This window comes from Nocardioides bruguierae, assembly GCF_023554635.1.
GTDB classification, from domain to species: domain Bacteria; phylum Actinomycetota; class Actinomycetes; order Propionibacteriales; family Nocardioidaceae; genus Nocardioides; species Nocardioides bruguierae.
This window is the reverse complement of sequence record NZ_JAMJPH010000020.1, coordinates 112,594-274,522: the sequence shown is the minus strand read 5'-3', so window position 1 is coordinate 274,522 and position 161,929 is coordinate 112,594. Positions and strand designations below refer to the sequence as shown.

At 72.7% G+C, this 161,929-nt stretch carries 153 protein-coding genes, 1 tRNA gene, 2 rRNA genes, 2 pseudogenes and 1 riboswitch (1 of these 159 cut by a window edge); of the genes and pseudogenes, 104 read left to right on the top strand and 54 right to left on the bottom strand.

Annotation, left to right across the window (positions count from 1 at the left end; all coding sequences use genetic code 11):
• Positions 1-93 (top strand): 23S ribosomal RNA (locus M8316_RS11785); the annotation flags it as partial.
• Positions 94-265: 172 nt separating this feature from the next.
• A 5S ribosomal RNA gene (gene rrf, locus M8316_RS11780) occupies positions 266-382 on the top strand.
• Between the two features lie 119 nt (positions 383-501).
• On the opposite strand, the gene M8316_RS11775 is transcribed toward rrf, so the two are convergent.
• The gene (locus M8316_RS11775; protein ID WP_250054769.1) at positions 502-1,710 is read right to left on the bottom strand and encodes a DUF1015 family protein; all 1,209 of its coding nucleotides are present in this window, start codon (positions 1,708-1,710) and stop codon (positions 502-504) included.
• 105 nt (positions 1,711-1,815) lie between these two features.
• Between M8316_RS11775 and M8316_RS11770 the strand changes: the two genes are divergently transcribed.
• The 8 genes from M8316_RS11770 to pyrG all read left to right on the top strand — a co-directional run bounded on the left by M8316_RS11770 (position 1,816) and on the right by pyrG (position 10,880).
• Positions 1,816-2,868, top strand: a complete 1,053-nt coding sequence (locus M8316_RS11770; RefSeq protein ID WP_250054768.1) for an HAD-IIA family hydrolase — start codon at positions 1,816-1,818, stop codon at positions 2,866-2,868.
• Positions 2,869-2,902: 34 nt separating this feature from the next.
• Positions 2,903-3,178, top strand: a complete 276-nt coding sequence (locus M8316_RS11765) for a hypothetical protein (RefSeq protein ID WP_250054767.1) — start codon at positions 2,903-2,905, stop codon at positions 3,176-3,178.
• A 2-nt stretch (positions 3,179-3,180) separates the two neighbouring features.
• Positions 3,181-4,020 carry a TlyA family RNA methyltransferase gene (locus tag M8316_RS11760; protein WP_250054766.1) on the top strand — a complete coding sequence of 280 codons (840 nt, stop codon included), beginning with the start codon at positions 3,181-3,183 and terminating at the stop codon, positions 4,018-4,020.
• The gene (locus M8316_RS11755) at positions 4,017-4,967 is read left to right on the top strand and encodes an NAD kinase (RefSeq protein WP_250054764.1); all 951 of its coding nucleotides are present in this window, start codon (positions 4,017-4,019) and stop codon (positions 4,965-4,967) included. Before M8316_RS11760 ends, M8316_RS11755 begins: the two co-directional genes overlap by 4 nt.
• A gap of 11 nt (positions 4,968-4,978) precedes the next feature.
• Positions 4,979-6,748 (top strand): DNA repair protein RecN, encoded by a 1,770-nt coding sequence (gene recN / locus M8316_RS11750; protein WP_250054762.1) that lies wholly within the window; start codon positions 4,979-4,981, stop codon positions 6,746-6,748.
• Between the two features lie 101 nt (positions 6,749-6,849).
• Positions 6,850-8,073 (top strand): putative cytokinetic ring protein SteA, encoded by a 1,224-nt coding sequence (steA, locus tag M8316_RS11745; protein WP_250054760.1) that lies wholly within the window; start codon positions 6,850-6,852, stop codon positions 8,071-8,073.
• A gap of 98 nt (positions 8,074-8,171) precedes the next feature.
• Positions 8,172-9,050 (top strand): copper transporter, encoded by an 879-nt coding sequence (locus M8316_RS11740; protein ID WP_250054758.1) that lies wholly within the window; start codon positions 8,172-8,174, stop codon positions 9,048-9,050.
• Positions 9,051-9,176: 126 nt separating this feature from the next.
• Positions 9,177-10,880 carry a CTP synthase gene (gene pyrG / locus M8316_RS11735; RefSeq protein WP_250054756.1) on the top strand — a complete coding sequence of 568 codons (1,704 nt, stop codon included), beginning with the start codon at positions 9,177-9,179 and terminating at the stop codon, positions 10,878-10,880.
• A gap of 93 nt (positions 10,881-10,973) precedes the next feature.
• On the opposite strand, the gene pepN (M8316_RS11730) is transcribed toward pyrG, so the two are convergent.
• Positions 10,974-13,469: an aminopeptidase N gene (gene pepN, locus M8316_RS11730; protein ID WP_250054754.1), complete on the bottom strand. Its 2,496-nt coding sequence runs from the start codon at positions 13,467-13,469 to the stop codon at positions 10,974-10,976.
• A gap of 57 nt (positions 13,470-13,526) precedes the next feature.
• Here pepN (M8316_RS11730) and M8316_RS11725 point away from each other — a divergent pair, with 57 nt between their 5' ends.
• From M8316_RS11725 to M8316_RS11645, 17 genes are all read left to right on the top strand, one after another.
• Positions 13,527-14,129: an NUDIX domain-containing protein gene (locus M8316_RS11725; RefSeq protein WP_250054752.1), complete on the top strand. Its 603-nt coding sequence runs from the start codon at positions 13,527-13,529 to the stop codon at positions 14,127-14,129.
• A 136-nt stretch (positions 14,130-14,265) separates the two neighbouring features.
• Positions 14,266-15,168: a site-specific tyrosine recombinase XerD gene (gene xerD / locus M8316_RS11720; RefSeq protein WP_250054789.1), complete on the top strand. Its 903-nt coding sequence runs from the start codon at positions 14,266-14,268 to the stop codon at positions 15,166-15,168.
• A gap of 139 nt (positions 15,169-15,307) precedes the next feature.
• Complete coding sequence (locus M8316_RS11715; protein WP_250054750.1) at positions 15,308-17,941, top strand: DEAD/DEAH box helicase; 2,634 nt, start codon at positions 15,308-15,310, stop codon at positions 17,939-17,941.
• A gap of 140 nt (positions 17,942-18,081) precedes the next feature.
• Entirely contained in the window at positions 18,082-18,381 is a 300-nt protein-coding gene (locus M8316_RS11710; protein WP_250054748.1) for a GNAT family N-acetyltransferase, read from the top strand.
• Positions 18,382-18,659: 278 nt separating this feature from the next.
• Complete coding sequence (locus tag M8316_RS11705) at positions 18,660-19,538, top strand: ParA family protein (RefSeq protein WP_250054746.1); 879 nt, start codon at positions 18,660-18,662, stop codon at positions 19,536-19,538.
• A complete protein-coding gene (locus M8316_RS11700; protein WP_250054744.1) occupies positions 19,523-19,927 on the top strand; it encodes a hypothetical protein in 405 nt (134 codons plus the stop codon). The genes M8316_RS11705 and M8316_RS11700 overlap by 16 nt, the downstream gene beginning before the upstream one ends.
• Positions 19,924-20,841 carry a segregation and condensation protein A gene (locus M8316_RS11695; protein WP_250054742.1) on the top strand — a complete coding sequence of 306 codons (918 nt, stop codon included), beginning with the start codon at positions 19,924-19,926 and terminating at the stop codon, positions 20,839-20,841. The genes M8316_RS11700 and M8316_RS11695 overlap by 4 nt, the downstream gene beginning before the upstream one ends.
• Positions 20,838-21,638, top strand: coding sequence for an SMC-Scp complex subunit ScpB (scpB, locus tag M8316_RS11690; RefSeq protein WP_250054740.1), 801 nt, complete (start codon positions 20,838-20,840; stop codon positions 21,636-21,638). Before M8316_RS11695 ends, scpB begins: the two co-directional genes overlap by 4 nt.
• The gene (locus M8316_RS11685; protein WP_250054739.1) at positions 21,635-22,405 is read left to right on the top strand and encodes a pseudouridine synthase; all 771 of its coding nucleotides are present in this window, start codon (positions 21,635-21,637) and stop codon (positions 22,403-22,405) included. The genes scpB and M8316_RS11685 overlap by 4 nt, the downstream gene beginning before the upstream one ends.
• Before the next feature lie 113 nt (positions 22,406-22,518).
• Positions 22,519-23,112: a TetR/AcrR family transcriptional regulator gene (locus M8316_RS11680; protein ID WP_250054737.1), complete on the top strand. Its 594-nt coding sequence runs from the start codon at positions 22,519-22,521 to the stop codon at positions 23,110-23,112.
• Between the two features lie 91 nt (positions 23,113-23,203).
• A complete protein-coding gene (locus tag M8316_RS11675; RefSeq protein ID WP_250054735.1) occupies positions 23,204-24,307 on the top strand; it encodes a prephenate dehydrogenase in 1,104 nt (367 codons plus the stop codon).
• 11 nt (positions 24,308-24,318) lie between these two features.
• Positions 24,319-25,071 (top strand): (d)CMP kinase, encoded by a 753-nt coding sequence (cmk, locus tag M8316_RS11670; RefSeq protein WP_308196008.1) that lies wholly within the window; start codon positions 24,319-24,321, stop codon positions 25,069-25,071.
• On the top strand, positions 25,068-25,901 hold the full coding sequence (locus tag M8316_RS11665; RefSeq protein WP_250054733.1) for a lysophospholipid acyltransferase family protein: 834 nt from the start codon (positions 25,068-25,070) through the stop codon (positions 25,899-25,901). Before cmk ends, M8316_RS11665 begins: the two co-directional genes overlap by 4 nt.
• On the top strand, positions 25,898-27,286 hold the full coding sequence (gene der / locus M8316_RS11660; protein ID WP_250054731.1) for a ribosome biogenesis GTPase Der: 1,389 nt from the start codon (positions 25,898-25,900) through the stop codon (positions 27,284-27,286). Before M8316_RS11665 ends, der begins: the two co-directional genes overlap by 4 nt.
• Complete coding sequence (locus tag M8316_RS11655) at positions 27,283-27,921, top strand: class I SAM-dependent methyltransferase (protein ID WP_250054729.1); 639 nt, start codon at positions 27,283-27,285, stop codon at positions 27,919-27,921. The genes der and M8316_RS11655 overlap by 4 nt, the downstream gene beginning before the upstream one ends.
• A 97-nt stretch (positions 27,922-28,018) precedes the next feature.
• A complete protein-coding gene (locus M8316_RS11650) occupies positions 28,019-28,960 on the top strand; it encodes a hypothetical protein (protein ID WP_250054728.1) in 942 nt (313 codons plus the stop codon).
• 120 nt (positions 28,961-29,080) lie between these two features.
• Positions 29,081-29,157: transfer RNA gene (locus M8316_RS11645), tRNA-Pro, on the top strand.
• A 466-nt stretch (positions 29,158-29,623) separates the two neighbouring features.
• Here M8316_RS11645 and M8316_RS11640 read toward each other — a convergent pair.
• The 9 genes from M8316_RS11640 to M8316_RS11605 form a co-directional block, all read right to left on the bottom strand.
• On the bottom strand, positions 29,624-29,884 hold the full coding sequence (locus tag M8316_RS11640) for a hypothetical protein (protein ID WP_250054726.1): 261 nt from the start codon (positions 29,882-29,884) through the stop codon (positions 29,624-29,626).
• 102 nt (positions 29,885-29,986) lie between these two features.
• Complete coding sequence (locus M8316_RS11635; RefSeq protein ID WP_250054724.1) at positions 29,987-31,126, bottom strand: tyrosine-type recombinase/integrase; 1,140 nt, start codon at positions 31,124-31,126, stop codon at positions 29,987-29,989.
• Positions 31,123-31,407: a helix-turn-helix domain-containing protein gene (locus tag M8316_RS11630; protein ID WP_250054723.1), complete on the bottom strand. Its 285-nt coding sequence runs from the start codon at positions 31,405-31,407 to the stop codon at positions 31,123-31,125. Before M8316_RS11630 ends, M8316_RS11635 begins: the two co-directional genes overlap by 4 nt.
• Positions 31,408-31,569: 162 nt before the next feature.
• Positions 31,570-33,105, bottom strand: a complete 1,536-nt coding sequence (locus M8316_RS11625) for a replication initiator (RefSeq protein ID WP_250054722.1) — start codon at positions 33,103-33,105, stop codon at positions 31,570-31,572.
• Positions 33,102-33,419 carry a WhiB family transcriptional regulator gene (locus M8316_RS21290; protein WP_372490583.1) on the bottom strand — a complete coding sequence of 106 codons (318 nt, stop codon included), beginning with the start codon at positions 33,417-33,419 and terminating at the stop codon, positions 33,102-33,104. The genes M8316_RS11625 and M8316_RS21290 overlap by 4 nt, the downstream gene beginning before the upstream one ends.
• A gap of 1 nt (position 33,420) precedes the next feature.
• Positions 33,421-34,800, bottom strand: coding sequence for an FtsK/SpoIIIE domain-containing protein (locus M8316_RS11620; RefSeq protein WP_250054721.1), 1,380 nt, complete (start codon positions 34,798-34,800; stop codon positions 33,421-33,423).
• A gap of 4 nt (positions 34,801-34,804) precedes the next feature.
• Positions 34,805-35,074 (bottom strand): hypothetical protein, encoded by a 270-nt coding sequence (locus M8316_RS11615; protein WP_250054720.1) that lies wholly within the window; start codon positions 35,072-35,074, stop codon positions 34,805-34,807.
• Positions 35,071-35,394 (bottom strand): hypothetical protein, encoded by a 324-nt coding sequence (locus M8316_RS11610; RefSeq protein ID WP_250054719.1) that lies wholly within the window; start codon positions 35,392-35,394, stop codon positions 35,071-35,073. The genes M8316_RS11615 and M8316_RS11610 overlap by 4 nt, the downstream gene beginning before the upstream one ends.
• The gene (locus M8316_RS11605) at positions 35,391-35,822 is read right to left on the bottom strand and encodes a plasmid replication, integration and excision activator (RefSeq protein ID WP_136567747.1); all 432 of its coding nucleotides are present in this window, start codon (positions 35,820-35,822) and stop codon (positions 35,391-35,393) included. The genes M8316_RS11610 and M8316_RS11605 overlap by 4 nt, the downstream gene beginning before the upstream one ends.
• A gap of 150 nt (positions 35,823-35,972) precedes the next feature.
• Here M8316_RS11605 and M8316_RS11600 point away from each other — a divergent pair, with 150 nt between their 5' ends.
• Both M8316_RS11600 and M8316_RS11595 read left to right on the top strand, forming a co-directional pair.
• On the top strand, positions 35,973-36,731 hold the full coding sequence (locus tag M8316_RS11600) for a helix-turn-helix domain-containing protein (RefSeq protein WP_250054718.1): 759 nt from the start codon (positions 35,973-35,975) through the stop codon (positions 36,729-36,731).
• 12 nt (positions 36,732-36,743) lie between these two features.
• On the top strand, positions 36,744-37,217 hold the full coding sequence (locus M8316_RS11595) for an NUDIX hydrolase (RefSeq protein WP_250054717.1): 474 nt from the start codon (positions 36,744-36,746) through the stop codon (positions 37,215-37,217).
• 303 nt (positions 37,218-37,520) lie between these two features.
• Here M8316_RS11595 and M8316_RS11590 read toward each other — a convergent pair whose 3' ends face one another.
• The 4 genes from M8316_RS11590 to M8316_RS11575 all read right to left on the bottom strand — a co-directional run bounded on the left by M8316_RS11590 (position 37,521) and on the right by M8316_RS11575 (position 42,335).
• Positions 37,521-38,459 (bottom strand): S1 family peptidase, encoded by a 939-nt coding sequence (locus M8316_RS11590; RefSeq protein WP_250054715.1) that lies wholly within the window; start codon positions 38,457-38,459, stop codon positions 37,521-37,523.
• Positions 38,460-38,870: 411 nt separating this feature from the next.
• The gene (locus tag M8316_RS11585; protein ID WP_250054713.1) at positions 38,871-40,760 is read right to left on the bottom strand and encodes an ATP-binding protein; all 1,890 of its coding nucleotides are present in this window, start codon (positions 40,758-40,760) and stop codon (positions 38,871-38,873) included.
• Positions 40,757-41,236 carry an ABC-three component system middle component 2 gene (locus M8316_RS11580; protein WP_250054710.1) on the bottom strand — a complete coding sequence of 160 codons (480 nt, stop codon included), beginning with the start codon at positions 41,234-41,236 and terminating at the stop codon, positions 40,757-40,759. The genes M8316_RS11585 and M8316_RS11580 overlap by 4 nt, the downstream gene beginning before the upstream one ends.
• Complete coding sequence (locus M8316_RS11575) at positions 41,220-42,335, bottom strand: ABC-three component system protein (RefSeq protein ID WP_250054708.1); 1,116 nt, start codon at positions 42,333-42,335, stop codon at positions 41,220-41,222. Before M8316_RS11575 ends, M8316_RS11580 begins: the two co-directional genes overlap by 17 nt.
• A 521-nt stretch (positions 42,336-42,856) precedes the next feature.
• On the opposite strand from M8316_RS11575, the gene M8316_RS11570 reads away from it, so the two are divergent.
• A complete protein-coding gene (locus M8316_RS11570) occupies positions 42,857-43,129 on the top strand; it encodes an excalibur calcium-binding domain-containing protein (protein WP_250054706.1) in 273 nt (90 codons plus the stop codon).
• Between the two features lie 474 nt (positions 43,130-43,603).
• On the opposite strand, the gene M8316_RS11565 is transcribed toward M8316_RS11570, so the two are convergent.
• The 7 genes from M8316_RS11565 to M8316_RS11535 form a co-directional block, all read right to left on the bottom strand.
• Positions 43,604-44,131 (bottom strand): HD domain-containing protein, encoded by a 528-nt coding sequence (locus tag M8316_RS11565; RefSeq protein WP_250054704.1) that lies wholly within the window; start codon positions 44,129-44,131, stop codon positions 43,604-43,606.
• 151 nt (positions 44,132-44,282) lie between these two features.
• On the bottom strand, positions 44,283-44,420 hold the full coding sequence (locus tag M8316_RS11560) for a hypothetical protein (RefSeq protein ID WP_250054702.1): 138 nt from the start codon (positions 44,418-44,420) through the stop codon (positions 44,283-44,285).
• Between the two features lie 131 nt (positions 44,421-44,551).
• Positions 44,552-46,186, bottom strand: a complete 1,635-nt coding sequence (locus tag M8316_RS11555; RefSeq protein WP_250054700.1) for a M23 family metallopeptidase — start codon at positions 46,184-46,186, stop codon at positions 44,552-44,554.
• Positions 46,187-46,192: 6 nt separating this feature from the next.
• Positions 46,193-48,094, bottom strand: coding sequence for an MFS transporter (locus M8316_RS11550; protein WP_250054698.1), 1,902 nt, complete (start codon positions 48,092-48,094; stop codon positions 46,193-46,195).
• Positions 48,091-50,589 (bottom strand): ATP-binding protein, encoded by a 2,499-nt coding sequence (locus M8316_RS21110; RefSeq protein WP_250054696.1) that lies wholly within the window; start codon positions 50,587-50,589, stop codon positions 48,091-48,093. The genes M8316_RS11550 and M8316_RS21110 overlap by 4 nt, the downstream gene beginning before the upstream one ends.
• On the bottom strand, positions 50,586-50,948 hold the full coding sequence (locus M8316_RS11540; protein WP_250054695.1) for a hypothetical protein: 363 nt from the start codon (positions 50,946-50,948) through the stop codon (positions 50,586-50,588). Before M8316_RS11540 ends, M8316_RS21110 begins: the two co-directional genes overlap by 4 nt.
• A 3-nt stretch (positions 50,949-50,951) precedes the next feature.
• Complete coding sequence (locus M8316_RS11535) at positions 50,952-51,212, bottom strand: hypothetical protein (protein ID WP_250054692.1); 261 nt, start codon at positions 51,210-51,212, stop codon at positions 50,952-50,954.
• 341 nt (positions 51,213-51,553) lie between these two features.
• On the opposite strand from M8316_RS11535, the gene M8316_RS11530 reads away from it, so the two are divergent.
• On the top strand, positions 51,554-52,414 hold the full coding sequence (locus M8316_RS11530; protein WP_250054690.1) for an alpha/beta hydrolase-fold protein: 861 nt from the start codon (positions 51,554-51,556) through the stop codon (positions 52,412-52,414).
• 1,032 nt (positions 52,415-53,446) lie between these two features.
• Here M8316_RS11530 and M8316_RS11525 read toward each other — a convergent pair.
• A complete protein-coding gene (locus M8316_RS11525) occupies positions 53,447-54,628 on the bottom strand; it encodes an amidase domain-containing protein (protein WP_250054786.1) in 1,182 nt (393 codons plus the stop codon).
• A gap of 452 nt (positions 54,629-55,080) precedes the next feature.
• Here M8316_RS11525 and M8316_RS11520 point away from each other — a divergent pair.
• From M8316_RS11520 to M8316_RS11480, 9 genes and pseudogenes are all read left to right on the top strand, one after another.
• Positions 55,081-56,235 (top strand): annotated as a pseudogene (locus tag M8316_RS11520) (IS3 family transposase).
• 233 nt (positions 56,236-56,468) lie between these two features.
• On the top strand, positions 56,469-57,179 hold the full coding sequence (locus M8316_RS11515) for a variant leucine-rich repeat-containing protein (RefSeq protein WP_250054688.1): 711 nt from the start codon (positions 56,469-56,471) through the stop codon (positions 57,177-57,179).
• Between the two features lie 140 nt (positions 57,180-57,319).
• Positions 57,320-57,694 (top strand): hypothetical protein, encoded by a 375-nt coding sequence (locus tag M8316_RS11510; protein WP_250054686.1) that lies wholly within the window; start codon positions 57,320-57,322, stop codon positions 57,692-57,694.
• A 148-nt stretch (positions 57,695-57,842) separates the two neighbouring features.
• On the top strand, positions 57,843-58,364 hold the full coding sequence (locus M8316_RS11505; RefSeq protein ID WP_250054684.1) for a GNAT family N-acetyltransferase: 522 nt from the start codon (positions 57,843-57,845) through the stop codon (positions 58,362-58,364).
• A gap of 145 nt (positions 58,365-58,509) precedes the next feature.
• Positions 58,510-58,845, top strand: coding sequence for a hypothetical protein (locus M8316_RS11500; protein ID WP_250054682.1), 336 nt, complete (start codon positions 58,510-58,512; stop codon positions 58,843-58,845).
• Between the two features lie 352 nt (positions 58,846-59,197).
• Positions 59,198-59,521 carry a hypothetical protein gene (locus M8316_RS11495; protein ID WP_250054680.1) on the top strand — a complete coding sequence of 108 codons (324 nt, stop codon included), beginning with the start codon at positions 59,198-59,200 and terminating at the stop codon, positions 59,519-59,521.
• Between the two features lie 859 nt (positions 59,522-60,380).
• Positions 60,381-60,671: an Imm32 family immunity protein gene (locus tag M8316_RS11490; RefSeq protein WP_250054678.1), complete on the top strand. Its 291-nt coding sequence runs from the start codon at positions 60,381-60,383 to the stop codon at positions 60,669-60,671.
• Positions 60,672-61,150: 479 nt separating this feature from the next.
• Positions 61,151-61,792 carry an HAD family hydrolase gene (locus tag M8316_RS11485; RefSeq protein WP_250054676.1) on the top strand — a complete coding sequence of 214 codons (642 nt, stop codon included), beginning with the start codon at positions 61,151-61,153 and terminating at the stop codon, positions 61,790-61,792.
• Between the two features lie 133 nt (positions 61,793-61,925).
• Positions 61,926-62,591, top strand: coding sequence for a class I SAM-dependent methyltransferase (locus tag M8316_RS11480; RefSeq protein ID WP_308196010.1), 666 nt, complete (start codon positions 61,926-61,928; stop codon positions 62,589-62,591).
• Here the strand turns inward: M8316_RS11480 and M8316_RS11475 are convergent.
• Positions 62,585-62,692 (bottom strand): mycothiol transferase, encoded by a 108-nt coding sequence (locus M8316_RS11475; RefSeq protein ID WP_372490285.1) that lies wholly within the window; start codon positions 62,690-62,692, stop codon positions 62,585-62,587. The two genes, M8316_RS11480 and M8316_RS11475, sit on opposite strands and share 7 nt — an antisense overlap.
• Positions 62,693-63,200: 508 nt before the next feature.
• On the opposite strand from M8316_RS11475, the gene M8316_RS11470 reads away from it, so the two are divergent.
• The 4 genes from M8316_RS11470 to M8316_RS11455 all read left to right on the top strand — a co-directional run bounded on the left by M8316_RS11470 (position 63,201) and on the right by M8316_RS11455 (position 65,726).
• Positions 63,201-64,382 (top strand): tyrosine-type recombinase/integrase, encoded by a 1,182-nt coding sequence (locus tag M8316_RS11470; protein WP_250054674.1) that lies wholly within the window; start codon positions 63,201-63,203, stop codon positions 64,380-64,382.
• A gap of 34 nt (positions 64,383-64,416) precedes the next feature.
• Entirely contained in the window at positions 64,417-64,680 is a 264-nt protein-coding gene (locus M8316_RS11465; protein WP_250054672.1) for a hypothetical protein, read from the top strand.
• A gap of 94 nt (positions 64,681-64,774) precedes the next feature.
• The gene (locus M8316_RS11460; protein ID WP_250054670.1) at positions 64,775-65,458 is read left to right on the top strand and encodes a hypothetical protein; all 684 of its coding nucleotides are present in this window, start codon (positions 64,775-64,777) and stop codon (positions 65,456-65,458) included.
• Positions 65,459-65,480: 22 nt separating this feature from the next.
• The gene (locus M8316_RS11455) at positions 65,481-65,726 is read left to right on the top strand and encodes a hypothetical protein (RefSeq protein ID WP_250054667.1); all 246 of its coding nucleotides are present in this window, start codon (positions 65,481-65,483) and stop codon (positions 65,724-65,726) included.
• 46 nt (positions 65,727-65,772) lie between these two features.
• Here the strand turns inward: M8316_RS11455 and M8316_RS21285 are convergent.
• A pseudogene (locus M8316_RS21285) lies at positions 65,773-66,393 on the bottom strand (alpha/beta fold hydrolase); the annotation flags it as partial.
• Positions 66,394-66,645: 252 nt separating this feature from the next.
• On the opposite strand from M8316_RS21285, the gene M8316_RS11450 reads away from it, so the two are divergent.
• Positions 66,646-67,206, top strand: a complete 561-nt coding sequence (locus tag M8316_RS11450) for a hypothetical protein (protein ID WP_250054665.1) — start codon at positions 66,646-66,648, stop codon at positions 67,204-67,206.
• Positions 67,207-67,454: 248 nt separating this feature from the next.
• Here the strand turns inward: M8316_RS11450 and M8316_RS11445 are convergent, their stop codons facing one another.
• Complete coding sequence (locus M8316_RS11445) at positions 67,455-67,667, bottom strand: hypothetical protein (protein WP_250054664.1); 213 nt, start codon at positions 67,665-67,667, stop codon at positions 67,455-67,457.
• A gap of 169 nt (positions 67,668-67,836) precedes the next feature.
• Here M8316_RS11445 and M8316_RS11440 point away from each other — a divergent pair, with 169 nt between their 5' ends.
• The gene (locus M8316_RS11440; protein WP_250054662.1) at positions 67,837-68,028 is read left to right on the top strand and encodes a hypothetical protein; all 192 of its coding nucleotides are present in this window, start codon (positions 67,837-67,839) and stop codon (positions 68,026-68,028) included.
• A 69-nt stretch (positions 68,029-68,097) separates the two neighbouring features.
• Here M8316_RS11440 and M8316_RS11435 read toward each other — a convergent pair whose 3' ends face one another.
• On the bottom strand, positions 68,098-68,940 hold the full coding sequence (locus M8316_RS11435) for a GIY-YIG nuclease family protein (protein WP_250054660.1): 843 nt from the start codon (positions 68,938-68,940) through the stop codon (positions 68,098-68,100).
• A gap of 122 nt (positions 68,941-69,062) precedes the next feature.
• On the opposite strand from M8316_RS11435, the gene M8316_RS11430 reads away from it, so the two are divergent.
• Both M8316_RS11430 and M8316_RS11425 read left to right on the top strand, forming a co-directional pair.
• Positions 69,063-70,046 (top strand): uracil-DNA glycosylase, encoded by a 984-nt coding sequence (locus M8316_RS11430; RefSeq protein ID WP_250054658.1) that lies wholly within the window; start codon positions 69,063-69,065, stop codon positions 70,044-70,046.
• A 106-nt stretch (positions 70,047-70,152) separates the two neighbouring features.
• The gene (locus tag M8316_RS11425; RefSeq protein WP_250054657.1) at positions 70,153-70,443 is read left to right on the top strand and encodes a hypothetical protein; all 291 of its coding nucleotides are present in this window, start codon (positions 70,153-70,155) and stop codon (positions 70,441-70,443) included.
• Here the strand turns inward: M8316_RS11425 and M8316_RS11420 are convergent.
• Together M8316_RS11420 and M8316_RS11415 are read right to left on the bottom strand one after the other, a co-directional pair.
• Positions 70,425-71,027, bottom strand: a complete 603-nt coding sequence (locus M8316_RS11420) for a hypothetical protein (protein WP_250054655.1) — start codon at positions 71,025-71,027, stop codon at positions 70,425-70,427. The genes M8316_RS11425 and M8316_RS11420 overlap by 19 nt on opposite strands.
• Before the next feature lie 5 nt (positions 71,028-71,032).
• Positions 71,033-72,583 (bottom strand): phage tail sheath family protein, encoded by a 1,551-nt coding sequence (locus M8316_RS11415; protein ID WP_250054653.1) that lies wholly within the window; start codon positions 72,581-72,583, stop codon positions 71,033-71,035.
• Positions 72,584-72,730: 147 nt separating this feature from the next.
• Between M8316_RS11415 and M8316_RS11410 the strand changes: the two genes are divergently transcribed.
• Positions 72,731-73,384 (top strand): class I SAM-dependent methyltransferase, encoded by a 654-nt coding sequence (locus tag M8316_RS11410; protein WP_250054651.1) that lies wholly within the window; start codon positions 72,731-72,733, stop codon positions 73,382-73,384.
• Between the two features lie 75 nt (positions 73,385-73,459).
• Here M8316_RS11410 and M8316_RS11405 read toward each other — a convergent pair whose 3' ends face one another.
• Complete coding sequence (locus M8316_RS11405; protein ID WP_250054647.1) at positions 73,460-74,248, bottom strand: class I SAM-dependent methyltransferase; 789 nt, start codon at positions 74,246-74,248, stop codon at positions 73,460-73,462.
• A 96-nt stretch (positions 74,249-74,344) separates the two neighbouring features.
• Here M8316_RS11405 and M8316_RS11400 point away from each other — a divergent pair, with 96 nt between their 5' ends.
• Both M8316_RS11400 and M8316_RS11395 read left to right on the top strand, forming a co-directional pair.
• Positions 74,345-75,097 (top strand): phosphatase PAP2 family protein, encoded by a 753-nt coding sequence (locus M8316_RS11400; RefSeq protein ID WP_250054645.1) that lies wholly within the window; start codon positions 74,345-74,347, stop codon positions 75,095-75,097.
• Entirely contained in the window at positions 75,094-75,912 is an 819-nt protein-coding gene (locus tag M8316_RS11395) for a phosphatase PAP2 family protein (RefSeq protein ID WP_250054643.1), read from the top strand. Before M8316_RS11400 ends, M8316_RS11395 begins: the two co-directional genes overlap by 4 nt.
• Here the strand turns inward: M8316_RS11395 and M8316_RS11390 are convergent.
• Positions 75,876-76,661: a DUF1206 domain-containing protein gene (locus tag M8316_RS11390; RefSeq protein ID WP_250054641.1), complete on the bottom strand. Its 786-nt coding sequence runs from the start codon at positions 76,659-76,661 to the stop codon at positions 75,876-75,878. The two genes, M8316_RS11395 and M8316_RS11390, sit on opposite strands and share 37 nt — an antisense overlap.
• 108 nt (positions 76,662-76,769) lie before the next feature.
• The gene (locus M8316_RS11385; protein WP_250054640.1) at positions 76,770-77,681 is read right to left on the bottom strand and encodes a homocysteine S-methyltransferase family protein; all 912 of its coding nucleotides are present in this window, start codon (positions 77,679-77,681) and stop codon (positions 76,770-76,772) included.
• A 263-nt stretch (positions 77,682-77,944) separates the two neighbouring features.
• Between M8316_RS11385 and aqpZ the strand changes: the two genes are divergently transcribed.
• The 5 genes from aqpZ (at position 77,945) to M8316_RS11360 (ending at position 80,630) form a co-directional block, all read left to right on the top strand.
• Positions 77,945-78,685, top strand: a complete 741-nt coding sequence (gene aqpZ, locus M8316_RS11380; RefSeq protein WP_250054639.1) for an aquaporin Z — start codon at positions 77,945-77,947, stop codon at positions 78,683-78,685.
• Positions 78,686-78,704: 19 nt separating this feature from the next.
• Positions 78,705-79,388 carry a type 1 glutamine amidotransferase domain-containing protein gene (locus M8316_RS11375; protein WP_250054638.1) on the top strand — a complete coding sequence of 228 codons (684 nt, stop codon included), beginning with the start codon at positions 78,705-78,707 and terminating at the stop codon, positions 79,386-79,388.
• Between the two features lie 263 nt (positions 79,389-79,651).
• Positions 79,652-79,855 (top strand): cold-shock protein, encoded by a 204-nt coding sequence (locus M8316_RS11370; RefSeq protein WP_250054637.1) that lies wholly within the window; start codon positions 79,652-79,654, stop codon positions 79,853-79,855.
• 185 nt (positions 79,856-80,040) lie between these two features.
• On the top strand, positions 80,041-80,304 hold the full coding sequence (locus tag M8316_RS11365) for a hypothetical protein (RefSeq protein WP_250054636.1): 264 nt from the start codon (positions 80,041-80,043) through the stop codon (positions 80,302-80,304).
• A gap of 140 nt (positions 80,305-80,444) precedes the next feature.
• Positions 80,445-80,630, top strand: a complete 186-nt coding sequence (locus tag M8316_RS11360) for a hypothetical protein (RefSeq protein ID WP_250054635.1) — start codon at positions 80,445-80,447, stop codon at positions 80,628-80,630.
• 43 nt (positions 80,631-80,673) lie between these two features.
• On the opposite strand, the gene M8316_RS11355 is transcribed toward M8316_RS11360, so the two are convergent.
• Positions 80,674-81,522, bottom strand: coding sequence for a helix-turn-helix transcriptional regulator (locus M8316_RS11355; RefSeq protein WP_250054634.1), 849 nt, complete (start codon positions 81,520-81,522; stop codon positions 80,674-80,676).
• 226 nt (positions 81,523-81,748) lie between these two features.
• Between M8316_RS11355 and M8316_RS11350 the strand changes: the two genes are divergently transcribed.
• Entirely contained in the window at positions 81,749-82,390 is a 642-nt protein-coding gene (locus M8316_RS11350; protein WP_250054633.1) for a class I SAM-dependent methyltransferase, read from the top strand.
• Positions 82,391-82,431: 41 nt separating this feature from the next.
• On the opposite strand, the gene M8316_RS11345 is transcribed toward M8316_RS11350, so the two are convergent.
• Positions 82,432-84,657: a sensor histidine kinase gene (locus M8316_RS11345; protein WP_250054632.1), complete on the bottom strand. Its 2,226-nt coding sequence runs from the start codon at positions 84,655-84,657 to the stop codon at positions 82,432-82,434.
• A gap of 523 nt (positions 84,658-85,180) precedes the next feature.
• Here M8316_RS11345 and M8316_RS11340 point away from each other — a divergent pair.
• A complete protein-coding gene (locus tag M8316_RS11340) occupies positions 85,181-86,575 on the top strand; it encodes a PAS domain-containing protein (protein ID WP_250054631.1) in 1,395 nt (464 codons plus the stop codon).
• 63 nt (positions 86,576-86,638) lie between these two features.
• Positions 86,639-87,304 carry a ribonuclease HII gene (gene rnhB / locus M8316_RS11335; RefSeq protein ID WP_250054629.1) on the top strand — a complete coding sequence of 222 codons (666 nt, stop codon included), beginning with the start codon at positions 86,639-86,641 and terminating at the stop codon, positions 87,302-87,304.
• Between the two features lie 45 nt (positions 87,305-87,349).
• Here the strand turns inward: rnhB and M8316_RS11330 are convergent, their stop codons facing one another.
• Positions 87,350-87,691, bottom strand: a complete 342-nt coding sequence (locus M8316_RS11330; protein WP_250054628.1) for a DUF2200 domain-containing protein — start codon at positions 87,689-87,691, stop codon at positions 87,350-87,352.
• A 103-nt stretch (positions 87,692-87,794) separates the two neighbouring features.
• On the opposite strand from M8316_RS11330, the gene M8316_RS11325 reads away from it, so the two are divergent.
• Positions 87,795-89,579: a DUF429 domain-containing protein gene (locus M8316_RS11325; protein WP_250054627.1), complete on the top strand. Its 1,785-nt coding sequence runs from the start codon at positions 87,795-87,797 to the stop codon at positions 89,577-89,579.
• Positions 89,580-89,602: 23 nt separating this feature from the next.
• On the opposite strand, the gene M8316_RS11320 is transcribed toward M8316_RS11325, so the two are convergent.
• The gene (locus tag M8316_RS11320; protein ID WP_250054626.1) at positions 89,603-89,953 is read right to left on the bottom strand and encodes a hypothetical protein; all 351 of its coding nucleotides are present in this window, start codon (positions 89,951-89,953) and stop codon (positions 89,603-89,605) included.
• Between the two features lie 341 nt (positions 89,954-90,294).
• Between M8316_RS11320 and M8316_RS11315 the strand changes: the two genes are divergently transcribed.
• From M8316_RS11315 to M8316_RS11305, 3 genes are all read left to right on the top strand, one after another.
• Positions 90,295-90,678, top strand: coding sequence for a response regulator transcription factor (locus M8316_RS11315; RefSeq protein ID WP_250054625.1), 384 nt, complete (start codon positions 90,295-90,297; stop codon positions 90,676-90,678).
• Between the two features lie 74 nt (positions 90,679-90,752).
• The gene (locus M8316_RS11310; protein ID WP_250054624.1) at positions 90,753-93,116 is read left to right on the top strand and encodes a sensor histidine kinase; all 2,364 of its coding nucleotides are present in this window, start codon (positions 90,753-90,755) and stop codon (positions 93,114-93,116) included.
• Between the two features lie 28 nt (positions 93,117-93,144).
• Positions 93,145-95,652 (top strand): Eco57I restriction-modification methylase domain-containing protein, encoded by a 2,508-nt coding sequence (locus M8316_RS11305; protein ID WP_250054623.1) that lies wholly within the window; start codon positions 93,145-93,147, stop codon positions 95,650-95,652.
• A gap of 18 nt (positions 95,653-95,670) precedes the next feature.
• Here the strand turns inward: M8316_RS11305 and M8316_RS11300 are convergent, their stop codons facing one another.
• Positions 95,671-96,939, bottom strand: coding sequence for a multidrug effflux MFS transporter (locus M8316_RS11300; RefSeq protein ID WP_250054622.1), 1,269 nt, complete (start codon positions 96,937-96,939; stop codon positions 95,671-95,673).
• 91 nt (positions 96,940-97,030) lie between these two features.
• On the opposite strand from M8316_RS11300, the gene M8316_RS11295 reads away from it, so the two are divergent.
• A complete protein-coding gene (locus M8316_RS11295; protein ID WP_250054621.1) occupies positions 97,031-97,528 on the top strand; it encodes a MarR family winged helix-turn-helix transcriptional regulator in 498 nt (165 codons plus the stop codon).
• 57 nt (positions 97,529-97,585) lie between these two features.
• On the opposite strand, the gene M8316_RS11290 is transcribed toward M8316_RS11295, so the two are convergent.
• The 3 genes from M8316_RS11290 to M8316_RS11280 all read right to left on the bottom strand — a co-directional run bounded on the left by M8316_RS11290 (position 97,586) and on the right by M8316_RS11280 (position 101,551).
• Positions 97,586-98,869 (bottom strand): competence/damage-inducible protein A, encoded by a 1,284-nt coding sequence (locus M8316_RS11290; protein ID WP_250054620.1) that lies wholly within the window; start codon positions 98,867-98,869, stop codon positions 97,586-97,588.
• A gap of 67 nt (positions 98,870-98,936) precedes the next feature.
• Complete coding sequence (locus M8316_RS20640) at positions 98,937-100,157, bottom strand: methyl-accepting chemotaxis protein (protein WP_308196001.1); 1,221 nt, start codon at positions 100,155-100,157, stop codon at positions 98,937-98,939.
• 227 nt (positions 100,158-100,384) lie between these two features.
• Positions 100,385-101,551 carry a pyridoxal phosphate-dependent aminotransferase gene (locus M8316_RS11280; RefSeq protein ID WP_250054619.1) on the bottom strand — a complete coding sequence of 389 codons (1,167 nt, stop codon included), beginning with the start codon at positions 101,549-101,551 and terminating at the stop codon, positions 100,385-100,387.
• Between the two features lie 175 nt (positions 101,552-101,726).
• Between M8316_RS11280 and M8316_RS11275 the strand changes: the two genes are divergently transcribed.
• The 3 genes from M8316_RS11275 to M8316_RS11265 all read left to right on the top strand — a co-directional run bounded on the left by M8316_RS11275 (position 101,727) and on the right by M8316_RS11265 (position 105,158).
• Positions 101,727-102,161 (top strand): Fur family transcriptional regulator, encoded by a 435-nt coding sequence (locus tag M8316_RS11275; RefSeq protein ID WP_250054618.1) that lies wholly within the window; start codon positions 101,727-101,729, stop codon positions 102,159-102,161.
• A gap of 62 nt (positions 102,162-102,223) precedes the next feature.
• Positions 102,224-104,464 (top strand): catalase/peroxidase HPI, encoded by a 2,241-nt coding sequence (gene katG / locus M8316_RS11270; RefSeq protein ID WP_250054617.1) that lies wholly within the window; start codon positions 102,224-102,226, stop codon positions 104,462-104,464.
• 127 nt (positions 104,465-104,591) lie between these two features.
• On the top strand, positions 104,592-105,158 hold the full coding sequence (locus M8316_RS11265) for a hypothetical protein (RefSeq protein WP_250054616.1): 567 nt from the start codon (positions 104,592-104,594) through the stop codon (positions 105,156-105,158).
• Here M8316_RS11265 and M8316_RS11260 read toward each other — a convergent pair.
• The gene (locus M8316_RS11260; RefSeq protein ID WP_250054615.1) at positions 105,139-106,092 is read right to left on the bottom strand and encodes a LysR family transcriptional regulator; all 954 of its coding nucleotides are present in this window, start codon (positions 106,090-106,092) and stop codon (positions 105,139-105,141) included. The two genes, M8316_RS11265 and M8316_RS11260, sit on opposite strands and share 20 nt — an antisense overlap.
• 73 nt (positions 106,093-106,165) lie before the next feature.
• Here M8316_RS11260 and M8316_RS11255 point away from each other — a divergent pair, with 73 nt between their 5' ends.
• From M8316_RS11255 to M8316_RS11235, 5 genes are all read left to right on the top strand, one after another.
• Positions 106,166-108,223 carry an oxidoreductase gene (locus tag M8316_RS11255; protein WP_250054614.1) on the top strand — a complete coding sequence of 686 codons (2,058 nt, stop codon included), beginning with the start codon at positions 106,166-106,168 and terminating at the stop codon, positions 108,221-108,223.
• Between the two features lie 17 nt (positions 108,224-108,240).
• On the top strand, positions 108,241-109,524 hold the full coding sequence (locus tag M8316_RS11250) for an aromatic ring-hydroxylating oxygenase subunit alpha (protein WP_250054613.1): 1,284 nt from the start codon (positions 108,241-108,243) through the stop codon (positions 109,522-109,524).
• Positions 109,521-110,714: an FAD-binding oxidoreductase gene (locus M8316_RS11245; protein WP_250054612.1), complete on the top strand. Its 1,194-nt coding sequence runs from the start codon at positions 109,521-109,523 to the stop codon at positions 110,712-110,714. Before M8316_RS11250 ends, M8316_RS11245 begins: the two co-directional genes overlap by 4 nt.
• 38 nt (positions 110,715-110,752) lie before the next feature.
• Positions 110,753-112,102 (top strand): NAD(P)/FAD-dependent oxidoreductase, encoded by a 1,350-nt coding sequence (locus M8316_RS11240; RefSeq protein WP_250054611.1) that lies wholly within the window; start codon positions 110,753-110,755, stop codon positions 112,100-112,102.
• Positions 112,103-112,398: 296 nt separating this feature from the next.
• Positions 112,399-113,934, top strand: a complete 1,536-nt coding sequence (locus M8316_RS11235; RefSeq protein ID WP_250054610.1) for a DEAD/DEAH box helicase — start codon at positions 112,399-112,401, stop codon at positions 113,932-113,934.
• 83 nt (positions 113,935-114,017) lie between these two features.
• Here the strand turns inward: M8316_RS11235 and M8316_RS11230 are convergent, their stop codons facing one another.
• Positions 114,018-114,326 (bottom strand): hypothetical protein, encoded by a 309-nt coding sequence (locus M8316_RS11230; RefSeq protein ID WP_250054609.1) that lies wholly within the window; start codon positions 114,324-114,326, stop codon positions 114,018-114,020.
• 66 nt (positions 114,327-114,392) lie between these two features.
• Between M8316_RS11230 and M8316_RS11225 the strand changes: the two genes are divergently transcribed.
• From M8316_RS11225 to M8316_RS11205, 5 genes are all read left to right on the top strand, one after another.
• Positions 114,393-115,487, top strand: coding sequence for a zinc-binding dehydrogenase (locus M8316_RS11225; RefSeq protein ID WP_250054608.1), 1,095 nt, complete (start codon positions 114,393-114,395; stop codon positions 115,485-115,487).
• 94 nt (positions 115,488-115,581) lie between these two features.
• On the top strand, positions 115,582-116,289 hold the full coding sequence (locus tag M8316_RS11220; RefSeq protein WP_250054607.1) for a SatD family protein: 708 nt from the start codon (positions 115,582-115,584) through the stop codon (positions 116,287-116,289).
• Positions 116,286-117,059, top strand: a complete 774-nt coding sequence (locus tag M8316_RS11215; protein WP_250054606.1) for a hypothetical protein — start codon at positions 116,286-116,288, stop codon at positions 117,057-117,059. The genes M8316_RS11220 and M8316_RS11215 overlap by 4 nt, the downstream gene beginning before the upstream one ends.
• A 435-nt stretch (positions 117,060-117,494) precedes the next feature.
• Positions 117,495-118,634: a glycerol dehydrogenase gene (locus M8316_RS11210; RefSeq protein ID WP_250054605.1), complete on the top strand. Its 1,140-nt coding sequence runs from the start codon at positions 117,495-117,497 to the stop codon at positions 118,632-118,634.
• A gap of 144 nt (positions 118,635-118,778) precedes the next feature.
• On the top strand, positions 118,779-119,702 hold the full coding sequence (locus M8316_RS11205) for an aldo/keto reductase (protein ID WP_272495122.1): 924 nt from the start codon (positions 118,779-118,781) through the stop codon (positions 119,700-119,702).
• Positions 119,703-119,773: 71 nt separating this feature from the next.
• On the opposite strand, the gene M8316_RS11200 is transcribed toward M8316_RS11205, so the two are convergent.
• A complete protein-coding gene (locus M8316_RS11200) occupies positions 119,774-120,061 on the bottom strand; it encodes a DUF1330 domain-containing protein (protein WP_250054603.1) in 288 nt (95 codons plus the stop codon).
• Between the two features lie 71 nt (positions 120,062-120,132).
• Here M8316_RS11200 and M8316_RS11195 point away from each other — a divergent pair, with 71 nt between their 5' ends.
• From M8316_RS11195 to gcvP, 14 genes are all read left to right on the top strand, one after another.
• Complete coding sequence (locus M8316_RS11195) at positions 120,133-120,960, top strand: spermidine synthase (protein WP_250054601.1); 828 nt, start codon at positions 120,133-120,135, stop codon at positions 120,958-120,960.
• Between the two features lie 88 nt (positions 120,961-121,048).
• Positions 121,049-121,921 carry an NAD(P)-dependent oxidoreductase gene (locus M8316_RS11190; RefSeq protein WP_250054599.1) on the top strand — a complete coding sequence of 291 codons (873 nt, stop codon included), beginning with the start codon at positions 121,049-121,051 and terminating at the stop codon, positions 121,919-121,921.
• 230 nt (positions 121,922-122,151) lie between these two features.
• Positions 122,152-123,543 carry a hemolysin family protein gene (locus tag M8316_RS11185; RefSeq protein ID WP_250054597.1) on the top strand — a complete coding sequence of 464 codons (1,392 nt, stop codon included), beginning with the start codon at positions 122,152-122,154 and terminating at the stop codon, positions 123,541-123,543.
• On the top strand, positions 123,536-124,642 hold the full coding sequence (locus M8316_RS11180) for a hemolysin family protein (protein ID WP_250054595.1): 1,107 nt from the start codon (positions 123,536-123,538) through the stop codon (positions 124,640-124,642). The genes M8316_RS11185 and M8316_RS11180 overlap by 8 nt, the downstream gene beginning before the upstream one ends.
• Positions 124,643-124,740: 98 nt before the next feature.
• A complete protein-coding gene (clsA, locus tag M8316_RS11175; protein WP_250054593.1) occupies positions 124,741-125,400 on the top strand; it encodes a cardiolipin synthase ClsA in 660 nt (219 codons plus the stop codon).
• Positions 125,393-126,235 (top strand): DUF881 domain-containing protein, encoded by an 843-nt coding sequence (locus M8316_RS21105; protein ID WP_250054591.1) that lies wholly within the window; start codon positions 125,393-125,395, stop codon positions 126,233-126,235. The genes clsA and M8316_RS21105 overlap by 8 nt, the downstream gene beginning before the upstream one ends.
• Positions 126,232-126,564, top strand: coding sequence for a small basic family protein (locus M8316_RS11165; protein WP_250054589.1), 333 nt, complete (start codon positions 126,232-126,234; stop codon positions 126,562-126,564). The genes M8316_RS21105 and M8316_RS11165 overlap by 4 nt, the downstream gene beginning before the upstream one ends.
• A gap of 18 nt (positions 126,565-126,582) precedes the next feature.
• Positions 126,583-127,608 (top strand): DUF881 domain-containing protein, encoded by a 1,026-nt coding sequence (locus M8316_RS11160; protein WP_250054587.1) that lies wholly within the window; start codon positions 126,583-126,585, stop codon positions 127,606-127,608.
• 64 nt (positions 127,609-127,672) lie between these two features.
• On the top strand, positions 127,673-128,053 hold the full coding sequence (gcvH, locus tag M8316_RS11155) for a glycine cleavage system protein GcvH (RefSeq protein ID WP_250054585.1): 381 nt from the start codon (positions 127,673-127,675) through the stop codon (positions 128,051-128,053).
• 165 nt (positions 128,054-128,218) lie between these two features.
• Entirely contained in the window at positions 128,219-128,719 is a 501-nt protein-coding gene (locus tag M8316_RS11150; RefSeq protein WP_250054583.1) for a zinc-ribbon and FHA domain-containing protein, read from the top strand.
• A gap of 2 nt (positions 128,720-128,721) precedes the next feature.
• The gene (gene ftsR, locus M8316_RS11145; protein WP_308195999.1) at positions 128,722-129,468 is read left to right on the top strand and encodes a transcriptional regulator FtsR; all 747 of its coding nucleotides are present in this window, start codon (positions 128,722-128,724) and stop codon (positions 129,466-129,468) included.
• A 92-nt stretch (positions 129,469-129,560) separates the two neighbouring features.
• A complete protein-coding gene (locus tag M8316_RS11140) occupies positions 129,561-130,034 on the top strand; it encodes a bifunctional nuclease family protein (RefSeq protein WP_250054581.1) in 474 nt (157 codons plus the stop codon).
• A 205-nt stretch (positions 130,035-130,239) separates the two neighbouring features.
• Positions 130,240-130,836: a MerR family transcriptional regulator gene (locus tag M8316_RS11135; RefSeq protein ID WP_250054579.1), complete on the top strand. Its 597-nt coding sequence runs from the start codon at positions 130,240-130,242 to the stop codon at positions 130,834-130,836.
• A gap of 134 nt (positions 130,837-130,970) precedes the next feature.
• A riboswitch (glycine riboswitch) is annotated at positions 130,971-131,078 on the top strand.
• 72 nt (positions 131,079-131,150) lie between these two features.
• Positions 131,151-134,030 carry an aminomethyl-transferring glycine dehydrogenase gene (gene gcvP, locus M8316_RS11130; protein ID WP_308195998.1) on the top strand — a complete coding sequence of 960 codons (2,880 nt, stop codon included), beginning with the start codon at positions 131,151-131,153 and terminating at the stop codon, positions 134,028-134,030.
• A gap of 88 nt (positions 134,031-134,118) precedes the next feature.
• On the opposite strand, the gene M8316_RS11125 is transcribed toward gcvP, so the two are convergent.
• The 5 genes from M8316_RS11125 to M8316_RS11105 form a co-directional block, all read right to left on the bottom strand.
• Positions 134,119-135,072 carry a glycosyl hydrolase gene (locus M8316_RS11125; RefSeq protein WP_250054577.1) on the bottom strand — a complete coding sequence of 318 codons (954 nt, stop codon included), beginning with the start codon at positions 135,070-135,072 and terminating at the stop codon, positions 134,119-134,121.
• Between the two features lie 110 nt (positions 135,073-135,182).
• Complete coding sequence (locus M8316_RS11120) at positions 135,183-136,601, bottom strand: metallopeptidase TldD-related protein (RefSeq protein ID WP_250054575.1); 1,419 nt, start codon at positions 136,599-136,601, stop codon at positions 135,183-135,185.
• Entirely contained in the window at positions 136,598-138,130 is a 1,533-nt protein-coding gene (locus M8316_RS11115) for a TldD/PmbA family protein (protein ID WP_250054573.1), read from the bottom strand. The genes M8316_RS11120 and M8316_RS11115 overlap by 4 nt, the downstream gene beginning before the upstream one ends.
• Before the next feature lie 49 nt (positions 138,131-138,179).
• Positions 138,180-141,287, bottom strand: coding sequence for an AAA family ATPase (locus M8316_RS11110; protein ID WP_250054572.1), 3,108 nt, complete (start codon positions 141,285-141,287; stop codon positions 138,180-138,182).
• Positions 141,284-142,489, bottom strand: coding sequence for an exonuclease SbcCD subunit D (locus M8316_RS11105; RefSeq protein WP_250054570.1), 1,206 nt, complete (start codon positions 142,487-142,489; stop codon positions 141,284-141,286). The genes M8316_RS11110 and M8316_RS11105 overlap by 4 nt, the downstream gene beginning before the upstream one ends.
• A gap of 74 nt (positions 142,490-142,563) precedes the next feature.
• Between M8316_RS11105 and M8316_RS11100 the strand changes: the two genes are divergently transcribed.
• A complete protein-coding gene (locus M8316_RS11100; protein ID WP_250054568.1) occupies positions 142,564-143,655 on the top strand; it encodes an NAD(P)/FAD-dependent oxidoreductase in 1,092 nt (363 codons plus the stop codon).
• A 227-nt stretch (positions 143,656-143,882) separates the two neighbouring features.
• Here the strand turns inward: M8316_RS11100 and M8316_RS11095 are convergent, their stop codons facing one another.
• Both M8316_RS11095 and pepN (M8316_RS11090) read right to left on the bottom strand, forming a co-directional pair.
• Positions 143,883-144,773, bottom strand: coding sequence for a formate dehydrogenase accessory sulfurtransferase FdhD (locus M8316_RS11095; RefSeq protein WP_250054566.1), 891 nt, complete (start codon positions 144,771-144,773; stop codon positions 143,883-143,885).
• A gap of 5 nt (positions 144,774-144,778) precedes the next feature.
• Positions 144,779-147,313, bottom strand: a complete 2,535-nt coding sequence (gene pepN, locus M8316_RS11090; protein WP_250054564.1) for an aminopeptidase N — start codon at positions 147,311-147,313, stop codon at positions 144,779-144,781.
• A gap of 185 nt (positions 147,314-147,498) precedes the next feature.
• On the opposite strand from pepN (M8316_RS11090), the gene M8316_RS11085 reads away from it, so the two are divergent.
• Positions 147,499-149,265, top strand: coding sequence for a hypothetical protein (locus M8316_RS11085; RefSeq protein WP_250054791.1), 1,767 nt, complete (start codon positions 147,499-147,501; stop codon positions 149,263-149,265).
• A 99-nt stretch (positions 149,266-149,364) separates the two neighbouring features.
• Here the strand turns inward: M8316_RS11085 and M8316_RS11080 are convergent, their stop codons facing one another.
• A complete protein-coding gene (locus M8316_RS11080) occupies positions 149,365-149,649 on the bottom strand; it encodes a Fe-S cluster assembly protein HesB (protein ID WP_250054562.1) in 285 nt (94 codons plus the stop codon).
• A 133-nt stretch (positions 149,650-149,782) separates the two neighbouring features.
• On the opposite strand from M8316_RS11080, the gene M8316_RS11075 reads away from it, so the two are divergent.
• Entirely contained in the window at positions 149,783-150,244 is a 462-nt protein-coding gene (locus M8316_RS11075) for an OsmC family protein (RefSeq protein WP_250054561.1), read from the top strand.
• A 33-nt stretch (positions 150,245-150,277) separates the two neighbouring features.
• Here the strand turns inward: M8316_RS11075 and M8316_RS11070 are convergent, their stop codons facing one another.
• Together M8316_RS11070 and M8316_RS11065 are read right to left on the bottom strand one after the other, a co-directional pair.
• Positions 150,278-151,009 carry a peptidylprolyl isomerase gene (locus M8316_RS11070; RefSeq protein WP_250054559.1) on the bottom strand — a complete coding sequence of 244 codons (732 nt, stop codon included), beginning with the start codon at positions 151,007-151,009 and terminating at the stop codon, positions 150,278-150,280.
• A 23-nt stretch (positions 151,010-151,032) separates the two neighbouring features.
• Positions 151,033-152,193, bottom strand: coding sequence for an alanine racemase (locus M8316_RS11065; RefSeq protein WP_250054558.1), 1,161 nt, complete (start codon positions 152,191-152,193; stop codon positions 151,033-151,035).
• 47 nt (positions 152,194-152,240) lie between these two features.
• Here M8316_RS11065 and M8316_RS11060 point away from each other — a divergent pair, with 47 nt between their 5' ends.
• The 4 genes from M8316_RS11060 to M8316_RS21100 are packed head-to-tail and all read left to right on the top strand — an operon-like array spanning position 152,241 to position 155,613.
• Positions 152,241-153,107 (top strand): LLM class F420-dependent oxidoreductase, encoded by an 867-nt coding sequence (locus tag M8316_RS11060; protein WP_250054556.1) that lies wholly within the window; start codon positions 152,241-152,243, stop codon positions 153,105-153,107.
• Positions 153,071-153,850, top strand: a complete 780-nt coding sequence (locus M8316_RS11055; RefSeq protein ID WP_250054554.1) for a sortase domain-containing protein — start codon at positions 153,071-153,073, stop codon at positions 153,848-153,850. The genes M8316_RS11060 and M8316_RS11055 overlap by 37 nt, the downstream gene beginning before the upstream one ends.
• Before the next feature lie 22 nt (positions 153,851-153,872).
• The gene (locus M8316_RS11050) at positions 153,873-154,727 is read left to right on the top strand and encodes a metallophosphoesterase family protein (RefSeq protein WP_250054552.1); all 855 of its coding nucleotides are present in this window, start codon (positions 153,873-153,875) and stop codon (positions 154,725-154,727) included.
• 10 nt (positions 154,728-154,737) lie between these two features.
• On the top strand, positions 154,738-155,613 hold the full coding sequence (locus tag M8316_RS21100; protein ID WP_250054550.1) for a DUF402 domain-containing protein: 876 nt from the start codon (positions 154,738-154,740) through the stop codon (positions 155,611-155,613).
• On the opposite strand, the gene M8316_RS11040 is transcribed toward M8316_RS21100, so the two are convergent.
• Positions 155,576-157,060: an MFS transporter gene (locus M8316_RS11040; RefSeq protein ID WP_250054548.1), complete on the bottom strand. Its 1,485-nt coding sequence runs from the start codon at positions 157,058-157,060 to the stop codon at positions 155,576-155,578. The two genes, M8316_RS21100 and M8316_RS11040, sit on opposite strands and share 38 nt — an antisense overlap.
• 142 nt (positions 157,061-157,202) lie before the next feature.
• Between M8316_RS11040 and M8316_RS11035 the strand changes: the two genes are divergently transcribed.
• From M8316_RS11035 to M8316_RS11010, 6 genes are all read left to right on the top strand, one after another.
• Entirely contained in the window at positions 157,203-157,988 is a 786-nt protein-coding gene (locus M8316_RS11035) for a DUF4129 domain-containing protein (protein ID WP_250054546.1), read from the top strand.
• Positions 157,985-158,539 carry a hypothetical protein gene (locus tag M8316_RS11030; protein WP_250054544.1) on the top strand — a complete coding sequence of 185 codons (555 nt, stop codon included), beginning with the start codon at positions 157,985-157,987 and terminating at the stop codon, positions 158,537-158,539. The genes M8316_RS11035 and M8316_RS11030 overlap by 4 nt, the downstream gene beginning before the upstream one ends.
• Complete coding sequence (locus M8316_RS11025; protein WP_308195997.1) at positions 158,540-159,592, top strand: AAA family ATPase; 1,053 nt, start codon at positions 158,540-158,542, stop codon at positions 159,590-159,592.
• Between the two features lie 3 nt (positions 159,593-159,595).
• Complete coding sequence (locus tag M8316_RS11020; RefSeq protein ID WP_250054542.1) at positions 159,596-160,939, top strand: DUF58 domain-containing protein; 1,344 nt, start codon at positions 159,596-159,598, stop codon at positions 160,937-160,939.
• Positions 160,936-161,532, top strand: a complete 597-nt coding sequence (locus tag M8316_RS11015) for a hypothetical protein (protein ID WP_250054541.1) — start codon at positions 160,936-160,938, stop codon at positions 161,530-161,532. Before M8316_RS11020 ends, M8316_RS11015 begins: the two co-directional genes overlap by 4 nt.
• A gap of 219 nt (positions 161,533-161,751) precedes the next feature.
• Positions 161,752-161,929 carry the start of a DUF2695 domain-containing protein gene (locus M8316_RS11010; RefSeq protein ID WP_250054539.1) on the top strand. Its footprint extends 425 nt past the window's final position, so 178 of the gene's 603 nt are visible here — the first part of the coding sequence; its start codon is at positions 161,752-161,754; the stop codon falls past the right edge of the window.

The following is a 161,929-nucleotide window of genomic DNA, read 5'->3' as shown; positions in this document are numbered from 1 at the left end:
TAAGGCCCCCAGTAGATGACTGGGTTGATAGGCCGGAGGTGTACAGCAGTGATGCCCAGCCGACCGGTACTAATAGGCCGAGGGCTTGTCACCACACTCCTACACTGCACACACAAACAAACACACAAGGCACAGTGTGTGATTGAGCGTGTCTCGCGTCCACTGATTGAACAACCAAACACCGGCCCCCGTGGGGGCCGTTAATTGGATACATATGGCTTGGACACCCGGAAACCACCAGTGGTGGCGGGTGATCCTCTAGAGTTACGGCGGCCATAGCGAGAGGGAAACACCCGGTCCCATCCCGAACCCGGAAGTTAAGCCTCTCAGCGCCGATGGTACTGCAACCGCGAGGTTGTGGGAGAGTAGGACGCCGCCGGACATAACCCCCTACGAGGGCCCTGTCAGGGTCGAGCACCGCGTCAGCGTGTGGCTCCCCGACACGGGCCCTCGTAGTGTTTTTCCCGCGTGCCGTGTGCGTGTGGCGGTCGTGGCGCTGCGTCAGTCGTGCAGACGGCGCAGCAGGATGCTGGGGTTCGGCTTGGGCTGGAAGGACGTCGACTTCTCCGGCAGCACGCCGTCGCGGTCCGTGATTTCGAGGACCCGCTCCAGGGTCAGAGGTGCGAGGAGCAGGGCCACCCCGTCCTCGTGACGGGTCTGGGCGATCGCCGGCCCCGCGGCGTGGTGGTGCGTGATGTCGACGTACTCGTCCACGAGCTGGGGGAGCAGTCCCTGGTGCACCACCTGGAGCGGCAGGTCGTGCTCGCCGGCGGCGCCCAGGCGGATCGTGAGCGTGCGCCGTCCGTCGGTGGCGACGATCGTGCTGGGGGAGACGTCGGTGAGCCGCACTCCCAGGTGGTCGGTCACGGGCAGCCCGGCGGCGTGGGCCACCTGTCCGAGCCTGCTCAGGGAGAGGCCGGCGACGAAGCGGTGGATGGGGCCCAGCGCGAGCGGGGTGTCGTCCTGGTCGATGAGCATGGCGAGCCCCGAGGTCGCCAGGCTGTCGCCCCGTCTCGCCTCGTCGAGGTAGGCGGCATAGCGGTGGTGCCCGTCGGCCAGGAGCGCCCGGGTGCCGGCCAGCTCTCCCTGGACGTCGGTGACGAACTGTTCCGGGACGCGCCACAGGCGGTGGATCTGGCCGGCGCGGTCCGCGCCGTCGACCAGTGGCTCCTGGTCGGTGACCATCGCCAGGATGGCGCGCAGGCGCGGAGTGCCACGGTGGGCCAGCAGGATGGGGGCCGGTTGGATGTGGGTCTCCCGCATGCGGGAGGCGAGCTCGGCGACCTGGTCGGGCTCGACACCCTCGTGAGGCACCAGCGCCGCCTCGTCCACGGAGCCGGAGAGCAGGTCGAGCGGGATGACGCCCACCAGGCCGCGGACGGTCAGCTCGGGAGTGCCGTACTCATGCACCCACAGCGCCGGGCCGTCGTCCTCGAGGAGGTGGCCGCGCCGTTCCCACTGGGCGAGCCGCTCGGCGACCCGGTGGTAGGGCCGGGCGAAGGCCCGGGCTGCGGCGGGGTCGGCCACGTGCTGCACCGCCATGCGCGTGGCCACGAACGGCTCCAGCCGCAGGGGGCCGCGGATGCCGCGGACCTGGACGCCCCTGCCGTCGCCGTGGACGACCGGCGCGACCGCGCCGGTGGGCAGGGGGGTCTGCGCCGTCGAGCCCCCGGGCAGCATCGTCGAGCCCGTGGGGGGAGTCCCCGTCACCATCTGCCCATCGTAGGCTCGAGCGTTGGTGGCGTCGCCACCCGTGGTGCGACGCAGGTCACAGGCGTGTCGCGCCGGCCCCGCCCCACCTGGAAGGCCCCCACGATGAGCACGACGGGCAGCCCCGTCCCCGAGAACGACCACCGCGAGCCGTTCGCGCTGGGAGCGTGTAGCCGGCCCCTGCACGAGGCGCACGACCTGGCGATGCTCGACCTCGACGGCGTCGTCTACGTCGGCGGGCACGCCGTCGCGCACGCGCCGGAGTCGATCGCCGCTGCGCGGCAGGCCGGAACGGGGATCGCGTTCGTGACCAACAACGCCTCACGGACGCCGGAGAAGGTCGCGGCCCACCTCCAGGAGCTGGGCATCGAGGCCGCGACCGAGGACGTGGTGAGCTCGGCCCAGGCCGCCGCGGGCGTGCTGCGCGAGCGCTTCGGCGCCGGCGCGCGGGTCGTCGCCCTCGGGACTGCCGGCCTGGTGGAGGCGCTGCGTGCCGTGGGGCTGGAGCCCGTGGGCGTGGAGGACGACGCCGACGCCCTGGCCACCGGCTACTCCCCGGACGTGCCGTGGAAGGACCTGATGCGCGGCGCCGTCCGGGTGCGGCAGGGGCTGCCGTGGGTGGCCAGCAACACCGACATGACGATCCCGACCCCCTACGGCGTGGCGCCCGGGCACGGCGTGCTGGTCGACATGCTGCGTCGCTTCACCGAGGTCGAGCCCGTCGTGGCGGGCAAGCCGGCGGCGCCGTTGCTCGAGGAGACCGTGCGTCGCGTGGGCGGGAGCACCCCGCTCATGATCGGCGACCGCCTGGACACCGACATCGACGGCGGCATCGCCGTCGGGCTGCCGACGCTGCTGGTGCTCACGGGAGTCTCCGGCCTCGACGAGCTCGTCGCCACGCCCGCGGGTCACCGGCCGACCTACGTGGCCCCGGACCTGCGCGGCCTCCTCGCGGCGCACCCCGAGGTGTCCGTCGACGGGGCCTCGGCGGACTGCGGCGGCTGGACCGCCGTCCGTGACGGCGCCGCGGTGACGGTGCACGGGGGCGGGGAGCCGATCGCGTGGTGGCGCGCCGTCCTCACCGTCGCCTGGCAGCACCTGGACGAGACGGGGGAAGCAGTCGGCACCGACGGCCTGGTCCCGCCCGCCGCGGACTGAGGTCGTGTCGCCGGTGACGGATAGTCTCGCGTCCATGAGCAGCACCCCCGAGTCCTCGAGCGAGCCGACGGCCGTCGTGCCCCCGCGCCCGGCGACCGGGGTGCCGGCCGTGGATGCCGTCCTGGCCGACGTGGCGCGGCTCGACGAGTCCGACCCGGAGACGGGGGAGACGCCGGGCACGGACCGGCACGCGGCCGTCTACGAGTCCGCGCACTCGCGCTTGCGGCGGGCCCTCGACGCCGACCCCGACGCCCCGGTGTGGACCGGACCTCGGCCGGACGTCGCCGAGCAGCGGGAAGAGCAGGGCTGAGCGTGCCGCCACGTCGACTCCGTCTCGACGCCGAGCTGGTGCGCCGCAAGCTGGCCCGCTCGCGCGAGCACGCCAGCGAGCTGATCGCCGCCGGTCGCGTCACGGTCCAGGGGGTGCGCGCCACCAAGCCCGCGACCGCGATCACCACCGACGTGGCGATCGTGGTGCGCGCCGACGAGGAGCGCCCGGACTACGTCTCCCGCGGCGGGCACAAGCTCGCGGGTGCGCTGCGGGCCTTCGCCTCCGGCGGGCTCAGCGCGCAGGGGCGACGGTGCCTGGACGCCGGGGCCTCGACCGGTGGCTTCACCGACGTGCTGCTGCGTGCCGGGGCCGCGGAGGTCGTCGCCGTCGACGTGGGCTACGGGCAGCTGGCCTGGTCCCTGCAGTCCGACGCGCGCGTCCACGTCCACGACCGGACGAACATCCGCGAGCTGACCACCGAGCTGATCGGGGGCCCCGTCGACCTGGTGGTCGGCGACCTGTCCTTCATCTCCCTGACCCTGGTGCTGGACGCCCTGCTCGGCGTCACCAGCCCGGACGGCGACCTGGCGCTCATGGTCAAGCCGCAGTTCGAGGTCGGCAAGGACCGCGTGGGCAAGGGCGGTGTCGTGCGCGACCCGGACCTGCGGGCCGAGGCCGTCCTCACCGTCGCGGACGCGGCGGAGCAGCGCGGCTGGGGCGCGGTCGCCGCGACCACGAGCCCGCTGCCCGGACCGTCGGGGAACGTCGAGTTCTTCCTGTGGCTGCGCCGCGGCCCGCGCACGGTCGAGGCCGAGGCCGTCCACAGGCTGGTGCGGGGCGACGACCCGTGGGCCGTGGCGGATGAGAGGGTGGAGACGTGACCGACCCCGCCCCGTCCGACCGTCGTGTGCTCGTCCTGACCCACACGGGTCGCGACGCCGCCTGCGACGTCGCGCGCGCCTCGGTCGTGGGGCTCACCGGCCAGGGCATCACGGTCCGCGTGCCCGCCGTCGAGGCCGGTGACCTCGGTCTCGACCCGGCCCTGGTCGCCTCGTCGATGGTCGAGGTCGTCGAGCACCTGGACGACGCCGGCGCCGGCTGCGAGCTGGCGCTGGTGATCGGCGGGGACGGCACGATCCTGCGCGCCGCCGAGATCGCCCTGCCGACCGGGACGCCGATCCTGGGCGTCAACCTCGGGCACGTGGGCTTCCTGGCGGAGGCCGAGCACGACCACGTCGCCGCCACGCTGGAGGCGATCGTGAGCCGCAGCTACGTCGCCGAGGACCGGATGACGCTCGACGTGCGGGTCTACCACGAGGGCGCGCTGGTGCGCTCGACCTTCGCCCTCAACGAGGCGTCGGTGGAGAAGGCCTCGCGCGAGCGGATGCTCGAGGTGGTCGCCGAGGTGGACGGTCGTCCCCTCTCCCGCTGGGGCTGCGACGGCGTGGTCTGCGCGACCCCGACCGGCTCGACGGCCTACAACTTCAGCGCGGGCGGCCCGGTCGTGTGGCCGGACGTCGACGCGCTGCTCATGGTGCCCATCAGCGCCCACGCCCTGTTCGCCCGTCCGCTCGTGGTCTCCCCGGACTCGGTGCTCGCCGTCGAGGTGCTGCCCGGCCCGCAGAGCGCGGGCGTGCTCTGGGCCGACGGCCGGCGCGCGGTGGAGCTCCCGCCGGGCGCGCGCATCGAGGTGCGCCGCGGCCCGCACCCCGTGCGTCTCGTGCGGCTGCACGAGGCGCCGTTCACCGACCGGCTCGTCGCGAAGTTCGGCCTCCCCGTCGAGGGCTGGCGCGGACGGGCCGAACGACTGCAACGAGGAGAGCTGTAGGTGATCCGACCGTGATCGAGGAGATCCGCATCGCCGACCTCGGCGTCATCGACTCCTCCACGCTCGAGCTCGGCCCCGGACTCACGGTCCTGACCGGTGAGACCGGTGCCGGCAAGACGATGGTGGTGACCGCCCTCGGGCTGCTGCTCGGCGCACGCGGCGACTCCGGGGCCGTGCGCTCCGGTGCGTCCCGCGCACGCGTGGAGGGCCTGGTGCGCCTGGACGGCCTCGGGCCCGGGGCGAGCGCCTTCACCACCGGGGTCGAGGACGCCGGCGGAGAGGTCGAGGACGGGCAGGTGCTGCTCGCCCGCAACATCTCCGCCGAGGGTCGCTCCCGCGCGTTCGTGGGCGGGGCCAGCGTGCCGGCGTCCACCCTGACGGACCTGACCGAGCCGCTCGTGGCGGTGCACGGCCAGTCCGACCAGCACCGGCTGCTGCGGCCCCGCGCGCAGCGCGAGTCGCTCGACCGCTTCGGCGGCACCAAGGTCGCCCGGCTTGCGGAGCGGTGGGCCACCGCCTTCGACGCGCTGCGCGCGGTCGAGACCGAGCTCGGCGACCTCGTCGAGGCGGCGCGCGAACGGGCCCGCGAGGCCGACCTGCTCCGCTTCGGCCTCGGGGAGATCGAGGAGGTCGACCCGCAGCCCGGCGAGGAGGACCAGCTCGCCGCGGACGAGACCCGCCTGGGGTTCGCCGACACCCTGCGCACCGCGGCCGAGACCGCCCGGGAGGCGCTCTCCAGCGAGAACGAGAACCCCGACGCGATGGCCGCCGTCGCCGCGGCCCGCTCGGCCCTGGAGGGCGTGCGCGAGCACGACCCCGAGGCCGCCGCGCTCGCCGACCGCGTCAAGGAGGTCTCCTACCTGCTCACCGACGTCGCGGCCGACGTGGCCTCCTACGCCTCCGGCGTCGAGACGGACCCCGCCCGGCTCGCGACCGTCTCCGAGCGGCGGGCAGCGCTGACCGCGCTCACCCGCAAGTACGGCGAGACGGTCGAGGAGGTCCTCGGCTGGGCCCGGACCTCCGCGGCCCGGCTGCTGGAGCTGGACGGCACCGACGACCGGATCGAGGCGCTGCGGGCCGAGCGGGCGCGCCTGCGCACCGAGCTCGCCGAGACCGGCGCCGCGCTCACCGCCGCCCGCACCACCGCCGCCACGAGGCTGGGCAAGGCCGTCACGGCCGAGCTCGGCGGGCTGGCGATGCCGCACGCCCGGGTCTCGGTGGCCGTGACCCAGCACCCCGTGGACGCGCCGTCGGACGACGCCGCGCCCGGCGCCCCGCTGCCGGTCGGCGACCGGTGGCTGCGCTACGCCCGCTCCGGGCTCGACGAGGTCGAGCTCCTGCTGGCCGCGAACAACAGCAGCGAGCCGCGTCCGCTCGGCAAGGGTGCCTCGGGTGGCGAGCTCTCCCGCGTCATGCTCGGCCTCGAGGTCGCCCTCGCTGGCACCAACCCGGTGCCCACGTTCGTCTTCGACGAGGTGGACGCCGGCGTGGGCGGTGCGGCCGCGGTGGAGATCGGCAAGCGCCTGGCCCGGCTGGCCCGCGACGCGCAGGTGCTGGTGGTCACCCACCTGCCGCAGGTCGCCGCGTTCGCCGACCGCCACGTCGTGGTGCGGAAGTCCCACGACGGCACGATCACCAGCTCGGGCCTCACGCTGCTCTCGGAGGACGCGCGCGAGGAGGAGCTCTCCCGGATGATGGCCGGGCTCGAGGGCTCGGACACCGCGCTCGCGCACGCCCGCGAGCTGCTCGACGTCGCCCGCAGCACCCGCGCGGAGGCCTGACAGCGCCCACCCAGCCGGCCGGGTGGCGGCGCACAGCCCGGGGACACGCCCACCGCCGCCTCCCGGGCTGCGCGCACCGGGTTTGTCAGAGTGGGTCAGTCATGAGGATCTCCGGTCGACGACGTGAGCAACAGCTGCCCGGCCTGCGCGGCACCGCACGGGTGGAGCGGCGGGCAGGCGACCTCCTGGGCCGCCTCCAGCCCGGTGACGTGGCGGTCATGGACCACACCGACCTCGACCGTGCGACGGCCGACGGCCTGGTGCGCGCGGGCGTGGTCGCGGTCCTCAACGCCGCCCCGATGATGTCGGGGCGCTACCCGAGCCTCGGGCCGCGCGTCCTGGTGGACGCCGGGGTCACCGTGCTCGACGGGCTGGGCCCCACGCTGCTGACCGCCGTGCGCGACGGTGTGCCGGTGCGGCTGCACGACGGGCTGGTGCACGTCGGCGACGCCACGATCGAGGGGCGCACGGTCGACGCCGACCTCCTCGACGAGCAGGCCACGCAGGCGCGCACCGGACTCTCCGCGCAGCTCGAGACGCTCACCCACAACGCCACCGAGTTCCTCCGCCGCGAGGAGGACCTGCTGCTGCACGGCCGCGGGCTGCCGACCCTCACGGTCTCGATGCGCCGCCGCACGGTCGCCGTCGTGGTCGACGGCCCCTCGCTGGACACCGAGCTCGCCCGTGTGCGGGACTTCCTGCGCGAGCAGGAGCCCGTGGTGGTCGCGGTCGACGGAGCAGCCCCGGCCCTCCTCGCCGCCGGGGTGAAGCCCGCCGTCCTCGTGGTCGACACCCGCGACGGGGCCGAGCCGCCGCCGGTCGCGGTGCTGGAGGCCGCGAAGCAGGTCGTCGTGGTCGTGCGCGGCGCCGGCGAGCCCACGGAGCTCGAGCAGCGGCTCGGCCGTCGCGCCGCCCGCGTCGAGACCAGCGCCCAGGCCGAGGACGCCGCCCTCCTCCTCGCGGACGCCGGCGGTGCCGCCCTCGTCGTCGGGGTCGGCGTGCACGCCACCCTGGAGGACTTCCTCGACCGCCAGCGCGGCGGTCTCGCCAGCACCTACCTCACCCGGCTCAAGCTGGGCCCCCGGCTCGTGGACGCCGAGGCCGTGCCGCGGCTCTACTCCGGGCGCGTGCGCCCCTGGCACCTGCTGGCCGTGATGCTGGCGGGGCTCGTCGCCCTGGTCGCCGCGGTCTCCACCACGCCGGTCGGCTCCGGCTGGAGCGAGCAGTGGCTCGACTGGGGCGAGACCGCCTGGGACGGCCTCGTCGCCGCCTGGGACTGGCTCTCCTCGGCCGTCTCGTCCCTGGTCGACCGCGTCACCGGCTGAGCGCCGCCCCACCACCCCCTGCCCCACCACCCCTGCCCCACGACTCCTTGGCCCGGCAGCATTCGTCGGGTCCCCCTACCCGGAAGGCCCCCGCCACCGTGATCACCTACCGCCACCACGTGGTCTCCCTCGTGGCCGTGTTCCTCGCGCTCGCCGTGGGCGTGGTGCTCGGCGGAGGACCCCTCGCGGAACGCACCCTCGAGGCCACCGACGACACACCGTCCACCTCGGCCTCGGAGGAGCGGGCCCTGGAGCAGGCCGCCTACGGCGACGCCTTCGCCGAGGCCGCGGCCCAGCGGCTCGTGGGCAACCGGCTCGACGGACGCACCGTCGCCGTGGTCACCACGCCGGGCGTCGACGAGGGCCTGGTCACCGCCGTCACCGCCGACGTCACCGACCGGGGCGGCGAGGTCACGGCCCGCTACGACCTGCTGGACACCCTCGTCGACGGCGGCTCCACCTCGCTGGTGGACACCCTGGGCACCCAGCTGGTCACCGAGCTCGACGCGGGCACGGTGGACCGGGGCGCCTCCAGCTACGTCCGCATCGGGCAGCTGCTGGGTCTCGCGGTCGGCACGACGAACGCCGGTGGCGTGGCCGCCGACCTGGACACCAGCACCATCCGCGACAGCCTCGCCGGCGCCGACCTGGCGACCAGCAGCGACGACGAGGCGGACCGGGCGGGCCTCGTCCTGGTGCTCCTCGGTGACGACACCGACCCCGACGTCCTCGCCGCCATCGCCTCCGGCGTCTCCGCGATCGCCGGGGGAGTGGTGGTCGCCGGCAGCACCTCCTCGGCCCGTGGCGGCACGCTGGCCGGGGTGCGGGAGTCCTCCGCGGCCGACACCCTGCTGACCGTCGACGGCGTCCAGCGCCCCCTCGGGCGGATCACGGCGCTGGTGGCCCTCACGGTGGCCGACGAGGGGCAGACGGGCGCCTACGGTCCCGACGGCGACGGGCCCGTCCCGCTCGGCTGACGGGCCGTACGAGCCCCGCGCCAGGGGGCGGACGCGGTCGCGCCGAGGCACCCACAGGGGTGACACGCCACCGATCGTGTCGCGGGTTTCCGCGCTGGGGCCCTTCGGGACGTAGGATGGAGTTCCGTGAGGAATTCAGCCCCGACCAAGCACGTGTTCGTCACCGGGGGCGTCGCCTCCTCCCTCGGCAAGGGGCTCACGGCCTCCAGCCTCGGCCGGCTGCTGCGCTCGCGCGGCCTCCGCGTGACGATGCAGAAGCTCGACCCGTACCTCAACGTGGACCCGGGGACGATGAACCCGTTCCAGCACGGTGAGGTCTTCGTGACCGAGGACGGTGCCGAGACCGACCTCGACATCGGCCACTACGAGCGGTTCCTGGACACCAACCTCTCCGGCCACGCCAACGTGACCACCGGCCAGGTGTACTCCAACGTCATCGCCAAGGAGCGCCGCGGCGACTACCTCGGCGAGACCGTCCAGGTGATCCCGCACATCACCAACGAGATCGCCGAGCGGATGCTCGCGATGGACGCCGACGACGTGGACGTCGTCATCACCGAGATCGGCGGCACGGTCGGCGACATCGAGTCCCTGCCGTTCCTCGAGGCCGCCCGCCAGGTGCGCCAGAGCATCGGCCGCGACAACGCCTTCTTCATCCACGTCTCCCTGGTGCCCTACATCGGCCCCTCCAAGGAGCTGAAGACGAAGCCGACGCAGCACTCGGTGGCCGCCCTGCGCCAGGTCGGCATCCAGCCCGACGCGATCGTCTGCCGCGCCGACCGCGAGCTGCCCGAGGACATCAAGGGCAAGATCGCCCGGATGTGCGACGTCGACGACGAGGCCGTCGTGACGGCCGCCGACGCGCCGTCCATCTACGACATCCCCAAGGTGCTGCACCGCGAGGGCCTCGACGCCTACGTCGTGCGCCGCCTGGACCTGCCGTTCCGCGACGTCGACTGGACGCTGTGGGACGACCTGCTCCGCCGCGTCCACCACCCCAAGGAGGAGGTGACCGTCGGCCTGGTCGGCAAGTACATCGACCTGCCCGACGCCTACCTCTCGGTGGCCGAGGCGCTCAAGGCCGGCGGGTTCGCCAGCGAGGCGAAGGTCCACATCGAGTGGATCCCCTCCGACGAGTGCGCCACCCCCGCGGGCGCCGCCAAGAAGCTCGCGGACGTCGACGCCGTCTGCGTGCCCGGCGGCTTCGGCATCCGCGGCCTCGAGGGCAAGCTGGGCGCGCTCACCTACGCCCGCACCCACGGCATCCCCACGCTGGGCCTGTGCCTGGGGCTGCAGTGCATGGTGATCGAGTACTCGCGCAACGTGCTCGGCCTCTCCCAGGCCGGCTCGACCGAGTTCGACCCCGACACCCCGGAGCCCGTCATCGCCACGATGGACGAGCAGAAGTCGTTCGTCGAGGGCGCCGGCGACCTCGGCGGCACCATGCGTCTGGGCAGCTACCCGGCGCTGCTCAAGGACGACTCGGTGGTCAGGGCGACCTACGGTGCGGCGAACGTCGACGAGCGTCACCGGCACCGCTACGAGGTCAACAACGCCTACCGCGACCGCCTCGAGGCAGCCGGGCTCGTCATCTCGGGCACCTCGCCCGACGGCTCGCTGGTGGAGTTCGTCGAGCTGCCCAAGGCCGTGCACCCCTACTACGTCTCCACCCAGGCGCACCCCGAGCTGAAGTCCCGCCCGACCCGGCCGCACCCGCTGTTCAAGGGCCTCGTCGGCGCCGCCATCGCCCGCCAGCGCGAGACCCGGCTCGAGATGGACGAGTCGACCCTGCGCCGCAAGGACGACGACGCCGCCGTCGAGCAGGACTGACGGCCGCACCCGGCTCCTCACGCACCGACGCCCCCGGCACCTCCTGCGAGGTCTCGGGGGCGTCGTGCGTCGCGAGCCGGTGCCGGCGGCCGCTCAGCCCTCCAGCAGGCCGCGGGCGACGAGGTAGCGCCGCAGCTGGTCGGTGCCGATGGCCAGGTTCGTCCGCACGGCCGGGACGACGGCGGGGTCGGTGGCCAGGGCGCTCGCCCGCTCCAGCAGCGCCGCGTCGCCCACCGACGGGAAGAACCCGCGGATCAGGCCGAGCACGTTGAGCATCGCGCCACCGTCCAGGGCGGCGACGTGGTCGAGGTAGCGGTCCGCGAACGGGCGGACGAGGTCGGCCTGGTCGAGGCGCCAGAAGGCGCCGGAGAAGAGCGAGTACCCGGCGCTGCGCGGCAGGTCGCGGTCCACCACCATCCGCTGGAACGCGGCCTCCTTGGCCTCGACCTCGGGCAGCGCGGCCTCCACCGCCAGGGCACTGACCCAGGCCTCGGGGTCGGGGTCCCGCTCGGTGAGGCTCACCAGGTCGTCGGCGTCGTGCCGCCCGGCCGCGGCCCGCGTGCGCAGGATGCGCCAGCCCAGCGGGACGTCGTCGACGGCGGCGTCCTCGAGCAGCACGTCCCACCGCGGGTCCGCGCTGACCATGGCGAGCGTGCGCAGCGCCGGCGTGCGCAGGCCCGGCCGCTCGGCGAGGGCGGCCGCCACCTCGGCGACCCGCGCGCCCGCGGCCCCGACCCCGTCGGCGGGGGTCCACAGCGTCGCCACCACCCGCGCGTGGTCCAGCAGCGCCTCCACGAGGCTGGGCGCCAGGTCGGCGGCGAGCAGGTCCAGCAGGACGTCCAGCGTCCGGTCGGGGCCGAGCTCGCCGGTGAAGAGCAGGTCCAGCACGGTGCCGGCGGCCACCGCGTGGTCGATCGTGGCGGGCAGCGCGGCGGCGCTGCCCAGCAGGGTGGACAGCGACGCGGCGTCGGTGCGGGACCTGGCGAAGGTGAGGTCGTCGGCGTTGACCAGGTGCAGCCCGCCCTCGCCGGCGTCCGGGAGGCCGGTCAGCCCGGTGCGGGTGCCGTCGGTCTCGACGGTGGTGGTGGCCACGACCCGGAGCCCGCCGTCCGGCGCGGGAGCGAACGACCGCACCGAGAGCCGGTGCGGTCGCGGCTCCCCGCCGTCGGGGGCGGTGACGACCAGCGCCGGCCCGTCCTCGGCGGCGAGGTCGAGGGCGATGGTGTCGGTGCCGGCGCGGTCCAGCCAGGCGCCGGTCCAGCCGGACAGGTCCCGCCCGGAGGCCTCCTCGAGCGCGCCCACCAGGTCGGCCAGCACGGTGTTGCCCCAGGCGTGCTCGGCGAAGTACGCCTGCAGGCCCGCCGTGAACGCCTCGTCCCCGACGAGGACGGAGAGCTGGCGCAGGACCGCCTGGCCCTTGAGGTAGGTGATGGCGTCGAAGTTCGCCATGGCCTGCCCGACGTCGGGCACGTCGCCGCGGATGCCGTGGGAGGCGGGGCCGGCGTCCTGCCGGTAGCCGATCGGCTCGCTGTCGACGGCGAACGCGGCCCAGGCGTCGGTGTGCTCGGTGGCCTCGGCGGCCGCCCACGCCGAGGCGAAGGAGGCGAAGGCCTCGTTCAGCCACAGGTCGTCCCACCAGCGCATGGTCACCAGGTCGCCGAACCACATGTGCGCCATCTCGTGGAGCAGCACGCTGGCCAGCTCGGCCTCGTCGGCGGGCGTGGGCGTGCTCCGCGGGATCATCATGTCGCCCCACGTCACGCAGCCCCAGTTCTCCATCGCACCACCCATGTCGGGCACGAACACCTGGTCGTAGCGCTCCTGGCCGAACGGCTGCCCGAAGGTCTCGCCGAAGAACGCCAAGCCCTGCTCGGTGAGCGTGAGCAGCTGCGGGGCGTCGCGCTCGAGGAACTCCTTGAGCGACTGCCGGCAGAAGAGGCCGAGGTCGTGGGGGCCGCGCCGCTCGCGGATCTCGTGGAACGGGCCGCCGTTGACGACGACCACGTACGTGGAGAGCGGCGGGGTGTCGGGGAAGCGCCACGTGCGGGTGGTCGCACCGGTCTCCTCGATGCTGCTGGGGGCGCGGTTGCTGGTGATCGTCCAGGCGGCGGGCGCCAGCACGGTGAAGGCGTGCGGGGCCTTGAGGTCGGGCTGGTCGAAGCAGGCGAAGGCGCGGCGGGCGTCGTCGGCCTCGAAGGAGGTCCACACGTAGACCAGCCCGTCGGCGGCGTCGACGGTGCGGTGGATGCCGGCGGCGCGGCCCGTGTCGTCCTGGGTCATGGCCACCACCAGCTCGTTGTGGCCGGCCAGGTCGGTCAGGTGCACGCGTCCCTCGCGGACCTGCTCCAGGTCGACCGAGAGGCCGTTGAGGGTGACGTCGGTGACCTCGCCGACCGCGTCGACGAACGTGCTCGACCCGGGCTCGCAGGTGAAGGTGATCGTGGAGACCGAGCGCCAGGTCGAGCCCTCGAGCAGCCCGGTCATGTCGATGTCGACGTCGTAGCGCTGCACGTCGACCAGGGCCGCGCGCTCCTCGGCCTCGGCCCGGGTCAGGCTGCGCTCCGTGATGGTCTCGGGCTGTGCGGACATGTGCTGCTCCTGCGGGGTGGTCGGGCTGAGACTCCTCCTCACGCTAGCGTCGGACCCATGCCGTCCGCAGACGCCTCCCAGCCCGCCCTCGCCGACGCCGCTGCGTCCTGGCCGGTGACCGGCAGCGGTGACCTGCACCGGGACGGCTGGGTGGTCGCGCTGCGCGCCGACCAGGTGCAGCGGCCCGGCCACCCCGAGGAGGAGCCGTTCCGGCGGATCGTGATGGAGCACCCCGGCGCCGCCGTCGTGCTCGCCCTCGACGAGCAGGACCGGGTGCTGGTGCTGTGGCAGTACCGGCACGCCGTGGGCCAGGTGCTCGTCGAGATCCCCGCGGGGCTGCTCGACCAGGGCGGGGAGACCCCCGAGCAGGTCGCGCGGCGCGAGCTGGTGGAGGAGACCGGGTGGGAGGCCTCGTCCTGGACCCACCTGGTGACCACCTGGCCCTCGCCCGGGATCTCCGCCGAGCGGGCGCACCTGTTCCTCGCGCGCGACCTGCGCGAGGTCGGACGCCAGGGCTTCGTGCCCGAGCACGAGGAGGCCGAGGCCGTGACCGGCTGGGTGCCGTTCGAGGAGGTGCACGCCGCGGTGCTCGACGGCCGCGTGCAGGACGCCCCCGTGATCATCGCCGTGCTGGCCGCCCGGGCCCGCGGCCTGGCCTGACCCGGCGGGGGAGCGGCCCGGCGTCGGTCGTGGGGGCTACCCTGCCGCCGTGACCGTGACCCACGCCTCGACGTCCGCCGGTGCCGCCGGTGGCGGTGGTGGTGATGGTGGTGCCGGCGGGTCCGTGGAGCGCGCGGTGCGCACCTACCTCGACCACCTGGCCGTCGAGCGCGGTCTCTCGCCGAACACGCTGGCCTCCTACCGGCGCGACCTGCGGCGCTACCTCGGCTACCTCGACGCTGCGGGCGTCGCCTCGCTCGCGGACGTCGGCGAGCAGACCGTGACCGGCTTCCTCGCGCACCTGCGGGCCGGTGACGACACGCACCCGCCGCTGGGGCCGAGCTCCGCGGCGCGGGCGGTGGTGGCCGTGCGCGGCTTCCACAAGTTCACCGTGGCCGACGGCCTGGCCGAGGTCGACCCCGCGGCCGCGGTCCGGCCGCCCCAGCCGTCCAAGCGCCTGCCCAAGGCCCTGCCGTTCTCCGACGTCGAGGCGATCCTCGAGGCCGCCGGCGCGCCCGGCACCCCGCTGGCGCTGCGCGACCGGGCGCTGCTGGAGGTGCTCTACGGCACCGGCGCCCGGATCTCCGAGGCCGTCGGGCTCGACGTCGACGACCTGGACACCGTCGACCGCACCGTCCTGCTCTCGGGCAAGGGCGGCAAGCAGCGCCTCGTGCCGGTCGGCTCCTACGCGCTCAGCGCCGTGCAGGAGTACCTGGTGCGTGCCCGGCCCGGCCTGGTGGGGTCGACGACGCCGGGCGGCGCGCTGTTCCTCAACTCCCGCGGCGGACGGCTCTCGCGGCAGTCGGCCTGGACGGTGCTCACCCGGGCCGCCGAGCGCGCCGGCGTCACCCGCGACGTCTCGCCGCACACGCTGCGCCACTCGTTCGCCACCCACATGCTCGACGGCGGTGCCGACGTCCGCGTCGTCCAGGAGCTGCTGGGGCACGCCTCGGTGACCACCACGCAGGTGTACACGCTCGTCACGGTCGACAACCTGCGCGAGGTCTTCGCCACCGCGCACCCGCGCGCCCGCGGCTGAGCACCGCGCCCGGTGCAGGTCGGGCAGTGCTGGTCGGGCAGTGCTGGTCGGGCAGTGCTGGTCGGGCAGTGCTGGTCGGGTGGTGCTGGTCGGGCGGGGATGAGGGCGCTGTCGGCGGCGACCGGGATACTGGGCCGCGATGTCTGAGACTGCGAGCACGCCCTCCTTCGACGCGCGCGACTGGCCCCCCGCGGGCTCCGACCCCGACCTGGTCGCCGACGCGGTCACGGCCTACGCCGCCTCGCGCGGCCTGGAACTGTACCCGCACCAGGAGGAGGCGGTGCTGGAGCTGCTCGCCGGCTCGAACGTCGTGCTCGCGACCCCGACCGGCTCGGGCAAGTCGCTGGTGGCCGTCGCCGCCCACGCCGCCGCGCTGGCCGACGACCGGGTGTCGTTCTACACCGCCCCCATCAAGGCGCTGGTGAGCGAGAAGTTCTTCGACCTGTGCCGGGTCTTCGGCGCCGACAACGTCGGGATGCTCACCGGGGACGCGTCCGTCAACGCCGACGCCCCCATCATCTGCTGCACGGCCGAGGTGCTGGCCAACCTGGCGCTGCGCGAGGGACGAGCGGCCGACGTCGGGCTGGTCGTCATGGACGAGTTCCACTACTACGGCGAGCCCGACCGCGGCTGGGCCTGGCAGGTGCCCCTGCTGGAGCTGGTGGACGCCCAGTTCCTGCTGATGTCGGCCACCCTGGGCGACACCCGCGACCTGCGCGCGGACCTCACCGAGCGCACCGGCCGGGAGACGACGCTGGTCGACCAGGCCGAGCGCCCGGTGCCGCTCACGTTCGACTGGTCGCTGGAGCCGCTGGCCGACACGCTGGAGGAGCTCGTCACCACCGGGCAGGCGCCGGTCTACGTCGTGCACTTCACCCAGGCCGCGGCCGCCGAGCACGCGACCTCGCTGCTGACCGTGCCGTGGGCCAAGGCCGCCCCGGAGCAGCGGGACGCGATCGGCGAGAAGCTGGCGGGCGTCCGCTTCGCGGCGGGCTTCGGCAAGACGCTGAACAAGCTGCTGCGCCGCGGCATCGGCGTGCACCACGCCGGGATGCTGCCGCGCTACCGCCGGCTCGTGGAGCAGCTCGCCCAGGCCGGTCTGCTGCGGGTCATCTGCGGCACCGACACCCTCGGCGTCGGGATCAACGTGCCCATCCGCACGGTGCTCTTCACCGGGCTGGCGAAGTTCGACGGCACCAAGATGCGCACGCTGCGCACCCGTGAGTTCCTGCAGATCGCCGGTCGTGCCGGTCGGGCCGGCTTCGACACCGCCGGATCGGTGGTCGTGCAGGCGCCCGAGCACGTCATCGAGAACGAGAAGCAGAAGGCGAAGATCGCCGAGCGCGTCGCGGCCGGCAAGAAGAAGTCCAAGGCGCAGCTGAAGAAGCCGCCGGAGGGCACCGTGGTGTGGACCAAGGACACCTTCGACAAGCTCGTCGAGGGCCAGCCCGAGCCGCTCGTGCCACGGATGAAGGTCGACAACGGCATGCTGCTCAACGTCCTCGCCCGCGAGGAGGACGCGGTGGCGGTGCTGCGGCGGCTGCTCACCGAGAACCACGAGGACCGGCGCCGTCAGCTCAAGCTCGCCCGCCGCGCCCTGCGGCTGGGCCGCTCCCTGGTGGAGTCGGGCGTCGTCGTCCGCCTCAATGAGCCGGACGAGCACGGACGCCGCTACGTCCTCGGCGTGGACCTGCCCGACGACTTCGCCCTCAACCAGCCGCTGGCGCACTTCGCGCTCGAGGCGCTGGAGGTGCTCGACCCGGAGAGCCCCGAGCACGCGCTGGACGTGGTCTCCGTCGTCGAGGCGGTGCTCGAGGCGCCCCGGCAGATCCTCCTCGCCCAGCAGTGGGCGGCCCGCGGCAAGGCCGTGGAGGAGATGAAGGCCGACGGCATGGAGTACGAGGACCGGATGGAGGCCCTGGAGGAGATCACCTGGCCCCAGCCGCTCGCCGAGCTGCTCGAGGCCACCTACGAGATCTACCGCCGCCAGCACGCCTGGCTCTCGCCCGACCTGCTCGGGCCGAAGTCCGTGGTGCGCGACATGATCGAGCAGGGCATGGGCTTCACCGACTTCGTGGCCCGCTACCAGCTCGCCCGCGGCGAGGGGCTGGTGCTGCGCTACCTCACCGACGCCTACCGGACGCTGCGCCAGACCGTCCCGGAGACCCACCGGGACGAGGAGCTGCACGGCCTGGTCGAGTGGCTGGGGGAGACGGTGCGCCAGACCGACTCCTCGCTGCTGGACGAGTGGGAGGCGCTCACCGACCCCGAGGGCGCCCTGCTCGTGCGCGGCGCCGAGCTGGCCGACCACGCCCCGCCGCCCCCGCCGCGTCCGCTCTCGGCACAGGGTCGGGCGTTCGAGGTGATGGTCCGCAACGCCATGTGGAGCCGCGTGGCCGGCGTCGCCCGCGACGACCTGGACGCCCTCATGGCCGTCGAGCGGGCCGCCGCCGACCGGTTCGAGGAGCCGCGCGAGGTGGTGATGACCCGCTCCGCGTGGGACGAGGCGATCGAGGCCTACTACGACGAGCACGACGAGGTCCGCACCGACGGCGACGCGCGCAGCCCGCGGCTGCTCGAGACCACCGCACGCACCGGCGTCCCGGCGGGCGCGGACCCGGACGGGCCCGAGGTGCGGCTCCTCGAGGTGCGCCAGACGCTGCACGACCCGGAGGGCCACCACGACTGGGTGGTGGAGGCGCTCGCCGACCTGGACGCCACCGACGCCCTCGGCGAGCTGGTCATGCCGACCGTCGCCTTCCGGCGGCTCTGAGTCCGCCCGGCCCGGGTTTGGTCACCAACCCGAGGTTCTCGGCCCCTGGAGACCGGGTTGGTGACCAAACGTGCACGTTCGACCGCTCGACCGCCCGACCGGATGCCGGGCCCGGCGGTGGGCCGCCTAGGCTCGACCGCATGAGCGACGCAGTGACGGTGGAGCACCATGCGGAGGAGTCCCGGTTCGTGGCCCTGGTCCAGGAGGGCGCGGACCCGGCGGAGGCCGGCGTCGCCGAGTACGAGCTCGACGGGGAGACCATGACGCTCACCCACACGGTCGTCGACCCGGCCTTCGGCGGCCGGGGCGTGGGCTCCGTGCTGGCGCAGGCCGCGTTCGGGCACGCCCGCGAGGCCGGGCTGAGCGTGGTGCCGCAGTGCTCGTTCATGGCCGGGTACGTGCGCAAGCACCCCGAGCTGGCGGACCTCGTCCGCGGCTGAGCGGCAGCCGTCAAGGCCTGAGCCGGGTCGGCCGCGACCCCGGCGACACGCCGAGCGCCGTCCACAGATTGCTCCACAGCCGGCCGCCGGCATGTGCACCTGAGCGCGCCCGGGTGCACAGCGCGGGCCGCCGTCCGGGGGAGAAGTCGGCACACCTGGACGCGCCACACCGACCCTCCTACGCTCGCCGGGCGGTCGCCTTGTCGACAATGGTGGGCAGAGACCGCCGCACGCTCTCGGGTGCGTGCGGGAGACGATGAGAGAGAAGACGACCAGACGTGAATGACGCCCTGCCCTTCGACGGCGACGACCCGGCAGACGTGGGCCCCACCGGCCGCCGGATGCCGGAGCTGCCGGAGCCGCCCGTGCTCACGGGCCACGGGCCGGCGCGGGTGGTCGCGATGTGCAACCAGAAGGGCGGGGTCGGCAAGACGACGACCACGATCAACCTGGGCGCCGCGCTGGCCGAGTACGGCCGCCGCGTCCTGCTGGTGGACTTCGACCCGCAGGGCTCGCTGTCGGTCGGCCTGGGGCTGAACCCGCACGAGATGGACGCCACCGTCTACAACCTGCTGATGGAGCCCGACTGCACGGTCGACGAGGTCATCGTCCCCACCGGCGTTGACGGCATGGACCTCGTGCCCTCCAACATCGACCTCTCCGCCGCCGAGGTGCAGCTGGTCGGCGAGGTGGCCCGCGAGCAGACGCTCGCCCGGGTGCTCGCCCCGGCGATGGCCACCTACGACGTCATCCTCATCGACTGCCAGCCCTCGCTGGGTCTGCTCACGATCAACGCCCTCACCGCCTCCGACGGCGTGCTGGTGCCGCTGGAGTGCGAGTACTTCGCGCTGCGCGGCGTGGCGCTGCTCAAGACGACCATCGACAAGGTCAAGCAGCGGCTCAACCCGAAGCTGCACGTCGACGGCGTGCTCGGCACGATGTACGACGGTCGCACGCTGCACAGCCGCGAGGTGATGGAGCGGCTGGTGCAGGCCTGGGGCGACACGGTCTTCCACACCGTCATCCGCCGCACCGTGAAGTTCTCCGACTCCACGGTGGCCGGCGAGCCGATCACCTCCTACGCGTCCTCCTCCACGGGCGCGGAGTCCTACCGCCAGCTCGCCCGGGAGGTGATCAGCCGGTGGCACGACGCGTGAGCATGCCCACCGCCGACGACCTCTTCCGCCCCACCGCCGACGGCGAGGCCCAGCGCGGCGAGCCGGGGGAGCAGGGCGTGGACGAGGCGGGGTCCCCGGCCCCGGCAGCACCGGTCCCGTCGGCACCGACCCCGGCAGCGTCGGCTCCGGTCGCGGAGCCGCCCGCCGGCAAGCCCAGCGGCCGCGTGCGGCACGACGAGAAGATGACGGTCTACCTCTCCTCCGACGAGCTGCTGCGGATCGAGCAGGCCCGGCTGGCCCTGCGCGGGACGCCCGGCGCCCGGGTCGACCGCGGCCGCCTCGTGCGGGAGGCGCTGGCGCTGGTGCTGGCGGACTTCGAGGAGCAGGGCGAGGACAGCGCGCTCGTGCGCCGCCTGCGCCAGGAGTGAGCACGGCCGCGGCCCCGGTCGTGCCCGAGGGCGGGCAGGAGTCCGGCTTCGCGGTCCGGCTCGCCAACTTCGAGGGCCCCTTCGACCTGCTGCTCCAGCTGATCTCCAAGCACAAGCTGGACATCACCGAGGTCGCGCTCTCGCAGGTCACCGACGAGTTCATCGCCCACGTGAAGGCGATGCGCGACCGGCCGCGCACGAGCACCGGCGGTCGTGGGTCCAGCGGCGAGCTGGAGGAGACGACGTCCTTCCTGCTGGTCGCGGCCACCCTGCTCGACCTCAAGGCCGCGCGGCTGCTGCCGCAGGCGGAGGTCGAGGACGAGGAGGACCTGGCGCTGCTGGAGGCCCGCGACCTGCTGTTCGCCCGGCTCCTGCAGTACCGCGCCTACAAGCAGGTGGCCGGGGTGCTCTCCTCCCGGCTCGCGGAGGAGGCCAAGCGCTACCCCCGGGCCGTGGGACTGGACGAGCGGTACTCGGCGCTGCTGCCGGAGGTGCTGATCGGCATCGGGCTGGAGGAGTTCGCCAAGCTCGCCGCAGGCGCGCTGGCGCCCAAGCCGGTGCCGGAGGTGACGCTCCAGCACATCCACGCCCCGGCGGTCTCCGTGCGCGAGCAGGCCGCGATCGTGATGGCCCGGCTGCGCGACGCGGGCGCCCTGACGTTCCGGGCGCTCACCACCGACTCGCCGGACACGCTGACCACCGTGGCGCGGTTCTTGGCGCTGCTGGAGCTGTTCCGCGAGAGCGCCATCTCCTTCGAGCAGGTGACCCCCCTGGGCGACCTGACCGTGCGGTGGACCGGCGAGGTCGAGGCCGACGTCATCGACGTGGACGAGTTCGAGGGCACCCCGGAGGGCCCGACCGGCGGTACCGCCGTCACCGGTGTCGCGGTGAGGGCCCAGGAGGAGGACGAGTGAGCCAGGACGTGAGCCAGGACGTGAGCCAGGACGCCCTGCCAGTGACCGAGCAGGAGAGCCGGCCGGGCAGCGAGGAGGCCGCGCCGGCGGTGCCGGCGTCCGCGCTGCGACCCGCGCTGGAGGCCGTGCTCATGGTGGCCGACCAGCCGTTGGACGCGATCGGGCTGGCCAGTGTGCTCGGGCACCCGGTCGGCGACGTGGTGGCCGCCCTGCAGCTCCTGGCCGAGGAGTACACCGAGCAGGGGCGTGGCTTCGAGCTGCGCCAGGTGGCCGGCGGCTGGCGCTTCTACACGCGTGAGGACTACGCGGCCGTCGTGGAGAAGTTCGTGCTGGAGGGCCAGCAGTCGCGGCTGACGCAGGCCGCGCTGGAGACCCTGGCCGTGGTGGCCTACAAGCAGCCGGTGAGCCGGGCGCGGGTCTCGGCGGTGCGGGGCGTCAACGTCGACGGCGTGATGCGCACGCTGCTGACCCGCGGGCTGGTCGAGGAGGCCGGCACCGATCCGGTGAGCGGCGCGCACCTCTACCGCACGAGCGCCTACTTCCTGGAGCGCATCGGCATCCTCAGCCTCGACGAGCTGCCCGAGCTGGCCCCGTACCTGCCGGACATGGAGGACCTGGACGAGATCGAGTCGGCGCTCGCCTCGCCCGGCCTGCCGCGTCGGGTCTCGGGGGAGCCGGGGGACACGGGGGATGCACGGGCCGACGAATCGCCCGCAGGCCCGGCCACCGGGGAGACTGGGGATGCTCAGCCCGACCACGGGCCCGACGACCAGCCCGACCCGGAGGAGACCGCGTGACCGGCCCCGACCTGCCCACCGACGACGAGGGCCTCGTCCGGCTGCAGAAGCTGCTGGCCTCCAGCGGGGTCGCCTCCCGGCGTCGCTGCGAGGAGCTCATGCTCGAGGGCGCCGTCGAGGTCGACGGCGAGGTCGTGACCCGGCTCGGCACGAAGGTCGACCCGACCACCGCCGTCATCCGGGTCGAGGGACGCCGGCTCCCGCCCGTCTCCCCGCACGTCTACCTGGTCCTCAACAAGCCGCGCGGCGTCGTGTCCACGATGTCCGACCCCGAGGGCCGCACGTGCCTCACCGACCTGGTGGCCGACCGCCCCGAGCGGCTCTTCCACGTCGGCCGGCTCGACACCGACACCTCAGGGCTGCTGGTGCTCACCAACGACGGCGACTTCGCCAACCGGCTCGCACACCCCTCCTTCGAGGTCGACAAGACCTACGTGGCCGAGGTGGACGGTGAGGTCTACCCGCGCACCGTCAAGGACCTGCTCGCCGGCGTGACGCTCGAGGACGGGCCCGTCGCGGTGTCGAAGTGCAAGGTCATCTCCGGCGGTCACCGTCGCAACCACCCCGGCCGCAGCATCGTCGAGCTGGTCATCCACGAGGGCCGCAACCGCATCGTGCGGCGGCTGCTCGAGCACGTCGGCCACCCCGTCACGCGGCTGACCCGCACGGCGATCGGGCCGGTGCAGCTGGGCACGCTGAAGAGCGGCGAGATGCGGGACCTGACCCGCGAGGAGCTCGGCGAGCTGCTGGACAGCGCCCAGCTCTGACGGCCGCTGCCGGGAGTACACCGACCGGTGTGGCCGGGGCCCACCAGGGAGGCGGCGGCGGATACACAGATCGGGGTATGACGCGGTAGACCGACCTGTCTACCTTCGGTCCCGTGCTCGCCCAGGACCAGCCCGTCGACTGGACGCCCAAGGCCCACGACCTGCTCGAGGCCGCCGCCGCGCTGTTCTACGAGCGGGGGATCGCGGCCGTCGGCGTCGACACGGTGGCCCAGCACGCCGGCGTCACGAAGAAGACGCTCTACGACCGGTTCGGCTCCAAGGAGCGGCTCGTCGCCGAGTACCTGCGCTCCCGGGAGGAGCAGCGACGCGCCGCGCTCGTCGCGGCGCTGGACGAGGCGCGCGACCCGGTCGAGCGGGTGGCCGCGGTCTTCGACGGCACGCGGGCCTGGGCCGCGGCGCAGCCGGTGTGGCGCGGCTGTCCGGTCGTCAACGCCCACGCCGAGATCAACACCGCCGGCCACCCGGCGTACCCGCTGGTCGCGGAGCAGAAGCGCTGGACCCTCGACCTGTTCTCGGGCCTGCTCGTCTACGCCGGCGTGCCGGCCGAGCACCGCGACGCGCTCGCCACCCAGCTGCTGGCGCTCCTGGAGGGCGCCCAGGTGGTCGTCGGCATGGGCGCGGACCCGCACGGCTTCCTCCGGGCCCGGGACGCCGGCGTGGCGCTGGTCCGGTCTGTGCTCGCCTGACCGCCCACCGGTACGCGGCCGTCTGGCCACGCCTGGCTGGGTAGCCTTCGACCGCAGTGGACGGCACGGGCAACACAGCAGGGGAGCAGGCGTGATCCAGGCGAGCGAGCGCGCGGACGGCATGACGCTCACCGGGCCCGTCGAGGTCGTCGGCACCGGGCTGCTCGGCACCTCGGTCGCGCTGGCGTGCCGCCGCGCCGGCCTGGAGGTGCTGCTCACCGACGCCTCGGCCGAGCACGTCGCGACCGCCGTCGAGCTGGGCGCCGGTCGCCCCCGGCTGCCCGAGGACGCGCCGCAGCTGGTGGTCGTGGCCGTGCCGCCGTCCGCGCTGGGGGCCGTGATCACCGACGTGCTCGTGGCGACCCTCGAGCACGGCACCGTGGTGACCGACGTCGGCTCGGTGAAGGCCGCTCCGCTGGCCGGCGTCCTCGCGGGCGCGCCGACCCAGGTGCACCGCTACGTGGGCAGCCACCCGATGGCGGGCTCGGAGCGGTCGGGGCCCTCGGCCGGCAACGCGTCTCTCTTCGAGGGCCGGCCGTGGGCCATCACCCCGCACGCGGACGCCGACGTGGCGGCCGTCGAGCTCGTGGAGCAGCTGATCAAGGTCTGCGGCGCGGTGCCCGCGTGGCAGACCCCCGCCGAGCACGACCGGGCGGTGGCGCGGATCAGCCACGTGCCGCACCTGATGTCGGCGCTGGTCGCCGGGCGGCTCTCCGGCGCGCCCGACAACCACCTGGCGCTGGCCGGCCAGGGCGTGCGCGACGTGACCCGGGTGGCCGCGGGCGACCCGCGCCTGTACGGCCAGATCGTCGGCGGGAACGCGGCGGCGGTGGTCGAGCTGCTCACCGAGGTGCGCGGGGAGCTGGACCGGCTGATCGAGGCCGTGGGCTCCGGCGACGCCGCGGCCCTGGACGGCATCCTCGAGCGGGGCGTCGACGGCACCCGCGCCATCCCGGGCAAGCACGGCGGCCCCGCGGTGCCGATGACGTCGGTGTGGGTCACGGTCTCCGACCGGGCCGGCGAGCTGGCCCGGCTGCTGGCCGACGCGGTGGCCAGCGAGGTCAGCGTGGAGGACATCCGCATCGACCACGACACCTCCCGCGAGGCCGGTCTCGTCGAGCTGGTCGTGGCGCAGCGCCGTGGCGAGCACCTCAGCGACGCTCTGGAGTCGAGAGGCTGGACCGTCCAGCGGTAGGCTCACGCCCCGTGAGCAGCGCCCCCGACCCCCAGACGCACTCGCCCAGCAGCACCTCGGAGCTCCCCCCGACCGCCGGCATCGTCGTCGCGGTCGACGGCACGTCCGGCTCGGGCAAGTCGAGCACCTGCCGCGGCGTGGCCCAGCGGCTCGGCCTGGCCTACCTCGACACCGGCGCGCAGTACCGCGCGATGACCTGGTGGATGCTCGAGCACGGCGTCGACGTGCACGACGCGGACGCCGTCGCGGCCCGCGCGGGCGAGCCCGACCTCGTCTCCGGCACCGACCCCGCCGGCCCCACCATCACGGTGGACGGCACCGACGTCTCGGCCCCGATCCGCGGCGAGGCCGTCAACGGCGCCGTGAGCCCGGTCGCGACCGTGCCGGCCGTGCGGGCCCGCCTCGTCGACCTCCAGCGCGAGACCATCGCCGCGGCCCTCGGCGGCCGCGGCATCGTCGTGGAGGGCCGCGACATCGGTTCCACGGTCGCCCCCGACGCACCGGTGAAGGTCTACCTCACCGCCGACCCGTCGGCCCGCGCGCGCCGCCGGGCGCTGGAGGAGGGCGGCTCGGACGCCGCCGCCGTCGAGGCGAGCCTGCGCAACCGCGACCAGATCGACTCCGGTCGCGCCACCAGCCCCCTGACGATCACCGACGGCGCGGTGCAGGTGGACTCCACCGACCTCACCCTCGACGAGGTCATCGGCCTGGTCAGCGGCCTGGTCGTGAGCGCGGCCACCGGCTCCGCCGTGGGGTCGTCGTGACGCTGCTGACGGGCTTCGGCTCCAAGGTCGGGCTGGGCGCGCGGGTCGGTCGACCCCTGCGGCCGCGGGAGCGCGCCGCCGTCCACACCGACCTGCCGCGTACCGACACCACGCCGTACCCCGCCCGCCACCTGCTCTACCCGCTGCGGCCGGTCTCCCGGTTCCTGGTGCGGCGCCGGTGGGACATGGGCGTCCACGGCGAGCACCGTGTGCCGCAGGGGCCGGTGATCTTCGCCGCCAACCACGTGGGGGCCTCGGACGGTCCGCTGCTGGCGATGTTCGCGCCGCTGCCGGTGCACGCCCTGACGAAGTCGGAGCTGTTCGGCGGCAAGCTGGGCACCTTCCTCCTGCACTCGGGCCAGGTCCCGCTCCAGCGGTTCGGTGCCGACACGGCGGCGATGCGCACGTGCCTGCGGGTGCTGCGCGACGGCGGCTCGGTCGGGATCTTCCCGGAGGGGCGGCGCGGCGACGGCGAGATGCGGCGCTGCCACACGGGCGTCGCCTACCTGGCGATGGTCACCGGGGCGCCGGTGGTGCCGGTGACCTTCTTCGGGACGCGGGAGCCGGGCGGTCGCAGCGGGTCGCTGCCGCCGTGGGGACGCCGCCTCGACATCGTCTTCGGCGAGCCGACCAGCGTCGAGCAGACGCCCTGGCCGCGGACCAAGGAACACGTGCACGCCACCACGGTGTTGCTCCACCGGTACCTGCGCGAGCAGCTGGCCGCCGCGAAGGCCGAGACCGGCCGTCGCCTCCCCGGGCCGCTCCCGGCCGGGGACCTCGAACCCGATCCTCTGACCGCCACCACGGTCAGCGAGCTAGGAGAAGCATGACCGAGCACGCCGACGCCCCCCTGGGCCCGGAGGGCTCCGGCCCCGATGGTCCCGGCGCCGACGGCCCGACGCCGGTCCTGGCCGTCGTGGGCCGCCCGAACGTGGGCAAGTCCACCCTGGTGAACCGCATCATCGGCCGCCGCGAGGCGGTCGTGCAGGACATCCCGGGCGTGACCCGGGACCGGATCAGCTACGACGCCGACTGGAACGGCCGGTCGTTCACGGTCGTCGACACCGGCGGCTGGGACCCGGACGCCCGCGGCCTCGCCGAGCGGATCGCGGCCCAGGCCGAGATCGCCGTGAGCCTGGCCGACGCCGTCCTGTTCGTCGTCGACGCCACCGTGGGCATCACCGACGCCGACGAGGCGGTCGTCAAGATCCTGCGCAAGGCCGGCAAGCCCGTCGTCCTGGCCGCCAACAAGACCGACGACCTGCGCACCGAGTCCGAGGCCTACGGGCTGTGGAACCTCGGCCTGGGCGAGCCGTACCCGGTCTCCGCGCTGCACGGCCGTGGGTCGGGCGACATGCTGGACGCCGTCCTGGCGGCCCTGCCCGAGACGCCGCCGATGCCCGAGGGTGTCGAGGTCGGCGGCCCGCGCCGCATCGCGCTGGTCGGCAAGCCGAACGTGGGCAAGTCCTCGCTGCTCAACAAGCTGGCCGGCGAGGAGCGCTCGGTGGTCGACAACGTCGCCGGCACCACCGTCGACCCCGTCGACGAGATGGTCGAGCTCGGCGGGCGCACCTGGCGCTTCGTCGACACCGCCGGCATCCGCAAGCGCGTGAAGGAGGCCTCGGGGCACGAGTACTACGCCTCGCTGCGCACCTCCGCCGCGATCGAGCGGGCCGAGGTCTGCGTGCTGCTGGTCGACGCCGAGCAGTCGATCTCCGAGCAGGACGTGCGCATCCTGCAGACCGTCCGCGAGTCCGGCCGCGCGCTGGTGATCGCGTTCAACAAGTGGGACCTCGTCGACGAGGAGCGCCGCTACTACCTCGAGCGCGAGGTCGAGCGGGACCTGGTGCAGGTGCAGTGGGCGCCGCGGATCAACATCACCGCCCGCACCGGCTGGCACGTCGACCGGCTCGTGCCCGCGCTCGACCGGGCCCTCGAGGGCTGGGAGACCCGCGTCGGCACCGGCGCGCTCAACACCTTCCTCGGGCGTCTCGTGGCCGAGCACCCGCACCCGGTGCGCGGCGGCAAGCAGCCGAAGATCATGTTCGCGACCCAGCCCTCCACGGCTCCGCCGACCTTCGTGCTGTTCACCTCCGGCAAGCTGGACGACGGCTACGAGCGCTACATCGAGCGGCGCCTGCGCGAGGAGTTCGGCTTCGTCGGGTCGCCGATCATCCTGCAGCAGCGCGTGCGCGAGAAGCGGAAGCGCTCGTGAGCGGCTCCGCCCCGCGCGACCCTCGCGGCACGGCGCCCGTCGCCCACTGGGACGGCGTCTACGCCGAGCGTGGTCCGCGTGACGTGTCCTGGTACGAGGAGACGCCGGCCGTCTCCGCGCGGCTCGTGCTGCGCGACGGCGTGCCTGCCTCGGTCATCGACGTGGGGGCCGGTGCGTCGACCCTGCCGGACGCCCTCCTGGACGCCGGCGTGGGCCACGTGACGCTGCTCGACCTGTCGCTGCGCGCGCTGTCGCTGACCGCCGCCCGGCTGGACGAGCGGTCCACGGCCCTGACCACCATCGCCGCCGACGTCCTGACGTACGCGTTCGAGGACGTCTTCGACGTGTGGCACGACCGGGCCGTCTTCCACTTCCTCACCTCGCCCGAGCAGCAGGCCGCCTACGTGGCCGCCGCCGCGGGCGCGGTGAGGCCCGGTGGGACGCTGGTGCTCGGCGCGTTCGCGCCCGACGGCCCGGAGTCGTGCTCCGGGCTGCCGGTGCAGCGCTGGTCCTCGTCCTCCCTCGCGGAGGCGTTCGGGTCGGCGTTCGACCTGGAGCACACCGAGCAGGCCGAGCACCACACGCCGTGGGACGCCGTGCAGCCCTTCACCTGGGTGGTGCTGCGGCGCCGCTGAGCGCTCTTCTCGATCAGTGGGTGCGTCTGCTGTCACCAGGTGGCAGCAGACGCACCCACTGTTCTCATTTTCGCAGGTTCGCTCCTAGCCTCGCGGCATGAGGCGCGTGCTCCCCGTCGTCGTCCTGGGCCTGGTCATGCCCCTGCTGGTGGCGCTGCCCGCCGCGTCCGCGCCGGTGGCGGGGTGCCGCGTGTTCCCGGCGTCGAGCTGGTGGAACACCTCCGTGCGCGGCCTGCCGGTGCACGCGCGCTCGCGGGCGTGGCTGCGCACCATCGGGACCGACGGCAGACTGCACCCCGACTTCGGGCCGAACCCCGGGGGAGTGGACTACGGCATACCCGTCACGGTCGTGGACGCCGAGCACCGGCGGGTGCGGGTCCGGTTCACCTACGCCGACGAGAGCGACCGGGTGCGGTACCCCCTCGGTCGTGACACGCGGATCGAGGGCGGGCGTCGTTCATCTGGCGATCGCCACGCGATCGTCGTGGACCGCTCCGCCTGCCGCCTCTACGAGACATGGGCGACCCGGCGCGTGGACGGCAGGTGGCGTGCCGGATCGGGCGCGGTGTGGTCGCTGCGCTCGAACGCGCTGCGGCCCGACGGGTGGACCTCCGCGGACGCGGCGGGGCTACCGATCCTGCCCGGGCTCCTGCGGTGGCGGGAGGTGCGGCGCAACCGGATCGACCACGCCATCCGCTTCACCGTGCCTGTCACCCGGCGGGCGCACCTGTGGCCCGCACGGCACGACGCCGGCTCGACCGACGCGGTCTCGGCGCCGCCGATGGGGGCGAGGTTCCGACTGCGGGCCTCCTACGACGCCTCGGACCTGGGGCGGTACGCCCGCCGCGTCGTGCGGGCCATGAAGACGTACGGGCTCGTGCTGGCCGACAACGGGTCGGCCTGGTACTTCCAGGGAGAGCGGAACGCGCACTGGCCGTCGCGCCTCGTCGCAGACCTCAAGGAGATCCCTGCGTCGGCGTTCGTGGCAGTCGACACCTCGTCGCTGCGGGTGGATCGGGACTCGATGGAGGCCCGCTGACCTGCGGATCTCCGTCGGCGGACCAAGTCGGCGTGGCCCTCGGGGGCGCCGATTCCGGGCTCGGAGAGGGTCTGTTGTAGTGTTCCCGTGCTGGTCCACCGCGATCCGGTGAACCAGCTTCGGGCTGTAGCGCAGCTTGGTAGCGCACTTGACTGGGGGTCAAGGGGTCGCAGGTTCAAATCCTGTCAGCCCGACCAAACCAAACCGCCTCTGACCTGCGGAAACGCAGACGTCAGAGGCGGTTTCTTCGTTCCGGAGCGGCCAGCGCTGCAACCCCCGCTGCAACCTCCGCTGCAACCCCCGCTGCAACCCGGCCAACAGCCCCGTCGGAGCTCGGGCCGGCATTCGCTCTCAATCCGCATCCGGGGACTCGCTGATGAGGACGATTCTCAACTCAAGGCGCTGAGCGCTGGCCTCGTAGCACTCCACGTCATCAATGGCGTCGGGTATATGCCGATCGGGCCAGGGACCGAGGAGAGTCCGTATCCGTTCAGGACGAGGTCGGATTAGTCTTCGGCTTGGGACACGTTGCCTTCTCGAAGGGTCCGGTACGACTGAGTCGGCCGAGCAGCAGACGCTGAATGGTTCCCCGCTACTCATGTGCGACGGGCCACGCCTGGATCTGGCCTCAGTCAGATGCGGCGGTCAGGTGGGCACCGTCAGTCAGGCTGACAGCACTCCGAGGCGTCCGCGTGCGCCGCGAAGTACCTCGGCCACACCGGCAGTCGTCACGGCGAGTGGTCCAACGAGCGGCACGAACAAGGTGACGAGCAGGGCCACGACCATCCTGCCCGTGCTCCACGTCCGGGTTATGCGCAAGTGCACTGACAGACAGATGGCAGTGACAAAGAGGACGGCCGAAACCGCCAGCGCAACCTGGACGGGAAGCGGAAGCAGCGGGTTCAGCTCATAGGCGTCGGACATGGTCCGAATCTTCCCACGGAGAGCTCGTACGCATGCGACTTTGACGGCAGCCGACCTCAGACTGTCTGGTCTGATGCACGAACGGGCGACGACGTGTAGCCGCTAGTTGCCTGAGTCGGCGTAGAGCTCGTCGACCCGGTCCAATGCGGCCCTACGCTCTGCGTGCGACACGTGGCCGTAGACGTTCATGGTCATCTCTAGGCTTGAGTGCCCGACGATCTCCATCGCCGTGCGGGGCGGAACGCCGAGGGACAGAAGTAGAGAAACGCATCCGTGGCGGAAGTCATGAAGCCGAACGACGCGGACCTTCGCTTCCCGGCAGGCCGCCTGAACAATTCGCGTGGTGTTTCGCGGGTCCAGCGGGGTACCGATGCCCGTGGTGAAGACGTAGCCCGTGTCCTGCCAGTCCATCCCGTGCTTGTCCCGGTCATCGGCCTGGCGCTGCTGCTGAGTCTTCATCGCTTGCACCACCAGCCCGGGCAGCGGAACCGTCCGCTGCGAGCGCGCGGTCTTCGTCGGCATGGTGATGAGGTGACCGTCGATCCGGTGCAAGCCACGGTTGATCTGGAGGGTCTCGCCCACGAGGTCGACGTCGTCCCAGCGAAGCCCGAGAGCCTCGCTGCGCCGGAGCCCGAGGAGCGCGAGAGTCACGAGGAGCGCGTAGTGTGGCCTGTCCCGGTGAAAGCGGAGGAGCTGCTTGATCTCGTCGACGTCGAGGGGCTTGACCTCGCTCTTCGGCGCCGCGGGTAGCCTCACCAACTTCGCGGGGTTGCGCTCCAGCACCTCCTCCCGGACAGCGTCCTCGAGCGCGGCACGGATGGTCGTGTGCACGTAGCGGATGGTGCGCTCGCCGGTGCCGGCCTTGCGGAGCTTGTCGTAGAAGGTCCGAAGCTGGCGGGCGGAAACCGCCTCCAGGCGACTGCGGCCGATGCCGGGGATCACGTACCGCTCGGTCATGAAGCGGTAGGTCTTGAGAGTGGTCGGGCGAACGCGGGTCGCTACGACCTGATCGAGCCACTCCCGCATGTAGACATCCACGGTGAGTCCGCTGGCCGGCTGACGCTGGCCGCGCTTCTCCTGCCTGATGACGTCGGCGATCTTCCGCTCGACCTCGCGCTTGCTGGCGCCGCTGAAGCTGCGACGAACTCGCCTGCCGTTGCTGTCGGTGACGTAGGCCTGGCCCTGCCAGGTGCCGGAGGGGCGTTTGTAGATGCTCCCGTCGCCGTTGACTGCCTTGGTCACTGGAAGGCTTCCTGGTCCATGGCGGCGACGTAGTCGGCGAGGGCACGGGCGGAGATGCGGCGGCAGCGTCCGACCTTCATGGAGCGGAGCTCGCCGGAGTTCATGAGGTTGTAGACCATGGGCCGGCCGACGTGGAGGAGCTTGGCGACGTCCTCGGGGGTGAACAGCATCGGGGGCATGTCGTCGGCGGTCAGCAGCCAGACGTTGGGCTTGATGGTGACGGTGCCGTTGACGTCGTCCACGGCCTGGCGGGCGGTGTCGAGGTTGAAGAGGTAGTCCATGAGGGGCTCCCGAGAATGGGCGGAGGGGTGCCGGTGGGGGCGTCCTCCTGACGTGGTGATGGTCTGCGGACCCGGAGGTCCGTCAAGGGCACTTCGTGCCACTACGTGGTTCGCTTCGCTCTCCCTTGACCGACCTCCGGGTCCGCAGAGATCGGCGGGTTGTCAGGAGGACGCGGGAGGTCCGGTCGACGGGGCTGCGGTCGCGAGGCCGAGCTGGGCCTTCGCGGACTGGTAGTCGGCTTGCCAGCGGATGCGTTCGGCGATGGAGCGGGTGAGCACGATCCGGTACACCGGCAGCGGGGCGTCGTGGGCGTTCCACAGCCGCCACTCGTAGCGGGGCCGGCCATCAGCTCGTTTGGTGTCGGCTGCGAGCCGGTCGAGCTCGACGGAGTCGATGCCGGCGGCTTCGAGGGTCTGACGGACGACGTCGGCGCGGTCGGCGCGGTGGTCGGTGAGTGTCTTGCCGGTCCACCGCCGCGAGACCAAGACCCGTCGTCCACCGCAGCCGAGGTGCTGCTCGTCGTGAGCCTTGCCAGGACAGGACCCCGGGAGGGCCTCGGCGGTGGCGGCGTCGGGCTGGACGCCGTAGCGCAGCCAGTTCCAGCAGCGCGGTGAGCAGGGCAGCCACCGCAGCTCGGCCAGGAGTCGGTCGACATGGGCGCGCTGCCGGCGGGTCAGGTGGGTGTCGGGGGTAGCGGGCTCGGACAGGCTCTTGCCGAGGTACTTGGTCAGGTAGGCGACGCGGCGGTCGGCGTCCTCCTCGTCGGCGACGATGCCCTGGATGTCGATCTGCTTGCCGAGCCGCATCGTGTGCGCCGGCGCGGCAGCGTCGCCCTGCTGGTCGAGGCTGTCGAGGGCCTGGGCCCAGGTGGGCAGCGGGGTGCCGGTGTCGGGGTCGACGAAGTCGGCGCCGTCCCAGACAGGGAGGGTGTGTTGCGGGTAGCGGACGACGTCGAAGGGCGGCCACCACACGTGCTGGTAGGTGGCCGAGGCGACCTGGCGGAGCAGCTCGCGGGGGATCGCTCCCCGCAGCGCGGTGTGCAGGTGGGGTGCGAGGCGGCGTTGGGCCTCGATGACGGCGAAGTACTGGACCTGGTAGCCGGTGCAGCGGCGGAGGTTCTGCCAGACGCGGTCGATGAGCTTGGGGAAGTGCAACGCGTCCAGGGCCGCGCGACGGTAGTTGTAGCGGGCCGGCGCGACCGGGGTGCCATCCGGGCGCACGCGGCCGTAGGAAGGCAGCGTGAAGGTGACGAACATCGAGGGTCGGTAGGTTCGGCCGCTGGGTGCGGTGAAGGTCTGGCCGATGGTGCGGTGGTCCATCGGGACCCGGGGGAGGTCCGGGGCGTCCTGCCTGCGACGGGTGGAGCGGACGCGGCGGTCGCCGCTGTCGCTGGACTCCGCTTCGGTGGGCTCGGCGGTCTCTTGGGCATCCTCCGAGTCGTCCTCGTCGTCTGCGGACGGAGCCTCGGGCTCGTCCTGGAGGTGCCAGCCCTCGCGACACTGCTGCATCCGCAGGACACGGTTGCGGCGGGCGCACGGCTCGCACTTGGACGCCAGGGTCGCGCCGCACGGGGTGGAGACCAGGTGCAGCTGGCCGGTGACGGTGTCGGCGACCTCGTGGACAACGGGCCGGACGCAGACACCGTGGTGCTGGGCGAGGTCGCGGAGGGTGTCGGTGGTGATGGCGCGGTCGATCATGCGGCACCCCATCCGTGCTCGGGCCCTGAGTCGTGCTGCGGAGCGTGGGCGTGGCAGCGGTGCGGGAGCGGCGTGCGGTCGCGGCCGTTCCAGAAGCCGGAGGTGACTTCGAACTCGAGGGCAGCTCGCTCGCACTCGTGGCTGACGGGGCACGTCAGGCAGATGCCGGCCATCTCGAGGCGCTGGTCGAGGCTGCGAGTAGCGGGCTCAGCGATCCATGGCAGGTCGGCGGCGTCGCGGCACCGGGCCTCAGCAAGCCACGCCGGCTCGGTCTCCCGAGCAGCTGGCTGCGAGGTGGTGGTCTGGTGGTGCACGTCAGCTCGCCTCCTGGTCGGTGCTGGTCTCGCGGGCAGGTCGACGCGGCCGACGTCCCAGGTCGTCTGTAACCAACGGCGGCACGTCGACCAGCACGGGCGTGGCGAATCGCTGGGCGACCTCGCGGATGGCGTCGTCGCTGGCGTACCCGGCGCGGACTCGCAGTGCGGGGCCGCCGTCCTCGGGGACGACGTAGGCGGTGCCGGGGACATCGCGGGTGATGCGGTGGCAGGAGGCACCGGTGGCTGCGGCCGCGTCGCCGAGGACCATGGCTGTCTCGGAGGCGTCCTTGAGCCGAAGGCCGACGGTCTGGGTGAACAGTCCACGGGAGGGGATGACCTCCTTGCGGGGGTCCTGGAGGCAGGCGATGACCACGAAGCCTGTCGCGCGCCCCTGGGAGCAGAGCAGGTTGATCGCGGCCTCGGCCCGGCGCTGGAGGTCGCGCTCGGTGCTGTAGGCGGTGAGGGCCGCGAGCTCATCGATCATCACGACGTGCAGCGGCTCGTCCTGGCTGGCCCGGTGGCTGCGGACCTTGCCGGCGTAGACCGCGTTCCGCTCGCGCATCAGGGTGACGAGGTGCTCGAGGGAGGCGACGGCGGAGCCCGGGTCGGTGGCTGTGGTGCTGAACAGCTCGCGGCCCATGAGGATCTCCATGCCGCCCTTGAGGTCGATGCCGTGCAGCAGCACGCGTCCGTCGCGGACGGCGCCGGCCAGGGCGAAGGCGAGCGACCAGAACACCGACCCCTTGCCTGCACCGGAGGAGCCGGCGACCAGGGTGTGCGGGCCGAGGGAGAGCCGCCAGGTCTCGCCGCGCTCGGTGCGGCCCAGCGGCAGCGAGGAAAGGTCGAGGACGTCGGCCCGTGCCGTGGCCGGGAACGGGCGTCGCAGCTCGTCGCCGACAGTGAGGTGCAGGACGATGTCGCGGAACCCGCGAGGTTCACAGCGGACGCGGGCGACGCCGAGGGCGGTCTGCAACGCGGGGCCGGCGGCCTCGTAGTCCTCGACCATCTGTCCGCGGACGGGGCGGACGGTGACGCGTAGGTGCGGCCAGAGGCCGGCAATGGTGCGCAGCTCGGGAAGCCCATGAGCATCCAGTCCGCGGGCGGCGGCGACGTCGGGCCAGACCTCGCGGACCTGACGCCGCCACCACCACGTGCGGGGGAGTGCCGTGGCGCGGCCGAAGGAGACCGGTCGCGTGAGCGCCCAGCAACGGAGGCCTACCGCCGTCGCGACCACACCGCAGGCCAGAGCGGCGAGCAGCGGTATCGACGGACGGGCCAGCCACACGGCAGCAACGACCACGACGAGGACGCCGGGCTGCCACCGAGCGACGCCGAGCATGCTGCGTCCCCACGACCTGATCTCCTTCAGCGCGCGCATGACGTCACGCCACGTCCGGGTCGGGGCAACGGCGCAGCTCGCCGGCGGCGGCCTGGAGGTTCTCGATGGCCTCGGTGATGGCAGAGCGGGCGACGCGGAGCATCTCCTCGGTGTCGTCCGACGGGCAGCCGGCCAGGTTGCGGAGGACGTATTGGACGAGGTCGCCGGCCTCGTCGATGCGCTTGACCAGGCGGATGAGCTCGGCTGCGGCGTCCTCGCTGTTGCGGATGCCGGTGAACATGAGCCACTCCCGAGGGGCTCCCGCGCGGCTCATCGGTTCATCACCGGGACGGTGACGGTGAGGCGGAAGCCGGCGAGACGGGCGGCCCAGCCATAGCCGCTGTCCGGGGCGTCCTCGAAGACGACGGCGTGCTCGCCGTGTCGGACGTCGCTGCCCATGTCGTCGCAGGTGTCGATGTCGGTGACGACGATGCGGACCTCGGGGAGGTCGCCGTTCTCCCAGGGCGGAGTGAGCTCGACTCGGAGGACCTGGCTCGAGGCGGAGACGATGTCGGTGACCTTGCACAGGACGTCGTGGAGGTCGCCGAGGACCCAGGAGCCCCACTCGATGTCGATGCCGAGGGCCTGCATCACGCGCTCGCCTTCTGCTCGCCGGCGGGCACCGGGGCCGGGCGGGACTTGCTGGGCTGGCGCACCTCCATGGCGCGGTAGGACCAGGCGAGACGGGAGAACTCCCCGTTCTGGTCGACGTAGGGCGTCGCGGTGAGCTTGTCGAACTCGACCGGACGGAACGGGACGCCGGGTGCGGCCTCGGGCAGGACCGGCTGGACCTTCGCGCAGATCTTCACCGAGACGGTGCGGTTGGTCTTGCGGACCTCGGGGTCGCCGTCGATCACGTCGACCTGCCACATGAGCAGACCGGTGTCGGCGTCGGCGGCCTGGATGATGTTGTCTCGGGTGGAGCGGTCGTAGTCGCGGACCGGGGTGACCTCACCGACGGCCCAGACGCCGTGCGGGAAGACAAGACCGAAGTCGACCGGGATCTTGCGGGGCATCGCCATGACGTTCTCCTGTGGTGGTTGGCGGTTTCGGTAGCCCCACCACACCGCTATCCACAGGGACGACTTCACCGTCCGACAAGGACGTCTCGGGACGCCTAAAGTAAAGAGCCCGCACCCCCTTATCGATCCCAGTCGCCTCGGGAGGCACTCATGGGAAACGAACGTCTTCGACTCGCGATCGCCGAGCACGACCTGACCACGGCGACGCTCGCAGAGCAGCTCGAGGTCGACCGCAAGACCGTGGAGCGGTGGGTATCGAGCAGCCGTGTGCCCTACCCGCGCTTCCGAACTCAGGTCAGCAAGATCCTCGGCCTGGAAGAGGCGTACCTCTGGCCGGATCGTGACCTGTCGGAGAGCCAGCTCAACCAGGCCAGCCGGCGGGAGATCGTCGAGGTCTATCCCAACCGCGGCGCCGTGCCTCATGGCTTGTGGCGTCGACTCATCGACGAAGCCTCCGAGCAGGTCGACATGCTCGTCTTCGCAGGCCTGTTCCTCGTGGACTCCCACCCGGACCTGCCCGAGCAGCTGGCACTGCGGGCGCGCGACGGCCTGCGAGCTCGCCTGGCCTACGGCGACCCGGCCTCACCGGTCGTGGAGCAGCGGGGGATCGACGAGGGGATCGGGATGGATCTCGGTGCTCGTATCCGCATCAGTCTGGCGGCAATGGCGCCGGCCGTCGGCGTCGAGGGTATCAACGTCCGCCTGCACGAGACGGTGCTCTACAACTCGATCTACCGGTTCGACGACGAGATGCTCGTCAACACGCACCTCGTGGGGTCGCCGGCGCCTCGCAACCCGGTCATCCATCTGCGTCAGGTCGAGCGCGGCCAGCTGTTCTCCCACTACCTGGAGTCCTTCGAGCACGTGTGGGAGTCAGCTGAGCCTCTGGTCGGATCTCCGGCGGCGTGACACGGTGACCGCATGGGACGACGCATCGACTACATCGACGACCCCAACGCGCCGCAGGCGAACAGCGTCGTGCCCTCAGTGGTCGCGATCGTCCAGGACGAGCAAGGTCGCGTCCTCCTGATCCACAAGACCGACAACAACCTATGGGCGCTGCCGGGCGGCGGGCACGAGATCGGTGAGTCGATCACCGACACCGTGGTTCGTGAGGTGAAGGAGGAGACCGGCTACGACGTCGTCGTCGAGCGGCTCACCGGCACCTATACCAACCCGAACCACGTCATGGCCTACGAGGACGGAGAGGTCAGGCAGCAGTTCTCCATCGCGTTCGCCGCGCGGCTCGTAGGCGGCGAAGCTCGGACGAGCTCAGAGAGCAAGCGTGTGGAGTGGGTCGACCCAACCGGCACTGAAGAACTGGAGATGCATCCGTCCATGCGACTACGCCTTCAGCACGCACTCGAGTCGTCCGAAGGTGTCCGTCTCGGTTGACCGACCAGAGGTGCGCCCAGGCAGTCGGCAGGAGCACTCTCTCGCCCCTGCGTCCCAAGACGTTCCCGTCCCCGGAAGTGCCTTTCTAACGGGCTACCGGGACGCGGACTCGCTGACGGTATGAGGATGTGCGTCGTTCCCGATTAATGTTCCGGATTCGACGAGTGTCAACAGGCCGGAGCGGCGGAATCACGCACGGAGCGACCTGGACTAGTCGGTGTATGAGTGGCGTCAGACTGCTCCGCGTACATGAGTTCACAATACGCTGAATCACTCCCTCGGAATGTGGACGTCAGTCGCAAATCAGTCCCACATTTCCACAGGCAGAATCGCGGCTAGACCGAGTTCGGAAAGAGCTTCGTGAAGTTGCCCGGTTGGAAGGCCGGCGAAGAAAGGATGGCTGGGTTTTCCGGTTTCACTCGAGAATTCCCGCGTAACAATTCCTAGAAGTCGTCCGTCGGTTGCGACGACCGGCCCTCCACTGTTGCCGGGCCGTGCGATAGCTGAGAACAGGAAGTGCCTGCCCCCGGTGAAGGCCGATACATCGGGATTCACCACCTCTCCGGTTTGCACGGTGAGACTTGCCTCTCGAGCAGTCGGTATCGGAGGGTATCCGAGCAGCGTCACGCGATCTGCCCAACCGGGGTCACGGAACACCAACCCCTGAGTTCTGCTCGCTTGTGCCACCCCCGCTACGTTCAACTCGATGACTGCAACGTCGACCTCGGGGTGAACGATCGGACCACCCACGATCCCAACCGGAATCCCGCCAAGGTGCAGTTCCTGGTCAAGGTGCATGTCGGTCACGACGTGGGCCGCCGTAAGCACATGGCGGTCGTCGAGAAGTATCCCGCTTCCTCCCAGCACTTCCCCTTCCTTCGTGCCGGTGATGTGAGCGACGTTTGACATCAACGTGTCCACGATGAGTTCAGGTCCGAGAACCGGCGTGATCCAGAGAGTCCCAAGCGCCTGGCTTGTGTGAATTCCTGTACCGACAAGGTACGTGCGTTCGAACAGTCCGGATCCTGTTGTGCCAGCCTCGACCAAGATTCCAGCCGCAGCCAGTCGTGCGACAAGCGCATCGATGTCGGCGGCTCGTCTACCTGTGGTTTCGATGCCTTCATGAGGAAGGAACAGGATGAGGTCCATAACCGATAGCGGTTCAATGCGATCGGCTGGCAGGCGTCGGTCAAGTACTCCATACACGATCTGCCGCACCTCGGCGTTCACACTGAAGAACATCGCGGCTACCTTCGCGACGGCTACAGACCATTCAAGCGGTGGCGGTGAGCGGTCGTTCATCTCGATCGACTTGCCCCTGGACGCGCTGCGGCTAATACGACGCCCGCAGGAAGTGCGTGGCCCTGTTCGGTCTGGTCGACGACGTCGCTAGGGAACAGGGCTCTACTCAATGCCATCGAACTCGCTACGCAGGAACGTCGTGTGCCAGCCTGCCCTTCGGGCACATCCACACGTTCCACGATGCGCCCGTTGCGCTCGGCGAAAGTAATCGCCTCACGAAGGTTGATTGCCTCGATCTCGGCGAACGCAAGGCTATTCTCGTCGAAACACCTGTGGCGCCTAATCAAACAAGGTTCCATTCTAACGCTCCGTTGCGGCTTGAGTAGGCGGTCGTAGATCCTGTCGATCGCCTTAGGAGGAGGCGTCGATCACGGGGTAGAAGCCAGACCGACCATTTCCAGGGTTGCCGGTAAAGTATTCAACCGTGCAGTCGGCTACGTCCATCACGGGCGGCGTCTGGTTCTCCAGCACTATCGCCTGCCCGGGATGGTCACTACTTAAGTAGTCGTAAAAGGCCCGCGCGACGGATCCGCTGAGCAGTTCGTCGTCACCATCATCCGATCTTGCCGCAACCTCTGGGGTGTCGGAACTGATGGAGTGTGGTCCGGCGGAATCGGCATCGCGGTAGGTCAGGACTGGAGTGTCGAGGGCGACGAAACCGGGGTGGGGTAGACCGCGCTTAGTGCAGAACTCGCTTAGTGCCACGCTGAAGCCGGCATGAAGGATTGAGCGCATTCCCTTACCGCGATCTTCGCGACTTCGTTGTTGCACATTAATCTGTGGTGTGCCGTCGAAGCTGAAGACGGCCTCCTCAGCGCCTGGCACATCCCATTGAGCTAGCAGATCCCGCAGCGTTCTTGAGAAGTCCTGCTGGGAGGCAAGAGTGATGCCGTGGCTGACCGTGTCGACCGGTGTGGGTCGTTCTTGGGCGACACTCGCGCGCAGTTCCTCAAGCTCGTCAACTCTCGCCCATTGCTCGATCCATCGTTCGACTTGCGAACGACGTCGGATGAGTGCGTCGAGGTCGGACCGGACCGGTCTTAGGGTATCGTCCAATTGGGCAAGTTGGTCATCGACTGCTCGAGTCGCCAATTCAATCTGCTCAAGACGGTCGCTTCGACGGTCCAGTTCGGCACGGACCGAGTCGAGTGTGAGAGTCAGGTCGCCTCGGAGCGCCTGAGTCTTTGTGGCCTCGGCATCGACTGAATCTGCAAGTTGGACGGTCTCATAGACAGCGTGCTCACGCTGTTGATGAGACGCGTCCGCTCCGCAAAATATGCAGGATTCGGTGTCGAAGTAGCCGAGCAGCGTGCCTGTCTCTTTAACAAGTGCCAACCGTTCGAGGTCGGCGGCGTACTGGGCGTCGAGCAAGGTGAACCGGTCGACCAAGGTGCGGATCTCACCAGCCTGTAGGTGACCGACCTGACGCTCCTCCTGGAGTCGTGATCGCTCGTTCACGAGACGGTCCCGGTCGGCTAGCTGAGCAGTCATCGAGCCTGAGGTCTGCTGGAACGCGGCGTTGACCCGTGCCAGGACATCGAGGCACTCCGCCCGCTCGGGGGCCCCGTCCATCTGTGAGCGCACTTGCTGAATCGCCCGGTCGAGTACCTCGACCTGACCGTGGTTAACCCGTCGGAAGGCGGCCGCGTCGTCGGCCTCGGTGAGGTCTGAGTCGTCCTCGCCCTCCAGCAACAGCTTGAACGCAGATCGCTCCGCAGTCCTCGACGTCGGACTGCCGCTCTCGACCGGTGTAAAGCGGGACTGCATCCGCTCCTCGTCGACCAGTACCAGATGCGCGATGTTGCGAAGGCTCATTGACTGGACTTGGTTGCGGACGTTTTTGCGCAGCTTGGCATCCGCAATCCCCAACTGGTCGAGGAAGAAGTAGGAGATGGTGTCGGCGTTGTCCTTGTGGTGCTGGCCAAGCAACTGGCGATCCGCGGGGCGGTTCGGGAGAACTCGCAGATCCTCATCGAAGACTGAGACGCGGCCGCCGCTCAGATCCCGCGCCAAGGTGAGCACGTGACCGTCGTCGAGCTCGACGCCCAGTAGCATCGTCCGGTAGCCGGCCGCCTCAGGCACTTCGCGCAGTTTGCGACCGCCAAGCATGAAGTCCAAGGCGTCGATGACGTAGGTCTTGCCCGTTTCGGAGGCTCCGTAGATGACCGTCAGGCGGGGCGCGAATTCAACGCTGGCGGGCGGGAGATCGGCGCCAACGGCTGTCAGGTGGACGAGTCTCATCCGAGCATCCCATCGTCGTCGGTAGGCTCCCAGACGAACTCGGTTGCCCAACCCTCGGAAACGGTGCGAACACGGTCCCGGACCTGGTCCGTGTCGAGATCACCGAACTCGTCGACAGCCCATGTGGCGACCTCCCCAAGGGCGCTCAGAAGGGGTGAGTCGAGCAACCGAAGGAAGGGCGCGGCTTCCTCACCTGCGCGGTAGGTCATGCCTTCCTCCGACGTCACCAAGTCCACCATGCCGGCTCGTGCCATGAGCTGGACGCCGTGGTCGAGGACCGTACGTTTAAGACCGAGTTCCCCGCTGCGGTTCGGGACTGCCGGAAGCACGCTCGGAGGTCCCCCGAGGTCGGCGCTATGCAGGAGGCAGTAGTCAACAAGTACGAGGCGGTCGAGATCAAGCGTCCGTGGGAACGCCGCGGCCAGCACGACCAAGGTCCGCAGTCCCAGCTCTAGCGGACTATTCAGGGGCTGCATGACACCACCGCAACTTGTCCTCGTTGGCGAGCTGGTGGCAGATGCCTGTGCGATCTCGGACGGCGAGCACCGGAAGCAGCCCGTTTGAGGTGATGGCCAGTCCCTGGGCTGCCTTCGTTACCTCGACCAGCCGCTGGAGCCCGTCTGCGTGGCCGAAGTCGTGCGTGTCGATCACTCCGTCGAGTATGTCCTGCTGGAGGGCTGCGAACGTGCCTTCCGGGACGGAGTCTCGTGCGAAGACCCTCAGTGCCTCGGCGCTGTAGAAGGCCACGCGCTGCCGCAAGAAATGGGCACCGACGTGCTCATGCTCGGTGGCATCTGGGGCGGTGAAGGTATTGCCGTGGCGCTCGCTGTAGGCCTGCAAGAGCTGCGCGATGTAACGCTGCTCCTCATCTGTGGGGTCCGTTGAGGGCTCGGGTGGGGCGGGTCGGGTGGGCAACTCAACACCGAACCTGGCCGCGTGCCATCGGGTGCTGGCGTGTGCCTCAACGAGCTCGTGGAGTTCCACCGTTCCAAATATGCTGAAGTCGATGTCTGCGATGAAGGCCAAAACTGTTTCCAGTGAGTACCGGCCGAGTTGCGGCGCGAGAGTGCTTTTGTCCTTGGTGATTGCCTTGGCGAGTTCCGACTTCAGTTTCGTTGGAGAATGGATCACGCCTGCCAAAGTTGTCCCGACTCCATGCGGGGCGGCGAACCTGTAGCTCCGCGGCCACGTGTAATGGCCGGACAGCGTACCGACTATGACCTTCACAATCTCCGGGTAGGCGTCGCTGGGGAGCAGGGCTTTCCCGTAGTGCTTGCACTGGTAGCAGTCCCACGGGCCGTCAAAACCAGTGGCACTAGCGAACCCAGCAACGTCCACGCCGTGGTCGTGGGCCCCACCGCTACGCATGACTTGCTGGTAACTCAACGTGGTGGCCCACTCAAGCACGAACTCCTCCCACTGAACATCGTCGTAGAGCGAGATGCGCTTCTCGGGCGTGAGCGACAGATGGCTCGGCATCGGGGCCCAAGCGTGCGCATCAAGAACCGTGGGTCGTTGGATCGGCGCCATTGGCACCGCAGCGTCACCTGCCCCCTCAAGCGACTGCTCAGTCACTGCACCTCCTCATGCGCTACCGCAGGATGCCACAATGCTCCGGCTGAACCACTGCGCCAAGAACTCTAGGCGTGGATGACATCGGGATGCCGGCGATCGGCGCATGCTGCGGCTGCGAGCGGGTCGAGGTTTCGCCGATCATCAGATGGCGCTCGGTCATACATTCCGCTGGCCTTGCGGGGAAGCCGCGTCATTCTGGGTGGTAGGCAGCCGGTCTCGGGTCGGCGACATCAAACTGTCCCGGAAGCCGAACCCCGATCGGCGAGTACATGCCGTCGGCCAAGGCCGGGGGTCGCGGTGGTGGATGCGCTTGCGAGCTCCGCTGGACCAGCCGCTGCTGGAACTCCCCGCTGGCAGTAGCCGATCCCTTAGTTGTCGCTCCAGCAGACCCGCTCCCGGAGGACCCGGTGACCGATCCCGTGGCGTTCGATCGGAGCCCCGAGCTGGATTCGCCTGCGGCGACGGCGACGGTGGGCTTACCTTCCGGCGGTAAGGATTCACTTCACGAAAGGGGCACTTGGATGGCCCGACACTTCATCGGCTCTGCAGCGGTCGCGGCGCTCATGGTCGGCTCGCTGACCGCAGTTGCGGCGCCGGCCCAGGCAGCGACGGACTTCGCGAACTGCGACGCGATGCACAAGGTCTACAAGTACGGCGTTGCCAAGTCGAAGCGGGCCGCGAAGCGGCAGGTGCGCTCCGGGCACTACCGGCCCGCGGTCCGGCTCAAGGTCTACCGGGCGAACACCGAGAGCGACGCCGACAAGGACGGCACCGCTTGCGAGGTCACTGCCTGAGCGACGGCCGCGAGCGGGGAGCCCGGCCTCCGCGTCACACGGGGAGAAACGCTGGGAAGCCGGGCCACGGCCCCTCGGAACCATGGGATACTCGAGGCCACTGAGACTACGACTGTGCCGAGCCCGGTGAATAGTCCCCAGCGAGGTGTGCGCGTGGCCCAGCGCCGGGGCCGGGGACAGGCGACCCGGGCCAGGCCACGCGGCGTGCCGGCGCGATGGGGGAGGCCGTGCACGCGAGCAACCCGCGCGGTGACCGGTCTCGGGTCCGTTCACCGCGCGGGCTGTACAGCCATCCTAGACGATGGTCCAGCCCCCTACCCGTTGCGCTGGCAATGGAATGGCTGTGAGCGCATGGTGGACGACGCCGGTCCGTTGCCGAGGATCAACAGGGGGGTCGGCGAGCCGGCCTAGTGACCGCGGCCCGGGATGCGAAGAGTGGGCTTCCCGGGTCGCGGTCCACTGCCAACAGCGTCGTCAGACGACTCTGACGCCGATCGCCCGCGCGCAGGCTGCCCGGAGGGCGCCTTGCGACCGTTCGACTGCTCGAGCCACGGGATGTTGGGGCTCGTACCGAGCCAGGATCTCGCGCACGCGGGTGTCAACGTCGACGGGTACCCCCTGAGGTCCGGTCGTCATGTCGGCACAGGTGAGCTGATCGAGCAGGGCTTGGTCTGGCACGTCGAAGGCGAGCAGCCGCCCGGTCAGCCCACGTTCTTCCGCTTCGACCCAGGCGCCGCTGTGGTGGGCCACGAGGGCAACAACCTCGCGAGGAGCGCCATGCAGGTCCAGGTAGGAGGCGCCGTCGATCGCGTGCATGCCTGTGGCGGCGTTCGGCACGCCGTAGCCGATGTCGTGCAGCCAGGCGGCGCCGACGACGGTCTCCGATGCGCCAAGGTCGACGGCTCGCCGTGCCACTCCCTGCACGTGCAGCCAGCGGTCACCGGCGTCGCCGAGCAGTTCCTCGGCGAGGGCTCGGCACTCCGCGACGCTCCAGGTGGACACGGTTCGAGCGTAACCAGGGCATGGAGCCGCGGCTGGGCGTGTGGTTGCCGAATTGCTCTCTACTAGATCAAGGCGCCGGCTGCGCCGGCGCCCGCGGCGGGCTCCGGGCGTGCGGCCTCCGGCCGGTCCCTGCGCTCGCCGCGCCACCTGCTCACTCAACCCAGACCAGCCGAGCTGGGTAGGACTCGGCACTCGCCGCCACGCCGGTGAACATCCATCTGAAGTACGCCTCCTCCGTCACGACGCGGACGACCTGGCGGCCATCGGCATCCCGCTCGAGCTCGCTCACCGCCCGGACGTCGTAGACGAACCCGTCTGGACGCGACAGGACGACGCGCTTGCCCCGCAAGGTGGGCTCATCGCGTGCAGGACGCGGCGTCCGAGGTGGGGGAGCGCCGAAGTAGGGGAGGTGGTCGGTACTCATGGCACGTCAGCGGGAGCGACGGTCACCGACAACCAGGGAGCGGCGCACCGCGGTTCGGCCAGGCGCAGGTAGTCGGGATCTCGATTGACCGCGACGGACCCGCAGGAGGCTGCTCCCTCGTCGAACCCGGACCGGGCCAGCGCAGCCCTGCTCGCGGCAATGAGGGGTGGGTATCCGGCGGACGTCATGGCGTTGAGCAGTTGGCGCAAGGCCCGAGCATGCGTGCCGGCGAGGACGGGGAGGGTTCCGGCGTCCGTGCGAAGCATCGCCCACGTGGCCTCGCCGCCCGCCTTGCCTGGCCCCGAGCGCAGGAGTGACAGCACGTCGGCGTTCCAGACGATCAGTGGTCCCTTGCCGCCGCCGATGGTGCTCCACGGTGCGGCGAGGGGTGCCAGGTTGGTGGCGTCGAGGGCCACGAGGACGTCGGGTGAGCGGTTGAGTGCTTGAACGAGACTCGTGCGTGCGCCGGTCGGGATCACGGCGACTCTGAGCTGCTCAAGGCTGGGCGGTTCAGCATCCACGACGGGGACGGCCGAACCGCGGTCAGATCCGACGTGCTCGAGCAGCCAGTCCGTGGGGTCGACCGGGTCACCGTCGCCGGGTCTGACCTCGAAGTGGAGGTGGCAGCCCGTGGAGTTGCCCAGGTCGCCGACGGCGCCGATGACCTGGCCGGCGGATACCTGCTGACCGTCCTCGACCTCGATGGCCTGCATGTGGGCGTACCAGGTCACGACGGAACCGGAGTCGATCTCGACCAGCCACGTCCCGGCCCAGGCCTCGGTCGTGTCCACCTGCACCACACCGGACGTGGCCGCCAGCACGGTCCCGCCGCAGGCCGTGGAGAAGTCGGTGCCGGTGTGCGTGGTGGACCAGAAGCTGCTGACGCCGCCGAAGTTCTCCTGGTCGACGTAGGAGGTGCCTGGGGCGAGCGGGAAGACGACATCGCCATCAGCGACGGTGACGCCGCAGGTCGCCGGGTCGATGCTCCCGAAGTAGCCGGTGAGCTCGGTGCCGGCAGAGCTCGAGCCGTTGACGAGGGCCTCGGCCAGGGGAACGTCATCGTCGTAGGCGTCGGGGTACGCGGACCTCTGAACCTGCTGGCCGGCGTCACCGATCTCCATGTCTTGCCAGCCCGGCACGGCGAGCAGGTGCTGGTAGAAGAGGCGGGCGGACGTCGCGGGGTCCATGAGCTCCTGCATGGAGCCCCACCAGGGCCACTGCTGTTGGAACACGCCGAGCGATCCGTGGTCGCTCCCGACCGCGGTGTGCGGCAGGTCGAGGGACCGTTCGATGCCTGCCTGGTCTGGCTGCAGCTCGCCGGTCCCGTCGTTCGCGTAGACCGTGAAGCGTGACTCCTGTGCGGCGACCGCGAGTGCCACGACCTGCCCGCGAGCACTGACGCCCAGCCGTCGTCCCTCAGTGACGATGGTCGCCGCGATCGCGCGTTGGGCGTCGTCGAGACCTTGGGTCGCAGATGAACCCGCGAGCACGACGTCGCCCGAGGTGCAGGACGAGTCACTGTCGTTGCTGCCACCCATCACCGACATCACCATGACCGCTGGGAGACCGATCAGCGTGATGCCGCCGATGACCGCGGTGGTGATGACCAGGGCGACGCCGAGACGCGACATGCCAGGTCACCGGTCCTGGAGAGAGTCGGAGTCGGCGTCAGCCGCGTCATGGGGGCGGTAGATCGTGTAGACCTCTTCGCCGTCGTACTCGTGTGGCTCGACCGGTTCGAGGCGGTCAGCTCCTGTCGGTCGGGGCACGAAGCCCTCGGGCAGGGCGGAGCGCGCACCGGCAGCGGTGGAAACCCGTGGCGCTACCGGCGCTGCATGCTCGACCCGTCGGCCGGCGGGCGGAGCAGGTACGGGTGGCTCAGGCTTCGGCTGGCCAGTGGAGTGACGTCCCTCAGCGGCGGCCCGAGCCGGCTCGAGCTCTGCGGGACGGTGGGCTGCGGCCTGGACGGTGGTCGCGCTTGAAACGGGGACCGCCGGGCCGGACGGACGGGCCTCGGCTCGTTCGGGAGCGGAGTCGTCGGACTCGTCCTCGACCTTCGAGCCGAGGAAGGCACCAGCGCCGGCCGAGATGCCGCCGGTGGCAAGGCCGAGCCCGGCGAAGGCGAGTCGTTTGGCGCCGGCGGTGCTCGGAGGGTCGAGGCGTTCGAGCGGGTTCTGGTGGGGGCTCACCATGGCGGTGAGCCGCCGGAAAGGCTTGAGGATCACCCACATGAGCAGGCTGAAGACGGGCATCAGGACGATGCCGAGCCACGCCGGCGCTCCTCCTGGGTCGAGCAGGAGCCCGAGCACGGCGATGGTCACCGCGGCGCCGACCCCGAACAGGACGGCGTTGACGACGGCGGCGCCGACGAGTCGTCCGAGACCGATGACGAGCCCGCGGGCGGTGGGGAAGGCGCCCAGCGTGGCGAAGGCCGGGAAGAGCATCACGGCCAGGCGGACGAGGAGGAAGCACCCGATCAGCAGGAGTGCAGAGACGAGGAGGAACGGAAGAGCGAGCAGTGTGCCCACTGCCGAAAGAATGGCGTAGCCGACTCGGGCCTCGGAGCGCTGGCCGGTGAGGTACTCGTACGCCTCGGGGTCGCGGTCCTGGATCTCGTCGGCGGCGTCCTTCCAGTCCTCCTGCTTCTGCTCGATGATCTCCTGGCCGCGGTCCGGGTCGTCCTCGAGGATCTGGGCCTCACGCCAGGTGAGTGCCTGTGCCTGGAACAGCTGGGGTCCGTAGGTGCGGGCGGTGGCGGAGTCGGCTGAGCCGAGGGCGCCGGCGAGCCACGCCCGGTACAGCAGGGCGTCTATGATGCCGGAGGCGACGGCGGTGCCGGGGTCGAGGTCGTCGTCCTGACCGTCGAGGTGGGTCACGACGGTCCCGAGGGTCTGGGTGACGGTCTCGTCGGCTGCTTCGCCTGCTTCGACGGGCCACCGAAAGAGTGCTGTTGCCAGGAGGATCACGAGCAGCGCCCACCCGACGGCGCCGGCGTTGCTGGCCAACGATGCGCTCCGGGCACGGACGATGACGAGGGCGCCGATGGCTGCGATGACGAATGGAATCCACGAGACGAAGAGGTTGTCGTGCAGTGCCGTGGAGACGTCCGAGATGGCGCCGTCGAAGGCCCCGAGGAAGTCGGGTGCGAAGGCTTGCTGGATGACGGAGCCGGTGAGCGAGGTCAGCGCGAGCGGGATCTGGGTGATCCAGTTGCTGATCGCTGTCCCGATGACGGCGTCCGGGGCGCGCATCGCGTCGGGGCCGCATCCGAGGTCGTAGGTGTGCCAGCGGAACCCGGCCAGGCCGTACTGCTGGTAGATCGTGGTGCCCGAGTCGGGCTGGAACGGATCGGCCTCGTCGGGCAGCGGGGTGGGCTCGGTGGAGAAGAAGCCGGCGAGACCGCGGCCGGGTACCTCCGGGGTGGGCGGCGTCTTGCAGTCGGGAAAGCCGGGGATGGCCGAGGCCGGCGCCGCGAGGACCAGGCCGAGGAGCCCCGCGATCACGGACAGCAGGAGCAGTCGAGGGAGCAGGGCTCTCATGCCACGTCCTCCGAGCCTCGCTGTGCCGCGGTCGTGTTGAGCGCGGCGAGCAGATCGGGATTGCCGGTGAGGTCGATGCGCAGCTTGTCGACGTTGCCGTCCACGTCCCGCATGACGAACTCGCGGAACTGGCTGTCGCCGCGGCCGGACGACAGGGTGGAGAGGACTCGCTCGTAGCCGACGCCGGTCGGGACGCGGAGCATGCGGAGACCGTCGCGCGCGGTCTCGTCGTCCTCGAGCCTGCCGACGAAGGCGGCGGACATGAAGTTCGCGACGTCCATCCCGAGGACGTCGGACGGGTTCTGGCTGGCGGCGAGCACGCAGGTGTTCCACTTGCGCGAGTCGCGGCCGAGCCGGGTGAAGAGTGCGCGGCCGGCGGACCACTCGCCGAGGAAGTGTGTCTCGTCGAGGGCGACCAGCTTGCGCTCGTGCATGGTCCGTCCGTAGACGGCCCGGGTCGCGAACCAGGACGCCAGGTGCAGCAGCGGTACGGCGAGCTGCTCGGAGGTCGACCAGTGGTCGCGGGGGACCGAGCGCGGCGGGAGCACCAGCCCCGGCATCGTGAGCACGGTCAGGGTGGCGCTCAGACGCGGCGCGGCGCCCTGGGTGCTGGGGAAGAACAACCGCGACAGCGGGAGCTCGGCCATGTCGCGCAGGTAGTCGGCCACGACCTTGCCGTGAGGATTCCCCATCGCGTCCAGGTGAGTGACCACATCCCACAGGGAGGCACCGGCATCACCTCGGGTGGAGCGCACCGCCTCCGAAACGACCAGCGCGGTCTGCGGCATGGCATCGACTGAGGCCGGCAACAGCATCTTGATGACGTCCATGGCGAGCAGCTTCCGGTCCTGCGCGGCCAGCACCTCCGCCTCGCGGTGTGCGTCCTCGTCCGCGAAGGAGGAACGCGCTGGCGTGGCCACGACCTCGAAGGGGTTGAGGGTGCCGGAGGCCGCTGTCGTGAGGTCGATGTGCTGGCTGGCCCCCGCCAGGTCGGGCAGCTGCGTGAGGCGGGACAGCGGCCCGGACGGGTCGAGGATGATCGATGGAATGCCTCGGCGGACGGCGGAGTAGGCGATCTGCCCGAGCAGCACGCTCTTGCCCGCGCCCAGGCCACCGACGACGGGTACCAGGCCGGAGGTCTCGCGGACCTCGGTGGCGTAGTGGGTGTCGAACATGACCGCGCGGGCGGAGGCCCCTGCGGTGTACCCGATATAGGGCCCACGTCGGTCGCCGAGTCGGCTCGAGGCAGAGGGGACGCCGGCTGCGACGTAGAGGGCCGGGAGACGCCGTCGGTAGGCGGCCGTGGACACCGGCTCGCCGGGGATGAACTCGCGGAGCAGCCCGAACTGCCCGCGGGGGTGCTCGATGGTCACGCGCCGGGAACGGTAGGACGTGACGACCTTCCGTGCCCGCTCGAGGCACTCCTCCTCGGTGCGGCCGGCGACGGCGATGCGGAACCAGCCGTGGATGCGGGTGGACGCGACGTCGGCACCACGGGTCATCTGGTCCTCGACCTCGCGGGCGTGGCGGGCCTGACGGTCGAGGGCGAGCGGTTCGTCGAGGTCGTGCTCGGCGTAGTGCTTCTGCATGTCGCGGACGACGAGCAGCTTGCGCTGGATGGTGCGGCGGGCGTCGTTGCCGGCCAGGACGTCGAACTGCGCCGACCACTCCACGGGGAACGGCAGCCGATCGGTGTGACTGAGCCACGGCTCGTGAGCAGGGTCGGGTGCCTCCATCTCCTCGAGGCGCCCCACGGAGAGGACGGCGACGTGGCGCTCGACAGGTGCCCGGTCGGTGCGACTGGTGAGCTTGACGGTGCGACCGAGAGCAGCAGCTTGGTACTCGACCCTGTCCTCGAAGGTCGACAGGTCGTCCTCGGTCCAGAGCTTCTGCTCGACGGGGGAGAGATCCTGGGGCGATGGCAGCCCGAGACCGGTGGAGCGTCGGACGAGCCACTCCATCTCGACAGCGGATGCGGGGCGGCCGTCGAGGCCGGGGAGGGTGACGGCCTCGGTGATCCGCTCGACCTCGGGCAACAGACGCGCGTGCTCGATGTCCGTGGGCCGCCGGCGAAGGGTGCTCAGAAGCCGGTGTGAGGGCGCACGGGAACGTACGCGCACGCCCAGGTAGATCTCCTTCTCGGCCATGGTCTGCGTGCGGAGGTGCCGCTGCATGTCGACGAGGTGGTCCGACCACGAGGGGCCGCCGGCGGTGTCGAGGGGACTCGTCGTGAGCTCGTCGAGCTGCCGCGCCCAGGTGGCGGTCGGGTAAGGCCGCGACGTGACACGGAGGTGGACCCGGTGACCGGCCAGCCAGGACAGCCCGTCGGCGAAGCCGAGCATGAGCTGCTCGCGCTGCCCGTCGGAGCGGAAGGCCCAGAGCTGGGTCGGGAGCACGTACCAGGCCCACGCCTCGTCCGCGGTGAAGCAGAGGTTGCCCTCGATCTGGCGTAGCGCCAGCCGGCTCTGCGGGGGAGCGTCGATGGACCTGCTCACAGCAGGCTCCTCTCGCGAACCCGGATCTTGCGGGTGCCGACGGCGACTCGGTGGCCGGACTTCCGGGCTCGCGGTGCTCCGGCTTCTGCTCGGACGAGATGCCAGACGCTCGCCAGCGGCCGGTCGTGGTCGATGACGCCGGTAAGGGCGTAGGTGGCGAGGACGGAGAAGACGAGCTCCCAGACCGGTGGGACGCTGACGTGCATCGGGAGCCCGGCCTCGACCAGCAGGATCGACACGAAGAGGACGAGCCAGATGCTGTAGGCCGAGTAGCGCGCGGTCCAGGGGAGCGTCATGCCGCGGGGGCCGAGCCAGACAGCGTCGACCCGGTAGACGTCGTCGTCGGGGCAGAGCAGCATGGCTCAGCCGCCGAAGACGAACGCGGCGATGTTGTCGGCAAACCCGTAGAACAGGGCAGCGCCAGCGATCACCATGCAGCCGAGCATGATGTTGGTGACCGTGAGGGCGTTCTGCGACATCTGCCCTTTGCGGGAGGACGCGATGATGCCGATCCCGACGAACAGCAGGATGACCGGGATGATGTTCTTGACTCCCCAGGCCACGATGCCGTCGGAGTTGAAGTCAGGTGCTGCGGTGATGAGCTGCGGAACGAGTTCAAGCATGGTGCGTACCTCCCGAGACGGCTCTCGAAAGGAAGCGGGCCCCCCGACCGCCTCCCCGAGCGAGAGCGGACGATTGATGCTTCTGCTGAGCATCGGACCACACTCAGCGGGCTCCTGCTAGGGGTGCGCCGGCGGCCTGTGGATAACTGCCGCGACGTGGGTCTAGTCGAACCCGCTCTGCTGGGACTTCTTCACCACACGTCAGGGACCACTTCAAGCTTCAGCGATCACTTACCTGATCTACTGGCGACGTGGATAGGCCATCGGACCAGCTTGACACCGCCAGCAAACTGCCGCGACTGTCGAGACGCCACTTGCTTGCCGGTGCTGGACTCGCTGGCGTGGGTGCTGGCACTGCTGTCACCGCATATGCGGTGGACACGGGTGCACTTCCCGGGCGATCTTGGATCTTTCGCCAGTTGGGATTGTCCGGAGAGCCAGGCGTCGTTCCCGACGTCAAGCCGGGAGAGACCATCTCTGGGTCGTTTAGGTCGCAGGCACGACTCGGACGGCAGTGCGGCTGGACGATCGCGCTTCCGCCCAAGGCCGAAGAAGGCTTGCCGGTTGCAATCGTGCTGCACGGCCGTGGCAACGACCATGCGTCAGCCTTCAGCGAGGACTATCTCGGCTTAGACCGGTTCCTAGCTGAACACGTACGTGGCGGGGGGACCCCCTTCGCGCTGGCCAGCGTCGATGGAGGCGAAACGTACTGGCATCCGAGGGCAAGTGGTGAGGATGCTGGCGCCATGGTGCTAGACGAGTTCATGCCCTTGCTCAACCGTCGAGGGCTCAACACAACCCGGGTTGGATTCCTGGGATGGTCGATGGGTGGTTACGGTTCCTTGGCGCTCGCCACCCGCTTAGGTGCAAACCAGGTTGCAGCTGTGGCCGCCGCAAGCCCAGCACTGTGGCACGACTTCGAAGACACCGCGGACGGCGCGTTTGACGACGCTGCGGACTTCGCTCAAGCCACCCTGTTCGGGAGACAATCGCTACTCTCGGGCATTGATATTCGGATCGACTGCGGTGAAGGCGATCCTTTTTATGCAGCCACCCGGGACTATGTGGCAGGTTTCAGCGTAAAGCCATCTGGAGGGTTTCAGCGCGGCGACCACACCTTGGACTATTGGCGAAGGTTGGCACCCAGCCAATTAGGCCTCCTTGGTCGGTCCTTCGCCTCCACGGCGGAAACTAATAAATGAGAACCGTTGGGGAATGCCAGTCAATGGGGGGCATTGCCGGGTGTGGCTGCAATGCCCCCATCGGGGTTCACCCAAAATCAGCGCATCGGATCTTCAGTTTTGGCCCGCACTTACCGACCGTCGCGCATGCCCCTGCACGAAACTTGCCACGGTGGTCTCGCGGCAGAGAGAGCAGAATGTTTGCCTTACATGCGCGTATCCAGCAAATCAACGCCGCACCTTACCTTGCCATGCCGCAGGAAAGAAAGTCTCAAGTGCCGCCCGGGCCGGAGGCTTGGACCAACAAGTCTATAGGTCACATCTTCCTGGCTGGCGAGGAAAGTTCTTTCATGCACCGTTCTGACACCGTCGACCCACTGCGCGGCCCGAATGGTCCATGGAGAACCGCTGGCAGCACTGCCATCCATCCCAAGGTAGAGAAGGTCGGGCTGATTCGAGCGCCTGACGGGATACCAGAATGCAAGAAATCCTCTGCTGCATCTAGTCGAAGAGATGGCCAAGCGCGGCAGAACGTACGAGCCAAGAAAGCATCGATGGGGGTGTTCTTCGGCGTCTCGAAGGTGAATGGCAAAACTTCTTGCCCACTTCGGCACCAAGAAAACAGGGTTGAGGGATTCCGACGCCCAAGTCTTCTCCTGAAGTCTAATCGTCTTGACTCGGGTCGGTCCGCTCGTGCTCTGTAGGACCAATCGTCCATTCCAAGATTCCGGAGACTCTATTTCGCGAAGTGCGACCGTCACAGCTAGGTGACGCGCCTCGGTTGATCTCACCACCCTTAGGCGCACGAAACCCTTGTTGCAGGAGGCTCGCAACGAGGCAACTGACTGCGAGTCTGAGTCCGTCGCGGACGCGACGCTCGGCTGCGCCATCCATAACGCGCTCGCAGTCACAATGGAAATGAGGATTGCAAGACTCATCAAATTCCGCGCTGTCCGCATGAAGTACCGCCCTATCGTACTGTCGCTGAAGATACCCGAACCGCCAAGAGGGTGAATGGCGAAGATGTCGCGCACCCACCCCCTTGGCGTCGCGTCAGTCCTTCTCTGCGGTGAGGCCGTACCAGATCGGGTCAGGACCGGTACTGTCGTTGATGATCTTCTTCCAAGTCGTCAGGAGAATGTTGTGGCGGTTCGTCGACTTGGAACTGATCCGCGGAACGCCCCCTGATGTCCGACCCGTCACTCCGACGACGTGGTCGATGACGCTGTCGCCGTCATTGTCCCAGTCGACGAAGTAGAGATCGCCTCGCTTTGCGTCCCAGATATTGTCCATGTGGCCCATAGACTTCTCATTGCGCGCATAGTCATACAGGTCCTTTGCGACGGCCCAGGTCTGCGTATGGCCGGCCGGGCCAGCCAAGTCTGCGTCCCAATTGTCATTGTCATACGGATTGACGCCACCGGTCTGCTTCCAGCCGGCATTATTTAGTGCCTGGGAGATGAAGTTGGCGCAATTATTGTCGAACTTCGGATAGTCGGGGTTCATCTTTTTCTTATGATCCGAATCCGTCCACAGCAAGGCGTATTGGCGGAAATCGCCGCGATTGACGACAGACGTTCCAGACTTCGCTGCGTCCGTAGCTAGCGCCCGGGCCTGAACCGTCTGGTCGGCCAATGTAGTTGTTTCAACTTCTCCCTCCGCCAGTTGCGTCGATTCATCGGACTCCGGGGAAACGTCGACCACTTCCGGACTGTCGTCTGGTTCCTCTGCCCTGGCTGACGTGCGGCCACTAGTTTCGGAAGCGTCTGCCAGAGTAACCCAGTAGTCCTGATCCCAGGAGGCATCCGAAAGTTCGTCGGACCCCAGGTCTAGGTATGTTTGCGAAATCGAGACGGTGACATTGAAGGTGGTCATGTTATCGGGGCCAGAAGTGACGTCGTTGATAGTCAAAGTCGTAGACGAGGATTCGATTTCCATGTCTGCGGACGTCACAGTGCGCCGCAATGCCAGGGCCTGCTGCAGTTGCTCAGACAGAACGTCTGTCTCGCTGCTTGTCCGAGAAACCGCACGCGCGCTCGGCCGTGACATGGCCGATCGACCGTGGAGCCAAACCCGGTTGGTCTCTTGAAATAGGGCTCGGATGGCGGGACGCGCCTCCGCGGACGTTAGGTGGTCCTGCAGGTTGTCCGCGGTGCCGACTGAGGATGCGACAGCGGAACCGTCGCTAGTCATCGCAATGGCGGCGAGCATGCTGGCTGCTCCAGCCAGGATCATTCGCTTCAAGTGTGTTCCTAATGGGCGATGGATAATGTCTGCCAAGTTGGCTTGACGGCGCTTAAGGTAGACCGATTTGTTGCCGGGAGGTGCGCAATCGAAAATTGGACTAGACCGGGCTGGAGGGGCGTCGCCAAGACACGTGCGCACGTGTGTCAGGCGCCACAGCGCTGATTGATTGACAGGCGCGCTCTTCGATGGCACGCGGACCGTTCAATGCGCGATGGTGATGTCGTTCGGTGGCCAGGTCGATCAGGATGTATTGGTGTGCGGGCACCTGGTCTGCTGGTTCCACCGTCAGATTGACCAGGTGGCTGTCGGGCTGGTCTTCGAGCCAACCCCTGTACCGGGAGTGGGGGATTGCTGAAGGTCCGGTTGTCACTCTGACCTGCCCTACGGGTTGGTTTCCAGATCGGGTGATGAGTCTCGGGCCTGACTGAAAGGCTCTGAGAGTGCCCCGTCCCTATCCGCCCGAGTTTCGTGCCCGCGCCGTCGCGCTGGTCCGATCGGGCAAGCAGGTCAAGCAGACCGCCTACGAGCTAGGCATCAGCGCAGGCTGTCTCCACGGCTGGGTGCGCCAGGATCAGATCGACCGGGGCGAGCGTCCGGGCATCAGCACCGGCGAATCCGCCGACCTCCGCGCAGCACGCAAGCGAATCAGGGAACTCGAGACCGAGTTGGCGATCGTCCGGCAGGCCGCGAAGTTCCTGGACCAGGACGAGCCCCACCCAAAAGGGTCCACCCGGTGATCGACCGTCTGGCCGATGCCGGGATGCCCGTCGACGTCGCATGCCGGGTCCTTGGTGTGTCTCGGCAGGGCTACTACCGCTACAAGCGCCGTCCCTTGTCGGCCACTCAGCTGCGGCGCCAGTGGCTGACCGGACTCATTCGCGAGGTCCACGTGGCTTCCCGCGGTACCTACGGCTACCGCCGTGTCCATGCCGAACTCACGATGGCGATGAAGATCCAGGTCAGCTCGCGGCTGGTCTCGGTCCTCATGACGCACGCCGGGATCTACGGACTGCCGGGACCTGCGCGGGTCAAACGCCTCAGAGGCGTGGCAACCGCCGAGGACCTAGTCAACCGAAAGTTCCACCGGCTCCGACCGAACGAACTGTGGGTCACCGACATCACCGAGCACCCCACCCCGCGAGGGGAAGGTCTATTGCGCCGCTGTTCTCGACGCCTACAGCCGGCGGATCGTGGGCTGGTCCATCGACTCTCGCCAAGACGCCTCACTGGTCGTCAACGCCCTCGACATGGCCATCCGCAACCGTCGCCCCGAGCCCGGCGGCGTGGTCCACGCCGACCACGGAGTCCAGTTCACCTCCTGGGCCTTCGGAGACCGGGTCCGCACCGCGGGGCTCCTTCCGTCGTTCGGGACGGTCGGTGACGGCCTGGACAACGCCATGATGGAGAGCTTCTGGTCCTCGATGCAGATCGAGCTCCTCAACCGCCGCAAATGGAAGACCCGAGTCGAACTCGCGAACGCGATCTTCGAGTACATCGAGATCTTCCACAACCGACAACGCCGTCACTCCGCGCTCGGCTACCAGACCCCGATCGAGTACGAACTAGCCTCACCCACAGACACCGTTCCCGCCTGAGGACTCATCACGCCGAATGGAACCAGGCTGTAGGGCAGGTCACTCTGACCTGTCACCGGATGGTGCACCGGAGCTGTCGCTGTGGGCTGGGCAACATGCACAAGCATCGAGCAGGGCATGCCAGCAACCGCCCGGTTCGCCTTGCGGTGCGAGCGCGCTCAGGCGGGTCCAGGTTCTTCGCCGTTTGTTTGAACGTTCGGTTCAGGGTGTCTGGACTCTGCCAGACTGGCTCGGTGCCCAGCATCAACGCTCGCGCCCGCGTCGCAGCCGACTGGAGCACGTCACCTGACACACTCTCCGAGCTCGCTTCAGACAGTTCCTCGAAGGTGCGAGAGGCTGTAGCGAAGAACCCATCCACGTACGTCGAAGTCCTCGAGGTCTTGGTTCGCGACGAGAAGTGGGCCGTGCGGTTCGCGGTCGCCGAGAACCCCGGTCCGCACGCTCTTGCCCCAGCTCTGGGGGCGTCCGACGCCGATGTGCGTGGGGGCGCGGCACAGCGCGAAGACCTCGACGCCATGGGCGCCCGACGCGTGCTCAGCGACCCCGTGCACACAGTGCGTGAGCGACTCGCTGAGGTGACACGGGACGAGGACGCGGTGGCAGCTCTGGCGCGGGACCCGCACCCGGCTGTTCGCTCGACCATCGTTCTCAATCCAACGATCAGTGATGCCGATGCCGAGATGCTGGCATCTGACCTGATCGCCCAGGTGCGCGCAACGGCGGCGGGCTCTCGAAGACTGCGACCAGAAACGCTGAGTCGCCTGGCGGAGGACCGCTCGTCTGTGGTCCGTTGGTCAGTTCTTGTCAACAACCCCGAGCGGCTGGATCTGGCACGCAAGATCGCTGAGGACTCCGACGAGATGAACGCCAGTCAAGCAAAGGAGCAGATAGCGCACCCGCGTGACTTCACGGATTTTCTCGGCGAGATCGATGTCATCAACTGACGGTCAGACGATGCGCTCATCGGCAACTCGGCAACTGGCGAGGCTGCTCGGGACGCAGCTAGTAACACCTGCGACCCACGAGTTCCGGTCAGCTATTGAGTTCGCCGGAGGCTCAGCCGTCACGGATGCAGAATGTGGGCATGCGAGAACCCCGGCCTGACCGGATCATGTCCCCCGATGATCGAGCGGGCTGGTATGCGGTTCCTCCCGGGGGCCATGGGGCCGAGGATGACAACGAGACCTGGGAAGGGCCGAGCGAGGGGTCGTTGATCCGCTTCATGTCTGAGGACGGTGTCGATGTCCCCTTGTGGAGCGAGGACGGCCTGATCTTCGTCGACGGCGACGAACTGGTTCGCGAGTGGAGCGTTAGTCAAGAACTCGCGAGCGACATCGTGGAGTGGGGTCGGGCGTCCCAAGGTCCGGCGACTGCAAGGATCGACGCAGAAGCGGCCCGTTTGATCCGCCTCCTCCAACATGAACTCGACTACCGCTTCCGCATCGTCTACCAGCCCTGATCCGGGCATCCGCGCACAGGCAGATCCGCCACCGTCCGGCAGATGCTCGAACGCCGTCACTGGACCTTCGCCTATCGGGACAAGTCGAAGTGCACCTTTGGGTGCGTCCCGACGGGGAGATTGCACCGGACGCATCATGCTTGTGCCCGTGACTGATGTGCCGTGGGCAACTACTTCGAGGCTGGTCCTCCGTAGCCCAAGGCCCGAGGATGTCGACCGGCTTTTCGCGATTCACAGCAACGTGCTCACATACGAGCACAACCCAGACGGACGAATGGTCGACCCCGAAGATGCACAGCGCCTTCTTGAGGCGTGGCGGTCCCACTGGGTGGCGCATGGGTTTGGGTACGCCGCCGTCGAACTCGCTGGCTCAAGGGAGATCATCGGATTCGCAGGTGCCAAGCACCAGACGATCGGGGGACAGCCGGTTCTCAATCTCTACTACCGCTTCGATCCCTCATCATGGGGCCACGGCTATGCCAGTGAAGCGGTTCGTGCAGTCATCGCCAACGTGCAGTCCACAGTCCCGCGGTGCGCAGTGGTGGCGCGCGTCGCCCAGAACAACCCAGGCTCCATCGCAGTCGCTCGAAGCGTCGGTTTGTCGCGGCAACTCGTGACTGACCCAGGTGATCCGAGTCCGCACCACCTTTTCGCGTCCCAACACCTCTAGCTGATGCACACGAGGGATGGTCTCGCGGAGGGACCCCGTGCGGCATGGTCAAGCGGAGCTCGCAAGCGGATCCCCATCCGGGAAGCCGTCCGCTCATGCCGAGTTGCAGGGATTCACGACAGACACTCACGAGAGGATCTGTGACATGAATGATCTCGCAGCGGTCCGAGCGGAAATCCTCTCGGCAGCAACGGAGGATCTGACAGGCGTCTACGAAGCCTGGTGGACCGCAAACACCATGCACCCCGACCTTGCGCTCAGCGCGCGTCTGGCTCTGGCCGAGGAGTCGTTGAGGTCGCTGTTGTCCGATGGGCTGGTGGCCCTCTCTCGGGGGTCCTGGGAGTCGCAGGTCCCGGTTCCGGAACATGAGGTCGAGCACGTCCTGCGCGAGTACAAGACTTGGGCTGTGGACGATGCGGCTGATCGGATCTTCTTCGAAGCCACTGCGGCAGGACACGCAGCCTATGGACTGCCTGGCTGAGGTCGAAGAGTTCGCATCTGCCGCGATACGGACGTGGCTGACTATCGACCTCCTGCCGCCCGTGCCGCGTGCCGATGGGCATGCGGACACGAAGCTCGTCCGACGGGGCCAGCCTGCGAATACTTCGCGGAACACCGTCGGGCGCACTCTCCACGCGATGGGTACTCAGTACGCACTGGCAGTAGACCGATCCGTGGGCCCCAGCGTCAGGCGGAGGCGTTGACGCGTTGATCGACTACCTCGTGCCAGCCCCCGCCTCGATTCTGATGCGTATCTACTAGGCGGACCGGCTCGGGGCCGAGGACCGTCGTTTCACGGCACAGTGGGTGGACGTTCGCTATAGAGTCCGGGCATGCACTCGGGTCTCAAGGTGGCTGCCGTTCTGTCTGCTCTCCTCTTGGCTGGCTGCTCCAGTGAAGCGACGGCAACGGAAGCTGGTGAGCAGTTCTTCAACGACTTCCAGGCAGCCGAGGCTGCGGGCTGGGATGTGGAGATGCTGCAGTCCCTTGCCGATGGCCTGCCGAAGAGTGCGACAGTGACCGGCATCGCTGATGACGACGGTGACGGGCTGGACGACGACGGGCAAGTCAGCGTGACCGAGGATGGCGACTGGGCGTGCGTGATCCTGCCCGGGGAAGCTAGGGATGGGAACGTCTCCAGCGGAGCCTGCTCGTAGCATTCGCGCCTCGACAGTATGGTCCGGTTCGGTTCGGTGCTTTGGCTGTGATCGGTGCAGCGGTGGCTGCTAGCGCGGCTGGAGGCTTCGCATATGGTACGTGCGAAGGAGGCGGCAGTGCATCAGGTGGTACTGACGACGCCCTCCTCGGGGCTGGCAGTGCATTACTCTCCGTTCCCGGTGGAATGCTCACGGAGATGTGATGACTTTCGAACCAGCAGACCGGAGAAGGACTGCCTACGTAATTATTATCGCGCCGATCCCCCTGTTGCTCGGCTTCGTTCTGCGTGACGTTTTCGATATGCGACTTTGGCTCGTTTTCGTGATTTGCCTCATTGTCAGTCTTGCAATTGGCGGTTCCGCCTACATGGTCCGCAAGCGAAATTCTTGTTGACTCGGGGGTGTTAATTAAGCGCGCAAAGGTGTTAATGCAACTCAATGACACCCCCTAGAGGCATCGTCACGCAGAGCGTGACCAGTTCGGGGTCATCGCGGGGAGCGTGGCCACGGGTGGGTCGCCTATCGGTGACCGCAGCGACCTCGGCGGCAGACCGAACTGCCCAGCCCGCCGTCGCCGATAGTGGTTCCCCAACCGGCGCCGGATGAGCACCCTGCTCGAGCTCGTTTGCCAGCGCCTCAACCGCACCAACGACGCCGCCAGGTGGGTCAGCCTGATCCGAGCTGACCTCGACGCGCACGGCGGCAAACCGTCCCGCCCACGACCGCCCCGCCGACCCCGTCAAGCGGAGCACAGCCGGCGACCGGATCGACTCGCTGCGCGGATGACCAACCGCCCGACCAGTGGCAGAAGCGTGCAGGTCCGGTGGGCGTCGAGGGGGTCCGCTGGTTGACTGCTCGCATGACATCAGGCGACGGGACCACACTGCTCATCTCCGTTGACATCCGCCAGGTGGACGAGCACGGGCTGGTGTCCAACTGGGATGACGACACGAAGTTGTGGCTGTCCTTCCAGGAGCAGGACAGGACCATCGGTATCGCCGGGAACAGCGCGGCGCTGACCTCGCTGGCGCGTCATCTGCTCACGCTTGCCCAGGCAGACGCCATGCCGGGTCACAACTTGTACTGGGAGCCAGAGTCGGGCTGGTTCGAGACCAACGAGGCGGGCCTGCACATCAGCCTCGTGGAGTGACCGCACATCGGCTGCGGGCACCTCCCTGCTCGATCGTGCGGCGAGAACGCTCCATATTTTCACGCTGCTATTCGAGGGGGGTAACCGGCTGATCGAGCCTGGATTGCGAATCGACCTGACAGTGCGCTCCCGAGGTGCCCGCCAAGGATCTTGACCGCTCCGCCCTGCGTGCTTCTATTCGAGGGGGGAAGCGCCCAGTGCCTCGCCGAGACCATCTATCGCTGTCCGTCGGTACGCGTGGGTGACATGACCGTAGGTGTTCATGGTTCATCTCGAGGCTGGAGTGGCCGAGGATCTCCATGACGGTGCGCGGAGGGACGCCGGCTCCGAGGAGTAGCGAAGCTCACCCGTGCCGGAAGTCGTGGAGACGCACCACCCGGACGCCGGCGCATCGGCAGCAGGCCTGGACGATCCGCGTCGTGTTGCAAGGGTCGAACGGTGTGCCGAGACCCACATGTGCCAGCGACTAGGTTGCGACCATGGATGCCGTGCCCGGACCACAGTCGACCGCCCCCGTCCGCCATGTGTTGTTCGACGCCGACGGTGTGCTGCAGGTGGTGCCGGGTGGTTGGTACGTCGCGATGGAGCCCTATTTGGGCGACCGCGCGAGGGAGTTCCTCCACAAGACGTGGAAGGACGAGCTGCCTACGTTGGCGGGCGAGGGTGACTACTTGCCGATGCTCGCGACGGCGTTGCTCGAGTACGGCGTGACGGCGCCGGTCGAGGACGTCTACCGCGACGTCTGGCATCGCATCGAGCTCATCGAGGAGTCGTTCGCCCTCATCGAGACGCTGCGACACAAGGGCTACGGCGTGCACCTTGGCACCAACCAGGAGCAGCACCGCGGCGGTCACATGCGGAGCGCCCTCGGCTACGACGCCATCTTCGACACGAGTTGCTATTCCTACGACCTTGGCTTCGCCAAGCCGGACCCGGCTTTCTTCACCGAGGCCGCCCGCCGGATCGGTGTCGATCCGGGCGCGATTCTCTTCATCGACGACAGCATCAAGAACGTCGAGGGCGCCCGGGACGCAGGCATGGTCGCCGTGCATTGGGACGTAGACCAAGGCCACGACTACCTGATCGACGTGCTCGTCGAGCACGGCGTCGCGGCGTGCTGAGTAGTCTTGTGACTATGACGACCGAAGACGCGCTAGCAACGGTAGTGCGGTTCGCGCCACCGGCGGCGACGCGAGCCGGCCATGGACGGCGCTTGCTTCGGGCTATGAGCAGGCGCGTGCTCGGGAAGACTCACTGGATCGACTGGTCGAGTGGCCCGCCCAGCGCGAGCTCCTCGGCGACGTCACCGGGCTCGCGCTGCTCGACGCCGGCTGTGGCAACGGTGCCAAGGTCGCCCAGCTGGTCCAGGAGGGTGCGGGCGCGTCGGTTGGTGTCGACATCAGCGACGGCTTCGTCGTCCCGCCGACGGGCTTGGAGTTGATCCAGGGCGACCTCTCCGACCTGTCGGCGCTGCCCGGCTTGGCGGGCCGTCGGTTTGACCGAATCATGTTCTTGCAGTCCTTCGGTTACGCCAGGGACTCCGTACTCGCCCTGACGGTCGCCCGCGAGATGCTCACCGACGATGGCTTCATCCTGCTGACTCGCACTCATCCGGTCCGCTACGCGATCGAGCGCGCTGAGGAGAACGGCGCGACGCTGGGGGAGGAGTACTTCTCCACTGAGCCCTTCGCCTATCGCCACCGGAACTGGGACGACGCGGTCACCCTGACCAAGCGGCCGTACACGATCGCGGACCTCCTCAACACTTTCAGCGCGGCCGGACTGTGGGTCGAGGCCGCCGCCGAGCCCGCGATGGCTGCCGAGGTCGGCGAGCGCTACCCGCACAAGCGGGCCGTGATGAACCAGTATCTCGGCATCCTCTTGTTCAAGCTCAGGCCGCTGCCGCAACGGCCTCAGTAGCCACGGGAGCCGTCGACCAGCTCACGCAGGATGTCGAGGTTTCCGGCATGCTGGGCCGTCTCCTCGACCATGTGAGTGGCTATCCAGCGCAGGCTGACCAGCGGGTGGGGTCTGTTGAACGATCAGGGGACGTCTGATTCAGCGGCCTTGTTCACGATGAGTTCGAAGTCGATGGGGTCCATCGGCCGAGAAGGTCTTGGCGTCGGCGTCGGCGTCGGTTGAGAACGTTCCTTGCCGTAGGGCGAAGAAGTTGACCCCTTGACCAGTTGCTGCAACGCCGGCTGCAACGTCGCGAGACTTGGATGGACGACGCGTGCCTTCGGGGCCGGAGGTCAGGCTCAGACAGGGCATGACAAACGCTGACCGCTCGCGCAGCCGCGCCTGGGGGTCAAGGGGTCGCAGGTTCAAATCCTGTCAGCCCGACACATAAGCGCAGGTCAGAGGGCGGTTTCTCCATCGGAGGAACCGCCTTCTTGCGTCATGGGTGGCAAATGGGTGGCATTTGGAATCTGCCTGGTGCGAAACCCCTTGACCCGGACGGGACATTCCTGCCATGACTAAGCACCTGACAGCGCCCTTCTCAACGCCCCTCTCGACGGACGTTCCGGCATGAGCTGGGTCGAGGCCCACGGCACCGGCTGGCGCGGCGGCTACCGCGACCCCGACGGCCGGACGAGGCACACGGGCACCTTCAAGACCAAGCGCGCGGCCAAGGCGGCCGGCGACGACGCGGAGGGCAAGATCCGCGCCGGGAAGTGGATCGACCCCACCGCGGGCAAGGTCACGTTCGCCACCTACTTCGAGACCATCTGGTACCCCAACCGCGGCGGCGAGCTGAACACGCGCAAGACCTACCTCTCCCACTACCGCACCGTGCTCGGCCCGCGGTTCGGCGCCAAGGAGCTGCGCCGCATCCTGCCCTCCGACGTCCAGGCGTGGGTGGCCGACATGGGCCGCGAGGGCGTGAAGCCGTCCACGATCAAGGCCCGAGTGAAGGCCCTGCAGACCGTGCTGGCCGCCAAGAAGGGTGCGTCCGCCATGCGCGACGGGCTCATCGAGCGCAACCCGGTGGAGGGCGTGCAGCTCCCGACGGTCGTCGAGGACGAGCCGGGGGTCTACACCCCGGCCCAGGTCGACCAGATCATCGCGGCCATGGACCCGTGGTGGCGGCCGATCCCGCTGCTGGCCAAGGAGACCGGGCTGCGGTGGGGCGAGCTGATGGGGCTGACCGTGGCCTCGTTCGAGCTCGGCTTCCGCACCGTCACCGCCCGACGCACGATCGTGGAGACCTCCAAGGCGGAGTCCGGCAACGGCACCCGCTTCGTGTGGAAGGACTACCCCAAGGGCAAGCGGGCCCGCACGGTGGGCATCCGCCCGGCCGCGGCCCGCCTGGTGGCCGAGCTGGTGGCCGAGCGCGAGCTGGGACCGTCCGACCGGCTGTTCTCGATGCCCGACCCGACCCTACCGGCGGACTGGCACCCGCCGCTGACCCTCATCTGGACGCCCAAGCGGACGGACGTCTGGGACAGCGGCCTGCCGGTCAGCCGGGCCTTCTACCGCACCGGCGTCTGGATCCCGGCCGTGCAGAGCATCGGGCTGCCCTACCTCAAGCCGCACGCCCTGCGCGGCTCCCACATCAGCTGGCTGCTCGCCGGCGGCGCCGACCTGCCTACGGTCATGGAGCGCGCCGGCCACCGCGAGTTCGACACCACGCGCCGCTACATCGGGCGCATGCCCGACGCCGACCAGCGCGCCCTTGACGCTCTGGACAAGGCGATGGACCAGTGGTGAGCGAACCCCTTGACCGCGTCCCGAGCATGCGGCCATGACCACTCCCGCCCCGCCCGCTGACGGGCTGACCCAGCAGGACCTCAACGACCTGCGCGAGGCGCTCCAGTCCTCGGCCGCCGCTCTCGAGGAGACGCCCACCGACCACGCCGACACCCGCGAGCGCGCCAGGCGCGAGGAGGTGGCCGAGGCTCCCACCTACGAGGCCGCCTACGCCCAGCTCGCCGCCGCCGTGCCGGAGGGCCGGCGCATGGCCTACGTCCGTTCGCTGGCCGACGACGCGGCTATCCACAGGTCCTGAATCGGTCGCTCACCCGGGCCGCAGGCTGTGACATGGTGAACTTGCCAACGCTCGGCATTCGGGGCCGGGCGGCAACCGCTCACCGGGAGAGCGCATGTCGATCTGGAAGGCCATCAAGGACTACGACCGCTCGGACAAGAGCCGGCCGCGCGCCGTGCGCTGGACCGTCGAGCTGGTGATCCTGGCGCTCATCGTCGTCGGGTCCTACGTCATCCTCACCAGCTGGTTCCGCGCTGACGGCGCCGAGCCGACCGCACCGCCCGCGGCCGCCGCGCCCATGGCCGACCCGGGAACGGACGCCTGCGCGGAGTCCTGCCCGACCGAGCGGCAGGAGTTCGCCAAGAAGAACCGGCGGAAGTTCGTCCGCGGCAAGCTGGGCAACGGCGAGGGCGAGACCGTCGCGACGAAGTTCAAGCGGAAGCTGAACCGCGAGTGGAAGAAGGACGACGACGAGAGCCAGATCGACAAGCAGTTCATCCCGAAGCCGTGGTGGCGCGGCGAGATGCCTGCGGCCTACTGCATGTTCCAGTGGATCGACCGCGTGCTCTGCCTGGCAGGCGGGGAGAAGGGCGAGGAGATGGTCTCGGACCTCTACAAGGTCCGCATCGTCTGCTCGGGCGCCGCGACGATCGGCCTCGTGAAGGGTGGCGGCGTGCTCGGCTGGGGCAAGGGCGCCGCGGGCTGCTGGTGGGCCGCTGCCGCGGGGTACGTGGTCTCCCAGGACGGTCCCGACTCCTCCAGCGAGCAGGCCTACATGGCCCGGCCCGGGGTGCGCTGAGTCAGCGCTCGGGCAGCTCAGCATGCTGCGTACACGACGGTCGCTCGTCTGCGACGTCTGCGAGCAGGTCGAGAGCGACGAGCTCGAGGTCAAGAAACGGACGCTCAAGGTGAACACGAAGGAGGTGGAGGTCGAGGTGTGCGCCGGGTGCTGGCCCGCCGAGACGCTCGACCGCATCGTGTCTGCGGGGCGCCGGCCGGGCATGGACCCGAAGGTGATCCGCGAGGCCTCGCCAGCCGCCCGCCGCAAGGGTGGCGTGCCCGCCTGACTTCCCGAACGCTCCACCCCGGGTGCTCCGACTGGAGCCCCGGGGTCGCGGCCTGTGGTGGGCAGGCCGAGGCGGTTGAGTCGCCCTGGGTTGGTTGGAGTCTCCAGAAGACCCAGGGCGACTCAAGCGGCCTCAGGGCTGCCTCACCCTCGATCGCGGCGCTGAAGCCGGTCACGTTGCCCGCGGCCATGCCGGTCATCCAGTCCAGGCCCTCAGCGGGGTAGGGCGCGCCCGAGGCTATGACGCCGGTGGCGGTGGCATGGGGCAGCCGCGCTGCGCACGCGAGTGCGTGAGGTCCGCCGCCGGACCACCCGATCACGACGCACTGCTGCACACCCAGGTGGTGCAGGACGCTTTCCGTGTCTGCGACCACGTCGACGACTGCGCGCGCCGGTAGCCGCGTGGAGGCGCCGTACCCGGGGCGCGAGATCACGAGCACGCGCAGCCCCCGCTCATGGGCGGGGACCTCGAGGAACCGCAGCCGGGTGGCCGCCACCGGGGTGCCGGGATGCAGGACGACCACCGGACCGTCCTGGGGCCCGGTGAGGCGGACGTCCGCACGCCGGCCGTCAGGGAGGATCACGGTGGCCACCGGAGCAGTGAAGCCCGCGGAGCATGCGCCTGCCAAGGACTGATCCGCGCGAGGCTCAGCCCGGGCGGTGCTCATCGAGCATCCAGCAGGCGGCGAAACGAGGGTCGACGGTGTCGATGCGGAATTCCGTCCTTCGCTATGCGGCATCGCCACGAGTTTCTCGTGCTCTCGACAGTGACGAAGTCCCCTGAAGAAATGTCGAGGCGTGATGCGTGGTGTGGGAGGAGGGCTCGCTGCCCCGCCTAATGTCGTCGCATGAATTTTCTCGGGCGTTCGTCGGCTGGCTTGGATTCACGGACGAGGCGGTCGCGCGTCCTGGTAGGCGTGGTGGCGCTCCCGCTCGCGATGACGTCGTGCAGCACGAACAACTCTGATTCGGCAGCATCTGAGCAGCCCACGGCGAGCGAGGCCCAGCAAGGGTCGTCCGACCCCGCTGCTGTCGACAGGAGCGCTCTCACCGATCAGGCTCGGCGGTTCGTCGCCTTCGCGAGATCAGGCGACTCGGAGGTCACGTGGGCCGACGAGGTCACCTACCGGTTGTCGGGTGACGAGGTTGCCGTGCTCTCATCCACCGAGGCCGACGACCCCGAGTCCTGGGAGGGCTGTGTCGAGGGCCAGAAGACCTTCCAGGAGCGTCGGTGCCCGGTGTCGCTCCTCTCGGTGGTGGAAGCCTCTTTCGCCAGTGGAGGCCCAGTGGTGAGCACGCGAGTGCCGGCCACGGTGGGCTGTACTCGCGTGAGCGCCCGCAGCTCGTGGTCCGTGAAGGATGTTGCCGCTGTTCGAGCGCCGGAAAGCATGTCGAACTGTGTTGACGACTTCCTGGTCGTTCTCGAGTTCTCCGCCACCGCAACCGTGGACGGAATCGACCTGGAAATGACCAGTCCGTGACGTTCTGGCGACCCTCGTGAATGCGGGATTCTGACTGGGCTCGACCGATCCCCTCACGCGCTCTCCGGCCGCCTCGTCGGCGTCCTGGCGTCGATGAGCCTCCGCGAGACGCTGACCCGGCGCGACCTGCTGGCTGACGCCGCCTGGGAGAGAGCCGACCACGAGGCCGGTGACGCCCAGCGCTGGGTCGTCGTGGTGGGCATGATCATCGCGTGCTGCCTGGGCTCGGGGGGGGGGCAACGAATGGTTCACACGTGATCGAGCCTGAGCTTGTGTGCCGGCAGGAAGACTGAACAGAGGTGCGAACTCAGCAACGGACTGGTCGTCGCGTCCAGCATCGGGGGAGGCCCCACCTGCCGGTTGTCGAGCGCCCTGGTCAGCCGCCTCACCTCGGCGAGCTCCGGCGCGTTCACGGGCAGGTCGTTGCCGCCCCTGAGGTCATTCGTCGCGAACTTCGGCACGGTGGTAGGCGCTCTGGATCATGCACAGTGCAGGCGCTTGACCGGATACTTCGTGCGCCCCTACGTTCATGGTCAGAGATGCTTCACCGGGAGCAGGTCAAGGGGTGCATCCGTGTTCGGCAGAGGAACCAGAGCGACGGTGTCCGGCACAGCTGAGGCGACGGCGTCCGTGGACCTCGTGCGCGGCGAGGACGGTCGCGTGGACGTTCGGCGCACCGCGGACGCCATGGCGCAGGCTCAGATCGCGGCTGGCGTGTGGCCATGGTGGGCGCGTTGGCACCTGAGACGGTCGAACCTGATGATGACCGCCATCCTGGTCAGCCTCGAGGACTCGCACGAGCCTCCGGCGGAACGCAGCTGATCCCGATGGACCACGGCATGGATTCACCCGACGTCGCCGGCGTCCCGCGGAGGCACGACCGGGTGGTCTTCAGTTCACGTTGAGGCCGAAGATGCGGGAGAGCAGCTTGTTCTTCCAGAACGACTCGATCTGCTCGATCGTCGTGTCCGGGGTGTTCTCGTCTACCACCTCCAGGACTGAGACCTGGTACCTGCGCCGCCCGGGCGCTGCCGCCTTCTTCATCCCTTCGTTGCCGCCGTGGCCGTCGGTCGCGTACTGCAGCCAGCGTCCGAACAGGCTGTCGGCGCCCTTCGCGGACCCGACGTACTGGTGGCCGGAATCTCGGTCGACCAGCAGGTAGACGCCCTTCACGCTGCGCAGCACCTGCTGCCAGCCGTTGGGGAGCGTGGGGATGTCCTCGATCGGCCGGACGAACTCGCGGAAGCCGGGGAAGCGGGGCTCGTACTGCTCGGCGATCTCCACGACCGTCTTCGGCTGCTTCGCTGCGTGCTGCACCCAGCTGCGGGTGCCGGGGCCCCAGTCGATGACGACGCGGTCCCGGTAGTCGGCCAGCTCGTCGAGCAGGGTGAGTTCGTAGTCGTGGAAGCCTGAGACGTCGTGCCCGGTGACGAGGTCGGTGCTGTCGTCGGGACGGGTGCTGACGCCGTCCACCCGGTAGAGCCCGACGAAGACCGTCTTGCGGGCCTCCGTGACGACGAACCCGGCCAGGACCCCACCGAGTGGGAATCGGTCCTTGCTCTGCACCGCCTGGTACCGCTCGAAGGCCCCACGGTCCTGCCGCCACGCCTCGTACAGGCGACCTGGCCGCAGCCGCCCGTCCTGGTGTCGCACCAGGCGCACCTGGGCGGCGTCCACGCCGGCGAGGGCCAGGAGGTGGTTGAAGGTCAGGACGGAGGAGGCAGGAGACGACATCGCCCGCGACCATATCGAGCACTCGCCCGGAGCACAGGGACATGCCGACGTCACGGCAGCCGGTCGCAACCGCGCGTCGCAGGCTGCAACGATCGTGACGTCAGGAATGCCATGATCTCGTCATGGCTTCACCGGAAGAGCTGGAATGGGCGCTCGGCTACAACGCCTACGAGCGGTTGGCCGAACCGCGGGAGCTGCAGCGGTTGCTCGCTCCGGCGATGGCGGAGTTCGACAGCGACGGCCGGGTCCCCGGCTGGTGCGGGGTCGACCTTCTCCGGGCATGGGCGTTCTGGCGTGTCCGGGAAGCGCACCACGCCGGTGACGGGCAGCTCGGTCGCGACTGGGAGCCCGTGCTTCAGGCGCTGCGACAGCATGCCTCCGTCCGTGAGGAGGAACGGCCGCCTCCGGTCGGCGGCTGGCTGCCCCGGGACTGGGCCGACCGACTCCAGTCCCAGCTGCCTGCGCTGCTGTGGCCGCAGCTCGTGTCCTTCCTCTACGCCGAGCGTCGGGCGCACGACGTGGTCCCGGCCGAGTCGGCGGTCTTCCGTGCCCTCGAGCTGACCTCGTTCGCCGACATCCGTGTCGTCATCGTCGGTCAGGACCCGTACCCGACGCCCGGAGACGCCGACGGACTGGCTTTCTCCACCACGTCCGACACGAGACCGCCGGCCCTGCGGAACATCTTCAAGGAGCTGGCCGCGGACACAGGGCTGCCCGCCCCGACGGGAAGCAGCCTCGAGGGCTGGGCTCGACAGGGCGTCCTCCTGCTCAACACGGCACTGACGCTGCGCACCGGCAGCGACGCCGACCGAGCCGTCCACCGCGACTGGAAGGGGGACAACGGTGGGTGGCAGGCCTTCACCGACTCCGTGATCCGCGCGGTGGCGGCCAAGCCCGAGCACGTGGTCTTCGTCCTCTGGGGGTCCCACGCCCACGGCAAGGCGGAGCTGGTCGAGGGAACCGGGCACACGGTGCTCCGGTCTGCCCACCCGACGTCATACCCATCGGCGACCGTGCCCTTCGCCGGGAGCAGGCCCTTCACGCGGACGAACAAGGCGTTGTCCGCGCACGGCCGTGGAGAGATCGACTGGGCGGGCTCGCTCTGAGGCGTTACGCCCCGGGTGAGGCCGCGGTCGGTCGGTTCTGCTGGGCTTGACGCCCGGCGGCGTCCAGCGGCCGCCACGACACGACCCGCAGCACGAAGGAGCCGCCGTGCGCCTCGAGACCGACGACCTGTCGCCCACCCAGGAGCGCAACCGATCCTGGTTGGCCACTCATCCGCTGGCACTGGCGGCGATCCTCGGGGTGGTGGGCGCCGTGCTGGTCCCGATCGCCTACGGCGGGTCGGTGGCCGGCCTCGTGGGTCTGCTGGGCGGGGCCGCCATCGGCTGGGGAGTCTCCGTGGAGTACCGGCGGGAGCAGCCACGCGGTGCGGCGAAGCTGGGCTACGTCGTGGTGTGCGCCGCGACCATCGCGCTGCTCGTCTACCTGAAGTCCACGTGAGCCGGTAGCGCTCGCCGCACCACCCGCCGCCGCAGGGTGGGCGAGGCGGTCACCTCGTACCCGGCGTGCAGGAACACCTGAAGCAGACCGACGGACGCCTCGTCCCAGATGACCTTCTTGCCCGGCGGCGGCTCCATCGGGTAGCCCTCGAGGAGCCGGGCGCCCACCTGCGCGCCGTGCTCGACCGTCGCCTCCGCGAGGTCGTACATCACCCGCAGCCCGCGCATCTCCTTGCGCACCACGAAGCAGGTGACCGACCAGACGCCCTCCAGCTCCGGGTCCATCCGCATCCACGGCTGGCGGCGGCTCCAGATGCGTGGGTACTGCTCGCGCGGCTCGACGGCGACCCACCCCGCGGGCTCGCCGTCGAGGTAGCCGATCAGGCCGGACGTGGGGCCGTCGGTGCCGCACGCGGTCTGCTCGACCTGCGCGGCCTCCCGCTCGTCCTGCGTGGTGTCGCGCCAGATCCAGCCCGGCGCCTTCAGGCCCTGGCAGCGGCAGCGCTGGGCGGTGCTGGAGGCGAAGACCGCGTCGACGTCCTCGCGCGTGGCGTGGTTGGCGGGCAGCCAGGTGAAGGCGGGCACCGGCCTCACCTCCCGCCCGCGGCCCGCAGGCGCAGCCGCAGGACGACGAGCTCGGCGGGCTTGAGCGGCGCGAACCCGACGAGCACGGTCACCACGCCGGACTCGACCTCGGCCGCCGTCATCGTGGACCGGTCGCAGCGCACGAGGTACGCCTCACGAGCGGTGCTGCCCTGGAACGCCCCCTGGCGGAACAGCCCCTCCAGGAAGGACGTGCAGTTCAGGGTGACGGCCTCCCACGTCGCCGGCGTGCTGGGCTCGAACGCCACCCAGCCCAGGCCTGCCGCGAGGCTGCGCTCCAGGTGCAGGGCCGTTCGCCGCACCGGCAGGTAGCGCCACTCGGGGTCGCTGCTCAACGTCCGCGCGCCCCACACGACGACGGCCCCGGTGCCCGGGGGTTCCCGCAGCGTGTTGACTCCCAGAGGGGCGAGCCGCTCGCTGTCGTCCGCGCTCACGGGCGTGGCCAGGGAGACCCCGTGCACGCCGGCGTCGAGCCCCGCCGCCGGCGTCCAGACGCCCCGGGCGGCGTCGGTCCGGGCCATCACGCCTGCGACCACCCCGCTGGAGGCCACGCTGCGGGAGCGCCCGGGCGCGAGCGGGTCGGGCACCAGCAGGCGCGGGTGGAAGAGCGCGGCGTCCCGCGTGCGCTCCAGCACCGGCCCCACGAGCGCGGCCACCTCCTCAGCACCAGCGCCAGCGCCGGCACCGGCCTCGGACGCGGCGGCGTCGGCGAGCAGCACCGCCCGCTGCTCGGCGCAGAGACTCACGGCCGCCTCCACGACGGCACGCTGCTCGGCCGGCGGCAGGCCGGCGGTGGCGGGCAGGCAGAGCAGGTCGATGGGCGGCTCCAGCCCGGCGAGCGTGGGCAGCGCCGCGAGCAGCCGGCTGGCGAGGCCGTCGACCGGGTCGGGGGCGTCGGCTCCCGCCACGCTCATCGCCTGCCACGGACTCACCGCCGCGCCGTCGTCCGGCTCGCCGCTCGCCGTGGCGGCGCCCCGCCGTGGTGACCTGACGCCCTCGGCCCCCACGGCCAGCCGGACCAGGTGCGAGGCCGCGTTGACGACGGCCACCGCCTCGGCGGGGTCGGCGAGGTCGCGGAACTCCTCGGCGGCGACCACCCGCCCGTCGTCCTCCTCCCGGATGAAGAGGCTGAAGAGGCCCCGCCGGCTGCCCGCGACCACCGCCACGCGCAGCCCCGACCCCAATGCGCCCGGGCTCGCGGCGGTGACGTGCAGCGCGGTCCCACGGCGGGCGCGGCCCGCCGGCAGGTCCACGGACGCGGCGGTGTCGGCCGGGTCGGCCACGCGCACCGCCCACGCGACCTGCCCGCCCTGCGCGAAGAACTGCCACAACCCGTAGGACGCCTCGCTGCGTGGGTGCAGCCCACCGAGGAGCCGCGCCGCCTCGGCCACGGAGGTCACCCGCACCGGCGTGCCGACCGGGCCTCGGGGGAACCAGTCGACGAAGGCGGCGGTCGACGTGCTCGCGGCCGTGATGGTGCGCGCGGTCGGCGGCAGCTCCTCGACGTGGACCCCGGGGGTGCTGTGGCTCGAGGGCATCGCGGTTCCCTTCGCCGGCGGCCGTCGTGCCAGGACTACCCCGTGGGCGCAGGGAAGTAAAGGCTCTCCGGCGGGCGACGTGTCTCCTGCGGGCCGGTCGGGTGATGGTGCGGGCGCCGCGCGGAGCGCGGGCGCTAGGGTCCCGGCGTGCCCGAGCCTGATCAGCGCCCCGAGGCGGTCGCGCTCGCCTACGACACGGTCGCGGCCACCTACGCCGCCCTCCTGCCCGACACGCGCGCCGAGACCCCGCTCGAGCTGGCGGTGCTGGACGCGTTCGTGGCGGCCGTCGGGCCCGGTGCACGCGTGCTCGACGCCGGCTGCGGCACCGGACGGATCACGCGCTACCTGGCCGACCGCGGCCTCGCCGTCCGGGGCGCCGACCTCTCGCCCGGGATGATCGCGATGGCCCGCGAGCACCAGCCGGACCTCTCCTTCGAGGTCGCCCCGCTGACCCGGCTGCCGCACGAGGACGCCTCGCTGGACGGCGTCGTGCTCTGGTACTCCACCATCCACACCCCGCGCGACGGCCAGGAGCGGATCTGGGCCGAGGCCCGTCGCGTGCTGCGCCCCGGTGGCCACCTCGTCGCGGCGTTCCAGGCCGGCACCGGCACCCGCGACACGGCCCCCTCGCACCGGCGGCACGGCCACGAGGTGACCCTGCTGCGCTACCGCTTCACCGCCGACGAGGTGGCCTCCTGGTGCGCGGGCGCGGGTCTCGTCGATACCGCCCGGATGGTGCGGGGCCCCGTCGGCTCCGAGGTCGACGACCAGGCCGTCCTGCTGGCGCGCGTCGGTGCGTGAGCCTGCCATCGGGACCGGGCGTTGCCGGCAGCGGGAGGTGCCGGGAGGGCGCAGCGAGCAGGACGGCCCGGCTGGTCAGCGGCGCGCGAGCAGCACGCCGAACACGTTCTCGTCGCGGACGACGCCGTCGACCGCGTGCTCGGCGAGCAGCGTCCGCAGGGCGGCGTCGAACGCCGGCAGCCGGTCCCCGAAGAGCCGCGGCGCCGCGAACGAGGTGGAGCGCAGGTAGCCGGCCACCGAGTCGATGCTGCGCTCGTGCACCACGGGCACGGTGACCTGCTCGACCCGGCCGAACGGGGAGGCGGCGAGCACGTCCTCGTGGCGGCGGCCGTCGGCCGGGCCCACCCCCGAGCCGGCACGTCGACGCTCCCCGAGGAAGGACTGGATCAGGGCCCGCACCTCCTGCTTCCACGGCTGCGTGGAGGTCCAGACGCTGGCGTCGCCCATCACCGCCACGGTCGCGGTGGACGAGGCGTGCTCGGCGAGTCGCGCGAGCACCGCGTCCGGGTCCATCCAGTGGAAGGCGCGGCAGACCGTGACCAGCTCGGCCGCCCAGCCGTCGTCCGGGCGGAAGTCCTCGGCCGCCGCCACCACCCACCGCACCCGCGGGTCCGCGACCTCACGTCGGGCGACCGCGACCATCTCCGGCTCGGGATCGACGCCGATCGCCTCGTCGAGGTGGGGCAGGAGCGCGTCGACGACCAGCCCCGTGCCCGTGCCGAGATCGAGGAGCCGACGCGCACCCGGCGTGCCCAGGAGCGGTGCGAGCAGGGAGACCACCTCGGGCGGCAGCCCGGAGCGGTGACGGTGGTAGTCGTCGGCGGCACCGGTGAACAGGTCGCGACGGGACGCGGGAGGGGCCACGCGGTCAGGGTAGTGCTGACCGCGTGGCGGGGCCGGCACGGCCCTGACCTGCGAGGGTGAGGCTGAACCGCCGCCAGGTGGATACATCTGCCAGGTATGTCCCCTCTGCTGCGACACCGGCTCACACGCCTGGCGTGGGCGGCGCTCTACGCGCTGGTGGTGGTCGTGCCGTTCTCGGTGCTGGCCTACCTCGTGCACGCCTCCTTCACCCCGCTGGTCGAGGCCGACCGCAACGTCGTGCTCGCGGCCACCTCGGTGACGCTGGCGCACCCGTGGTTGAAGGACTTCCTGCTCGTCTGGTCGACGCTGAGCCAGCCGCTGCTGGCCTACGCGGTGGTGGGCCTGCCGCTCTGCTTCTGGGTCGGCCGCCGCCCCGCGCGTCGGACGCGGGCCTGGTGGGCCGCCGCCACGATGGCGGGCGGCTGGCTGGTCGGCGTGACCACCAAGGAGATCGTCCGGCGGGCCCGTCCCGTGCTGGACGACCCGGTGAGCCAGTTCGGCTCCTACAGCTTCCCCTCCGGCCACGCGCTCAACTCCGCCGTCATCGCCACCACCTGCGTGCTGCTGCTCTGGCCGCTGCTGGCCCGGCGCGGTCGGGTGGTCTCGCTGCTCGTCGCCGTCGGCTGGGTGCTGATGGCCTGCCTCGACCGGGTCTTCCTGGGGGCGCACTTCCCCTCCGACGTCGCCGCCGGGGTCGTCCTCGGCACGGGCCTGGTGCTCGCCTCGCACGCCGGCTTCCGCGGGTGGACGCCGTCGATCCCCGCGAAGGACGAGGACCAGCACGAGGACCCACGTGAGGACCAGGGCGCGGACCAGTCCGGCTCCGCCCGGACAGGAGCACGCCGATGAGCACCGCGAGCACGCGCACCCACGTCGCCCAGCGTGCGGACTCGGGCGGCGGGGGAGGCCTGCACCGCTGGGAGCGCGACACCACGTCGCCGTCCGCGGGGGAGGCACTGCGGGACCTGGGGCTGCGCGTCGCCGTTCCGCTGGTGGCCTGGTTCGGGCTGCTGCTCGGCACGGGCTGGCTGATCGTGGACGGTCCGTTCGCCGGCCTCGGCAGCGCCGAGGAGGGCGTGAACCGCTGGTTCGTGCAGCACCGCACCGGGGCCGGCAACACCATCAGCCAGCTGTTCTCCTACGCGGGCAACACGATCACGATCGTGGGCGTCTGCCTCGTGGCGGTCGCGCTGCTGTGGTGGCGCGCACGGACGGGCGGGTTCGGGCACTGGTGGTCCGCGGTGGTGCCCCTGGTGGCGATCTCCGGCCAGGCGCTGGTCTTCTTCTTCGTGACCCTGCTGCTGGCGCGCGACCGGCCGGACGTGCCGAAGCTGGACGAGTCGCCCCCGACCTCCAGCTTCCCCAGCGGCCACACCGGTGCGGCGACCGGCCTGTACCTGGGACTGTTCGTGGTGCTCCTCGCCCTCGGCCCGGCGCGCGGCTCGCTGCTCGAGGGGCTGCGTCGGGTCGGTCTCGTCGTGCTCCTGCTGCTGCCGTTCCTGGTGGCGCTCGCCCGCGTCTACCGCGGCATGCACCACGTCAGCGACGTGGTGGCCGGCCTGCTCAACGGGGTGGTGGCGGTCTGGCTGGCGTGGCACTGGCTGCGCCGCTCGCGCGGCGGCGGGGCTCACACCCGCGCGAACCACGCCCGGAAGAACGAGTAGACCCCGAAGCACGCCAGGCCCAGCGCCACGAGGCCGAGCACGACCTGGCCCGCCGGCAGCTGCTGGAGCGAGCGCAGCGCGCCGTCCAGCCCCGTGGCCCGGCCGGGCTCGTGCTCGGCCGCGGCGACGATGAACAGCACGCCGACGGCCACGAGCGCGAGGCCCTTGCCGACGTACCCGGCGGCCCCGGCGACGACCGCCGGGACGCCCGGGTGCTCGCGCAGGTCGCGCAGGAAGGCGCGGCGGGCTCCCTTGACCACGTGGTAGCCGCCGATGGCAAGGACGACGGCACCGACCGCGCCCACCAGCCACTGACCGGCGGGCCAGCCGATGACCATCCTCGTGAAGTCCGACGTCGTCCGGTTCGAGGAGCTCCGGCCCCCGGCGGCGAAGACGGCGGCGGTCCAGCCGATCGCGGTGTAGCCGACGAGCTTGGCCGCTGCCTTGGCCTTGTCGCCGGCACGCCGCCGGACGATCGCCTCGGTCAGCTGCCACACGGCGAGCAGCGCGAACCCGGCCACCAGCACCCACAGCGCCAGCTGACCGCCGGGCTGGCGCGCCAGCTCGGCCAGCGCACCGGACTGGCTGGCCTGGTCGCCGGAGGTGCCCTCGGCGATCTCCCACGTCAGCCACGCCAGCAGCAGGTGCAGCACGCCGTTGGCGGCGTAGCCCAGACGGGCGCCCCACTCCACCACCGGGGAGTCCCCGGCCTCGCGTGCGTGCTCGCGCACGGTGTCCGCCGTGCTCACGTCGCTCGCCTCGTCCGACGCACCCACCGACCGCACCTCATGGGCACAGCGTCCTGCGTCGCCGCGGGCGGCGGAACACCCGGCCCGCCCCGGTGCGGACCGGTCGCGTCACACCGCCCAGGAGGCGACGTCCCACAGGGCCGCGACGTGCCGGGCGTCCGTGCCGCAGCAGCCGCCGAGCACGCGGATGCCGCCGGTGCGCTCGCGCACCTGCGCGGTCGTGGCCGCGAGGAGATCGAGGTCGCCGGCGTCCAGCTCCTCGCTCTCGTCCAGCTCGGCGTGGGAGAGGGTGGAGGCGTTGGGCCGGAAGAAGGTGATCCGCTGCTGCCACGCCCCACCGTCGAGCCCGGCGAGGAGGTGGCTCGGGTGGGCGCAGTTCACGCCGAACCAGTCCGGCGCGGCCGCCGCCTCGACCGCCGCGAGCGCCTCGCCCAGGGGCTGACCGTCCGGCAGGGTGCCGTCGGTCTCGACCGTGAGCGAGACCGCCACCGGCAGCCCCACCTCGCGGGCGGCGCGGGCGACGCCGATCGCCTCCGCGGCGCCGGTCATCGTCATCGCGTGGACGAGGTCGGCGCCCGCGGCGGCCATCGCGCGCACCTGCGGCAGGTGGTACTCGGCGGCCTCGTCGGCGTCGGTGCCGCCGGAGCGGTACCCGTCGCCGCGCGGCCCGACCGACCCCGAGGCCAGCGCGTGCCGGGCCCCCGAGGCCTCGCACGCCTCGCGCACCACCGTCACGGCCTCGCGGGTGGCGGCGTCGAGCGCCGCCGGGCCGTACCCCAGCCGCTCGGCCCAGTCGGGGCTGGCGCGCCAGGTGGCGGACTCCAGCAGCAGCCCGGCCCGGGCGGCCCGGGCGATCGCGGCGTACCCGGTGTAGTAGTCGAGCAGGGTGCGGCGACCCTCGGGGTCCGCGGCGAGCGGGAACGCCGCGAACTCCGGCAGGTCGACGCCCCGGTTGAAGATGAGGTCGGTCTCCAGGCCGCCGTCCGTGACCCACGTGTGGTCCTCGAGCAGGTCGTCCATCTCGTTTCTCCCCCTGTATGTCGGCCCTGTACCTCGGCCCTGTACCTCGGCCCTGTACCTCGGCCCTGTACCTCGGCCCTGATCGTCGGCACCCGTGCGCCGTCCGTGACCCGTGTCACTCCCGTGGGTAGCAGAGCGACCGGCCCCGCGGCCACGTCCAGACCGCGAGGGCAGCGGCGGCGGTGGAGTCACCCGGCCCGGGCGAGGCGGGGGAGGCGCTGCCCCGCTTGGCTCGGGCTCCGACGTCCTCCGGGGGGGAAACGATGTCCACACCGAGCCTGAGCACCCGCCTGGCCGCCGAGTTCCTCGGCACCTTCGTCCTGGTCCTGGGCGGCTGCGGCACCGCCGTCCTCGCGACCACGAACCCGGACGTGGGGGTGGGCTGGCTCGGCGTCGCGCTGGCCTTCGGCCTGACCGTGGTCACGATGGCCTACGCCGTGGGCCACCTCTCCGGCGGGCACTTCAACCCCGCGGTCACCCTCGGTGTCGCCGCGGGCGGGCGGATGGCCTGGCGCGACACGCCCGCCTACCTGCTCACCCAGGTCGCGGGCGGGCTCGTCGCCGGCGGGGTGCTCCTGCTCATCGCCTCCGGGCAGGAGGGATTCTCGGCGGGGGAGTCCGGGTTCGCCTCCAACGGCTACGGCGACCGCTCACCCATGGGCTACGGGCTGGTGGCCTGCCTGGTCACCGAGGTCGTCCTCACCGCGGTGTTCCTCTGGGTCATCCTCGGCTCCACCGACTCCCGCGCACCCAAGGGGTTCGCCCCGCTCGCGATCGGCCTGAGCCTGACCCTCATCCACCTCGTGAGCATCCCGGTCACCAACACCTCCGTGAACCCGGCACGCTCCATCGGCGTGGGGCTCTACGCCGGCGCGGACGCCGTCGCGCAGCTCTGGCTGTTCGTCGTCGCCCCGATCGCGGGCGCGCTCGTGGCAGGCTTCTCCTACGCCGTCCTGTTCGCCGACGACGAGGCCGTGAGCCTCCCGGAGGCCATGGAGACCTGACCCGGACCCGAGGAGCGCGATGCCTCCGACCGTGCTGCACGTCGTCACCAACGTCGCCCACTACGACGACCCGGGTCGCCCCACGGGCCTGTGGTTGACCGAGCTGACCCACGCCTGGGAGGTCTTCGAGCGCGCCGGCGTCGAGCAGCGCATCGCCAGCCCGGCCGGCGGACCGGTGCCGCTGGAGCCACGCTCCCTGGGGCCGGGCAACCTCGACCGAGGCGGGCGCACCTGGCTGGCCGACCCCGCGCGGATGGCGCTGCTGCAGGACACCGTCGGGGTGCGCGACGTGGACCCCGGTTCGCTCTCGGCGGTCTACCTCACCGGCGGGCACGGCGTGATGTACGACTTCCGGGGGTCCACGGCGCTGCAGGACCTCGTCCGGGGCGTCCACACCTCCGGCGGCGTCGTCTCCTCGGTGTGCCACGGCTACTGCGGCCTGCTCGACGTCACGCTGGACGACGGGGCCCACCTCATCGCCGACCGGCGGATGACCGGGTTCGCGTGGGCCGAGGAGCGGCTCGCTCGCGTCGACCGGCACGTGCCGTACAACGCCGAGCAGGTGGCCCGCGCCCGGGACGCCCGCTACGTGAAGGGCCGCCTGCCGTTCGCACCCCACGTCGTGGTCGACGGACGCCTGGTCACCGGCCAGAACCCGGCGTCCGCGCGACGCACGGCGCAGGCCGTCGCGGGCCTGCTCTGAGCACGCCGCACCACGCCGAGGACGACCCCCAGTGCGACACGCTGCACGACGTGTGGGACTCGGGGGTGCGTCGCGGCGCTCTTTGCCGTAGCGTTGCCCACGTTGAAGGGACGACCCCGGTCGTTCTTGCCGGGCACGACGCCCGGCTGGTATCTCGTAGTAGTTCTGGTCTTCGGTTCGCTGGACATCAGTTACACCAGATGTCTTCAGCTCTCCCCGGCAGGCAGGTCGCCCGCCGGTACACCGAACGCAAGGAACAGATCATGGCTCAGGGCACCGTCAAGTGGTTCAACGCTGAGAAGGGCTTCGGCTTCATCGCCCAGGACGGCGGCGGCGCGGACGTCTTCGTCCACTACTCCGCCATCCAGTCCAACGGCTACAAGTCCCTCGACGAGAACCAGAAGGTCGAGTTCGACGTCACCCAGGGCCCCAAGGGCCCGCAGGCGGAGAACGTCCGCCCCCTCTGATTCACCGGGTAGTCCCGGACGAGGCCCCCACCGCTCGCGGTGGGGGCCTCGTGCTGTCCGGAGGCCCCTGGTGCCCCGACCCCCCGGTGTGACCGGTTCCCCTCAGCGTGACCCTCGCCCTGCCGACGTGGACAGGTGAGCAGGGTGGCTCGCACGGCCGCCCGGGGAGCTGCCGAGGAGACACCATGAACGCGCACGACCGCACCACCGAGAAGGCCAGCGCCCTCGCGCGCACGTTCACCCACCTCGCCTTCGGGCTGGAGGACGAGCGCTCGCCCCAGCAGCTGCAGTCGCTCGCCCAGGTGCTGGCGCGCCAGGCGCTGGAGCTGGCCGACCTTCTCGAGGCCGAGCACGCGCTCTCGGGTCGCCCCGCCGGTGCCGGCGAGCCCTACCTGCCGATGAGCCCGGGGGACACGGTGCCGCCGGAGTGGCTGCCCCCGCTCGACTGAGGCCTGCCCTCCTGCTGCCCCGACCCCGCTGCGCGGATCCGCGTACGCAGGACCGCGGATACCGGAGAGGGTGTGACGCGGCGCACGCTGGACTCGCCGCTCGGCGACCAGGCCGGGCGGCTGACACCCAGGAGGTCGCCATGCTGTTCGTCCCTGCTCCGCACCTCACCGCCCTGCTCCTCGCGCAGGTCGCTCTCGGGGTGCCCGCCACCACGTCCGTCCCGGTCCCGCAGGAGCGCGAGGTCCTCGAGCGGGGCTGCTTCATCACCCAGGCCCACTGGCCGGGCGAGGTGCCGCCGCCCACGTGCACCAGCTCGGTGCACTGACCCGGTCGGCCGGCCCCGGTGCAGCGACCCTGCACCGGGGCTGTCAGCCGCGCTCCGCCGACAGGCTCGGCCCGTACGGGTCGTGGTGCACGGCCTCGGGCACGAGCAACGTCCGGGGGTCGGTCTCGAAGAAGCGGCGCACCGCGTCGGTTCGGCTGGTGGCGCCGAGCCGGCTGTAGACGTGGTTGAGGTGGGTGCGGACTGTGCCCTCGGAGAGGTCCATGCGTCGGGCGATCTGCCGGTTGGTGAGGCCGTCGCGGACGCGGCTGAGGATCTCGACCTGGCGAGCGGTCAGGCCGAGGCTCGGCGGGTGGGCGCGACGCCAGCGGGCGGTGCCCTGCACCAGGTGCGGGCGCAGCAGCTCCAGCAGGAACAGGTCCCGCTCGCGCACCGGGTCGTCGAGCACGGCCAGCACGCGGAGCTGGTGGGCCGGCTCCAGCAGGGAGCACATCATCATCTCGTACCCCTCCGGCGGTGCCGCGTCCGCGGACCCGTCCGACGCGGCGATCGCCAGGTCCGCGGACTCCCGCAGCGCGCGGTCGCCGGCGACGGTGCGCATCAGGTCGTCGGTCCAGATGGAGGCGAGGTCCCCGGTGCGCTCGGGCAGGCTGCACGCCAGCTGCCAGTACAGCGGGTGCGCCTGCACGTGCTCGGTGTCGTACTCGACGCCCATCACGTAGCGTCCGTCCACCATGTCCCAGCCCTGCGTGAACCACGTGGACCCGGTGCGCAGGCTGGTGGCGAACACGGCCCACTGCTGGGTGCGCAGCAGCCGGGTGAGCAGGTCGACGACGGTCCACGGGAGGGGCAGGCTCCCGTCCGCGCGCTCGCACTCCGTCACCACCGCACGGATGTCGTCCAGGTCCGCTCGAGACAGTCTCGGCACGTACATCAGTGGTCTCCCCCCACGTGTCGCGTGACTCGAAGGATGCGGGAGGTCTTTACCCTGCGCACCCGGCTTTCCGTCAAGGAAACGTTCGCGGGACGGCGGACGCACAGGTCAGGGCCCCGGCCGGCGCGCACGTACGCGGATCCGCGTATGGCAGGTCGCCCCGGACGTCCGGCAGGCTCGCACCGGGAGTCGGAGCGCCGCGGTCGCGGCGGGGGAGGAGACCGCCATGGGCTGGTGGACGGACCGCGTCGTGCCGCACGTCGTGCACGCCGCACTGGACAACCCGGGGCTCGAGCAGCTGCGCCGTGAGACGACCGAGGGGCTGCACGGGGAGGTGCTGGAGATCGGGTTCGGGTCCGGGCTCAACCTCCCGCACCTCCCTGATGCAGTGACGGCGGTGCACGCGGTCGACCCCAGCGACGTGGGCTGGCGGATGTCGGAGCAGGCCCGCGGGGCCTCCCGCGTGCCCGTCGACCGCGTGGGCCTGGACGGGGCGGGGCGGATCGACGCCGAGGACCGCTCGTTCGACGACGTGCTGATCACGTTCACGTTGTGCACGGTGCCCGACCGCGACGCGGTGCTCTCCGAGGTGCGCCGCCTGCTGCGCCCCGGTGGGGCGCTGCACCTGCTCGAGCACGGCCGCGACCCGCGTCCGGTGGCGGCCCGCGCCCAGGACGTGCTCAACCCCGTGCAGAAGGCCCTCGTGGGCGGCTGCCACACGAACCGCGTGGTGCTGGAGCCGTTCGAGAGCCCCGGCTGGGTGCTCCAGAGCAGCGCGGCCGACCACGTCGGGCCGCGGGTGATGCTCCCGCTGCTGAACCACCTCACGCGGGCCGTCGCGGTCCCCGTCGCCGTCGCTGCGGCCTGACCCCCTCACCCCGCGGTGGCGGGCACCTGCCGGGTCGTGCCTCAGCGGCCCGGCAGGTCGTCGGGCCAGGCCGGCAGGTCGAAGGCGAAGGTCGTGCCGGGCCCGCCGTGCGGGTCGATGGGCTTGGGCGGGGTCGAGCACGAGATGCGGCCACCGTGCCGCTCGACCACCGAGCGGACGATCGCCAGGCCCAGGCCGGTGCCCTCGTAGGTCGGCAGGTGGGCGTGGGCCCGGGTGAACCGGGAGAAGACCCGCTCCTGCCACTCCTCGGGGATGCCGATGCCGTTGTCGGTCAGTCGCACCTGGAGCCGGTCGTCCTCGAGGTAGGCCTGCACCGCGATCTGCGGCAGGACGCCCGTCGGCATGTACTTGGCCGAGTTGCCCACCAGGTTGCGGAACAGCTGGCGCAGCATCTGCGGGTCGGCCAGCACCCGGGTGTGGGAGGAGTCGACCACGATCCGCGCGTGCGGCGCGGTCTCGGCCACGACCTCGGGGATGAGGCCCTGGCGGCCGAGCAGGTCGACCTCCTCGGTGTGCAGCGCGGCGCCCTCGGCCGTGGCCTGCGCCAGCAGGTCGGCGAGGACGTCGTCCATGCGCTCCACCGCGCGCGTGGCCAGCCGGACGGCGTAGAGCGCGCGCTCGTCCTCGGTGGCGTCCGGGCCCGGTGTCGGGGGCGGGTCGGGCACGGGGTCGGCGTCGACGCCGCCCAGGTGCACGCCGGCCATCTCGAGCCACCCGGAGGCGGCGGTGAGCGGGCTGCGGATGTCGTGGGCGGCGATCTGGGCGAACTCGGCGAGCCGGTTCGTGCGCTCGCGCTCGTCGGTCACGTCGGAGCCGATGGCCAGCACGAGGGTCCGGTCCCCCTCACCGGTGGCGGGCAGCCGCCGGGCCGAGACCTGGAAGATCATGTGGTCCCCGTCCACCGTGGGGATGCGGAGGTCGACACCGGGCACCGTGCCCTCGCGCAGCGCGCGCCGGGTGGGGCGGTCCTCCTCGGCGAGCGGCGTGCCGTCCGGGTGGGCCAGGCCGAGGTCGAGGGGCTCGTCGGGCGCCGAGCGGCGGGTGGCGGCGATCAGCCGGCGTCCGGCCTCGTTCGCCTCCACGAGACGGCCCTCCTCGTCCAGGACGACCAGGGCGTCGCGCATGTTGTCCGTGATCGCGCTCAGCAGCTGCGCGCGGCGCAGGTGCAGCCCCCTGCTGGCGGCCAGGGTGTCGGTGAAGCGGCGGTAGTCGCGGGTGTAGGCGTGGGCGAGGGTCGCCGCCGCGATCACGCAGGAGAGGAACAGCTGCACGGCGAACGACTCGGAGGTCGTGTCGGTGATCTGGGCGAAGGTGGTGCCGCCGGCACGGGCCGCGGCGAGCACGACGACCACGTAGACCCACACGAGGACCACGAGCAGCGACGCGCGGGCCCGGGCCCCGATCCAGGCGAAGGCCAGCAGGGCGATGCTGGCGGTCTGCGGGAACGGCCAGAACAGGCAGCCGAGGGCGACGAGGAACCAGACGACGATCCAGGCGGTCTCGACGGCGGGTGCGCCCAGCCCGTCCCGGTGGGCGTGCACCGTGGTCGTGGGGCGTCGCCAGGCCGGACGCAGCCGGACCGCGCCGTCCTCGTCGAGGTGGCCGAGGAGGAGGGCGACACCGAGGGTGAGGACCATCCCGAGGATGTGCCGCGCGAACCAGGCGCCCACGGTGCTGGAGGTGACCGGGAAGCCCGTGGCCGTGAGGCCGGCGGTGCCCACCAGGACCCCGGCGGCGCAGGCGATCAGGACGACCGCGAGGAACACGCCCATGGCCGTCACCAGCCGCGCGCGGGTCGGCTCCAGCACGTCGGCGGGCGTCGAGTCGGCGCCGATGCGCGCCGGACCGGTGGCCGCGACGGACCCGGCGTGCGGCAGCGCGGAGGCGGGAGGCCGGACCTCGCCGGTGGCCAGTCGCTGGCGCCGGGGCACCACGAGGAGCGAGTGCACCAGGAAGGCGGCGACGCCGGCCTCGACGATGCCGCTGAGGGTGCCGAAGAGGGTCAGGCCGAGCGGGGCGGAGGTCAGGAGGTTCGCGAGCAGGTGCAGCGCGGCCAGGCCGACGCCGACGGCGAGGACCCGGCGGGTCGAGGTGGCGCTGACGAGCAGGATCACGGCGCCGACACCCTGCGCCGGCCAGACGAGCGAGACGTTGTCGGGGCCCAGCAGCAGTCGGCCGAGCGCCAGCGAGCCGGCGTAGCCCAGCCACAGCGCCAGGTGCACCCACCAGGAGGCGCGGGCGACCACTCGGGGCGGCGCCGGGGACGGGCTGGGGGCTCCGCCGGGGCCGGGCAGGGGCGTGCCGGCGGGGCGGGCGCGGGAGAACGGGGGGACGCCCGCGCGCGGCGGAAGCCCCGCGCCGCGCCGGTCCGGCGCGGGCTGGCGGGGAGGTGTGACCCTCGACGTCGACAAGTACTGCTCCTGCTGTGCTGCAGCGGCGCCGAGGCGGTGGTCCACCGGGGGTGCGGGACCGACGAGGGAGTCCGTCCCGCGTCTCCGGTGCGCCGGACGCTGCGGTGGGGGGGGTGGGGACGAGCAGCGGCGTGCCGGCCGATACCCGTGGGAGCACTCTGTCACCTGTCGGGGACTTTCGCCGCCGATCGGCACGACAGTTTCACGGCACCCTCACGGGCGGCGCGCCACGTGCCACGGCCACCTGCCCGGCGAAGTGGGGCCGGACGGCCCCTCACGCCTGCGGCAGAGCGGCCGATGGGGCAGGCACGACCGGGTCCACCGGAGTCCGGGTCGGTGCTGCCAGGAAGACCTCGCCATGACCATCGCCCGCACGCGTCCGACCCCCACGGGGGCCGAGACCACCTTCCCGCCCACCGACCTGTTCTTCTCGCGCACCGACGCCCGGGGCCACATCCTCTCCGGCAACAGCGTCTTCGCCCGCGTCTCGAAGTACGACCTGGCCGACCTCGACGGGGCGCCGCACTCGATCGTCCGGCACCCCTCCATGCCCCGCGGCCTGTTCCGGCTGCTGTGGTCCGAGATCGAGGCCGGGCGGCAGGTCGTCGCCTACACCGACAACCTGGCTAGCGACGGCAGCCACTACTGGACCCTCGCCTCGATCCGTCCCGTCGGCGGTGGCGGTGAGTACCTCTCGGTGCGGGCCAAGCCCTGCCACCCCGCCACGCTCGACCTGGTCTCCGCGGTCTACCAGCAGGTGCTGGAGCACGAGGAGACGCGCCAGGCCCAGGGCCTGGCCGCGCGCGACGTGGCCGAGGGCGGGCACGCCCGGCTCCTGGAGATCCTCGCCGAGGCCGGCTACGCCTCGTACCGCGACTTCCAGAACGAGATGCTGCCGCGGGAGGTCTCGGCGCGGGCCGAGCTCTCCGGGCACGGCCGCCGGGGCACGGACGGGGCGGGGCGCCGCGTCCGCACCGGCGCCGGTCACGGCGGCACCGTGGAGCTGGACCGGGCGCACGCCGCCCTGGTGGCCGCGCTCGACGGGCTCGTGGGCAACCTCGGCCCCTTCAGCGCCGAGAGCACCCGGCTCGGGGACGAGGCGGGCTACCTGCGCACGCTGGCCCGCACCATCCGCCGGTTCAGCCTCAACAGCCAGATCCTCGGCTACCAGGTGGGCGCGTCGGGCGCCGGCCTCTCGGCCGTCGCCCGGCTGATCAACGACGAGGCCACCCGCTTCGCCGGTCTGGTCACGCCTGTCGGCGACACCATCGACGCGGTGCGTGGGCAGCTCACCGACCTCACCTTCGCCGTGTCCTCGGCCAAGATGCAGCTCGACGTCATCGACGTGTTCGTCGAGGACCTCACCGCCGGCGAGCCCGACCCCGTCCGCCTCACCGACCTGCGCGGCCTCGTCGAGAACCTCTCGCGTGACGTGGAGGCCTCGGCCCGCGCGCTGCACGAGCTGCGCCGCCTCTCCGCGGGGCTGGGCCGACCGCTGGAGCACGTGGCCGACTCGCTGGTGCAGATCAGCCTGCTGGCGTTCAACGGCCGGGTGGAGTCGGTGCGCCTGGAGGAGCCCGACAGCGCCCTGCAGCTCTTCGACGAGGTGCGGGCCCTGGCCAAGGCCGCCGGCTCGAAGATCTCCGGCGGCACCACGCTGGCCCGGCTCGTCGAGGACGCGGTCAGCGAGGAGCGGGCGGTGCAGGACTCGTTGCGCGCGGTGCTCGCCGCGCTGGAGCACGTCGGCCGCTGACGGCGTGCGGCGGCCGCGGCGCGGCTGCGCAGGCCCCGGGTGCCCGCACGCGAGGATGGGCGGGTGCAGCTGCCGACCCACGACCTCGAGGACGAGGTGCGCGCCACCACCGGGGCCGCCGTGCTGGCCGGGGTGGACGAGGTGGGGCGCGGCGCGGCCGCCGGTGACCTCGTCGTGTGCGCCGTCGTCGGCGGGCCACGCCCGGCCCCCGAGGGGCTGGCCGACTCCAAGCTGCTGACGCCGGCCACCCGGGCGCGCCTGGAGCTCGAGGTCACCGACTGGGTGGCCGGGCACGCCTTCGGGCACGCCGACGCGGCCGAGATCGACGACCTCGGGATGGCCCGCTGCCTCGGGCTCGCCGCCCGGCGCGCCCTGGAGGCGCTGCCGCAGCGGCCCGACCACGTCCTGCTCGACGGGCCGCACGACTACGTCGGGCACCCCTGGTCCGTGACCGCGCGGGCGGGGGCCGACCGCACCAGCGTTTTGGTGGCCGCCGCGTCCGTGCTGGCCAAGGAGCACCGCGACCGCACCATGCGCGTGCTCGCCGAGACCCACCCCGGCTACGGCCTGGCGGAGAACGTCGGCTACCTCTCCGAGGCCCACGAGGAGGCGATCGGCCGGCTGGGGCCGACGCCGGAGCACCGCACCAGCTGGTCGTTCATGGACCGGCACCCGCAGTGGGAGCACGCCCGCCGCGGCATCGTGCAGCTCAGCCTGTTCGGGGGCTGAGCCGGCCCAGGCGCGTCGGTCGGGCAGGTCAGTCGGTCGGGCAGGTCAGGAGCGCAGGACCCTCTCCAGCGCCTTGCCGCGGGCCAGCTCGTCGACGAGCTTGTCGAGGTAGCGGATGCGCCGCATCAGCGGGTCCTCCACGTCCTCGACCCGGACGCCGCACACGACCCCGGTGACCAGGTGGACGTCGGGGTTGAGCCGCGCGTCGTCGAAGAAGTCCGCGAACGTCGTGCCGGCCGCGAGGTGCGCGTCGAGCGCGGCGTCGTCGAACCCGGTGAGCCACGTCGTCACCGCCCGCAGCTCCGCGACCGTGCGGCCCTTGCGCTCGACCTTGGCGACGTAGGCCGGCCACACGTCGGCGACGGGGGTGGTGAAGATGCGGTGCACGTCGAGCACGATACGGCCCGCCTGCCCCGTGCGCCTGCCTCGACGTGTCCGGCCCCGGGGTGGCGCCGAGCGCCGCCCCGGGGCGACCCGGCAGGATGAGCCCGTGCACTACGTGGGAGTCGACCTCGCCTGGGGCGAGCGCAACCCGACCGGGCTGGCGGTGCTGGACGCCGACGCCCGGCTGCTGCACGTCTCGACCGTCCGTACCGACGCCGAGATCGGCGAGGCGCTCGAGACGTTCACCGCCGAGGAGTGCCTGGTGGGCATCGACGCCCCGATCGTCGTCACCAACGCCACCGGCTCCCGGCCGGCCGAGCAGGCGCTCAGCAAGGACTTCCGGCGCTTCGAGGCCGGCACGCACCCCTCCAACACGGGCAAGCCCGAGTTCGCGGAGGGCCGCACGCGTGCCCGCCGCGTGTGCCGCCTGCTGGGGCTGGACCCCGACCCGCGCAGCGGCCGCGCCCGCCGCGCCATCGAGGTCTACCCGCACGCCGCGAGCGTGGTGCTCTTCGACCTCGAGCGGACCCTGAAGTACAAGGCCAAGCCCGGGCGCGACCTGGACCTGCTGCGTCGCGAGCTGCTCACGCTGATGGGCCACGTCGAGACCATCGTGGCGGTCGACGCGGCGTGGCAGGCGCTGCGCCGTCAGGTCGAGGCCGCCACCCGCAAGTCGCAGCTGCGGGTGGTGGAGGACCAGGTGGACGCCGTCGTCTGCGCCTACGTCGCCTGGTTCGCCGACCACCGGCCCGAGCAGACGGCCACGTACGGGGACCTGGCCACCGGCTACATCGTGACGCCGGCGCTGCCGACGTCCAGCGGGGCGGTGCCCGCGCCCCGCCGCACCGACGACCCCGTGGCCCGCGCCGTGCAGGCCTACGCCGACGACCAGCCCGCGCTGGTCGAGGCCGGGCGCGCCTGGGTGGAGCTGGTCACCGAGGTGCTCGACGAGGCGGGCATCAACTACCTCACCGTCACCGGCCGCACCAAGAGCGTGACCTCCTTCGCGGAGAAGGCCACCCGCCTGGACGAGGCGGGGCAGCCGCTCTACCCGGACCCCCTGCGCGACATCACCGACGTGCTCGGGGTGCGGGTCGTGACCTACGTGCACAGCGACGTCACGGCGGTGGCCGACCTGCTCGCCGCCCAGGCCGACGTGCTCGACGACCGGGACATGGGGCAGGCGACGGCGAGCGAGGGTCGGTTCGGGTACGCCAGCCGCCACCTCCTGCTCGGTGCGCCCGACGAGCTGCGCGAGGCCCGGCCCGAGCTGCACGGCCGGGACGCGCAGGTGCAGCTGCGCACCGTCCTGCAGCACGCGTGGGCGGAGTTCGAGCACGAGGCGCGCTACAAGGGCCGCGTCCCGGCCGAGCACGCGCGCGACCTGGACCGCCGCTTCACGCTGGCCGCGGGGCTCCTCGAGCTCGCCGACCAGGAGTTCTCCGCGATCCGCGAGCGGCTACGGAGCCGGCCCGACGCCGGGACCGATCCGGGGGAGCAGGGCGATCCGGTGGAGGGGCTGCCCAGGCCCGAGCCCGAGGACCCGCGCCTGGACCCGCGCGAGCTGGCGGCCTACCTGGCCGGCCAGTTCCACGACGCCGGCTGGTCGCGCTCCGACCACTACGCCTGGATCGCGGGGCTGCTGCTGGAGGTCGGCATCACCAGCCTCGACGAGCTGGGCGGGGTGCTGCGCGACCCGCGTCTCACCGGCCTGAACGAGGCCATGGGCTACCGGTTCCCGCCCGGTGCCGTGCGGCGGCTCGACGACGCCCTGCTCGGCGCCTACCGGGACGGCTACGTGGGCCTGCAGGGCAACGTGCACCGGCGCGACCTGCTCGCGGCCCGGCTGGCGCAGATGGACGAGGCGCGGGCCGACGGGCCTGCGGACTGACGTCCCGTCGGGGGCGGGACGGATCAGGCGGCGGAGAAGCTGAGCACCTGGAAGCGTCGGTGCGCTCCCGCACCGGCGTGCTGCCGGTCGAGCTCCTGCGCGGCCTCGATCTCGCGGGTCAGCAGGACGTCCAGGGCCACGGCCAGGTCGCGGGTCGCGAACGTCTCGACCTCGCCGGTGGGCTGGTGCTGGATGAGCACCCGGCCCAGTTCGTCGGTGCCGATGGCGTAGCGGGCCTCGAGGTGGTCCAGCACGGCCGGGAAGGACTCGCCGACCAGCCGCACGTCCCACGTCCGCCGGTGCGCCGCCTGGAACTGCTGGAGGGCAGCGGTGGAGACGGGACGGGCGGAGCTGAGGGGAGCGGTGCTGGTCATGGCGACCTCCTGGGCATCGACTCGGCGTGGGCTGGTGCAGGGATGAACGAGGCGCGGGGCGCGTGGTCACGCGCTCGCCCTCACGACTTCTTCACGCACCCCCTGCGGTCTGGACCTGTCGCCGGCCCGAGTACCGCGTCCCCTGACGCTGGACTGGACCGATCGCTCGTCCCTCCCCCCTGCCCGATCCGGGTCCACCCCGGGGCGTCCCGGGGCCGACCCGGCTCTGACCTGGGGCGAGTCGGTGCGTCAGGCGCGAGACTGCGCCCGCTTCATCTCTTCTTCATCACGGAATGCTGGAAGATCCCCAGAATCAGGCAGAAGGGGCCCACGCTCGTCGGGTGAGCACCGTGCTGGTCGTGGACGACGAGGCCGACATCCGTGAGGTCATGGACCTCATGCTGTCCGGCGCCGGCCACCGCGTCCGCACCGAGCCCGACGGCCGCGGCGCCCTCACGGCGCTGGCGGAGGAGTCCTTCGACCTCGTCCTGCTCGACCGCACCATGCCCGGCCTCGACGGCATCGAGGTCCTCCAGGAGCTGGAGGGGTCCACCCGCACCGTGCCACCGGTGCTGATGGTCTCCGCGCTCTCCTCCCGCGACGACCTGCGCGCGGCGGTCGACGCCGGCGCCGTCGGGCTCCTCGGCAAGCCGTTCACGCGGGCCGAGCTGCTGGGCCGTGTCGACGAGCTCACCGTCGAGCCGCACCCCCCGACCACGGGCTGACCCCTCGGCTCCCACCCCCCGGCAGCGCGACCGGGGTCCCCCCCGCCCCGCAGCACTCGACGGAGGACGCGGCGATGTCCCCCCTGCACCGCAGCACCGGCACGAGCCCGCCGCCGGAACCGGTCCCCGGCCCCGGCCTGCGCCCGCTCCCGGAGACCCCGGAGGCCTTGCACCTGCCCCGGCACACGGGGGAGGTCTCCCGTCGGCTGCTGCCTCCGGCCGACCTGCTCCGGGTCCCGCGCGCGTCCTCGGTCGGCGCTGGCGCGGCGAGGCCCGTGCTCGAGGAACGTGCCGCCCCCGAACCCGGTCGTCGGAGCCGCCGCCACTCGATCCGAGACGCCCTGCTGCGCGACGGGCTCCTGGGGTGCGCCCTGCTGCTCGCGGTCGTGCTCGGTCGGTCCACGGCCCCGGGCCCCGGCATGCTCAGCGACTTCTGGCCCGCGGCGGGCGTGGAGCTGCTCTGGCTGGCCACGGCCCGCACGCCGTGGCAGGTGGTGCGCTTCGTCGTCGGTCTCGTCGTGGCCACCGTGGCCGGCGTCCTGCTGAGCGGCTCCGGGCTCGGCTGGGCGCTGGTCCAGGTGCCGGGCGCGCTCGCGTTCTCCGTCGTCGGCGCCGTCGTCCTGCGGGTCGCCACGGACCTGCCCGTCCTCGGGCGAGCCCACCGCGCCGCCGTCGACGCCGCCGGCGCGCCCGCCGAGCGGGACGGCCGCCGGCTGCGGTGCCTGGGCGGGGTCGTGCTCGCAGTGCTGGCGGGCAGCCTGGTCGCCACCGCGGTGACCCTGTTCGTGCAGAGCGTCTCCGAGGCGGTCTGGGGCCTGCACTACCTCCACCCCGACCCACTGCACCTGGCCGGCTTCGTCGTCCGCTGGGCGGTCGGCGGCCTCGTCGTCGCCGGGCCCGGGCTCGTGCTGGTGGAGCACCACCGACGCGGCGGTTCCGTCCTCCGCGAGATCGCCGCGGTCCGGCGCTGGGACCTCGTGGACGCCGTGCTGCTGCTGTCCGGCACCGCGATCACCTACGCGGCGGTCGCCGACCCGCGCACGACGCACCTGGCCTTCCTCGTCCCGCCGCTGGCGATGGCCGCGGCCGTGCGGCTGAGCCCCGCCCTCACCAGCCTCCAGGTGCTCGTCTTCGGCACCGCGGTCGCGCTGCTGGCCACGGAGGGCCGGGTGCTGTTCGGCGACGTCGTCGACCCCGAGCTCCGGGCGATCTGGCTCCAGCTGTTCGTCGCCGCGGTCGTGGTCAGCAGCCTCGCCGTCGCGGCCGTGGCCGAGGAGCGCCGCGCGCTGGCCGCCCGGGACCGGCGCCGGGAGGAGGAGCTGGCCCAGCGCCTGGACCTCTTCGACCACCTCTCCCAGACCAAGGCGGACGCGCTCGCCGTGCTCGACCGGGAGGACCGCCCCGTCCTCGTGAACGACGCGGCCGCGCAGCTGCTCGGTCGGGACCGTCGCGCCGCCCCGGACGCACTCGTGGTGCGCAACCTCGACGGCTCGCCCGTGCGCGACGACCAGCACCCGTTGCGGCGGGCGCGGGTCGAGGGGCACGTGGGCCCGGTGGACCTCCTCGTCACCCGGGTGGACGGCCGCGAGATCGTCGCCCGCGTCCGGGCGGACCGGCTGCCCGTCACCGCCGACGGCGGGGAGCAGGTGCTCCTGGTGGCCACCGACGTGACGGCCGACCACGCGCGGGTCAACCAGCTGGCGCAGTTCGCCACCGTCGCGGCGCACGACCTGCGCAGCCCGCTCACGCTGCTGCGCGGGTGGCTGGACATGGCGGCCCTCCAGGTGCCGCCGGACGAGGGCGACGAGCAGCACGGCCGGGCGCGGCGCTCGCTGGCCCGGGCGCAGGACGCCTCGGACCGGATGGTCCGGCAGATCGAGCAGATGCAGGCCCAGGCGCGGGCCGAGGGCGCGCAGCCGGAGCCGGAGGACGTGCCGCTGAGCGGGCTGCTCTCCCCGCTGCGTGAGGTCGCCGAGCAGGCGGCGCCCCAGGCGCGGGTGGAGATCGCGGACGACCTGCCCTCGGTGCACGTGGACCCCGAGATGTTCCGTCAGCTGGTGCACGACCTGCTGGTCAACGCCGCCACGTACGTGGCCCGCGACGTGCGGCCGGTGATCGAGATCGACGCCGAGGAGGTCGGCGACCGGGTGCAGGTGAGCGTGACCGACAACGGGGTCGGGGTGCCCCCGGAGTGGCGGGAGCGCATCTTCGGCAGGTTCGAGCGGGCGCAGGCCGAGGACGGGGCGCCCGGAGCCGGCGTCGGTCTCGCCGTCTGCCGCGTCATCGTCGAGCGGCACGGTGGCCGGATCTCCTGCTTCGCCGCCCCGCACGTGCCCGGGGCGCACGAGGCGGCGATGTTCCCCGGGGGCCCGGGCTCCCGCTTCGTCCTGGACCTCCCGCGCGCCCGCGAGCAGGCACGTCCGGGCCTGCCTCGGTGAGCGCTCGGGCACGCCCTACCCTGCGTGCATGACCCGCGGCCCCGCACGCCCGTCCCGGGCCGAGCGGCGGCGGCTGCAGACGGCGCTCGAGGTGCTGGGCAGCGGTGTGCTCGCCCACCGGGCCCAGGCCGCGACGGCCTCCGCCCTGGCTGAGGACGACCCGGGCGCGGCGGCCGGCCGTGAGGCGCTCCGGCACGGCCTGCACCGCGGCCTGCTGCGGGTGGTGCTGCGCCTGCTGGTGCGGGCCGACCTGGTCCGCGGTGGTGTGCTGCCTCCCGGGCCCGGCCCCGGGGGAGCGCCCGCGTCCTGGGCCGAGGCCCGCGCGGAGGCCGGTCGGCTCGCCGTCGGCCGCGGGGGAGCCCCGCACCTGGGCGGGGTCTTCCGCACCGACCCGGACGGGGACGCGCTCGCCGGCGTCCGGCTCCCCGCCGGGGCGTGGACGGCGGCGGCCACCACCCTCGCCGGTCTCGGTGGAACCGAGCACGGCCCCGACGACGCGGGGGACTGGCCGGCCCTGGCCTACGAGTGGCTGCTGGAGCTGGAGCCGCAGGTGCACGTCCCGGCGTCCGGGCCACCGCAGTGGCGTCTCGTCCGCAGTCGTGACGCCCGGCGCGCCTCCGGCAGCTGGTGGACGCCGCCGGACGTCGTCGCCCTCGTGCTGGACGAGGCCCTCGACCCCGTCCTCGAGCAAGCCGTGCGCGCCCCGGAGCCGACGGCCGCGCTGCTCGACCTGCGTGTTCTCGACCCGGCCGTCGGGGCGGGCGACTTCCTGCTGGCCGCGGGCCACCGGGTCGTGGCCCGGCTGGGGGACCTCGGTGTGCCGGCGCGCACCGCCTGGTCGCAGGTCGCCCGCGGCTGCCTCGTCGGCGTCGACCGCGACCCGCTGGCCGCGGACCTCGCCCAGGCGCGACTCTGGCACGCGGTCGCGCGGGCCGGCGCCCAGCCCGCGTGCCTGGACGACCGCCTGGTCGTGGGCGACTCCCTGGTCGGCACCACGCCGGACCTGCTCGCGGCCGGGCTGCCGGACCTGGCCCTCACCGCCACGGACGGCGACGACCGGGCCGACCTCGCCGACCGACGCCGCACCAACGCCCGCGAGCGCACGGCCGCGGCGACGCCGTGCGTCCCGACGCGCCGTCGGCCCCGCGCGGCCCGCGACGCGGCCGACGCCTGGTGCCTGGCGTTCCTCGACCGCCCGGCCCCGGTCACCGACGCCGGGGTGCGCGCGCTCGCCGCCGGCACGGACCCCGAGGCGGCGGCCCGGGTGCGAGGCGCCGCTGCCCGCCACCGACCGGTGCACTGGCACCTCGACCTGCCCGACCTCGCTGCCCGGGGTGGGGCGGACGTCGTGGTCGGCAACCCGCCGTTCCTCTCACCGCTGCGCGCCGGGGCCCTGGTGAGCCGTCGACGGAGCCTCGTGCGGCACGTGCACGGTGGGCTGGGCGGCCCGAAGGCCGACGAGAGCACCTACTTCCTGCTGCTGGCCGCCCGGCTCCGTCGCCCCGGTGGCCGCGTCGGGCTGGTGCTGCCGGACTCGGTGCTCGCCTCCGCGGACGCGGCCGACGTGCGCCGGGGCGTCGCCGCCCGGCACGCCGTGGCCGCCCTGTGGCGTGGCGACGGGTCCGAGTTCGGCGCCGCCGTGACGCCGGTGGCGCTGGTGCTCGCCGACCCCGATCCCGACCCCGATCCCGGTGCCGCCGTCCCACGACTGCTGGAGGGCCGACCGGCGACGCCGCTTCCGGACCGGCCCCGCCGCGTCCTGGCGGAGGCCTGGGCCTCGGGGCGGTGGAGCCTGCTCGCGGCGCGGCGGCTGGGGGCACTGCTGGAGCGGCCGAGCGCGCCGCACGACCTGACCGTGGGCGACCTCGCCGACGTCGCGGCCGACTACCGCGACCAGTACTACGGCCTGCGCGGCGCCGTCGTGGAGGCCCGCCCGGACGACCACGACCCGCGGCCGCGGCTGGTGACCACCGGCGCGGTGGACCCCTGGCGACTGCGCTGGGGCGAGGTGGAGAGCCGGTTCGACGGTGCGCGCTACCGCAGGCCGGTGGTCGACCTGGACCGGCTCGACGCGCGGATGCAGCGGTGGGCCGCCCGTCGCCTCGTGCCGAAGCTGCTGGTGGCGACGCAGGGGAGGACCCTGGAGATCGTCCTCGACCGCGACGGCACGCTGCTGCCCTGCGTCCCGGTGATCAGCGTGGTGCCCACCGGCGGGCTGGGCCTGGAGCAGCTCGGCGCCCTGCTGGGCAGCCCGGCCGTGCACGACTTGCTGGTCGCGCGGACGCTGGGCTCCGGGCTCGGCGCGCACTCGCTGAAGGTGTCGGCCACCGACGTCCGCGCCGTGCCGGCACCGGCCGGTGCCGCGGCCGCCGCCGACCTGGGGGCGGCGGGGCTGCTGCTCGGCGCGCTCGCGAGCGACGCCAGGGCCCGTGCCCGCTTCGCCATGCTCACCGACGCCGCCTGCGGCCTCGACCCCCAGGACAGCCGGCCGTGGGAGTCCGCCCTGCTGGCCACCGTCCGTGACCAAGAGGCCTGAGGCCGAGCCCGGCCCCGCTCAGTCGTCCAGGGGAGCCCGGCCCGCCAGTGCCAGGGCCAGCACCGCGGCCACGGCGCACGCGGCCATCACCACGGCCTGGCCGATCGCACCCTCGCCCAGGCCGGAGAGCACCGACACGACGCCGCCCAGGCCGAACTGGAGCGCGCCGAGCACGGCCGAGGCGCTGCCGCGGGCGTGCGGCACGGCCGACATCGCCAGCGCGGTGCCGTTGCCCATCACCAGGCCGAGGCTGCCCACCGCCACGAAGATGGGCAGGGCGAACCAGCCCGCCGGCACGTCGGCCAGCACCAGGGCGAGCAGCACCAGGCAGGCCACCAGGACGAGGGTGAGCCCGACGGTGAGGAGCCGCCGCACCGGGTGCACGGCGACCAGGCGCGCGGAGATCGCGCTGACCACCACGAGCGCCAGGGCGTTCACGCCGAAGACCAGGCCGTAGGCGGCCTCGGAGAGACCCATCTGGTCCTGGTAGAGGAACGGGGAGGCCGAGATGTAGGTCATCATCACCGAGAAGCCGAGCGCGAACGCGAGCGTGTAGCCGACGAAGCGTCGGCTTGCCAGGGCCTGCCAGGCGCTCGGCCGGTCGGCCGCAGCCGCCCGCTCGGCCGCCCGCTGCTCGGCCGGGAAGGACTCGGGGACGAACGCCAGCACGGTCACGAGCATCAGCACGGTGAGGGCCAGCACGATGCCCAGCAGCCCGCGCCAGCCCAGCGGTCCGGCCAGCAGACCGCCGACCGAGGGCCCCAGCACGGGGGCCACGCCGCCCACGATCATCATCAGGCTCAGGGCCTGCGCGGCGACCCGGCCGCGGGTGAGGTCGGTGATCACGGCGCGTCCGAGCACCATGCCCGCCGAGCCGGCGAGGCCCTGGACCAGCCGCGCGAGCGCCAGCACCCACAGCGTGGGCGCGGCGACGGCGACCACGCCGGCGGCGATGCACAGCACCACGCCCGCGAGCAGCGGACGACGGCGGCCCAGACGGTCGGAGAGGGGTCCGAAGACCAGCTGCCCGGCGGCGAGGCCGATCAGGAACATCGTCAGGGTCAGCTGCGCGCCGGTCTCGGTCGTGCCGAGGTCGGAGGCGAGCTGCGGGAACGACGGCAGGTAGAGGTCGGTCGAGAGCGGGGCCACCGCCGCCAGCAGGGCCAGCGTGAGCAGCAGCGGACGCGGCACCCCGCCGCGGTCCTCGGCGGCCAGGCCGCCGGTGCTGGCGACGCCGGCGCTGCTGACGTCGGTGCTGGGGTCTGTCCGGTGGACGTCGGTCGACACGGTGCTCCTCGGTGCAGGGTCGATGGCTGGTCAATGGTTATGCATGCATAATGATCCGCACGCGACCGACAGATGTCGAACGGGAGGCTCCATGACGTCGGACACAGCACCGCCGCCGGCCGGGGGAGGCGACGGCTGGGCCGCGCTGCCCGGCGGCGACCCGGCCGCCGTCCGGCACGCCGACGTGGCCGACCACGTGGCCGCGATCGCCCGCGAGCTGCTGGGACGGCACTTCCCCCACGACGCCGTGCCCCTGACGGCCAACGAGGTCGCGGTGCTCCGCTTCGTCCACCGTCACCCGGGCGCGACCTCCGGGCAGGCCGCCGCCGCCACCGGCCTCCAGCGCAGCAACCTCTCGACCACGTTGCGCGCGCTGGAGCGGCAGGGGCTGGTCGAGCGCACCCACGGGGAGGACGCGCGCACGGTCCGCCTGCGCGCCACGGACCGGGCCGAGGCCAGCACCCGGGCGGTGCGACGGCAGTGGTCGGGGCTGGTGGCGCAGGCGCTCGCCGAGGCGGACGTCGCCGAGGAGGACCTGGCCACGACGCTGCGGGTGCTGGCCGCGCTGGAGGACGGCCTGCGGCCCTGACCTCCTCCCGCGCGCTCGGCCCCGCGCGCTCGGCCCCGCGCGCTCGGCCCCGCGCGCTCAGCCCCGCAGCTGGGCCAGCAGGCGGTGCATGACGGCCTCGACGGTGCGCCTGCGCACGCGTCCCCGGTCGCCGTTCAGGTGCAGCTCGTCGGCCAGGACGACGTCGGCGCTGCTGAGGCAGACGTGGACCAGGCCCACCGGCTTAGCCGCCGTCCCGCCGCCCGGGCCGGCCACGCCCGTGATGCCGACGCCCCAGGTGGTGCCGAGCCGGGTGCGCACGCCGTCGGCCAGGGCCCGTGCCACCGGGGCGGAGACGGCACCGTGCTCGTCGAGCATCGCCTGGGGGACGCCGGCCTGGTCGCGCTTGACCTCGTTTGCGTAGACGACGAGGCCGCCGGTCAGGTAGTCCGAGGAACCGGGGAGATCGGCGAGCCGGGAGGCGAGCATGCCGGCGGTGCACGACTCGGCCGTGGCCACGGTGGCGCCGGCCTCGCGCAGCGCCTCGGCCAGGAGCAGGTCCAGGCTGCGGCCGTCCGGGCTGAACAGCGTGTCGGCGAACCGCGCGGCGAGGGCGTCGGCCAGGGCCTGCCAGGCCTCGGCGTCCTCGGGCGCGAAGCGCCCGACCACCTCCAGCTCGCCGACGTCGTCGATGCAGGTGGTCAGCTCGAGCGGGTCGAGGGCGGGGCCGAGCTCGCGCAGCACGGCCGCCAGGTCGGACTCGGGGGTGCCGAACAGGCGCAGGTGCCGCTGCTCGAGCCCGGCACCCGCAGCCAGGACGGCGGCGACGACCGGCGAGGTCTCGGCGGCGGGCCACATCTGCCGCAGCTCGCTGGGCGGGCCCGGCAGCACCAGCACGGGCGCGTGACCGTCGCGGGTGGGCGGCACGACGAGGCCGGGGGCGGTGCCGACGGGCTCGAGCACGGTGGCGCCCTGCGGGACGTGCGCCTGCTTGGTGATGCCGGCCAGCGAGGCCGGGGTATCGACGGGCCAGCCTCGGCGGGCGGCCACCGCCTCCACCCGGGCCCGCACGCGCTCGCGGAGCGCCGCGTCCAGGAGGAGGGGGCGGCCCTGGTGCTCGGCCACCACGGCGGCGGTGAGGTCGTCGGCCGTGGGCCCCAGGCCTCCCGTGGTGACGACGAGGGCGTGCCGCGGGGTGAGCCAGGCGAGGGCGTCGTGCAGGTCCTCGGCCCGGTCGCCGACGACGACCACGGTGCCGATCTCCACCCCGTGGCCGCGCAGCCGCTCGGCCAGCCAGCCGCCGTTGGCGTCGGCCACGCGACCGGTCAGCACCTCCGTCCCGGTCACGACGACGGCGGCGCGGGGACGGGGCTGCGTGCTCACCCGGTCAACGTAGTCCGGCCTCGGTGGCTGGGGGTCGGACGGCCTCGGTCTCGCGACCGGCGGCGGCTCAGGCCGCGGTCGCGATGCCCTCCAGGGTGGCCGCGCCGTCCGCGATGCCCTGGGCCTCCGCGGCGGTCGCGGCGACGGTGCCGGTGATCTGGGCGACCACGGCCGACTGCTCCTCGATCGCGGCGGCCAGCGTGGCCACCTGGCGCTGCAGCTCGTCGATCTCGGAGCCGATGCGGCCGACGTGCGCGACGGCGTTGCCCATGTCGCTCTCGACCTGGCCGATGGTCGAGCTGATCGACTCGGCGTTCTCCCCGGTCTGGCGGGCGAGCTCCTTGACCTCCCCGGCCACCACGGCGAAGCCGGCGCCCGCCGCGCCCGCCCGGGCGGCCTCGATGGTGGCGTTGAGCGCGAGCAGGTTCGTCTGGTCGGCGATCGTGGAGATGACGCTGGAGGCGGTGACCACGGCACGGCTGGAGCCGGCGAGGGCGTCCATGACCGCACCTGCCTCGCGGGCCATGCCGGCGACCTGGGTGCCGATGGCGCCGGTGGTCTGGGCGGTGCGGGAGAGCTCGGCGATGGCGGCGGAGAGCTCGCTGACGGACGAGGACGCCACCCCGGACTGGTCGGAGACGGTCGCGGCAGCGCGTGCCAGGGCCTCGGCCTGGGACCGGATGCGGGCCTGGAGCGCCTCCCGGCCCGCCAGCTCCTCGGCGACGGCCTGCTGGCGCTCCTGCGCGGCCCGCTCGTCGGCCGCCTGTGTCGCGAGCTGGGCCCGGAGCGCGTCCGCCTGCGCCTGCGCCGCCTGCTCGGCGGCGAGGTCGATCCGGTCGCGCAGCCAGTACAGGCACCCGCCGACCGCGGCGACGACGGGCCACACGACGGCCACGTACGCGACGGGCTGCGCCTGCGCGGCGTCCTGCCAGGCGATGAGACCGAGCACCCCGGCCTGCATGGCCAGGGTGGCGTAGAGGGAGGACTTCGGCAGGGACACGCCGACCCACAGGGCCAGGCAGACGCTGGCCACGGCCGCGCTGAGCGAGAGGTCCTCGACCACGAACGCCTGCACGACCTGGACGCCCACCACCTGGAACGGGATGGACAGCGGCAGCGCCGCCGGCACGCGCGCCCACGGGACGGGCCACAGCGCACCGCCCACGACCACCTGGAGGACGCCGAACGCGATCATCGCGACGTTGCCGCCCGCGAGCAGGCCGCCCGCGATCGAGGCGAGCCCGTTGGCTCCCCACAGGACGGGGAGGAGGCGTCCGGTCAGGGACACGTCCCGTCGGGTCCGGCCGGAGGCGGTGGCAGTAGTGGTGGGAGTCGTCACGGTGCCCCTGATCGGCAGGCCCGCCGCGCGCCTGAGGAGGGGGGAGGGGGCGTCCGGGCGGTCTCGACGTGCGCTCGTCGCCGGGGCTCCTCGCTGCTCGACCACCGGGGGCGTGCGCTCGTCGCCGGGGCTCCTCGCTGCTCGACCACCGGGGCGGTGCCCTCGTCGCCCGCCGCTCAGGGCCGCGCGGGGACCCGGGCCAGCGCCCGGGCGACCGTGTCGCGGTCGCCGGCGCAGCAGGCCCGCACCCAGCCCTCGCCCAGGCTGCCGAACGTCGAGCCGGGAGCCACGGCCACGTGCTCGGTGCGCAGGAAGTCCTCGCACCACGCCGCCACGTCCCCGCCGCTGACGTGCGAGACGTCGATCCACAGGTAGAAGGCCCCGCCGGGCACGAGGTAGCGCACGCCCCGCGCGTCCAGCGCGGCACGGCCGGCGGCCAGGGTGCTCGCGTAGTGCGCCCGCGCGTCCTCGACCGCGTCCTGCGGCCCGGTCACGGCGGCGAGCGCCGCGACCTGCGCCGGGGCGTTCACGCACGAGACCGACGCCTCCTGGGCGGCCCGGAACCGCTCGTCCAGGCCCGGCGGCGTGACCAGGTAGCCGACGCGGGCACCGGTGAGCGCGTAGGTCTTGGAGAGCGAGAAGACCCCGAGGACGCGGCCGCCGCCGTCGGCGGGGGAGTCGAGGGCGGTGAGCGAGCAGAACTCGCCGCTCCAGTCGAGGTACTCGTAGACCTCGTCGCTGATCACCCACAGGTCGTGACGGCGGGCCAGGTCGAGCAGGGCCTGGAGCGTGGCCCGGTCGTAGGTCACCCCGAGTGGGTTCGAGGGGCTGTTGACCAGCAGCGCCCGCGTGCGAGGGGTCACGAGGGCCTCGAGGTCGGCGATATCGGGGACGAAGGCGCGCTCGGGGTGCAGCGGGTAGGCGACCGGCACGCAGCCGACGAGCCGGGCGGTCATCGGGAAGTTCGAGTAGCCCGGGTCCGGGACGAGGATCTCGTCGCCGGGGGAGAGCGCGAAGGCCATGGCCTGCTGCAGCGCCTGCATGCCGCCGGGCGTCACGTGCACCTGGTCGAGGCCCACGTCGGCACCGTTGAAGTCACGCAGCTTCGTCACCAGCGCCTCGCGCAGCGGGGTCAGCCCGCTGTTGGGCGTGTACTGCGTCGCGTCCTCGGTCCACGCGCGGGCCCCGGCGGCCAGCACGTGCGGTGCCACGGCCAGGGAGGGCTCGCCGACGCAGAGGTCCAGCACCTCCTGCCCCTGGGCCTCGAGCCCGCGGGCGAGGTCGTAGATGCGGCGGATGCCCGAGGCGGGCACGGAGGCGACGGTGGTGGACAGCTGCGGCACGGCACCAGGAAACGCCCGCGCCCCTCGCCTCGCCAGGACGGGGCGGGGTCGGCGCGCCGCGCGCGTGCCGGAGGTCACAGACCACGGGGCCGCCTGTCGAGGCGCGTGTGCGCGAGCACATCGCCACGCCGAGATCAATCTTGACTCGTTCCAGAACATGCGGCAGGTTGCAGGCATGACCGAGACGACCGCCCCGGAGGCCCTGCTGCGCGGGGCCGGGCTGCGCGTCACGCGACCGCGGCTCGCCACCCTGCGCGCCCTGTCCGCGATGCCGCACGCCGAGACGGAGGCGGTCATCGCCGCCGTCAGGGCGGACCTGGGCGAGGTCTCGCACCAGGCCGTCTACGACGTGCTGCGTGCCCTCACCGAGGCCGGGCTGGTGCGCCGCATCCAGCCCCAGGGCTCGGTGGCCCGGTACGAGACCCGCGCGGGGGACAACCACCACCACGTGGTGTGCCGCGGCTGCGGGTCCATCGCCGACGTCGACTGCGCCGTCGGGCACGCCCCGTGCCTGACCCCGCAGGCCGACCACGGCTTCGTCGTCGACGAGGCCGAGGTCGTGTACTGGGGCACCTGCCCCGACTGCGCCCGCGCCGCGGCCACGGCCTGAGCGCGCGCCCCTCTCCCTCTCGCGTCACCCCGCCCCACGGCACCCCACTGGAAGGACAGCGCATGACCACGGAGCCCACCCCCGGCAACGAGCACGGGCAGATCACCACGGACGAGCCGGTCGAGGCGCCCGGCGCGGCCGGCGGCTGCCCCGTCGCGCACGGCGACACGCTGCCCTCGCCGCTCACCGCGGACCCGAACAACACCTGGTGGCCGAACCGGCTGAACCTCAACATCCTGGCCAAGCACGCCCCGGCCAAGGACCCGATGGACGAGGGCTTCGACTACGCCGAGGCCTTCTCGGCCCTCGACCTGGCCGCCGTCAAGGCGGACGTCGTCGAGGTGCTCACCACCTCGCAGGCCTGGTGGCCGGCCGACTTCGGCCACTACGGCCCCCTGATGATCCGCATGGCCTGGCACTCCGCGGGCACCTACCGCGTCACCGACGGACGCGGCGGCGCCGGCGCCGGCCAGCAGCGCTTCGCCCCCCTCAACTCCTGGCCCGACAACGTGAGCCTGGACAAGGCCCGTCGTCTGCTGTGGCCCGTGAAGAAGAAGTACGGCAAGTCCATCTCGTGGGCCGACCTGCTGATCCTCGCCGGCAACGCCGCGCTCGAGGACATGGGCTTCACCACGTTCGGCTACGCCGGCGGCCGCGCCGACGTGTGGGAGCCCGACAACGACGTGTACTGGGGCTCGGAGACCGAGTGGCTGGGCACCGACAAGCGCTACACCGGCGACCGCCAGCTGGAGAAGCCGCTCGGCGCCACCACGATGGGCCTCATCTACGTCAACCCCGAGGGCCCCGAGGGCGTGCCGGACCCGCTGGCGGCCGCCCGCGACATCCGCGAGACCTTCGGCCGGATGGCGATGAACGACGAGGAGACCGTCGCGCTCATCGCCGGTGGCCACACCTTCGGCAAGACCCACGGCGCCCACGCCGACGACAAGATGGGCCCGGACCCGGAGGCCTCGCCGCTGGAGAACCAGGGCCTGGGCTGGAAGAACGGCTACGGCACCGGCAAGGGCGTCGACACCGTCACCTCCGGCCTCGAGGTCACCTGGACCACCACCCCGACCCAGTGGGGCAACGGCTTCTTCCACAACCTCTTCGGCTACGAGTGGGAGCTCACCAAGAGCCCCGCCGGTGCCCACCAGTGGGTGGCCAAGGACGCCGAGGACACCATCCCCGGTGCCCACGGCGAGCCGAACAAGAAGCCGACGATGCTCACCACCGACCTCTCGCTGCGCTTCGACCCGATCTACGAGTCGATCGCCCGCAGCTTCTACGAGGACCCGGCCAAGTTCGCCGACGCCTTCGCCCGCGCGTGGTTCAAGCTGACGCACCGCGACATGGGCCCGCTGGCGCGCTACCTCGGCCCCGAGGTGCCCGCCGAGACCCTGCTCTGGCAGGACGTGGTGCCTGCCGGCACCGCCCTGACCAAGTCCGAGGTCGTCAAGGTCAAGGCGGCGATCGCCGCCACCGGCCTGAGCATCCAGCAGCTGGTCACCACCGCGTGGGCCGCCGCCTCGTCCTTCCGCTCCTCCGACAAGCGCGGTGGCGCCAACGGTGGTCGCCTCCGCCTCGAGCCCCAGGTCACCTGGGAGGTCAACGAGCCCGAGAAGCTGCGCGGCGTCATCGCCACCCTCGAGGGCGTCGTCGAGACCGTCGCGGCCCAGGGCATCACCGTGTCCTTCGCCGACGTGGTCGTCCTCGGTGGCTCCGTGGGCGTCGAGCAGGCCGCCGCGGCGGCCGGCGTCGAGGTCACCGTCGACGTCACCACCGGTCGTGGCGACGCCACCCAGGAGCAGACGGACGTGGAGTCCTTCTCCTACCTCGAGCCCGCCGCCGACGGCTTCCGCAACTACGTGGGCAAGTCCGCCGAGCGTCCGGCCGAGTTCGAGCTGGTCGACCGCGCCAACCTGCTGGGCCTCTCCGCCCCGCAGATGACCGTCCTCCTCGGCGGCCTGCGCGCCATCGGCGCCACCTACCAGGGCACCGACGCCGGCGTCCTGACCGCCACCCCGGGCGCGCTGACCAACGACTTCTTCGCCCACCTGCTCGACCTGGGCAACACCTGGAAGCCGGTCGAGGGCGCCGAGGGCACCTACGAGTGCGTCTCCGACGCCACCGGCGAGAAGCTGTGGACCGGCACCCGTGCCGACCTGCTCTTCGGCTCCAACTCCGAGCTGCGCGCCGTCGCCGAGGTCTACGCGGCCGACGACGCCAAGGAGAAGCTCGTGCGGGACTTCGTCTCCGCCTGGACCCAGGTGATGGACGCGGACCGCTTCGACCTGGCCTGAGCCACGGCGAGCACCCCCCGGGGAGCTCGCGGAAGCACCTCGACGCCCGGTCGGACCCTCGCGGTCCGGCCGGGCGTCGGCGCATCCGGACTGTTGTCCCGGCGTCACGTCAGGCAGGCTCGGGGTCATGACCACCCTGCGAACCACCCGCCAGCGGTCCAGCCGTCACCCCGGCCTGCGCGCCGTCGCCGTCGCGGCGGTCCTGCCCACCGCCCTGCTCCTCGCCGGCTGCAGCGGCTCCGACGAGGAGGCCTCCGGTGACTCCTCGGCTGCCGCGGAGGAGAGCGCTGCGAGCGAGGACGGCGCCGGCTCCGGCGACTACTGCGCCGACCTGACCTCCACGCAGGAGGACCTCAGCGGCCTCTCCGGCGACGACCCCGCCAGCCTCGACCAGGCCTTCACCGCCTTCGACACCCTCGCGGCCGAGGCACCCGACGAGGTCGCCGAGCAGTGGACCGTGCTCACCGACATGGCCGACCAGGTGCGCACGGCCCTCGACGAGAACGACCTCACGCTCGAGGACCTCAGCACCCTCAGCACCACCGGCCAGCTGCCCGAGGGCGTGACCCAGGAGCAGGTCATCGCCGTCGGCGAGGAGCTCTCCTCCCTCACCTCCGCGAAGGTCAGCGAGGCCGCCTCGGCCATCTCCGTGCACGCCCAGAGCGAGTGCGGCATCACCCTCGGCCAGGGCTGAGCACCTCGTCCATCCCCTCCGCCGACGCCTCGGAGATCTCGCTCGCCACGCGCTGCAGCTCGGTGAGCGCGAGCGCGATCTCCGGGCGGTCGGCGGTGCCACGGCGCACCGAGGTGCGCACGTGCCGCACCGGTGTCGCCGAGCCGCGCAGCGGTACGCGGCTCAGCCGCTCGTCGTGCGCGACCCGCGCCAGCCGCGGCACGAGCATCACGCCGAACCCGGCAGCGACGAGGGCGGCACCCGTCTCCCACTCCACGATCTCGTGCGCCTGGTCCGGGGTGAAGCCCGCCGCCGCGCAGGCCGTGCTCACCATGTGGTGGTAGGGCCGGCCGGGCCGGTCCATGATCCAGCGCTCCCGGGCGACCTCGGTGAGCGAGACCCACGACCGCGCGGCGAGCCGGTGGTCGCTGCGCACCAGCAGGTCGAGGCTGTCCTCCATGAGGGGCTGCTGCTCGAACCGGGGGTCGTTCGTCGGGGGCAGCAGGTCGGTGGTGACGACCACCGCGAGGTCGACCTGCTCGGCCAGGAGCATCTCGAAGCACACCTCCGGGTCCGCCTCCACGATCCGCACCACGGACCGGGGGAACGCCTCCTGCACCCGGGCCGCCGCGGCCGGCAGCAGGGCGGTGGCGGCCGTGGAGAAACCCGCCAGCCGCAGCCGGCCGAGCCCGCCGCCCGGCCCGGACTGCACCTCGGCGCGGATGCGCTCCCAGTGCGCGAACAGGTCGTCCACCCGGGAGAGCAGGACGGCGGCCTCGCCGGTGAGCCGCACCCGGCGGCCGTCGGGCTCGAGCAGCCGCACGTCCAGGTCGCGGGCCAGCGTGCGCAGCTGGTGGGAGAGCGCCGAGGGCGTGTACCCGAGCTGCTGGGCGGCCGCCGTCACGGTGCCGCGCTCGGCGACGACCGCCAGGGCGCGCAGACGCGGATCGATCATGCGAAATGATTGCACGATCTCGTCCTTCTTTACGCGCTTTTCGTGCACGACCGGGTGAGCCGAGGATGGCCGCGTGCCGCACCTGGACCCGTTGCTCTCGCCGTACACGCTGGGCGGGCTGACCCTGCGCAACCGCGTCGTCAGCACCTCTCACGAGCCGGCCTACACCCAGGACGGGATGCCCAAGGACCGCTACCGCCTCTACCACCTGGACAAGGCCCGCGGCGGCGTCGGCCTCACGATGATCGGCGGCTCCGCCGTCGTCTCGCCCGACAGCCCGCCGGCCTTCGGCAACATGCTGCTCTACACCGACGAGGTCGTGCCGTGGCTGCGTCGGCTGGCCGACGACGTGCACGAGGCCGGGGCCGCGGTCATGTGCCAGGTGACGCACCTGGGGCGTCGCACCAGCGCGATGTCGGGGGACTGGCTGCCGCTGGTCTACCCCTCGCGGCTGCGCGAGCGCCAGCACCGGAGCTTCCCCAAGGTCGCCGAGGCCTGGGACGTCGACCGCATCGTGCGGCACTACGCCGAGGCGGCCCAGCGCTGCCAGGCCGCGGGCCTGGACGGGATCGAGATCGAGTCCTACAGCCACCTCTTCGACGCCTGGGCCTCGCCGGCCACCAACCACCGTGACGACGTCTTCGGCGGCGACCCGGAGGCCCGGCTCACGTTCGGGCTGCGGGTGCTCGAGGCCGTGCGCGCGGCCGTGGGCCCGGACTTCCTCGTCGGCCTGCGGATGGCCATGGACGAGGACCTCCCCGACGGGCTCGGCCTGGCCGACACCGTCGAGGTGCTGGCGCGCTACGCCGCGCACGGCGTCGACTTCCTCTCCGTCATCAAGGGCGGCCTCGACAGCGACAAGCGGCTGGCCGACACGATCCCGTCGATGGGCACGCCGGCCGCGCCGTTCCTGGAGTTCGCGGGGCAGGTGCGGGCCGCGGTGAGCATGCCGGTCATGCACGCGGCGCGGGTCTCCGACGTGGCCACGGCCCGCTACGCCGTGCGGGAGGGCCTGCTCGACCTCGTCGGGCTCACCCGGCCGCAGCTGGCCGACCCGCACCTGGTGGCCAAGGTCGCCCGCGGCGAGGAGGACCGGGTGCGCCCCTGCGTCGGCGCCTCCTACTGCCTCGACGCCATCTACGAGTCCGGCGACGCCAAGTGCGTGCACAACGCCGCCACCGGTCGCGAGGCGACGATGCCCCAGGTCATCGCCCCCTCGCCGCTCGCGGTGGCCGGACGCCGTCGGCGCGCGGTGGTCGTGGGGGCCGGCCCGGCCGGCCTGGAGGCGGCACGGGTGCTCGGCGAGCGCGGCCACGACGTCGTCGTCCTGGAGGCGGCCGACCGGCCCGGCGGCCAGGTGCTGCTGGCGTCGTCCTCGTTGCGTCGGCGCGACCTGATCGGGATCGTCGACTGGCGCGTGGCCGAGGCCAAGCACCACGGCGTCGACCTGCGCTGCGGGGTCTGGGCCGAGCCCGAGACGGTGCTCGCCGAGAACCCGGACCTGGTGCTCGTGGCCACCGGCGGCATGCCGGATCGAGGCGTCGCGGGCGCGGCGGAGGGCCTCGTCCTGGACACCTGGGACGTGCTCGGCGGAGCACCGGTGAAGCCCGGGGCCCGCGTGCTGGTCTACGACGACCACGGGGGTGAGCCAGCCCTGGACGCCGCCGAGCACCTGGCCCGCCTCGGCGCCCGCGTCGAGCTGGTCACGCCTGAGCGCACCGTCGGGATCAGCGTGGGCAGCATGAACAGCCCCGCCTACCTGCGCGCCTTCGCCGAGCACGGCGTGGAGCTCACAGTGGCCCGCCGCCTCGGCGCCGTCAGCCGCGGCGGCGGTGCTCTGCAGGTCGAGCTGACCAGCGACTACGCGCCCGGCTCGCCCCTGGTCCGCGAGGTCGACCACGTCGTCGTCGAGCACGGCACGGTGCCGAACGACGACCTGTACCACGCCCTGGTGCCGGGCTCCTCGAACCTGGGCGAGGTCGACCAGGACGCGCTGCTGGCCGTGCGGCCGCAGGAGGTCGTGCGCAACCCCGCCGGCACCTACCAGCTCTTCCGGCTCGGGGACGCCGTCGCCAGCCGCAACATCCACGCCGCCGTCTACGACGCGCTGCGTCTGTGCGTCACCGTCTGACCATCCAGGAGCCCCGCGTGACCCTGATCGACCGCCCGCCGACGCCCGCCGACGCCCACCCCGCCAGGCAGCGGCTGCTGGACGCCCTCGACGCGCGCCGACCCGGCCACGCGCTGCCCGCGGCGCTCTACACCGACCCCGACCTGCACGAGCTGGACCTGCGGTTCATCTGGCAGCGGCAGTGGATCTTCGTCGGCTCGGTCGCCGAGGTGCCCGAGGCCGGGGACTACCTGACGGTCGACCTGGGGCCGTCCTCGGTGCTGGTGCTGCGCGACGACGACGAGCAGGTCCGGGCGTTCCGCAACGTCTGCCGCCACCGCGGGGCACGGTTGGTCGAGCCCGGCCACGGCAGCGTCGGCAACCTGGTGTGCGGCTACCACCGCTGGACCTACGGCACCGACGGCGCGCTGCGCCACGCGCCGCAGCTGATGCCCGGCACCGACCCGGCTTGCCTGGGCCTGCGCACCGTCGCGATCCGCGAGGTCGCCGGCCTGCTGTTCGTCTGCCTGGCGCCCGATCCGCCCGACGACCTCGACAGTGTCGCCGCGGTCGTCGAGCCCTACCTCGCGCCGCACCGTCTCTCCACCGCCAAGGTGGCCGCCCAGGTCGACCTCGTCGAGGACGGCAACTGGAAGCTCACCATGGAGAACAACCGGGAGTGCTACCACTGCGACGGGCACCCCGAGCTGCTCTGCTCGCTGTTCCCGACGTGGGGGCTGGCCGCGCACCAGGTGCCCGAGCGGCTGAGGGCCGACCACGAGCGCTACCTCCAGGCCGAGCGCGACCTCGTCGCCCGCTGCGAGGAGCTCGGCCTGCCGCACGCCCTGGTCGACGACCTCGTCCACCGCTCCGTCGGGTTCCGCGTGCAGCGCGAGCCGCTGGACGGGGCGGGGGAGTCCTTCAGCCCCGACGGCCGCGCGCTGGTGCGCCGGCTGCTGGGCGACCTGCCCGAGTTCCGGCTCGGGCGGCTCGGCCTGCACACCCAGCCCAACGCCTGGTTCCACCTCCAGGCCGACCACGCCATCACGTTCGCGGCCCTCCCGCTCTCGGTGGACAGGACGCTGGTGCGCACGACCTGGCTCGTCGACGCGGACGCCGAGGAGGGCGTCGACTACGACGTCGAGGAGCTCTCCGCCACCTGGCGCGCCACCAACGCCCAGGATGCCGACTTCGTCGCCCTCACCCAGGCCGGGGTCGCCGACCCCGGCTACGAGCCCGGCCCCTACTCCGAGGCCGAGGGCCAGGTGGAGGCGTTCGTCTCCTGGTACGAGGCCCGGATGCGAGAGGAGCTCGCCCGATGACCAGCTTCCCGATCCTGCCGGGGCGCCCGGTGGCGACAGGGCCGGGCACGAGCCCGGCACCCCTGGCGTCCACGGCACCCCTGGCGACCCCGGCGCCCCTGCTGAGCGTGGTGCCCGACCTGCCCGTGCCGCTCGGCGCGGGCCTGCTGCCGCTCGAGCAGCCGCTGGACCAGGAGCTCGTGGTGCGCGCCCGCGTGCCCGAGACCCCCGACACCGTCACCCTCGTCCTCGAGCCCACCCGCCCGGGCACGTTCTCCTTCGTGCCCGGCCAGTTCCTCACCCTCGTCGTGGACGTCGGCGGCGCGGTCGTCGAGCGCTGCTACACGATCGCCTCACCGCCGACCCGGCCGCACCTGCTCGCCATCACGGTCAAGCGCGTGCCGGGCGGCGAGCTCAGCGGGCACCTGCACGACCGGCTCGCCGTGGGCGACCGGGTGCTGGCCAGGGGCCCGCTCGGCCGGTTCAGCGTCACCGAGAGCCCCGCCTCGTCCTACCTGCTGCTCTCGGCGGGCAGCGGCATCACCCCCGCGCTCTCGACCGTGCGCGCCATGGCCGACCTCGCTGTCCTCGGCCCTGGTGGCACCGACGTGGTGCTGCTGCACTGCGCGCGGACCGCGCGGGACCTGCCGGCGCGGGCCGAGATGGAGGCGCTGGCCGCCGCCCACCCCGGGCTGCGGCTGGTGTGGCTGCTGCGCGAGCCGGGGGAGGACTCCCCGTACGTGGCCGCCGGTCGGTTCGGCCCCGCCGCGCTCGCCGCGCTGGTGCCCGACGTCGCCGACCGCACCGTCCTCACCTGCGGACCCACCGGCTTCATGGCCGACGCCGAGGACGCGCTGGCCCTCGCGGGCGTGCCGGCCGAGCGACGGCTCGCGGAGAGCTTCTCGCTCTCCGCCCCGGACGCACCGCCCGTGACCACCGTGCCCGAGGGCGCGGCCCGGGTCCGCTTCGGCCGCAGCGGCCGCGAGGTCGCGTGCGGGCCGGGCAGCACCGTGCTCGACGCCGCCCGCGAGGCCGGGGTGCGCCTGCCGTCGTCCTGCGGGGCGGGCCTGTGCGGCAGCTGCAAGTCCACCCTCCTGGCCGGCCGCGTCGACATGCGCCACCAGGGCGGCATCCGCCCGCGCGAGATCGCCGCCGACCGCTTCCTGCCCTGCTGCTCCACCCCCGACGGCGACATCGTCGTCGACGCCTGAGCGCTCCCCACCCCGAGCCGTACCGAGAGGACTCCCTCATGACCGACACCTCCACCACCTCGCCCCTGACCGCGGACGCCGTGGTGGTCGGCTCCGGCGTCATCGGCTCGGCCGTCGCCCTCGAGCTGGCCCGCGCCGGCCGCGACGTGCTGATCATCGACAAGGCCGCCGGCCCCGGCTTCGGCTCCTCGAGCGCGTCGAGCGCGGTCATCCGCTTCCTCTACTCCACCTACGACACGGTCGCCACGTCGTGGGAGGCCAAGTTCATGTGGGAGGCGTGGGCCGAGCACCTGGGGCTGGCCGACCTCCCCGAGGTCGAGCGCCCCGCGCTCTCGGCGTTCCACCGCACCGGCATGCTGCACCTCGACATCGCCGCCGTGCCGCACGAGCAGGGCGCGGACCTGTTGCGCGCCGTCGGCGTGCCCCACGAGCACCTGGACGCCGACGCGCTCGCCGCCCGCTTCGGGCACGTCGACACCGGCCGCTACTGGCCCAACAAGCCGATCAGCGACGACGCCTTCTGGGAGGACGCCACCGAGACCCTGGGCGCCCTGTGGACCCCGGACGCCGGCTACATGGACGACCCGCGCCTGGCCGCCGACAACATGGCGTGGGCCGCCCGGCACCTGGGGGCGCGGACGATGTTCCGCACCCAGGTCGTCTCCGCCGAGCGCGTGGGGGAGACCTGGCGCCTCGGCCTGGCCGACGGCCGCACCGTCGAGGCGTTGGTCGTGGTCAACGCCGCCGGTCCGTGGTCCGGTGCCTTCAACGCGATGGCCGGCGTCGGCGCGGAGTTCACCGTGGGCGTGCGGCCGCTGCGCCAGGAGGTGCACCAGCTCAGCCGCCCGGCCGCGTGGGACGCCAGCGGCGCCGAGGGGGTCGCGCCGGGCGTCTTCGACATCGACCTCGGCACCTACATGCGGCCCGGCCCGGCCGGGGCCTGGGTCGTGGGCGGCACCGAGCCCGAGTGCGACCCCTTCGACTGGCTGGACGACCCCGACGCCGTCGACGACCACGTCACGACCGCCCGCTACGAGGCGCAGTCGACCCGCGCGGCCCGTCGCCTGCCCGACCTGCGCATCCCCAACCGGCCCTCCGGGGTCGTCGGCGTCTACGACGTGGCCGACGACTGGACGCCGATCTACGACCGCACCGACGCCCCCGGCTTCTACGTGGCCATGGGCACCAGCGGCAACCAGTTCAAGAACGCCCCGATCGCCGGCTGCTTCCTGGCCTCGATCATCGCGGCCGTCGAGGACGAGGGGGTCGACCACGACGCCACGCCGGTGACCTACGTCGGCGCGCACACGGGCCTGAAGATCGACCTCGGCTCCTTCTCCCGCAAGCGCGAGGTCAACGCGGCCAGCACCCGCACCGTCCTCGGCTGAGGCGGGTCCGACCACGGGCGAGGAGTGTGGTCCGCGGGCGGTGTGCCCCGGACCACACGGTCGAGGATGCGCCGTGGTGACCGGTCGACCCGTACGCTGGTGACATCAGCTCGTCTCCAGCTCCCGCCACGGGTTGATCGCACGTCGCAGCAGGCGCGGCCCTCGGGTCGCCTCCGCAGCCCCACCGCGACCCGCGCCCCACGAAGCCGTGGGTCGAGGACCTGCTCCGTGCCCACCGCCCCCCAGCCGGGGGATCGCGGTCGCCGGCGGGACGTCACCAGAGATTGCGACACCTCTTGTCAGTCCCCACCGCCGACACCACCGTCGGCTTCGAGGGCCTCGGCCTGCCCGAGTCCCTGACCACCGTCCTCTCCGCGCGCGGCATCACCAGCCCGACGCCGATCCAGGCCGCCACGCTGCCCGACTCCCTGGCCGGGCGCGACGTGCTCGGCTGCGGCCGCACCGGCTCCGGCAAGACCTTCGCGTTCCTGCTGCCCGTCGTGAACCGCCTCGCCGGCGGCCCGCGGGCCGGGTCGCGCACCCCGCGCGCCATGATCCTCGCGCCGACCCGTGAGCTGGCCAACCAGATCCTGGAGTCCCTGGAGCCCCTGGCCCAGGCGGCCGGCCTCACCACCCGCGTCGTCTTCGGCGGCGTCGGCCAGAACCCGCAGGTGCAGGCGCTGCGCAAGGGCGTCGACGTCCTCGTCGCCACGCCGGGGCGCCTCGAGGACCTGATCGGGCAGGGGCACTGCGACCTCTCCCGCGTCGAGGTCTCCGTGCTGGACGAGGCGGACCACATGTCCGACCTGGGCTTCCTGCCCGCCGTCCGCCGCCTGCTGCGCGCCACGCCCGGCAACGGCCAGCGCCTGCTGTTCTCGGCCACGCTGGACAAGGCCGTGGACGGCGTCGTCCGCGAGTTCCTCACCTCCCCGGTGACCCACCGCGCCGACCCGCCGGTCGCGCCGGTCTCGACCATGACGCACCACGTGCTGCACCTGGACCGCGACCAGCGACTGCCGGTGCTGGTCGACCTCACCAGCGCCCCCGGCCGCACCGTCGTCTTCACCCGCACCAAGCACGGCGCGAAGGCCCTGGCCCGCCAGCTGAACAAGAACGGCGTGCCCACCGTCGAGCTGCACGGCAACCTCGGCCAGAACGCCCGCGTGCGCAACCTGGACGCCTTCTCCGACGGCCGCGCGAGCACGCTGGTCGCCACGGACATCGCGGCGCGCGGCATCCACGTCGACGACGTCACCCTCGTGGTGCACGCCGACCCGCCGGCCGAGCACAAGGCCTACCTGCACCGCTCCGGCCGCACCGCCCGCGCCGGCGAGTCCGGCACCGTCGTCACCCTGATGACCTCCGAGCAGGTGCGCGACGTGCGCGACCTGACCCGGGCGGCCGGCATCAAGCCGACCACCACCAAGGTCGACGGCCCCAGCCACCCGGTGCTGCGCAGCCTGGCCCCGGGCGAGCGCACCCGCAGCGGCGCGCTCGACCTGACGCCGGCCGTCCCCCAGCAGGGCGGCCAGGCGGGCTCCGGTGGCAACGGCAGCGGCAACGGCAACGGTCGTCGACGCCGCCGCGGCGCCGGCGGCTCGGGTGGAGCCGCGTCCGGTCAGCAGTCCGGGCGCCCCGCGGGCTCGGGCTCCGGGCGTCCGCGCCGCAGTGGCCAGGGCGGCCAGGGCGCTGCGTCCTCCGGCTCGGCCGGTGGCCGCGGCACCGCGCGCACGGGTGGTGCCCGCAGCGGCGGTCGCCCCGAGGGCAACCGCTCCGGTGCCTCGCGGCGCCGGTCGGGCGGCGGCAGCCGCTCGGGCGGTCAGCGCGGCTGACCGCTCCCGCACCCGTCACGCCGGGTCGACCCCGAGAGATCGGGGCCGACCCGGCGTGCTCGCTTCCGGAGCGGGTGCGTGCGTCAGGCGCGCCGCGCGGGGCGGTCGCCGAGGCAGTGGGCCGCGGCGGCGGTGCCGGCGGTCACGACGCCGACCGAGGGCCAGGCGCCGATCTTCTTGGCGAGCGGGTGGGAGCCGCCGAAGGCGCCCACGTACAGGGCGAGCAGCCCGGCCGCGCGGGCCGGGCCGACCCCCTTGCTCCACGAGACGGCGCTCGCGGCACCCGCGGCGCCGAGCACGAGGCCGCCGAGCTGGCGGTTGCCGGAGAACCGGGCGGTGGCGTAGCCGCCGACGAGGCCGGCGGAGACGAGGACGGAGGTGGGTGGACGCACGTCTCGAACCTAGCGCGGCCCGCGGAGCCCACCCGGTCGGTCCCGTCGTCCCCCTAGGCTCGTGCGATGCCCGCCACGCCCGACCAGTCCGCACGCGTCGTCCGGCCGCCGGCCCCCGGGGCCACCATGCTCGCGATGGTCACCACCGCCCACGGTGGCCCGGAGGTCGTGGAGGCCCGTCGCGTGCCGGTGCCGGTGCCGGGGCCGGGCGAGGTGCTGGTGCGGGTCGCGGCGGCGGGCTGCAACAACACCGACCTGTGGACCCGCGAGGGCGCCTACGGGCCCGCCGACGACCCCTCGCGCCGCGGTGGCTGGCTCGGCCCGCTCGACTTCCCCCGCATCCAGGGCGGGGACGTGGCGGGCACCGTCTTCGCGCACGGCGAGGGCGTGACCTCGCCGCCGCTGGGGGCCCGCGTCCTGGTGGACCCGGCGCTCTACGACTCCGAGGAGCCCGACGCGCTGGTCGTCGACGTGCTCGGCAGCGAGCGCGACGGCGGCTTCGCCGAGCACGCGGTGGTGCCGGCGTCCTGCGTGCACGACGTGACGGGCTCGCCCCTGACGGACGTCGAGCTGGCGGCCCTGCCGATCGCCTACGGCACGGCCCTGGGTCTCCTGGCGCGCTCGGGGGCGGGGGAGGGCGACACCGTGCTGGTCACCGGTGCCTCCGGCGGTGTCGGGCTGGCCGCCGTGGAGCTGGCCTCGGCCCGCGGGTGCCGGGTGGTGGCGGTCTCCAGTGGTGCGAAGGCGGACGCGGTGCGCGCCGCCGGGGCGGACGTGGTGGTCGACCGGGGACGGGGCACGGTGCTGGACGACGTGCGCGCCGCCTGCCCCGAGGGGCTGGACGCGGCCCTGGACGTGGTGGCCGGCCCGGTGCTCTCCGGGGGTCTCGGGCTGCTGCGGCCCGGCGGACGGTGGGTGGTGGCCGGCTCGCTGGACGGGGCGCAGGTGAGCGTCGACGTCCGCTCCCTCTACCTCGCCAACCAGGCGCTCGTGGGCTCCACCATGCACTCCCCGGCGATCTTCGCCGAGCTGGTCGACCTCGCCCGGGCCGGCGAGGTCCGTCCCGTCATCGCGGTGACGCACGCGTTGGCCGACCTGCCGGCCGCGCACGCCGACCTCGCCGGTCGTGGGCTCGTCGGCAAGGTCGTCGTCGTGCCGTGACGCGGGTCCGCCCTGCGGGGATGCGCGATCGGCGCGGGATGGTGAGTTCAGTCCAGCGCTTCACTTCTGCCGAGTGAAGCCTTAGCCTTCACTCATGACCGCCGTCTACACCGTGATCGGTGACCTGGTCGGGTCGCGCGAGCTGCCCGATCGTGCCGCGGCGCAGAAGGCCGTGGGCGAGGTCCTCGCCGACGTCTCGGCCATCGTACCCGGGGTGCAGCCCTTCGAGGCGACGGTCGGGGACGAGGTGCAGGGCGCCTTCGCGACGATCGGGGACGCGACCCGGGCGGGGCTGCTCGCGCGCCTGGGCCTGCTGGCCCACGGCGTCGACCTGCGGTGCGGGTACGGGCACGGCGAGGTGACGGTCCACGAGGCCGACCGTCGTCCGCTCCTCCAGGACGGGCCGGGGTGGTGGAGCGCGCGCGAGGCGGTCGACGTGCTCGGGCAGCCGCGCCGCAGCGGGCAGCGCAGCTGGTACGTCGGCCCGGACGCCGGGCGCGTGGTCGGCTACCTGCTGGTGCGCGACGCGCTCGTGGACCGGCTCACCGACAGGCACCGGGAGATGCTCGCGCTGGCCGTCGCCGGGCGCACGCAGGCGGAGGTCGCCGACGCGCTGGGCCTGTCTCGCTCGGCCGTCAGCCAGGCCTTCGCCCGGGGTGTCGGTGCCGTGCGTGAGGCTGTCCTCCTGCTCGACGCCGAGCCCGGCGTGGACGAGGTCGTGGACGAGGACGTGGACGAGGGCATGGACGAGGGCGTGGACGAGGGCGTGGACGAGGGCGTGGACGAGGGGGAGGGTGCATGAGCCTGGTGCTGGTCGGCGTGTGGCTGGCGGCTCTCGGCGTGGGGGACCTCGGCCGAGCCGGGGCCGACGTGGTCGGCCTGCGGCGCCGGCTGGTGTGCCTGGCGATGGCGGCCGTGGTGCTGCTGGTCGGCCTGCTCGTCGTCCGTCCCGACGGCGCGTGGGGCCCGGTGGTGGGGGTCCTGCTGCTGGGGGACGTGGCGGTGTGGCTGGGCGCCTCGGGGGTCGCGCTCGACCCCACGCGGACGGCACGGGCCCGCGCGGCGGCGCGCTGGCTGGCGTTCGGGTCGCTGCTCGGTGGGATGGTCGTCGCGGCCCTCGCGGTGCAGACCGTCGACCACCTGGTCACGTGGCCGGACTGGACGAGCCGGACGCTGGCGGCGCGCTGGCCGGCCCAGGACCTGGTGGTCGCGGGCGGGGCCGTGCTCGTCCAGCTGGCCACGGGGAACATCCTGGTCCGACTGCTGCTCGACGCCGTCGGGGTGCCCGCGACCAGCAACGAGAAGCAGCTGAAGGGCGGCCGCGTGCTCGGGCCGATGGAGCGGGTGTTCATCATCGGTCTCGGCGGGGTCGGGCAGCTCACCGCGGCCGCCATCGTGGTGGCCGCCAAGGGACTGCTGAGGTTCCCCGAGCTCCAGCGTGCCCAGCTGCGTCCGCAGGAGATCGCCCCCTCGCCCGGGGGCCCCAGTGACGTGACCGAGTACTTCCTGATCGGCAGCTTCGCCAGCTGGCTGCTCGCGCTGGGGGGCGTGGCGCTCGTGCACCTGGCCTGACGGTCGGGCGGGGGCCGAGCCGGCGCGTGACCCCGGACGGGGACGCTCGTTGAGCGGGTCACCACGTCCACCTCGGAGCCCACTCCGTGCGTCGCGCCACCCGCGTCGACGGAGCCTCCACGGGGTGCCCGAGAGGGGGGTCCCCTGGACCCGGCGCCGGTGACACGCCGCCGACGCAGGGCGTCGGCGGTGTCGATGGGACACCGGGGCCGGCGAGCGGCCCGGGCGCCGAGCCCCCTGTGCGGCGTCCGGGCCGTGCCGTGCTGCCCCTCAGCCCCTCAGTGCTGTGAGATGTCAGACATCTGTCGCTTGATGTCGAGAGGTTGCATTCTGCAATCGGTCTCGGCGTGCCAGGCTGGAGGACGGCCCACCGGTGCGCCACCCCGACAGCGCCGCACGGGCCGTCCACCCGATCGCTCCCCTGGAGGAGGCCTCGTGCCCACCACCGTCCTGTCCAGCCCCGCCCACTACGTGCAGGGCAAGAACGTCATCGCCGAGCTCGGCACCCACCTGAAGAACCTCGGCAGCACCCCGCTGCTCGTCGCCGACGACATCGTCTGGGGCATCGTCGAGGACGCCCTCGGCAAGGGCTTCGCCGACGCCGGCCTCGCCGTCGTGCGGGTCGGCTTCGGTCGCTTCGCGACGCCCGGCGCGGTCGACGGGCTCGTCGAGACCATCACGTCCGGCGGCCACGACGTGATCGTCGGCGTCGGCGGCGGTTCCGCCATCGACGCCGCCAAGGCCGCGGGCCACCTCGCCGGCGTGCGCTGGGCCTCGGTGCCCACCGCCGCGTCCTCCGACGCCCCGACCTCCGCCCTCTCGGTGATCTACACCGAGGAGGGCGAGTTCATCGAGTACCGCTTCTTCCCGCACAACCCCGACCTGGTGCTCATCGACACCCAGCTCGTGGCCAACGCGCCGGTCGCCTTCCTCGTGGGCGGCATCGGCGACGCGCTGGCCACCTGGGTCGAGGCCCGCGCCACCGCGCGTGGCACCGGCTCGACGATGGCCGGCGGCCGCCCGACCCACGCCGGCACCGCGCTCGCCCAGCTCTCGTGGGACCTGCTGCACGAGAACGCGCTGGCCGCGCTGGACGCCGTCCGGGCCAAGGTCGTGACCCCCGCGCTCGAGGCCGTCGTCGAGGCCAACACCCTGCTCTCCGGCCTCGGCTTCGAGTCCGGTGGCCTCGCCGCCGCGCACGCCATCCACAACGGCCTCACCGCCGCGCCGCAGACCCACGGCCTCTCGCACGGCCAGAAGGTCAACTTCGGCACCACCACCCAGCTCGTGCTCGAGGGCGCGGACGCCGAGGAGCTCGCCGACTTCGTGGAGTTCACCACCCGCGTCGGCCTGCCCAACACCCTCGCCGAGATCGGTCTGACCGCCGAGAACACCGCCGAGCTGCGCGCCGTGGCCGAGGCCGCCTGCGTCGAGGGCGAGACCATCCACAACATGCCGTTCCCGGTCACCCCCGAGGCGGTTGTGGACGCCATGCTCGCCACCGACCGGATCGCCACCCGCGTCCGCGTCGAGCGCAGCCTGCCCGCGCCGCAGATGCACCACGCCAAGCACTGAGCACCACCCCTGGTCGCGTGCGACCACTCACCCGGCCGGGCGGAACAATCCGCCCGGCCGGCGTGCTTTTGTCGTGACATTGCACTGATCCCCATCAGCAGGAGGAACACCATCGTGGTCAGCCTCGGCTCCACCGGCATCGACATGCACCCGCTCGTCCTGGGCACCAACGTCTTCGGCTGGACGGCGGACACCGCCGCCTCCCACCAGGTCCTGGACGCCTTCGCCGACGGCGGCGGCACGCTCATCGACACCGCGGACGTCTACTCCGCCTGGGGCGAGGGCCACACCGGCGGCGAGTCCGAGACCGTCATCGGCGAGTGGTTCGCGCAGGGCAGCAACCGCGACAAGCTGCTCGTGGGCACCAAGGTCTCCCAGCACCCCGAGTTCCCGGGGCTCTCGGCCCCCAACGTGCGCAAGGCCATCGACGCCTCGCTGCAGCGGCTGCAGACCGACCACGTCGACCTGTACTGGGCCCACTTCGACGACGAGTCGACCCCGCTGGAGGAGACCGTCGCGGTCTTCGACGAGGTCGTGAAGTCCGGCAAGGCCCGCTTCGTCGCCGTGTCCAACTACTCCGCCGAGCGCGTGCAGCAGTGGATCGACATCGCCACCGCCGAGGGCTTCGACCTGCCCGTCGCGCTGCAGCCGCACTACAACCTGGTGACCCGCGAGCCCTTCGAGTCGACCCTCGCCCCCGTGGCGAAGGCCAACGGCCTCGGCGTCATGCCGTACTTCGCCCTGGCCTCCGGGTTCCTCACCGGCAAGTTCCGCACCCTGGAGGACGTCAAGGCCTCGGCCCGGGGCGCGATGACGCAGGGCTACTTCTCCACCGAGGGCCTCGCCGTCGTCGACGCGGCCGCGGAGATCGCCGCGGCCCACGACGTGAGCATCGCGACCGTCTCGCTGGCCTGGCTCGCCGCCCAGGAGACCGTCGCCGGCCCCATCGCCTCGGCGCGCACCACCGAGCAGCTGGGCGACCTGCTGGCCATCGGCGACCTGACGCTGAGCGCCGACGAGATCGCCACGCTGGACGCCGTCTCCGCGCAGGTGCCCACCCAGTCCTGAGCCTCTCCGGACGCACGACGCCCTCTCCCGCAGCCCGCGGGGGAGGGCGTCGACGTGTCGTGGGCAGGTGCTCAGACGCCGGGCACGATCCGCATGTCGCGCACCGCGCCGTCGCCGAGCGCCTCGAGCGCCTCGGCGTAGGCGGGGGAGTCGTGCGCAGCCAGCGCGGTCTCCACGTCCGGGAAGAGGATCACGGTGGTGCGCTGCTCCAGGCCGGCCTCGTAGGTCTTGGCCGGCAGGCCGCGCGCCACGAAGGTGCCGCCCGCCGCCTCCAGCGCCGGGGCGGCCAGTGCCGCGTACGCAGCGACCTTGTCGGGGTCGGAGATCTCTCGGTAGCAGCTCACCCAGTACGCACTCATGGAGCCATCCTGCCCGCCGGCCCGCAGGAGTCCGTCGTGGTGTCCGGCACCCGGCCCTCTAGCCTGCAGGCGTGGGACGCAGCAGCCGCAGGCAGCAGGACGACGACGGGCCGGCCGACCGGCCGGTGCTGCCCGAGCACCTCGAGGTGGTGGAGACCGACGGCGGGCTGCTGTTCCGGCGCGACGGACGGGACCAGTCCTTCGTCGACGTCACCGACCCGGCGCGCCTGCCGTTCGACTACGTCCGCCGGCTCGCCGACGCGCTGGACGTCCTGGCACCGCCCGGCGAGCCCCTGCGCGTCGTGCACGTCGGGGGAGCGGGCCTGAGCCTGCCGCGCTACCTGGCCGTCACCCGCCCCAGGTCGGCGCAGACCGTCCTCGAGCCGGACGAGGCGCTCACCGCGGCCGTGCGCGCGCTCGCGCCGCTGCCCGCACGCTCCGGCATCCGCGTCCGACCCGTCCTCGGCCGCCCCGGCCTGGAGGCGCTCGCCGCGGGCGAGCGGCGCGAGGGTGCGGACGTCGTCGTCCTGGACGCCTTCGACGACGGGCGCGTCCCCGCGGACCTGGCGAGCGGACCGGGCCTGCGCGCGCTGGCCGCCGTCCTCGCCCCGCACGGCACCGCGCTGCTCAACGTCGCCGACGAGGCGCCCTTCGCACTGGCCCGCGACGTGCTGGCGGCGGTGCGCGAGCACTTGCCGCAGGTCTGCGTCAGCGCCGAGCCGGCCACGCTGCGGGGTCGGCGCCCCGGGAACCTGGTCGTCGTCGCCTCGCGCGCGCCCGTGCCCGTGCGCGCGCTGGAGGAACGTGCGCGACGTGGCGGCGCCCCGTACCGGGTGCTGGACGCGGCCACCGTCTCGGACACCCTCGGGGGTGGCAGCCCTCGGCCCGACCCGGCCTAGGTTGAAGGGGACAACCACTGTCGGACCCCGACGGTGTGCCATCCCGAGGAGGCCGTCCGTCGGCCCCGCCAGACCTGGAGGTCGAACCGTGACCGAGAGCACCACCGCCACTCCCGCCCCTGTCGTCGCCGTGCTGGGCACCGGCATCATGGGCGCCGGCATGGCGCGCAACATCGCCGGTGCCGGCCTGGAGGTGCGGGTGTGGAACCGCAGCCGCGAGAAGGCCGAGCCCCTCGCCGACGTCGCCACGGTCGCCGAGTCCGCGGCCGAGGCCGTGGCCGGCGCCGACGTGGTGGTCTCGATGCTCTTCGACCTCGAGGCCACCGCCACGGTCGTCCGGGGCATCGGTGACGGCTTCGTCGACGGCGCGGTCTGGGTCCAGTGCTCCACCGTGGGCGTCGAGGGCGCCGCCGCCCTGGCCGAGGTCGCCTCCGAGGTCGGCGTGACCTACGTCGACGCGCCCGTCCTGGGCACCCGCAAGCCCGCCGAGGACGGCACCCTCGTGATGCTCGCGTCGGGCCCCGACGAGGCGCGAGACGCCGTCGCGCCGGTCTTCGACGCGATCTCCTCACGCGTCATGTGGGTCGGCCCCGCCGGGGACGGGCAGAAGGTGAAGCTCACCGCCAACGCGTGGGTCCTCACCGTGGTCGAGGGCATCGCCGAGTCGCTGACCCTGGCCCGCGACCTGGGCGTCGACCCCGCGCTCTTCCTCGAGGCCGTGAGCGGCGGCGCCATGGACGCCCCCTACGTGCAGCTGAAGGGCAAGGCCATGCTCGCCGAGCAGCACGCCCCGTCCTTCGCGCTCTCGGGCGGGCTCAAGGACGCAGGCCTCATCCTGGAGGCCGCGCACGGTGCCGGGCTCGACCTCGGCCTGATGCCGGCCATCCGCGAGCACCTGGCCCGGGCCGTGGACGCCGGGCACGGCGACCTCGACCTCTCCGCGACGTACCTGGAGCACTGAGCCCCACCCCGGGGCCCACCCGGGGCCCACCCGGGGCTCCACCCGGGGCTCCACCCAGGGCCCGGCGTCACCCGTGGTCGGCCCGGGTGTGCGGCAGCGCGACCGCGCACCTGGGGACCGGTTACGCTGGTGCCTCCTCGTTCCCGGACCAGTGAAGGACCCTGACCCTCCACGATGGACGGCTCTCAAAGTCGCCCGCTCTCCGTGCCTCACCGCGCAGGAGAGCCCCGATGACCCCCCTCCTCCTTCTTCTCCTGGCGCTCGCGCTCGTCGTGGCCTGCGGCGTCTTCGTCGCCGCCGAGTTCTCGCTGGTGACCGTCGACCGTGCCTCGGTCGACCAGGCCGCCGCCGAGGGCGAGGCCGGCGCGATCGGCGTGCAATCCGCGCTGCGCTCGCTCTCCACCCAGCTCTCGGGCGCCCAGGTCGGCATCACCGTCACCAACCTCGGTGTCGGCTTCCTCTCCGAGCCCGCCATCGCGCAGCTCGTCGAGGGGCCGCTGACCGCCGTCGGCGTCCCCGAGTCCGCCGTCAGCCCGGTCTCCGTGGTGATCGGCCTGCTCGTGGGCACCGTGCTGACGATGCTGTTCGGTGAGCTCGTTCCGAAGAACCTGGCCATCGCGCTGCCGCTGGCCACCGCCCGCGCCACGCAGCGACCGATGCGGCTGTTCACGGCTGTCATGCGCGGCCCCATCCGGGTGCTGAACGGCTCTGCCAACGCGCTGGTGCGACGCCTCGGCATCGAGCCGCAGGAGGAGCTGCGCTCGGCGCGCTCCTCCACCGAGCTCGCCTCGCTGATCGCCCGCTCGGCGGACGAGGGCACCCTGGACGCCGACACCGCCGAGCTGATGGAGCGTTCGGTGGAGTTCGGCACCCGCACCGCCGGCGAGATCATGACGCCGCGGGTGCGCACCCAGACCCTCGAGCTCAACGACCGCGCCCAGGCCGTCATCGACCTCACCCGCTCGACGGGGCACAGCCGGTTCCCCGTCCTCGACGACGACGACGTCGTGGTCGGCACGGTGCACGTGAAGAACGCCGTGGGCCTGCCGCTGCACGAGCGGGCCACCACGAAGGTCAAGCACCTCATGGTGCGCCCCACCGTCGTGCCCGACTCGCTGCGGCTGGACCCCCTCATGGCGCTGCTGCGCGAGGACGGCTTCCAGATGGCCGTCGTGCTCGACGAGTACGGCGGCCACGCCGGCATCGTCACGCTCGAGGACGTCGTCGAGGAGATCGTCGGTGACATCGCGGACGAGCACGACCGCTCCGGCTCCCGGGCGCGACGCCGCCGCGACGGGTCCTGGCTGCTCTCGGGGCTGCTGCGACCGGACGAGGTCGCCGACCTCACCGACGTCGAGCTGCCCGAGGACGAGGCCTACGACACCCTCGGCGGCCTCGTGATGCGGCTCCTGGGCCGCATCCCGGTGGCCGGCGACACCACGCTGCTGGCGGTGCCGGACCGCTCCGAGGACGACGAGACGACCGAGCGCTGGGTCGAGGTGAAGGTGGAGCACATGGACGGCCTGCGCGTCGACCGCGCCTCCCTGCGGCTGCTCGAGGAGCCGCCGCCCCCCGCCCCGTCCGAGGTGCGCGCGCTGGTGAGGGGTGGCGCCGATGTCTGACTGGACCGGTGTCGCGCTCACCGTGCTGCTGCTCGCGCTCAACGCCTTCTTCGTGGGCGCCGAGTTCGCCCTGATCTCCGCCCGCCGCAGCCAGATCGAGCCCCTGGCGCAGAGCGGGTCGCGGATGGCCCGCTCCACGCTGCGCGCGATGGAGAACGTCTCCGAGATGATGGCCGGCGCCCAGCTGGGCATCACGGTCTGCTCCGTCCTGCTGGGTGCCGTCGGCGAGCCGGCCATCGCCCACCTCATCGAGCCCGGCTTCGAGGCGCTCGGCCTGCCCGGCGCCCTGCTGCACCCGGTCGCGTTCGTGATCGCCCTGGGCCTGGTGACCTACCTGCACGTCGTCTTCGGCGAGATGGTGCCCAAGAACATCGCCATCGCCGGCCCCGACCGGGCGGCCCTCGTGCTCGGCCCGCCGATGCTCGTGGTCGTCGGGGTGCTCAAGCCCGTCATCGTGGTGCTCAACGCCGTCGCGAACCTGTGCCTGCGCGCCCTGCGCGTGGAGCCGAAGGACGAGGTGAACTCGGCGTTCACCCGCGAGGAGGTCGCCGCCCTCGTCGAGGAGTCGCGCGGCGAGGGCCTGCTGGAGGCCGACGAGTACGACCGGCTCGCCGGTGCGCTCGGCTTCACCGAGAAGTCCGTCGCCGACGTGATCATCCGCCTCGACGACCTCGCGACCGCGCCGCAGGGCGCCTGCGGGGCCGACCTCGAGGCGCTGTGCGCCTCCACCGGGTACAGCCGCTTCCCGGTGGTCTCCGGTGAGGACCTGGTCGGGTACCTGCACATCAAGGACGTCCTCGAGCCCGACGAGGAGCGCCGCCGGCGGCCCGTCGAGGACAAGTGGATCCGCCCGTTCGCGACCGTGAAGACCGGCGACCTGCTGCACGACGTGCTCGAGCAGCTGCAGCGGCGCGGGGCGCACATGGCCCGCGTCGTCGAGCCCGACGGGTCGACCGTGGGCGTCGCGACCCTCGAGGACGTCCTCGAGGAGCTGGTCGGGGAGATCCGTGACGCGGCCCACACCGGGCCGGACCCGGTGCCGGCCGAGGCCGGGGTCGGGACGGCGGGGGAGCGCGTCGCGTCGGGGTCCGACGGCTAGGGTGTGCGCGTCGTGACGGGGCCGTCGCCCGCGCCGCCCTGCGGCCGCGGGGGCGGGCCGCGCGGACGCCAGCAGCACGAGCAGCAGGAGGACAGGGAGTGAGCAGCGCCGAGGCCGCAGGGCAGGACGCCCCGGTCGGCACCCGGGTGCTGACCCTGCCGAACCTCCTCAGCCTGCTGCGCCTCGCCGGGGTCCCGGTCTTCCTGTGGCTGGTGCTCGGGCCGGAGGCGGACGAGTGGGCGCTCGCGCTGCTGGTCGCCTCGGGCGTGACCGACTGGGCCGACGGCTGGCTGGCCCGGCGCCTGGGCCAGACCTCCGTGGTCGGCCAGGTGCTCGACCCCGTCGCCGACCGGCTCTACATCCTGGCCGTGGTGGCCGGGCTGGGCCTGCGCGAGATCATCCCGTGGTGGCTGGTGGTGGCGCTGCCGCTGCGCGACGCCCTCATGTGGGGCCTGGTGCCGCTGCTGCGCACCCGCGGGTTCTCCTCCCTGCCGGTGCACTTCCTCGGCAAGGCCGCCACCTTCAACCTGCTCTACGCCTTCCCGCTGCTCCTGCTGGGCGACGGCGAGGGCCTCGTGGCCGACCTGGCGCGGGTCTTCGGCTGGGCCTTCGCGTTCTGGGGCCTCGGGCTCTACTGGTGGGCCGGCCTTCTCTACACCTGGCAGGTCCGCACGCTGCTGCGCTCGACCGACCGTCTGCCCCGGGCGGAGCGGCGCGCGCTGGCGGCCGAGCGCCGCCGGGGCGGGCGCCGTGGCTGAGCCGCTGCCCGCCCGGGTCACCACGCCGCTGCTGACCCTCATCACCCAGCAGGCCCTCGACGAGGACTACGCCCACGTCGCCGGTCGCCGCGCGCTCGACCAGCCGCGGCCCAGCCGCGGCCGCCCCCAGCGCATCGCGGCCGTGGTGATCGCGGTCTTCGGCGTGCTCGTCGCGACCGCCGCCGTCCAGACGGCCCAGCAGTCGGAGTCGGCGCAGTCCTCCCGCGCGGCGCTCGTGACCAGGGTCGAGGAGCGGCGCGCCACCCTGGACCGCCTCCAGCGCCGCATCGAGCGGCTCACCGCGGCCGAGCAGCAGGCCGAGACCACGCTGGAGACCACCCGGGCCGCCGCCGTCGCTGCCGAGGGTCGCCGACGCACCCTCGCGCTGGCCGGCGGCTACCTCGCGGTCACCGGCCCGGGCGTCCGCATCGTCGTCGACGACGCCGAGGGCGGGGAGAAGCTGATCGACAAAGACCTGCAGTCCCTGGTCAACGGCCTGTGGGAGGCGGGGGCCGAGGCGGTGAGCATCAACGGCCAGCGGCTGACCGTGCTCACCTCGATCATGAACTCCGGCACGGTGGTGAACGTCAACCGCGTGCCCCTGACCCCGCCGTTCACCATCGAGGCCGTGGGTGACCGGCGCACGCTCCAGGCCGGGCTCGTCGACAGCCAGGGCGGGCAGCGCTTCCTGCTGCTCGTGCAGCAGTACGGCTTCGGCTTCCAGATGGACAACGCCGAGTCGCTCGACCTGGACGCGGCACCGGACCGTACGCTGTCGTACGCGTCGAGAACGGCGCAGGCCGGTGGACCCGAGGACGCGGAGGTGGGACCGTGATCGCCGCGCTGGGGCTCCTGGTGGGCATCGTCCTGGGCGTCGTCCTCCAGCCCGACGTCCCGACGTCGCTCGAGGCGTACCTGCCGATCGCGGTCGTGGCCGCGCTCGACGCGGTCTTCGGCGCGCTGCGGGCCTACCTCGACGGCATCTTCGACGACAAGGTCTTCGTCGTCTCGTTCGTCTCCAACGTCGTGATCGCCTGCGCGATCGTCTGGCTCGGCGACCAGCTCGGCGTCGGTGGCCAGCTCTCGACCGGCGTCATCGTCGTCCTCGGCATCCGCATCTTCTCCAACGTGGCCGCGATCCGCCGCCACCTGTTCCACGCCTGAGACCCCCTCGAGCCACCCATGAGCACCTCCCCGGACCCCGCCCCCCGCTCCCACCGCGCCTCGCGCGGTCGGGCCGCCGCGCGCCGCAGCGGCCCCGTGGGCGCCGGCCAGGACGTCGGCGAGGACACCGGTGAGATGGAGCCGGTGACGGACGAGACGACCGGGGACGCCCCGGCGGCACCGGACGGCCCGTCGGAGCACGAGGCGCCTGGGACCGAGGTGCCTGGAACCGAGGCGCCTGGAACCGACGGGCCACGCGACGACGAGTCGGTGGACACCCGGGAGGCCGAGGAGCCACAGCCGCCCGAGGCGCCCGAGCCCCCCACGACGGGTGCCGCCCGGCTGCGGCGGGCCCTGTGGCACCCCGGACGCGGCCAGGTGGTCGTCGGCGTGCTGCTGGCGCTCGTCGCCTTCGGCGGCGTGGTGCAGGTGCGCTCGACCGACTCCGACGACGACTACGCGGGCTACCGCGAGGAGGACCTCGTCAACGTCCTCTCGGGCCTGGCCGGCGCCTCGCGCCGGGCCCGCTCGGAGATCAACCGGCTCGAGACCGCCCGGGACCAGCTGGAGTCGGACACCGACGCGGAGCAGGCGGCCCTCGACCAGGCGCTCTCCCAGGCCGACACGCTGGCCATCCTGGCCGGCAGCGTCCCCGTGACGGGGCCGGGCATCCGGATCACCATCACCGAGCAGTCCGGCACCGTCCGCTCGGAGACGCTCGTCAACATGGTCCAGGCCCTGCGGGTCGCCGGGGCCGAGGCGATGCAGTTCAACGGGCAGGTCCGCCTGGTCGCCCAGAGCGCCTTCACCGACACCTCCACCGGGGTGTCGATCGACGGGACGACCCTGCGCTCGCCCTACGTCGTGGACGTCATCGGCAGCCCGAGCGCGCTCTCGGGGGCCATGTCCATCCTCGAGGGCCCGCGCGTCGACCTCCAGGACGACGGCGCCTCCGTGGACATCACCGAGGTGTCCTCGCTCGACATCGAGTCGACCACCGACGTGGCCGGCCCGGACTACGCAGATCCCGCGGACGACCAGTAGCGTGGCGACTGCCGGGTACCCCAGGTCGGGGACCCCGGCTGACCCCGCACGACGAGGAGAGCACGTGTACCCCGAGGACCTTCAGTACACCGCCGAGCACGAGTGGGTGCGCACCCCCGGTGAGCACGCGGGCTCCGTCCGCATCGGCATCACCCACTACGCGCAGGACGCGCTGGGCGACATCGTCTACGTCTCCCTGCCGCAGACCGGCGAGACCGTCGAGGCCGGCAGCACCTGCGGCGAGCTCGAGTCCACGAAGTCCGTCAGCGACGTCTACGCGCCGGTCTCCGGCGAGGTCGTGGCCGTCAACGACGCGCTCGACGCCACCCCGCAGCTCGTCAACGACGACCCCTACGGCGGGGGCTGGCTCTTCGAGGTCGTGCCCGCCGGTGACCTCGAGGGCCTCATGGACGCCGCTGCGTACCAGGAGAGCCTCGAGGGCTGAGCGCCCTCCGGGCCGAGCCGTTCCCCCGCAGGTCGCACCACGCGACTTCCACGGCCGGTTCACCCGTCCCGCCCAGGCTCGACTGATAGGTTCGAGCCCCGACGCGTCCGCACCCTCGCCGGGGTGCCGACGCACCGTCCCCGACACCGGCCGAGGAGACCCACGATGCCGTTCTGCACCGCGTGTGGCAGGCAGAACCCGGACGACGCCCGCTTCTGCTCCCAGTGCGGCACGCGTCTGGTGACCTCCGAGCCCGTGGGTGACTCGACGGCCACGATCACGCTCGGGGGCGACCCCCGGGTGGAGACGTCCGACCGGGCCCTCAACGCGGTCGACGCCGCCGCGGTCGACGGCCTGCCCGTCGGCCACGCCCTCCTCGTGGTGCAGCGCGGCCCCGGCTCCGGCAGCCGGTTCCTCCTCGACGCCGACACGGTGACGGCCGGCCGCCACCCCTCGTCCGAGATCTTCCTCGACGACGTGACGGTCTCCCGCAAGCACGCGGTCTTCGAGCGCTCCGGCTCCTCCTTCACCGTCTCCGACGTCGGCAGCCTCAACGGCACCTACGTCAACCGCGACCGCATCGACACGGTGCCGCTCAACGACGGCGACGAGGTCCAGATCGGCAAGTTCCGCCTCATGTTCTTCTCCGGGCACGAGGGCGCCTGAGCGTGACCGCCCAGGCTGCCGGCCACGGGCAGGAGGGAGCGTCCTCCGCCCGGATGAACATCGGGCAGGTCCTCGACGAGCTGCGCGAGGACTTCCCGGGGGTCACCATCCCCAAGATCCGCTTCCTCGAGGACAAGGGCCTCATCAAGCCCGAGCGGACCCCGGCCGGCTACCGCAAGTTCTCCGAGGCCGACGTCGAGCGGCTGCGCTACGTGCTGCGCATGCAGCGCGACCACTACCTCCCGCTCAAGGTCATCGGCGAGCACCTGGACGCCATCGACGCCGGCTCCGAGCCGCCGCCGATCGAGCCGGTCGTGCCGACCGTGCCGCAGGTCTCGCTCTCCGCGGAGGGCACGCCCAGCCCGGAGTCGTTCCGTCGCCGTGACGGGCTGCGCCTCTCGCGGCAGGAGCTCGCGAAGGTCGCCGAGGTCGACCTGGCGCTGGTCGACGAGCTGGAGAAGCTCGGGCTGCTGACCCGTCGTCCGGGCGGTCAGCACTTCGACACCGACGCGCTCGTCATCGCCCGCACCGCCAAGGAGCTGGGCGAGTTCGGCATCGAGCCGCGCCACCTGCGCGGCTTCCGTGCCGCCGCCGACCGTGAGATCGGCCTGGTCAACCAGGTCACCGAGCCGATGCGACGTGGCCGCGACGCGGCCGCCACCGCGCGCGCCGGCGAGACCGCGAGCGAGATCGCCGCGCTGACGGTGCGGCTGCACGCGCTGCTGGTCAAGGCCGGTCTTCCTCGCTGACTCCTGGCCGGCTCCCGGCCTGGGAGCCGGGAGCCGACCCGCCCTCGCCCGGGTGGGGTCGACCCACGACCGCCGCCGAGTAGGGTGGTCGCGTGCGTGAGGTCGATGTCATGGGTGTCCGGGTGGAGATGCCGTCGAACCAGCCCATCGTGCTCCTGCGGGAGGTCACGGGGGAGCGGTACCTGCCCATCTGGATCGGGGCCGTGGAGGCCACCGCGATCGCGTTCGCGCAGCAGGGGGTCACCCCGCCGCGTCCGCTGACCCACGACCTGCTCAAGGACGTGCTGGAGGCCACCGACAACGGCCTCGAGGAGGTCCGCATCACCGAGGTCAAGGACGGCGTCTTCTTCGCGACGCTGGTGCTGGCCTCGGGCGCCGAGGTCTCGGCCCGCCCCTCGGACTCCATCGCGCTCGCGCTGCGCACCGGTTCCCGGATCGTCTGCGCCGAGGAGGTGCTGGACGAGGCCGGCCTCGCGGTGCCCGCCGAGCAGGAGGACGAGGTGGAGCGGTTCCGCGAGTTCCTCGACCACGTGAGCCCCGAGGACTTCGAGTCGCCCTCGGAGTGAGCCCCCGTCCCGGGGCTCGAGGGTAAAGACTCACCATCAACTTCAGGTTGAGGGTTCGACACGCCGGGATGGTCTTTGACCCCCCTGCTGACACGGCCGTAGTTTCTTCCCTGTCTTCGTTGTAACTCCATCGCTGTGGCTCGTCCGGGTCACGGCTCCTTCCCCGGGGGTTACGCTCAACGGAGTAGACCCACGGAGGATTCGTGTGAACGAGCACGACCAGGAGCTGCGCGAGAGCGCGGAAGCGGCTGAGGCCGCCCACGCCGCCGACGAGCAGGGGCTCCTCTTCACCGACGACGTCTCGCCGGTGCCGAGCGACCTCGGCTACCGCGGGCCGACCGCCTGCAACGCCGCCGGCATCACCTACCGCCAGCTCGACTACTGGGCCCGCACCGGCCTGGTGGAGCCGGCCGTGCGTGGCGCGAAGGGCTCGGGCTCGCAGCGGCTCTACTCCTTCCGCGACATCCTGATCCTCAAGGTGATCAAGCGCCTGCTCGACGCGGGCATCTCGCTGCAGCAGATCCGCACCGCGGTCCTGCACCTGCGTGAGCGCGGCACCGACGACCTGACCCGCGTGACGCTGATGAGCGACGGCGCGTCGGTCTACGAGTGCACCAGCAACGACGAGGTCATCGACCTGCTCCAGGGCGGTCAGGGCGTCTTCGGCATCGCCATCGGCGGTGTCTGGCGCGAGATCGAGGGCACTCTGGCCGAGCTGCCCTCCGAGCGCACCGGTGACGACGCCGCGGCCTCGCCGTCCGACGAGCTCGCCGCCCGTCGGGCCAAGCGCAGCGCTGGCTGAGCCCACCGGCTGCCCGCCCGGGGACCTGCAGCACCGCTCGACACCCGCCCGCCCGACCGGCACGTCCGGTCCGGCAGGCGGGTGTCGTGCTGTCCGGAGCACGCCCGCCGGGCTGGTAGATTCGGGCCCGCTGCTCATCCCGCGCGGGAGAGCTCCCGCCACGCACCCCGGTGCGTGAGCGGGGCGCCGAAGGGGCAATCCCTCCCCGGAACCTCTCAGGCACCCAGGACCGCGCAGGTCAGGCAACTCTGGAGGGTCACCGACGATCCGACAGAGGGGGAGGCGCCCGTGTCGTCCGCGCCCCCAGGAGCCCCGTGAGCACCTCTGACTCCACCCCGATCGTCTCCCGCCCCGCCGAGTCGTTCGCCGACCGGCACGTGGGCCCCACCGACGTCGACGTCACCACGATGCTCAAGGCGGTCGGCGGCGACTCGCTCGAGGCGCTGATGGACGCGGCCGTGCCCGGCGCCATCCGCACCGTGCGTGCCCTCGACCTGCCCGAGCCGCTGGGTGAGCTGGAGACGGCGCGCGAGCTGCGCGCCCTGGCCGCGGAGAACACCGCGCTGGAGCCGATGATCGGCCTCGGCTACCACGGCACGATCACGCCGCCGGTGATCCGTCGCAACGTGCTCGAGGACCCGTCCTGGTACACCGCCTACACGCCGTACCAGCCCGAGATCTCCCAGGGACGCCTCGAGGCGCTGATCAACTTCCAGACCGTCGTCGGCGACCTCACCGGCCTGCCGACCGCGAACGCCTCGCTCCTGGACGAGGGCACCGCGGCCGCGGAGGCGATGACGCTCGTCCGCCGCGCGAACCGGAAGGCGTCCGGCCCGTTCGTCGTCGACGCGGACGCCCTGCCGCAGACCATCGACGTCGTGCGCACCCGTGCCGAGGCGATGGGGATCGAGGTCGTCGTGGCCGACCTGGCCGGCGGCCTGGCGTCGGTGCCCGAGGGCCCGGTCTCCGGCGTCCTCGTGCAGTACCCGGGTGCGTCCGGTGAGGTCCGCGACCCGCGCACGGTCATCGAGGAGACCCACGAGCGCGGCGGCCTCGCGGTCGTCGCGGCCGACCTGCTCGCGCTCACGCTGCTGGAGTCGCCCGGCTCGCTCGGTGCCGATGTCGCGGTCGGGTCCTCCCAGCGCTTCGGGGTGCCGCTGTTCTACGGCGGCCCGCACGCCGGCTACATGTCGGTGCGTGCCGGCCTCGAGCGGCACCTGCCCGGTCGCCTCGTCGGGGTCTCCGTTGACGCCGAGGGTCGTCCGGCCTACCGGCTCGCCCTGCAGACCCGCGAGCAGCACATCCGTCGGGACAAGGCGACCTCGAACATCTGCACCGCCCAGGTGCTGCTGGCGGTCGTGGCGTCCATGTACGCGGTGCACCACGGCCCCGACGGGCTGCGCGCCATCGCGGCCCGCACCCACGACCTCGCCGCCCGCGCCGCGGGCTCGTTGCGCGCGGCCGGGCTGGACGTGCCGACGCAGGCGTTCTTCGACACCTTCACCGTGAACGTCCCCGGTCGCGCCGAGGCCGTCCTCGAGGCCGCCCACGCGGAGGGCCTGCACCTGCGGCTCGTCGACGCCGACACGGTCGGGCTGTCGTTCTCCGAGGTCAGCGGCCCCGCCACGCTGCGCGCCGTGCACGCCGCGTTCGGCGTCACGCCCGCTGCCGTCGAGCCGGCGACGGCCCTGCCGGCGTCCCTCGCGCGGACCACGGACTACCTGACCCACGAGGTGTTCCACAGCCACCGCTCCGAGACCCAGATGCTGCGCTACCTGCGGCGGCTCTCGGCCCGCGACTACGCGCTGGACCGCGGCATGATCCCGCTCGGCTCCTGCACGATGAAGCTCAACGCCACCACCGAGATGGAGCCGGTCTCGCTGCCCGGCTTCGCCGACCTGCACCCCTTCGCCCCGGCCTCGGACGCGGCGGGCTACCGCCGCCTTGTCGACGACCTGGAGGGCTGGCTGGCCGAGGTGACCGGCTACGACAAGGTCTCGGTGCAGCCGAACGCCGGCTCCCAGGGCGAGCTCGCCGGCCTGCTGGCGATCCGTGGCTACCACCGCTCGCGCGGCGACGAGCAGCGCGACGTCTGCCTCATCCCGTCCTCCGCGCACGGCACGAACGCCGCGTCCGCGGTGATGGCCGGCATGCGCGTCGTGGTGGTCAAGGCGGCCGAGGACGGCGCCGTCGACCTCGAGGACCTGCGCGCGGCGTGCGAGAAGCACGCCGACACGCTGGCCGCGATCATGGTGACCTACCCCTCGACCCACGGGGCGTACGAGGAGACCATCACCGAGCTGTGCGCGACGGTGCACTCCTTCGGCGGCCAGGTCTACGTGGACGGGGCCAACCTCAACGCGCTGCTCGGCTACGCCAAGCCCGGCGAGTTCGGCGGCGACGTGAGTCACCTGAACCTGCACAAGACCTTCTGCATCCCGCACGGTGGCGGCGGCCCGGGCGTGGGCCCGGTGGCGGTGCGCGAGCACCTCGCCCCCTTCCTGCCCAGCCACGAGGCGCACCCCGAGGACGCCAAGCGCGCCGGCGTCGGCGCGATCTCGGCGGCCCCCTACGGCTCGGCCGGCATCCTGCCGATCTCGTGGGCCTACGTGCGGATGATGGGTGCCGAGGGCCTGACCCGGGCCACGGCCACCGCCGTGCTGGCCGCGAACTACGTGGCCGCCCGGCTCGAGGAGCACTTCCCGGTGCTCTACCGCGGTGCCGGCGGGTTCGTCGCGCACGAGTGCATCCTCGACGTCCGCCCGCTGACCAAGGCGACGGGCGTGACGGTGGACGACGTCGCCAAGCGGCTCGTCGACTACGGCTTCCACGCCCCGACCATGTCGTTCCCGGTGGCCGGCACCCTGATGGTGGAGCCGACCGAGTCCGAGGACCTCGGCGAGATCGACCGCTTCTGCGACGCGATGATCGCCATCAAGGCCGAGGCCGACCGGGTCGCCGCGGGGGAGTGGGACGTCGAGTCCTCGCCGCTGCGCCGTGCCCCGCACACGGCCCGCACCCTCGTCGAGGACTGGGACCGCCCCTACAGCCGCGAGCTGGGGGCCTTCCCCGGCGGCCTCACGGGCCCCAACGGCGTCCAGGACAAGTACTGGCCCGCCGTCGCCCGGATCGATCAGGCCTACGGCGACCGGAACCTCGTCTGCGCCTGCCCGCCCCCGGAGGCGTTCGCCTGATCCGCGGGCTGGGCTTGGCCCCAGGTTTGGTCACCAACCCGGTCCTCGGCGGCCGCTGACACCGGGTTGGTGACCAAACCTGACCCTCTCACCGGCGGTAGGCCCGCCCGGCCGTGGTCGGTCGGACGCCGCTGCGGGCCGGTCGGTACAGGCCGGTGCCGGTACCGCCCTCGGTGGGCGTGGACAGCGAGAACCAGGCGTAGCGGCGCAGCCACAGCCGGGCGTCGAGCATCCTCGTGGCGCGTCGCACGAAGGCCGCCTGGACCTTCGGACGGGGCACCTCGGCGCCGTCGGCGGTGAACCGCATGAGCGCCACCTCGGTGAGCCACACCGGCCGGCCGTACCGGTCGTGGACGGCGGTGAGGTACTCGCGCAGCTGCCGGGTCGCCCGTCGCGGGCCGAAGTCGCCCCCGTACCAGTGCACCGCCACCGCGTCGACGCGCAGGTCCCGCCGGGCGGCGCCGGTCATGAACCGGTCGAGCCACCCACCCTCGTCCGCGCCGCCGTACGCGACGGCGGGGCTGACCAGGTGCTGCCCCGTCTCCTCCAGGCGGGGCCACAGCCGCAGTGCACGTCGCACGGTCATGTCCGCCTGACCCTCCAGGTCGGGCTCGTTGAAGCCCATGAGCCACGCGCCGTGCTCGGCGGCGGCCCGGAGGTTCTCCTCGGTCACCGACCCGGCGCCCCACAGCATCGGCACGAAGGCGGCCCCGGTGCGGCCCAGGTAGGAGGGCCGGTCGGCGGTCCAGGTGTGGAACCAGGTGGCGCCGGAGTCGCGCAGCGCCCGCGTCACACCTCGCTGCTGCCAGACGGTGACCCCACGGCCGGACGCCTCGGCCGCCCTGGTGGCGGTGCCGGTGCCGGTGCCGGTGCGAGGGGATCGGCGGACGTCATACGGAGCGGAGGCAGTCCCCCTCAAAGGTATAACGTCCGCCCCGCTGGTGCCGGCGCCCGGGAGCGTCACGGCACCTGCCGGCGTCCCGGCTGACGGGAGCGCCAGCAGCAGGGCGGCCGTCAGGCCGGTCGCGACTTTGCGGATCACGCCGCGATGGTAGGTCCGGCGGACGCCACCGCGTCACGTTTGGTCACCAACCTGGTGCTGGAACCGGTTCCGAGACCGGGTTGGTGACCGAACCCGAGGGCGCTGAGGGCTCAGCGCGCCTGCGAGACGGACGACATGTTGAAGTCCGGGACGCGCAGGGCCGGGGTGGCCGTGCGGCTGAAGTAGTCGTCGCCCCACTCGCGGCTGAAGGAGGGGACCGTGGCCGAGGCGTGGGTGAACCGGCGCAGCAGGTCGACCGGGGACTCGTTGAACCGGAAGTTGTTCACCAGGCCGGTGATCTCCCCGTCCTCGACGAGGTAGACGCCGTCGCGGGTCAGGCCGGTCAGCAGCAGCGACTGCGGGTCCACCTCGCGGATGTACCACAGGCACGTGACCAGCAGGCCGCGCTCGGTGCCGGCCACCAGGTCCTCCACGGTGCCGGTGCCGCCCTCGACCTCGAGCAGCAGGTTGTCGGTCATGGGGGCGACCGGGAGGCCGGTCAGCCCGGCGGAGTGGCGGGTGGCGATGAGGGAGGACAGCACGCCGTCCTTGACCCACTCGGTGCGCTCGATCGGCAGGCCGTTGTCGAAGACGCTGTCCAGGTCCGAGGACGAGGTGGCGCTGACGAACGGCGCGCACTCCAGCCCGGGCGCGGCCGGGTCGGAGGCGAGTGTGACGCCGGGGGCGACGATCCGGTCGCCCACCCGCGTCCCGCCACCGCGGCGGGAGTAGACGGACTGGCCGTCGTGGGCGGTGCGGGCACCGGCCGACCAGTAGGCGTCGATCATCAGGTCGGCCACGGCGGTCGGCGGCAGGATCGTGTCGTAGCGGCCGGCGGGCAGGTCGACCCGCCGCTCGCCCCAGGCCAGGCGCTTCTCCAGCTCGGCGTCCATGGCGAGGGCGTCGACGTCGGTGAAGTCACGCGTGGCGCCGCCGGTCCACGCGGACTGCGTGAGCGCGGCGTCCTTGCCGGTGCACCCGTAGTGGCCGGTGGGCTGCACGTGCCGTAGCCGCAGCCCGGTGGTGGAACCGAGGTAGGTGGTGGTCATCTCGTGGTTGACGAAGCCGTAGAGCACCCGGTCGGCGCTGCGGGCCCGGCCGAACGCCTCGCCCAGCGCCGGGGCGAAGACGTCGTAGACGTGGACGTCGGTCGGCACCGGCGCGTCGGCCCAGTCGGACGAGGCACGCTCACCGAGCAGGTCCCCGGCGTCCTCGGCCGGATCGGCGGCCCGGGCCGCGCGGTCCGCGGCCTCGACCAGCGCGGTGACCTGCTCGCGCGAGGCCGCGGTGCCGGCCACCGTGCCGACGCAGACCCCCGCCGGCGTCCGCACGTAGGAGACCACCGAGACGGTGACGCCGTGCATGACGCCGTTGGTGGTCAGCGTGTTGTTGGCCCACCGCAGGTTGGCGCTGGTGTGGTCGGCCAGGATGACGACGCAGTCGTCGGCGGTGCTGGCGGCCAGGCCGTGCTCCACCAGGTCCTGCGGGCTGACGGGGCCGGTAGCGGCCGGAGTGATCAGGGTGCTCACGCGCCCGCCTCCTGGGTGGTGTTGAGGATGTTGACGCCGCGGAACAGGGCGCTGGGGCAGCCGTGCGAGACCGCCGCCACCTGGCCCGGCTGGGCCTTGCCGCAGTTGAACGCGCCGCCGAGCACGTAGGTCTGCGGGCCGCCGACGGCCTCCATCGACCCCCAGAACTCGGTGGTCGTGGCCTGGTAGGCGACGTCGCGGACCATGCCGCCCAGCTCGCCGTCGACGATGGAGTAGAAGCGCTGGCCGGTGAACTGGAAGTTGAAGCGCTGCATGTCGATCGACCACGAGCGGTCGCCCACGACGTAGAGGCCGCGCTCGACCCGCGAGATCAGCTCGTCGGTGCTCGGGCCGTCGGGCGCCGGCTGGAGCGAGACGTTGGCCATGCGCTGGATGGGGATGTGGCCGGGGGAGTCGGCGTAGGCGCAGCCGTTGGAGCGGCCCTCGTTGAGCTCGGGCAGCATCGCCCCCATCGGCCGGTCGAGCTGGTAGCCGACCAGGGTGCCGTCGCGGACGATGTCCCACGACTGCGTCTGCACGCCCTCGTCGTCGTAGCCGACGGTGGCCAGGCCGTGGCTCTGGGTGCGGTCGCCGGTCACGTTCATCACGCCGCTGCCGTAGCGCAGGGTGTGGAGCAGGTCGGGGGTCGCGAACGACGTGCCGGCGTAGTTGGCCTCGTAGCCCAGCGCCCGGTCCAGCTCGGTGGCGTGCCCGATGGACTCGTGGATGGTCAGCCACAGGTTCGAGGGGTGGATGACCAGGTCGTAGCTGCCGGCCTCGACGCTGGGCGCCTTCAGCTTCTGCGCGAGCAGCTCGGGGATCTCGGCGATCTCGGCGTCGAAGTCCCAGGTGGCACCCGCGTCACCGGACGGCGACCCGACCACGTACTCCCAGCCGCGACCCACCGGGGGCGCGATGGAGGCCATGGAGTCGAAGGCGTCCGCGCTGGAGCCGTGGGCCTCGACCTCGGGGTGCAGGCGCACCCGCTGCTGCGTCGTGCGGGTGCCGTTGAGGTCGGCGTAGAACTTGTTCTCCTTGACCTGCAGCAGCGAGGACGAGGCGTGGTCGACCGCGGCCCCCTCGCGCAGGGCGTTCGTCCAGCCGACCAGGACGGCGCCCTTCTCGGCGATGCTCACCTCGAAGGGGTCGATCTCGTAGTCGGAGACCCAGGTCGCCACGTGCACCGGCTCGGGCGCGAGCCGCACCGGCTCCGGCGTCATCGCGGAGGCGACCTCGGCGACCGCGCAGGCCTCCTCGGCCACGCGGCGGGCCTCGTCCTCGGTGAGCACGACGCCGGAGGCGAAGCCCCAGGTGCCGCGGTGCACGACACGGACCGCGAAGCCGAGGTCCTCGGAGTCGCTGGCGGCCTGGAGGACGCCGTCGCGGGCGCGCAGGTGCTGGTACCGCACCCGCTCGAACCGGAAGTCGGCGTGGCTGGCGCCGAGGGCGTCGGCACGCTGGAGCGCCGCCTCGGCGAGCCGCTCGTAGGGGAGTGCGGTGAAGCTCGGGTCGACCTGCGGTCCGCTCATGGTCGCGAACCTACCGGGCCGCCCGCCCGGACGTCGGCCCGCCGGGCCGTCAGACGCCCTGCAGCTCCACGGCCGAGCCCGTGCGCGTCTTGTGCACCGCCAGGCGCGCCGGGATGCGGTCGCGCATCTCGGTGACGTGGCTGACCACGCCCACGACCCGGCCGCCCTCGCGCAGCGAGTCCAGGATGCCGAGGACGTCCTCGAGGGTCTCGGCGTCCAGCGAGCCGAACCCCTCGTCGACGAAGAGCGTCTCCAACGAGGTGCCGCCCGCCTCGGCGGTGATCACGTCGGCCAGCCCCAGGGCCAGCGCCAGGCTCACGACGAACGTCTCGCCGCCCGACAGGGTCGCGGGGTCGCGGGCCTCGCCCGACCAGTCGTCGCGCACCAGCAGGGAGAGCCCGCCGCGGGTCTCGCCGGCGCCCCGCTCGCCCGTGTGCTCCAGGGCGAACCGGTGGTCGGTCATCGCACCGAGGCGGGCGTTGGCCGCGGTGACGACCTGGGAGAGCCGGTAGGCCAGGACGAACGCGGACAGGCGCATGCGCAGGGCGTTGTCGGCGGACTTGCCCTCCGCGAACGCGGCCACGCGGGAGACCAGCGCGTGCTCCGCCCGCACGGGCGCCCACGCGTCCAGGCGCTCCTCCAGCAGGCCGACCAGCTCGGTGAGGCGCCCGCACTGCTGCGTGGCGCGCTGGGAGGCCACGCGGGCCTCCTCCAGGAGACGGTGCTGCTCGCGGTGCGCGGCGGCGAGCCCCGCCAGTGCCTCGGGCCCGGGCACGTTCGCGCCCTCGCGACCCACGTCGGCCAGCACCTCGGCCACGCGACCGCGGCTGGTGGCGTGCGCCGCCAAGCGCTCGTCGATGGCCTGGCACTCGGCCTCGGGCAGCGCGGCCTCACGGGCCTGCTCCGCGTCCTCGAAGGCGTGCTCGGCCAGCGCCCTGGCGAGGTCCTCCTGGGCGGTGGCGCAGGCGGCACGCTCACGCACCAGCCGGGCGCGGGCCGAGCGCGCCGACTCCAGGCCGGACCGGCGCGCCTCGAGGTCCCGCGTGAGCCGTCGGAGCCGGGCGGCCTCGGCGGGGCCGGCATCGTCCTGGTCCGGCTCGTCGAAGGGCAGCGCGAGGTCCAGCACCCCGTCCTCGGGCTGCGGCGTACGGCCCTCGAGGACCCGCTCGGCGGTGGTCAGGCCGACGGCCAGCTCGCCCTCGAGGTCGGCGATCTCGCGGCTGCACGACTGACGCTCGGACGTGGCCGCCGCCAGCTGCTCGCGGACGGTGGCGCCCTCGGCGCGCACCGCCTCCAGGCGCGTCTCCAGCGTCTCCAGGCGCTCACGGGCCGCGGCGAGCGCGGCTGATCCGGCGCGGGCCGCGGCGACCTGCTCCTGAGCCTCCACCACCCGGGTGGCCAGGGTCTCGGCATCGAGGTCGCCCGCGAGGGCGAGGGCACGGTCGCGGCGGCTGGCGAGGTTGCGGACGTGCTCGGCGACCCCGGCCTCCTCACCGTTGCGGTCGTCCAGGGCGCGCTGGGCCGCCTTCTCGGCGACGGCGTCGGCGACGCCGTGGGGACGCACCGCCTTGTGCGGGTGCTCGCAGGAGCCGCAGACGGGGCAGCTGCTGCCGACGGCGAGCCCGACGGCGAGCTCGGCGGCCATCGTGGACACGCGCTCCTCGCGCACCTCCAGCAGCCGCTCGCGTGCGGACTGCACGGCCTCGCGCGCGCCGAGCCAGCGGGCGTGGGCGGCCTCGTGCTCCTCGACCAGGCCGGCGGCGGCGACGCGGGCCCGCTGCCGCTCGCGCAGCTCGGCCAGGGACTTCTCCGCCGACTCCAGGACGACGGCGGCCCGCTCCGCCTCGGCCACGGACTCCTGCGCGGCCACACGGCGGACCGGCAGGTCCTCGGCCTCGGCGGCCAGGTCCTGCGTGCGCTCGAGCAGGTCGCGGCGCTCGCGGCCCAGGTCGCCGAAGCGCGCCGAGGCGGCGGCGAGCCGGGCGGCCCGCTGCTCCAGGGGGCGCAGACCGGCGAGGGCGTGACCGACGTCGACCAGGCCCGACTCCAGCACCGCGTCGACGTGGTCCTCCCCGGGGGCCTGGCGCAGGTGGGCCAGGGCCCTCGCGACAGCGGCGCCGGCCTCGGCCTCGGCCGCGGCCAGCGCCGCGCTCGCGCGCCGCTCGACGTCGGCCAGCACCACGACCGGGGCGGCCCGACGCGCAGCCTCCCGCGACTGCCGGTCGGCCTCACGGGCGGGCGCGGCGGCAGCGAGCCGCGCCTCCTCGGCCAGGGCAGCCGCTCGGCGGCCGCCCTGCTCGGCGGCCGTGCGGGCCTCCTCCAGCGCGGTGCGTGCGTCCTGCTCGGTGGCGGCGTGCTCGGCCACGCGGGTGGTGGCGGCCCCGAGCCGCTCGGCCGCCGTGGTCCGCAGCGCCACGGCCCAGGGCAGGAGCGTGCCGGCGTCCGCCTCCGGGCCCAGGTCGTGCAGGTCCCAGCCGCCGGGCAGCGCGGTGGCCGCGGCCTCGCTCAGGCGGCTGACGCGGTCGGCGACCTCGTCGTGCACGGCCTCGCTGCGACGTCGCAGGGTGGTGCGCTCCTCGACCAGCCACTTCTCCACCCGGTCGAAGCGACCGGTCCGGAACAGCTCCTGCAGGAGCTTCTGCCGCTCCGCCGAGGACGCCCGCAGGAAGGCCTGGAACCGGCCCTGGGGCAGCATCGCGACCTGCGTGAACTGGCCGGCGTTCATGCCGACGAGCCCCGTGACGAGCTGGCCGGCCTCGTCCAGGCGGGTCGAGAGGGTCGTCCAGGCTCCGTCGACCAGCTCGGAGAGGCTCACCGAGGCCTGCTCGGGCGTGGTGCCGGTGCCGCGACGCTTGGGCCGCTCCCACGCGGGGGAGCGGACGAGCCGGAACCGGCGCCCGGCCAGGGTCGCCTCGAGCGTGACCTCGGGCCTGGCCCCGGGGGCGGCGTGGTCGGAGCGCAGGCGCTTGGCGGCGTTGCGGTCACCGGGCACCTGGCCGTAGAGGGCGAAGCAGACCGCGTCGAGCACGCTGGTCTTGCCCGCCCCGGTGGGGCCGGTGAGCAGGAACAGGCCGGCCTCCGACAGCCGGTCGAGGTCGATCTCCACGGTGTCGGCGAACGGGCCGAAGGCGGTGACCCTCAGGTGGTGCAGCCTCACGCGCCCACCTGCTCGGGGGCGGCGGGGACGGGGTCGGCGTCCGGGTCCTCGCAGCACGCGTCGACGGCGCGGCGCAGCAGCGCCGCCTCGTCCGCCTCCGGGGCGCGCCCGCGCATCGCGGTGACGAACTCGGCGACGACGTCGTGGTCGCTGCGGCCGCTCGAGGGCGCGGCGGGCAGACCGCCGACGGGGGCGGCGCTGTGCTCGAAGGAGAGCACCAGGGCGTGCGGGAAGCGACGGCGCAGCCGGTCCATCGCGGCGGCGGGCCGCCCCTCGTCGGTGAGGACGGCCTGCACCCAGGCGTCCTCCGCGTGCGCGTGCCGGGGGTCGCTCAGCAGCTCGTCCAGGGTGCCGCGGAGCCTGGCCAGCGGCCGGGGGACAGGCGCGGGTACGAACGTCGCGGAGACGGCGGCGCCACCCTCGGCCGGGGCACCCAGGTCGACGAGCCAGCTGCCCTTGGTGTGACCGGCCTCGGAGAACGAGTACGCCAGGGGAGACCCGGAGTAGCGGACGCGCTCGTCGAGCACGTGCCGCCCGTGCAGGTGGCCAAGCGCGACGTAGTCGCTGCCGGCGAAGGTGGAGGAGGGGACGATCGAGACGCCGCCCACGGAGATGTCCCGCTCGGAGTCGGACTCCAGGGACGGGTCGCGCTCGACGCCGCCCGCGACGAAGGCGTGCGCCATCACGACCGAGCGGGTGCCACCGCGCCCGGCCAGGTCGCCGCGGACCCGACGCATCGCCTCGCCCAGTGCCGCCTCGTGCGAGCGGGCGGGCAGCCCCCACGTCGTGCGGGTCCCCTCGGGGTCGAGGTAGGGAAGGCCGTGGACGGCGACCGGGCCGTGCTCGTCCTCCAGCAGCACCGGGACCCCGACGTCGGTGTGCCGGGTGCGCAGGTGCACCCCCGCCGCGTCGGCCAGGCGGGAGCCGAAGCCGAGCCGCTGCGCGGAGTCGTGGTTGCCGCTGGTGAGCACGACCCGCGCCCGCGAGGCCGCCAGCCGTGCCAGGGTCTCGTCCGCCAGGCGCACGGCGTCGACCTGCGGCAGCGCACGGTCGTACACGTCCCCGGAGACGAGCACGACGTCGACCTCCTCGGCCGCGACGACCTCGAGGAGGTGGTCGACCCAGGCGGCCTGGTGGTCGAGCATCCCCTCGCGGTGGAAGGACCGGCCGAGGTGCCAGTCGGAGGTGTGGAGCAGGCGCACGCGAAGCACCGTAGGGGCCGCCACCGACAACGGGGTGGACCCACGCCGACCAGCGGCGGGAGAAGGTGGAGGGCGTGGAGCCTCGTGACGCAGCCGACGACCTGACCCCGCCGCCCGAGGGTGCCCGTGACGGGGCGCCCGCCCGCGTGCTCGTGGTGGGGGCCGGCGTCGCCGGGCTCGCGACGGCGCGGGCCCTGCACCGCGAGGGGCTCCAGGTGCGGGTGGTCGACCGGGGACGACGGGTCGGTGGACGCCTGGCATCGCGCACCTGGGACGGCAGGCCCGTCGACCACGGCGCGTCCTACCTCACCGTCTCCGAGGAGGGGGCTCGCGAGGGCTTCGACCAGGTGGTGGCCGCGTGGGAGGTCGCCGGGCTGGCCCGCCGCTGGACCGACACGTTCGGGGTGGCCGAGGCCGCGTCCCGCCGCACCACGACCGGGCCCGTGCGCTGGGCGGCGCCCGGTGGCCTGCGCGGCCTCGCCGAGGACCTCGCCCGGCACCTCGACGTCCACCTCGACGTCACCGTGGAGCGCGTCGACGCCGGCCCCGACGGCCGCCCGGTGGTCGACGGCGAGACCTGGGACGGGGTCGTGCTGGCGATGCCCGACACCCAGGCGCGGCGCCTGCTCGGCCCCGGTCTCAGGGACGCCGGCACGGCCCTGGACGGGGAGAGCGAGCCCATCATGGCGGTCGCCGCACGCTGGCCGCAGCGGTGCTGGTCGGACCTGCCGGACGGCCTGTTCGTCAACGACCACCCGGTGCTCTCCTGGGTGGCCGACGACGGCCGACGCCGGGGCGACGACGCCCCGGTGCTCGTCGCGCACTCGACCCCCGGGCTCGCCCGCGACCACCTGGACGACCCCGGGGCCGCGCTCGGCCCGGTGCTCGAGGCACTGACCGAGCTGCTCGGGGTGCCCGCGCCCGAGGACGCCTGGGTGCACCGCTGGGGGCTGGCGCGGCCGGTCGACGGGCACGACGCGGCCTACTGGCTGCACCCCGTCGCGCACGGTGCGGTGGCGGCCTGCGGGGACGGCTGGTCCAGGAAGCCGCGGGTGGAGGCCGCGTGGTTGTCGGGGGAGCGGTGCGCGGCCGCCGTCGGCGCCCGACTGCGCGACGTCCGGGACCAGGGTCTCTCCGGCCAGGGACCAAGGTCCCGTCCTGCGTGAAGGGGCTGCGAAAGCGCGTGACCTGGCCGTGTTGGAACGGTTCACTGGTCGCACCGAGGTCGTCCGCTCCGGCGGGCGCACGGACCTGACGAGGTCATGTGGCGGGCTGGGGGGTTGCGCCACAGGCCTGGTGGTGACGAGGGCCGGATCCGCGTGCTGGGGAGCGTCGCGGGACCGGCCCTCGTCGTGCGTCCGGACCCGGTCAGTCGCCCGATTCGAGGTCGGCCTCAGGCGTAGCGCACGGCCCGGCGCGGGCCGGTGAAGCCCCACAGGTCCAGGCCGTGCTCGGCCGCGAGCCGGACGGACAGCGAGGTGGGCGCACCCACCGCCACCAGGGCGCCGACCCCGGCCGCCACGGCCTTCTGCACCAGCTCGAAGCCGATGCGGCCGCTCACCACGAGGCAGGCGCCCGCGGCCGGCTCTCCGGCCAGCACCCGGGCACCGGTGACCTTGTCGAGCGCGTTGTGGCGCCCGACGTCCTCGCGCACCACCAGGAGCTCGCCGTCGGCGGTGGCCAGGCCGGCCGCGTGCGAGGCGCCGGTGCGGGCGAAGACCTGCTGCGCCTCCCGCAACCGGTCCGGCAGCCCCCGGACGACGGTGGCGCCGGGGCGCTCGCCGTCCCACCCGGCCCCGGTGACCCCGGAGAGAGCGTCGGCCACCGAGTCGGCGCCGCACACCCCGCAGGCGCTGGAGCCCGCCGAGAGCGCGTCGTGCCGCGTCGACGGCTCGCTGCGCGGGGCGCGGGCCAGCCGCAGGGTCACGACGTTGAACGCCTCCTCGGGCTCGAGGTCGACGTCGGTGCAGTAGGCGACCGCGGCCAGGGCCCCTTCGGCCACGTCGCGGTCGTCGAAGAGCCCCTCGTGCCGCGCCCAGCCCGCGGCCAGCTCGAAGTCGTGGCCGGGGGTGCGCATGGTGACCCACAGCCGGCGTCCGGGCTGGCCGGGCCAGGTGCCCCGCAGCTCCAGCGGCTCCTCGGTGACCAGCCGGTCCTCGTGCCGACGCACCTGCTCCGCCCCGTCCTCGCCCACGCGGTGCTCGGCGACCCGGCGCCGGGTCGTCGGCCCCGGCGGGCGGGGCAGGGAGGCGCGCAGGTCGTGCGGCAGGTCGGCGTCGCTCACCGGGGTCAGTCCTCCCCGCGGAAGGCCCGGCGCACGGCGAGCCGGTGGGTGAGCTCGTCGGTGGCGTCGAGCAGCCGTCGGCGCACCGAGCCGTCGAGGTCGTCGCGAGCCGCGAGGGTCGTCATGGCCGTCACCGTCGCCGCGGTCACCGACGAGCGCGGGTAGAACGCCTCGACCGCGGTGGCGAGCACCCAGCCGCTGTGCACGTCCGGCAGGGTCGGCACCAGGGCTGCGAACTCCTGCACGTAGGGCAGCGCCACGCCGTCGGGTCCGTCGGTGCCGCTGCGCCACAGGCCGTCGCCGGCCGCGGTGAGCTCGTAGTTGGGCACGCTCACCGCACCGGTGAGCCGCTCCCAGGCGAACGCCTTGGCCTCGGCCGTCGGCAGCGACGCCACGGCCCGGGTGTGCTCGACCCGGGAGACCGCGGTCGGCTCCGCGTCCAGCGCGGCGTCGAGCGCGGCCCGGTCGGTCGCGCCCAGCGCCGCGAGCCGCACCAGCAGCCGCCAGCGCAGCTCCAGGTCCACGTCCACGCCCTCCGGCAGCCGCTCGCCGCCGAGCCACGCGACGAGCAGGTCGGCGGCGCGGCAGGCCCCGATCGCGGACTGGAACGCCGCGAGCTGGAGCGGCGAGCCGGGCTCCGCGCCACGCGCGGCCACGAGGGCGGCCTCCTGCAGCCGGTCGGCGGACGTGGCGGGGTCGCTGGTGTGCGGGAGGTAGCTGAGCACCCAGGGGAACGTGTAGACGAGGCCCGCATCGACCGTCTCGACCGGCAGCCAGGCCTCGGCGAGGTCGACGGCCGCGTCGGGGTCCACCCGGGCGTGGTGCACGCCCGAGCGCAGCTGGTTCCAGACCGCGGCGCGCACCCGGGCGTCCTCGGTGGCCGAGACCAGCGCCGGCAGCAGCGGCACCGTGGTGGCGTCGGGCAGCGTCGCCGCCCACGTGGCCTCCACCGGGTCGAGCAGCACGACGCCTCCGTCCGGCACGGTGACCGGCACCTGCGCCGCGTCCACCTGCACCTCGTGCACGCTGCCGCCCTCGGCGCCGTCGCCGGGAGCGGCGACGAGGAGGCTCACGGCGTGCGTGCGCTCGGCCGGCGCCACGCCCTCGGCGGTGGCCGGGGCCGTGCGTCGCAGGACGCCCGCGGTGCGGTCGACCTCGAGCAGGTCCGGGCCGGCGGTGGTGAGCCAGGCGTCGGAGAAGGTGCCGAGGTCGGCGGCGCCGGCGCGCTCCCAGGAGCCGAGGAGGTCGTGCATGGTGGCGTTGCCGAAGCGGTGCCGCGTGAAGTGGTCGACGGCGCCGGCGAGGAAGACGTCGTCGCCCAGACGCGCGTTGAGCTGGCGCAGGATCGCCGAGCCCTTGGCGTAGGAGATCCCGTCGAAGCTCTGCAGCGCCTCGAGCGCGTCGTCGGCGCCGTTGCCCGCCACCGGGTGGGTGGTCGGGCGCTGGTCGGCGAGCAGGCCCCACTGGCGGCGCTGGAAGGAGTTGAGCACCCAGGCCTCGTCGAACTGGGTGACGGACGCCGTCACGCGGTTGCCCATGTACTCCGCGAAGGACTCGTTGAGCCACAGGTCGTCCCACCAGCGCGGGGTGACGATGTTGCCGAACCACTGGTGCGCCATCTCGTGCGCCACCGTGATGGCGCGCTGGGTCCGCATGCCGCGGGTGGTGCGGCTGGAGAAGACGAGGGTGTCGCGGAACGTGACGCAGCCCGGGTTCTCCATGGCGCCGGCGTTGAACTCCGGCACGAACGCCTGGTTGTACTCGCCGAACGGGTAGCGGATGCCGAAGAGGCGGTGGAACTCGTCGAAGCACTGGCGGGTGAGGGTCAGCAGCTCCTCGGCGTCCGCCTCGAGGGCGCCGGCGAGGCTGGCGCGGGCGGACAGGCCGAGCGGAATGCCGTCGTGGGTGTCCCGGACGACGTGGTAGGGCCCGGCGACGAGGGTGACGAAGTAGGTGGAGAGCGGCTGCGTCGTGGCCAGCTCCCAGCGGCCCGGCTCCACCTGCGTGGCGGCCCCGTTGCCGACGACGGTCCACTCCTGCGGTGCGGTGACGTGGAGCGTGTACGGCGCCTTGAGGTCGGGCTGGTCGAAGCAGGCGAACACGGTGGGGGCGGCGTCCATGAAGGACATGCCGTAGACGTAGTGGCGGCCGTCGGCGGGGTCCACGGAGCGGTGCAGGCCCTCGCCGTCGTTGCGGAACGGCATGACGGCGTCGACGACGACCTCGTGCCGGCCGGCGGGCAGGTCGAGCGGGAGGCGGCCGCGCTGGAGCAGCGCGACGTCCAGCGGCGCACCGTCCACGTGCACCGAGCGCAGGGACGTGGGCTTGAGGTCGAGGAACGTGCTGCCGCCGGCCGACGTCACCACGATCCGCGTGAGCGAGTCGAAGGTCTCCTCGCTCGTCGTCAGGTCCAGGGTCAGGTCGTAGGACTCGACCTCCAGGAGGCCGGCACGGTGGACCGCCTCGGCGCGGCGCAGGGACAGGGGACGGCCGGGGTCCGCGGCGGACCCGGGACCGGAGGCGGGGGACTGGTCGGGCACGAGGGCGAGGCTAGTGCCGCGCCGGACGGTGGGGGAGGGTGGGCCCGTCCGGGGGTGGGGACACGTCTGTCAGCGCTTTGCGAACATTTCTGTGGATTTCTGCTCGCGGGGGCAACCGAACCGTCATGCTGCGCGTCTGAGCAATGAAGACGCCGCTCGGGCGTCCCTCCAGGAAGGAAGCCGCGATGTCGCGTGCACTCTCCCCCTCTCGTGGCCTGGCCGCCGCTGCCACCGTTGGCGTGCTGCTGCTGACCCCCCTCGCCGTCACCGGTCTCGGCACCCCCGCCGTCGCCGACGCTGCCGCCGACTGCGCCAGCCCTGTCGACGTCAGCGGCCTGAGCCGCGGTGACGCCGTCACCGCCCTGAGCGTCACCGCCGGCACCACCCCCGAGGAGTTCCCCGGCACGGTCCTCGGCGTCATCACCGACGGCATCGCCCCCGGCGTGGACATGGTGATGATCGACTTCGGCGGAGCCGGTGCCAACCCGGCCATGGACGAGATCGGCGGCATCTGGCAGGGCATGTCGGGCTCGCCGGTCTACCTCGGCGACCCGGCCGACGGCAACATCGTCGGCGCCGTGGCCTACGGCCTCTCCTACGGACCCAGCCCCATCGCCGGCGTCACCCCCTACGCCGACATGGACACCCACATGCCCACCGCCCCCGCCCGGGTCGGCGTGGACGGCAAGACCGCCCAGCAGATCGCCCGCGCGGACGACGGCGCCAGCCGCACCGACGCCGAGCGCGGCTTCCGCATCCTCCGCTCCGGCCTGACGCTCTCCGGCGTCGACACCTCCGAGCTCGGGCGCGTGCGCAAGGCCGCGGCCAAGCACGGCCTGACCCTGCGCAGCCGCACCTTCTCCGCCGACGGCACCGTCGGAGCCCGCGCCGCGGACGTGACCGTCGACGACGTCGCCGCCGGCGGCAACCTGGCCGCCTCGGTCGCCTACGGCGACATCACCATGGCCGGCGTCGGCACCACCACGTCGGTCTGCGGCGGCGAGCTGGTCGGCTTCGGCCACCCGCTCGTCCAGGGCGGCGAGGTCACCTACGGCCTGCACCCGGCCGACGCCGTCTACGTCCAGCCGGACTCGGCGTGGGCGCCGTTCAAGGTCGCCAACATCGGCGACCCGGTCGGCACCATCGAGCAGGACCGGATGACCGGCATCACCGGCACGCTGGGCACCCTGCCCGACGCCGCCACCGTCACCAGCGCCTTCACCGCCGGCAGCACCACCCAGGACCTGTCGACCGACGTCTACGAGTCCGACTACCTGCCGGACGTGGTCTTCTACTCCGGCTACACCGGCGCCGACGTCGTGCTCGACGGCGACCCGATGGGCACGCAGGAGCAGGCCTGGACGATGACGGGCACCGCCGACGGCGAGCCGTTCGCCTTCTCCGGCAGCAACGTCTTCGCCGGCTCCAGCTGGTGGAGCAGCTACCAGGCCGCCGACGAGGTCGCCTCGCTCGCCTACTACCTGAACCGGATCGACGGCGTCGAGGTCGACGCCGTGGACGTCACCGCCGAGCAGGTCTCGACGGAGGCGCAGACCTGGTCGATCCTCCGGGTCGACCAGCGCAAGGGCGGGGAGTGGACGCCGGTGAGCGACCGCAAGAGCCTCAAGGTCACGGAGGGCACGCTGAAGCTGCGCGTGGTGGTCCGCAACGGCGACCGCACGGCCCGGCTGCCGCTGTCGGTGGACATCGACGACACCGGTCGTGGCTGGGGCTACCTCTACGTGCGTGGCGGCGACAGCGTCTACCAGCGCAGCCGCGCCGGCACCATCGAGAAGTTCGCCCAGAAGGTCGAGGACCGTGTCCGCAACGACCAGGTCCAGCTGGAGCTGCGCATGCGCGGCGCCGGGCGGACCACCGTGGTCACGGACCTGCCGCGCCAGGGCATCGTCCGGGGCGGGCAGTACATCTCGGTCTCGACCCCGCGTCGCTGATCCCGCGTCGCTGACCCAGCAACGCACGAGCCCCCGGCACCGTGGTGCCGGGGGCTCGTGCTGCGACCGGTGACCGGTCCTCGTGCTCGGTGCGGGGCGTCAGCCCTGCACGCCGAGGGCGAACTCGACCTGACCCTGCTGGTCGACGGAGGCGTCGAGGATCTTGTCGTCGAGCACCTGGGCGGCGCGCTCGTCGAGGTAGACGGTGGTGCCGCCCTGCTCGACGACCTGGTCGCCGGGCTCGGCGGCGGTGGCCATGGTCGCGGAGAAGCTGGGGTCGGCCTCGTTCTCGGAGGTGATCCGCAGGCCGGCGGAGTCGGGCAGCTCGGGCGAGGCGCTGAGCTGGTTGAGGATGGTCGTCGCGTTCTCGGTGAGGGTGAGCATGGACTCGCCTTCCGATCGGGTGCAGTGACGACTCCACCGTTGCGGACGACGGCGACACACTCAAGCCGACGGCCTCACCCGGGCGTGTCGACCGGCCCGTGGCGGGTGCATCCTTCGGTGCCATGCTCGGGTCATGGCCCCTGACCTGACCGCCGCCGACGCCGTCGTCCACGAACCCACGCACCGCTGGGTCGACCTCGAGCAGACCGACCCCGACCACTACCGCGCCACCAACCGTCGTGGCGGTGAGCTGCGGGTCGGTGCGGGCGACGACGCCGACTTCACCCCGGTGGAGCTGCTGCTGGCCGGCCTGGCCGGCTGCGGCGCCATCGACCTCGCGCTCATCACCGGCAAGCGGGCGCCCGCCACGTCGCTGCGGGCCCGCGCCGAGGGGCACAAGGTCCGCGACGAGCAGGGCAACCGGATGAGCGACCTCCAGGTCACCTTCGACGTCGCGTTCCCCGAAGGCGAGGCCGGGGACGCGGCGCGCGCGGTGCTCGAGCGCACCGTGCGGATGATCGAGGACCGGCTCTGCACCGTCGGGCGCACGGTCACCGTCGGTGACCACGTCCGCTACCGGACGACGGGGGAGTGACCGGCACCGTGAAAGGCGCCGTGGCCCGGGGCGTCAGCCGATGGTGACCGACTCGATGTCCACGGCCTGGGCCGGGGCGCCGTCCTGCGCGCCACCCTCGACGCCCGCCTCGCCGATCTCGTCGAGCACCGCCAGGCCGGCGTCGTCGATGGTGCCGAAGACGGTGTAGTCGGGGGCCAGGTCGCTGTCGGTGTAGACGAGGAAGAACTGCGACCCACCGGTGTTGGCGCTGTCCGCGTTCGCCATGGCCACCACACCACGCTCGTAGGTCTCGGTGCCGTCGATCTCGTCGGGGATGAGGTAGCCCGGCCCGCCGCTGGTCAGACCCGTCGGGTCGCCGCACTGGAGCACCCCGAAGGTGTCGTAGGTGGTGACGCGGGGGCACGGCGTCTCGTCGTAGAAGCCCTGCTCGGCCAGCGACACGAACGACCCGACCGTGCACGGCTTGCCATCCGCGTCGAGGGTGAGGGTGAGGTCGCCGTAGTTGGTGCTCAGCACCGCGGTCACCGACCCCGACACGGTCGGCTCGGCGGGCGGCAGCTCGACGTCACGCGCGGCGTCACCGGTCTCGTAGTAGCCGCAGCCGTCGCCGGCGGCCTCGATGGTGCCGCTGCGTCCGTCCCCGCTGCTGTCGGCCGACGCCGACGCCGACGCGCCGGCGTCGTCCGAGGGCTCGTCGCCGCCGCACGCGGCCAGCGCGGAGGTGAGCCCCAGCAGGACGGCGGAGGTGGCGAGGCTGCGACGGAGGCGGGTGCGGGGCGTCATGGCGCCGATCGTAGGTGGGCGGCTCAGCCGTTGAGCCCGCGGGCAGCCACCGGCCAGCGGTGCAGGCCGCCGTGCTCGTCGGCCCAGAGGGCGTCCGCGAGGTTCACGGCGTTGCACACGTGGTTGGGCACCACGTCCACCTGCGTGCCGATGCGGGGGAGCACCCCCTCCATCTCGACGACGGCGTGGTGCTCGGAGAGCTGCACGATCCGCGCGTCCGGGCGCTCGAGGAGACGGCCCCAGCCGGTGGCCCACGGTGCGCGGTCGGCGCCGAGCACCTTGGACCCGGAGTCCAGCACGAGGCGACCCGAGGCGTGGCTGACCACCGTGGCCCGCGCGGTCAGCGCCACGTCCCCGGGCTCGCAGGTGCCCAGCTCCCACTGCTGGGCGTCGTTGAAGACGTAGACGCCGGGACGCTGCTCCCACTGCACGCGCGCGAGCCCGGGATCGTCCGCCCCGGCGTCGCCCGGACCGGAGGCACCCGGGGGCGCACCCAAGGATCCGCCCGAGGACCCGGCCAAGGACCCGCCCAGGGCCGCGTCCAACGATGCTGCCAATGAGGGGGTGGACCCGCCGGAGAGCACGTGGACGGGGACGCCCGCTGCCTCCATCGACAGCCGGGCCGCCAGCAGCGCCTCGCGCTCCGCGACGGCCGCGGCACCGGGTGCGTCCGGGGAGTAGGAGTGCCCCGGGAAGGTGAACGCGCCGCGCACCGGCAGCCCGGCACGGGCAGCGGCCGCGGCCACCTCACCCGCGTCCGCGGGCGCCACGCCCGTGCGGTGGTGGCCGGAGTCGATCTCCACGAGCACCTCGACGCCCGAGCCGCCCAGGCGTCGGCCGCTGTTGGCGGCGCCCATCACCGAGTCCACCCCGATCGCGACCCGGGCGTGCTCGGCCAGCGCGCGCAGCCGGTCGGCGCGGTCGTCGTCGACCCAGACGGGGTAGGCCAGGAACAGGTCGCGCACGCCGGCCCGCACGAGGACCTCGGCCTCGCCGACCGTGGCCACCGTGAGGCCGGCGGCCCCGCCGGCCAGCTGGAGACGCGCGACCTCCAGGCACTTGTGGGTCTTGGCGTGCGGGCGCAGGAGGACGCCGGCGGCGGCCGCCCGGTCGGCGACCCGCCGGACGTTGCGGCGCAGCCGCACCGGGTCCACGCGCAGGTGCGGGGTGGGTGGGACGGGCACGGCCTCACCGTAGTGGCTGCGTTGGCGGGGAGGGCTACGGTCGGAGCGTGCAGCTCGGAATCCACTACGCCGTCTTCTCCGGGGCCGACCAGGCCGAGATCGTCGACCGTCTGGTCGGCACCGCCCGCGCGGCCGACCAGGGTGGCGCCGCCTGGTTCACCGTCATGGACCACTGGTTCCAGATGGAGCCGCTGGGTGGGCCCGCCGAACCGATGCTCGAGGGGTACACCACCCTCGGCCACGTCGCCGCGCTGACCGAGCGGGTGCGCCTCGGCCTGCTGGTCACCGGCGTCACCTACCGGCACCCGGGCCTGCTCGCGAAGACCGTGACGACCCTCGACGTGCTCTCCCGCGGTCGGGCCATGCTCGGCATCGGTGCGGCCTGGTACGAGCGTGAGCACGTCGGGCTCGGCGTGCCCTACCCGCCGCTCAAGGAGCGGTTCGAGCGGCTCGAGGAGACCCTGCAGGTGGCGCGGGCCATGTGGTCCGACGACGACACGCCCTACCGCGGCAGGCACTACTCGCTGGCCGAGCCCGTCAGCCGGCCGACCAACGTCTCCACGCCGCACCCGCCGGTGCTCATCGGCGGGTCGGGGGAGCGCAAGACGCTGCGGATGGTCGCCCAGTACGCCGACGCCTGCAACCTGTTCGGCAGCGACCCCGAGGCGATCGCCCACAAGCTCGAGGTGCTGGCGCAGCACTGCCGGAGGTTCGACCGCGACCCCGCCACGATCACCAGGACCGTGATGGTGCAGGCGGACCCGGTGGCGGAGCCCGACGCCTTCGTGGCGCAGATGGAGCCTCTCGCCGCCCTGGGCGTCGACATGGTCTGCCTCGTGCCGCCCGCCGAGGACCCGGTCGGCTGGACGACGCGGCTGTGCGCCGACGTCCTGCCCCGCCTGGAGTCCCTCTGAGGGGCGCCCTCGCCGCCGCCGGCCTGCTGACCGTCCTGGCGGCAGGCTGCACCGGCACGGACGCCGACCCCGGTGGCCGGGCCCCGACGAGCGCCGGCGACTCCGACGACTCCGGTGGTCGGGCCGCGACGAGCCCCGTCACCCCGGCAGCCTCCGCCACGCCCGACACCCCGGCCACGTCCTCGGCGGAGACCGAGGTCGACCCCGCGACCGCCCTGGCCTCCGACGGCCGGCCGCGTCGCGCAGTGCTGAGCGTGCCGTCCGCCGGGGTCCGCGACCTGGTGGTCGTGCCGTACCGCGGGCGGACCGACGACGCGCCCGGCACCGAGATCCAGGACGGCGGGGTGGCGGCGAGCCCCCACGAGCCCCGTGGCGGCACCGGGCCGGGTGGGATCGGCAACTACCAGGTGACCGCGCACCGGCTCTCGTCCACGCAGGCCTTCCTCGAGCTCGACGAGGTGCGACGTGGCGACCGGGTGACGGTCACGGTGGGCCGGCGCACCTACGTCTACGAGGTGCGACGCACCCGCATCACGTCCTTCCGCGAGCCGGCGTCGCTGCGGGCGCAGCGGGCGGCCGTGCCGGGCCGGCCCGGCGTCGAGGCCACGCGGGCGATGATCACGCTCTCCACCTGCCGCACCCCGGAGGACCGCGCCGAGGGCAACGACTGGTCGGACCGCTTCGGCAACCCCGAGCACCGGATCGACAAGATCGGCGTGCTCGTGGCGGTCCGGCGGGCCTGAGCCACGCGCCTAGGCTGGCGTCGTGAGCCCCTCGCAGCACGATCGCCTCGCGGTCATCTCCGACGTCCACGGCAACCTCACCGCCCTCGAGGCGGTGCTGGACGACCTCGACGCCCGGGGCATCACGCACGTGCTGAACCTCGGGGACGACGTCGGCAAGGGGCCGCGCGGGGCCGAGGTGGTCTCGCTCGTGCAGGAGCGGTGCGAGATCAGCGTCCTGGGCAACTGGGACGACTACCTGCCCGCGCCCGACCGCGAGCCGACCCCCGAGCTGGACTTCTGGGCCGGCCAGCTGGCCCCGGGCCAGGCCGCGTGGCTGCTGGCCAAGCCGTTCTCGCTGGACCTGTGGCTCTCGGGCCGACGGTTCCGCATGTTCCACGCCTCCGCGGACTCGGTGCACCACCGCGTCCGACCCTCCTCGCCGGCCGCCGAGCAGCGGGCGCTGTTCGACCACACCCCCGCGATCGCCGCGAGCCCGCACACGCTCTTCGGTGCCGACGAGGCGCCGGACGTGGTCGTCTACGGCGACCTGCACGAGCCGTTCGTGACCTCCGACGAGGGCCGGACGATCGTCAACACCGGCAGCGTCGGCAACAACGTCGGTGACCCGACGCCGGTCTACCTGCTCCTGGAGGGCGTGCTCGGCGGCACTGAGGACGCGGGGTTCTCGATGACCCACGTCCGGGTGCCCTACGACGTGGAGGCGGAGCTGGCGCACGCCCGTGCCGTCGGCATGCCGGGCTACGCCGCGTGGGAGCAGGAGCTGCTCACCGGCGTCTACCGCCGCGACGTCCCCACCGATCCCGGCCACCACCGCGTCGGGCACGCGCGCACGCTCGGCACCGGCCCGAGCCGGGCGTCGCGGGCGCTGGCGTAGCGTCCGAGGCGTGACCTCGGACCACACCAGCACCTCCAGCACGGCCACCACCACGTCCGCCAGCGGCGGGAGCATGGTCCTGCTGGACGGGCCGGCCCCGGCGACGCCGGCGCCGCCCGCGTCCGTGCTGGCGTCGTTCCACGACCCGCACCCCGGCCACGGGGGCGCCGACGACTCGCTCGTGGCCCACGGCGAGAGCCGGCCGTGGGAGCCCGGCACCGTGATCGCCTGGTGGTACGGCCAGGGCTGCGCGCTGCTGCGGGTGGTGGCCGACGACGCCGACGGCCTGGTCGCGTGGATGCCCACGGGGAGCGAGTCGCTCTACCGGTTGCCCGTGGACGGGACGGGTCTGCGGGACCGCGGGCTCGTCGAGCGGTTCATGGTCGAGCGCCGAGCGGCGGTACGTCCGTGGCAGGGTCGCGGGGTGCTGCGAGCGCTGCCCCGGGGCAAGCCCTGGTCGGTCTGGTACTTCACCGACACCGACGCCCCGGACGGGTTCGCCGGTCACTACGTCAACCTCGAGGCGCCACACCTGCGCCCGGCGGACGGGTCGGCGCGCACGCACAGCCGCGACCTCGTCCTCGACCTCTGGCTCGACGGGGACGGGCTCTGGCTCAAGGACGCCGACGAGCTGGAGGCGACGGTGCCGGCCGGTCACTTCACGGCCGCGCAGGCGGACGCCGTCCGGGCGCTGGGCGACCAGGCGCGCCGCGAGCTGCTCGAGCCGCGCGCCTGGCCGTTCTCCGACCCCGCCTGGGAGGCCTGGAGAGCAGCGGAGCGGCTGCCCGCCGCGTGGCAGGAGCCGCTCCGCTTCGACGACCCCGGGGTACGTCAGGGCCTGGACGAGGTCACGCTGCGCGCTGCCGACGCCGCGCGGGGATGGTGAGCGCGACCAGCGCGCCCAGGATCGCCACGGCGCCGCCCACCACGAACGAGGTGTGGAACGAGTCGGCGCTGGGGGCGCCGGTCGGGCCGAGGTCGCTGGTGATGATCGTGGCGATCACCGCGGAGGCGGTGGTGGTGCCGATCGCGCGAGCCAGCGCGTTGACGCCGACCGCGGAGCCGGCCTCGGCGGCGGGGACCGCGTCGAGCACCAGGGTGGGCATGGCCGCGTAGGCGATGCCCACGCCGGCGGCGATGACGATCGTGGCCACGAGCAGCTGCCACGGGGCGCCCATCAGCAGGCGGCCGGCGACGTAGCCGAGGCCGATCACGAAGGCGCCGATCGCCAGCGTCGGCTTCGGGCCGATGGTGGCGATCATCCGGGCCGAGATCGGCGCGCAGATCATCATCATCAGACCGCTGGGCGCCATCCAGAGGCCGGCGGCCAGGAGCGACTGGCCCAGGCCCACGCCGGTGGCCTCGGGCAGCTGGAGCAGCTGGGGGATCGCGACCATCTGCGCCATGAGGCCGAAGCCCACGGCGATGGCGGCGACGTTGGTCAGCAGGACGACCGGGCGGGCCGTCGTCCGGATGTCGACGAGGGGCTGGGCGACGCGCAGCTCCAGGGCGACCCACGCGGCGAGGACCACCACGCCGCCGATGATGCAGCCCAGGGTCGAGGCCGAGCCCCAGCCCCAGGAGGAGCCGCGGGAGATGCCCACGAGGAGGGCGACGAGCCCGACCGTCAGGCCGACGGCGCCGGGCACGTCGAAGGTGAGGCCCTCGTGCTTGTCGTGCACGTGCGGCACGGCGGCGAGCACGAAGACGAGCACGGCGGCGCTGAGCGCCGCGGAGACCCAGAACAGCCAGTGCCAGGAGCCGACCTGGACGATCCACGCCGACAGCGGCAGCGCGATCGCTCCGCCGACGCCCAGCGTGGCCGACATCGCCGCGATCGCCTGGCCGGCCATCTGCGGCGGCGTGATCTGCCGCATGAGCGCGATGCCGACGGGCACGAGGCCCATGGCCGCGCCCTGGAGGCCCCGCCCGATGAGCATGGGCACCAGCGAGGACGCGAGGGCCGAGATGACGCAGCCCACGAGCAGCATCACCACGGAGGCGACGACGACGCGCTGCTTGCCGAGCATGTCGGCCAGGCGGCCGGCCACCGGCATGGCCACGGCGCCCGCCAGCAGGGTCACGGTGATGACCCAGGCGGTCGCGGACGCCGTGCTGCCGAGCAGCTCGGGCAGGCGCCCCTGGATCGGGACGACCATCGTCTGCGAGAGCGACACGGCGAGGCCCGCGATGCACAGGGCGGCGACGGAGAAGCCGGGGTGGCGTCCCTCGACGTGGGGCTCGGCGGCCCGGCGGGGCGCGGTCGGGGTGCCGGCGGCGCCGCCGGGGGCGGGAGCCGTGGTCTCGGCGGAGGACGGGGGAGCGGAGGTCATGCACGGCCTTCCAGACGCAGGTGATTGACGCAGACAACCGCCTGCGGGGGTGTGTTGTTCCCGGGCCGTCGACGCGGGACGGGAGTGCTCGGTCACACGGACGTGACCCACGGGCCCTGGCGCGTGGCTAGGGTGGGCGGCGATGTCAGAGACACCCGTACGCGCGCCGTCGCTGCCGCGCGCCCGTCGCCGGGTCCTCGTCGGGCTCGCTGCGGGCCTGGGGGCGCTGCTGCTGCTGGCCGTCCTCGTCGGCACCGCCTCGGGGCCGGTCTCCCTGACGGAGGGCACGGGCCCGACCCGGGTCGAGATCACCTTCTCGCCGGACGAGCAGGAGCAGCCCGTGCCCCCGCCACCGGGCCCGGACGAGGTCACGCGCGACCAGGCGCGCCCGTTCGGCTGGGTCGCCGTCGGGGTCCTGGCCGGCAGCGCCTTCGGCATCGGCATGTTCCTCCTGGCACTGTGGGCCGTCCTGCGGGACCGGCACGCCTACAGCGCCGGTCGTCCGGCGTCCCTGGACCGGCACGGCGGCCTGGACGACGGGCTCGACGAGGACGAGGTGCTGGAGCGCGCCCGGGCCGCGCTGGTCGGGGACCACGACGCCCGCGTCTCGGCGGTCCTGGCCGGGGACGCACGTGGTGCCGTCCTCGAGGCCTGGGGCCGGGTGGAGGCAGCCGTCGCGGCCGCCGGCGTGCCCCGCCTGGAGTGGCAGACGACCACCGAGCTGGCCGAGAGCGTCCTGGACCGTCTGGGCGTCGACGAGCAGCACCTGCGTGGGCTGGCCGGCCTCTACCTCCGCGCCCGCTGGTCGACCGAGGAGGTCGGCGAGGGCGCGCGTGCCGCCGCGCTCGTGCACCTGCAGGGGGTGCAGGACTCGCTGAGCTCGGGGCGGGCCCGTCGTGGCCGCGCAGGTGTGGACGGTGCGCCGTGAGCGGGCAGCGTCCGCACCTGCACGGCTGGGAGGCGGCGGGGCGCCGTGCCCTCCTCGTCCTGGTCCCCTCCGTGCTGCTGGTGCTGCTGCTGCGTGCCCTGGACTTCGGTCCGGTGCTCGTGCCGCTGGTCCTGGTCGTGGCGCTGCTGCTGCTCACGCTGCTCCTGCTCGGCGACGCCATGCGCGTGGGCGCGGGAGGCTGGACCGAGGAGCACCGCCCCGGCTCCCCGCCCCCGACGATGGACCTGCGGCTGGCGGCCTGGGTCCGGCGGGTCGAGACGCACCTGACCTCGCGTGGCGGTGACGACGAGCTGGAGGCACGGGTGGCCGCCGTCGCGGCCGACGCCCTGCGTCGGCGCCACGGGCTGAGTGGTGAGGCCCCGCTCGACGTGCTGCGAGCGTCTGCCGCCGCCGACCTGCTCGGAGCCGAGGTGCACGGACGGCTGCTGGCGGCCGCCGGCGCGAGCGACGCAAGCGACACCCCCGGCCCCCACCGACCCTGGCGGGCCGACGAGCTCGCCGCCACCGTCCGACGACTCGAGGAGATCTGAGTGAGCACCGTCCCGCACCCCGAGAGCCACCCCGAGACCCAGCCCGAGAACCAGCCCGAGAACCAGTCCGAGAACCAGTCCGAGAGCCTGACGCTGGCCGAGGCCTCCGCCCGTGCCCGGGCCGTCCTCGCGGAGGTCGACCGGGTCGTCCTGGGCAAGGAGCAGCCGCTGCGCCTGGTGCTGGCCGGCGTCCTCGCGGGCGGCCACGTGCTGCTGGAGGACCTGCCCGGCCTCGGCAAGACCCTGGCGGCGCGCAGCCTGGCCCGTGCCCTGGGCCTCGACTTCGCCCGTGCCCAGTTCACCCCGGACCTGCTGCCCGCCGACCTGACCGGCTCGTTCGTCTACGACCCGCGCGCCTCGTCCTTCTCCTTCCGGCAGGGGCCGCTCTTCACCCAGCTGCTGCTGGCCGACGAGATCAACCGCACCCCGCCGAAGACCCAGGCCGCGCTGCTGGAGGCGATGCAGGAGCGGCAGGTCACCATCGAGGGGGAGACCTTCGCGCTGCCGGCGCCCTTCCACGTGCTGGCCACCGCCAACCCGATCGAGCAGGAGGGCACCTACCCGCTGCCCGAGGCTCAGCTGGACCGCTTCCTGCTGCGCGTCTCCTTCGGCTACCCCGCCCGCAGCGAGGAGGAGCAGCTCGTCACGGCCCGCCTGGACCGTCGTCGCGAGGAGGTCGACGTCGCCACGGTCGTGGACGCCGGCGGCCTGCTCGCCCTCCAGCAGCGGGTCGAGGCGGTCGCGGTCGACCCGAGCATCGTGGCCTACTGCGTCTCCCTGGTCACCGCGACCCGCGAGCACCCGGACCTGCTCACGGGCGCCTCGCCGCGCGGCTCCCTGGCCCTCGCGCTCGTCGGCCGGGCCCTGGCCCTGGTCTCCGGGCGCGACTACGTGGTGCCCGAGGACGTGAAGGAGGCGGCCGAGGCGGTGCTGGCCCACCGGCTCGTGCTGCGCCCGGAGCTCTGGATGAGCGAGGCGAGCCCCCAGCGGGTCGTCCGGGACCTGCTGGCCCGGGTGCCCGCTCCGGCAGGTCAGCCCGGCGCGGTGGGCTGAGGCGTGGAGCAGCAGCTCACGGGCTGGCGGATGTCGCCGGTGCTGGTCCGCGGCATCGTCGTCGCCTGCCTGGGCCTCGGGCTGGCGGTGGTGAGCGGTCGGCTGGTGCTGCTCGTGCTCGTGGCGCCGTGGGTGGTGCTCGTCCTGGTGCAGCTGGTGCTGCGTCCGGACCAGGCGCCGCGCGCCGTCGTGGGCGTCCGCGAGCACGTGCTGACCGAGGGCGCGACCACGACGCTGCACGTTGACGTCGCCGACGCGCGGGAGGCCGAGACCCTCACGGTCGTGGCCGACCAGGTGCCCTGGCTGCGGCTGCGCCCGTGGCGCGGGACGCAGCAGGTCGACGTCGCCCGCGCCACGCCCCGCACGGACGGCTCCGTGCGGGTGCGCCTCGGGCTGGAGGCCCGCCGGTGGGGACCGCACCAGCCCGGCGGGGTGGGCGTGGGCGCCACCGCGGGCTGGGACGGGTGGGCCTGGGGCCCGGTGCCGCTGCTGCCGCCGGCGCTGCACGTCCTGCCGCGACCCGCCACGCTGGCCACGAGCGCCGCCCACCCGGACCCCGACGGGCTCGTCGGTGCCCACGCGGCGCGCCGGGCGGGCAGCGGGGTCGAGCCGGACGACATCCGGGCCTTCGCCCCCGGCGACCGGCTGCGACGGATCAACTGGCGGGTCTCGCTGCGTACCGGAGAGCTGCACGTGGTGACCAGTCGGGCCGAGGTCGACGGCGGCGTCCTGCTGCTGGTCGACGCCTACGGCGACCAGGGCACCTCCGAGGGTGCCGGCGGGCGCGAGAGCAGCCTCGACACGGGCGTCCGCGTCGCGGCGGCCCTGGGGGAGCGGCTGACCGGCCGCGGCGACCGGGTGGGCCTGCGGGTCCTCTCCGGCGGCGTTCCCCGCGAGCTGCGACCGGGCAGCGGACGCCGGCACCAGCGGCGGCTCCTGGGCGTGCTGGCCGGCGTGCGCGCCGATCCCGGGTCCGTGGCCTCGCGGACGGCCGGGGGAGCGCGGCTCCCGGTCGGTCACCTGCCGGCCGGGACGCTGGTGGTGGTGCTCTCCTCGCTGCTGGACGACCGCGTCACCTCGTCCGTCGCCGCGATCTCCCAGCGCGGACTGCCGCTCCTCGTCGTCGACACGCTCGGTGGCGGCGCCCGCCTGGAGGCGCGCGACGGCCTGAGGGCCGACGTCGCGGACCTGGCCTGGCGCCTGCGACTGCTCGAGCGGGAGTCCTTGCTGGCCCGGGTCGAGGCCGCCGGCTGCGCCGTCGTGCGGTGGAGCGGGCCGGCGTCCCTGGAGCAGGTCCTGCGCGGCCTCTCCCGCCGTGGCCGGGCACCGCACCGGGTGGCGCGATGAACCTGGTGAGGTCGCTGTCGTCCTCCGTGCCGTTCTCCCGGGCGCGGCTGTCCTCGAGCGTCGTGGGCGACGCCTGGGGGCGGTGGTCCGAGAGCGCGCCGACGCAGCGGCTCCTCCGGCTCGGCGTCCTCCTGCTCCCGCTGGCGGCGCTGTGGTGCACGGCCGGCTCGGGGACGAGGCCCTGGTCGTGGCTGAGCGTCGTCCTGCTGGGCTTGAGCGTCGTGTGGGCCGTCGTGCCCGACTCGGTCGTCGGGATCGTGGTCTCGCTGGTGGTCCTCGTCTGGTGGCTGATCGCCGACCCACGCCTCGACGACGCCTGGCCCGTCGTCGGCGCGACCAGCCTGCTGCTCGCCCACCTGTGCGCCGCGCTGGCCTCGTCCGGCCCCGCGCGGGTCGGCCCACCGGGCACGGTCCTCGGCCGCTGGGCGGGGCGAGCCTCGGCGCTGGTCGGCGTGGTCGTGGGGACCTGGGCAGCGGCACTCGCCCTGGCGGGTGCGCCCGAGTCCTCGACGTTGTGGGGCCTCGCCGTGGCCGCCGTCGTCCTCGTCGTGGGAGGGCTCTCGCTGACGCTGCGCGCCGAGGCGGAGGGGTGATGGAGGGGTGATGATGGCCGGGCAGGTCCGTTTTCCCAGGTCAGCAGGACGAAGGTCCTTCCTCGGGGGATCCGTGTGAAGGGGATGGACTGGTTCCGGCCGGGGGGATGAGGAAGGTGTGAAGGACCCTTCTGCCCGGGCGCACGTGGTGATGGTGTCGGAGGCAGCAGCACGCCTCCCCCCGGCGCCGACCGCCACCACCGTCCCCCGGAGACCACGATGACCCGCTCCCCGCAGTGCCAGTGCGGCCACGCCGCCGCTCACCACGAGCACTACCGCCCCGGCACCGACTGCTCGCGCTGCGCGTGCACCGAGCTCCGGCGTGCGCGCGGCAGCCGCTGGAGCTGGCTGCTCGGCGCGAGCCCCATGGCCTACCTGGGCGCCGACGCGGCCGTGT

Excerpts from the sequence above, each read along its gene's own strand:
- M8316_RS11770 (WP_250054768.1), top strand. The coding sequence starts at position 1,816 with ATGAGCACGACGGGCAGCCCCGTCCCCGAGAACGACCACCGCGAGCCG.
- M8316_RS11765 (WP_250054767.1), top strand. The coding sequence starts at position 2,903 with ATGAGCAGCACCCCCGAGTCCTCGAGCGAGCCGACGGCCGTCGTGCCC.
- steA (WP_250054760.1), top strand. The coding sequence starts at position 6,850 with ATGAGGATCTCCGGTCGACGACGTGAGCAACAGCTGCCCGGCCTGCGC.
- pepN (WP_250054754.1), bottom strand. The coding sequence starts at position 13,469 with ATGTCCGCACAGCCCGAGACCATCACGGAGCGCAGCCTGACCCGGGCC.
- M8316_RS11725 (WP_250054752.1), top strand. The coding sequence starts at position 13,527 with ATGCCGTCCGCAGACGCCTCCCAGCCCGCCCTCGCCGACGCCGCTGCG.
- M8316_RS11715 (WP_250054750.1), top strand. The coding sequence starts at position 15,308 with ATGTCTGAGACTGCGAGCACGCCCTCCTTCGACGCGCGCGACTGGCCC.
- M8316_RS11710 (WP_250054748.1), top strand. The coding sequence starts at position 18,082 with ATGAGCGACGCAGTGACGGTGGAGCACCATGCGGAGGAGTCCCGGTTC.
- der (WP_250054731.1), top strand. The coding sequence starts at position 25,898 with ATGACCGAGCACGCCGACGCCCCCCTGGGCCCGGAGGGCTCCGGCCCC.
- M8316_RS11650 (WP_250054728.1), top strand. The coding sequence starts at position 28,019 with ATGAGGCGCGTGCTCCCCGTCGTCGTCCTGGGCCTGGTCATGCCCCTG.
- M8316_RS11640 (WP_250054726.1), bottom strand. The coding sequence starts at position 29,884 with ATGTCCGACGCCTATGAGCTGAACCCGCTGCTTCCGCTTCCCGTCCAG.
- M8316_RS11630 (WP_250054723.1), bottom strand. The coding sequence starts at position 31,407 with ATGGACTACCTCTTCAACCTCGACACCGCCCGCCAGGCCGTGGACGAC.
- M8316_RS11625 (WP_250054722.1), bottom strand. The coding sequence starts at position 33,105 with ATGATCGACCGCGCCATCACCACCGACACCCTCCGCGACCTCGCCCAG.
- M8316_RS11620 (WP_250054721.1), bottom strand. The coding sequence starts at position 34,800 with ATGCGCGCGCTGAAGGAGATCAGGTCGTGGGGACGCAGCATGCTCGGC.
- M8316_RS11615 (WP_250054720.1), bottom strand. The coding sequence starts at position 35,074 with ATGAGCCGCGCGGGAGCCCCTCGGGAGTGGCTCATGTTCACCGGCATC.
- M8316_RS11605 (WP_136567747.1), bottom strand. The coding sequence starts at position 35,822 with ATGGCGATGCCCCGCAAGATCCCGGTCGACTTCGGTCTTGTCTTCCCG.
- M8316_RS11600 (WP_250054718.1), top strand. The coding sequence starts at position 35,973 with ATGGGAAACGAACGTCTTCGACTCGCGATCGCCGAGCACGACCTGACC.
- M8316_RS11595 (WP_250054717.1), top strand. The coding sequence starts at position 36,744 with ATGGGACGACGCATCGACTACATCGACGACCCCAACGCGCCGCAGGCG.
- M8316_RS11590 (WP_250054715.1), bottom strand. The coding sequence starts at position 38,459 with ATGTTCTTCAGTGTGAACGCCGAGGTGCGGCAGATCGTGTATGGAGTA.
- M8316_RS11585 (WP_250054713.1), bottom strand. The coding sequence starts at position 40,760 with ATGAGACTCGTCCACCTGACAGCCGTTGGCGCCGATCTCCCGCCCGCC.
- M8316_RS11580 (WP_250054710.1), bottom strand. The coding sequence starts at position 41,236 with ATGCAGCCCCTGAATAGTCCGCTAGAGCTGGGACTGCGGACCTTGGTC.
- M8316_RS11570 (WP_250054706.1), top strand. The coding sequence starts at position 42,857 with ATGGCCCGACACTTCATCGGCTCTGCAGCGGTCGCGGCGCTCATGGTC.
- M8316_RS11555 (WP_250054700.1), bottom strand. The coding sequence starts at position 46,186 with ATGTCGCGTCTCGGCGTCGCCCTGGTCATCACCACCGCGGTCATCGGC.
- M8316_RS11550 (WP_250054698.1), bottom strand. The coding sequence starts at position 48,094 with ATGAGAGCCCTGCTCCCTCGACTGCTCCTGCTGTCCGTGATCGCGGGG.
- M8316_RS11540 (WP_250054695.1), bottom strand. The coding sequence starts at position 50,948 with ATGCTGCTCTGCCCCGACGACGACGTCTACCGGGTCGACGCTGTCTGG.
- M8316_RS11535 (WP_250054692.1), bottom strand. The coding sequence starts at position 51,212 with ATGCTTGAACTCGTTCCGCAGCTCATCACCGCAGCACCTGACTTCAAC.
- M8316_RS11525 (WP_250054786.1), bottom strand. The coding sequence starts at position 54,628 with ATGATCCTGGCTGGAGCAGCCAGCATGCTCGCCGCCATTGCGATGACT.
- M8316_RS11510 (WP_250054686.1), top strand. The coding sequence starts at position 57,320 with ATGCGAGAACCCCGGCCTGACCGGATCATGTCCCCCGATGATCGAGCG.
- M8316_RS11500 (WP_250054682.1), top strand. The coding sequence starts at position 58,510 with ATGAATGATCTCGCAGCGGTCCGAGCGGAAATCCTCTCGGCAGCAACG.
- M8316_RS11495 (WP_250054680.1), top strand. The coding sequence starts at position 59,198 with ATGCACTCGGGTCTCAAGGTGGCTGCCGTTCTGTCTGCTCTCCTCTTG.
- M8316_RS11490 (WP_250054678.1), top strand. The coding sequence starts at position 60,381 with ATGACATCAGGCGACGGGACCACACTGCTCATCTCCGTTGACATCCGC.
- M8316_RS11485 (WP_250054676.1), top strand. The coding sequence starts at position 61,151 with ATGGATGCCGTGCCCGGACCACAGTCGACCGCCCCCGTCCGCCATGTG.
- M8316_RS11470 (WP_250054674.1), top strand. The coding sequence starts at position 63,201 with ATGAGCTGGGTCGAGGCCCACGGCACCGGCTGGCGCGGCGGCTACCGC.
- M8316_RS11465 (WP_250054672.1), top strand. The coding sequence starts at position 64,417 with ATGACCACTCCCGCCCCGCCCGCTGACGGGCTGACCCAGCAGGACCTC.
- M8316_RS11460 (WP_250054670.1), top strand. The coding sequence starts at position 64,775 with ATGTCGATCTGGAAGGCCATCAAGGACTACGACCGCTCGGACAAGAGC.
- M8316_RS11455 (WP_250054667.1), top strand. The coding sequence starts at position 65,481 with ATGCTGCGTACACGACGGTCGCTCGTCTGCGACGTCTGCGAGCAGGTC.
- M8316_RS11435 (WP_250054660.1), bottom strand. The coding sequence starts at position 68,940 with ATGTCGTCTCCTGCCTCCTCCGTCCTGACCTTCAACCACCTCCTGGCC.
- M8316_RS11430 (WP_250054658.1), top strand. The coding sequence starts at position 69,063 with ATGGCTTCACCGGAAGAGCTGGAATGGGCGCTCGGCTACAACGCCTAC.
- M8316_RS11415 (WP_250054653.1), bottom strand. The coding sequence starts at position 72,583 with ATGCCCTCGAGCCACAGCACCCCCGGGGTCCACGTCGAGGAGCTGCCG.
- M8316_RS11400 (WP_250054645.1), top strand. The coding sequence starts at position 74,345 with ATGTCCCCTCTGCTGCGACACCGGCTCACACGCCTGGCGTGGGCGGCG.
- M8316_RS11395 (WP_250054643.1), top strand. The coding sequence starts at position 75,094 with ATGAGCACCGCGAGCACGCGCACCCACGTCGCCCAGCGTGCGGACTCG.
- M8316_RS11385 (WP_250054640.1), bottom strand. The coding sequence starts at position 77,681 with ATGGACGACCTGCTCGAGGACCACACGTGGGTCACGGACGGCGGCCTG.
- aqpZ (WP_250054639.1), top strand. The coding sequence starts at position 77,945 with ATGTCCACACCGAGCCTGAGCACCCGCCTGGCCGCCGAGTTCCTCGGC.
- M8316_RS11375 (WP_250054638.1), top strand. The coding sequence starts at position 78,705 with ATGCCTCCGACCGTGCTGCACGTCGTCACCAACGTCGCCCACTACGAC.
- M8316_RS11370 (WP_250054637.1), top strand. The coding sequence starts at position 79,652 with ATGGCTCAGGGCACCGTCAAGTGGTTCAACGCTGAGAAGGGCTTCGGC.
- M8316_RS11365 (WP_250054636.1), top strand. The coding sequence starts at position 80,041 with ATGAACGCGCACGACCGCACCACCGAGAAGGCCAGCGCCCTCGCGCGC.
- M8316_RS11360 (WP_250054635.1), top strand. The coding sequence starts at position 80,445 with ATGCTGTTCGTCCCTGCTCCGCACCTCACCGCCCTGCTCCTCGCGCAG.
- M8316_RS11355 (WP_250054634.1), bottom strand. The coding sequence starts at position 81,522 with ATGTACGTGCCGAGACTGTCTCGAGCGGACCTGGACGACATCCGTGCG.
- M8316_RS11350 (WP_250054633.1), top strand. The coding sequence starts at position 81,749 with ATGGGCTGGTGGACGGACCGCGTCGTGCCGCACGTCGTGCACGCCGCA.
- M8316_RS11340 (WP_250054631.1), top strand. The coding sequence starts at position 85,181 with ATGACCATCGCCCGCACGCGTCCGACCCCCACGGGGGCCGAGACCACC.
- M8316_RS11320 (WP_250054626.1), bottom strand. The coding sequence starts at position 89,953 with ATGACCAGCACCGCTCCCCTCAGCTCCGCCCGTCCCGTCTCCACCGCT.
- M8316_RS11310 (WP_250054624.1), top strand. The coding sequence starts at position 90,753 with ATGTCCCCCCTGCACCGCAGCACCGGCACGAGCCCGCCGCCGGAACCG.
- M8316_RS11305 (WP_250054623.1), top strand. The coding sequence starts at position 93,145 with ATGACCCGCGGCCCCGCACGCCCGTCCCGGGCCGAGCGGCGGCGGCTG.
- M8316_RS11295 (WP_250054621.1), top strand. The coding sequence starts at position 97,031 with ATGACGTCGGACACAGCACCGCCGCCGGCCGGGGGAGGCGACGGCTGG.
- M8316_RS11275 (WP_250054618.1), top strand. The coding sequence starts at position 101,727 with ATGACCGAGACGACCGCCCCGGAGGCCCTGCTGCGCGGGGCCGGGCTG.
- katG (WP_250054617.1), top strand. The coding sequence starts at position 102,224 with ATGACCACGGAGCCCACCCCCGGCAACGAGCACGGGCAGATCACCACG.
- M8316_RS11265 (WP_250054616.1), top strand. The coding sequence starts at position 104,592 with ATGACCACCCTGCGAACCACCCGCCAGCGGTCCAGCCGTCACCCCGGC.
- M8316_RS11260 (WP_250054615.1), bottom strand. The coding sequence starts at position 106,092 with ATGATCGATCCGCGTCTGCGCGCCCTGGCGGTCGTCGCCGAGCGCGGC.
- M8316_RS11245 (WP_250054612.1), top strand. The coding sequence starts at position 109,521 with ATGACCAGCTTCCCGATCCTGCCGGGGCGCCCGGTGGCGACAGGGCCG.
- M8316_RS11240 (WP_250054611.1), top strand. The coding sequence starts at position 110,753 with ATGACCGACACCTCCACCACCTCGCCCCTGACCGCGGACGCCGTGGTG.
- M8316_RS11225 (WP_250054608.1), top strand. The coding sequence starts at position 114,393 with ATGCCCGCCACGCCCGACCAGTCCGCACGCGTCGTCCGGCCGCCGGCC.
- M8316_RS11220 (WP_250054607.1), top strand. The coding sequence starts at position 115,582 with ATGACCGCCGTCTACACCGTGATCGGTGACCTGGTCGGGTCGCGCGAG.
- M8316_RS11215 (WP_250054606.1), top strand. The coding sequence starts at position 116,286 with ATGAGCCTGGTGCTGGTCGGCGTGTGGCTGGCGGCTCTCGGCGTGGGG.
- M8316_RS11205 (WP_272495122.1), top strand. The coding sequence starts at position 118,779 with ATGCACCCGCTCGTCCTGGGCACCAACGTCTTCGGCTGGACGGCGGAC.
- M8316_RS11200 (WP_250054603.1), bottom strand. The coding sequence starts at position 120,061 with ATGAGTGCGTACTGGGTGAGCTGCTACCGAGAGATCTCCGACCCCGAC.
- M8316_RS11185 (WP_250054597.1), top strand. The coding sequence starts at position 122,152 with ATGACCCCCCTCCTCCTTCTTCTCCTGGCGCTCGCGCTCGTCGTGGCC.
- M8316_RS11180 (WP_250054595.1), top strand. The coding sequence starts at position 123,536 with ATGTCTGACTGGACCGGTGTCGCGCTCACCGTGCTGCTGCTCGCGCTC.
- M8316_RS11160 (WP_250054587.1), top strand. The coding sequence starts at position 126,583 with ATGAGCACCTCCCCGGACCCCGCCCCCCGCTCCCACCGCGCCTCGCGC.
- M8316_RS11150 (WP_250054583.1), top strand. The coding sequence starts at position 128,219 with ATGCCGTTCTGCACCGCGTGTGGCAGGCAGAACCCGGACGACGCCCGC.
- M8316_RS11115 (WP_250054573.1), bottom strand. The coding sequence starts at position 138,130 with ATGAGCGGACCGCAGGTCGACCCGAGCTTCACCGCACTCCCCTACGAG.
- M8316_RS11085 (WP_250054791.1), top strand. The coding sequence starts at position 147,499 with ATGTCGCGTGCACTCTCCCCCTCTCGTGGCCTGGCCGCCGCTGCCACC.
- M8316_RS11080 (WP_250054562.1), bottom strand. The coding sequence starts at position 149,649 with ATGCTCACCCTCACCGAGAACGCGACGACCATCCTCAACCAGCTCAGC.
- M8316_RS11075 (WP_250054561.1), top strand. The coding sequence starts at position 149,783 with ATGGCCCCTGACCTGACCGCCGCCGACGCCGTCGTCCACGAACCCACG.
- M8316_RS11070 (WP_250054559.1), bottom strand. The coding sequence starts at position 151,009 with ATGACGCCCCGCACCCGCCTCCGTCGCAGCCTCGCCACCTCCGCCGTC.
- M8316_RS11040 (WP_250054548.1), bottom strand. The coding sequence starts at position 157,060 with ATGACCTCCGCTCCCCCGTCCTCCGCCGAGACCACGGCTCCCGCCCCC.
- M8316_RS11035 (WP_250054546.1), top strand. The coding sequence starts at position 157,203 with ATGTCAGAGACACCCGTACGCGCGCCGTCGCTGCCGCGCGCCCGTCGC.
- M8316_RS11015 (WP_250054541.1), top strand. The coding sequence starts at position 160,936 with ATGAACCTGGTGAGGTCGCTGTCGTCCTCCGTGCCGTTCTCCCGGGCG.